The sequence below is a fragment of the Arthrobacter stackebrandtii genome (assembly GCF_017876675.1).
Taxonomy (GTDB): domain Bacteria; phylum Actinomycetota; class Actinomycetes; order Actinomycetales; family Micrococcaceae; genus Specibacter; species Specibacter stackebrandtii.
Map to the genome: position 1 here is coordinate 2690859 of NZ_JAGIOI010000001.1, position 230130 is coordinate 2920988.

The following is a 230130-nucleotide window of genomic DNA, read 5'->3' on the forward strand; positions in this document are numbered from 1 at the left end:
AAAACATGCTGGGCTGGGGGAGGCAGATTGCGCTGACACCCATGAAGCCGAGCGGCTTCATCCAGTCCAAGGTGGCCGTGGCACTCACCATTGCCGCCGCGGCGGCCGGGGTGGTCTTCATCGTGGGCGCCGCCACGGGTGCGCAGGCGGACAGCTGGTCCGTGTGGGTCCTGAGCTATGCCATCGCGGTGGCAGGCTCCGCCGTGTTCGCACTCTATGGCATGGGAGTGGGGATGAGCTTCAAGTCAGAGACGGCCATCAACGTGGCCGGCGGGGTGCTCGTGTTCTTTGCGTTCTTCGGCAACGTGTTCCTGCCGTTGAGCGGCACCATGCTGGAGATTGCCCGCTTTACGCCCATGTACGGCTTCGTGGGGCTGGCCCGCTGGCCCCTGTTGGAAGGTGCAGTTGCAACTCCCGGGGCCCCGGCCGATTCATTCTGGTGGCTTGTGGCTAACCTTGTTGGATGGGCACTGATCTTTATGGCACTGGCACTTTGGGCGATGCGGAGAACCCGGTCACGCCAGTGAACGGGTCCGTGCCGGCGTACGCGCCTTTGCACTCGAAGGCAGCTCCGGACGGCGGGGCACTGCCAGGTGCAGGCCCGGCCCCGGCCGAACCCGGCCCGGCAGCCCCTGCCGGGGGAGTCGGCGAATGGCGCTTTTGGACGGACTACGGCTTCCTGCTGTCCGCGTTCTGGGTGGTGTTCCTGGTCTTCCCTGTTCTGGCCGTTGCACTCTCCGGCCTGCCGCCGGGGCTCTCCATCCTCGGATATGCCCTCATTGCAGCCTTCGGCTCAACCTATCTCTACGCGTTTTACCGCGACCGCAGCGACCTGGGATCCTGCCTCCACGGGACCCCCACGGCACAGCGCTGCTTCTGGATCCTGTTGGGAGTCAGCGCCGCCGGGATTCCCTTGCTGGGCGTCAACACCCTGGGCTATTCGCCGTTCATCATCAGCTATGCGGCATACCTGCTGTCGCGGCGGACCATGTGGTGGACCACCTCCACCACCTTGGTGGCCTCAGTGGCGGTGGCTGTCGGCACCGGGCAGGTCCAGGGGTTCGCCTTTCTGCTGGGCATCCTGTTCGTCCTGGCCATCGTCAACGCCCTCACCACCACGCTGATCAGGCGCGGCACCACCGAGGCTCAACTGCAGATGGAGAACCTGAAGCTGATGGAACAGGAACGCATGGCACGGGACGTCCACGACGCCCTGGGCCACTCGCTGACCGCCGTGGGCCTCAAGGCGCAGCTGGCCCAACGGCTCCTCGACACGGACATCGAGGCCGCGCGGGCAGAGCTGGAGCAGATCCGCGCCCTGACGGTTGATGCGATGGACTCCATCCGGGCCACGGTGGGCGGCACCCGCCGGACAACCCCGGAGGAGGAACTGGCGGCGGTCCGGTCCGCCCTGGACGACGCCGGCGTGCGGACAGTCACCACCGGAACGCCCGTGGACTGCGCCCCAGAGCACGCCACGGCACTGTCCTGGATCCTCCGGGAAGCCGTGACCAACGTGGTGCGCCACGCCCATGCCACCACCTGCTGGATTACCTTCGGCCCCACAAGCCTCAGCATTGAGGACGACGGCGACTCCCTCACCGGTGCGCCGGAAGGCAACGGCATCCGCGGCATGCGCGAACGGGCCCGGCTGCACGGGGCCCGGTGCGACTTCGGCGTCTCCGGGCACGGCGGCGCCAGGGTGGAGCTCTCATGGTGAGCTCACCGGAGACGCCAATCCGCGTGCTGCTCGCCGACGACCAGGCCCTGGTCCGGGGCGCGCTCGCAGCCCTGCTGAACCTGGAACCGGACATCAGGGTGGTGGCTCAGGCCGGCAGCGGGGCGGAGGTGCTCGCACTGGCCATGGAACACCAGGTGGATGTGGCACTGCTGGACGTCCAGATGCCCGAAATGGACGGATTGCAGGCTGCCGCGCAGCTGAGGGAGGGACTTCCCGGCTGCAAGGTTCTGATGGTGACCACCTTTGACCGGCCCGGATACCTGCGTGCCGCCCTCGACGCCGGGGCCTGCGGCTTCCTGGTCAAGGACGCCCCGTCGGAGGAACTCGCCGCCGCCGTGCGCAGCGTCCACTCCGGAGGCCGTGTGGTGGACCCGCAACTTGCCGCCCGTTCGCGGGGCCAGGGAGCCAACCCGCTGACCGAACGCGAACGCCAGGTGCTCAGCCGCGCCCGGGCCGGCACCCCCGTGGCCCAAATTGCGGCCGGGTTGTTTCTCAGCGTGGGCACGGTGCGCAACCACCTCTCCAGCGCCATCGGCAAGACCGGCGCCGCCAACCGGATTGAGGCGGCCCACGTGGCGCACGCACAGGGCTGGATCTGAGTGCCGCATCAGCGTATTCCCGTTCCCAAGCACGACGGCGGCCGGTGACGTTCGTCACGTAAGGCGCCTGCCGCCGTCGTACTTTTTGGGGAAAAACCGCAGGTGAGGGCCGCCTTGGCGCCATGCGAACGTGCAAAGGGGAAGAAAAATTGATCCGCATGGGATAAAGTGACTAGGCCGTATTTGTCGGTGCGACTAGAATAGTGTTATCTGCCGATTCTTCACGGCCAACCATCAATGTGACTTTCTGCTTTGCCCTTTCGGGCCTGCAGCCGGGCCCAACTGAAACGAGTCTTCACGCATGAGCGATCTTTCTCTCAACACTGCCTCGCGCAATGACCTGCGCAACGTAGCCATTGTGGCGCACGTTGACCATGGCAAGACCACCCTGGTCGACGCCATGCTCAAGCACACGCACTCATTTGCCGAACACGGCGATGTCGCTGAGCGTGTCATGGACTCCGGTGACCTTGAGCGCGAAAAGGGCATTACGATCCTTGCCAAGAACACCACGGTTGCCTACAACGGCCCTGCAGCCAACGGCCTGGACATGACCATCAACGTCATCGACACCCCCGGCCACGCCGACTTCGGCGGCGAGGTCGAGCGCGGCCTGTCCATGGTTGACGGCGTCGTCCTGCTGGTTGACTCCTCCGAGGGTCCGCTGCCGCAGACCCGCTTTGTGCTGCGCAAGGCACTCGCCGCAAAGCTCCCCGTAATCCTCCTGGTCAACAAGACCGACCGCCCCGATGCCCGCATCGACGAGGTCGTTGCAGAGGCCATGGACCTGCTGCTGGGCCTGGCCTCCGACCTGGCCGACGAAGTTCCGGACCTGGACCTGGACGCCGTCCTGAACGTTCCCGTTGTGTACGCCTCCGGCAAGCTCGGCCGCGCCTCGCTGAACCAGCCCGGCAACGGCGAAGCCCCCGACTGCGAAGACCTTGAGCCGCTGTTCAAGACCATCATCGAGCACATCCCGGCACCCCGCTACAACCCGGAAGGTGTCCTGCAGGCGCACGTCACCAACCTTGACGCCTCCCCGTTCCTGGGTCGCCTTGCCCTGCTGCGCATCTTCAACGGCACCCTGCGCAAGGGCCAGACCGTTGCCTGGGCGCGCCACGACGGCACCATCAAGCCCGTCAAGATCACCGAACTGCTGGCCACCAAGGCCCTGACCCGCGTGCCTGCAGAATCTGCCGGCCCGGGCGAGATCGTTGCCGTTGCCGGCATCGAGGACATCACCATTGGTGAAACCCTGACCGACCTGGACAACCCGCAGCCGCTGCCACTGATCACGGTTGACCCGCCGGCCATCTCCATGACCATCGGTATCAACACCTCACCGCTGGCCGGCCGCGTCAAGGGCGCCAAGGTCACTGCACGCCAGGTCAAGGACCGCCTCGACAAGGAACTGATCGGCAACGTCTCCCTCAAGGTGCTCCCCACGGAGCGTCCCGACGCCTGGGAAGTCCAGGGCCGTGGCGAATTGGCACTGTCCATCCTCGTCGAGCAGATGCGCCGCGAAGGCTTCGAGCTGACGGTTGGCAAGCCGCAGGTTGTCACCAAGATGGTTGACGGCAAGGTCCACGAGCCGATGGAGCACATGACCATCGATGTTCCGGAGGAATACCTCGGCGGCGTGACCCAGCTGATGGCAGCCCGCAAGGGCCGCATGACCAACATGGCCAACCACGGCACCGGTTGGTGCCGCATGGAATTCGTGGTTCCCGCCCGTGGCTTGATCGGCTTCCGCACCCGCTTCATGACCGACACCCGCGGTGCCGGCATTGCCGCGTCCATCTCCGAAGGCTACGAGCCCTGGGCCGGCCCGATCGAATACCGCACCAACGGCTCGATCGTGGCAGACCGCTCAGGCGTCGTCACCCCCTTCGCCATGATCAACCTCCAGGAGCGCATGACCTTCTTCGTGCAGCCCACCTCCGAGGTCTACGAAGGCATGATCGTCGGCGAGAACTCCCGCGCCGACGACATGGACGTGAACATCACGAAGGAAAAGAAGCTCACCAACATGCGTGCAGCCTCCTCCGACACCTTCGAAAACATGACGCCCCCGCGCAACCTGACCCTGGAAGAGTCGCTCGAATTCGCCCGCGAAGACGAGTGCGTCGAGGTTACCCCGGAAGCCATCCGCATCCGCAAGGTCATCCTGAACGCCAGCGACCGCGCCAAGGCCTACCGCGCCCGCGCCAAGGCATAGCAACACCCGGCAAACCGCCGCGAGAGCCCGTCCCGACACCTGTGTCGGGGCGGGCTTTTTTGCGCCCGAAAATGTGTCGTGCGGCTTCTGGGAATGTGTCAGCGGGAAACTTGGCAAGGAAGCCCCGGGCGCTGCTTCCTGCACTGGGACGGCGGCGGCAGGCCCGCCAGCCGTTTCCGGAGAACGGGCGCCATGGTTGCCGGGGCTCGGTACGGGCGCCTATCTTGGCCGCTCCGCCGTGGTTCTGTCAACACTATTCGTCACAGGGGCGGGTGGCTCCGTCGAGGGACGTCACATGGCGTGGTGGGCCCGTCGCGGGGCGTCACGGGACGCAATTAAGTTGCAGATCTATTAAGATCCATGAAAAATGTGTCCCCGATTACTTGCAGGTAACAAAACCGGCTAGCCTATCTTTGTATGAGTTGAAGCACACCGCGTCCAACGACGAACGCGGCTCCAGTGAAAAACCACCGTTTTCCACAGGGTTCGACTCCGTCCATTCAAATATCAAGGAGGCGGAATGCGTTTCTCGCGCACTTCCAAAGCACTGGGTGTGGCAGCAGTAGTTGCCATGGCCCTCACCGCCTGTGGCGGCGACACCGGCAATGGCGGGGGATCCAGCGCTGCCGGCGACACCACCAAGGTCATCACCGCCAACAGCACAGAGCCGCAGAACGGTCTTCTGCCCGCCAACACCAACGAAGTTGGTGGTGGTCGCGTAATGGACCTGATCTTCAGCGGCCTCGTTAGCTATGACGCCAAGGGCGCCATCCAGAACGAACTCGCGGAGTCCATCGAGACCTCGGATTCGCAGAACTACACCATCAAGATCAAGTCCGGAGAGACCTTCTCGGATGGCAGTGCCATCACGGCCAAGAACTTCGTGGATGCCTGGAACTTCGGTGCAGCAGCCAAGAACGCCCAGCTGAACTCCTACTTCTTCGAGTCCATCAAGGGCTACGACAAGGTGTCCGCCGAGGGTTCAACCGAGGACAAGATGGAAGGCCTGAAGGTTGTCGATGACACCACCTTCACCGTTGAGCTTGCCCAGCCGGAGTCTGACTTCCCGCTGCGCCTCGGCTACACCGCCTTCTACCCGCTGCCCGAGTCCACCTACAAGGATGCCAAGGCATTCGGCGAGAACCCTGTGGGCAACGGCCCGTACAAGCTGGCTGAAGGCGGCTGGAAGCACGACGTTTCCGTCCAGCTCGTCCCCAACGACAAGTACAACGGACCCCGCAAGGCCAAGAATGGCGGCGTGACGTTCACCCTGTACTCCAGCCCGGATGCAGCCTACACGGACGTTCAGTCGAACAACCTTGACGTCCTGGACCAGGTGCCGCCGAGCAGCCTGCAGAACTTCACCACGGACTTCGAAGGCCGCTACGTCAACCAGCCCTACGCGGGCAACGCGACCATGACCATCCCGTCCTACCTGCCTGAATTCCAGGGCGAAGAGGGCCAGCTGCGACGTGCCGCCATCTCCCAGGCCATCGACCGCCAGCAGATCATCGACAAGATCTTCTACGGCAACAAGAAGGCCGCCGTGGACTTCACCTCACCGGTCATTGACGGCTACGACGCCAACCTGCCCGGCTCCGAGGTGTTGAAGTTCGACGCTGCCAAGGCCAAGGCCGATTGGGAAGCCGCCAACAAGATCAACCCGTGGCCGGCCGACAAGGTCTTCACCATCACCTCCAACATTGATGGTGCAGGCAACAAGGAATACATCACGGCCATGGCCAACCAGATTGCCACCAACCTGGGCATCAAGGCTGAGCTGAACCCGATCGCCACCTTCAAGCAGTCGCGTGACCTGATCAACTCCAAGAAGCTCACCGGTGCCTCACGCGCCGGCTGGCAGGCCGACTACCCGTCGCTGTACAACTTCCTCGGCCCGCTCTACGGCACCGGTGCAGGTTCCAACGACGGCGACTACTCCAACCCGGCATTCGATGCCAAGTTGAAGGAAGGCCTCTCCGCCAAGACCGTTGAAGAGGGCAACAAGCTCTTCAACGAAGCCCAGGAAATCCTCCTGAAGGACCTGCCGGTTGTGCCCCTGTGGTACCAGGCAGCCCAGGGCGTGTGGAGCGAGAACGTCACCAACGTGCAGTTCGGTTGGAACGGCGTGCCGCTGTACTACGAAATTACCGCAAAGTAATTTTCAACTTTTGATGTGAAGTGACAAGGGGGATCCGGCCTTGGGGCCGGGTCCCTTTTGTTCGCAACACGCAACCCATGTGTGCCGATACGTGCAGATCCTGAGGCGAACCCGTATGTTGATCTGTACGGCCATCTATTTTGAACAGGTAATTTCATGAACGATTTGCGATTAGGGGCATCGCGCAGGGGGACGCCAGCATGCTGATGTTCACCTTCCGCCGCTTCCTGCAGCTGATTCCCGTATTCTTCGGGGCCACTCTGCTCGTGTACTTCCTGGTATTTGCGACTCCTGGAGACCCCATCGCGGCCCTCTCCGGAGGCAAGCCAATGGCCCCCGCTGTCGAGGCAGCCCTGCGGGCCCAGTACAACCTCGACCAGCCCTTCTGGGTGCAGTACGGCCTGTACCTTAAAAATCTTGTAACCCTGAACCTTGGCCAGACCTTCTCCGGCCAGGATGTTTCCGCCGTCATTGCGCGTGCGTACCCGGTTACTGCCCGCCTCGCCATCATGGCACTGACCTTTGAAGCCGTTTTTGGCATTCTTTTCGGTGTCATCGCCGGCCTCCGCAAGGGCAAGCTTTTTGATTCAACCGTCCTGGTTGCCTCACTCGTTGTTATTGCAGTCCCCACCTTCGTGCTCGGCTTTGTGCTGCAGCTGGTGGTCGGTGTCAAGCTCGGCTGGGCCCGTCCCACCGTCAGCGGCTCCGCACCCTGGAACGAGCTCATCCTGCCGGCGCTGGTCCTCGGCCTGGTCTCCCTGGCCTACGTCATCCGCCTGACGCGTACGTCCGTTGGCGAAAACATGAACGCCGACTATGTGCGAACGGCTACGGCCAAGGGCCTGTCGCGCCGCCGCGTGGTGGTGGTCCACATCCTGCGCAACTCATTGATTCCCGTGGTCACCTTCCTCGGTGCCGACCTGGGTGCACTCATGGGCGGCGCCATTGTCACCGAAGGCATCTTCAACGTCCCCGGCATTGGCAACCTGCTTTACAAGGCCATCCAAAAGGGTGAGAGTGCCACCGTCGTTGCCGTGGTTGGCATCCTGGTCATTGTCTTCGTGGTGGCCAACCTCGTTGTGGACCTTCTATACGCCTGGCTCGACCCAAGGATTCGCTATGTCTGAGAACCTGACTCCTGAAAAAGACCTGGCAGCCGCCGCCACCCCGGCCGCCCGCCAGGGCAAAACCTCCCGCCACCACATTGAGCACTTCGTGGCCCCTCTCGAGGAGACCCCTCTTGCGGCCATTGACAATGTGGATGAGACGGCAGCCCCGCTGAGCCTGTGGGCCGACGCATGGCGCAACCTGCGCCGCCAGCCGCTGTTCATCATTTCCGCGCTGCTGATCCTGGCCGTGCTGATCGTGGCGATCTTCCCGCAATGGTTCAGCAACATTGACCCCCGCATCCAGTCGACCTGCAACTTGGCAGACTCGGGAGAGCCGGCACGTTCTGGCCACCCGCTGGGCTTCACCCTGCAGGGCTGCGACGTGTATGCCCGCATGATCTATGGCACGCGCGCCTCCCTCATGGTGGGCGTGTTCACCACACTCGGTGTCCTCATCCTTGGCGGCACCATGGGCGCACTTGCCGGCTACTACGGCGGCTGGATGGATGCCATCCTCGCACGCCTGGGCGACATCTTCTTCGCCCTGCCGCTGATCCTCGGCGCCATCGTCATCATGCAGCTCCCGGCCTTCCGCGACAACCGCAGCGTGTGGGTCGTGGTCGCCACCCTGGTGATCTTTGGTTGGCCCCAGATCGCCCGCATCACCCGGGGCGCGGTCATTGAAAACCGCAACTCGGACTACGTCACGGCCTCCAAGGCACTGGGCCTGTCCCCGTTCCGGGCACTCATCAAGCATGTGCTGCCGAACTCCCTGGCACCGATCATCGTCGTCGCCAGCATCTCGCTGGGCACGTTCATCGTTGCCGAGGCGACGCTGTCATTCCTCGGCATCGGCCTGCCACAGTCGATCATGTCGTGGGGCAATGACATTGCCAATGCCCAGTCGCAGGTGCGCAACAACCCGGGCGTCCTGCTCTGGCCGGCACTCGCCCTGTCCATCACGGTGTTGAGCTTCATCATGCTCGGCGACGCCCTGCGCGACGCCCTCGACCCCAAAGCAAGGAAGCGGTGACCCCCATGTCCACTCATGCAAAAGGACAGGCAGCCGCTGCCGTGCGCGGCGAGGAAACGCCGCTGCTGGAAATCCGCGACCTCGCCATCACCTTCCAAACCGCCAACGGCCCCGTCGAGGCGGTGCGCAACGCACACCTGACGGTCATGCCCGGCGAGACCGTGGCCATTGTGGGGGAGTCCGGTTCCGGAAAGTCCACCACGGCCCTGGCCGCGATCGGCCTGCTTCCCAGCAACGGAGGTGTCAGCGGCGGCCAAATCATTTTTGACGGCGAGGACATCACCAACGCCAGCGAAAAGCGGATCGTCGAGCTGCGTGGAAACTCCATCGGCATGGTGCCCCAGGACCCCATGTCCAACCTCAACCCGGTCTGGAAGATCGGCTTCCAGGTGAAGGAGACGCTCAAGGCCAACGGCCTTGCCGGCGCCAACTCCAAGGACCGCGTGGCGGAGGTGTTGACCGAGGCCGGCCTGCCGGATGCGGCAACCCGCGCCAAGCAGTACCCGCACGAGTTCTCCGGCGGCATGCGTCAGCGCGCCCTGATCGCGATCGGCCTGGCCTGCCGGCCGCGCCTGCTCATCGCGGACGAGCCCACCTCGGCCCTGGACGTCACAGTCCAGCGCCAGATCCTGGACCACCTGGACAGCATGACCACCGAGCTCGGCACCGCCGTGCTGCTGATCACGCACGACCTCGGCCTGGCCGCGGAGCGCGCCGAAAAGCTGGTCGTCATGTACAAGGGACAGGTCGTGGAGTCGGGGCCTGCACTGGAGATCCTGCGCAACCCGCAGCACCCCTACACGCAGCGCCTGGTCAACTCGGCCCCGTCGCTGGCCTCCCGCCGCCTGCAGTCGCAGAAGGCGAAGGATGCGCTGGCAGCCGCCGCAGCGGAGCTGGGCAGCCCCGTGGACCCGGAGCCGACCGCGGAAGCCGGGCACACGCCGTCGGCCACTCACGCAACACCGGCAGCCCCGAAGCCGGCCGAGGCCAAGGCCACGCTGGCCAAGGGTGCCCAGGCGGGTGAGACCATCCTGGAGATCAAAAACCTCACCAAGGTGTTCAAGCTGCGCGGCGCCCTCGGCAAGTCCTCGGACTTCAAGGCGGTGGACGATGTCTCGTTCTCCGTGCCGCGCGGCACCACCATGGCGATCGTGGGCGAGTCGGGTTCCGGCAAGTCCACCGTGGCGCAGATGGCCCTGAGCCTGCTGGCTCCCACGGAGGGAAGCATCCTGTTCGACGGGGTGGAGGTGAACACGCTGAAGGGGAAGGCGCTCTTTGACTTCCGCCGCCGCGTGCAGCCCATCTTCCAGGACCCGTACGGCTCGCTGGACCCGATGTTCAACATCTTCCGGACCATCGAGGAGCCGCTGAAGATCCACAAGATCGGCAATGCGAAGTCCCGGGAGAAGAAGGTCCGCGAGCTGTTGGACCAGGTCTCCATGCCTGCCACCACCATGCACCGCTACCCGAACGAGCTCTCCGGCGGCCAGCGCCAGCGCATCGCGATCGCGCGTGCCCTGGCACTGAACCCGGACGTCATCATCTGTGATGAAGCCGTGTCGGCGCTGGACGTGCTGGTGCAGGCGCAGGTGCTGAACCTGCTCAACCAGCTGCAGGAGGACCTTGGCCTGACGTACTTGTTCATCACGCACGACCTCGCCGTGGTCCGCCAGATCGCCGACCACGTCACCGTCATGCAGAAGGGCCGCGTCGTGGAGGCCGCCTCCACGGATGAGGTCTTCAGCAACCCGAAGCAGGTCTACACCCAGGACCTGCTCAACGCGATTCCGGGAGCCACGCTGCTGGTTTAGCGCGTTTCCGGTCTGGCACCCCACAGGGCCGGCCCACCTGATTCGTTCAGGCGGGCCGGCCCTTTGCGTTGCTCTGCCGGCAGCGTTTCGCGTTGGGGTTCGGCGCACGCCTGCGAGTAGATTGGACACCATGGACTTTCCCGCCCTGCTGCCCCGCGCAGACGCCACGATCCTTTTTGTGCACGCCCACCCAGACGATGAAACCATCGTCACCGGCGCCGCCATGGCTGCCTGCTCCGCCGCCGGTGCACGCGTGGTGCTGGTGACGTGCACGCGCGGCGAGCTGGGCGAGGTCATCCCGCCGGAGCTGGGCCACCTTGAAGTGGGGCGTGCGCTGCGCCTGCCCCACGAGGCTTCCGTTCACCAAGCACCGGTGGCGCCCCGGACGCCGGTGAATGACGACGCCGGACACCCCCTTGAGAGGGAGGCGTCGCCGGGAGCCGGGCTCGCTGCGGAACGCGAGCGGGAACTTGCCGCCGCGCTGGCGGCCCTCGGCGTGCGAGAACACATCTGGCTGGGGCAGGGGCTGACCGCGCCGGCTTCCGGACCCGTGGTGTTCCGCGACTCCGGCATGCAATGGGGCCCGGACGGCCGGGCCACGGCGGCCGCCACGGTTTTGCCGGGATCATTCTCGCGGGTGCCGCTGGGCGAGACGGCGCCGCTGCTTGCCGCCGCCATCCGCGAACTGAGGCCCGACGTGGTGGTGACGTATGCCTCCGACGGCGGATACGGCCACCCCGACCACGTCCGGGCCCACCAACTCACCATGGCAGCACTGGCGCAGGCGGCCGCTGCGCCACGATCCCGTGGTGCGGCCGGGGACCGCGAAAGCGAGGCCGGTGCAGGAGAGGGCTGGGTGGTTCCCGCCGTATACACAATTGTCAGCGACCGGCCCGAGCGGCCGCTGGAAGAGGGTGCCCCGCGCATCGCCGTGGCCGGGGATCTGGCGGCCAAGACCGCTGCCATGGCCGCACACCGCACCCAGATCACCGTTGACGGGGAGCATTTCGCGCTCTCGGACGGCGTGTGGCGGGACATCAGTGCAGTGGAGGAGTTCATGGCACTGGATGCCGCGTCAGCCGCCGGTTCCACACTGCTCACCGTGGAAGGGACCCCGTGATGGGCGCCAACTACGGCAGCGGCCCTTCTGTTCCCGGCAGCCATCCCGGTCCCGGGGAAACAGCTGATCCCGCACCTGAGCTCGGCGGGAAGTCCCACGCGGCGGCGCCAAGGAAGATGCAGCCGCAGCCGAAGAAGTGGTCTGTGGTGGCTGCGGCGTTGGGTGCGGGCGTGGGCGCCGGTCTGCTTGGTACATCCCTGCACGGGCACGCATGGTTTGTGGGCACATCCGTCGTTCCCTATGGTGCGGCCCTGGCGCTGTTGTTGTTGGCAGCGGTCGGCATGTTCGTTGGCCTGTGGAGCAGAAGCTCGTGGATGGTTGTCTGGTGCGGGGCTGCCGCCTACGCCACGGCCGGGCTGCTGTCCCTGCAGCTGTCCACGTTCGGCCTGATCTTCGACAACCTCCAGGGCAGGGTCTGGCTGTACGGAATTGCCGTGGTGACGTTGCTGATGTCCCTGGTTGTCTGGCGGTTGCTGCGGGTGAAGGTCGAGCGCAAGTAACCCGCCTGCTCCCGGCGGCCTGAACCGGTGACCGCTGGGCTGCGCGGAGGTGGTTGTTAAGATTGGATGCCGGTCGACAGCCCGCCGATCCCGATATGGGCCTCCTGGCGCGGATCCAGTGCCCCGTCGTCGCCTTGGAATGGCCCGGCTCCCTACCCTTGGATCCGCCGCGCCCGCGGCGCCGGTGCCGGGGGAACCGCCTTGGCGAGCTGGACGTCGTCGAACTTGACCTGGACCGGACCAGAGCGGGTGGTGATGGTGCACGAGTGCGAATCCCGGGCGGTGAGTTCCCCGAGCGCGTCGGTCAACCCGCCCTCGATTCGGTGCCGGACCACCATGCGCGTGCCGAGGGGAAGCTGCGTGAGTCGCTCGATTGCACTGTTCATCAGTTCATACTAAGACTCTTTGATGTGCGGCTGCGGCGCGGGTGGGGGATAATGGGAGCGCCGGGACGCGAAATGCACCGGGTGAAAATCGTTTTGAGGAAGGTTGGGGTTCGTGACGTACGTAATTGCGCAGCCGTGCGTGGATGTCAAGGACAAGGCATGTGTTGAGGAGTGCCCTGTTGACTGTATCTACGAGGGTGAACGCTCGCTCTACATCCACCCTGACGAGTGTGTTGACTGTGGCGCCTGTGAACCGGTGTGCCCGGTCGAGGCCATCTACTACGAGGACGACACCCCGGACGAGTGGGCGGAATACTACAAGGCCAACGTCGAGTTCTTTGACGTGCTGGGCTCCCCGGGCGGTGCCGCCAAGATTGGCAACACGCACACCGACCACCCGCTGATCGCAGCACTTCCGCCGCAAAACCAGGACTGACGCACTCCATGACTTTGGCCCCTGCCAACGGCAAACCCTTTGGCCTGCAGCTGCCCGACTACCCGTGGGATGCGCTGGCGCCGTACCTGAAGACCGCCTCGGAGCATCCGGACGGCGTGGTAAACCTGTCCATTGGCACGCCCGTGGACCCCACCCCGGCCCTGATCAAGGACGCCCTCGTCGCGGCGGCGGACGCCCCCGGATACCCCACCACCCACGGCACCTTGGCGCTGCGCCAGGCCGTGGTGGACTGGTTCGCCCGGCGCCGCAACGTGCCCGGGCTGTCGCCTGAGGATGTCATGCCCACGGTGGGTTCCAAGGAACTGGTGGCCTGGCTGCCGCTGCTGCTGGGCCTGGGCCCGGGGGATGTTGTGGTGCGGCCCACCGTCGCCTACCCCACCTACGACATGGGCGCCGTGTTTGCCGGCGCAACCTCGGTGGCGGCTGATTCCCTTGACGAACTCGACGCCGGGACGCTCGCCCGGGTGCGCCTGGTGTGGGTCAACTCGCCGGGCAACCCCACCGGCATAGTCCGTTCCGTGGCGGAACTGCGCGGGCTGGTCGAAGCGGCCCGCAAGCTGGGCGCCGTCGTGGCTTCCGATGAGTGCTACGGCGAGCTGGGCTGGGGAGAATGGGATGCCCAACGCGGCGGCGAACCCGTCCCGAGCATCCTGGACCCGAGGGTGTCAGGCGGCTCCAATGAGGGGCTGCTGGCCGTCTATTCCTTGAGCAAGCAGTCCAACCTGGCCGGCTACCGGGCGGCGTTTGTGGCGGGGGATTCCGCCATCGTGGCCAACCTGGTCAACAGCCGCAAGCATGCCGGCATGATCGTCCCGGCGCCCGTCCAGGAAGCCATGCGCGTTGCGCTGGGCGACGATGCGCACGTGCAGGCACAAAAGGACCTGTACCGGAAGCGCCGGGAGCAGCTGGTGGGTGCCCTGGAAGCTTTTGGGCTGACCATCCACCACTCCGAGGCCGGGCTGTACCTGTGGTGCACGGCGGGCGAGGACACCTGGACCACCATCGGCAGGCTCGCAGGGCTGGGCATTGTGGCAGGTCCCGGCACTTTTTACGGTGAGGCCGGCAACGGATTCGTTCGTGTCGCCCTGACGGGGAGTGACGAACGGATCGCCGCAGCAGCGTCGCGGCTGAACGCAAATTCATAACGGTTTCCCGCAAAATCGGCCTGAACTCCACTCTGGATTAGTGTTGAAGGCCCTTAAAGCGGTAGTTTCATAGGTGACCGTTTAGGTCACCGGACGCATCATGCGCTTTTAGTTTTCTTGCGAATTACCTTGACGTGCGCGGGTGTCCCGCGGGTTAGAAAACGTGCATTGAACCAACCAAAGGCTTTTGAAGGCCACCTCATGAAGGGGACTCCATGACTGATTCCACGAGCGCATCGCTGCGCTACGACGGCGGAGAGCTTGAACTCCCGCGCATTGAAGCAGTAGAAGGCAACGCCGGGTATGACGTTTCCAAGCTCCTGAAGACCACCGGTGCGGTCACCTACGACCCCGGTTTCGTCAACACAGCTGCAACCTCTTCCGCCATCACCTACATCGACGGCGACAAGGGCATCCTGCGCTACCGCGGATACCCCATCGAAGAACTGGCCGAGCACTCCAGCTTCCTGGAAGTCTCCTACCTGCTCATTTACGGCAACCTGCCCACCCCGGCAGAACTGGACGCCTTCGACCAGCGCATCCGCCGCCACACCATGCTGCACGAAGACCTCAAGGGCTTCTTCGGCGGCTTCCCGCGCGACGCGCACCCCATGCCCGTGCTGTCCTCGGCCGTCTCGGCGCTGTCCACGTTCTACCAGGACTCCCTTGACCCGTTCGACGACGAGCAGGTTGAGATGGCCACCATCCGCCTCATGGCCAAGATGCCAGTCATCGCCGCCTACGCGTACAAGAAGTCCATCGGCCAGCCCATGCTGTACCCGGACAACTCCATGAACCTGGTGGAGAACTACCTGCGCCTGAGCTTCGGCCTGCCGGCCGAGCCCTACGAGCTGGATCCCGTAGTGGTCAAGGCCCTGGACCTGCTGCTCATCCTGCACGCAGACCACGAGCAGAACTGCTCCACCTCCACCGTCCGCCTGGTCGGTTCGGCAAACGCCAACATGTTTGCCTCGGTTTCCGCCGGCATCAACGCACTCTTCGGCCCGCTGCACGGCGGTGCCAACGAGGCAGTGCTGAACATGCTCCGCCAGATCCAGGACAGCGGCGAGCCCGTTGAAAAGTTCGTGGAGCGCGTGAAGAACAAGGAAGACGGCGTGAAGCTCATGGGCTTCGGGCACCGCGTCTACAAGAACTACGACCCCCGCGCCAAGATCGTCAAGGCCACGGCCCACGAAATCCTGGAAAAGCTCGGCGGCAACGACGAACTCCTCGAGATCGCCATGCGCCTGGAAGAAGTTGCGCTCACGGATGAGTACTTCATCTCCCGCAAGCTCTACCCGAACGTGGACTTCTACACCGGCCTGATCTACAAGGCCATGGGCTTCCCCGAGAAGATGTTCACGGTGCTCTTCGCCATTGGCCGCCTGCCGGGCTGGATTGCCCAGTGGCGCGAAATGATGAAGGACCCCGAGACCAAGATCGGCCGCCCCCGCCAGCTGTACACGGGTGAGCCTGAGCGCATGTACCCCTCGCGCTAACAGCTTATTAAGCACGACGGCGGCAGGCGGCTTTCCCACGGAGAGTCGCCTGCCGCTTTTCCTTTGCCAAACCTTGACGAAAGTAAGAATCATGAAAATGTCGACTCTGTTGCTGCACACTTTCTCCATGGCGTTCCCCATCGTTGTGGTGGTGCTGGGGATCATGGTGCTGGTGGGCAAGTCTGTGTTCCTGCCCTGGTTCATTGGCGCCCTGGTCATCATGGTCGTGCTGCTGGTGCTGCTCTACCTGGACAAGAAGAAGGACTCGGCCGCCAAATAGGCCGGGCCGAGCCGGCCGTTCATGAAGCCGCCCGATGGGCATTGCTGAAACATGTGTGCTAAAACAGATGGGTGCCCAAAATTGTAAACGCCGATGACCGCCGAGAGCTCGTTGCGGATGCCGTATTTCAAGTCATTGCAGAGCGTGGTCTGACACAAGCATCGCTACGTAACGTGGCCGCGCAGGCGGCCTTGGCGCTGGGGTCGGTGAGGCACTATTTTGAGAACCAGGCGGAGCTCATGGAGTTCGCCTTCCGCGTCAATTCCGAGCGGATCCACCTTCGGGCACTCGACGTCCTGGAAACCCTGGAACAGGACGGCCTGGCAGCCACCCGCAACGGCCTGCTGGACCAATGCGCCGGTGTCCTCGAAGAACTGCTGCCGTTGGACGACGAACGGCGTGCCGACGCCGTGGTCCACATGGAGTTCATGCTCGACGCACGGACCAACACGGAACTGCTCGATGCAGCCCAGGACGACTACCGGGCAACGGGCGCCATCGTTGGCCGCGTGCTGCTGGCACTGATGGAAAGCCCCCTCGCCGTCCCCAACCTGGTTCCCGTGGATGAAGCCGAACGGCTGATCGCACTGCTCGACGGGCTGAGCCTGCGCATGGTGCTCCAGCCCGCGTGGGCGGCACCGGAACAAGGGCAGGCCACCCTTCGCCGCCACCTGGCCGCACTCCTCACCCCCTAGCCGCCACAGCATCATCCCCACGCCTTGACCCCATCCAGGAGCCCCGCGCCGGGATACGGGGCAGTCTTTGTACCACTGGGTGCCTTGGACGGCGCTTGCGGGTAATCTTGGACTTGTGATTGCAGCAACATTTTTTGCAGCGGTTGGAGGCGGGAGAAATGCATCATACCGGCGGCCCTGGCTGGCGAATCACCATGGACACCTGCCAGCCCATGCTCATGGCGCTGTACCTGCGGGACGTCTCAGGACTGGTGGGCGCCGGCACCCCCGCACTCTCCCACGTGGCGCCCTCCGTCAGGGCTGCGGACCACACCATGCTGACGGCCGGGGTGGGCGGAACGGACGCGCTGCGGGACCAGTGGGAGGTTTGGTGGGGCCGGCTGCTGGCAAACTTCCCCAACCCCGGGCAGGATCTCACTCCGCCGGAATTCCCTGAATTGGCAGGGATGCCAGCCTTGCAAAGGGTGGCCCACGCCCACTACGGCTCGGCGCTGACCTGGTCCAGGGAGCAGTCGCAGCTGTACAACATGATGGCGGCCCAGCGGGAGACCCTGGGCGGGCACAAGATCCTGGCGGACCTGGTGCAAAACCGCGAAATGGAGCTGGGCCGCAGTGCCCGCGACTTTACCCTGACGATTGTGGAGGTGCCGCTGGCGGAACAGCGCGCCTGGTTCATTGAGCCGGACAGGCTCATCATGAGCTCCCACCTGCTGGACAACCAGGAGGTCTTCCGCAGCTACGTCCAGCCTGTGGTGGAACTGCTGGTGTAGGCCACGGCCAATCCGGGCAGCCCGCACGGAAGCGCAGCACGGCGCCGGCCGGGGTCAGGAACCGCCCGCCACCGTGATGACCACCTGCCCTGCCGTGGCGATGTCGCTGGGCTGCCAGCCCACGTTGGTTCCGGCCTTGTTCTCGTTGCGGTCCCAGGTATTGCCGGCGTGGCTGACCTCCACGATGCCAAGCTCCAGGGCGTTCGCCACGGCCCAGTGCGCCAACATCCAGCCGTGCACCCCGGGAACGTCAAACGTCATCACAGTGCCGCTCTCGCCCGGAAGAACGTCCGGGGCGAGCACCGCGAGGCCGCCCATGGCCTCCTGCGCCCCCGCGGTCACGTCACCAGGGAGCCCGGCCGCCACTGCCTCAGGCAGGGTGCAGGAGAGCCCGCCGGCTGTTTCGCCCGTCAACGCCGACGCGAACGCGCGCGCCAGCGCCTCATGTTGTGCGTAGGCCTCGGGGAAGCCGGAACGCTGGACGGTCTGGGCGGCGTCGTTCACGGACATGTCCAGGTAGCCCGGCACCTTTTCCAGCACGTTGTAGAACGCATTCGCCGAATACACGGGGTCCATGATCTGCTCCACCGTGCCCCAGTCCTGTGACGGGCGCTGCTGGAACAGCCCCACGGAGTCGAGGTCGCCGTACTCGATGTTCCGCAGCGCCGACTCCTGCAGCGCCGTCGCCAGCGCAATGGACGCCGCCCGCGCCGGCATGCCCCGCTGCACCGAAATCTCGGAAATCAGCGCCGCGTTCCGAGCCTGCTCCGTGGCCATGCTGTAGCTGGAACCGGCCACGGTGGCGGTGCAGCCCACGGCAAGCCGCGGCTCCAGTGCGTTGTTGAGCGTGCGCGCCAGCCACACGCCGGCACCGGCCAGCAGGGCAATCAGGATGAGAATTGAAATTAAAAGTCCGACGGCGCTGCGGGCCTTCATGCGGCATCCCCGGCTTTCGCCGGGGCCGGGCAGCCGCCGGGGTGAGGATTAGTTGGCATGCAGGCTTTCGTTCAGTGCCACCGATGCGCCCTTGCGGGGCAGCACCTCGACCTCGCCGGAGGTGGAGTTGCGGCGGAACAGCAGGTTGGGCACGCCCGAAAGCTCACTGGCCTTGACGATCACGGTGGTGTCCTCGCCGTCGTCGTTCTTGGGCCCCAGAACCCGCACCCGGGTGCCGGCGGTGACGTACAGTCCGGCCTCCACCACGGAGTCGTCGCCAATGCTGATGCCCACACCTGAGTTGGCGCCGAGGAGCACGCGCTCGCCCAGCGCCACGCGCTGGAGCCCGCCGCCGGAGAGGGTGCCCATGATGGAGGCGCCGCCGCCCACATCGGTGCCGTTGCCCACCACGACGCCGGCCGAGATGCGGCCCTCAACCATGGAGGTGCCCAGCGTTCCGGCGTTGAAGTTCACAAAGCCCTCATGCATCACAGTGGTGCCTTCGGCCAGGTGGGCACCCAGGCGCACCCGGTCGGCGTCGGCCACGCGGACGCCCGAGGGGACCACATAGTCCACCATGCGCGGGAACTTGTCCACGGAGTAGACGGTGACCTGGCCGCGGCGGCGCAGGCGGGCCCGGGTCAGTTCAAAACCGTCGACGGAGGCGGGGCCGAAGTTGGTCCACACCACATTGTTGAGCGTGCCAAAGATGCCGTCGAGGTTGATGCTGTTGGGGGCGGCGAGGCGGTGCGAGAGCAGGTGCAGGCGCAGGTAGGTGTCCACGGCGTCGGCGGGCGCCTCGTCGAGGTCGATCTGGACGAACACAACCTTCTGGTCCACCTGGCGGTCCGCGTCGGTGCCGGCGGCGGCAAGCGCGGCCAGCTCCGGGGCGGCCTCCGGGGCGCCGCCGAGCGTGTCCGAGGCCAGGCCCAGGGCGGGGGCCGGGAACCACACGTCGAGCACCTCCCCGCCGGTGGTGACCGTGGCAATGCCGTGGCCGTGGGCGGAACGGTTGCGCGGGGCTGGGGTTGCAGTCATGCACACAGTTTATCCGCACCTTCCTGGGTGTTTTCTGCAGGTGCCGAAACATTGCGGCGCAAGCGGTGCTGCCCGCGCGCGGTTGTCCCGGCCACACCGCCGGCGGACCTGGGCAGGCTACGCCACCGTGAAGCCGACGCTGTGCCATCCCGTGGCCCCGTCGGGTGCGGGCGGCGCATCTGCGGAAACCTGCAGCGCACCTGCGCTGTCGTAGGCCCGGACCCTGGCAGTGTGGCTGCCGGCGGTGGCGCCGTCCCAGATGAAGGACCACTGCCGCCACGTATCCAGCGACGCCTCGGCGGCGAGCTGCGCACCGAGCCAGGGTCCGCCGTCGAGCTGCACTTCAACCTTGGAAATGCCGCGGTGCTGGGCCCAGGCGCTGCCGCCCAGCGCCACCTTCCCGGCCGGGACCTGGGCACCGCCGCGGGGGACCTCGATCCGCGACGCCGTCTTGACCGGCCCGTGCGACGACCAGCCGCGCGACGTCCAGTACGCGGTCTGCTGCGCGAACGTGGTGACCTCCAGCTCCACCACCCACTTGGTCGCGGAGACGTAGCCGTACAGCCCCGGCACCACCATGCGCACCGGAAAACCGTGCTCCACGGGCAGCGGCTCCCCGTTCATGCCCACCGCCAGCAGGGCGTTGCGCCCGTCCTGCAGTACCGGCAGGGGAGTGGAGGCGGTGAACCCGTCCACGCTGGTGGAGAGCACCATGTCGGCCCCGGGCAGCGGCCGGGCGCGCGCCAGCACCTCCCGCAGCGGCAGCCCCAGCCACGTGGCGTTGCCCACCAGGTTCCCGCCCACCTCGTTGGACACGCACGCCAGTGTCACCTGGGCCTCCGTGAGCTCCTGTGCCAGCAGCTCGTCAAACCCCATGGTGAATTCCTGTTCCACCATGCCGTGCACCCGCAGCTCCCACGTCCCGGGGTCCACCTCCGGTGGCACGAGTGCGGTGTCGATCCGGTAAAAATCGCCGTTCGGGGTCGTGAACGGGACCACCCCGGCCACGGGCGACTGCACCCCTTCCGGCAGCGCCGGCGCAGTGGTGTGCGGGGCGGGCAGCCTGAGCGAGGCCCGGACATTGTTCACCACGGTCCTCGTGCGGTTGAGCAGCGTCCCTGCCAGGCCAAGCACGACGGCGGCACCCGCCACCGCGGCCGAGCCCGCCAAAAATGCGCGCCGGCTGGGGTTCCCCGGCTGCTGCGCCTGGTCGGCGCGCGCAGCGGGCCCCGGCCTGGCGGCCTCCACGGCCTGTTCCGTGAGCATGCGCAGCGCCCACAGTGCTGCTGCGGTGCCGACGGCCAGGGGCAGGATGTCCAGGGGGCCGGCGCCGCTGCGGGTCAGGATGCAGGCCGCCATGGCGACTGCGGCAGCCAGCACCAGGACGTTGGCGGTGCGCGGCCGCTTGAGGGCGAGCACTCCAAGGGCTGCCGAGGCCGCGGCGGCCACGACGGCCATGGCCACGAGCAGCGCCGTCTTGTCATTGGTGCCGAAGGCGGCGATCGCAAAGTCCTTCAGCCACGCAGGGGTGAAGTCGATGAACGTCGAGCCCACCGCCGCAAAGGGAGTGGATGCGGGGCCGAAGAAGATGGACAGCAGCTGGGCTGTGCCGAACAGCAGCGCAGCGGAAGCAATCCCTGCGAGGGCGCCGCGCCAGGCAGCGCCCCGAGCCCCCCGCGATGACTCATCCCGTGCGGACATGGCCGGTGCTTCCTGTCTCCTGTGAACTACTCCTGCCTCTACGCTACTGCGCCGCCGCCGCTGCGGCACCCCCGGCCGCCTATAAACTGGCTGGATGACCCCAACAAGCGATCCCACGCCCGCCTTCCGCCCCGCAGCCCCCGCCGACCATGGCGGCGCAGGCAACGGCGGCCCGGACGCCGTCGTGCTTGACGTGCACGGGGACGTGGCCGGGCTGACGGCAGCGATCATGGACATCGAGTCGGTCTCCGGCAACGAGCGGGCGCTGGCCGATGCCGTGGAGGGTGCGCTGCGGGCGCTGCCGCACCTGTCGGTGGTGCGCAACGGCGATTCAATCGTGGCGCGGACGGAGCTGGGCCGGGCCGAGCGGATCATCCTGGCCGGCCATTTGGACACCGTGCCGCTGCCCACCACAGAGGGGGCCCGCGGGACGGTGCCCAGCTCGTGGGTCGGAGAGGTGCTCTACGGGCGCGGCGCCACCGACATGAAGGGCGGAGTGGCGGTGCAGCTGGCCATCGCGGCAACCCTGCCCGAGCCCACGAAGGACATCACCTTCATCTTCTACGACCACGAGGAAGTGGCCGCCGCCAAGAGCGGGCTGGGCCGGCTGGTGCGCGAGAACCGCGAGCTGCTGGACGCAGACTTCGGCATCCTGCTCGAGCCCACCAACGGCACCGTGGAGGGCGGCTGCAACGGCACCATCCGCTTCGAGGCCACCACGCGCGGGTTGGCTGCGCATTCGGCGCGCGCATGGATGGGGGAGAATGCCATCCACGCCGCAGCCCCCATCCTGACCCGGCTCGCCGTGTACGAACCGGCCACCGTCACCGTTGACGGGCTGGATTACCGGGAGTCGCTCAACGCGGTGAAGATCCACGGCGGCACGGCCGGGAACGTCATCCCGGACGGCTGCGTGGTGGAGATCAACTACCGCTATGCGCCGGACAAGTCGCCCGCCCAGGCCGAGGCGCACGTGCGGAGCCTGCTGGACGGCTTCGACCTTGTCCGCACCGACTCCTCCGCCGGTGCGCGGCCCGGCTTGAATGCGCCGGCTGCGGCGTCGTTCGTGGCCGCTGTGGGGCGCGAGCCACTGCCCAAGTACGGCTGGACGGATGTGGCGCGGCTGAGCGAGATGGGGATTCCGGCCGTGAACTTCGGTCCGGGCGACGCCCTGCTGGCCCATTCCGACGACGAGCACGTCACCGCCGCGGCCATCCGGGAATGCCTGGCGGCCCTGACCCGCTGGCTCAGCTGACACCTCGTCCACTTCCTGCCCGGCGGCGGCCAGCCCACCTTGGGCGGGCCGGGCGCCGTCGGGCACACAACAGCCCCGGTGCGAAGACTCGCGCCGGGGCTGTTGTTTTCGTGGTGCCGTGCTGGGTGAAAAGGATCAGCCGGCCATGCCCACCTTGGTCTTGAGGACCTTGAGGCGCGAGGACATCTTGAACTCCGTGTATTTTGCCAGACCCGAGAGGATCAAGCAGAGGCCTACGTAGACCACGGCCGTGACCATGTAGGCCGGGAGGATGGGCGAGCCGTACTGGCCCTGGGAGCCGAGGACGCCTGCGTAGTACAGGATCTCGTTGTAGGTGATCAGGAAGCCCAGCGAGGTGTCCTTCATGATGACCACCAGCTGGGAAATGATGACCGGCAGCATGGCCCGGACGGCCTGGGGCAGCAGGATGGACCGGAGCACCTGGCCCTTGGTCAGGCCAATGGCGAGGCCGGCCTCGCCCTGCCCCTTGGGCAGGGACTCAATGCCCGCGCGGAACACCTCTGCCAGGACCGAACCGTTGTACAGGATCAGGCCGGCGACGACGGCGATGAACGGCGTCATGCCTTCGACGCCCACGGACGGGAGACCGTAGTACATGATCATCATCAGGATCAGCAGTGGCACAGCCCGGAACGCCTCGGTGAACCAGTAGCACGGCACGCTCAGCCACTTGGTGTCGGCCAGGCGGCCGAAGGCAAGGACAACGCCCAGTATCAGGCTGCCGACGGCGGCGACGCCAAAGGCACTGATGGTCGCCCAGATGGCCTCCAGGAATTTTTCCTGGACCCTGGGGAACGTGAATATTTCCCACTTCTTGGCCGTGAATTGCCCGGATTCGTAGAACTTGTACACGATGAAGGCGATGATTGCCGCCACCACAAGCACCGTGATGACGTTCAAGTATTTGTTGCGTGTGCGGGCCTTGGGCCCGGGCACATCAAAGAGTACCGAGCTCATCGGGCAACCCTCCATTTCTTCTCGAGGTAGCGTTGCAGCGGGGTCAGGATGCCCAGCACCAGCACCATAAAGATCAAGGCAACCCACAACAGGCCCGGCAGCAGCGGCTCACCGCGTTCACTGAGGTAGGCGCGGATGGCGCCGGCCTCGAGGACGGAGAAGCCTGCCGCGACAGTGGTGTTTTTCAGGAGGGCGATGAAGACGCTGAACAGCGGCGGCACCACGGAACGGAACGCCTGGGGCAGCACAATCAGCGTCAGGGTTTGCATGAACGGCAACCCGATGGCGCGGGCTGCTTCCGACTGTCCGACCGAAACGGTGTTGATGCCGGACCGAATGGCCTCCGAAACGTAGGTGGCCGTGTAGAGCGAAAGGCCCACGATGGCGGCAGCCATGAAGCTGAGGTCGGGCAGTCCCAGCTGGGGGTATCCGAGGGCGAAGAACGCCAGAATCAGGGTCAACGGGGTGTTGCGGACGGCGTTGACGTAGAAGGTGCCAGTGGCCTGCATGGCAGGCACCGGGGAAACCCGCATGCCGGCAACGATGGTGCCCAGGATCAGGGCAAAAAAGGCGGAAAAGACAAACAGGATGCCGGTGTTTTTGAACCCCGTAAGGAACAGTTCGGCGTTGTCAGTTAGAACATTCACAGGGCAGCGTCGCTTTCAGTGAATTCGAGTGGGCGAAGAGTTGGTGCCGCACCGGCCGCGGCCGCTGCGGCACCAACAATCAGGGACGGTCAGTACTGGTCAACCGCAGGCTGCTCAACCTTGGTGCCGGACGCCCCCAGCGTCGCGTCGTAGATCTTGGTCCACGTGGCGTTGCCGTCGGTCAGCGTCGTGTTCAGGAAGGTGCGCAGTGCCGTGTCGCCCAGGGGCAGGCCGATGCCGTACTTCTCCACCGTGAACGGCTCACCCACAACCTTCAGGTTGTCCGGGTCCTGTGAGGCATAGCCCAGGAGGATGGCCTGGTCAGTGGTCACCGCGTCAACCTGGCCGGTCTTGAGGTTCTCCACGCACTTGGAGTAGAGGTCGTACTCAACCGGGGTGGCCTCCGGGAAGTTCTCGCGGATGTTCTGGATGGGAGTTGAACCGGTGGCGGAGCAGACCTTCTTGCCGGCGAGGTCCTTTTCGCTCTTGATGTCCGTGTTGTCCTTGGCCACCAGCAGGCCCTGGCCCGTGATGAAGTAGGGGCCGGCAAAGTCCACGAGCTTCTTGCGCTTGTCCGTGATGGAGTACGTGCCCACGTAGAGGTCGACGTCGCCGTTGGCCAGTGCAGTCTCGCGGTTGGCGGACGGGATCGGCTTGAACTCAATCTTGTCCGCCGGAACGCCCAGCGATGCCGCCATCCAGCGGGCAATTTCAATGTCGAAACCGCTGCGCTCACCTGTGGCTGCATCGAGGTAGCCCAGACCGGGCTGGTCCTCCTTGACGCCGATGCGGATCTTGCCGGAGGACTTGATCGCATCAAACGTGGGGCTGCCGGTCAGGGCAACGTCCTTCGCCACCTCATATGTCAGGCCGGCTTCGCCGCCGCCTTCCGTGCTGCCACCGCCCGTGTCTCCGCCACAGCCGCTCAAGGCCAGGGCAGCTGCAGTGAAGACAGCCGCTACGCCGAGGCTCTTCTTGCTAAAAAACTTTTTCAAGGTATTTCCTTTCTTAGTCGGCCACAGGGGCCGGGAACAAAAGTGGCCCGATGGGCCAAAACTGGGGGTGCTATCCGTTGGTCAGGATCTTGGACAGGAAATCCTTGGCCCTGTCTGTCTGCGGATTGGTGAAGAATTCCTCGGGTGAGGCTTCTTCAACAATCTGGCCGTCCGCCATGAAGATGACCCTGTCCGCGGCTTTGCGGGCAAACCCCATCTCGTGCGTGACAACCACCATGGTCATGCCATCCTTGGCCAGCTCCACCATGACATCCAGGACCTCGTTGATCATTTCCGGGTCGAGGGCACTGGTGGGTTCGTCAAACAGCATGACCTTTGGCTTCATTGCCAAGGCACGCGCAATGGCCACGCGCTGCTGCTGGCCACCCGAGAGCTGGGCCGGCAGCTTCGCCGACTGGTGCCCCACGCCGACACGCTCCAACAGCGAAAAGGCGAGCTTCTCGGCGTCGGGCTTGCTCATGCCCTTGACCTTGATGGGGCCAAGGGTGACGTTTTCCAGGATGGTCTTGTGGGCGAACAGGTTGAAGGACTGGAAGACCATTCCGACGTCGGCACGCAGGTTGGCCAGGGCCCGCCCTTCCTTGGGCAGTTCCTTGCCTTCAATGGTGATGGAGCCGTTGTCAATGGTTTCCAGCCGGTTGATGGTGCGGCACAGTGTTGACTTTCCGGAGCCCGAAGGCCCCAGCACTACCAGGACTTCACCCTTGGCGACACTGAGATTAATATCCTGCAGCACGTGGAGGGAGCTGTAGTGCTTGTTGACAGCTTTGAGCTCCACGAGGGCAGGAGCAGGTGCGGGATTTGTCATGCAATGAATGTATCGAGAATCACAGCGGGGGGTAAAGGATTTGGCCATGTCGGTGCGGATCGTAACGCTAACGAGACAATGTGATGCGTGCCACCGCCGCCGGGCCGCTGCCCCCGTGCCGTAGCCTAGGTGCCATGAGTTCACCAACAGGATCCAGCCGCCCCGTCCGACCCGAGCTGCGCAGGTTTGGCATCTGGCGCAAAAACGGTGCCGGCCTGGAGACCGCCGACGCCCGGCTCCTGGAAACCCCGCCCAGCAGCGACTTCACCCACACGGACCCGTGGCGCGTCATGCGGATCCAGAGTGAGTTTGTCCAGGGCTTTGATGCGCTGGCCGAGATTGGCCCGGCCATCAGCGTGTTCGGCTCTGCCCGCACCAAGCCGGAATCCCCGTACTACGCCACGGGCGTGGAGGTGGGCCGCCGGCTGGTCGAGGCCGGGGTGGCCGTCATCACCGGCGGCGGGCCCGGTTCCATGGAGGCCGCCAACCGCGGCGCCGCAGAGGCCGGCGGGCTGTCCATCGGCCTGGGCATCGAGCTGCCCTTCGAGACCGGCATGAACCAGTGGGTTGGGCTGGGCGTGGACTTCCGCTACTTCTTTGCCCGCAAGACCATGTTTGTGAAGTACGCGCAGGGCTTTGTGGTGCTGCCCGGCGGCCTCGGCACCCTCGACGAGCTCTTCGAGGCCATGGTCCTGGTGCAGACCAGCAAGGTCAGCCAGTTCCCCATTGTCCTGGTGGACAAGGCATTCTGGGGCCCGCTCATGGACTGGCTGCGGGACACCATGGTGGAACAGGGACTCGTTTCGCCTGGCGACCTGGACATTGTGCAGCTCGTGGACACGGCCGAAGAAGCCGTGGAACTGGTCATGGCCGGCCAGGCCGGCGCCAAGGTTGCCGCCCGCGAAAAGGATTGAGTTGTCCGGCGCATCTGGCACCATGGTCTTGTGACCTATTTCCTGATCTTCCTTGCCATCATTGTGGGCGCCGCCGCGGTGTTCTATGTGGTGGGCCTGAACCGGCTGGACGCTGACGCCACCGTCTACGAGGACGCCCTCGGCGCGCCCGTGGCCAGCCTGCCCCCGGTGTTGCTGCCGGCCGCGCCAGCCCCTGCCGACGTCGACCGGCTGCGCTTCTCCCTTGGCCTCCGCGGCTACCGCATGGACCAGGTGGATGAGGTGCTGGACCGGCTGCGCGACGAGCTGGCGCTCAAGGACGCGGAGATCGCCCGGCTGGAATCAGCGGCCCGGCCGGACTCGGCACTGCCCGCCCCGGTGTCTGCCGCCCGGGTTGCCGCCTCGCCGACAACCGCGGCGCCGGTTGCCAAGGCGCCTGTTCCCGCCGCCTTGAAGCACGACGGCGGTGCGCCGGCTGCCGCTGGGCCGGACGGTTCCGCCGGTGCCGGTGTGGAGACGGGCCCCGATGGCGGCCGGTAGCGACGGCCGGTCCCGCTGCAGCTGGGCCGGGATTGAGAGCGACGAAGCCTACCAGCGCTACCACGACGAGGAGTGGGGCCGCCCCGTGGACGGCGAGGCGGAGCTGTTTGAACGGCTCAGCCTGGAAGCCTTCCAGTCGGGGCTCAGCTGGCTGACCATCCTGCGAAAGCGCGAATCGTTCAGGGAGGCCTTTGCCGGATTCGACCCGGCCGCCGTGGCCGCCTTCGACGAATCCGATGTGGCCCGGCTGCTGGCCGACGCCGCCATTGTCCGCAACCGGCTGAAGATCAACGCCACGATTGCCAACGCCCGCGCCCTGCTGGCGCTGCCTGCCGGAACCACGCTGGGCTCCATCATTGCCGCCCACGCCCCACAGCTGCCGCGTCCCGCCGGGGACCCCGTTCCCGCCCAGACTGCGGAGTCCGCCCTGTTGGCCAAGGCATTGAAGAAGCAGGGATTCTCCTTCGTGGGGCCAACCACCGCCTACGCAATGATGCAGGCCATTGGCGTGGTGAATGACCACCAGCCGGGATGCTGGCTGGCACCGGACCCGGCGTGAGCGCCACGGAGGGGCCGGTGTCCGGCGAGGTCCCCGGCGCCCGTGCCGCGCCTGAAAGTGTACGACCCCCGGTCGTGGCCATGCCCGGTCACGCCAGCCCAACCGTCAACGACATGCTGTTCCTTGCACTGCGCCGCGTCCTGGCGCCGCTTCGGCACGCACCCTGGTGGCTGAAAGTTACGCTGGTCTACGCCGCCGCAAGGGTCACCAGCTTTGTCATCTTCGCCGCAGCCGCTTGGCAGTCCGACGCCACACCCTGGTACGGGCAGCAGCCCGGATATCTCGAGTTCATCGACAGCTGGGACGCCGGCTGGTACGAGAAAATCTTCAACCAAGGCTATCCGTCGGTGATTCCAAGGAACGCGGACGGATCGGCGCAGCCCAACGAGTGGGCGTTCTACCCGGTGCTGCCGCTGCTGGCCCGCGGCGTGCACTCCGTCACCGGCATGGGCTGGGCCGGGTCGGGCGCACTGGTGGCAACACTGGCAGGTTTTGCCGCGGCCCTTGTGGTGCACCAGCTCTTCCGGCACTATGCCGGCCCGGCGACGGCGCTGTGGGGCGTGGCGTTCTTTGCCTTCTTCCCGGTGTCGGCGGTGCTGCAGGTGCCCTACGCCGAATCGCTTGGCATTCTGTTCCTGGCGGCGGCGCTGCTCCTGCTCATCCGTGGCAACTACTGGGGGGCCGTCCCCCTGGTGATTCTGCTGTGCCTCTCGCGGCCGGCCGGGGTGCCGTTTGCCGCCGTCGTGCTTCTTCATCTTTTCCTGCGCTGGCGCAACCGCGGCGCCGTGCCGTTCCCGTGGACCCAGCGGCTGGCCGGGGCGGTGCTGCTGGCGGTCAGCGCCATCATGGCGTTCGCCTGGATGCTGGTGGCGTGGTGGGTGACAGGGGACCGCAGCACGTACACCGACACCGAAACGTCGTGGCGCGGGACGGGCCTGGTGCTGTTCAAGCCCTGGTTTGAGGTGGGCGTGCAGCTGGCCGGGCCGTTCTGGGGGCCGCTGCTGCCGGTGCTGTTCGCGGCGCTGGCGGGGCTGTACCTGTCGTCGCGGGCGGTGCGCCGGATCGGGCCCGAGCTGCGGGTGTGGTGTGCCATGTACCTGCTGTACCTGCTCGCGGTGCTGCACCCGCAGTCGAGCACTTTCCGGATGCTGCTGCCGCTGTTCCCGCTGGCACTCGCCGCGGCGTTCATTTCGCGGTCGCGGGCGTACCGGTGGGCGGTGCTGGTGATGTTCACCGTGCTGCAGGTTGTGTGGGTTGTGTGGCTGTGGCAGTTTGCCGCGATCAGCCGCGGTGTGGGGTGGCCGCCGTAACATGCCCGGCCCCTGCTGTAGGTGCTTGGACGGGGATTGTCAAAGGTGCCGCGGGTGTCGCGGCACGGCCGCGCCGATTAGCACCCGGGCCCCGAAGTGCGGAATAATGGGTTGTGAGCAGTACAACAGAAACGACATGCCGGGGAAACCTCCGGTGGTGTTGTGTATGCACTACGAAAAGGGGAACTCCTGATGGCGGCCATGAAACCCAGAACCGGTGACGGTCCAATGGAAGTGACTAAAGAAGGTCGGAGCCTGATCCTGCGGCTGCCGCTGGAAGGCGGAGGTCGTCTCGTTGTTGAGATGAACGCCGACGAGGCTGTCAGCCTCAAGGAATGCCTGGTTGGCGTCACTGAATAAGAATTCTTAAGCACGAAAGTGGCGGGGCGGCGTGAGCTGCCCCGCCACTTTCGGCTTTAACAGTTGTTGCGCGTTCAGCGCTTGACGGCCAGCAGCAGCCCGTCGCCGGTGGGCAGGATGGTGCTGGTGAGGGCTTCATTGTCCCGGATCATCCTGCCCACACGGCGCAGCGTGGCGGTGCCGGCCTCGCGGATGGCCGGATCCGACACCCGGTCCTTGTCCAGGGCGTCGTTGATGATCAGCAGCCCGCCCTGCTTCAGGAGCCTGACGGCCTGCTCCACATACTCCGGGAAACTTGGCTTGTCGGCGTCGATGAACACGAGGTCGTAGGCGCCGTCGGTCAGGCGGGGCAGCACATCCTGCGCCCGCCCCGAGATGGTCCTGGTCCGGTTGGCCGGGGAGCCCGATTCCGAGAAGGCCTCGCGCGCGGCCTTGAGATGGTCGACGTCGGGATCAATGGTTGTCAGGACGGCGCGCGGTCCCAGCCCGCGCAGGATGCTGACGCCGGAGACGCCGGCCCCCGTGCCCACTTCGACCGCCGTCTGTGCCTTGGAAGCGGCCGCAAGCACCGTCAGCGCGGCGGCAACGCCGGGGCTCACGGGGAACAGCCCCAGTTCATGCGAACGCTCCCGGGCGCGTCGCAGGACAAGGTCTTCCACGGGCAGGGCCTCCGTATAGGACCAGCTGGTGGATTTATCGGCACTCATGGCTTGCGTTTCCTAAACTGTTGCATTGGACAGCTCTAGCCTACTGCCTGCCGAACGGGCGCATTCTCCGGGATCGTTCAGCAAAATGCCAGCAAAGTTTGGCAGACTGTGGGAACTATTGGGAACCCCTCCCATGGCTGCACCGTTGCACCGGGCGCGGCCGGGATCCACTGAAGCGAGGTGCAGCGATGAACACCATGGCCAGTCCTGCAAGCAGTCCTGTCGAAGCCGCTTTTCCGGAGGTACAGGAATGGGTCACGCCGTCGTGGGATGAGGTGGTAGCCAACCACTCCGCCAAGGTTTTCCGGCTTGCCTTCCGCCTGACCGGCAACAAGTACGACGCCGAGGACCTCACCCAGGAGGTTTTTGTCCGCGTGTTCAAGTCACTGGCAAACTTCAAGCCCGGCACCCTGGACGGCTGGCTGCACCGCATCACCACCAACCTGTTTCTGGACCAGGCCCGGCGCAAGCAGCGGATCCGCTTTGACGGGCTCACCGAAGACGCCGAAGCGCGCCTGCCGGGCAACGACCCCGGCCCCGAACGCAGCTTTGAATTCAACAACCTGGACATTGACATTGCCGCCGCGCTGGAAGCGCTGCCGCCCGACTTTCGTGCCGCCGTCGTGCTTTGTGACATGGAGGGCCTCTCCTATGACGAGGTGGCGCATGCACTGAACATCAAGCTTGGCACCGTGCGTTCGCGCATCCACCGGGGGCGAGCCATGCTGCGTGAGTCGCTGGCCGACCGTGCCCCGGGACGTACGCGGGACGTCCGCCCTGCGCGCAAACCGCTGCTGTCGCTGCCGCGCATCGCCGGGGCACGCTAGACTTTCCCGGTAGCAGTTGTCCAAAAGAGTGCAAGTGAAGCCAAGATCATCCTCCCGCGTAAACGCTAAGGAATCGTTGCTTTGAGTGTTGAGAGGGTAATCTTCCTAACGTGTTTGGTATCAATACCCCCGAGCTGATCATCATTGTCGTCTTGGCAGTGCTCGTCATTGGCCCCACCCGGCTTCCCGGCTACCTGGATAAGCTGAAGAACCTCATCCGCGAGGTGCGCAGGATGGCTTCCGGCGCGCGTGAAACCATCAAGGAAGAAGCCGGGGTCGATATCGATGACATCGACTGGAAGAAATACGACCCCCGCCAGTACGACCCCCGCCGCATCATCCGCGAGGCGCTCCTGGACGACGACGACGTAGACGCACTCAACTCGCTAAAGACGGCCCCTGCCGCCGCGATCGCCTCGATGATGGGCAAGGACGGGGACAAGCAGGACCACTCGCCTGTTGCGGTCGAACCAGACCCCGTCCGGCTGGCCGAAGGCCAGAGGGCCCCGTTCGACGTCGAAGCCACCTAACCCTTCAGACGCCGCATCAGATAAGACGGCATTTTCCTGAACGCCGCATCACTCACTGATGCGGCGTTCTGGTTTAAATGCGCCGATCTGATGCGGCGTTGGGAAATAAGGCCGATTATCTGATGCGGCGTTGGGAATTAAGGCCGATTATCTGATGCGGCGTTGGGAAAGGAAAGATTGGGGCGGGCCGGGTCAATCGGCCAGTGTGACGCCGAGCTTCAGGCCGGCCAGGCCGCGAGGGCGCACGGCCAGCTTTGCCGCGATTGCGGTCAGGGCCTGCGCCGCGGCAGATGAGGGTTCCGAGAGCACGATCGGCAGGCCCGCGTCACCGCCTTCGCGCAGCGCAACATCGAGCGGGATCTGCCCCAGCAGGTCCACGGGTGCATTGACGGTCTGGGTCAGCCGCTTGGCCAGGATCTCCCCGCCGCCGGAACCGAAGACCTCCATGGTGCTGCCGTCCGGCAGTGTCAGGAAAGACATGTTCTCAATGACCCCGGCAACCTTCTGGCCGGTCTGCACGGCGATCGCGCCGGCACGTTCCGCCACGTCGGCAGCAGCCGCCTGCGGCGTGGACACCACCAGGATCTCCGCCTTGGGCAGCAGCTGCGCCACGGAGATCGCCACATCGCCCGTGCCCGGGGGCAGGTCCAGCAGCAGGATGTCGAGGTCGCCAAAGTAGACGTCTGTCAGGAACTGCTCCAGCGCCCGGTGCAGCATGGGCCCGCGCCAGGCCACGGGCTGGTTGCCCGCCACAAACATGCCGATTGAAATGACCTTCACGTCGTGCGCCACAGGCGGCAGGATCATCTCATCGACGCGGGTGGGGTTCTGTGTGATCCCCATGAGCCCCGGCACCGAGAAGCCGTAGATGTCGGCATCGACAATGCCCACCCGCAGCCCCCGCGCCGCCAGTGCACACGCCAGGTTCACGGTCACCGACGACTTGCCCACGCCGCCCTTCCCGCTGGCCACGGCGTACACGCGGGTCAGGGAATTCTCATCATTGAACGGAATCCCGCGCTCCGGTGAGCCGCCCTTGAGCCGTTCCTTCAGCTCGGCGCGCTGCTCCGCCGTCATGACGGTGAGCTCGACGCTGGCGTCGGTGACGCCGTCGACCTTCATCAGGGCGGCGGTGGCATCCTTGGTGATGGTTTCGCGCAGGGGGCAGCCCGCAATGGTGAGGCGGACGACGGCGCGTACCCGGCCGCCGTCGAGCGCCTCCACCGTCTCCACCATGCCAAGGTCCGTGATGGGCCGGCGCAGCTCGGGGTCGATGACCGTGGCGAGGGCGGCAAGGAGGGCTTGCTGGGACGGGGCGTTCATGGTGCTGCCTTAGGGGTTGAGGGGTGTTTCCGGCGCAGTGCGCTTGCCTTTCAGCGTATCCTCTTCTTCCTGCAGGGCGATCAATTCCTCGAGCAGGCTGCGCAGCTCCGAGCGGACAAAGTCGCGCGTGGCGACCTCTCGGAGGGAAATGCGCAGGGCGGCGACCTCGCGGGTGAGGTATTCGGTGTCGGCGAGGTTGCGCTCGTTGCGGGATCGGTCCTGCTCAATTTGCACGCGGTCGCGGTCATCCTGGCGGTTTTGGGCCAGCAGAATGAGCGGGGCGGCGTAGGAGGCCTGGGTGGAGAAGAACAGGTTGAGCAGGATGAAGGGATAAGGATCCCACTTGAGGCCGAACAGGCCGATCACGTTCAACGCGATCCACACGACGACAAAAATCGTCATATAGAGCAGGAAGTTGGCGGTGCCCATGTAGCGGGCAAAGCGTTCGGCGAAACGGCCGAAGAGGTCCGGGTCGCTGGCGAGGTTGGGCAGGAGCCGGGACTTCAGCTCCATGGGGGTGTCCAGTCCGCCGCCCTTGGTGTGGTGCCGCTCAGCCAATGCGTCCTCCCAGCTTCCTGAACGGTGCGCCGTCCTCATGGGTGCGCCAGTCCTCAGGCAGCAGATGGTCCAACAGGTCATCAACGGTCACGGCGCCCACGAGTCGGCCCTCCTTGCTGACCACCGGCAGGGAGTTCAGGTTATAGGAGGCCATGATGTGGCTGACGGTGCTGATGTCGTCCTGGTCGGAGACGGGCTCCAGGTTCTTGTCCACGAGGGTGCCCAGCAGTTCCGGCGGTGCGCTGCGCAGCAGCTGCTGGATGTGGACCACGCCCAGGAAACGTCCCGTGGGTGTTTCCAGCGGCGGGCGGCAGATGAAGATGGCCGAGGCAAGGGCAGGGGAGAGGTCTTCACTGCGGACGTGGGCCAGGGCTTCGGCAACGGTGGCTTCCGGGGGCAGGATCACCGGCACCGGGGTCATGAGCGCCCCGGCCGTGCCTTCGGCATATTGGAGCAGGCGCCGGACATCCTTGGCCTCGTCCGGCTCCATCAGCAGCAGCAGCTCCTCGGCCTTGGCCTTGGGCAGGTCCGCGAGGAGGTCGGCGGCGTCGTCGGGGTCCATCTCCTCCAGCACGTCGGCGGCGCGCTCATTGTCCAGGGCGGAGAGGAGGGTGACCTGGTCGTCCTCCGGCAGCTCGGACATGATGTCGGCCAGGCGCTCATCCTGGAGCTCGCCGGCCACCTCCACGCGGCGCTTGTCTGTCATGTCCTGCAGGGCGTCGGCGAAGTCAGCAGGCTTGAGGTCCTCATGGGTGGCCACGAAGTGGGAGGCGCTTTGCGGGGCGGCGGCGTCCTCGGTCTGGGCGTCGGCCCAGTCGATCAGCATGGTGTGGCCCCGGCGCAGCCCGCGCAGCCGTGAGGTGTTTGAGCCGCGGCGAACAAAAAGCTTCGTCACCAGCCAGTCGCCGTTGCGTTGCTGGTCCATGGCGATGTCTTCAATGACGGCGAATCCGCTGCCGTCCACGAGCGTGACCTTGCGGTCAAAGATGCCGCCGACCACCAGCTGCTCCGCGCCGCGCTGTTCAAAGCGGCGCAGGTTGACCAGTCCGGTGCAGATGATTTGCGACTGGTCCATGGACGTCAGCCGGGTCATGGGCACGAACACCCGCTTCTTGCCGGGCACCTCCACCACAATGCCGACGGCGTGCGGAGCGGAGTTGGCGCCGCGGCCCACCACAACGACGTCGCGCAGCTTGCCGAGCCTGTCTCCGATGGGGTCGAAGACGTCCAGGCCCAGGAGCCGGGCAACAAAGATGCGGGTGGGTTGTGTGCTCACAGTTACAGGCTACTTCCCCGCGCGGGCAATATCCCAAACTTCAGGACAGCGGCTGCGGGGGATGTCAGGGTTTGATCGTTTCACTGCCAGCGATACCTCAGCCAACATGCACGATTATGGTGAACAATGGAAGGCATGGCAAACCTTTTTGGACGCACCAGACCCATGAATGAGGCCCGCGCCGTTCCCACCGGGGAAACGATCGGTTCCTACATCTCCTACTTGGATGCGCAAAAGGCGGTTGATTATCTGGCGGATGAGAAGTTCCCCGTCCAGCACGTCTCCATCGTGGGCAACGACCTCAAGATCGTCGAGCGGGTGACCGGCAAGCTGAGCTATCCGCGTGTCGCCATGACCGGCGCCATGACGGGCGCCTGGTTTGGCCTGTTCATCGGGGTCATGCTCTCCTTCTTTGACTCATCCAGCAACGCCGGGGCGCCGTATTCCAATATTTTCACTGCTGTCCTCCTGGGTGCGGCGCTGTGGATGCTGTTTGCGATCATCGGATACGCCGCCCAGCGCGGCAAGCGGGACTTCACGTCCACCAACCAGGTGCTGGCCACCAGTTACGATGTCATCGTCTCGGTGGACGTCGCCCACGAGGCACGCCGCCTGCTGGCCCAGCTGCCCATGAATTCCACCGCCCCGCGCCCGCAGCCGACGCCGGGCCAGGGCTACCAGGGCCAGGGTTACCAGCCCCCGGTCCAGCCGCCCGCGCAGCCCCCGGCACCGTCCGGTCCGGCCCCTGCCCGGCCCGAAGGCTGGCACGACCCCTACGGCCCGGCAGCCCCCGCCCCTGCACAGGATGCCCCCGGGCAGGGTGCGCCGGAACGCGCGCCCGAGGAAAATCCCCGCCGCGGCCAGTTCCCGGACCTTCCCGACGGCCGGCCGCAGTACGGCATCCGCGTTGAGCCCACGGAGCAGCCTGTGCCCAAGGACCCCAACGCACCCCAGCAGTAGCGCCACCGGCAGCAGTTGCTTGCCCTTTTAGCGGGGGCACGACGGCGGGAGGTTCCCCCTTCAACGCGAGGGAACCTCCCGCCGTTGGCCGTTAAGGTCCCCTTCAGGGGATCGATAACGTAGTTGTTGGGCGAAAGTGGCGAATCGGTCCAACAACTGCGTCATCGAAGCGGTGGGGCGAGGATGTGCGGGAGAAGCCCGTGACCGGTCCGGGCGGGGGAGAAGCTGGTGGGACGGCTGCGTTGGATGGGGCCGGCGGGACGGCTGCACCGGATGTGTCACCAGCTATTGACTTTCCATAATGGAAAGTGATTGACTTTCCATTATGGAAAACGAACAGCTTGAAAATGAGCAAGACGCCCGTGCGGCCCTCGCCGCCGTGGACGAAGCCCGTGCCAGTGCCGCCGGCCTGCTGGTGACGCCGTGGTGGTACCACGTGGTCCTGGGACTTCTGGTATCCGGACTGGTGGCACTCTTGGGGCTGGCCTCGTTGCCCGTTCTGTTGGTGGGGCTTGTCCTGTACTTCGTTGGACTGTTTGGTCTGGTGCAGGCGTACAAGAAAAAGTATGGCGTCTGGAAGTCCGGGTTGAGCGGCGGCAAAGGGACTGTCGTGGCCTACCGCCTGATGGGGGTCTACTTTGCGGCCGCCGCAGTGGCTGCAGGCTTCGGCAGGTTGACCGATCTGGTCTGGCCGGTGTGGCTGGTCGTCGCTGTCATGTTCGGGGCAACGGTGGTCCTGGGCCGGCAATACGACGTTGCGCTGCGGGACGAATTGCGGAACGCACCGTGAGCGGATTGAACGAGGTGATCCACGCGCCCAACAGGCTGCGGATCTGTGCGTTCCTCAGCACGGTGGACCAGGCGGAGTTCGGTGTCATTCGGGACATGCTGGGAGTGGCCGACTCCGTGGCCAGCAAGCAGCTGAAAGTGCTTGAGGATGCCGGCTACGTGGCACTGGCCAAGCCCACGGGCCGCGGCAGGGTCAAGACCTGGGCGTCCCTGACGCCGGCAGGGCGGGCAGCCTACCGGGAGCACGTGGCGGCGCTCCAGGCCCTCATCGCCGCCGAATAGCCGCAACCTGGCCTCCGCCGTCGCCCCTAAAACATCTATGACGCAGCAGATGCACTCGGAAAGCGTGTTCCATGGGAATTTGGTGCAACTACTGCGTCATAGACGTAAGGGTGGGGCTACTTGGAGAGGCCGGCCATCCAAGCCTCGACGTCCTGCGGGGTGCGCGGGAGGGCGGCGCTGAGGTTGACCGGGCCGTTGGCGGTGATCAGAATGTCGTCCTCGATGCGCACGCCGATGCCGCGGTACTCGGCGGGGATGGCCAGGTCCTCTTCCTTGAAGTAGAGGCCGGGCTCAATGGTGAAGACCATGCCTTCGGTGATGATGCCGTCAACGTACATTTCGGCACGGGCCTGCGCGCAGTCGTGCACGTCCAGGCCCAGGTGGTGGCTGGTCCCGTGCGGCATCCACCGGCGGTGCTGCTGGCCCTCGGGGGAGAGCGCCTCTTCCGCCGACACGGGCAGCAGGCCCCAGGCGGCGAGGCGGTCGGCCAGCACCTCCATGGCTGCGGCGTGGACCTCGCGGAACTTGCGGCCCGGAACAGCCACGGCGAAGGCGGCGTCGGCGGCATCCAGGACGGCCTGGTAGATCTTGCGCTGGACGTCGGAGAACGTGCCGTTGACGGGGATGGTGCGGGTGATGTCCGCGGTGTACAGTGACTCGGCCTCAACGCCCGCATCGACCAGCAGCAGTTCGCCGGCGTCAACTGTGCCGGTGTTGCGGTTCCAGTGCAGCACGGTGGCGTTGTTGCCGCCTGCGGCGATGGTGTCGTAGCCGAGTTCGTTGCCTTCCTCGCGGGCGCGGGCAAAGAATGCACCCTCCACAACGCGCTCGCCGCGCTTGTGGGCCACTGCGCGCGGCAGTGCCTTCACAATGTCCTCGAAGCCATTGACGGTGGCGGCAACGGCAACCTTCATCTGCTCAATTTCCCAGTCGTCCTTGACCAGGCGCAGCTCGGACAGTGCCTCGGTGAGTTTGCCGTCGAGGTCGTCCAGGGCGCTGAAGTCCATGGAGTCCGGGTCCTTGGCCGTGTTGTAGCGGGCGGTGTCCACGAGGGCGTCAATGTTCTCGTCGACCTTGCGCACCAGGCGGATGGAGATGCCGCCAACGGAGGGCTCGCCAACGTTCTTGGTGACGGCCACCTCCAGGCCGGTGAGGTCCGCGGTGGGCAGGCCCAGCTTCGCCTCGAACTCGGGCAGCGTGGGGCGGGCACCAATCCAGAACTCGCCGCTGCGGGCGTCGGCGTAGAATTCCTTGGTGTCCCGGCCCGCCATGGGACGGAAGTAGAGGGTGGCGAGGTGGTTGCCGCCGTCGTCCCCGGCGCCTTCGGCAACGGGATCCATGACCAGCACGGCGTCCGGCTCGTGGTCAACGCCCAGCCCGGTCAGGTGCGCGAACGCGGAGTGCGGGCGGAAGCGGTAGTCGCAGTCGTTGGAGCGGACTTTCAGCGGACCGGCGGGGATGACCAGGCGCTCGCCGGGGAACTGGGCGGAAATGGCCCGACGGCGGCGCGCGGCATGGTCAGCCACGGCATCGCGGGCGGGAAGCCCGGCGGTGGACGGCGCCCAATTGGCGGCCATGAAGGTGCGGAAGGCGTCCGAGGAGGGGCGCTGCGAACGGTTGTTCACTCGGTCCTCAAGGGGCTGCTCGCTCGAAGGGGAGGTGTTCACGGAGGTTTGCTCTGTCTGGTTCACCCCTTAAGTCTCCCACCGCTGGCGCAAAGGGACAAAGGAACCGGCGTGCGGCGCGGCACTGGCGCGGCGGGGAACGGACGTAGGGTGGGAGGGTGAGGATCGATCTGCATGCCCATTCCAATGTTTCCGACGGCACCCAGCCCCCGGCGGACCTGGTGGCCGCCGCCGCGCAGGCGCGGCTGGACGTGCTGGCGCTGACGGACCATGACACCACGGACGGCTGGGCCGAGGCCCTCGGTGCCGCCCGCCGCCATGGCGTGGGCCTGGTCCCGGGCATGGAGATTTCCTGCAAGACAGACCGCGGCGTCAGTGTCCACCTGCTCTGCTACCTCCACGACCCCCTCAACCAGGGGCTGCTCGAGGAGATCACCAAGGCCAAGGACGCCCGGATGACCCGCGCCGAACGCATGGTTGAGCGCCTGGCCGAGGACTACCCGCTGAACTGGGACGACGTCAGCGCACACCTGGTCCCCGGCGCCACGGTGGGCCGGCCCCACATTGCCGACGCACTGGTTGCCGCCGGCATTGTTGCGGACCGGAACGAGGCCTTCGCCAACATTCTCACCTCGCACTCGCGCTACTTTGTCAGCCACTACGCTGTGGACCCGGTGCTGGCCGTGGAACTGGTCCGTGCGGCTGGCGGCGTTCCGGTGTTTGCCCACCCGGTGGCTTCGGCGAGGGGCCGGGTGGCGCCGCCGGAGGTCTTCCATGACATGGTCGACGCCGGGCTGCTGGGTTTGGAGGTCGAGCACCGGGACAACCCTCCCGAAGGCCGCGCCTGGCTGCGCCGGCTTGCGCAGGACCGCGGACTGTTCATGACCGGATCCTCCGACTACCACGGTGCGGGCAAACCCAACCTGCTCGGTGAAAACCTGACGCCGCCGGCCTCGCTGGACCGCATCCTCGAGTGGGGGACTGGCACGCAGGCGTACTTGCCCTAGGCGGGTGCAGCCGCTGGCCCGGCCGGCAAGCAACTTCAGAATTCGACAACTGCGGGTCTCGGCCACTGGACATTAAAAAATCCATGACGCAGTAGTTGCATCCGGAAAGCGGATTCCACGCTTTTTCGGTGCAACTACTGCGTCATGGATTCTTGAGGTGGGGCTAGGAGTCCTGAGCCGGCTTGTCAACCACTTCGCCGTTGCGGCGGCGGGTGCGGGTGCGCCGGGCCCGGGGTGCGCCGGTCCCGGCCGGAGCTGCTGCGCCCTCCGCCGTGGCCGGGGCAGATTCTGTGGAAGAACGACGGCGGCTGCGGCCTCCCTCGGTCCGTTCGCCTGAGGGTGACTCGTCACGGCGGCGTTCGCCGTGGTGTGCGCCGGAACGATTGCCTCCGCGGTTTCCGCCGCGGTCGCCCTCGCGGGGGCCGCGTCCTCCACGGCCGGAATCCGACCGGGGGGAGTTGCGCTTGCCGGTCTCGCCGAGATCCTCAAGCACCTCTGCGTCGATGCCGGCATGGGTGCGCATGTTGCGCGGCAGGCGGCCCTTGGTGCCCTCGGGGATGTCCAGGTCCGTGTACAGGTGCGGCGACGAGGAATAGGTTTCGACGGGCTCGGGGACGTTCAGTCCCAGGGCCTTGTTGATGAGGGCCCAGCGGGGCATGTCGTCCCAGTCGACGAACGTCACGGCCGTGCCCTTGTTGCCTGCGCGGCCGGTGCGGCCCACGCGGTGCAGGTAGATTTTCTCGTCTTCCACGCACTGGTAGTTCACCACGTGCGTGACGTCGTCCACGTCGATGCCGCGGGCGGCAACGTCGGTGGCGACCAGCACATCGACCTTGTTGTTGCGGAAGGCCCGCAGGGCCTGCTCGCGGGCGCCCTGGCCCAGGTCGCCGTGGATGGCGGCGGCCGCGAAGCCGCGGTCGACGAGTTCCTCGGCAACCTTGGCGGCGGTGCGCTTGGTCTTGGTGAAGATGATGGAGCGTCCCCGGCCGTTGGCCTGCAGGATGCGCGCGAGGACCTCGATCTTGTCCAGGTTGTGGGCGCGGTAGATCAGCTGGCGGATGTCCCGCTTGGTCAGGCCCTCATCGTCGGGGTCTGCGGCGCGGATGTGCGTGGGCTGCGTCATGTAGCGGCGGGCCATGGCCACTACCGGGCCGGGCATCGTGGCGGAGAACAGCATGGTCTGGCGCACGGCGGGGGTGCCTGAAATCAGCGTCTCAACGTCGGGCAGGAAGCCCAGGTCCAGCATTTCGTCGGCCTCGTCGAGGATGACCATGCGCACGTTCTTGATGTTCAGGTGGCGCTGCTTGAGCAGGTCGATCAGGCGCCCGGGGGTGCCCACCACCAGCTCGACGCCCTTCTGCAGGGCCTCGACCTGGGGCTCGTAGGCGCGGCCGCCGTAAATGGTGGCGATTCGGATGCCGCGGTGCTTGGACGCAGTGACGAGGTCGCCGGCCACCTGGACGGCGAGTTCGCGCGTGGGCACGATGATCATGGCCTGCGGGGCGCCCGGGGCTGCCAGTTTCTCAAAGCCCTCGTCCTTGGGTGCCACGATCCGGTTCAGCGCCGGGATGCCGAAGCCGAGCGTCTTGCCCGTTCCGGTCTTGGCCTGGCCGATGATGTCGTGCCCGGTCAGTGCGATGGGCAGCGTCATGGCCTGGATGGGGAAGGGGTGGAGAATGCCGGCCTCGGTCAGCGAGGAAACAATCTCGTGGTGCACGCCGAAGCTGGCGAACGTTTCCTTTTCTTCCTGGCGGGCCGGCTCGCTGCTGCTCAGCGTGCCGTCAATTTCAACGTTCTCGTTGCCGTCTTCTGCCTGCAGCAGGGAATCTGTCTCAATGCTCAAATGCTTACCATTCAATTCGTCTATACAAGGTGCCGCCAACCGGGCTCAACGCTGGCACAAGAGGCCTCACGGAACCGCAGGGGAGCGGCACTACCTTAGGGAAGCCGATCGCGGGCTAACAAAAACGTGTCCTCCCGCCGCCAGAAAGGCGGGTGCGGGAAGAGCTGATAAGACGCGCGCAGGGGCGGGCTTGTTGAATCAAAAACTGACAATCAACGACCGGGCATCCATGTCTACACCACTTAGTCTAGCCTCACAGGGGCACTTTCCTGCCGCGGAAGGCCAATACACGCCGCAGCGGCCGGGTAAATTGCCCTGCCCAGTCGGTCAGGAAACGGGCTGCCCCGCCTGGACAAACCTCACGGTCCGCTTGGCAATGTCCACCTCGGCCAGCCTGACCCGCACCACGGTCCCCGGTTCGAGGTCGCCCTCGCAGTAGCCGGTCACGGCAGGAGTGGTGATTTGGATAGAGCTGCGGGCAGCTGCCGCCCTGGAATTGTGGCCGTTCTTCTTCGGTCCGGCCAGCACGACGGCGTCAAACTCGCCGCCGACGTCGTGGCTCAACAGGGCGGCCTCCACCGTGTCGATGGCGGCCCGGTCCACCTTGTTGGCCAGCTGGTTGGACTCGGCCATGATCTCCGGCAGCTCCTCAAGGGCGGCGATGGCCCATTCGGGCACCTCCTCGCCGGCGCAGAGCGAGGCACAGATGGACAGCACAAACCTGTCCACGAGCCGGCGCAGCGGTGCCGTTGTGTGGGCGTAGGGAGCTGCGACGGCGGCCTGCATGACCTGCTCCGGAACGGAACCGTTGAAAGGGGTGTAGCTGGCGCCGCGGAACAAGGTGGTGGCGGCGTGCATGAGCGCCAGGTGCTTGGGATCGGCGGTGTCCAGGGTTCGCAGGTACGCCCCGTAGGCCATGTCGGTTCCCCACGGCTTGCCCAGGGCGACGGTTTGCAGTCGGTACGCGGCGATGGCTTCCTCGTCGGGGGCCGGCATGGTTCGCAGGATACCCACCTTGCCCTCGATCATGACCTGGGCCGCGGCCATGCCGGTCAGGAGGGAGATCTGCGCGTTCCAGTCCTCGATGGGCAGGCCGGGCCGGAACTCCAGCACGTACCTGCCGTCCACGAACTCCACCTCCTGCGCGGGCACGTTGAGGCTGGCCCCGCCACGGGCGCGCTCCAGCTCGATGCGCTTCGTCCCAATCTCAGCCAGGAGCGCCAAGGTGCCGGCATAGGCGGCAGGCGCGGAACCGGCGTCGTACATCCTTTGGGCTTCCTCATAGCCAAGCTTGGCAATGCTTTGGACGGTGGCGCGGCGGACCTTGGCCGTGGTCTGGACGCCGGCGGCGTCGAGGTGGATTTCCCAGACGTAGGCGGAGCGGGGGTCGTTCGCGAAGAGGCTCGCCGCGCCCTCGCTGAGCGGCAGGGGGTGCAGCGGGATGCGCTGGCCGGGAGTGTAGATGGTCTGGCCGCGGCGGCGGGTCTCGGCGTCCAGCGGTCCGCCGGCAGGGACGAACGCGGGGACGTCGGCGATGGCATAGTGGACCACATAGCCGTCGCCGCTGCGCTCCAGGAACATGGCCTGGTCCAGGTCCTGGGAGGTGGGAGGGTCGATGGTGATGAACGGCAGCGCGGTGAGGTCCGGGGTGGGAAGCTCGTGGCCGGCGATCACGCGGTCCACCTCGGCCAGGATGTCCGGGGCGAAGCCGTCGGGCAGCTTGAACTCCTCGTTCAGGGCGGCAAGCGCCTTGGCGAGCGAATGCTGGGCAATGCTGTCTCTGACACCAATGTGGGAATAGGGCACGATTTCAGCGTAAACGATTCTCGCGCGGGAACAAGGGCGGCGCGGCACGGACTACCCTTGGGCGTATGGGTATTTCAGCTTCCGACGCCGACGATTCCGTTTCCGCCGGCGAATTCAGCGCGCGCTACGACAGCTTTGTGGTGGACCTGCTGGGCAGCATCGCGTACGGGGAGCTCTCCGCCTTTGTGCGCCTGGCCGCCGACGCGCAGCATGCGCCGTCCTTGCGCGACCGCTCCGTCCTGGGCCGGATGGCCGTGTCAGAGTTTGGCCACTACGAGGCCATGTGCGCACGGCTGGACGAGATGGGCATGGACCCGGAGCTGGCCATGGCCCCGTACCAGCGCATGGTGGACGCCTTCCATGAGCGCACCAGGCCGGCGGACTGGCACGAATCGCTGATGAAGGCGTACGTGGTGGAGGCGATCACCGGGGAGTTTTATGCCGCCATCGCTGAGCACCTGGACGAGGGCACGCGGGACGCGATCGCCAAGGTGCGGACGAGTGATGCGCAAACGGCCGAGTTGACAGGGCTGTTGAAAAAGATGCTGTCCGAGGACCCGAGACTGTCATCGCGGCTGGCGCTGTGGGGCCGGCGGCTGGTGGGGGAGGCCCTGACCCAGGTGCAGCGGATCGGCGCCAAGCACAGCTTCCTGGTGGGGCTGCGGCCCGACGCCACGCAGGAGCAGGCCGCCGCCGAGGTCCATGCCATCCTGAGTGCGCTGACCCGCAACCACTCCAAGCGGATGTCCGGGCTGGGCCTTACCGCGTAGCCGCAGGCCGGTGGCCCCGGCGGTTTTTTCGGCGGACTCCGATGCGGCGGATGCCGAAACTGCAGTTCTTGCGGTTAAATCGCTGGGTTCATCGCAGGTGCTGCTGTTTCACCGCCAAGTTGCAATGCGTCACCGCCAACTCGCACGATGTTGGGCTTTTCAACTGCCTTGGCGGCATTGGCGTGGATTGCCGAATAGCCGGCCGCGCCGACACCTCAGGGGCCTGCCGGCAGGGCCGGGTCAGACAGCGCGGACGTCCGCCAAGATACGCGCCGCCGCGGCCTCCAGGGATTCGTCGGCAACGATGCGCTGCTCCTCGATCCCCTGCAGCGGGTCCCAGCCGTGGTACCAGCCGCGCATGGCTCCCTCACCAAAGTGGGCCTGCTTGTGCGGCCGGGTGGCGTGGCGCCGCAGCGTCTCCTCGAGGCTGAGGTCCCATGCATAGAACAGGCTGGGACCGGAATGCCCGTCCCGGAGCCGGTTGAAGCAACCGCTGTACTTGCTGGCATTGAACATGCCCTCCACAATGACAGTGCGCCCGTGCCGCAGGGCGAGCGCGGCGGACGCCTCCACCAGCTCCACGCTCAGCGGCGAATAGTTCCCGGTCTCGCCCAGCACTGTGCGGCGAAAATAGTCCTGCTCAATCCAGACGGCCCCGAGTTCCCGCTGCAGGACAAGGGCCAGCGTGCTCTTGCCGGAGCCCGAATTTCCGCGCAACACAATCAACAGGGACATGCCTCCATCCAACCACTGTTGGCGGCAAGCCGTCCCGCGGTCAGTCTCCGGAATCTCGCCTGAACACGAGCATGAGGGCCCGCATGCCAAGGATGAATCCGCCAAAGAGCAGCACAAAGCCAAAGAATCCGTACAGGTGGATGTCGCCGGTCAGCAGCGGCCCCTCATTGCTGGTGATGAGCATGATGGCGCCCACCACGGCGGAGCCGGCAAGCACGGCAACGATAAGCTGCTGGAACAGCCCGGTGAGGAAACGGCGGTCCGACGGGTGGTCGAGGACGCGCACGCGCATTGTAAAGCGGCCGTGCTCCAGGTCATCGGTGATCTTGTTGATGCGCCGGGGCAAACGGTTGACCAGGGGAAGCAGCTGCACCACGCGATTCTGAAACTCTTCCTTGAGGCTGCCGAAGCCCAGCTTGCCCTCCATGAGCCGCGAGCCTTCGCTGCGGGCCACCTCCACCACGTCCATGGTGGGGTCGATGACCAACAGCGTGCCCTCCACTGCGGCCAGCGCCCTGAACGCCGCTCCGATCTGTGCGGGGACGGCAAACTTGTGGGCAACCACCAGGGAGAACAGGTCCGTGAACATTTTCTGGCTGCCGCCCGGGCCAAATCCGGTCCGGAAGCGTGTGAGCAGCTGCCCCAGGGAACGCTCCAGTGCACGCTCGTCCAGGTCTTCGGGACGGTCCAGCAGTTCGATCAGGGCATCCGTCGCCCCGGCGGCGTCGTTCTTGTCAATGGAGTAGAGCATCATGCCGAGCGCGGTCTGCGTCGCCGGGTCCAGGCGGCCCACCGAGCCGAAGTCCAGCAGGCCCAGGGTCCCTTCGGGGGAGATGAAAATGTTGCCGGCATGCAGGTCTGCGTGGAAGACGCCGTCGGAAATGATCTGCTGCAGGGTGGCGCCCAGCAGGGTCTTCGCCAAGGCGCTGCGCTCGCTGGCGGACAGCCCCGTGAGCAGCTCGCCCGCCGCACTGACCGGCCGCCCCGGCAGCCGGTCCATGACCAAGAGGCGTTCGCTGGAGAGCTCGTGGTGCGCGTGCGGGACCGCCACGGTGAAGGCGCCCGACTGCGCCAGCGATGCCTCGATGCTGCGCATGTTGTCCAGCTCAACCCGGTAGTCCAGCTCCTCGCCCAGCGAATCCGCAAAGCCCCTCGCCAGCGCCAGCACGCCGAGCGACTTGCCCCACGGGGTGGTCGTGTTCAGCCAGCGGGCCAGCCGCAGGATGATGTCGGTGTCCAGGGTGACCTGGTCGAGGGCGCCTGGCCGCTGGACTTTAAGCACGACGTCGGTCCCGTCCAGCAGGGTGGCCCGGTGCACCTGCGCCACTGAGGCCGCGGCCAAGGGAACAGGGTCCACATGGCTGAAAACCTCCGCCAGGGGCCGGCCCAGGCTGTCCTCGATGGCCGTCTCCATGGATTCCCACGGCTCCGGCGAGGCGTTGCTCTGCAGCGATTCCAGTTCGCGGATGTAGGCCGCCGGCAGCAGGTCGCGCCGGGTCGAGAGCATCTGGCCCAGCTTGATGAAGGTGACCCCGGCTTCATTCAGGGCGCTGCGCAGGGCCCGGGCGGTTTTCGCCTCCTGGCCGGAGCTGTCGTCGCGGCCAAAGCCCCGCAGCCGTGAGCCGAGCCCGTGCCGCACCGCGATCGAGGTGACCTCGGCATAGCGCCTGGTGCGCCGCCGTCGGGCCTTCCCTCCGGTGAATATCTGGCTGAAGCTGGGCAGGGTGCCGGTGGGGAAGGCGGCCTCGAGGAACACCAGTGCGCCCACGCCAAGGGCAAAAATCCAGCAGACGGCCAGCACCAGCAGGAGCACGGCCACCCAGGGGGTGACGTCCAGGCCGTTGGGGTTGGCATCGGTCCCGGCCCGGAACAGGTACTGCACGGTCAGGGCCATGGCGCCGCTCATGACAAATCCGACGGCGATTGACCGCGGCCAGCCGATCGGCACGCCCACCACCCGCCGGACCACGGTGGCCGCCAGCCACGACTGCAGGGCCAGGAACAGCAGCCCGGCGATGCTCAGCAGAATGACCAGCAGGACATCCAGGAGCGCCATCAGTGTGCGCCCCGGACGGAAGTGCTCGGACCAATGTGCACTGCGGCTCCCAACGTGCGGCGGAATGGTGTCTTCACTGTATCTGCCGCACGGTGGGCCGGGAAGGATTGACGCCATGGACACCAATGGCGGTTGACGGCGCCGCCACCGTACCCTTGGACTCGTGAGTTTGAGAAGCACGACGTCGGCCGGCAGCTCCTCCTTCAGCCGCGCCCTGGCGCTGTTGGTCGCCGGAACCTACTTCATGGAGATCCTGGACGGCACCATCATTGCCACGGCGGCACCCGGCATCGCCGCGGACCTGGGCGTCAGCCCCGTTGACATCAACCTGGCCATGACCTCCTACCTGATCACCCTGGCCGTGGGCATCCCCATCAGCGGCTGGCTGGCCGAACGCTTCGGCGCCCGGCACGTGTTTACGGCCGCCATCGCCGTTTTCACCGTGGCCTCGCTGCTGTGCGCGATCAGCCCCAACCTCGCCTTCCTGTGCGGGGCCCGGATGCTCCAGGGCATGGGCGGGGCCATGATGGTGCCCGTGGGCCGGCTGGTGGTGCTGCGCGACGCCGACCGCAAGGAGTTCCTGGAGGCCATTGCCTACCTGACCTGGCCCGCCCTCATTGCACCTGTTCTGGCACCCGTCCTCGGCGGTCTCTTCGTCACCTACGCCAGCTGGCACTGGATCTTCCTCATCAACGTCCCGCTCGGCGTCATTGCCTTCGCCGTGGCCCTGAAGGTGGTGCCCAACCTCCGCGCCCGCAAGGTTCCGCCGCCGGACTGGACCGGCTTCATCCTGTGCGGCACAGCCCTCGCCGCCCTGGTGGTTGGCATGGAACTGGTGGGCTCGGCACCCACGCCGTGGGCCGCCGTCGTGCTGTGGCTGGTGGTTGCGGTGCTGGCGCTCGCAGCCATGCTGTGGTGGTTCAAGCGCTCCCGGCACCCGCTGCTGGACCTGCGCGCGCTGCGCATCCACACCTTTCTCGTGGGCAATGCGGGCGGGGCGCTGTACCGGCTGGTCATCAACGCCGTGCCGTTCCTGTTGCCGCTGATGTTCATGATCGGGTTTGGCTGGAACGCGTTTGAGGCCGGGCTGATGACCATGGCCGTGTTTGCCGGGAACGTGCTGATCAAGCCCGCCACCTCGCCGCTGATCCGGCGGTTCGGGTTCCGGGCGGTGCTGCTGCTGAGCAATGTTGGCGGTGCGCTGGTGCTGTTTGCGTGCGCATTCCTGGTGCCGGGGACGCCGCTGGCCGTGATTGCGGCAGTGCTGTTCCTCAGCGGCGTGCTGCGTTCCATCGGCTTTAGCGCGTACAACACGGTGCAGTTTGTGGACGTGCCGAAGGCCCGGATGGCCGGCGCCAACACGCTTTCCTCCACCATCGCGCAGGTCGCCACGGGGCTGGGTGTGGCTGTGGGTGCCCTGGTCCTGCGCGCCGCAGAGTCCCTGTTGGGCGGGGAGGCGGCACCCGTCGCGGCGTACCAGTGGACCTTTGCCGTGCTGGGAGTGCTGATGTTGTACCCCGTGGTGGAGGCGCTGCTCATGCCCCGGACCGCCGGCGACGAGGCCCGCGTCCGCTAGCTTGTCCCAGAGGCGTTCGACGCCGTCGAGCGGCTCAGTGCCCCGGCGCCGGCTGTGTGTCGGCGTGCGGGAAGGGACGGCCTGGCGGCAGCATCGCCGCGGCCGCCAGCATGGCCAGCGCGGCCAGGATGGCGAGGGCCGCGGCCATGGCGGTCCAGCCCAGGCTCTGGAAGAGCAGCCCCGCGCTCCATCCGATGAGGCTCGATCCGGCGTAGTAGGCGAGGTTGTACAGCGAGGCCGCCTGCGCCCTCCCGCCCGTGGCGAGGGCCCCGGTCCAGCCGGAGGCGATGCTGTGGGCGCCAAAGAACCCGGCCGTGAACAACAGCAGTCCGGCAAGGATGGCGGGCACGGGAGCCGCCATGGTCACCGCCAGCCCCGCCACCATGGCACCCGTGGACGCCAGCAGCACGGTGCGGCGACCCCAGCGGACCGCCAGTCCGGCCACCATGCGGGAGGACACGGTGCCTGAGAGGTATGCGAGGAACAGCAGCGCCACGGCCGACGCCGGGAACAGGTACGGCGGGGCCTCCAGCCGGAAACCAAGATAGTTGTAGACGCTGACAAAGGAACCCATCAGGAGGAACGCCTGCGCGTACAGGGCCAGCAGCGGCCTGCTGCGCATTTGCGGCAGCAGCCGGCCCAGCACGGCGCCGAACCCCTCGCCGGGCTGCGGCACAAAACCACGCGGCTTCGGCGCCAGCGCCAGGAACCCAGCGGCGGCGACGGCGGCGCACAGGGACACGGCGAGGGTGCCCATGCGCCAGCCGGCCAAATCCGCCACGGGCCCGGCAAGCAGGCGGCCGAACAAACCGCCCAGCGTTGTTCCGGCCACGTAGGCGCCGGCCGCGGCGGCGGCACTGCGCGGCTGGACCTCCTCCGTCAGGTAGGCGATGGCCAGCGCCGGGATACCGCCCAGGGCGGCGCCCTCCAAGCCGCGCAGCAGCAGGAGAACTTCAAAATTTGGGGAGGCTGGAACCAGCAGTCCAAACAGTGTCGCCAGGACCACGGCCAACCCCATGGTGCGGACCCGGCCCCAGCGGTCTGACACGAACGACCACGGCAGCACGGCCAGCGCCAGCCCAACGGTTGCCACGGAGATCGTCAGTGACGCCTGGGCCGCGGTGACGCCGAGCTCGCGGGAGACTAGCGGCAGCAGCCCCTGCAGCGAGTACAGCTGGGCAAAGGTGGCCACCCCGGCGCATGCCAGTGCGGCCAGCATTCGCCGGTATCCGGCGCTGCCCTGCCGATGCCCGCCCCACGGGGGAACGCCTGCCGGTTCAGCCACGGTTCAATTCATCCACAAGGCCCACCGTAGAACGCGGCGCCCGCTGCCGCCAAACGGAGGGGGCATCTCGAACCGGCCGGTGGTACTCTGGTGTTTCGAATCTTTGTACTAGGCGGTGGTGTGGTGTTTGGCATGGACCTGCCCGTCCCGAAGCAACCCAACGAGCCCACGGGCTTCGCCTCGCCCGCCCGCGACTACTTCGACGGCGGGATCGACCTCAACCGCCACCTGATCCGCGACCGCACCAGCACCTTCGTCATGCGCGTCGCCGGCGACTCAATGGCCGGCGCCGGCATTGCCGACGGCGACGAGATCATCGTGGACCGCGCCCTCACCCCGCGAGACGGCAACGTGGTGGTTGCCGTGGTGGAGGGCGATCTGCTGATCCGCCGCCTCGTGAAGCACGACGGCGCCACCTCCCTGGCCGCCCAGCCCGCCCATGCCGCGTCCCCGGCTTCCGCCGAGGTGGTTGAGTTAAGCGGCGAGGTTTCGGTGTGGGGCGTTGTCACCCGGTGCCTGCACCACGTGTAGTTGCAGCTTTCCGTCAGCCGTGAATTGCTGGGGCGGATACTGTGCCCCGGGTTAATCCGACGTCTCGAGGGGGAATCCCGGCAGGCCGTCGATGCTCCGTGCATTCCTTTCGGCACGGTAGGCGGACATGCCTTCCACGCCCTTCTTCTCTGCCTGCAGGCGCAAAAGATCGCGCTCTCCCGTCACCTCCATGACAGGAACACCCCAGCCGCACGAGTCGCTGATGCGGGTGACGTCCACAGCAATGACTGCCCGAGTGCTCGGGTGCTCCGGGTGGTGCGACACAACTTCCTCGAACGTGCGATCTCCGGGGAGGTGCACCGAGCCGCGTCCGTGCAGGCGCACAATGCGGGGGCGGCTGCCAAACGCGTTGAACATGAGGCACACCCGGCCGTTCTCTCGGATGTGGGAAATGGTCTCAATGCCGCTGCCGGTGTAGTCAACCCAGGCAACTCGGTGGGGGCCCAGGACTGAGAACGAGTCGTGGCCTCGGGGCGACATGTTCACATGCCCGTCGGCTCCCAAGGGCGCAGTTGCGACAAACCACATGGGCTGCTCCTGGATCCAAGCCCTGAGATTGTCGTCAATGCAATCGAATATTTTGCCCACGGTCCGAGCCTAGGGGATCGAACCGTGATTCCGGCGATGTTACGGTGCGGGGTGTAGTCACCTGGTGCCTGCGCCAAGCGATAGTCGTTACCGGGTGCCGGTTGGGTCGCTGCCTCGCGTCGCGGTGCCGCCCCCGGGCCTAGACTGAATCAATGGTCTCAGCCCCGGAATTGTTCAGCCGGCGTTCTAAGGCGGGGCACCGTCTCGATACGGCAGTCCGCTGGTGCCTGGCCGGTTCCGCTGTGGCCGCCTTTGGCGGCGCCTCCGGCTTCCTGCTCGCGTGGGGGCGCATGGTCGTGCCGGGCTGGGCTGTCAGCGCCTTTTTTCTGGCGGCGGCGCTCACGCTGTCCGTCGTGAGGTCATCGGTGCGCAGGAGAATGGACCGTGCTGCTGACGAAAAACTGCAGCGGCGGCGCTCCATTTGGTGGGCCATGCTGGCTGTGGTGACCGTTGTCGTTACCGGTTTTCTGGCACTGCCGGACCTTCTGTTCTCAGCCAGCTACCAAGTGCTGAGTCCGTCTGGGCCAGGCTTCTGCGGGGCCGTTGCACGGGAGAGCTCATTCTTGTTTTCCGGTGGGGGTGAACTGTACAAGGTTGGTTTTGGCGGGCTGGGCCACGAAGTCAGTTCCTGGGAGGCCGACGACGGCTACCGGCCTATCCGTTATGGCACGTACGATTTCAAGTGGACTGCAGAGGGCGCCATTCTGCGAGTCAGCGGCAGCGGGCACGACCCAGTTTGGCCCGGGCTTCATGGCTTCGATTGCCGCTGACCGCCCCTTGTTCCGGGACTGTCACTTTCGGGCGATGATCGTGAACGTGCACGGCACGCGGTCACGCTCGGGTTCCGGCCACGCAAAACCGTCCGGAACCTCGACCATGCGCGGGCTGAACCGCCAAGGCAGCGTCGTGTCCTCGTCCAGGCGAAGAATTTGCAGTCCGGCACCGATGAGGGCGTTGACGATTGTGGACAGTGGATGGGGCCACTCGAATGTCCTGGTGTGCGCCACCTGGCCGTCCCCTGCATAGGTGGAATTGTCATCCCACACCTGCGCCGTGCCGTCTCCAAAGTAGGGATAGCGCAGCTGCAACCCGTCCGCCTGCTCATCAAGGCAGTAGAGGATCGGGTGGCCGTCGCGGATGTAGAAAATCCCGCCTGCCCGCAGCAGCCCCGCCACCTGGGCCGCCCATTGGTCCAGGTCGTGAAGCCAGGTAATGGTTCCGATGCTGGTGTACACCAGGTCAAAGTCGCCGTCGACGGTGTTGCGTGCCTCGAGCACGTCGGTCTCCACCCACGTTGCCTCGAGGTTGAGCCTCCCTGCCAGCTCCGCGGCGGATTTCAGGGCGGAAGGGGAGAAGTCGACGCCGGTGACCCGGGCACCGGCCCGGGCAAGGGACAGGGTGTCTGTGCCGATGTGGCACTGGAGGTGGCAGACGTCCAGCCCCGCAACCTTCCCGTCGGGCAGGAACGGCCCGAGCGCTGCCAGGTCCGTCAGGACGACGCTGGACAGGTGGTTGGGATCGTCAAATTCGCTGATGCCGTAGGCCGCCTCATGGAGGGGGACCCGGTCTTCCCAGTTGTCCAGGTTGCTCGCCCGTGCAGTTTCCCAGTCGACGTTGCTGTGGCCTTCGCTCATGGAAGTTGAGTGTACACACCGCACGGATGCCGGCAGCCAGTTTTGCCGGTACTTTCCACGTGCATTCTCCGGTGGGCTGCACCATAGGATTGGGGCATGGGGGAAGCAATAACGAAGTCGAACAGTTCCAGGCCGCTGTATGTGGAGATCCGGATCCGCGCCGACATGGGCCGGGTGTGGGAACTGAGCCAGGACCCGGACGCGCATCCGCGCTGGGACCTGCGGTTCTCCCGCATCATCCCCGTCGACCAGGACGAACAGGGCCAGGTTCGTTTCCGCTACGAATTCCTGCTGCCGCTGCACACCATCAAGGGCACCGGAACTTCGCTGGGCCACCGGCACCGGAGGGACGGGCAGGCCACGTCTGTCCTGAAGTTCGACACCGCCGACTGGCTTTCGCCCATTGGCCCTGGTTCGGGATACTGGCGCTACATCCCCACCGGCGACGGACTGCGCTTCATCACCGGCTACAACTACCGGCCGGGCATGGGAGCCATCGGCAGGGCACTGGATGCCCGCGCCATCCGGCCGGCCCTTGGGTGGGCCACGGCCATCAGCTTTGACCGGCTGCGGATGTGGGCCGAATCCGGCTTGGATCCCGCAACAGCCCGCAACCGCTGGTTCCTCGACGCCGGAGCCAGGGCAGGCGGCGTGCTTTTGGCTGCCGGACTTTTCCGCCGGGCCACGGCACGGCGCAGCCCGGGATCTGCGGCACTTGGCGCTGCAGCCGCACTGGCAGCCATCTGCATCCCGGCGCACCGGTCGGTTCCGAGGGCAGGCCGCTGCCTGCGGACCGCGCCCGACACCCGCGCCGCACGAGCCCCGTCCACGCTGGCGGGCCTGCGGGAACCTGACCAGCCCAACATGCGCAAAATCCATCCGGAAGACAAGGAATAGTCATGGCCTCGATCTTTGAAATAGCCCTGGGCGAGGACTTCCAGCGGCTCCACCCCATGATGCAGAAGCGCTTCGGCGTGGACGTCGAGGCAGGCTATGCGTGTGTCGGCACGGGAGTCTTCTCCGAGGTCCGCCGCGGTGCCTGGTGGACCGTGCCGTTCCTGCGGTTCGGGGCCTTCCGCAACATCCTGTTCCCCGACCACGGCAACAACATCCCCTTCACGGTGGAAAACTACCCCTACATTGATGGTTTCGGCCGCCCCACCGTAACCTTCGTGCGGACCCTGGACATGCCAGCCGTCAGGGGAAGCAGGGCCAAGAAGCGCCGCTTCGATGCCACCATGGTGCACAGCAAGGAGCGCGGTGCGGTTGTCGACTACCTTGGCACCCACCAGCACCTGGCCACCGACCTAGTCCTGGAAGTGCTCGACGACGGATCCCTCCACCTGCAGACCACCGGACAACGTTTCTATGAAGGTCCCGTTGCGTTCACGTTCCCGCCCATCGGCACCGGCACGGCGGACCTCTACGAAAGCTATGACGAGGATCGCGGCGTCTACACCGTCCAGATGCAGGTGCGGAACCGGTGGTTTGGTTTCCTCTTCGGTTACAAGGGCGAGTTCAGCTGCGAGTTCCCCGCCGCGGTCGGCGACGCCGTGCCGGCGCACCTCAAGCCAGTGTGGGAAGAAATCCGGGAGTAGCTACCCGGCCCGCTGGTGGTCAACCGCGGTCATGAGCCATGCGCCGTCGGACTTTTTCGCGCTCCAAAGCTGGTCGTGCCGGTGGGCGTTGTTGACGGCGCCGTCCAGGCAGAAATCGATCGAAGTCCTGTTCATGGAAATGCGTTTGACCTTGCTGTCCTTGGCAAAGAGCAACCACTGTGCGCCCTCGTTTGAGGGGGTGTCCACGGCCATGGCTGCCTTGGCGAACGGCGCGGGGGCTGTTGTGACGTCGGTGTAGGGGCAGGCAATGAACACTTCATCCCAGAGCTCAAAGGGGGCGCCGGAGTCTTCGCCCCGAGGCAAGGTGAATTCCGTGCTTTCCGCGCGACTCGCCAGCGAGGCCTGAAAATCGGTGCTGTCGGCGCACCCGCTGAGGGCTGGCACCGCCATGAACACCAGGAAAGGGGCCAGCCATTTCAAAAGGGCTGGCGTGGGGGATCGGGAACTCATGACTCGAATCTACCTGCACAGGGGCGGTAAGGCCTGGTGACACTCCTTCTGGTTTTATATTCCCACTGTGGGTATATTGGCAGCCATGAATGAAAATACGTTTTGGATCCTCACTGCCCTTGCCGGCGGGCGCCGGCACGGTTACGCCATCCTGCGGGATGTGGCGGAACTGGCCGACGGGAAGGTGTCGCTGCGGGTGACGACGCTTTATGCCTCGCTGGAACGGCTGGAGAGGGAAGGCTTCGTCGCCCGGGCAGGTGAAGAAATTGTTGACGGACGCGCGCGGCGGTACTACGAGCTGACAGACGACGGCATCGCAGCGCTGACCTTGGAGACGGAGCGGCTTGCGGTCCGCCTCGGAGCCGCGGAAAAGCGCCTCGCGGCACCGCGTCCGGCGGCCATCAGGCCCTCTCCCGCAACCATGGTGTGGGGGTTCGCCGGATGAGTCCTTCGTTGCGGAACAAGTACGAGCGGCTGCTGCGCTGGTACCCGAAGGCCTGGCGGGAGGAGCATGGCCGATTCATGCTCGACACCCTCGAGGAACACGCCGGTGACAGGGGGATTGCGCGGCCGGGCGTCGCAGAGGCGTGGTCGATCAGGGCCCACGGGCTCGGCGAGCGGGCAACGAGCCGGTGGGCGGTGGTGGCCGCAGTCGTGTCGCTGGCGGCCTATGTTGTTGCCACCGGGATTCTGTTGACCGATGTGCTCCAGCAGCCCGGGGCCGGTGCTGCACGCATCGTGCTGGCAATTTTTGCCGGGCCCCTGGCGCTGTCCTTTGCCGTCCTGATCCTTCTGCGCCGCAGGGGCCAACTGTCCGCACCGTCGGCGCTGTGGCTGGCGGCGGGTGCTGTGCCCTCGTGGGCTGTGGCGGCGCTGGCGGCTGCGAGCTGGTCCGTCGGTTTTGAAGAGGCCGATGCCGGGACCGGGCAAACGTGGTTCGGCTCCTCCACGCTCCTGTTCATGCTGGCGGCGTGGGTCTTTGGCACTGCTTCGCTGCTGGCTCCTGTTGCCTCGTTGGCGGAACGGAAGCTGCCGGCCCCCATGCGGTGGCTGCTGAGTCTGCCCGTGGCGGCGGTCCTCTCCATGGTCCTCGGTGTGGCGGCGGCCATGGGGCAAATGATGGGAGCCGTGGTTGCGGCCACAGCCCTGGTGCTGGCAGTGGCGGCCTCCCGGCCGGAGCAGCCCAAAGTGGCGGTTGCTGAAGCCAGGCGCACCGGTCCGCCTCGCTCCGTTCCGCGCGCCGCGGCGGCCCGCAGGTCTTGCGCCACTGCTGGCGCCATGGCCCTAGTTTCGTTGGTGGCGGGACTTGCCTGTGCGGCATTCGCGCTCACCGGCAGTACGTGGGGTCCCGGAGCCAGCGATTCCACGCATGCCATGAATCTGGGATTGGCCGCGGGGGCGTTGGCGGCCATGCCGTTGGTTGTCTCAGCAGCACTGATGCTCGCACCGCGTTTTGGCAAGGTCATGTGGATCTCGGCGGCGCTCCTTGGTGCGGGCCTGGTGGTTGCTTCCGCCTCACAGTTGTCAGGTGCTGGCAGTTCCCTGCAGTGGCCGCTGATCCTCTTGGCTGCTGTGCTGGGCAGCCTGGCGTTTGCGCTGCCGGTCAGTGGACTGCTCTCGATTCGGCCCGCCGTGCGCCTTGCTATCGGTATCGCCCTCGGTCTGGCCGGTTTCGTCCCCGGGATCATGGTTGTGAGTGCGGCCGGATTCATTGCGCCGGTGGTTGCCGGGGTGGTTGTTGTGATGTCGGCAAGGACCCTGTCCAGAGACCGGAGGTGGGCACACTTCCAGGCGGTCAGCCCCGGGTAACCGTGCAGGCCGCCGGAAGCTGGCCGCGGCCGTTATGGAGTACGACGGCGTGCGGCGCCTTCCAGCGGAAGGGGCCCCACGCCGTCGTGCTTGGGCAAAAGGCCGGGTGGCGGGCCGGGTCAGGTGGGCTTGCCAGCATCTTCGGGAACCCAGCGCAGAATGTCGCCGGGCTGGCAGTCGAGGACCCGGCAGATGGCATCGAGGGTGGTGAAGCGGACCGCCTTGGCCCGGCCATTCTTCAGGACTGCGACGTTGGCGGCGGAGATGCCCACGGCCGCGGCGAACTCGCCCACGGACATCTTGCGCCGGGCCAGCTCGACGTCGATGTCAACAATGATGGGCATTAGACTACCTCCGCCAGCTCGCTGTCCAGGCGGGTGGCGCTGCGCAGCAGGTCGCGCATGACAGACATGAGCAGCACAAACGCCGTGCCGCAGATGACTGTCCCGCCCACCAGCAGCAGCACGCCCGGTCCGCCGGTCCTGACGACGCCGAAAAGGTGGATGCCGAGGACGAGCGCAAGGGTGGTGGCGGCCGCCGCGGCCCAAATGATGACGGTGGCCCAGCGGAGGGAGTCGGGTGAAAAGATGACGTCGCGCTGGACGTGCGAGAGCAGGATCCAGGTGGCCACCAGCATGGCTTGAAGGCAGAAGATGCCGCCAATCACCAGCGCCGCATACGGGACCGCAAGGCCGGCGACCTCCGGAAACAGTGTTGCCGATTCTGCTGCGAGGGTAGGGGCGACGATGGTTTGCCCCAGCACGGTGCCCATGAAAATCATGATGAGCAGGGCGCGGAGCAAGATGATGACGGAATCTTTCATCTGTTGATTATCGACTACTATCAATCGAATATCAATCGATCCTGTCTGGAGGTGGGGCTGGGCTCCCTGGTGTGGCTGGTGGCAGCGGGCCGGCGCCAGTGCTGTTCGGATGGGGTTGCGCGGGTGACTCGAACAAATGTTCGGAACGTGGAAGAATGGGGCCATGAGCAACAACCGCATCGCCCTGGTGGACGTGAACAACTTTTATGTCTCCTGCGAGCGGGTCTTTGACCCAAGGCTGGAAGGCCGTCCCGTCGTCGTGCTTTCCAACAATGACGGCTGCGTGGTGGCGCGCTCGGCGGAAGCAAAGGAGCTGGGCATCAAAACCGGGGCGCCGTGGTTCCAGGTCCAGGGGCAGGCCAAGGCGTGGGGGCTGGTGGCGCGTTCCAGCAACTACGAGCTGTACGGCGACATGAGCTCCCGGGTCATGGAGGTGGTGGGCCGCTTTGGCACCTGGCAGGAGGTGTACTCGATCGATGAGTCCTTCGTGGGACTCGTGGGGGACCCTGCGCAGCTGCAGGCCGCCGGCCGCGACATCCGTGCCGCGGTCATGCGCCACGTGGGCGTGCCTGTCTGCGTGGGGGTGGCCTCGACAAAGACACTGGCGAAGTTTGCCAACCGGATCGCCAAGCAGAATCCGGCGCTGGGCGGGGTGTGCGCCCTGGAGGCGATGCCACCCGGACACGTGGAAGGCATCCAGGAACGCGTGCCGGCTTCGGGGCTCTGGGGCGTGGGCGGAAAGACGGCCGACCGGCTGAAGATGATGGGCATTGAGACCATCGCCGAGCTCAAGGCCGCAGATCCCGCTGTCATCCGCAAGAAATTCTCCGTGGTGCTGCAGCGAACCGTCATGGAACTCAACGGCACGGAGTGCATCCCCCATGTTGAGGAGCGCGTGGACAAGCAGCAGATCATGTTCTCCCGCAGCTTTTCCGAACCCGTCACCACGGTTGCCGGCATGGAGGAGGTCATGGCCGTCTACGCCCAGCGCGGCGCCGCCCGCCTTAACGAGGAAGGCATGCGTGCCTCTGCCATGACGGTTACGGCCGGCACCAGCCGCTTCGCTGCGGGGGAGGGCAGCTTCCCCGCCGCTACCATCCGGTTTGCCGCGCCGACGCAGGACCCGATCGTGCTGGTCAGGGCCGCCGTCGCCGCGATCCGGCAGAGCGCCGTCACCGGGGCGTCCTACCTGCGGGCAGGTGTCCTGTTCAGCGGCCTGGAGCCGGCCTCCGGCGCAGGGATGCTGGACGTATTCGGTGCCGGGGACGCGCAGCCGGAAGTGGGCGGTGTGATGGGGGAGGTGCGGAACAAGTTCGGCAGCACCGCCATCGGCATCGGGATAGGCGGGCTGGCCCAGGCGCCGCAATGGTCCATGAAGCGCGAGCTTGCCTCGCCCCGCTACACCACCGACTGGAAGGACCTGCCGGTGGTGCGGGCGTGAGATGGGCCGCCGCTAGACTCGAGCCCATGGCATTTCCCAAACTTTCCAAGTCCCGGCGAATGGCGCTGGCCATCGCAGCAACCGGCGTGGCCGTCCTTGGCTTGGTGATCCACTTCTTCATCCCGGGATCCTTCGCCAACCTTGTCTCGGACGCGCTTTACACCGTGCTCGTCTACCTTGTGCTGGCCCTGTTCCTGCCCCACGCAAAGCGTGCCTGGCTTGCGCTCGCAGCCTTCGGCATCAGCGCCGCCATCGAGCTGGCCCAGCTCACGGGCGTGCCCGAGCAGCTGGCGGTGAGCTTCCCGCCGTCGCGCCTGCTCTTCGGCACCACCTTCTCCGCACTGGACCTCGTGGCCTACGCGGCCGGCGCCGGCGTTGCCTGGTTCGCGGACCAAGCCATGTCCGCCCGGTGGCGTGCAGCACAACCGGAATAGGCCTCTACTGCCGCCAGTTGCAGTCCAGTAGGAGGCAAAAAATGCTGGATGTGGTGGTAATTGGTGCGGGCCAGGCCGGGCTGTCGGCCGCGTATTACCTGGCGCGGCACGGGCTCAATCCCGAAACCGACTTTGTGGTGCTCGATGCGAATCCCGAACCCGGCGGCGCCTGGCTGCACCGCTGGCCCTCGCTCACCCTGGGCGGCGCCCACGGTATCCACGACCTCCCCGGCATGAAACTTCCGCCGTCCGATCCGGCCGAGCCGGCCTCCGCCGTCGTCTCGCGCTACTACGGCAGCTACGAGAAAACCTTCCAGCTGCCCGTGCACCGGCCCGTGAAGGTGACCGCCGTGCACACGCTCGCCGATGACTCCGCAATGCTTTTTCCTGAGGACGACGGCGGAGTCCCCGCCGACATTGCCGGCCCGCCGCTGGCGGTGGAAACGGACCACGGCTCCTACGAAACACGGCTGGTCATCAACGCGACCGGCACCTGGGACAAACCCCACTGGCCGCACTACCCGGGCATGGCCTCGTTTGCCGGACGGCAGCTGCACAGCCGCGACTTTTGGTCCGTGAACGACTTTGCAGGCCAGCGCGTGCTGGTGGTGGGAGGCGGCACCTCGGCCGTGCAGTTTCTGCTGCAACTGGCCGACGCCGGTATCCAGACAGCGTGGTCCACGCGCCGTCCGCCGGAGTTCACCACCCGCGAGTTCAACCCCGACTGGGGCCGCGACGTGGAGCGCCGCGTCAATGAACGCACTTCAGCAGGCCTGCCGCCGCTGAGCGTCGTGGGCGTGACCGGGCTTCCTTTAACACAGCAGTACCAAAACGGCGTCGCCGCCGGAACCTTGGTCTCCCGCGGACCCCTGCGTGAACTCATCCCGTCCGGGGCTGTCTTCGAGGACGGATCCACTTTTGACGCGGATGTCGTCCTGTGGGCCACGGGCTTCCGGGCCGCACTGGACCATCTGGCCCCGCTGAAACTGCGCGAACCAGGCGGCGGCATCGTCATGGACGGCGTAAAGGTTGCGCGGGAGCCCCGCCTGTTGATGGTGGGCTACGGCGCCTCCGCCTCCACACTTGGGGCGAACCGGGCCGGTCGGGCCTCGGCGCTGGCAGCGATAGACCGGCTGAATGTTCCCGCAAAACTGTAGCCATTTGCCATACAAAGGAATCCACTAATCGGCATGGACCGGTTGGATGTCGACATGCTGGTCGTCCCTGTTGCTCCTGCGAGGAACAAAGCCCCAAGAAGTGTCAGCCCATCGGTTGTCATGCAGCGCCAAATTGAGCGAGCCCGTCCCCGTCCGGTTCCCGGAGGAGCTTCTCAAGCGTGTGCGAGACGAGGCCGCTGCCGACGGCCGGTCGGTATCAAACTGGATTCGCAGGGCCGTGGAGAACGAGTTGTCCCGGAGGGTCGGCTAACCGCAGCCTGCCCACCTGCCAGCCCAACACCGGCTTCCGGCGCGGGGCGCGGATGACAACATTGGCGGGTTCCGCCGTCGTACCTGGCAGGGGATTGCGTGAGGCGCGGCACTGGCGGAAATATCCTGTGGCGCGGCGGGGTTGGCGCAAGTGAGACTACCCGAAAGGCAGCACCCATGACGCTCCCCATTTCCATCCTTGACCTTGCCCACATTGGCGAGGACGGCATTGCCGCCAGCCTGCGCTCCTCGGTGGAGCTGGCGCAGAAGGCCGAGGGGTGGGGGTACAAGCGGATCTGGTTTGCCGAGCACCACAACATGCCCTCGATCGCGTCGTCGGCCACGAGCGTGCTGATTGCCCACGTTGCCGCGCACACCTCCACGATCCGTTTGGGCGCGGGCGGGATCATGCTGCCGAACCACTCGCCGCTGCAGATCGCCGAGCAGTTTGGCACGCTGGAGACACTGCATCCGGGGCGCATTGACCTGGGGCTGGGGCGCGCTCCCGGCAGCGACCAGGCCACCATGCGTGCGCTGCGCCGGGACCCGTCCGCCGCCGACACCTTCCCGCAGGATGTGCAGGAGCTGCAGGGCTACTTTGCCGGCGCCAGCCTGATCCCCGGCATCAACGCCTACCCGGGCAAGGACACGAACGTGCCTCTGTACATCCTGGGTTCCTCGTTGTTTGGCGCCCGGCTGGCCGCCGCCCTGGGCCTGCCGTATTCGTTTGCCTCGCACTTTGCCCCGCAGGCACTGGAGGATGCGGTGCGCATTTACCGCCGCGAGTTCAAGCCCTCGGCCGCGCTGGCCGAGCCGTACGTGATTGCCGGCGTGAACGCCATTGTGGCCGACAGCCAGGAATCGGCGGACGAGCTGCTGCTGAGGGCCCGCCGCCGCATGGTCGGTGCGCTGGTGGGACGCGGCCAGACGTTCAGTGATGCCGAATCGGACCTGCTGCTCGAATCACCCGCCGGGCAGCAGGTGCAGAACATGTTCCGATACGCCGCCGTGGGCACGCCCTCCGTGGTGCGCTCCTACCTGGACGAATTTGCCATAAAGGCCGACGCCGATGAGCTCATCGTGGCATCCCAGATCACCGACCCTGCCGCACGGATCCGCAGCTTCGAGCTGCTGGCCGGGGCCATGGAACTTGGCGGTTCACAGGAGTAACGTTTGGGCATGGCCATTGCCCGGAATCCCACTTTTGTCATTGACTGCCCCGACGCTGCACTGTTGGCGGACTTCTACGGTTCGCTCCTGGGCTGGTACGCCACGGTTGAGGACGGCTGGGTCGACCTCCGGCCCGATGGCGGCAGCAACTGCATCTCCTTCCAGCAGGTTGAGAATTACTCGCCGCCCGTGTGGCCGGGGCAGGAGCACCCGCAACAAATGCACCTTGACGTCGTGGTCGAAGACCTCGACGCCGGGGAGGCCGGCGTGCTCGGGATGGGTGCCGTGAAGGCTGAACACCAGCCCGGCACCACCTTCCGTGTTTTTCTCGACCCGGCCGGGCACCCGTTCTGCCTCTGCAAGTCCTAGCGCAGGGCCAGCTCCAGGCAGGCAATGCTGATTTCCGGCACAAGAATGCCTGCATGCTGCCGCAGGATCTCCGTTGGGTGGGTCCCTTCCACACAAATGGCGGTCATGCCGGCCGCGGCAACGGCGCCCAGCCCGGGGAGCGAGTCCTCGAACGCCACGACACGCGACGGGTCCGCGAGCCCCAGGGCCGCTGCCGCACGCAGGAAACCCTCGGGGTGGGGCTTGCCCCGGTCCACGTCCTCGTCGGTCACCACGACGCCGAACAGCTCCAGCAATCCGGCGCGCTCCAGCGCCGGCAGGACCTGAAGCCGGCTGGCCCCGGTCACCACGCCCAACTTCAATCCGGCCGCGTGCAGGGCGTGCACCAATTCGCGGGTGGTCGGGCGGATGGTGCTTTCCGCGGCGACCCGGGACTGGTATTCAGCATCGATCAGGGGCAGGAGGCGGTCGATCTCGGCAGCCCGTGCAGCCGCGGGCGCCACCGCGAGGGCCATGATGTCCTCAAGGATTTCGGTGTCGCTGCGCCCGGCAAGGTCTTCCTGGTACTGCCGTGCCGTCATTGTGAACCCGAACTCCGTGGCGGCCAGTTGGATGAACAAGTCGCGGAGGATGCCCTCGTCGTCGGACAGGGTGCCGTTGAAATCAAACAGCACGCCCTCGGCCTGGAGGAGGGTCATCGGCCGGGCAGCGGTGATCATCGTGGAAGTCCGTTCAGTTGAAGCCAAGGGCCGGCAGGAACCGGCGGGGATCTTGCAGAAGTCTAGGGTTCCCGCATGAACGCCCGGCTACATTTTGGCAGCTGCGCGGGGGCTGCCCGGTGAATGCTGGGCCCGGCTGCGCCACCATTCAACGGTCTCCCGGGCGGCAGCTTCCAAGGGGGTGGGTGCCAGCCCAAGCAATTGCTCGCTCGCGGCCGATTCCATGATGAACGGGGCCCGGAATTGGTAGGCCATCTCGGCCAGTTCGCGCATGTCGGCAGAGAATATCCCGGCCGCCTGCAGGGTCCAGCCGGGAATGGCTCCCACCCTTGGCGCAGGAACGCCCGCAGCCTGCGCGAATGCCGCCACCATCTCCCGCTGTGCAAGCGCCGGATTGGTGGGTGCGTGGAGCACGGAATTCCACAGCTGCGGCCGTTCGGCGGCGCGGATCATCGCCGCGGCAAGGTCGGGCACGTACGTGAATGAGTGAGGCAGGTCCGCGCTGCCCAGCACCTGCACCCGCTTGCCGTCGAGGACCAGCGGCACCATGCGGTCGCCCGCGTGGGCGGTGAGCACCCGCGGACCGAAGAAATCCGACGCCACCACGCTCACCGTCGGCGTGTCCGACGCCGCCCGTCCCGCCAGCAGCTCCGTGCGCACGCCGCGCTTTCCGCCGGCGGCCTGCCTTGGGCTGTTCTCCGCCATGACCCTATCCGGGCTGCTGTAGGAGTAGAGGCTCTCCGGAAAAATGACGACGGCGCCCGCCTCACCCGCCGCCGTGAGCACGGCCCGCTCGGAGCCGGGAAGCTCCCGGCGCCACACATCAGCACTGTACCGAGAACCGTGGATGCAGTGGAATACCGCATCTGCCCCGGCCAATGCGGGGGCCAGTTGTGTTGGATTTCCGGCGTCGACGCGGAGCCTTTCGACCAGCGGGTGCTCCGGTCCGGAACCGGAGCGGGTCAGGACCCGCACATGGTGGCCTGCCTCGGCCAGCTGGCTAGCAACGGTCCAGCCGACCGGGCCTGCGCCGGTGACGATCTTGATGGCGTTCATGATGTGCTCATTTCGCTGGGAATTGTCGAATGTGAGAGCGGTGCTCTCGCATTAACTATGCGACGCCCGGCCGGACAAGTCAAGAGCAGTGCTCACTTAAGTTGACGGTGATCTTGAATTGCCCAAAACTGGGTCCATGACTCAAACACCGCGGGAACGCGCACGGGCACAGACCATGGACGACATTCTGGACATCGGCCGCACCCACCTGGCGGTCCACGGGGCTGCCGGCCTCTCACTGAGGGCCGTGGCGCGCGACCTCGGGGTGGTGTCCTCCGCCGTCTACCGCTACGTCAAAAACCGCGACGAGCTGCTGACGCTGCTGGTGGTTGACGGCTACACCGCCTTGGGCGACGCCGTGGACGGGGCCCTGTCAGGTGTTGCTGCTGATGATTTCCCGGCCCAGTTCCGCATGTTGGGCCGCGCTGTTCGGGAATGGGCGCTGGCAGAGCCCGCCCACTACGGCCTGCTGTTTGGTTCGCCGGTCCCGGGCTACGAAGCGCCGGCTGAGCAGACCACGGGACCCGGAACACGGGTGGTGGTGCGGCTGGTGCAGATCCTGGACCAGGCTCATGGTGCGGCAGTGGCCAGCGGCGCTCAGTCCGGGGTGGGGCAGTCCGCCGGGGAGTCTCCGCCCGGTGGGGGCGTTTCAGCTGTGCTGGCGGACAGCTTTGCGGCCATCCGGGCCGAGATGGGGATCTCGCTTCCTGACGGCTTGCTGGCCCGCGGAGTCATGGTGTGGGCGGCCTTGTTCGGAATGGTCAGCTTTGAGGTATTTGGCCAGTACGGCCCAGGGACGTTCGGCGATCCTGCCTCACTTTTTGAGCTCCAGCTTGAGGCGCTGGGGGAGACCGTGGGGCTGTAAACAGCTCAAGCGCCGGCCGGCACGTTCCAGGCACCAGCCATGCGCACCATTCCAGTCCGCCGCTGCGCATGGCCGCGGAGGCCCTTGGACATGCGCTGGCGAAGCACCCAACTTTGCGCCACCACGGTTGCTGCGCCATGTCAGCGGCGTCGCCGGCGCATGTCCATCGTCCAGGTCTCAGGCCTTGGCGATGGCTTCCTTGAGCGCGCCGAGCACCAGCACAACGGAGGCCGGGTTGGCGTTGGGACCCATCATTCCGATCCGCCACACCGTGGAGGCAAACTCGCCGGCACCGGAACCAATCTCCAAACTGAAGCGCTCCAGAAGGTAGGCGCGGACGGCTGCCGAGTCCACGCCGTCGGGCACCTTGACGGTGGTCAGGCTGGGCAGGCGCGAGCCTTCCTCGGCAAACAGTTCCAGGCCCATGTCCTGCAGGCCTTCCTGCAGTGCCAGGCCGGCCGCCGCGTGGCGGGCCTGGACGGCGTCGAGCCCTTCACCAAGGACCCGGTCAAGCCCGGCGGCGAGGCTGGCCACCATGGCCACCGGCGCCGTGTGGTGGTAGGTGCGCTTGCTGCCGCCGGCCGCTCCGACATACCCGCCCAGCAGCCCGAGGTCGAGGTACCAGGACTGCGGGTCCTGGATGCGGCGCTCGAAAGCGGCGTCGGAAATGGTGAAGGGGGCAAGTCCCGGCGCCACGCCCAGGCACTTTTGCGTCCCGGCGTAGCCAATGTCGATGCCCCAGTCGTCGGCGAGCAGTTCCAGGCCGCCGATGGAGGTGACGGCGTCGACCAGCAGCAGGGCGTCGCCCTTGAGCCGGCCGAGCGCGGCGATGTCGGAGAGCACACCGGTGGAGGTCTCGGCGTGCACTGCCGCGATGACCTTGGGGTTGGGATGGGCGGAGGCCACCCGCTCGGGGTCAATCGGCCGGCCCCACTCGTGGTCCACACGCACCACCTCGGCGCCGGCGCGGCGGGCCACCTCGCACATGCGCACGCCGAAGAGTCCGTTCACAGCCACCACGGCCACGTCGCCGGGGCCCACCGAGTTCACGAAGGCGGCTTCCATGCCCGCGGATCCGGTGCCGCTCAACGGCAGCGTCCGCGCGTTGGCCGTTCCCCACAATTGGCGCAGACCCTCGCAGGCGCTGTCCATCATCTCGATGAACAGGGGGTCGAGGTGGCCCAAGATGGGATGCCCGAGGGCTGCGACCGCCTCCGGGTAGCAATTGCTGGGGCCGGGGCCGAACAGGTGCCGGAAGGTCAGTGGGGTGCTCATGATGCTCCTTCGTGCCGGGGTTGCTGTAATCCCAGCATAGGCGGGCCCTCCGGCGGGCCGAGGCAGGGCATGGGACGCGGCGGGCCGCTATCCGAGGGCAGGCAGGCGGGAAAGCAGCGACTGGGCGGCCGCCGTCGGGTCGTCGGCGTGGGTAATGGCGCGAACCACAACAATCCGGGAGGCGCCGGCGGCGACCACCTGGTCCACAGTGGAGAGGTCCACCCCGCCAATGGCAAACCACGGCTTGGCGGTGGCCAGCGATGCGGCATGCTCCACCAGGGAGAGCCCGACGGCGGCCCGGCCCGGCTTGGTGGGGGTGGCCCACAACGGGCCCACACAGAAGTAGTCGGCCCCGGAAGCTGCGGCGGCGGTCGCCTGCGCGGGGTCGTGGCAGGACAGGCCCATCGAAACGTCGGGCCCGATCAGCGAACGGGCGGCCGGCAGCGGCAGGTCCTTCTGGCCCACATGGAACACCGGCGCCCCGCTGAGCCGGGCGATGTCGGCGCGGTCGTTGACGGCCCACAGCTTGCCGAACTCCGCCGCAACCGAACGCAAAACCTCAAGCTTTTCCAGCTCTTCGGCAGCCTCGATGTTCTTGTCGCGCAGTTGGATGATGTCCACCCCGCCGGCGTAGGCGGCCCGCAGGAAATCGGCGAAATCGCCTTGTTCGGCGCGGGAATCCGTGCACAGGTAGAGGCGGGCGGCAGCAAGGCCGGGGGCCGGGGCGGCGGCAGCGGAGGCGGGCGTGGCGTCATGAATGGCAGAAGTCTGGGGCATGTCTCATAGACTAGTGCAGTACCGCGGGAGCCAGTGAAGCTGGCTGAGAGGGCGCCGACTGCGCCGACCGACAGCGCCTCCAGGGCGTGGAACCTGATCCGGATCATGCCGGCGTAGGGAAGGAGAACATTGTGGCACCCGCCATCCATGGGGCATCGGCCCCTGAAACCCAGGCACCGGGGGACAATCCCGGCGGCCTCACCCTGCCCGACGTCGCCGTCATCGGCGGCGGCATCGTGGGGCTCGGCATCGCCTGGGAAGCCCAGTGTGCGGGCCGGTCGGTGGTGGTGATCGACCCCGCGCCCGCCACCGGCGCCACGTTCGCCGCGGCTGGCATGCTGGCCCCCGTCAGCGAACTCCACTACCAGGAGGAAGAGCTCCTGGAGCTGACGCTCGCCTCCAATGCGCGCTGGCCCGGCTTTGCCGCATCCCTTGAGGGCCCGGGCGTTCCCGGCACCGGATTCCGTACGACGCCGACCCTTGTGCTGGGTGCCGACGCTGCGGACCGCGGTGCCCTGGCCGACCTGCGGGAGGTGCAGGCGCAGAACGGCCTGGACGTTGAGCAGCTGACCATCCGGGCGGCCCGGTCCGCCGAGCCGATGGTGGGTCCGCACATCTCCTGCGCCTACAGGATCGCCGCCGACCACCAGGTGGACCCCCGCGGTGCGGCCGCCGGGCTCCGGCACCGGCTGGCAGAGGTTGCCGCCGCGCGCGGCGATGCCGATCCGTTCATCGCCCAGCCAGCCGCCGGCCTGTTGTGGGACCGCCAGGAAACAAGCGGCGGGGGAGCCGGAAGGCAGAGCCGGGTGGCCGGCGTCGTGCTTGAAAATGGCACCGAAATCCGCGCCCGGGAGGTGGTGGTGGCCAACGGGCTGGCCGCCCCGCAGCTCAACAACCTGCCGGCGGGGCTCGAGCTGCCGCTGCGCCCAGTCCACGGCGACGTCCTGCGCCTGCGCGTCCCCGAACAGCTGCGTCCGCTGGTGACGGCGACCATTCGCGGGCTCGTCCGCGGGCTGCCGGTGTACATCGTGCCGCGCGAGGACGGCACCGTGGTCATCGGCGCGACCAGCCGCGAGGACCACAACCCCGGAGTCAGCGCCGGGGGAGTGCACCAACTTTTGCGCGATGCCCAGGTGCTGCTGCCCGCGGTGGCCGAGCTGGAACTGCTCGAATGCACCGCCCGCGCCAGGCCCGGCACCCCGGACAACGCGCCGCTGCTGGGGCGCGTGGCGGACGCAGGCGGCAGGGACATTCCGGGGCTCATCATCGCCACCGGATTCTTCCGCCACGGGGTGCTGCTGACCCCGATCGCCGCGCACATCGTCCGCCAGCTGCTCGGCGGAATCGCCGACCTGGCCTGGTTGCGCTTCCGCCCCGACCGCTTCTCGCCCACCATCCGCCCGGCGCACGCCGCCCCCACCGTGTAGGAGACACCATGCACACCATTTCGCTCAACGGCACCACCGAATCCCTTCCGGCCGGCACCACCGTGGCCGACCTTGTCACCGCCACCACGGGCAGGGCGCTTTTGCCCACAGGCCAGGCGGCCGACGGCGGACGGCTGGGTGTCGCCGTCGCCCGCAACGCCGCCGTGGTGCCGCGCAGCCAGTGGTCGGCCACCGCTGTGGAGGACCGGGACGAACTGGAAATCGTCACGGCCGTGCAGGGCGGCTGAAATGGCCCTTCCCGTTCCCCTTCCGCCCGAGCCCGCCCGCAACCGAAAGTGAACGCCATGACTGAAACCCTGACCCGCAACGACGCCCTGGTGATCGACGGGGTGGCCCTGAATTCCCGGCTCATCATGGGCACCGGCGGTGCGCCGAGCCTGTCCGGCCTCGGCGCCGCCCTCATCGCCTCCGGCACCGAGCTGACCACCGTGGCCATGCGCCGCTACTCGGTGGACGAGGCAGCCGGCGGCGGCACGAACCTGTTCAAGCTGCTGTTGGAGAACAACATCCGCATCCTGCCCAACACTGCCGGCTGCTTCACCGCGCGCGAGGCCGTCATGACCGCCGAGCTGGCCCGCGAGGCGCTGGAAACCGACTGGGTGAAACTTGAGGTCATCGCCGACGAGCACACGCTGCTGCCCGACGCCCTGGAACTGGTCGAGGCCACGGAGCAGCTGGTCAACAGCGGCTTCAAGGTCTTCGCCTACACCAATGACGACCCCGTCCTGGCCCTGCGCCTCGAGGAGTTGGGCGCGGCCGCCGTCATGCCGCTGGGCGCCCCGATCGGCACGGGCCTGGGCATCCTGAACCCGCACAACATCGAGCTGATCGTCTCCCGCGCCTCGGTCCCCGTGGTGCTCGACGCCGGCATTGGCACAGCCTCCGACGCCGCCCTGGCCATGGAGCTGGGCTGCGACGCCGTCCTCCTGGCCACCGCCGTCACCCGCGCACAAAATCCTGTGGTCATGGCCGAGGCCTTCAAACACGCGGTCATCGGTGGCAGACTGGCAGCACAGGGCGGACGCATCCCCAAGCGGGCGCACGCACTGGCCTCCTCCGCGATGAACGGCCGCCCCGACCTGTAAGGACTGCCCGCCGCACGGTCGCTGGCAGCCTCGTGATCGGCAATCGCAAAGGAGCGTGCCATGGGTGCGCAGGACACATTGACCCGGCCTGAAATCGACGCGGCCCTGGTGGAACTGCCCGGCTGGAGGCTGCGCCTGGGCGGGCTGTCGGCGGCACTGAAATGTCCGACGTCGGCCACCGCCTTGGACTTGTTCGCCACCATCGGGGCGCTAGCCCAGGCGGCGAACCACCACCCGGATGTCGACTGGCGCTATGACACCTTGTTCGTGGTGCTGTCCTCGCATGATGCAGGCAACAAGGTGACCGCGCGGGACGTGGCGCTGGCACGGGCCATTTCCTCGGCCGCCGCCGAAGCCGGGGCAGTGGCCCGGCCGGAGCTGCTGCGTGCCGTTGAAATTGCCATGGACACCGCTGACTTCACGGCCGTGGCACCGGTCTGGGCCGCCGCGCTGGGGTTAAAGGCAGGGGAACCGGATGAGCTGCGGGATCCCGCCGGGAGGCTGCCCACCATGTGGTTTCAGCAGACGGAGACGCCCAACGCCAACCGCTTCCACTTTGACATCCACGTTCCCGCCAGCGAGGCGCAACGTGTCCTGGCCGAGGTGGAGGCCGCGGGGGCCACGCTGGACCGCTCCAGCGCACCGCAGTTCGTGATCGCCACGGACGTGCAGGGAAACCGGCTGTGCATCTGCACCGAAGAGGGCCGGGACGCCTGAGGGCTGCGGCGCCTGCGTCCCAGGCTCCTGCTGCGTGCAGGGATGCCGCCGAACCGGCAGCCGGTTAAACGCCGGTGCGCAGGCCCCCGGAGGGTCCTGCGCACTGGCGGGGCAAAGCATTGGCGGGCCGGATGCGGTGGCGGCGGCCCGCCGTCGTGCCCCTAGTGGATCTGGAGAATCTGGGTGGTGCGGTCAATTTGCCGGTTGTGGCGGGTGCGGCCCACAAAACCGGCCGTGGCCCAGGCTGCTGCGCCGCCAACCGCCATGGACAGGATCCACGGGATCCACGCGGTGGCGGAGCTGCCGTCCAGCCCTGCCGCCATGGTGATGATCCAGACAAGCAGGGCGGCCACCACGGCCGCACCGGCCGGCAGCACCGCGCCGAAGGTGTAGCGGTACTTGTCAACGGCCCAGGCGATGGCGCCCAAAGCGCCGGCGGTCAGGGCAATAATGACCAATGCAACCATGAAGATGTTCCGTCCCTTGCGTAAATCGTGTCGCGTGAATCCTGGAAATGCCGCGGGCGGGCTGGCCTAGAGCGCGCCGAAGCCCATGCTGCGGGGCTTGTCGCCGCCCAGTTCAACGTATCCGATGCTGTTGCCGGGAACAATCACCAGGCGGCCCTTTTCATCCTTAAGACGCAGCTCGGTGCCGTTGGCGAGCGACTCTGAGACCAGTGCGGCAACGTCGTCGGCGCTCTGTTCGGTTTCAAGGACAATTTCACGGCTGATGTGCTGGACACCGATCTTGATTTCCACAGTTTTCTCCTTGGATGAGAGCTATAAGTATGTACCAACCACACTAGTGGCAGGCGGTCAGGATTCCTTGGGGAAGCGGCTAATTCCGCGCCAAGCTAAACGGTAGACGAGGTCGCTGGCCACATCGATGTCGAGGTCACCCTTCGCTTCAAGCCAGAACCGTGCGCTGACCTGTGCCATGCCGGCCAGGGCACGGCCCAGCAGGATGGACTCGACGGGCGGCAACTTGGTGTCTTCGGCGATGACCTGGCCGATCGCGTCGGCGTACGTGGCGTTGAACGCCTCCAGCCGGGCGGCGACGTCGGGGTCGTTGACAAGGTCCGATTCAAAGACGAGCCGGTGGGCCTGGTCGTCCTTGGCCATGAACGTGAAGTACGCCTTCATGGTGGCCTGCACGCGCAGCTTGTTGTCAGTGGTGGACCCCAGCGCCGTCACCAGCATCTGGGTCAGCGCCTCCAGGTGCTCGTCCAGCAGCGCCAGGTACAACTCCCGCTTGCTGGGGAAATGCTGGTAGAGGACGGGTTTGCTGACCTGGGCGGTCTCGGCAATCTCGTCCATCGCGGCGCCGTGGTAGCCGTGGTTGACGAAAACCTCCAGGGCGGAGGCCAGCAGCTGGGCCCGGCGTTCATCGCGGGGCATGCGGCTGGGCTGCGTGCGTGGTGCTGGGCGTTCCTTGGATGAGGGTTCGACACTCATATGGCTGCCTTTCTCTTCCGTTGCCCCAAAACTGGTGCAGCGCCATAGTGTGACATTCTACCCGCCGGTAATGAGCCCGCCGGTGAGGACGGGACTAGATTAAGAAGTATGGTTTCCGTGATCCAGCCCTTGAAGTCCGCTCCGCCTGCATCCCTGCCGCCCCTGGTTGAGCCCGGCCCGCCCCTGGCCCAGGAAGAATTGGAGCGATATTCGCGCCACGCCCTCATTCCGGAAATCGGGTTGGAGGGCCAGCGCCGGCTGCGCAATGCGCGCGTGCTGGTGATCGGCGCCGGCGGACTGGGATCCCCCGCCCTCCTGTATCTGGCCGCGGCCGGGGTGGGCACGCTGGGCGTGATCGACGACGACACCGTGGAGCTGAGCAACCTGCAGCGCCAGGTGATCCACGGCGTGCACGACATCGGCCGCAGCAAGCTCGAATCCGCCCGCGATTCCGTCCTGGAGCTGAACCCCGGAGTCAACATGGTGCTCCACAATGTCCGGCTGGATTCCTCCAACGCGTTGGAACTGTTCGCCGGCTACGACGTCATCCTCGACGGCGCCGACAACTTCGCCACCCGCTACCTGGTCAACGACGCCGCAGCCATCCTCGGCAAGCCCTACGTGTGGGGTTCCATCCTGCGCTTCGACGGCCAGGTCAGTGTCTTCTGGGACAGGTTCGGCCCCAATTACCGCGACCTCTACCCCGAACCGCCGGCCCCCGGCACCGTCCCGTCCTGCGCGGAGGGCGGCGTCTTCGGGATGCTCTGCGCCTCAGTCGGCGCCATGATGGTCACGGAGGCCGTCAAGCTCATCACCGGAATTGGCCAGACACTCCTGGGCAGGCTGCTGATCTTCGACGCCCTGACCTCCCGCTGGCGCGAAATCCGGATCGCCAAGGACCCCGCTGCCGCGCCCATCACCGAACTCATCGACTATGAAATCTTCTGCGGGCTGGTTCCCGCGGAGAAGAACGACGGCGACCTCATCTCCGTGGACGAGCTCGCCTCCCGCCTGGCCCGCCGGGAGAATGGAGAGGACGACTTTGTGCTGGTGGACGTCCGGGAACCGGTGGAGTTCCAGATCGCCCGCATCCCCGGATCCGTGCTGGTACCGCTGGGAGGCATCCGCGACGGGTCAGCGCTGGGGGCCCTGCCGCAAGACAAGGCCTTGATCCTGCATTGCAAGGCGGGCACCCGCTCGGCCCAGGCCCTGGCAAGCCTGCGCGCGGCCGGTTTTGCCGACGTCGTCCATCTTGAGGGCGGCATTGATGCCTGGCAGAGCCGGGGCCTGTAGGCCGGCCCGGCACACGGGTGGGCTGAAAAATCCCTGGGAACAAAAGGTGTCCGGGGAATTGCGAACAAAGGGGCAGGGCATGGACAACGTTCGAAGGGCCGGCCTCTGCATATTGGCAGCCGGTGCGGCACTCATGGTCGCCATGGCGATATTGATGGCAGTTTCGAGGACCATGGATCCCAACGGTGTGCCGATCGTCCCCGCCATGTTCCTGGCCTGGGGCGGCTTGGTCGCAGTGACCGGGTTGGCCACGTTGCTGGTTGGCGTCTTTGGAAAGAAGTCCCGTATTTAGTACCCCTAAAGCGTGCAGCGTTGCCTCAGGACACGCTCTTGGTCCTGCAATGCAAGGCGGGAACCTGCCCGGCCCATGCCTGGCGGGCCTGTGCGGCCGGTTGTCCCGCCGCCGTCCACCTTGACGGCGGGAATGGTGCGTGGCAAAGCCGGGACAAAGTGGGCGCGCAGGAGTAAATTTCGAATCAGGGCATCCCCGCAGGAGCGAGGGGCCGGCACTGATGAAAAGAGGCGCGCCATGGGCCGCTCGGACAGTCAAAAAACGCCGCAGGAACCGCTGGGTTCGGGATTTGGGCATTATGCGGCCGCATCGGAAGTGGTCAGCGGCGTGGACCTCTCCGGGACCGCGGCGGTCGTGACCGGAGGGTATTCGGGCCTGGGGCTGGAGACCGTCCGCGCGCTGGCCGGTGCCGGTGCCGCCGTGACGGTGCCAGCCCGCCGTGCGGAGCATGCCCGAGGGGTGCTGGAGGAGGCCGGCCTGGGAGGTGTGCATGTTTTTGACATGGATTTGGGAGACCAGGCCAGCGTGAAGCGGTTCGCCGCCGACTACCTTGACTCGGGGCAGCGGCTGGACCTGCTGGTCAACAATGCCGCCATCATGGCATGCCCGGAAACCCGTGTCGGCCCGGGCTGGGAGGCGCAGTTCGGCACCAACCACCTGGGCCACTACACCCTGGCGAACCTGCTCTGGCCGCTGCTGGCCGACGGAGGGGCGCGCGTGGTGGCGCTCTCGTCCACCGGGCACAAGCGGTCCGGAATCCACTTTGACGATCCGCAGTTCACGCGCGGCTACGACAAATGGGAAGCGTACGGGCAGGCAAAGACCGCCAACAGCCTGTTTGCCGTGTGGCTGGACGAGCTGGGTGCCGGCGACGGGGTGCGGGCGTTTGCGGTGAACCCGGGCGGCATCATGACGGGGCTGCAGCGGCACCTGACGCAGGAGGAGATGGTGGCGGCCGGCTGGATGGACGCATCAGGAAAGCTCCGTGACGGCTTCAAGACGCCTGAACAGGGTGCGGCAACCTCCGTATGGGCCGGCACCTCCCCGCAGCTGGACGGGCGGGGCGGCGTCTACTGCGAGGATTGCGACATTGCCCGGCCCACCGATCCGTCGTCTGAGCTGGCCCGCTTCATGGGTGTGGATCCCCACGCCGTGGACCCCGGCCCTGCCCGGCGCCTGTGGGAGCTTTCGGCGGAATTGACGGGCGTAAACGCCTTCGGCTGAGGGCTGTGGGGTGCGTCCCGGCGGGTGCTAGGCGGTGGCTTCGGTGCCTGCCGTGCCGTCCAGGGAGGCGCCAGCATCCGGTGCTTTTGTGGCGGAGGCTGCGCTCACCGCGCTGCCGATGATTTCCGGCGTCGGTTTCAGCCCGTAAAGGACGTCCAGGGCGGCGATGTAGCTCTCGGTGTCGCCTGCTGCCGCGAGTTCCTTCGCCCGGACGGTCGGCACATGGAGCAGCTGCTTGACCATGCGCCGCATGGCGAATTCGACTTCGGCGGTGGCCGCCGAGCAGCCGTGCTGCTTGCGGACCTTGGCCAGTTCGTCGTCGAGCACGGCCATGGTGTGGCGGCGCAGCGCCACGATGGCGTGGTCCAGGGAGCGGGCGTTTTGGGCCTGCCCGAAGCTGCTCGTGGCCTCGGTCACCAGTGCGGAGGCCTGTGCGAGGGTCTCTTCCTGCTCAGCCGGGGCCGCCTGGCGGACCGTTTCAAGGGTCAGCAGCTCAACGCCGGGAAGCTCGGCAATGTCGGGTGTGAAGTCGTGGCTGAGGGCCAGGTCGATGACCGTCAACGGGGGCGAATTGTCATGGCGCAACTGTGCCAAATCCGCCTTGGTGACCTGGTGGTCGGAGCCACTGCAGCCCACGAGCAGGGTGGCATTGGCCAGGGCGCCCGGCAGGGTGTCGTCATTGAGGGCCGTGCCGCCGCGGGAGGCCGTGAAGATGTCGGCCCGGCCCGATGATGAATAAACCGAGATGTCGGTGCAGCCGCGCTGGGCCAGCTGGGCCATCGCGGCTCCTGCATAGGCGCCGGTGCCAAACAGCACCGCCGACATGCCGGAGAGCGGGCCCGCATCCCCGGAAGGCGGGCAGGGGGCGGCTGAAAGTGCCCCGGCAGGTGGCGGGGCATCTTGGGAGGGTGCCGCGTGGAAGGCGGAGGCCAGGTCGAGGGCCACGGAGACGATCGACATGCCGCGGCTGCCCAGGGCGGTTTGGGAACCGACGTCCTTGGCGGTTTTTGCCGCAGCCTGGAACAGGCGCACGAGCTGCGGGGTGGTGACACCCTGGTCCTGCGCCTCGCTGAGGGCCCGCCGGACCTGGCCGGCAATCTCCCGCTCGCCCACGACGGCCGAATCCAGTCCAGTGCTCACGGAGAACAGGTGCCGGGGAACGGCATCTTCCTGCAGGGTGGCCAGGGCGTCCGAGACCTGTGCCGCGGGCAGTCCCGAGTACCGGCTGACGGCCTCGACGGCGGCGCTGCGGGCGGCCCCAACGTCATCGGCGCTGCGGGCATGGAGGTAGAGCTCATAGCGGTTGCACGTTGCCAGTGTCACCAGCCCTGCCACCGCATTTTGGGCAGCCACCAGCTCGGAGCTGACCTCCGATGCCCCGGAGCTGAGGCGGGCGACGGTTTCCAGGTCAAGGTCTGTGTGCGAGGCAACGAGCGAAAAGAGAACCACAATTTCAACATGGTAGACCCCCAAGCTGGGGGTTTATGCACAAGTAGACTCAAAGCGTCACCAAGAATGTGTGAGGCTGCTCACCGCCAGCTCACTGCCCGCGCCCTCCTACGGTGACAGTTTGTGCACAAAATACGCCCAGTTTGGCTCTGTATGGTGTTGCCATGACACTGAGCCCAAGCCACCCGCTGATGGATGGCCGCACCGCAAACTCCCCATTGATCACTGCCTACCGGGGCGGAAAGCCCAGCCGCCGCCCCGTTTGGTTCATGCGCCAGGCCGGCAGGTCGCTGCCGGAATACCGAGACCTCCGGGTGGGCACGACCATGCTGGAATCGTGCCTGAAGCCGGAGATGGCCGCCGAAATCACGCTCCAGCCGGTCCGGCGCCACGACGTTGACGCCGCCATTTTCTTCTCCGACATCGTCATCCCGCTCAAGCTGGCCGGCGTGGGCGTGGACATCGTCCCCGGCGTGGGCCCCGTCCTGGACAAGCCGATCCGCACGGCCGAGGACATCGCCGCCCTGCCCGAGCTCACCGACGAGTCCCTGGACCCGATCCGCGAGGCCGTGGCCCTGACCGTCAAGGAACTTGGCAGCACCCCGCTGATCGGCTTCGCCGGGGCACCCTTCACCGTGGCCGCCTACATGGTTGAGGGCCGCCCGTCCCGCGACCACCTGGGCCCGCGCACCATGATGCACGCCGAGCCGGAGCTGTGGGCGGAACTCATGCGCTGGGCCGCCAACGCCTCGGGCAAGTTCCTGCGTGCACAGATCGAGGCCGGTGCCAGCGCGGGCCAGCTCTTCGACTCCTGGGCGGGGTCGCTGGGACTGGCCGACTACACCGAACATGTGGCACCGGCGTCGTCCATCGCCCTGGACCATGTCCGCGGCCTAGGCGTGCCGCTGGTCCATTTCGGCACCGGAACGAGCGAACTGCTCGGCGCCATGCTGGATGTTGGCGTGGACGTCATGGGCGTCGACTACCGGCTGCCGCTGGACGAGGCGAACCGCAGGCTGGGCGGCCGGGTCCCGCTGCAGGGCAACATCGACCCCGCCCTGCTCAGCGCGCCGTGGGAGGTGCTGGAGCAACATGTCCGCGAGGTGGTGGCCGCGGGCTCCACGGCGCCCGCACATGTGGTGAACTTGGGTCATGGCGTTCCGCCGGACACCGACCCGGAGGTCCTGACACGCCTGGTTGCGCTGGTCCACTCGATCTAGCGCAGCGCCCAGCCCGAACCCTGCAATCCGCACCAGCCACAAGGGGAGACCATGGAAACCCGCAAGACCGCAGCCAAGGCCCACCGCCCGCTTGAGCACCCCGCACCGAACCGTGCCGTGGTGGTGGGCGGGGGAATCTCCGGGCTGCTCGCGGCCAGGGACCTGCAGGCGGCCGGCTTCCACGTGGACATCTACGAGGCCTCCGGCATGTGGGGCGGTTGCGTGGGCAGCCACGAGGTGGCCGGGACGGTGCTTGATTCCGGTGCCGAGTCCTTCGCAACCCGCAACACCGCCGTGGCCGACCTTGCCGAAGAGCTGGGCCTGGCGGAGCGGATCGTGCAGCCGAACCCGGCCGGCGCCTGGGTGTGGCTGCCGGACGGACCCGTCCCGCTGCCGCGCACCGGAATCCTCGGCATCCCCTCGGACCTGAACGCGCCCGAGGTGCGGGCAGCGCTCGGTGCCTCCGGCGTGCTCCGCGCCTCGGTGGACGCCAGGCTGCCCGCCACCGTCGGGACCACCGAGAAGGTTTCCAGCGTGGCCGAACTCGTGCGGCTGCGCATGGGCAAGCGCGTGCTGGAACGCCTTGTCGCCCCCGTGGTTGCGGGTGTGCACTCCGCCGATCCCGAGAAGCTCGACGTCGACGCGGTGGCCCCGGGCCTGCGTGCCGGCATCCGTGAGCACGGCTCGCTGGCCGCCGCCGTGGCAGCGCTGCGTGCCACCGGCCAGCCCGGGTCCGCCGTGGCAGGGCTTTCAGGGGGCATGCACACCCTCGTCACGGCGCTCGTTGACGCGCTGGCCCGGGCAGGCGTGGGCATGCACCTGGGCCACCGGGTCAGGGCCGTCTACCGGGACGACACCGACCCGGAGCAGGTGCCCGAGGACAAGAAGTACGACGGCGGCGCCCCCGCCCCCTGGATTGTCGACTGGGAGCACGGCACGGACCGCGGCTTCGCGGCTGCCCAGCTGCTGGTCTTGGCCACCGACGGGCCTACGGCCGTGGGGCTGCTCGCCCCGGAACTGCCCGAGCTGGAACCCTTCATGCCCGCGCCCGGGCCGGACATCCGCCTCGTCACGCTGGTGGTCGACGTGCCCGAACTCGATTCTGCGCCGCGCGGCACGGGCATCCTGGTGGCTCCCGGCGTGCCCGGCATCAAGGCCAAGGCGCTCACTCACGCCACCGCCAAGTGGGAGTGGCTGGCCGACGACACAGGCCCCGGCACCCACGTGCTGAGGCTCTCCTACGGCCGCGCCGGCGTCAAGCCTGCCGACGCCGTCCGCCTCACCCCGGCCACGCCGCGGGAGGACGACCTCGTGGCCACGGCACTGGCCGACGCGAGCGCACTGCTGGGCATCGCGGTGACCGAAGCGGACCTCCTGGGTTCCGACATTGTCCGCTGGCGGGGCTCCCTGCCGTTTGCCGCCGTCGGACACCAGGCCAAAATGGCGCAGCTGCAGGCCGTGGCGGCCACCGTGCCGGGGCTGGTGCTGGCCGGCGGCTGGATGAGCGGCAACGGCCTGGCGGCCGTGGTCAGCGGCACCCGCAGGGCCGTCCGGGCGGCGGTCGACTCCGCCCGGCGGGTGTAAGCTTCGTCACTTTCTACGTCATGTAGAGAAGTTCGGTTTCATTTTTAGCGGCCCCCGGGTGCACACTTGAACGCATGACCAGCCACACATATGAACAATCTGTCACTAAAACTCCTGCCGAGACGCCGTACACGCTGTGGACCGTCTTCAAGCGGACCGGATCCTTCCAGGGCGGGGAAGCGGCGGTGACCGCGTTCGATGCGCTGGTCGCCGAGCTGGCCGCCGAGAGCATCACCCTGCGCGGCAGCTACGACGTCTCAGCCATGCGCAGCGACGCGGACATCATGGTGTGGCTCGTGGGCGCCGATGCCGAGGGCCTGCAGCGCGCAGTCCGCAGCATCCGCCGCCTGGCACTGTTCGAGTCCACGGAAATCGCCTGGTCCGCCATGGGTGTGCACCGCGAGGCAGAATTCGCCAAGTCCCACGCCCCGACCTACATGAGCTCCAAGGGCCCCAAGGGCTGGGTCTGCGTCTACCCGTTCGTGCGCTCCTACGACTGGTACATCCTTCCCGCCGAGGACCGCGGCCGCATGCTCCGCGACCACGGCGTGCTGGGCCGGGACTTCCCCGAGGTCCAAGCCAACACCGTCTCCGCCTTCGCACTCGGCGACTGGGAGTGGCTGCTGGGCCTGGAGGCCGACGAGCTCACCGACCTCGTGGACATGATGCGCCACCTGCGCGGCACCGACGCCCGCCTCCACGTGCGCGACGAAATCCCCTTCTACACGGGCCGCCTGGTCTCCAGCACCGAGGTCGCCGAGGTTCTCCGATGAGCGCCGTGATGCACGACGGCGGAACTTCCGTTGCGCAGGATGCGGCTGCCCAGGCTGCACCGAACCCGGCGCTGCCGGTTGCGGAGCCTGCAGAGTACGACGCCATCCTGCTGGCCTCCTTCGGCGGGCCCGAGGGCCAGGACGACGTCATCCCCTTCCTGCGCAACGTCACGCGCGGCCGTGGCATCCCGGACGAGCGCCTCGAAGAGGTCAGCCACCACTACCGCAAGAATGGCGGCATCAGCCCCATCAACGCCCAGAACCGCGCCCTCAAGGCCGCCCTTGAGGCAGAGCTGGCCGCCCGCGGCATTGAGCTGCCCGTGCTGTGGGGCAACCGCAACTGGGACCCGTACATCCCCACCGTCCTGCAGGATGCGTACGACGCCGGCCACCGCCGCCTGCTGATGGTCAGCACAAGCGCGTACTCCTCATACTCGAGCTGCCGCCAGTACCGTGAAGACATTGGCATGGCGCTGACCGAGACAGGCCTGGACGGCAAGCTGGCCGTGGACAAGGTGCGCCAGTACTTTGACCACCCCGGCTTTGTGGTCCCCTTCATCGAAGGCACCGCCATCTCCCTGGCAAAGGTCAGGGCGGAACTTGCCGCCGCCGGCACCCCCGACGCGCCCGTCCACGTCATGTTCGCCACCCACTCGATCCCCACCCGCGACGCCGAGGCCGCCGGTCGTTCGGTGGAAGAGCCGCGCACCTTTGAGCAGGAGTCGGCCTATGTGGCCCAGCACCTGGCCGTGGCCCGCGTTGTCATGGACGCCGTGGAGCCGTCTGCGGTCGAAGGCCGGGACTTCTCCCTGGTGTACCAGTCACGCTCCGGCGCCCCGCATGTACCGTGGCTGGAACCTGACATCAATGACGCCCTGGCGGAACTGGCAGAAGCCGGAACCAAGGGCGTGGTGGTGGTTCCGCTCGGCTTTGTCAGCGACCACATGGAGGTTCTCTGGGACCTGGACACCGAGGCTGCCCAAACGTGTGCCGAGTTGGGCCTGACCTTTGACCGGTCCCCGACACCTGGCACGCACCCCAAGTTTGTTGCCGGGCTGGTGGACATGATCTGTGAACGCACCGTGGAAAACAACATTGCGCAGCGCCCCGCCATGACCAAGCTGGGCCCTTGGCGCGATGTCTGCAACCCTGGCTGCTGCGCAAACTTCCGTGGCGAGAAGCCCGTCATTGCCGAGGGTGGCAGCACCATTGGCCTGTGTTCCGGGGGACGGCCTGCCGCCTCTTCCACGGCCGTTGTGCAAGGTGGCTCTTAATCTCCATGGCTGAAACAATGGCAAGTGTGAAAATTGGAACCCGCGGAAGCAAGCTGGCCCTGAGCCAGACCCAGCAAATTACCGACCAACTCAGCGCCGTCGGCGGCTTTACGGCCGAGATCATTCCCATCAAGACCGACGGCGACGTCCTGACCGGCCCGCTGTCCCAGATGGGCGGCACGGGCGTGTTTGCCGCGGAACTGAGGGCGGCCGTCTTGGACGGCCGCGTGGATGTGGCCGTGCACTCGTTGAAGGACCTGCCCACCGCGGCGGTTCCCGGGCTGGCGCTGGCCGCCGTGCCGGTCCGCGCCGACTCGCGCGACGCACTGTGCTCGCGGGACGGGCTCAAGCTGGCCGAGTTGCCGCCCGGCGCCACCGTGGGGACCGGTTCCCCGCGCCGGGCGGCCCAGCTGCTCGCTGCCCGCCCCGACCTGGAGATTGTGGACATCCGCGGCAACGTGGACACCCGCCTCGCCCGGGTTCCCGGCCTGCCCGGCAACCCCGACGGCGATGCCGTCCCCGGCAAGTCCGGCGACCTCGACGCCGTCGTGCTGGCGGCGGCAGGGCTGACCCGGATCGGCCGGCTCGACACGGTCACCGAATTCCTGGACACCGAGGTCATGCTTCCGGCACCCGGCCAGGGCGCACTCGCCCTGGAATGCCGCACCGCCGACGCCGAGCTGACAGGCGTCCTGGGGCAGTCGCTGGCAGCCGTTGACGATGCGGACACGCGCCTGGCCGTCACCGCCGAGCGCGCACTGCTGGCCCGCCTCGAGGCCGGCTGCAGCGCACCCGTCGGCGCCCTCGGGCACCGCAAGGGCTCCATGCTGTACCTGGAAACCGTTGTCGTCTCCCTCGACGGCAAGCGTTCGCTGCGCCTGAAAAAGGCCACCGACGGGCTCACCGAGGTCGGAGCGACCCTCCTTGGCATCGAGCTTGCCGAAGAATTGCTCGCCGGCGGTGCCGCGGACCTGGCAGACCTGGCCGGCCCCGCGCAATGACCGCAAACAGGCCGCTGGCGGGGTTGCGCGTGGCCGTGACCCGGAGCGTGGACCGCGCCGGCGGCCTCCTTGCTGCGTTGGAGGGCGCCGGGGCGGAGCCCGTCCTGGTTCCCCTCATCGACTTTGAGGTCTCAGGCAACGACGTCCTGGGCCGGGCGCTCCGGCGCCTCGCCGAGGGGGAATACCGCTGGCTGGTCATCAGCTCCATCACCACGGTCCGCGCGCTGAAGCAGTGGTGTGAATCGGCCGGGACTTCCCTCGCCGAGCTCGTTCCACCGTCCACCTCGGTGGCCACGATCGGGCCCACGTCCGTGGACATCCTGGCCGCCGAGGGCATCGAGGCCGTCCTCGCGCCAACCGACGTCCAGTCCGCCGCAGGCCTGGTGGAACTGTGGCCGGACGCCGCCCCGGCTGACGGCACAACCAACAAGGTCCTGCTCCCGCAGTCCAACCTGGCCAGCCCCACGCTCGTCGACGGCCTCGCCGCCAAGGGCTGGGCCCCGGAAGCCGTCACCGCCTACCGGACCGTCGACTACCCGGCGCGCGACGGCCGCCGCCTGACAGCGGCCCTGGCCGCCCGTTCGCCAATGCAGGAATGCGTGGCCCGCGACGTGCTTGCCCCGGCGCAGGCGGCAGGTGAGATCCGCTCGGGGGCGATTGGCGCCGTCGTGCTGGCCTCGGGGAGCGCGGCGCGGCGGACGGCCGAAACCATCGCGCCGCTGCCGGAAAGCTGCCTGGTGGTGGCGATCGGCGAACCCACGCGGGAAGAGGCCGAACGGCTGGGGATGCGGGTGGCCGCGACGGCCGTGCACCCCACGCCGGAGGGCATCACGGCCGCACTGGCCGCAGCACGCACACATTTTCACAACCAAGATTCACAGGAGCCATCATGAGTTTTCCCCAGCACCGCCCGCGCCGCCTGCGCACCACCCCCGCGATGAGGCGGCTGGTCAGCGAGACGAAGGTGGCGCCGTCGGACCTGATTTTGCCGGTGTTCATCCGGGAGGACCTCACCGAGCCCAGGCCCATCACGTCCATGCCGGGCGTGGTGCAGCACACGACGGCGTCGCTCATCCTCGCGGCGCGCGATGCAGTGGCGCTGGGGCTGGGCGGGATCATGATTTTCGGCATCCCCGCCGAGCGCGATGCCGTGGGAAGTGCCGGGACGGACCCGTTTGGGGTGCTGAACAAGGCGATCCGGGACGTGCGTGCGGCCGTGGGCGACGAACTCGTCATCATGAGCGACCTCTGCCTGGACGAGTTCACGGACCACGGGCACTGCGGCGTGCTGGATGCCAACGGCGTCGTGGACAATGACGCAACCCTGGAGATCTACGCGAAGATGGCCGTGGCGCAGGCAGCGGCGGGCGCGCACGTGGTGGCGCCGTCGGGCATGATGGACGGCCAGATGGCCGTGATCCGGGAGGCCCTCGACCTGGCCGGCTTCACCTCGGTTTCTGTGCTGGCGTACGCGGCCAAGTACGCCTCCGCGTTTTACGGCCCGTTCCGCGAGGCCGTGGATTCGCAGCTGCAGGGCGACCGCCGCACCTACCAGATGGACCCGGGAAACCGCCGCGAGGCCCTGCACGAGGTGGAGCTGGACCTCGCCGAAGGCGCCGACATTGTCATGGTCAAGCCGGCCATGAGCTACCTGGACATTCTGGCCGACGTGGCCGCCATGAGCCCCGTGCCGGTGGCTGCGTACCAAATTTCGGGCGAGTACGCCATGATCGAGGCCGCCGCAGCCAATGGCTGGATCAACCGGCGCGGTGCCATTGAGGAGTCGGTGCTGGGCATCAAGCGTGCCGGTGCCAACATGATCCTGACGTACTGGGCGGCGGAACTTGCCGGCTGGCTGCGCGAAAACTAAGCCCGACGGCGCCTTTCCCACCTTCACCGTTCGACTGAAAAACCAAAGGACTTCCCATGACCAGCTCGCAGGAACTTTTTGACCGCGCCAAGACCCTTATGCCCGGCGGGGTGAACTCGCCCGTGCGCGCCTTTGGCTCGGTGGGCGGCACGCCGCGCTTCATGGTCAACGCCAAGGGCGCCTACCTGACGGACGCCGACGGCCGCGACTACGTTGACTTGGTCTGCTCCTGGGGGCCGGCGCTGCTGGGCCACGCCCACCCCGACGTCCTCGCCGCGGTGCATGCCGCAGTGGACCACGGCCTCAGCTTCGGTGCCTCCACCCCGGCCGAAAGCGAACTGGCGGCCCTCGTGCAGGGCCGGGTGTCCGGCGTCGAACGCCTGCGCATGGTCTCCACCGGCACCGAGGCCACCATGACCGCCGTGCGCCTGGCCCGTGGTTTCACGGGGCGTGAGCTCATCATCAAGTTCGCCGGCTGCTACCACGGCCACCTCGACTCGCTGCTGGCTGCCGCCGGCTCTGGCCTGGCCACCCTCGCCCTGCCCGGCTCGGCCGGCGTCACCGCCGCAACCGCCGCCGAGACCCTGGTGCTGCCGTACAACGACCTCGCCGCCGTTGAGGCCGCCTTCGCCGCGCACGGCGACCGCATCGCCGCCGTCATCACCGAGGCTGCGCCCGCCAACATGGGCGTCGTGACCCCGGGCGAGGGCTTCAACGCCGGGCTGTCCCGCATCACCTCCGCACACGGTGCACTGCTCATCCTGGACGAGGTCCTGACCGGATTCCGCGTCGGGGCCGCCGGCTACTGGGGCCTGACCGGCGCCTCCGAGGGCTGGACCCCCGACCTGTTCACCCTTGGCAAGGTCATCGGCGGCGGGCTTCCGACGGCCGCCCTCGGCGGGCGCGCGCAGGTCATGGACTACCTGGCACCTCTCGGCCCGGTCTACCAGGCCGGCACGTTGTCCGGAAACCCCGTGGCCATGGCCGCGGGCGTGGCCACCCTGACCGCCGCCACGGCCTCCGTGTACGCAGCCGTGGACGCCCGCTCGCTGGAACTCTCCGCTGCACTGTCCGGTGCGTTGTCCGCCGAAGGCGTGGACCACTCCATCCAGCGCGCCGGAAACCTGTTCTCCGTGGCGTTCGGCACCTCCGCCCGCGGCGTGCACAACTACGCCGACGCCCAAGGGCAGGAAGTGTTCCGGTACGCGCCGTTTTTCCACTCCATGCTGGATTCCGGCGTGTACCTGCCGCCGAGCGTCTTCGAGGCCTGGTTCCTCTCCGCCGCGCACGACGACGCCGCCATGAACCGCATCTTCGAGGCCCTCCCGGCCGCGGCCAAGGCTGCAGCAGCGGCACCCATCGTCTGACCCGGGGGCGGCCCGGGGTCCGTCGCATCCGGCAGGCCCTGGGCAGCCGCCGACGCCGGCATGCTGCCTAGACTGGTTCCATGGACAGCACCGCGACTGTTTCAGCCCTCCACGCCGACGCCACCCACCGCTTCAGCAAGAACACGGCTGCCAGAATCGAGCTTGTGGCCGGGCTGGGTGTGGCCGGCGACGCCCATTCCGGGGCCACGGTGCAGCACCTTTCCCGGGTGCGGGCCGATCCCAGCCAGCCCAACCTCCGCCAGGTGCACCTCATGCACCAGGAACTCTTCGATTGGCTCGCCACCCGCGGGTTCACCGTTGCCCCGGGCCAGCTCGGTGAGAACGTCACCACCACCGGCGTGGACCTCCTGGGCCTGCCCCGCGGAACCATGCTCCATCTGGGTCCGGAGGCCGTGGTCGAGGTGACAGGCCTGCGCAACCCGTGCGCCCAGATCGAGAACTTTCAGAAGGGACTGCTCAAGGAACTCGTCGGCCGCGACGCCAACGGGGACACCATCCGCCGTGCCGGCATCATGGGCGTCGTCCACCGGGGCGGAGCCGTGCGTTCCGGGGACACCGTCACCGTGGTCCTCCCCGACGGCCCGCACGAAGCACTCCAGGGCGTCTAAACCCTGCGGCGCAAGCCGGGACGCGCCGTCGTGCGCCAGCTGCTGTAGGGTGTGCGCATGGCGAGAAAAACCACGATTGCCGTTGTCATTCCCTCGCGCAACGACGCCGGGATGCTGGCCGTTTGCCTGGCCCACCTGGCGCGGCAGTCGCGGCCGGCGGACCGGGTCATCGTGGTGGACAACGGCAGCCCCGACAACACCGCCGAGGTGTGCGCGGCTGCCGGCGTGGAGCGGATTCCCTGGCCTGAGCCTGGTGTGGCGGGGGCGTCCGCACGCGGTTTCGATGCTGCGGGGACGGACATCATCGCCCGTGTCGACGCCGATTCGCGCCCCGGCCCGGACTGGCTGGCCCGGGTGGAGGCGGACCTGTCGGACGCGGGGCCGCTGGCTCTGGTCACGGGGCCCGGCGATTTCTACGGCGGGCCGCGGCTGGTCTGCTGGCTGGGCCGGACACTGTACCTGGGCGGCTACTTCCACGTGGTGGGGCTGCTGCTGGGGCACTGCCCGGTGTTTGGCTCCAACTACGCGATGGCAGCCGGCGTATGGTCCAAGCTGGGCCCGGACGTGACCCGCGACGACCCCGGCGTCCTCGACGACCTGGAGATTTCCTACCTTCTGCGCCCGGAAATGCCCGTCATCTTTGACCCGCTCCTGCGCATGCCCGTCTCTGCACGGCCCTTCGCCACGTGGGCCACGCTGGGGCGCCGGCTGGCCATGGCGTGGCTGACGTTCCGGCAGTTGTTCGCCGCGGAGAACCCCCTTGAACGACGCCGGACCCGCGTGCGTTGGGTGCGTGCCCACCAAAAGTGATGCCGCGTCCCGGAAAAGTGGGGTTTATGTGATGCGGCGTCGGGACGGGCGGGAGGATGGACGTCAGGGGATTGTCGGGCCGAAAAGTTGGAGCAGGTCGCGGCAGAGCTGGTTGGGGGAGGTCTCGCAGGGGCTGTGGCCCCCGGGGTAGACGGCCAGCCGGGCACCAATTGACTTGGCAAACTCGGCATGGAGGCGGGTGGGCCACAGGTCGTGCCCGCCCACGGCCACCAGCTTGGGCAGGTGCGCCGCCGACAGGTCGGGCACCAGGTCGGGGTTGTGCTTCATGAGGCCAACAATGTCCGTCACCGATGCCCGGCGCGTCAGCTTGAACCTGTCGCGGGCAAAGCGCAGCCGCCCCGGACGGACGGGGATGACGTTGGACTTGATGCCCCAGACCATCAACGCCGCACCCACGCCTGCCGGGGCGATGCCGGTCAAGGGCCCGATCCGGCTGACGCCGCGGAAGCTCTGGCCGGCCAGCGGAGGGCAGCTGAGCAGGGTCAGGCTGGCGAACAGGCCAGGCTCCCGGGCACAGGCCAGTCCGGAGACGGTGCCAGCAAAGGAATAGCCCACCACGTGGGCCGGCCGGCCCAGCCCGCGCAGCACGGACAGGACATCGTTGGCAAAGAGTTCAAAAGTGTAGTGCCGCCCGGCAGGGATGAGGTTCTCCGGCCCGGCGGCCGCCGACTCGTATTGTCCCGCCAGGTCAAAGCTGAGGGTGTGGAACCCTGCCGCAGCCAGAATGGGCATCATCAGCACAAAGTCTTCCTTGGACCCCGTGGCGCCGGGCACCAGCACGACCGGGGGACTGGACGGGTCTCCGCAGCTGATGGCGGCCAGCGGCCCGCTCGGCGCCTGCAGCGTGCAACGGGAAAACCCCTCCGGCAGCAGCGCCCAGTCGAAGCCTGGCAGTTGCGCATCAAGCTGCGCGGCAGCATCGCCGCCCGGCATCGAGGCGGCATCGGTGCCCGGCGCGGAGTCCCCACCCGGAAGGGCGTCATTTTCGCTGGCCGCACCCGGGCCGCCGGGAACGCCCGGGCCGCCCGCGCCGTCGTCCTTCCCCTGGCCGGCAACAAAACCCACGGCCGCACCTCCGCTTCGCATCCGGGACGGCCGCCGGGTTGTCAGGCCGGCACCGTCACCTTGGTTATAAAGGATTCTAGGCGCCGGTAGACCTCCTGTGACTCGGGATAGCGGAAGTTTTGCTGCCAGGTGTGCTCGGTATTGGGGCTGCTCCAGCGGTAGATGAGGGCATCGACGGGCACACCGTGGGCGCTGAGGGCACGGATCAGGTTCAGGTTTGAACGGTAGAAGAAGTCGCGCTCCGAGGTGGTGATGAACACGGGCGGGCAGCGGGAGTCCAGCCACTCGATGGGCGACATGAAATGCGCCGCCTCCCGCAGCCTGTGCCGGTCGCCGGCGGCGGAATGGCCGCGCGGGAGCAGCATCCGGATGAAGTTCAGGCTCATGACGAAGCCGCGGTCGAAGAACACGGAGAAGTCCACGATGGAACAATGCTGCACCAGGCCCCGCAACTGCCCCTTTTGGAGCGCTGTGTTGAGCGAGTAGTGGCGGGCGAGGTCGGGTTGGAAGGTGGTGGCGGCCATGAGTGCGGAGATCTGCCCGCCCGCGGAGTCGCCGCCCAGGACGATGCGCCCGCTGTCGCCGCTGAATTCGCCGATGTGCCCCGACACCCAGCCGAGCGCCGCGTTGGCATCCTCGAGGACATGGCCCAGGTGGAAGTGCGGGGCCGTGCGGTAGTTGACGTTGACCACCACAATCCCGGTGGCTGCCTGGCCTGCGCAGTACTTGGTCAGCGAGGCCTTGTCGCCTGACGTCCAGCCGCCGCCGTGGAAATACACGTAAACGGGGAGGTGGTCCGTGGGGGTGGCGCTGGCCGGGGCCAGGACGTCGAGTCGGTGGGAGCGGATGTGGTCGCCCACGAAATCGATGTCGTGCCAGTACCGGATGCCCTTGATGGGGTCCGCGTTCAGGTGCCGCAGCTCAACCACGCTGATGGAGTGCATGAAGATCCGCCACATCCACACCGGCACGCGCGTCAGCAGGTCTCGGGCCCGGCGGCCTGGGACAAAAGCGCCACGGGCCGGCTGCTGATGGACCATGCTTCCAGCGTACTCCCGATGCGGTGGCCCAGCCTGTGAATCCGGGGCCCCTGTGGACATCTGCGGGCGCGCCTGCCAGCGCTTCGTTAACGTTCGACGGCGGCACCCGCCTGGCGCTTGGAGCGAAAGGTGGGTGCCGCCGTCGTCAGCTGCGGGCTACAGGACGTCCGAGAGGAAGCCCTTCAAGCGGTCCGTCTTCGGGGCGGTGAACAGTTCCTCGGGGGAACCGGTTTCCACCACGACGCCGCCATCCATGAAGGTGACGGTGTCGGAGACGTTGCGGGAGAAGCCCATTTCGTGGGTGACCACGACCATGGTCATGCCGCCCTTGGACAGGTCCGTCATGAGCGCCAGGACGCCCTTGACGAGTTCCGGGTCCAGTGCGCTGGTGGCCTCGTCAAAAAACATGACCTCCGGCTCCATGGCCAGGGCGCGTGCGATCGCCACGCGCTGCTGCTGGCCGCCGGAAAGGTTGCCAGGCCGGGAATCGGCCTTGTGCTTCAGGCCCACCAGGTCCAATTGCTCCAAGGCTGCGGCGTTGGCCTGGTCCTTGGGCATCTTGCGCAGCTTGGTGAGCGCGAGCGAGACGTTCTGCAGCACGGTCTTGTGCGGGAACAAGTTGAACTGCTGGAAGACCATGCCGATGCGGCGGCGCAGCTCGTCCGGGTTGTCGTTCAGGACGGACTTGCCGTCCAGCAGGATGTCGCCCTGGTCCGGCTCGATCAACCGGTTCATGACGCGCAGCAGCGTGGACTTGCCGGAACCGGACGGGCCGATCACGGAGGCCGTGGTGCCCTGCGGGACGTGCAGGTCGATGCCGCGCAGCACCTTGTTGGCGCCGAACGCCAGGTGGATGTTGGTGGCCGTCAGCGACCCTGGGTTGAATTCACTCATGCCTGGGCTCCCTTGCCAATGACTGCTGCGGCCTCGTCCGGATCCAGCTTCTGGGCCCTCCCTTCACGCATGCGCTTGTCCATGAAGTTCACCAGGTGGGTGAGCGGGATGGTCAGGCACAGGTAGAGCGCGCCGGCCGCGATGAGCGGTGAGAGGTTGCCGGTGTTGGCTGCCGCATCGTTGCCGATGCGGAAGATTTCGCGCTGGCTGGTCAGCAGGCCCAGCATGTAGATCAGGGAGGAGTCCTTGATCAGTGAGATCAGCTGGTTGACCAGCGCGGGCAGGACCCGGCGGATGCCCTGGGGAATCACCACGAGGCTCATGGATGAGACGTAGCTGAACCCCAGGGCGCGGGAGGCCTCGAGCTGGCCCTTTTCAACGCTCTGGATGCCGGAACGGAAGATCTCGCCGATGTAGGCGGCTGCCATGAGTGACAGCGCAAAGATCGCCAACGGGTAGGGGTTGGTGCTGCCCGTCAGCATGCGAACCACGGGGCCCAGGCCAAGACCAATCAGGAGGATGGTCAAGATGGCGGGCAGGCCGCGGAAGATATCCGTGTAGACCCGGGCGATCCAGCGGGGGATGGGATTTCGTGAAATGCCCATGACCGCAAGGATCATGCCCAAGATGCAACCGAAGATGGCCGAGGAAATGGCCAGGATCAGGGTGTTGGGCAAGCCGACCGTGAGCATTTCGGGGACAACGGCCCCCATGGCGTCCCAGTCGAAGAACGTTTTTCCAAGCTGCTCGAGAACATCCATAAATTAGGCCTTGGGTACCGTGACAGCCTTGGAGCCGGGGGTCCAGTCCTCAGGCATGGGGCGGGTGGGGTACCACTCCTTGGTCAGCTTGGACCAGGTGCCGTCGGCGATGACCGCGTCAAGTGCGGAGTTCAGGGCGTCGGTCAGCGGCTTGTTCTCGGAGTTCACGGCGTAGGCGGTGAAGTTCTGGGTGTTGACAACCTCTTCGGCGATGACCGTGCCGTCGCCGTCCTTGACCTGGCCCGTGGCCTGCTGGGACGGGGCAACCCAGGCGTCAACCTGGCCGTTCTTCAAGTTGGCGTACGCCGTGTTGTAGTCGGGGAAGCGGACAGCCTCGAACTTGAGCGTGTTGGTGACGTAGTCGTCCTGCACGGTGCCCTGCACGACGGCGATGCGCGTCTTGTCGGTCAGGTCGGCGAAGCCCTTGATGTCGGAGTCGGTCTTGGCGACAACGGCCATGTAGCCAAAGTCGTAACCGTTGGTGAAGCCGACGTTTTCACGGCGGGCGTCGGTGGTGGAGATCGAGGAGGAGCCGACGTCGAACGACTTGTTCTCAACCTGGGCAAGAAGTGCTGAGAAGTCGGTGGACTTGAACTCGACCTTCAGGCCCAGCTTGTCGGCCATGGCGCGCAGCAGCTCGTTGTCGTAGCCGGTGAAGACGCCGTCCTTGATGAAGATGTTCGGCGGGGCGTCGGAGAGCGTGCCCACGGTGATGGTGCCGGGGGTGATCAGGCCGAGCTCGTCCTTCTTCACGGAGTCCAGGGCCACGACGTCGTCGGTGGTGTAGCGGTCAAGCGACTGCTGGTCGCTGCCGGCCAAGGCGTCGGTGGGGCCGCCGGAGGAGGTTGAGCCGGTGGAGCCGCCGCAGGCTGCGAGGGAGAACGCGAGTGCCACGGCCACGGGGACGGTGGTGAGCCACTTCAAAGCAGATTTCTTCATCAAACATTCACTTTCATTGCAGGAGCCGCAGCCGATCAATGCCTCGGGCGGGAAAACCGGTGATGCTGGGAATCGACGGAAGGGACTCACAGGGAGTTCGTAGCAGACCTCGGCCAGCAAAACTAAATTATGTCATCCATGGCGGAATTATGGCGTGCGCGAATTTGTGCACGGCAAAAGGCGTGTTAGGCAGAAGAAGATGCGAAATTTGCCCCGATTGCGGGGCCTGCTGCCGGTGTGGTGCCGGCGCGGCTGCACGAGTGGTGGCTGAAAAACTGCCGTGGCGGGCGCAGGGGCGGCTGTGATTTAGCTCATGCCGGCCGCGGCGGACGGCGGAGAGCAGCCGCCGGCGACCCGTGCAGCGCCTGAAAATCCGTCAGTCGCCGGTAGTCAGCCCCGGTCTGGACCCCGGTTCGCCGGACCGCACCTGGACAAACCGTCCGCCGGCCTGGCCAGGACCCTACGGCAGGACCGGCCAGTCGCCTTCGATCACGGCGGCGGGGTCCTTGACCCGGCGCAGGTAGGACTGGAAATCGGCGGCCTGGTCGCGGGCCCAGCCGACCTGGGCGTTGTGCAGGTCCGCCACGTCCACGCGCAGGGCGCTGTACTTGGCGGCCAGTGCATCGGCGAGCCGCAGCGTGGCTTCCGCGTCGGCGGCGGAGGTGTGGGCGTCGTCGAGCTTGATGCCGTATTCCTCACACAGGGCCACCAGCGTGCGGCTGCCCTTGCGGAACTTGTCCACCTGCTTGTTGCAGATGAAGGGGTCGATCACGGGGGCGGCGGTGATCTGGGCGAGCTCGTGGCGGCGGGCCTCATTCGCCAGGACGGTGAAGTCGTAGCTGGCGTTGAAGGCGATGACAGGGATGTTGTTCTTGAAGAGGGTTTCCAGCACGGCACCAACCTCGGCGGTGACAACGTCCGAGGGGCGCCCGTGCTCGCGGGCATGGGCGGTGCTGATGCCGTGGATGGCGGCAGCTTCCTCCGGGATGTCCACGCCGGGATCGGCCAGCCACTCGTGGGTGTCCGCCACCTTTCCGGATTCGTCCACAATCACGATCGACGCCGTCACGATGCGGGCCGTTCGGGGGTCCTTTCCGGTGGTTTCCAGATCGAACGCGGCGCGGGGGTTCATGCTCCAGCTAGTCATGCCACTACGCTACCTGCCGCCACCGACAAAGCTGCACCGCCACCCCCGCACACGGCTACCCTTGAGGCATGCGTGAGCAGTACATTGAAGCGGTTTTGGCCGTCGCCGAACTCATTCCGCCCTCCCGCGTCCTCTCTTATGGGGACATCGCGGCACTGCTGGAGAGCGGCGGCCCGCGGCAGGTCGGGGCGGCCATGGCCGCGCAGGGCAGTGCAGCGCCGTGGTGGCGGGTGATCCGGGCCGGCGGTGCCGCCCCGCTGTGTCACGAAGGCCGCGCCCTGGAACACTACCTGGCGGAGGACACTCCCCTGCGCGGCGACACCTCAGCCCGCACGCCGCCGGGCAAGCCCATGCAATGGCGGGTGGACATGAAGGCCGCACGTTGGAACCCTGCCGAGCCTGACTTTGACCGGATCGACGCCATCGCCGCACGGCTCAGGGAGTCGGATGGCGCCGACGGGCACGACGCCGGCACGCACCACCGTGCTGCAATGTCAGACCCCCGTGGTGGACTGGAAGCATGAGCACGCAAGGAGAACAGGGCCTGCCGCAGCTGAGGCTGGTGCCGCCGGCCAGCAGCATCCGCAGCGCCCCTGCATTGAGCGCCGACCAGCGCGCCGTGGTGGAGCTGGCCCCCGGCAGCGGGCCGGTCCTGGTGTGGGGTGCGCCCGGAACGGGCAAATCCACCGTGCTGGTGGAGGCGGCCGTGAAGCGGATGGAGCACGACGGCGTTGACCCAGCAGGTGCCCTCCTGCTGGCCCCGTCGCGGCTGGCTGCCGGACGGCTGCGCGACGGCCTGAGTGCCCGGCTCACCAAGAGCCTGAGCACCTCCCCGGCCAGGACCTGGTCCTCCTATGCCTTCGACCTGCTGCGGCGGGCCAAGGTGGAGGGGCGGATGCCGCACCTCGACGGCCCGCCGCGGCTCATGAGCGGCCCGGAGCAGGACCTCATCATCAGGGACTTGCTGGCCGGGCACAGGGAAGGGCTCGGCACGGCCCCGGACTGGCCCCGCGAACTCGGCGACGCCCTCGACACCCGCGGCTTCCGGCAGGAGATCCGCCAGCTCTTTGACCGGGTCATCGAATACGGGCTCGTCCCGGAGGAGCTCGCGGACCTTGGCCGGGCCAACCACCGGCCCGACTGGGTGGCCGCCGCACAGCTCTACGGTGAATACCGGGACGTGGTGGACTGGGGCAAGTCCGGCTCCTTCGACCCCGCCGGCATCATCACGGCCGCGGCCACGCTGCTGACCCTGGACCCCGAGTTCCTGGAACGGGAACGGCACCGCCTGGGGCTGATCGTGGTGGACGACATCCAGGAGGCCAACAAGGCAGTCCATGAATTGCTCGCACTCGTCGGCCGCGGCAAGGACATCATTGTCTCCGCGTCGCCTGACACCGTGGTGCAGGGCTTCCGAGGCGCCCGGCCCGACCTGGTCGCCTCGCTGTCGGAAACACTGTCCACCGACGAGCGCCCCCTGCAACAGTTCGCCCTGACCGTCTCGCACCGCATGGGCCCGGAACTGGCCGCGGCCTGGTCCGGCGTGGCCGAGCGGATCTTCCAGATCCGCGGCGGACACAAGGCCCGCCAGCTGGCCTGGCCGGGCCAGTCGGAGGACACGGCTGACGGGCCCGGCGCCGAAGCAGGGGACCCGGCGTCGGACCTTGAGCAGGAATTCAACAACGAACCGGCCGTCACCGCCCACGTGGTGGCCTCCGAAGTCCATGAGCTGCGCCTGGTGGCCGAGCGCATCCTGCACCTGCAGCACCTGCGCGGGCACAGCCTCAGCGAGGTCGCCGTGATCGTGCGCACCGGTTCCGCCCTAGCGGCCCTGCAGCGGTACCTCAGCGCGCAGGGCATCGCCGTCAAGGTGCCCGTGGCCGAGAACCCCGTGCGCGACGAACCCGCCGTGCGCCCGCTGCTGGAGGCGCTTGGCATTGCGCTGGCGCCTGAAACGCTCGACGCCGAGGCCTGCGTTGCGCTGCTGACATCCCGCCTGGGTCGCTCGACCGCGCTGCATTTGCGCCGGCTGCGGCAGGCGCTGCGGCAGCAGGAACTGCACGACGGCGGCGGCCGCGCCAGCGACGAGCTGCTGGTCGAGGCGCTGCTGAACCCGGACAAGCTGGGACCCTTGGGCTGGGAGGCGGCCAATGCGCGGCGGATCGCGGCCATGCTCGCGGCAGGCCGGGCCGCCGTGGCCGAGCCCGGCGCCAATGCCGAAACCGTGCTGTGGGCGCTGTGGGATGCCTGCGACACCTCGGGCACCTGGGAAACGCAGGCGCTGCGCGGCGGCCCCACCGGCATCCGCGCGGATCGGGACCTGGACGCCGTCATGGCACTGTTCCAGACAGCTGAGCGGTATGTGGACCAGTTGCCCGGCTCCAGCCCGCAGCAGTTCCTGGACTACCTGATGGACCAGGAGCTGCCCATGGACACCCTTGCCGCCCGGGCCCAGCGCAGCGACGCCGTGGAAATCCTCACCCCGGCCAGTGCCGCCGGGCGTGAATGGCCCGTGGTCATCGTCGCCGGTCTGCAGGAAGGGGTCTGGCCCAACACGCGCCTGCGCGGTGAGCTGCTGGGCAGCCAGTTGCTGGTGGACGTGCTGGAAAAGGGTCCGGAGGCGGCGCGGCAGGTTGATCCTGCCGCCCGGCTTCGCGACATCCGCTACGACGAACTCCGCAGCTTTGCCGCGGCCATTTCCCGGGCCGGGCGCAAACTGATCCTCACGGCGGCGGCCGGCCACGAGCTGCAGCCCTCTCAGTTCATCGACCTGGCTGCGCCGTACATGCCGTCCACGGATTCCGGCGGCGAGTCCCAATACCCCGTCCGCCCCGTGGAACAGGTGCCGCGCCCCATGACACTGCGCTCGCTCGTGGCCGAGCTGCGCCAGGAATCGGAGATGCACGCCGAGCCCGAAGCTGCCCGCATGCTTGCCGTGCTGGCCGGCAACCAGGTTCCGGGAGCTGCGCCGGAGCAGTGGTGGGGGCTGGCACCGCTGAGCAGCGACGGCCCCATCATTGCTCCGGGGGAGCCCGTCGTGGTGTCCCCGTCCAAGGTGGAGGAGGTCCTGAAGTCGCCCCTGAACTGGTTTGTCAGGGCCGCCGGGGGAGAGGCCACCACCGACTTCGCCCGGAGCCTCGGCACGCTCATCCACAGCATCGCCCAGGACATCCCTGCAGGTGCAGGCCACGAGTACCTGGCCGAGCTGGAACGGCGCTGGCCCTCCCTGGGCCTGCCCGAGTCATGGGAAACCGACCAGGACTACCTGCGGGCACAGACCATGCTGGGCAAGCTGGCCCAGTACGTGATCGACGCCCGCATGGAGGGGCGTCGGCTGCTGGCCGTCGAGGAGAATTTCGCCGTCGATGTCGGGGAGCTTCCTGCTGATGCCTCCGGTGCCGGCGGAACCAACGCCGCCGACGCCGCCGACGCCGGGACCCCGCCTGCCGGGGACGGCGGCAGTCCCGCCGTCCCTCCCGCCGGGCAGCCCCGCACGGTGCGGCTCCGCGGCCAGGTGGACCGGCTCGAGGCCGACGCCAACGGAAACCTCGTGGTCGTGGACATCAAGACCGGCCGCAACAAGCCCACCAAGGAACAGGTGTTGGTCCACCCGCAGTTGGGCGCCTACCAGGTGGCCGTGGCTGCCGGAGGCTTCGAGGAACTCGCGGCCGCCGTGGGGCTGGCCGGTGCCGGATCCGGCGGAGCCGCGCTGCTGCCCCTGGGCGACACCACCAAAAGCGTCAAGACCCAGGACCAGCCGGCCATGGTGGCCGGCTCCGACGACGACCCCACCCTGAAGGTCATGGAGGCCGCACTCCTCATGGCCCAGTCCGCGTTCCCCGCGCGCCACGGAGCCGACTGGTCCGAACGCAACGGCTGCCCCCTGCCCACCATTTGCCCGCTGTGCCCGGAAGGGAAACAAGTCACCGAATGAGCACCCCTACCGCCAACAATGCCGGCCAGCTGCCCAATGCCGCGGCCGCGGCACCCCGCGAGCCCGTGAGCCCCTACGAACTGGCCGAGCTGTTGGGCCAGTTCCCGCCCACGCCCGAGCAGGCGGCCATCATCTCCTCGCCGCTGGAACCGCTGCTGGTCATTGCAGGCGCCGGTTCCGGAAAGACCACCACCATGGCCGACCGCGTCGTTTGGCTGGTGGCCAACGGCCTGGTCCTGCCGGAGGAGATCCTCGGTGTCACCTTCACCCGCAAGGCGGCAGGTGAACTGGCCTCGCGCATCCGCGCCCAACTGTCCAAGCTGGGCACCCTGGCCCGTTCCGGTGAGGTGGAGCTGGCACCGGCCGCTGCTGCCCGGGACGCACTGGAGCCCAAGGTCTCCACCTACCATTCCTACGCCAGCGGAATCGTCAGTGACTACGGCCTGCGCCTCGGCATCGAACGCGACGCGGTGGTGCTCGGCGCCGCCGAGGCCTGGCAGCTGGCCAGCGAGGTTGTTGAGGGCCACGACGGCGACCACGAACACTTCACCGCCGCCAAGTCCACGCTCATCCAGTCCGTCATGGACCTGGCAGGCGAATGCGCAGAGCACCTGCAGGAGCCGGAGTCGGTCATCGCCACCATTGACGGCTACCTGGCCGGCTTTGAAGCACTGCCCTACATCGCAGAAACCGCCAAGCCGCGCACCGCCGCCGTCGCAAAGCAGCTGGACGTGCTGCGCACACGCTCTTCGGTGGCGGCGCTGGTGCAGAAATATGCCGAGGCCAAGCGCCGCCGCAACGCCCTGGACTACGGCGACCTCGTAGCCCTGGCTGCCCGCATTGCCCGCGACGTGCCGCATGCCGCAGAGATGGAACGACAGCGCTACAAGGTGGTGCTGCTGGATGAATTCCAGGACACCTCGCACGCGCAGCTCCAGCTCTTTGCGGAGCTCTTCGGCGCCGGCCACCCGGTCACCGCCGTGGGCGACCCCCACCAGTCGATCTACGGCTTCCGCGGCGCCTCCGCCGGCCAGCTGTTCCGCTTCCCGGAAATCTTCCTGAAGGCCGACGGCGGGTACGCGCCGACTGCCGAACTCACCATTGCATGGCGCAATTCCGCACACATCCTGGCCACCGCCAATGTCATGTCCGCAGAGCTCACGGCCGCCCAGGCCCGCAAGGCCAACGCCAAGCTCGCCGCCGGGCTGACGGAGGAGCAGCGGGCGGCCGCCGGCCCCCGGGTGGTGGTCTCGCCGCTGCGGGAGAAGCCCCAAGCTCCGGACGGGGAGGTGCTGCTGGCACGCTACGACACCGAACTGGCCGAGGCCGAGGCCGTTGCGGAGGAGATCCTGGAACGCAAGGGCGATTTCACCCACCGTCGCGGCGCCCAAGGTGCGATGACCGTGGCGGTGCTGTGCCGCCGCCGTGCGCAGTTTGCCAGGTTCCAGTCCGTGTTCGAGGCCCGCGGCATCCCGTACGAAATCGTGGGGCTGGGCGGCCTCCTCGGCACCCCCGAAATCGTTGATTTGGTGGCCACGCTTCGGGTCATCGCCGACCCCGGCCGCTCGGACGCGCTCATGCGCCTGCTGACCGGGGCCCGTTGGCGGATTGGGCCGGCGGACCTGATGGCGTTCGCGGACTGGGCACGGTACCTGGCCCGGCGCAGGGAATGGGCCGCCCGGAACAGGGTGGACTTTGACGCAGCAGTGCTGCAGGGCGACACACCCGAACAAGCAGGTGGGGCGGAACAACTTGAACCTGTTGTGGTGACCGCGGACATCGTGGATGCCTCATCCCTGGTGGAGGCGCTGGACTACCTTGGCCCGGACTTCTGGCCGGAGTCGGCCCGGCCGCTGAGCGATGCGGCGCGGACCCGGCTGCTGGCGCTGCGCGACGAACTGCGCATGCTGCGCGGTTTCGTGGGGGAGGACCTCGTCAACTTGCTGGGCGTCGTGGAGAAGACCATGCTCCTGGACATCGAGCTGGCTGCCAAGCCCGGCTCCAGCATCCACCATGCCCGCCGGCACCTGGACGCCTTCGCGGACGCCGCCGCCACCTTCATGCAGGCTGCGCAGCGCGTGGACCTGGACGCCTTCCTGGGCTGGCTGGAAACCGCCGAGGCCGAGGAGGGCGGCCTGGAAATGACGGCCGTGGAGTCGAACCCGGACGCCGTGGCTCTGCTGACGGTGCACGCGTCGAAGGGGCTGGAATGGGATGTGGTGTTCGTTCCCGGCATGAATTCGGGCGCCTTCCCCAGCACCCGGGCCGACCGCTGGAGCACCGGCGCCAAGTCGCTGCCGTGGCCGCTCCGGGGGGACCGGGACGACCTCCCCGTGTGGGAAGTGGACGTGCCGGACCTGAAGACGCTCATGGACAATGAGAAGCTGTTTGCCTCGGATGTGGCGCTCCATGGCGAGGAAGAGGAACGCCGGCTGGCCTACGTGGCGTTCACCCGGGCCCGCGACTTCCTGATGTGTTCGAGCACTGTCTGGGGGACCGGGAAGAAGCCGCTCACTGTCTCGCCGTTCCTGTCCGAACTGTTGCCGCTGACTGAGGGCGCCAGGCATCCAGCCGTGCTGGGTCCGTGGCAGGACGACCCCGAGGAAGGCGCGGAGAACCCGGTCAGCGCCGGGGCCGAAACCGCCGACTGGCCCTATGACCCCCTCAACGGACCGGTGATCACGGGCCGGACCGGTGTGGCCGCCCGCGTTGGCCGGCGTACCAACGTGGAGCGTTCAGCCGGCTCTGTTGCTGCGGCCTCCGCCCAGCTCGCCGAACTGGCAGGCAGCCGGCCAGCGGCCGTGCCGGGCACGCCCGACTTCCTGTCAGCCAACCCCCGCTGGGGCGCCGAGGCCAGCGTGCTGCTGGCACAGGAAAAGATGGAAAGCGACCAGCTCCGGGTAGAGCTGCCGCCGCACATTTCAGCCTCCCGCCTCGTGGCACTGGGCGAGGACCCGGAAAAGGTCACGCGCGCCATGCGCCGCCCCATCCCCACCAAGCCGGGCATGGCCGCTCGAAAGGGCACCGCCTTCCACGCCTGGATTGAGGACTACTTTGCCACCACCGGCCAGCTCGACTTTGACGAGGAACCCGGTGCCGACGCCTACGTGGACGAGGCCTACGACCTGGCCGGGATGCAGGAGACGTTCAAGAACTCCGAATGGGCAACCCGGATTCCGGCTGACCTTGAGGTGCCCATAGAAACCCGGGTGGCAGACGTGGTGGTCCGCGGCCGCATCGACGCAGTCTTCCGCGACGCCGACGGCGGCTGGGACCTGATCGACTGGAAGACTGGCCGGATTCCGTCCAAGGCGCAGCTGGCAGTGCGCGGCGTGCAGCTTGCCGTGTATAGGCTCGCCTGGTCCCGGCTCCAGGACGCGCCCCTGGAACAGGTCAGGGCTGCGTTTTACTACGTCGGCCAGGACAAGCTCATCCGCCCCGTGGACCTGGCAGGCCGGGAAGAGCTCGAAGCCATCGTCACCGGCGCTTACACCACGTCTTAAGGAGGCGGCGGCGCTACTTGTCGAGGGGGATGACTTTCATGGCCGTGGTGTCCACGTCCTCGGCAACATGCTTGCCTGTTTCGGCCGCATGGTCCGTGGCCGCCGTGTCGTCGCCGGCCTTGTCACCGGCAGGGTTGTCCGCGGCATCCGCTTCCCCTGCTCCGGAGGGTGCCTCTGCGCCGGCGGGGGTGCCCTCCGCCGCATGCACCGGGCGGGCGTCGCTGCCGGATGGGCCGGCGTTGTCCGTGGCCGGCGACGCTTCTGCAGCGGCCTCAGCGGGCGCGGCGTCCGGCGCCGGGATGGGGCTGGACTGCACCTTGGCCGCTGCCGCGGGGGCGGACGCCGGGGCGTCAGGTGCGCCGGATGATGTTGAGGATGCCGCGGTGCCTTCTGGTGCCGGCGCTCGGCCCGCCGCGGCGGGCCCAGTTGCGGCGGCCGGCATTGCGGCCGGGACGGGATCGTCCTCGACGCTGATGGGCTGCCCGCCGTGCTCGGCAATGTCGGCCTCGAGCGTCTTGAGCATGGATTCGGCGTCCTCCACCATGCGGGCACTGTCTGCTGCGTAGCCCTTTACCAGCCACTGGGCCAGGGCAAATTCTGCGCTCAACGCCGCCCGGCGCAGGAGGTGCGGGTCCGGGGTCTCGTTGCGGGCGGCGGCGTAGGCCTGCATGACAGTGTCCACGAAATCGGGTTGGTTGATGGCCACGAGCCAGGCAAAGTCGTCGGCGGGGTCGCCCACGCGCAGGTCGGTCCAGCCGATGACGGCGCTGACCTGGTCGTTGTCCAGAAGGATGTTGTCCTCATGCAGGTCGCCGTGGACCACGCAGGAGTTGAAACGCCAGAGCGCAATGTCCTCCATTGCGTGCTCCCAGCGGCGCAGCAGCGGCGGCGGGATCTTTCCGGTGGTGGCGGCCTGGTCCAGCTCGTTCAGCTTGCGCTGGCGGTATTCGTTGGCGGTGTAGCTGGGCAGGTCAAAGGTGGTGACCAATTCTTGCGGCAGGTCGTGGATGGCGGCGATCGCCCGGCCGATTTCCAGGGCCAGTGCAGCGGTGCCGGATTCCAGCTCCTCCACGGATTCGGCCTTGCCTGCAATGTGCGAGTACACGAAAGTGATCAATTCCCCCTGCCGCACGGTTCCGGCCACGCTGGGCAACAGGAACGGCAGTTCGGCCCGGATCGCGGGGGAGAAGGCACGCAGCACCTGGCGCTCGGTTTCCAGGCGGGTGCTGGCTTCGGCATGGCGGGGCGAGCGGACACGCCAGCGGCGGTTCTCGGAATCAACCAGGAGTGCGGAGGAAAAGTCGGCTGCATCGTCCGGCTCCGGCCCAAACGCGGTGACGTTGAGTCCGGGCACGGCGGCGCTGGCTATCGCGGCCAATTCAATCGCAGTCAATCTTCTCACTCCTCTACCGTAGAGCGCGCAGGCGCCAACCGTCTGCCGTTGGGGCGGCGAGTCGCAAGATGCCCGTCACATGGCGACATCCTGCGTCAGGCCCGTTGTCCACAGCGGGCCGCGCAGGAATGTAAAAATTGGCATCCGGTGCGTACGGTAGAAACATGACTTTTGCCAGCCCCACGCCCGAGCCCGTGCTTGACCGCCAATGTGAACAGCGGGACGCGCCGGGGTACCTGGCGGCCGTGCTGGCCTCGGCCAGCCACCGGGTGGTGCTGTTCCACCGCGGCAAGGCCCTGCTTCAGGGGTCCGGGCTTGGCTATTTCGATCCCGCCGAGCTGCCGGAAGTGCTGCCCGCAGGCACCACCTCCGTCTTCCTCGGCCAGGTGCGCCCCGGCCAGGGCCACCCGCTGCCGGACGGCACCGACCTTGTGCTGCATGTGCTCCCCAACGACACCGAGAATCTGGACTGGGTGCCCGGGGACAGTGCCTTTGCCGGGTACCGCGACGCCGCACAGGAACTGCACAAGGGGGATGCCCAGGTCTTTATCCAGGCCCAGGCCGTGGCCAACTGGCACCTCAGCCACACCCACTGCCCGCGCTGCGGCACCCCCACAGAGGTGGAGGCCTCAGGCTGGGTGCGCGGCTGCGCCAAGGACGGCTCGGAGCACTTTCCACGCACTGATCCGGCAGTCATCGTGGCCATCGTCGGCGCGGACGGGCGGATCCTGCTGGCCAACAACTTTGCCTGGGAGGAAAACCGCTACTCCACCGTTGCCGGCTTCGTGGAAGCGGGCGAAAGCGCCGAAGACGGTGCCGTGCGAGAAATTGCGGAGGAAGTGGGCGTGCACCTGCATTCGCTGGAGTACATCGGTTCCCAGGCCTGGCCGTTCCCCCGCTCCCTCATGCTGGGATTCATCGGCCACACCAATGACATCGATGCAGCACCAGACAACGTGGAGGTGCGTGCCGCCCGGTGGTTCGGCCGTGAAGAATTGCAGCAGGCCGTGCTCAGCGGCGAAGCTGCCATCTCGCACCGGCAGTCCATAGCCCGCACACTGATTGAAGAATGGTACGGCGGCCCCATCCTTGAACCTGGTGACAACGCATGAGCTTTGACCCGCAGCAGTCCGGACTCCCCGTCATGGACGAGCGAACGGCCGAACAACGCATCCTGGCCGGCCTGGATGAGGAACAGCGGATGGTCGCCACCACCTTGAACGGGCCCCTGTGCGTGCTGGCCGGGGCAGGCACCGGCAAAACCCGCGCCATCACGCACCGCATCGCCTACGGCGTGCACACCGGCGTCTACAACCCCAACCGGCTGCTGGCCGTCACGTTCACGGCACGGGCCGCGGCGGAGATGCGCACCCGGCTGCGCGACCTCGGCGTCGGCACCGTGCAGGCCCGCACCTTCCACGCCGCGGCTCTGCGGCAGCTGCAGTATTTCTGGCCCCACGCCGTCGGCGGCCAACTGCCTGGGCTGCTGGAACACAAGGCTCAGATCATCGCCGAGGCCGCACGCAGGCTGCGGCTGCCCACGGACCGGGCAGCGATCCGTGACCTGGCCGCCGAAATTGAGTGGGCCAAGGTGTCCATGCTGACGCCGGAAACCTACGTGGTGAAGGCCCAGGACCGCGGCGAGCCCGGCGGCCTGGACAAGCTGGCCGTGGGCCGGCTGTTCCAAGGCTATGAGGACGTCAAGGCGGACCGGAACCTCATCGACTTTGAGGACGTCCTGCTGATCACGGTGGGCATCCTGCAGGAGGACCCCAGGGTGGCGGCCACGGTGCGCGAGCAGTACCGGCACTTTGTCGTCGACGAGTACCAGGATGTTTCCCCGTTGCAGCAGCGCATGCTGGACCTGTGGCTGGGCGGCCGGGACGAGCTGTGCGTTGTGGGCGACGCCAGCCAGACCATCTACTCCTTCACGGGGGCAACACCGCGGCACCTGCTGGACTTCCCGAAGCGTTACCCGGACGCCAACGTGGTGAAGCTGGTCCGGGATTACCGCTCCACCCCGCAGGTAGTGGGCCTGGCCAACTCCCTGCTGGGCAACCGGCGCAGCGGCGGGATGACGGCAGATGCGCTGTGGTCCAAGCCGCTGGAACTGGTGGCGCAGCGGCCGGGCGGCCCCGCACCCGAGTTCCTTGAATGCAGCGACGACGAGGCCGAGGCGGCCGCCGTCGCCGCCCGTATCAAGGTCCTTCTGGAACACGGGACCCAGGCCAGCGAGATTGCCGTGTTGTTCAGGACCAACGGCCAGTCGGAGGCCTATGAGCAGGCCCTGGCGGCGGCCGGGGTCGGCTACCAGCTCCGCGGCGGGGAACGCTTCTTCGCCCGCAAGGAAGTCCGCGACGCCTTGCTGCAGCTGCGGGCCGCCTCCCGCGCAGCCGACGGCGAGCCCCTCGGGCAGATGGTCCGGGACGTGCTGGGCAACCTCGGATACCAGGCCGAGGCTCCCAAGACCGGCGGCGCGGTGCGTGAACGCTGGGAATCATTGGCAGCCATCGTGGCCCTCGCTGATGAACTGTTCCTCTCGCGCAGCACGCCCGAGCATGAATTCACGCTGGTGGACTTCGTGGCAGAACTCCAGGACAGGTCTTCCGCGCAGCACGCCCCCACCGTGCAGGGCGTCACCCTCGCCTCACTCCACTCGGCCAAGGGCCTGGAATGGGATGCCGTGTTCCTCGTGGGCCTGAGCGAAGGCCTGATGCCGATTTCCTTCGCCGACACCCCGGAAACAGTGGACGAGGAACGCCGCCTGCTCTACGTGGGCATCACCCGCGCCCGGGAATTCCTGAACTTTTCATGGTCGACGGCGCGCACCCCCGGCGGGCGGGCCAACCGAAAACCCTCGCGGTTCCTGGACGGGCTGCGGCCCAACTCGGTGGGCGGGGCGCCCACCGGCCCGCGGATGGCCACCACGCGAAAGTCCCGCAAGGCGGCCGGCCCCTCGGTGTGCCGGGTGTGCGGGAAGATCCTGAACACGGGAGCCGAACGCAAGGTGGGGCGCTGCGCCGACTGCCCGCCGGGCTACGACGAGGCGGTTTTTGAACAGCTGCGCCAGTGGCGGCTGGGCGAGGCCACCACTGCCGCGGTTCCGGCCTTTGTGGTGTTTACCGACGCCACCCTGATGGCCATCGCCGAGGCTGCGCCGCAGGACCTCGACGCCCTCGCATCCCTTCCGGGCGTTGGCCCGTCCAAGCTGGAACGCTATGGCGAGGCCGTGCTGGAGATTGTGGCCAACGGCTGAGCCTGCCACTGGCAGCCGCAGTCCGGATGGGGGCTGAACTCCTGGCGGGACCAGCGCCCGTCGTCCTGGTGCAGCGTCAGCACCGCGGACCACGAACTGGGCTGGTTGACGGCATCAAGGAACAGCAGGACCTGGGTGGCTGCCGCACCCGCCACCATCATGGCCAGCGCCGCACTCTCGGTGTGCTCGGCCCGGGGACTGCGCCCCGGCGGCATCGCGGCCTTGGCCGCCAACTGGGCGGTGATGTCGGGCCATTGCGGGTCGGCCGCGGCGCGGTGGCGGTCCACGCACTCGGCACAGGCAGTGTCCCCGGGCACCACCAGCGGACCGACTGTGCCGTCCTGCTCGCGCAGCAGCACCAGCAGGTGGGGCCGTTCGGCGGCCATGAACCGGGTGGTGCCGTAGGCGGCGGCGGTGTCGTGGCCCACCAGGATGGCCAGGTCCAGGCATTCTGGATTGGGGTTGTAGGCCCCGTCGTCATGCACCACATGGGACTGGACGCCGGAATCGATGGCCAGCAGGTGGCGCCGCACGGCGGCCGCCCTCCGCATGCCTATGTCAGCGGATGAGAAGGAACCCGGGCCGACATCGGATGCCCTCACGGGGTTGTCATCCTCCAGGAAGATCGTGCCCAGGCCGGAACTGACCAGCACGGCGGCCAGGGCCGCGCCGGTGCGGCCCAGCCCCGCCAGGTACACGACGGCCCCCTCCCTGCGATTCAGGTAGCCTTGGCACGGGCTCCGGTACAGGCCCAGCAAGGACAGGCGTTCGGGCAGCAGGCGCTCGGCGCGATGCCCCTGGGTGCGCAGATCGGCGTCGGTGAAGAGTGCGCCGGCGAGCTTGGCACAGATTTCCTGCGCACGCAGCGGGTCCACGCCCAGTTCGGAGGCCCGCTCCAGCACCAACTTGTCGGAGATGCCGCGGTGCAGCGCCTCAACGAACGCTGCTTCCGGTTCCTGCAGGCCTGTCAGGATCAGCCCGCCGGCACCCAGCCCGACCTGGATGCTGTGTTCATCCCTGCGGACCATGCGCAGACCTGGATTGATTGTTGCCATGACGCCCTCCCACAATGCCGGCACCCGCCTGCCGTCTGCAGGGCCGTGCCACAACCACTGTTCCGATCTTGGCACGGTGGCGGCATTTGTGCTTGAGGTTATCCACAGGGAGGTGTTGTCCACATTTTTGCGTTCCGGCTTGCCAGAAGGGGCCCGCCTTCTTGTACGGTCGAAGCATGACAGCTGCAGCATCCACCCGCAGAACCATAGGCACGGGAACACCGGGCCCACTGGGCGATTCATTGTCCGAGCACAGGCTCAGCGACGGCAGCCAGGTGGTGGTGCGGCGCACCGCGCGGCGGAAGAACGGATTGAGTGCGTTCGAGGAGGACGGACAGGTGGTCATTGCCGTCCCTGCCCGGCTGACACTTGAAGATGAGGGCTACTGGGTGCCACTCATGGTGGCAAAGCTGGAGCAGGGCCGGCAACGCCGAACTGCTGCAGCCGGACGCAGCGATGAGGAGCTCATGCGGCGCAGCTTGGCGCTGAGCAAAAAATACCTGGGGTCGCGCGCAGTCCCCGAATCCGTCCGCTGGGTCACCAACCAGAACGGGCGCTGGGGATCTGCCACGCCGTCCCGCAGGACGATCCGCATCTCACACCATGTCCAGGGCATGCCGGATTGGGTCCTTGACTATGTCCTGTTGCACGAACTCGCCCACCTGATCCACCCCAACCACAGCGCCGCCTTTTGGGCGGAGCTGGCCGGATATGGGCAGCTGGAGACGGCCAAGGCGTTCCTGACCGGGGCGTCCTTTGCCTCACACCGCAACCTCAGCGGCATGGGCGGGGACGACGACATCGACGGCTAGTTGCGCCTGCCGAAATCCATGGCTCCTGCCATGGCGATCTGCGTGCCGGCCGGCAGGGGACCCGATTCAGGGAGTCCATGGCGCGGCCGTTGACTGGCAGTAAATGTTCGGCAATGGTTGGACCATGAACAGCCAGCAGATCCTGCCCCTGCGCATAGCGATCTGCGTGCTTGCCCTGGGGGCGGCAATTGCCCAAATATTCGTGATTCCCCGCGCCGCATCGAGCTATGCGGAAGCGTATCCCGAGGTTGCGTACCTGGCCGCTCCGTACGCGGCTGCAAGCATTGTTGCGGTCGTGGGCATCGAGGTGGCGCTGCTGGCAGGCTGGCAAATTCTGTCGATTGCCAAGCGGGAGGAGAGCTTTACAAGCTCGGTGCTGGGTTGGGCCAATGTCATGGCGGCCAGCCTCGTTTTCACGGCGGCTGTGCTGGTGGGCGTCTTCGCACACGCTTTCTTCGTTGCAAACATTGGCGGACCCGCCATACTTTTCGGACTCTTCTCCTCCACCGCTTTCGGGGCAGGGGCAGTCGTCGCCAGAAGGGCAGTGACCCGGGAGATTCTGTTCGACAGCAGGGAACAGCATCCGTTCGTTGTGCCGTAGCCTGCCTGGATACGAAGCAAGCCCGGGGCTGCTGCCGCAATCCGCCGCTGTTGAATTGTGGCGGATTGAGGCATCAGCCCCGGGCTTCGTCGTTGGCCTGCCGCTATGGCGCCGTTGACGGCGGCTGCCCCCGGCAGCTGGCCGAAACTACTTGTCGCCGGTGTCCGGCCCGTCCGGGGCGGGGGTGCCGTCGTCGCCGGATGCCGGCTCGTCGAAACCGCCGTCAAGCAGTTTTGCCAAGGCCGCGTCAACGTCCGATTCCGAAGCTGCCTCTGCGCTGCGGCGGGCGCCGAAGCCTGCTGCGTCGTCGAGGTCGGCCGAGGTGGGGAGCAGGTCCGGGTGCGCCCAGATGGCATCGCGGCCCGCGATGCCGCGCTGTTCCTTGAGGGAGGACCACAGGGCGGAGGCCTCGCGGAGCCTGCGGGGGCGCAGTTCCAGCCCGACGAGCGACCCGAAGGCGTGCTCGGCGGGGCCGCCGGTGGCGCGGCGGCGGCGGATGGTTTCACGGATGGCCCCGGCCGAGGGCAGGTTTGCTGCCGCCTCGAAGGAGACCTCGTCCACCCAGCCTTCCACCAGCGCGAGTGCGGTTTCCAGCTTGGCCAGGGCGGCGTCCTGCTCCGGCGTGCGGGCGGGCATGAAGACACCCTCGGAGAGGGCGTCCTGCATCGATTCGGGGTTGCTCGGGTCAATGTTGCGGGCCAGGTCCTCAATGCGGGACATGTCGATGTGGATGCCGCGGGCGTAGGATTCGATGGCGCCGAGCAGGTGCCCGCGCAGCCAGGGAACCTGGACGAACAGGCGGGCGTGGGCGGCCTCGCGCAGGGCAAGGAACAGGCGGATCTCCTGTTCCGGAACTTCCAGCCCCTCGCCGAAGGCCTTGACGTTGGCCGGCAGCAACGCCATCTGCAGGTCGGCCAGCGGGATGCCGATGTCGGTGGAACCGAGAACTTCCTTGGCCAGGGCGCCGACGGCCTGGCCCAACTGGAGCCCGAACAGGGCCCCGCCCATGTTCTGCATCATGGAGGCGGCCCCGCCCATCATGGACTTCATTTCCTCGGGCAGCTGCTCGTTCATGGCCTGGGAGATGGCGAAGGCGATGCTGTTGGCCACAGGCTCGGTCAGTCGCTGCCATGTGCCCAGCGTTTCCTCCACCCACTCGGCGCGCGACCAGGCCTTGCCGATGATGGCGGTGGCCGCCAGCTCCGTGAACGGGTCAAGCCACATTTCGGCCAGGCGCAGTGCCTCGTCCACGTCCTTCTGCTGGGCCGGGGTGATGGAGGGGTCGTCGCCTGCTGCGGCTTTCCTGGCGGCATCGCGGGCCAGCTCCCAGTTGACGGGCGTGTCCGAGGAACCGCTCATCATGGCTTGCACCTGGGAGAACATCTGGGCGAGCACATTTGGGTCCGACGGCAGGCCGGCAGCCTTCGCCAGCTCGGCCGGGTCAAAGCCTTCCATTCCCTGGCCGCCCAAGAGGTTGGCGAGCATTTCCTGAAGGGGGTCCTTCGGTGTGTCGTCGTCGTTGTTGGCTGGTGTGGAAGACATGATGGCCCGATCGTTGGCGTGGACGCTGAATATCTTCACGTTACCGCCGCCACGGTGCGTTGTCGCCCCATGGCGGGGCCCTGTTCGCTACAGGCAAAGGGTGCCCTTCGGCTCACGGACAACTCCCAGCACAGGCACAAGCGGGGCACATCTGAACACAGTAGGCTTAGGGCTTGGCGACTGCTTTCCGCGGCCGCCCCACAGTACGGAACCGCTTGGAAAGGCCACATCATTGAGCCAGGAGACAACAGGTGCGGCGCAACCACCCGCGACGGTTCGCGATCGCAGATTCTCCCTCATGGCAGTCTCCGGGGCACTGGCAGTGCTGCTGGCTGTGGCAGCCATGACCATCCCCGCCCCGTACGTTATTGAATCCCCGGGACCGGCCATCAACACCATCGGCCAGCTCGACGGCAAGGACATCATCACGGTGTCCGGCCATGAAAGCTTCCCCACCACCTCGGGCACCCTGGACCTGACCACTGTGCACATGACCGGGGGGCTGCCCGACAGCCAGATCAGCTTTGGCGAGGCGCTCGTGTCCTGGCTGACGCCGTCGCACACTGTCTACCCGGCCGAGCTCATCTATGCGCCCGGCACCAGCCAGGAAGCGGTCAACAACGAAAATTCCGCCGCCATGACCGGTTCCCAGGACAACGCCACCGCCGCCGCACTGACCGCCCTGGGCATCAAGTACCAGAGCAACCTTGCGGTGGCCACGGTGATCGGTGACGGCGCCTCCGCCGGCATTCTGAAGCCCGACGACGTACTTCTCACCATTGACGGGCGCGCCATCAAGGACCTCCAGGTCATCCAGGACGCCCTGGCCGAAGGCAAGGGCGCCGCTGTGGAGCTGGCCGTGCGCCGCGACGGTGCGGACATGACCGTGTCTGTGGTGCCCAAGATGGGCCCCGAAGGGAAGTACCTTCTGGGTGTTGCCCTGCAAAGTGTGTTCAAGTTTCCGTTTGAGGTGAACTTTGCCCTGGACAACATCGGCGGCCCCAGCGCCGGGATGATGTTTGCACTGGGCATCATGGACAAGCTGACGCCCGGCGACTTGACCGGGGGGAAGCCCTTCGCCGGCACCGGCACCATCGACCCGGACGGCAATGTGGGCGCCATCGGTGGCATTGCACAGAAAATGGTGGGCGCCCAGAAAGCCGGTGCGAAGTACTTCCTGGCTCCTGGAGCCAACTGCCAGGACGTCATCGGCCACATCCCCAACGGGCTTGAAGTCATTAAAGTCAATACACTCAAGGAAGCGTATGACACCGTTTCCGGGATTGGCGCAGGCACTGCAGGCATGAAGCTGCCGCGCTGCGAGTAACGATTGAGCATCATCCGGAACGTTGTCCGCGAGCTGTTCGTGGTCCACAGTAGGTACAAGTACATCAGTTGAGTAAGAGGTAGAGAGTGACATCCCGCCCATCCCCACCGCCTGGCAATGCCGTCCGGCCAAAACGCCGCAGTGCCCTCCTGCCCACCATCCTTGTGGTGGCGGCACTGGTCATTGCGCTGGCGATCTTCTCCGGCGTCTATACAGACTTCCTATGGTTCAACCAGCTCGGCTTCTCCGGTGTGTTCTGGACCGAGCGCGTGGCCAAGCTGCTGATCTTCCTGTCAGGCTTCCTGGTCATGGCACTGGGGGTGTACTTCTCCATCAGGGCCGCCTACAAGGCACGGCCCATCTATGCCCCCGACAGTGCCCGGGATGACAATCTCAACCGCTACCAGGTGCAGCTGGAGCCGGTGCGCCGCGTCGTCATGATCGGCGTGCCCGTTGTCTTCGGCCTGTTTGCCGGCACCGCAGCCATGGCGCAGTGGGAAAAGGTCATGCTGTTCTTCTACCGCGTGCCTTTTGGCCAGGCGGACCCGGAATTCGGCATGGACATCAGCTTCTACACCAACACCCTGCCGTTCCTTGGCTTCATTGTTGGCATGCTGATTTCCGTCACCGTCATTTCCTTCATTGCCGGAATCCTCACCCATTACCTGTACGGCGCCATCCGCCTGACCGAACGCGGCATCTTCACCTCACGCCAGGCACAGATCCACATTGCTGTGCTGGCCGGCATCTTCCTGCTGCTGCTCGGCTTCAATTTCTGGCTGGGCCGCTACGCCACCCTGCAGGACAACGGCGGCTACCGTGCAGGTGCCATGTTCACCGACGTCAATGCCGTGATCCCCACCAAGGCCATCCTGGCTGCAGCCGCCATCATCGTGGCCGTGCTGTTCATCATCGCCGCCTTCATGGGCAAGTGGAAGCTGCCGCTGATCGGCACCGGCATGCTCGTGGTCACCGCCATTGTGGCCGGAGGCATCTACCCGTGGGCCGTGCAGGAGTGGCAGGTCAAGCCGTCGCAGGGAAACTTGGAAGCCCAGTACATCAAGCGAAACATTGACATGACCCGCCAGGCCTACGGCCTGTCCAACATGGAGGTCACGCCTTACAACGCCACGGTGACGGCCGAAGCTGGTGCCCTGCGCCAGGACGCCGACACCGCCGCCAACATCCGGCTCCTGGACCCCAACCTGCTCTCGGACACCTTCCGCGAGCTGGAACAGTACCGCCCGTACTACGAGTTCCCCAAGACCTTGAACGTTGACCGGTACACGGTTGACGGCAAGGTCCAGGACGTAGTTGTCGCGGCGCGTGAATTGAACCCCCAGGGCATAAACCAGGAACAGCAGAACTGGTACAACCAGCACCTGGTGTACACCCACGGCTACGGCATGGTGGCCGCACAGGGCAACACCGTCACCACCGACGGAAAGCCCGTGTTCATCCAGTCAGGCGTGCCCTCCGTGGGCAAGCTGGGCACTGACACCAGCTACCAGCCGCGCATCTACTTCGGCCAGTCCACCACGGACTACTCCCTGGTGGGTGCACCCGAAGGCACCGCCCCCATCGAGCTGGACCGGCCCCAAGGCACCACCGGCGCCGATGCCTCCACCGGCACCGGCTCGGAGGCGCTGACAACGTTTACCGGCGACGGCGGGCCGAGTGTTGGCAACTGGTTCAACCGGGTCATGTACGCGCTGAAGTTCCAGTCAACCGACCTGCTGTTGACCAACGGCGTCAATGAGAAGTCGCAGGTCCTCTACGACCGCACCCCGAAGGAACGTGTGGCCAAGGTTGCCCCGTACCTGACCATTGACGGCAACCCGTACCCGGCCATCGTGGACGGCAAGGTCAAGTGGATTGTGGACGGCTACACCACCAGCGCGTACTACCCGTACTCGCAGCAGCAGCAACTGCAGGAAGCCACCACCGACTCCCTGACCGCGGCCGGCGGCTTGGCACCCCTGCCCAACGCATCGGTGAACTACATCCGCAACTCCGTCAAGTCCACCGTCGACGCTTACGACGGCTCGGTGGAATTGTATGCCTGGGACACGCAGGACCCCATCCTGAAGGCGTGGCAAAAGGTGTTCCCCACCAGTGTGAAGCCGTACACGGAAATGTCCGGCGACGTCATGTCGCATGTGCGCTACCCCGAGGACATCTTCAAGGTCCAGCGCGAACTGCTGGGCCAGTACCACGTGACGGACCCGGACAAGTTCTTCAAGAACACCGAGGCCTGGTCCATCCCCGACGACCCCACCACCAAGGCCGTTGACAAGCAGCCGCCGTACTACCTGTCGCTGAAGATGCCGGGGGCTGAGAAGACTGCCTTCTCACTGACCACTGACTTCATTCCGCAAAAGGTGACGGGCAGCGATTCCCGCAACGTCCTGTATGGATTTATGGCTGCCAATGGCGACGCCGGGAACGTCAAGGGTGTCAAGAGCCCCGACTATGGCAAGCTGCAACTGCTCGAACTGCCGGTGGACACCCAGGTGCCCGGCCCCGGACAGGTGCAGAACAAGTTCCAGACGGATCCCACCGTTTCGGAACAGTTGAACGTGCTGACCCTTGGACAATCCGAGGTCAAGAACGGCAACCTGCTGACCCTGCCTGTTGGTGGCGGCTTGCTGTATGTCCAGCCCGTCTACCTGCAGTCCACCGGGTCCACCTCTTACCCCACGCTGCAGCGGGTGCTGGTGGCCTTCGGTGACAAGATCGGCTACGCGGCAACCCTCAATGAGGCACTGGATCAGCTGTTCGGCGGTGATTCCGGGGCCACGGCAGGTGATGCGAATGTCCAGAAGGAACCCGGCACCGGCGGCTCCAGCACCACCACACCGCCGCCGGCCAGCATCAACCAGGCACTGGCCAACGCCCTCAATGACGCCAACAGCGCCATGAAGGCCGGCCAGGAAGCACTCGCCAAGGGCGACTTCGCCGCCTACGGTGAAGCCCAGAAGCAGCTGGAGGCCTCCATCGCTGCGGCGCTGGCCGCCGAAGCTGCTGCCGGGGGACAGGCAACGCCCCAGGCCACGCCTGAGGCGACGCCGAGCGCCAAGCCCTAGCTCCGCCGTAGTGCATGGATAAAGGGCCCCGGATCAACCATCCGGGGCCCTTTTCATGAGGGGGAGATGAACGTCACGTGCCACTGGTTTTGCTTGCGAGTGAATGGGCGGTAAAGTAATAACCACATCGCGGGGTGGAGCAGTTCGGTAGCTCGCCGGGCTCATAACCCGGAGGTCACAGGTTCAAATCCTGTCCCCGCAACTCCACAAGGAAAGTCCCAGTCATCGGACTGGGGCTTTTCTGTTTTAACAGCCCCCGCCGTTACGCGGGTTAGCGGCCAGAATGTGTGTATGGCCCGGGCGTGTCATCGGCTTCTTCTGCCCCATCCTTGTTGGATTCCGTTCCCGTCTTCGGGGCTGAAGGCTGTGTCGTAGAGGGCTGGCCCGATGGGCTCTTCGATGGTTGTGCTTTGTTTTCTTTGGGGCTGCCAGTGGCTGGGTTTCACGAACGTCCAGGGGTCTTTCGGAGACTCGCTGTGGAGGTAGAGGTACCAGTCAACGGCTCGTTTGGCGTGGTCGTCGGTGAGACCACGGTGATCGCGTAGAAGGTGCTTGAGACCGGCATTGATTCCGCCTTCCAAGGGGCTGGTGGTGCGGTCGATCTTGTGCTCGTTGGTGGCGGCGGTGAGCCAAGTGAACAGGTGCCCATTTTTCAATACCGTGGCCAGTGTTCCGCGGGCCCGACGCAGGCGTAGATGTGTAAACCACCATTGCTGGTTCGTGCCGATATGGGAGGGCCTCTCGCCGTTCTTCTTCGCGTAGGTTCGGGTCTTCAAGAAGGACTCCCAGCGTGCTTCCCAGGAAGCGAATTCCCCGGCCCAGACAGCGGCTTGGTCAAGGTCTTGGATCGGTGTCAGGGCCTTGGCTAGTGCCAGTAATTCCTTGCCGGCATCGAGGTTTGGGCGCATCGTGAGGTGTGTTCGAATGTTCTGCTGGATATGAAAAAGACACCGTTGCACCTTCGTCTCTGGCCAGTGCTCGCGCAGCGCACTTTCCAGGCCTTTGTGCCCGTCAACGATCGCGACCGCAGGTGCCGGGATTTGTTGCAGCAGGGCAGACCAGGACGCATTCTTTTCTCTGTCGCACCACTGCCAGGCGATGACGTGGTTGCCGGTGTAGGCGACCAGCACGCACCAGTCGTTGAAGTACGTTCCGTCAAGCATGATCTGGGGGTGTATGTCGCCGCTCACGACGGCTGTAGGGGGCACCGTCCAGCACCAGGCACTCTGACGCCTAAAGGTGCGTGCGGAGCCTGCATGGGCTTCCTGACGGTCCTTGCCGGTGATCCAGGACAGGAACGCTGTGAACTCTGCTTTCTTGCTGACATCGACACGTGACTGGGTGCTGGAAGCACCACAGGACTTGCACCGCCACCTAGTTCTTCCCGCGCTGGTCTTGCCATTCTTTACGAGCTTCTTAGTACATACACCACACCTGGGGTGATTCTTGGGAACTGTCACCGTACATGCTTTCAAAGCATGTACAGGGCCCTGCATCCCATATGATTACTGGCCAAAAGCCACTTTTCATACACACATTCTGGCCGCTAACCCCGTTACGCCGGCCTCTGCGCGTCACATGCGGCAGGTTCAGCTCCAGCGGACCCGCCATGGGTAGGATCAACATTGGCGAGGGGTTCCCCGGGATCTGCCGCCGCCCATCCAATGGCTTTGAGAGCGGAGACTGCACCATGACGATTGATCTGGAAGGGTGGGCGTGGCTGCTGCTGGCCGTCCACATAGTTCTCGGCGTCGCCGCTGTCATTTACATTTCCGCCCGCCGGCGCCCCTCCACGGCCATTGCGTGGACGTTGGCGATCATCTTCATCCCATACGTCGGCTTTCTCGTGTTCATGCTGGTTGGGTTTTCCAGCCTCCCCAAGGCTCGGCGGGAGAAGCAGCAGTATGTCAACAACTTGATTTTGGAACGCACAGAGGGCTTTGACCAGCTCAGCCACAAGGACGAATGGCCCGACGGGCTGGCCGGGCTCGTCACCCTGAACAGCAAGCTCGGTGCGTTGCCCATGGTGGGCGGCAACTCCGTGGAGCTGCTGCCTGACTACGTCAGCTCCATCCACGCGATGGCCGCGGAGGTGGACCGGGCGGAAAAGTACGTGAACGTGCAGTTCTACATCCTGGTGGCGGATGAAACCACCACGCCGTTCTTTGACGCGCTGGAACGGGCGGTTGCGCGCGGGGTGGTGGTCCGTGTCATGGGCGACCACCTGTCGTCGCTGATGAACCCCGGGCGGAAGGTGACCCTGGCACGCCTGGCGGCGATGGGCGCCGAATACCACGACATGCTGCCGCTGCGTCCATGGAAGGGCGACTACCAGCGCATCGACCTGCGCAACCACCGCAAATTGATGGTGGTGGACGGGGCCGTCGGGTTCACCGGCTCGCAGAACATGGTGGATTCCTCCTACAACAAGAAGTCCAACCTGAAACGGGGCCTGCGCTGGCACGACCTCATGATGCGGGTGACCGGGCCGGTGGTGCGCGAAATTGATGCCGTGTTCATCACCGACTGGTACAGCGAGACGGACGAGCTGCTGGTCCTGGACACCACCCCGGTGGTCCTCGACGCGGACCCGTCCCGGGTGGATGCCCAGATTGTGCCGAGCGGACCCAGCTTTGAAAACGACAACAACCTGAAGTTGTTTGTTTCGATGATCCATCTCGCCACCGAGCGCGTGAGCATCACGAGCCCGTACTTTGTGCCCGAAGAATCGATCATGATGGCCATCGTCACGGCCGCCGGACGCGGGCTCTCCGTGGAGCTGTTCGTGTCCGAAATTGGCGACCAGGCCCTTGTCTACCATGCCCAGCGCTCCTACTATGAGAAGCTGCTGCGGGCCGGGGTCAAGATCTATATGTACAGGGCGCCGGAAGTGCTCCATGCCAAGCACTTCAGCGTGGACTCCGACGTTGCAGTCATCGGCTCCTCCAACATGGACGTGCGGTCTTTCTCGCTCAACATGGAAATCTCCATGATGGTCCACAGCGAAAAGTTTGTGCAGGAGCTGCGCGAAATTGAGGACGGCTACCGGGCCAACAGCAAGGAGCTCAAGCTCCAGGAGTGGATCAACCGGCCCGCCAAGCAAAAGTTCTGGGACAGCGCAGCCAGGCTGACCTCCTACCTGCAATAGCGCTGCCGCACTGCCACCAACTGCGGGCCGGTTCTAGAACGGCCAAAAGACAGGGACAAGGAAGACGGCAACCGCCAGGTAGAGGACCATGATGACGGCGCCGAACTTCCAGTAGTCCCCGAACTTGTAGCCGGCCGGGAGCATGATCATCATGTTGGCCGGGGTGGCGATGGGGGTCAGCAGTGCTGCGGACGAGGCCACGCTGACGCACATGAGCACCGTCAGTGGGGAGAGTCCCGCCTCCGTGGCCACGGACATCGAAATGGGGATGATGATCAGTGCCGTGGCCGTGTTGCTGATGAGTTGGCCCAGCACTGCCGTGACGACGAAGATGCCGGCGAGGAGCAGGTAGGGGCTGCCGCCGCCCGTGAGAGAGACGATGCCGTCGGCCAGCATTTTCGCCGTGCCGGTCTGCGTGATGGCGGCCGACAGCGGGATCATCCCTCCCACCAGGATCAGGGTCTGCCACGCCATGGAACGGTGCGCCTGGCCGATGGTCACCAACCGGGCCAGGACCATGGCCATGGCCGCCAGCAGGGCTGCAACGGCCGCGGGAACAATGTTGGTGGTCATCATGATGACCATCGCGGCCAGGATGGCCAATGCCGGAATGGCGCCGGGGCCCAGTGGCACGGTCTGGCGACGGATGGCATCGGGGGAGTCCACCAGCAGCACATCCGCATCCAGCGTGTGCTTGTCGAGCGCACCCCAGCTGCCCTGCAGGAGGAGCGTGTCGCCTGACTTGACCTCGGTGGGTGCCGCCGCCAAGGAGGTGCCGCCCGCTGCCTTGCCGGCCCGCTGGTGGGCAAGCACCACGAGGGAACCGCTTTCGGTCACCATGCCGGGATAAACACTTGTTCCGATTAGGTTGGAGCGCGGTGCCACAAGCACTTCCGCCACGCCAAAGGACTTGCTGACGAGTCCGCAGGCGATGCCACCTTCGCCGGTGGCCTCCACGGTCATCTCATGCTCAACTGCGAAATCCGCAATGTCCGAGGCTGTTCCGCGGACCACCAGGTAGTTTCCGGCGTCAAGCGTGTCTTCGGTCAGTGGCTTGCCAGAGGCGCTTTGGACGCTGATCAGGTGGACCTGCCCCCGGACCGCCGGCAGTACTCCGGCAATCGTGTGCCCTGCGTGGCTGCTGGCTGGCGGAATATGCAGGCGGGCAAGTTCATGCTCGTCGGGCCAGTAGTGGCTCAAGAGGACACGTGGATGGTTGCTGAGGTCCTTGGGCACGGACTCGGGAACCCTTTTCGGCAGCAGCTTCGGACCCAGGTAAATGGCAATCAAGACGGTGCCGAGGAGCAGCGGAAGCCCCACCATGCCGAACTCAAAAAATCCAATGTTCTCCCCTGAATCAATCGCCGCCTCAAGGATGAGGATGTTGACGGGGGAGCCGGTTAACACCAGCAATGATCCTGCGTGGGCCGCAAAGGCCATGGGCATGAGCAGCTGGCCGGGTTCTCTTCCCAGGCGCACTGCCAGCACCACCACCATCGGCAGCAGGGCTGCCACTGCCCCATTCACGCTGATCACGGCCGTCAGCAGTGCGGTAAACAGCATGATCAGGGCAATGAGCCGGGGTCGGCTGTCACCGGCAAAGCGCACCAACAGCCCGCCTATCCAGGTGGTGATTCCGGCGGCATCGATGGCCTCCGCAACAACAAACAGCGCGGCGATGAGGACGACTGTCTGGGAACCGAAGCCTGAAAAGGTCTCGTCGATGGTGACAATGCCGGTGGCAAAGAGCAGCAGGGCCACCCCGATTGCCACGATTTCAACGGGAATCTTGTTCCAGACAAATACGGCAACAGTGGCTGCCAGGATCAAGAGCATCAATGTTGATTCAGCCATTGCCGCACTCCTGCAACCGGTCCCCGGGCCGGCACCCCCGGATGGTCGCCATGGCAGTGTCCATGGATTTGGTCAGCCGGCGGTGGGGGCGCGGAACCCGAGAGCCAGTTCCGCCAGCAGCCGGGTGCCGAAGGCCGTGGGGCCGCGCGGAATCCACCTGCTGGACGCCGGCGCCTGTGCCGTCCCGGCGATATCGATGTGGGCCCATGGCTTTCCCGCGACAAATTCCTGCAGGAAAAGCCCTGCAGTGATGGATCCGGCGTTCACGCCGCCAATGTTTTTGATGTCGGCAATGTCCGAGTCGAGCTCGGCGCGCAGGCCCGGCGGCAGCGGCAGGCGCCACACGGGTTCGTCTGTGGCCGCGGCGGCGGCCTCAACCTGTGCCAGAATGCCTTCGTTGTTGCCCATCAGACCGGCAATTTCCGTACCGAAGGTGCGCAGGCAGGCTCCCGTCAGCGTGGCAATGTCCACGATGGCGTCCGCCCCTGCCTCGACTGCCAGCACGAGCGCATCCGACATGACCAGTCGGCCCTCGGCGTCGGTGTTTAGCACCTCGACGGTCTTGCCGCCGCGGGTGACCAACACGTCACCGAGCTGCATGGCGGATCCGGAAGGCATGTTGTCCGTGCACATGAGGAATGCCGTGACCTGGGCAGGGCAGCCGAGGGTGGCGAGCGTCGTCATCGCCCCGAGAATATCGGCAGCACCCGTCATGTCGTTTTTCATCTGGGAGTGCGAGAGGTCCCCGGGCTTGAGGCTGATGCCGCCGGAGTCGTACATGATGCCCTTGCCCACGAGTGCCAGATGCCCGGTTGATTTGCCGGTGGGCCGGTAGCGCATCACGATCATGCGTGGCGGCTCCACCGAGCCCTTGTTCACGCCCAGCAGCCCGCCGCAGCCTAGCTCCACCAATGCTTCCTTGTCGAAAACCTCAACATCAAAGTCGAATTCCGCACTAAGGGACACGGCGACTTCCGCCATCCGGGTTGCCGTCAGCATCCCGGCCGGGGCTGTGGCCAGGTCGCGTGCCAGCATGGCGGCGCGTGCCGTAACTCGGCCGCGGTCCGCCCCCGCCTGAGCGGCGGCGGCGTCAGCGCTGTCGACGACGAGCAGAATTTCCTCGACAGGAACACTCGCCGCGGGTGTGGTCCGCAGGTCAAAGCGGTAGCGGGCCAGCATGATTCCTTCGACAACAGCGGCCGCAGCCGCTCCCGCAGCCACTGTGGTCAGGCCTCCCAGCTGAAATGCCAGCCGCCGTGAGGTTGAGGTGGCCAAGGCAAAGGCGGCAGCCGCGTTGCGCAGCCCGGCCGCATCGAGGGAACCGGCGTCGCCGACACCGGTGGCGACTACCGTGACAGGCACTTTGGGCAGTGTGAGGACGGAGCCGATCTTGGCGGTGAAGCCCGCCCGTGACAGGGCCTCAGCGTCAAAACCGATGGATTCGTGGGCAGGCAGCCCGGTCAGCACCGGAACGCCAATGGCGTCGACGTCCGGGGAATCGCTGCTGATCACGTGGACCGTGAATGGTGCTGTATGGGTGGGAATGACGTTGGCTGTGGGGGTCATGGGGCGAGCCTTTCAAGGTGTTCGGACAGGGAATCACGGGCTGCGTTCGAGAGGTCACATGGAGACAGGTGCGCCGGGGCCCCAGGGGATGCCCAGCAGGAACCACGCTGTGAAGAGCGCAGTCCAAGCGACCAGGATCCACATGGCGTAGGGAATCATCAGGGCAATCACGGTGCCGATCCCGGCGTCCTTCTTGTATCGCTGGGCGATTGTCACGATGAAGGGCAGGTAGACCATGAGGGGCGTGAGCACGTTCATGGGCGAGTCGCCAACCCGGTAGGCGGCCAACAATGTCTGCGGCGCGACGTCGAGTGAGGCGAAAATTGGCAGGAAAATGGGGGCGAAGATGGCCCACTTTGGCACCAACCCCGGCAGGATGATGTCCAGTATGAATATCACCAGGATGAAGGCGATCAACAACAGCACCGGAGGAATACTGGCCTGTTCGAGGAGTTGGGCCGCTTCAACGGCGGCGACCGTGGGCAGGTTGGTCCAGTTGAAGAGGGCGATGAACTGCGAGATCATCAGGAACATGATGAGCAGCCCGCCGAGGCTGCCGAACGTCTTGGCAATTGCCCCGACCACTTCGTCACCGCCACGCAGGGTCTTTGCGCCCATGCCGTAGAAAATGCCGCAGACGAGGAATGCCAGCGAGATGATGAAGATCAGGCTTGCCATGAACGGTGTGGCCCCGATCAGCTGACCAGTTTCCGTGTCGCGCAAGGGAGCGCCCGGCGGCAGGGAGATGGCGAGGATGACGGCCGCCACCGCGACGAAGGACCAGAGGGCGAATTTCAGGCCACGGGCCTCAGCCGCCGCATCAAATTCCTCGTCCGAGTTAGTCGCCAGGGGATCAGACATCTCATACTTGCCAAGGCGCGGCTCCACGATTCTTGTGGTGACCAAAACAGCCACAAGTGTCAGGACGATCGACGCGACGATGCTGAAGTAGAAGTTGGCTGTGACTGAGAGAGGTGCCGCGCCAATGTTCCCGAGCGCTTCATTGGTGATCTCCGTCATCATGGAGTCGGACGGTGTGATGAGCAGGTTGACACCGAATATGGCGCCCACACCTGCGAAAGCTGCCGCCATGCCGGCCAGCGGGTGTCTGCCGACAGAAAGGAACGCTGCAGCTGAGAGCGGGATCAAGATCAAATACCCGGCATCGGAGGCAACCGAAGACAGCACACCGACGAAGATCAGGATGAAAGCCAGTGACCAGCGCGGGGCAATATTGACGATTTTTCGAATCAGGGCGGCCATCAGTCCGGCATGTTCGGCTACGCCAACACCTGCCATGGCGACCAGTACGACCGCGACCACACTGAACGCCGCAAAGTTGTCCACGAACGAAGAGAAGAAGACCTGAATACCGTCGGCTGAGAGCAGGTTGTGGACGGCGAATGTTTGTTCGCTCACCGTATAGTCCGGAAGGCTGACTGCTTGGCCGGTTGAGGTGTCAAACGGCACGAGCGTGCCGCCGAAGGCGTCGTTGAGATGCTGGAGCTGTTCTGTCGGGACCGGCGTCATTACTGTGTCGGTGACCTTGACGTTGGCCCATGACAAGATGGCCGACAGGACAGCGACGAGTCCTATCAGGTAGACGAACATGATGGTTGGGTTCGGTATTCGATTGCCCAAACGTTCAATTGCATTGAGAAAACGGCCGGATTCGGGGCTGCTGCCTGAATCTTTGACGTTGGCCGATTTGTCCTTCTTGGCCGTGTTCTTTCCCCCACCTGCTGACACGGAGCGCTCCTGACATTATTTAGGCACTTTTGATATTAGGTGCCATTTGATTTTTTGGGCCTTGTGTTTGTCAGTCTAAGAGTGTCGATGGCCGTCCACAAGGGTTTCTGTAATGATTCCCCAGATGACGTACAGAGGCTGCTATCGTGACGAAATGTTCAAACCGCTTGCCGGGCTCCGGGCTGAGGGCTCGGTGGGCAGTGGCGTGTGGACTGGTTACCGCATGTTTCAACAGGGCCTTGCCGATTTTATGCGTAAAACTCATTTCCCGCGGATGCCCAAGGGGATGATCAATATATATTTTGGCTTCAAAGAATTATTCAGAAGCGCGCCGGTATATAGTGCACTTTTCCTAACTGCTGTCATATTCGAACCTCAGGCCTCAGGTCGTGGCGGCCTGGGAAGGCGCCGCCCGCCGTCGGGCATGAAAAGGCTGTTTCCTGTGAAACAGTGGCGGTGTCAGTCCTTTGCGGCCCTGGCGGGTTTGGCGGCCTTGGCTTTCGCGCGTTGATCCGCGAGCATGGCCTTGGATTCGCCGATGTCGCCAATGAACGGCTTGAGCCAGGCGGACTGCGGGTGGGAGTCAACCAGGATGGCCCGGGCGAACAGTGACAGCGGCACGGCCATGAGGGCGCCAAGCGGGCCCAGCAGCGCCGACCAGAAAATGACGGAGAGGAACGTCAACGTCATGTTCAGGTTGACCGTGCCGGAGACGAACTTGGGCTGGATGACCGACTGGATCAGGGAATTGATGACGCCGTAGAAGGCCACGACGCCGATGAAGGTGGGCAGTCCGCCGGCGAGCAGGGCCATGATGGCGGCCGGGACCAGCGAAATCCAAAAGCCGATGAACGGAATGAAACCGCACACGAAGGACAACAACGCCCACAGCCCGGCGCCGGGGACGTCCAGGACCACCAGCAGGATGAGGTTCAGCGTGGCCACGATGGCGCCAAAGACCGTGGTCATGACCATGAAGGAGCGGGACAGCTTGGCGAAGTTGGCCAGGGCATCAACGACAGGTGCACGCTTTTCCTTCACGACCGCCATGATCGTGGGGTAGTACGTGGCGTCGATCCCCATGAACATGACCAGCAGCAGCAGGAAAATGACGCCCGAGCCGATGTTCATGGCGCTGCCGAGCAAGTTGAAGACGGTGTCGAACAGGAACTGCAGGTCGATTGAATCCACGATGGCGCGGACCTGGTCATCTCCGATGCCCAGGGTGTCGTGCAGGAACACGCGCAGGTCGGAGCGCAGCACGGCTATCTGCGGAGTGTATTGCGGCAGAAGCCGTGTGAGCTGGACGGCGGAGACCCACAGCGCGGCGACCAACGCGGCGACCATGGCATAGACGGAGAGGATGGTGGCCAGCCCGGCCAGGACGGATGGAACTCCGCGGGCCATGAGCCGCTGCTTGACGGGGTGGACGCAAATCGTCAGGACAAGGGCCAGGAACACCGGCCCCACGATGGAAGAAATGCGGCTGATGCCGATCAGGACAACAACGGCCGCCATGAGGCTCATCAGCACCCTGGTCCCTGAGGATCCGGTGCCCGGCTCTTGTTGAGGGTTGGTCGCTGCTGCGTTCATTGTGTGCCCGTTTCGCCTTTGCCGACCCATGCCCCAATGGCACTGCCTTGATACTATCCGGCGCCGTCACCTGGCAGATGCGATCGCGTTGCGGAAAAACTGGCAATTGCTGCGACAGCGTCGGGGAAAACGGGGTCAGAGGTGATGCCGCGTCGCTAAGGGGTGGGGGATTCCGCAGCGATGATGGACTCCAGCTCGACGCACCAGGCGTCGAGCACCCAAGTGCGGCGGCCGGCGTCGTCTGTGAGGATGTTGGCAAGTCCGAGCCCGCGGCCAAGGTCAAGGGTTGCGGCGACGATCGCACGCAGCCGCGGATTGTCCCGGTTGATTTTCAGCAGCGTCGAGGCGAGCCGGAACGCCTCCCTGGCCACCACCTGCTCCAGCGGGATGACGTGCTCGCGCACCACGGGGTCAACGGCGGCGGCGTTCCACACCTGCAGCGCCGCCCGAAACAGCGGGCCGGTATACAGGCCGACGATGGATTCCAGCACTTCGCGCACCGGGACGGGGCCGTCGCCGTGGGCGGCGAGAGTGGCCTTGGCTTCATTCACGCGGGCCACGGTCATGTGCTCTATGGCGGCCGTGAAGAGGTCGTCGCGGGTGGGGAAGTGGTGCTGTGCGGCGCCGCGCGACACTCCTGCGTGGGTGGCCACGGTGGTGACAGTGGTGTTGTTCCAGCCGGTCTCCGACAGCAGCGTGACGGCACTTTCCAACAGCCGTTCCCGCGTGGCACGGCTGCGGTCCTGCTGGGGTTCGATGACTGTTCTGCTCACATCAGGACGGTAGCACGAAATTGAAACAAGCAAGCATGCTTGCTTTTTTATGATGCAGCTCACATACTGGATCTAAATGTACTGCCCGGTAACAAAGGAGTTCAGCAAATGGTGGATGTGGCGGACGTTCTTGCCGACTACGAGGGCGAAGCACAGGCGCTTGACGGGCTCGTTGCTGGCCTTCCTGCGGGGGACTGGGCGTTGGCAACGCCGGCACCCGGCTGGAGCATTGCCCACCAGATCGGCCACCTTGCCTGGACGGACGCTGTCGTCATCGATGCCGCGGCCGCAGCCAACGGTCAGCCCGCTGCGTTCACCTCACTCGTTGCCGGCATCGCGTCCGGGGCCGCCACGATCGACGGTGCCGCCGCGGAGTTGGCCGCCCTGCCACCGGCCGGGCTGCTGGAACGGTGGCGGGATGGACGACGCCGGATGGCGGCTTCCCTGCGCGAGGTCGCCCCGGGCGCCAAGCTCCCCTGGTTCGGCCCGCCCATGAGCCCGGCCTCGATGGCGACGGCGCGCATCATGGAGACCTGGGCGCACGGGCAGGACGTTGCCGATGCCCTGGGTGTTGTCCGTGAGCCAACGGAGCGGCTGCGGCACATTGCCCACCTGGCCGTGCGCACCCGAAACTTTGCCTTCAAAACCAACCAGTTGGATGTTCCGGTGGAAGAATTCCGGGTTGAACTGGAAGGCCCGGGCGGTGAAATCTGGACCTGGGGCCCCGAAGACGCTGCCGAAAAGGTCAGCGGCACTGCCGAGGAATTCTGCCTGCTTGCCACCCGCCGCCGGCACCGCGACGACCTCTCGCTCACGGCCGTGGGCGCAAATGCGGAGACGTGGCTGGACATTGTGCAGGCCTTCGCCGGACCACCCGGTGAAGGGCGCAAACCCGTCAATCCCCTCAATCCCGTCAACGAAACTGCCGCCCACGTCGCCGAAGGAACCTCCGCATGAGCGTGTTGCGCGTCGCCAACGCCTCCGGGTTCTACGGCGACCGGGCCGGTGCGTTCAGGGAGATGCTGGAGGGAGGCCCGGTGGATGTCATCACCGGCGACTACCTGGCCGAACTGACCATGCTGATCCTGGCCCGCGACCGCGCCAAGGACCCTGAAACCGGCTACGCCAAGACGTTCCTGCTGGAAATGCGCGACAGCCTGGCACTGGCCATGGACAAGGGCGTGAAGATCGTGGTCAACGCCGGCGGACTCAACCCCGCCGGGTTGGCCGCCAAGCTGCAGGAGCTGGCGGCCACCCTCGACGTGGAGGCAAAAATTGCCCACGTCCACGGCGACGACCTCATCGACCGCGCAGAAGAGCTGAACCTGACAACCCGCAACGGAAAACCACTCTCCGCCAATGCTTACCTGGGCGGCTGGGGCATCGCCGCAGCCCTGAAGGCAGGCTCAGACATCGTCGTCACCGGCCGCGTCACGGACGCCTCCCTCGTGGTGGGCGCCGCCGCACACCACTTCGGCTGGGCCGAAACCGACTACGACCAGATCGCCGGCGCCATGGCTGCCGGGCACGTCATCGAATGCGGCACGCAGGCCACGGGCGGAAACTACGCCTTCTTCGACTCGATTAAGGACATGCGCCGCCCCGGCTTCCCCATCGCGGAAATCGAAAAAGACGGTTCCAGCGTGATCACCAAGCACCCCGGCACCGGCGGCGCCGTCACGAAAGGCACCGTCACGGCCCAGCTGGTCTATGAAATCACCGGCGCCCGCTATGCCGGACCCGACGCGATCCTGCGCCTGGACAGCATCGACATTGCAGACGACGGCCCCGACCGCGTCCGCCTCTCCGGCGTGCGCGGGGAAGCCCCGCCGGACACGCTGAAGGTCTCCATCAACGCCCTCGGCGGATTCCGCAACGAGGTCACCTTTGTCCTCACCGGCCTGGACATCGACAAAAAGGCAGCGCTCATCCAAAGCCAAATCGGGCGGGACGTCCCGGAGGGAACCACCTGGACCCTGGCCCGCACCGACCGCGAGGACGCCGCGACGGAGGAGGAGGCCAGCGCCATGCTCCACTGCGTGGCCCGCGGCCAGGACCCCAAGATCGTGGGACGCGCCTTCTCCAACGCCGCCGTCCAGATCGGCCTGGCCAGCTACCCCGGATTCCACCTGACCGCCCCGCCCGGAGACGCAGCACCCTACGGCGTCTACACGCCCGGCTTGGTCCGCGCCGCCGAGGTCCCGCACCTCGTCACGTTGCCCGACGGCACCACGGCGGGAGTCCCGCTGAACAGCGGAACTGTGCCATCCGCCGTCGCCCTTGCCCCTGTGGAGGAACCAACCCTCCCGCCGCTGCCCAGCCCAAGCACGACGGCGCGTGCCCCGCTTGGGCGCGTTGCGGCGGCCCGCAGCGGTGACAAGGGCGGCGACGCGAATGTGGGCGTATGGGTGGAGCGCGAAGACGCCTGGCCGTGGCTCGTGAACACCCTCACGGTGGACAAGCTTAGGGAGCTGCTGCCGGAAACCCGCACGCTGGAAATTGAACGGCATGTGCTGCCCAAGCTGCACGCCGTGAACTTTGTCATCCGAGGCCTGCTCGGTGAAGGCGTGGCGTCCAACGCCCGCTTTGACGCGCAGGCAAAGGCCCTGGGCGAATGGCTCCGTGCCCGCCACCTCGACATTCCGGAGGAATTCCTGTGACAGCATTGCGCACCACGATCGACCCGCACAGCGCGGAATTCACCGCCAACAAGGCTGCCATGGAGGAGAAGCTGGCCGAACTGGACGGCGAATACGCCAAGGTCCTGGCCAGCGGCGGCGAGAAGGCGGTGGAGCGGCACCGCAGGCGCGGCAAGCTGCTGGCCCGGGAACGGGTGGAAATGCTCGTGGACCGCGACTCCCCGTTCCTGGAACTCTCGGCACTGGCGGCCTGGGGCACCAAGTTCCATGTGGGTGGCAGCGCCGTGAGCGGCATCGGGGTGGTGGAAGGCGTGGAATGCATGATCATCGCGCACGAACCCACCGTCAAGGGCGGCACCTCCAACCCGTACACCACCAAGAAGATCTTCCGCGCCCTGGACATCGCCCGCGAAAACCGGCTGCCCGTCATCTCGCTCGTGGAATCCGGCGGCGCCGACCTTCCCACGCAGAGCGAGATCTTCATCCCCGGCGGCAAGCTGTTCCGCGACCTGACCAGGCTCTCCGCCGCCGGCATCCCCACGATTGCGCTCGTGTTTGGCAACTCCACGGCCGGCGGTGCCTATGTCCCGGGCATGAGCGACCACATCGTCATGATCAAGGAACGCTCCAAGGTGTTTTTGGCCGGCCCGCCGCTGGTGAAGATGGCCACGGGGGAGGAGTCCGACGACGAATCCCTGGGCGGTGCCGACATGCACGCCCGCGTCTCCGGCCTGGCCGACTACTACGCGCTCGACGAGATGGACGCCCTGCGGATCGGCCGCCGGATCGTGGCCCGGCTCAACTGGGTTAAAAAGGGTGCCGCCCCCGCGCCCACTGTAGAGCCCCGATTCGACGAGGAGGAGCTCCTGGGCATTGTCCCGAGCGACCTCAAGGTCCCCTTCGACCCCCGCGAGGTCATCGGCCGCGTGGTGGACGGCAGCGACTTCGATGAGTTCAAGTCCCTGTACGGCAGCTCCCTGGTCACCGGCTGGGCCCGCATCCACGGCCACCCCGTGGGCATCCTGGCCAACGCCCGCGGCGTGCTGTTCTCCCAGGAGGCGCAAAAGGCCGCCCAGTTCATCCAGCTCGCCAACGCCTCCAACACCCCGCTGCTGTTCCTGCACAACACCACCGGCTACATGGTGGGCAAGGAATACGAGCAGGCAGGCATCATCAAGCACGGCTCCATGATGATCAACGCCGTCTCCAACTCCACCGTCCCGCACCTCTCCGTTCTCATGGGCGCCTCCTTCGGCGCCGGCCACTACGGCATGTGCGGGCGCGCCTTCGATCCCCGCTTCCTGTTCTCCTGGCCCTCCGCCCGCTCCTCCGTCATGGGGGCAGCGCAGCTGGCCGGCGTCATGTCGATCGTGGGACGGGCCGCCGCGGCGTCTACCGGGCGCGATTTCGACGAGGACGCCGACGCCATGATGCGCGCCGCCGTCGAGGCCCAAATCGAGGCCGAATCGCTGCCCACCTTCCTCTCCGGAAAGCTCTACGACGACGGCATCATCGACCCCCGAGACACCCGCACCGTGCTGGGAATGGCGCTCTCCGCCATCGCCACCACCCCGATCAAGGGCGCCGAAGGCTTCGGCGTCTTCCGGATGTGAGCCCCCCATGACCATCAATTCCGTACTGGTTGCCAACCGCGGCGAGATTGCCCGCCGCGTCTTCCACTCCTGCCGCGAGCGCGGCATCTCCACCGTGGCCGTATATTCCACGCCCGACGCCGGAGCCCCCTTTGTTCTGGACGCGGACACCGCGGTGCACCTGCCCGGGACGGCCGCCTCGGAGACATATCTGCGCGGGGATCTTGTCATTGCCGCGGCGCTGAAGGCCGGTGCAGATGCCATCCACCCCGGCTACGGCTTCCTCTCCGAGAACGCCGGATTTGCCCGGGCCGTGCAGGCGGCAGGGCTGACCTGGATCGGGCCGCCGCCTGAGGCGATCGATTTCATGGGCTCCAAGATCGAGTCCAAGCTACTGGTCGCCGTCGGGGGTGTCCCGGTCCTGACGGAACTGGACCCGGCCTCCGTGACCGAGGAGCAGCTGCCCGTGCTCATCAAGGCCTCGGCTGGAGGCGGCGGGCGCGGCATGCGCATCGTGCGTGCCCTGGCAGATTTGCCCGCCGAGCTGGAGGCCGCCCGCACCGAGGCTGCGAGCGCCTTTGGCGACGGCACGGTGTTCTGCGAGCCGTACCTGGAAACCGGCCACCACGTGGAAGTCCAGGTCATGGCGGACACCCATGGCACTGTCTGGGCCGTGGGGGAGCGCGAATGCTCCATCCAGCGCCGCCACCAAAAAGTGGTGGAGGAGGCGCCCTCGCCGCTGGTGGAACGCACCCTCGGCATGCGCGAGAAATTGTTCGAGGCTGCCGTGGCCGCGGCGAAGGCCGTCAACTATGTGGGTGCCGGAACCGTGGAGTTCCTGGCCGACGAGACCGGGCGCTTCTACTTCCTGGAGATGAACACGCGCCTGCAGGTGGAGCACCCCGTCACAGAGTGCACCACGGGCCTTGACCTGGTGGCCCTGCAGCTTGAGGTGGCCGCGGGCGGGAAGCTGCCGCAGGTACAGCCTGCCGCACCCACCTTTTTGGCTGGCGGCTCCTCCATCGAGGTGCGCCTCTACGCCGAGGACCCGGCCTCCGGCTGGGCGCCCCAGACCGGAACCGTGCAGCGCTTCCAGGTGGACGGGCTCGCGGAATCATTCGCCCTGCCTGTCCGCGAACGCGGGCTGCGGCTGGACTCCTCCGTCGAGGCGGGCAGCTCCGTCTCCATCCACTACGACCCCATGCTGGCCAAGCTCATCGCCTGGGCCCCCACCCGCACCGAGGCTGCGCGCATCCTTGCCAAGGCCCTCGCAACGGCCCGCATCCACGGCGTGCGCACCAACCGAGATTTGTTGGTCAACATCCTGCGCCACCCCGCCTTCCAGGCCGGGGACACCGACACCGCATTCCTCGGCACCCACGGCCTGGAAACCCTGGCGGCACCCGTGGCCGGCCCGGAGGAGGAGAAGCTGGCAGCGCTCGCCGCCGCCCTGGCCGGTGCCGCGCTGCGCCGGGACCAGGCCCGCAACCATGGCGTCTTGGGTGGCATGCCCAGCGGCTGGCGGAACCTGCCCTCCGTGCGGCACACCACCACACTGTCGGGGCCGGCAGGGGAGCACCCCATCCGGTATGCCCTGGGACGCCGCGGACTGGAGGCGGAAGGCTTTGGGGGAACCGGCGTCGTGCATCTCAGCGCCGACAGGGTGAGCCTTGACGTGGACGGGCTGGTGCGCACGTGGCAGGTGGCGCACTACGCAACGAACCCCGGCAACGTGCTCGAGGTGGACACCAGCGCGGGATCCGTCAGCTTCACCGAGGTGGAGCGCTTCCCGGACCCCAGCCTGGCGGTGGCGGAGGGCTCACTCACCGCTCCCATGCCCGGCGCCGTGGTCAGCGTGCACGTGCAGGCCGGCGATGCCGTCACGGCTGGGCAGGCGCTGCTGGTGCTGGAAGCCATGAAGATGCTGCACACCATCGGGGCGCCCGCCGACGGAACGGTGGTTGAGCTGCCCGTGGCGGTGGGGCAGAACGTGGACGTGGGCATGGTGCTGGCCGTGGTCAACGCCGCCGAGTCCGCCGCCGAGTAAGAAGAAATCAATGACTGGAACACTCAACGAGGAGAAGCAGATGAGCATTGTCGAAACAGAGGAACAGCAGGCGCTGCGGTCGGCGGTGCGGGACATTGTGGGCCGCTACGGCCCCGAATATGCCACCAAGCATTCCCGCGCCGGGGAGTCCATGACGGAGCTGTGGACGGAGCTCGGCGAGGCCGGATTCCTGGGCGTCTCGGTGCCGGAGGAATATGGCGGCGGCGGGCAGGGCATCTATGAGCTGGCGGCCGTGCTGGAGGAATCCTCGGCGCTGGGCGCGTCCATGATCATGATGGTGGTCTCGCCCGCCATCTGCGGCACGATCATCGCCAAGTACGGCACGGAAGAGCAGAAGCGGGCCTGGCTGCCAGGCTTTGCCGACGGCTCGATCGTCATGGCCTTCGGCATCACCGAGCCCGACGCCGGCTCGAACTCGCACAACATCTCCACCGTGGCCCGCCGCGACGGCGACGACTGGGTGCTCAACGGCCGCAAGGTCTTCGTCACCGGCGTCAACAACGCCGACTACGTGCTGATCGTGGCCCGCACCGTGGATGAGCGCAGCGGCCGGTTGCGCCCGGCCATGTTCGTGCTGCCCCGCGAAACCCACGGCTTTGAATACCGGGAAGTGGAAATGGACATCATCGAATCGGAGAAGCAGTACCTGCTGTTCCTTGACGACGTCCGCCTCCCCTCTTCAGCCCTGGTGGGCGGTGCCGATGCACCCCTGGAAGCCCTGTTTGCCGGGCTGAATCCGGAACGCATCATGGCCTCCGCCATCGCCGTGGGCACGGGCCGCTACGCCATCGACAAGGCCGTGGACTATGTGAAGGAGCGGGAGGTCTGGGGCCAGCCCATCGGCGCCCACCAGGGCATCGCGCACCCGCTGGCCAAGGCGCACATCGAGGTGGAGCTGAGCCGGCTCATGATGCTCCGTGCCGCGGCCCTGTACGACGCCGGTGAGGACAAGGCCGCGGGAGAGGCCGCCAACATGGCCAAATACTCCGGAGCCGAGGCCAGCATCAACGCCCTCGACGTGGCCATCCATTCCATGGGCGGCAATGGCCTGAGCAAGGAGTACGGCCTGGCACAGATGCTGGGTCTGGCCCGCATTGGCCGGGTGGCCCCCGTCAGCCGCGAGATGGTGCTGAACTTTGTGGCCCAGCACTCGCTCGGCCTGCCGAAGAGCTACTAGTGGCGGCGCCTGAAACCGCACCTGCTGCCGGGTCTTCCCCCACCGAACTGGTCCACTACGCCGTGGAGTCGGGAATCGCCACCATCACCCTGGACTCGCCGGGCAACCGCAACGCCCTGTCCCGGCAGCTTGTCACCGAGCTCGTGGCCGGGCTGGAACGGGCGGCGCTCGCAGCCGGTACCGGGCAGGTCCGCGGCATCCTGCTCACCCACACCGGCAGCGTGTTTTGCGCCGGGGCGGACCTCAAGGAAGCCGGCGCCCACGGCGTCGAGGCCGGCGCCCGGGACCTGGTGCAGATCCTCCGCACCATCCTGACCGTGCCCGTTCCCGTCATTGCCAGGGTCGACGGCGTTGCCCGGGCGGGCGGGCTGGGCATCCTGGGTGCCTGCGACATTGTCGTGGCCCACTCCTCTGCCACGTTCGCCTTCTCAGAGGTGCGGATCGGGCTGGGACCGGCGATCATTTCGCTGACCACGATGCCTCGGATGAGTAGCCGCGCCGTGTCCCGGTACTACCTGACCGGCGAGGCGTTCGGCGCCGCGGAGGCGCAGGCCAACGGGCTCATCACGGCAGCCGCCGATGACGTGGATTCCACCCTGGCCCCCATTCTCGAAGGCGTCCGCCAAGGCTCCCCGCAGGGCCTGGCCGAGAGCAAGAAGATGGCAGCCGCCACCATGCTGGCGGCCCTCAACGAGGGTGCCGAAACGATGGTGGCACTCTCCTCGCGGCTCTTCACCACCGACGAGGCCAAGGAGGGCATGGCGGCGTTCCTGGAGCGCCGAAAGCCGTCCTGGCGCCTCCCTTCTTAGACCCTGTCGCAGCAATGGCCGCTTAATACCCGACGTCCTCGCAGCAATGGCCAATTAATACCCAACGCTCTCGCAGTTTTTCCCTGACAACACCGCCTGCAATGCCGCCGGCGCACCAGAAAGGCAAAACATGACCCTCGACACCCTTGCACCGCCAGTCTTCCTCCAGGACAGGCTCGACCACTGGGCACGGCACAATCCTGACGGGGAAGCCGTGGCCTTTGGGGACGCCAGCTACACCTGGTCCCTATGGCAGGAACGGATCCACAAGCTCACTGATGCACTCAGAAAGGCCGGCATCAAGCGCGGGGATCGGATCCTGACCTTTGAGTTGAACCATCTGGCCATTGTTGAGGCGACCTTTGCGGCCGCCGCCCTCGGCGCCGGCACCGTGGTGGGCAACTTCCGCCTGGCACCGGGACAGCTGAAATACATTTTGGAGGATTCAGCCCCGAAGGTTGTGTTCTGTGGTGCGGGCCTGAAAGCGGTCCTGCAGACGGCCTCGGCGGAAGCCCCCGTGCTGCGGACCATCATCGTCGGCGGCGACGCCGACGAATATGAGCCGTTCCTCAACTCGGGCCAGCCCCCGGCCGCCGGAGCGGCGGAAGGAGGCACCGGCGTCGAGCATGGACATAGCGTGCGCGGGGCGGATGTGGACCCGGATGACACCGTTCTCATCATGTATACCTCAGGCACCACCGGCCGGCCCAAGGGCGTGGAGCTGACCCACCGCAGCGTCAATGTGCACAGTGCCGTGTCGAACGCGGGGTTCAAAATGGTGCCCGGCGACGTCAATATGGTGGGCATGCCGATGTTCCACGTGGGCGGATCGTGCTACTTCCAGGCCGGGATCTACGCCGGCGCCAGGACCATCTACCTGCGCGATCCCGCCGGGCCGTCCATGATGGCGGCCATTGCCGACGGCGCCACGCACGCCTTCCTCGTCCCGGCCGTCATCCAGGCGGTGCTGGCCGCGGGTCCGGAAGCCGCAGCCGCCGTCGCGCCGCTGAAGAAGATTGCGTACGGGGCTTCGCCCATGCCGCTGCCGCTGCTGCAGAAGACGCTCAACGCCTGGCCGAACACGGAACTGGCGCACGTGTTCGGTATGACGGAAATGTCCGGCATCGGCACCATGATGCAGGATTCCGACCACCGGAACCCGCCGCGGCCGGAGGCGCTGCAGTCCGTGGGGCGGCCTCTGCCGGGACTGGAAGTGCGGATTGCTGACCCCGTCACGCATGAGCCGCTGCCCACCGGCACCAATGGCGAAATCCAGGTCCGCGGCGCCCAAAACATGAAAGGCTACCTCAACAAGCCCGAGGCCACGGCGGCGGCATTCACGGCGGACGGGTTCCTGTGTTCGGGCGACATCGGCCACCTCGATGGGGACGGCTACCTCTACATGGTGGACCGGCTCAAGGACATGATCATCTCCGGCGGCGAGAACATTTACAGCCCCGAGGTGGAGAATATCCTCATGGCCGCGCCCGGAGTTGCCGAGGGAATTGTCATCGGCGTGCCGGACCCCAAGTGGGTGGAGACGGTCAAGGCAGTGGTGGTCCGGGAGCCCGGCAGCGAGGCCACGGAGGCGGACATCATCGCCTTCTGCCGCGATCGCCTGGCCCACTACCAGTGCCCCACCTCGGTGGATTTTGTGGAGGAACTGCCGCGCAATGCGACGGGGAAAATTTTGAAGCGCGAGCTGCGCGAACCGTATTGGAGGGGTCATGACAGGGACATCTAAGGACTTGGGAAGCACTGATTTGGGCGGCACGGGAAGCACGACGCCGGAGGGCGGCTTGGGTGCTTCCGGCACCCCTGCGCCGGGGAACCTTGGCGGAAAAACGATTCTCATGTCCGGAGGCTCGCGCGGCATCGGCCTGGCCATCGCCGAGCGGGCCGCGCGCGACGGCGCCAACGTGGTGCTGATCGCGAAGACGGACAACCCCGACCCCCGGCTGGAGGGCACGATCCACACGGCGGCCGCAGCCATTGAGGCCGCCGGCGGGAAGGTCCTTGCCGTGGTGGGCGACGTCCGCGACGACGACACCATTGCCTCCGCCGTGGCCCAGGCCGTCTCCACGTTTGGCGGGATCGACATCGTGGTGAACAACGCCTCCGTCATTTCCCTTGACGGCACGCTGAAGGTTTCACAGAAACGCTACGACCTCATGCAGGACGTCAACGTGCGCGGCACCTTCATGCTCTCCAAGGCGGCGCTGCCACACCTGCTCGAGGCGGAAAATCCGCACATCCTCACGCTCAGCCCGCCGCTGAACTTCGACCCGAAGTGGATGGGCGCCAACCCGGCCTACACCTTGGCGAAGTACGGCATGACGCTGACGGCGCTGGGCTTTGCCGCCGAGTTTGCCAAGCAGGGCGTTGCCTCCAACGCGCTGTGGCCGCGCACGACGATTGCAACAGCTGCCGTGGCGAACATCCTGGGCGGGGACGAGATGATCCGGCGCTCACGCACGCCGGCCATCATGGCAGATGCCGCGCACGCGATCCTCACCTCGCCGAGCAGGGAACTGACGGGGCAGGCGATCATTGACGAGGAGCTGCTGCGGACCCGCGGCATGGAGGACTTCTCCGGGTATGCCGTGGACCCCACGGCGGAATTGATGATCGACCTCTACGTGGACAAGTAGCCGCCCGCCACCTCCATGACGCTGTCGCAGCAATGGCGGGTTTTTCTGCCACGCCAGCGCAGCAATGGCTGGTTTTCCGGCGACGCTGTCGCGCTCCGTGACGGGAGCTGCGACAGCGTTCGCTGGCATCGAGCCATTGCTGCGACAGCGTCCAGGGGAAAGCTGCCATTGCTGCGACAGCGTCGAGGGGTGGGGCAAGGGGTCAGATGGCGGGGACGGCCTTTTCCACGATGACTGCCAGGGTGCTGGACAGCAGGGCATGCACCTGCGGGCGGGTCAGCGTCTTGCGCAGCAGCCATTCGCGCGCACCGCTGCGGGCCAGCTGCGCGTAGACGCGGAACATGGCCTTGATGTCCTCGCGCCCGTTGCGCCGCCCGGCCAGCCCGCAGGCCTCAATGAGCAGCTCAACCGACTCGTTCTCGGCCGCGATCAGGATCTTCTCCAGGTCGGGGTCGCGCCCCATGCTGCCGCCGCCAAAACTCAGCCACGAACCGCCGGACTTCTCCAGCGAGTCCAGAAACCAGGTCACCGCCTGGTCGATGCGCTCCTCCAGCGTCCCGTCCGGCAGCGCCGCAACCGCAACAGCGGACACGGTGGAACTGACCTTGACCACTTCCAGGTACAGCCCCCGCTTGTTGCCGAAATAGTGGTTGATGAGCCCGCGCGCCACGCCCGCCTCGGCGGCAATGTCGGTGGCCGACACCTCCTCGTACGCGCGTTCGTTGAACAGCTTCTGCGCGCACACAAAAATCTGCTGTCGCCGCTCATCAGGGGCCAGCCGCTGGCGCCTCGGCTCCGCGCCGTCCGCGCCATGTCCGACGCCGGCCGCCTCCTCCGGTGGGGCGGCGGCGCCCGGGTGCGGGGCCGGGCCGGCGGACGTCACGGCGTGCCTTTCTGCTCCAGCCACGGCAGCCACTGTGGCAGGTCGTCCGGCACTGTGAGCGGGAATTGCGGGGCCCGCTTTTCAAGGAACGACTTCACGCCCTCCACGGTGTCAGCATGTGAAGGCAGCCCCGCGATCAAGCGGGAGTCCAGGGCGTGGACGGGGATGGGTGAGTCCAGCCCGCTCAGGTGGTTCAGCATGCCCTTGATGACCGCCGTGGACACCTCGGAGGTGTTCGCGATGATGTCCCGGGCCAGCGCGTAGGCAGCGTCCAAGACGGCGTCGGGCTCGTGCACAGAGGTGACCAGTCCGGCGTCGAGCGCCTCGTCCGCACCAAAAAGGCGGCCCGTCAGCATCCAGTCGGCGGCCTTGGAAACCCCCACGAGGCGGGGCAGGTACCAGACTGAAGCACCCTCGGGAAAGATGCCGCGGCGGCTGAACGGAAAGGAAAAGCGGGAATCGGTGGAGGCCAGGCGGAAGTCGCAGGAGAGCGTGATGGTCATGCCGCCGCCCACCGAAACCCCGCGCAGGGCCGCAATGACGGGCTTGTTCATCCCGAAGATGGTCTTGGAACAGCGCCCGGCCGGCTCCTGCCAGTCCGCCGCCGCATTGGTCATGGACATGTCGAAGCCGCCGCCGCTGAGGTCCGCTCCAACGGAGAAGTCCTTGCCCGCACAGGTGAACACCACCACCTGCACATCGGGGTCGGCGTCGGCGGCGAGGAAGGCATGCTCCAGCTCGTGCGCCATGGCGAGGGTGTAGCCGTTGCGGGCCTCGGGCCGGTTCAGCGAAACGGTCGCGATCCGCCCCTCCACGCCGTAGGTGATGGCGGTGTAGGGGAGGGTGGTCTCATCGCTCATGGCCTGCCGCTTTCGTGGAGGGAAAGTAAAGACTCGTGCCACCTATTGACACGCTGTCAATAGTTCTGCACTATTGGCGGTATGTCAACAACTGAGTTTTCATCCCCGTGGATCGATGAGGATCTGCACGACGTCGCCGCCCTTGCCAAGGAATTCTTCACCAAGGAAGTGTCCCCGCTTGAGCCCAAGGCCAAGGCACAGGGCTTCCCGGACAAGGCCCTTTATGCCCGCGCCGGCGAGCTGGGGCTGTGCGGCATGTCCATCCCGGAGGAGTACGGCGGCGGCGGAGGCACCTTCGCGAACCTGGCCGTGCTGCTGCAGGAGCAAACCAAGGCCGACGCCGGCAGCCTGGGTTTTGCCGTCAGCGAGGGCATTGTGGCCCATTACCTTTTGGCCTACGCCAGCGAGGAGCAGAAGAAGCGCTGGCTCCCCAAGCTGTGCAGCGGCGAATGGGTGGGCGCCGTTGCCATGACAGAGCCCGGCACCGGTTCCGACCTGCAGGCTGTCACCACCCGTGCCGTGCGCGACGGCGGGGACTACCTCGTCACCGGCTCCAAGATCTTCATCTCCAACGGCCAGCTGTGCGACCTCGTCATCATCGTGGCAAAAACGGACACGAGCCAGGGCGCCAAGGGCATCTCGCTGCTGGTTGCCGAGGTCGACGGCGAAACACCCGGATTCCAGCGTGGCAGCAACCTGGAGAAGGTCGGCATGAAGGGCCAGGACACTTCGGAGCTGTTCTTTGACAACCTCCGTGTCCCGGCCGGGAACGTGCTTGGCGGGCAGGAGGGCCAGGGCTTTTACCAGCTCATGCAGCAGCTGCCGCAGGAGCGCCTCATCACCGCCATCCTGGCCCAGTCCATGAGCGAGGCAGCCGTGGCCGCCACCCTCGAGTACACCAAGACCCGCGAGGCATTCGGAAAGCCGCTCTTTGAACTGCAGAACACCCGCTTTGAACTGGCGGAATGCGCCACGATCACCCGCGTCAACCGGGTGTTCCTGGATGACTGCATCTCCCGCCACGCCAACGGCGGCCTGGATGCCGCCACGGCGTCCATGGCCAAGTACTGGATCACGGACCGCACCTCCGAGGTGGTGGACCGCTGCCAGCAGCTCTTCGGCGGCTACGGCTACATGATGGAGTACCCGATCGCCGGCATGTACCTCGACAACCGTGTGCTGCGCGTGCTGGCAGGGGCCAACGAGGTCATGAAAGAGCTCATCGCCCGCTCCCTCTGACCGCCCCAGCCAAGCCTCCAATGAACAAAAGCAGTTTTGAACCGTCACACCGGCATCGACGTGGGTGTGATGACAATGGAAGGAACCACGTGAGCCAACCAGCAACACCGGAAGCATTTGTCTATGACGCCATCCGCACCCCGCGCGGCCGCGGCAAAAAGGGCTCCCTGCACGGGACCAAGCCGATCGACCTCGTGGTGGGCCTGATCGAAGCCCTGCGTGAACGCCACCCAGGCCTTGATGAAACACTCATCGACGACCTCATCCTGGGCGTCGTCTCACCCGTGGGCGACCAGGGCGCCGTGATCGCCCGCACGGCCGTCATTGCCGCCGGCCTGCCGGACACCGTGGGCGGCGTGCAGCTCAACCGCTTCTGCGCCTCCGGGCTGGAAGCCGTCAACGTCGCGGCGCAAAAGGTCCGCTCAGGCTGGGACCAGCTCATCATCGCCGGCGGCGTGGAGTCCATGTCGCGCGTGCCCATCGGGTCCGACGGCGGCGCCTGGGCCATGGACCCGGCCACCAACTACGACTCCTACTTCGTGCCGCAGGGCATCGGTGCCGACCTCATCGCCACCATGGAGGGCTTCAGCCGCGAGGATGTTGACGCCTACGCCGTGCGCTCCCAGCAACTCGCCGCACAGGCCTGGAAGGAGGGCCGTTTCGCCCATTCGGTCATCCCCGTCCAGGACCAGAACGGCCTGGTGGTCCTGGACCGTGACGAGCACATGCGCCCCGAATCCACTCCCGAATCGCAGGCAGGCCTGCGCCCGGCGTTCGCCGTGATGGGTGAGGCAGGCGGCTTTGACGCCGTGGCCCTGCAGAAGTTCCATGCCGTGGAGAAGATTGACCATGTCCACACCGCCGCGAATTCCTCGGGAATTGTCGACGGCGCCGCGCTGGTTTTGGTGGGCAGCGCTGCGGTGGGCGAGGCGCTGGGGCTGAAGCCGCGGGCCCGGATCGTGGCCACCGCAACCTCGGGTGCCGACCCCACCATCATGCTCACCGGGCCCACCCCGGCCACCAAAAAACTGCTGAAAACAGCCGGGCTCACCGTGGACGACATCGACCTGTTCGAAATCAACGAGGCCTTCGCATCCGTGGTGCTGAAATACCAAAAGGACCTGGGCATCCCCGACGAAAAACTGAATGTGAACGGCGGCGCCATCGCCATGGGCCACCCGCTCGGCGCCACCGGCGCCATGATCCTGGGCACCGTGCTGGACGAGCTCGAACGCACCGGCAAGCAGCGGGCCGTGGTGACCCTGTGCATCGGCGGCGGCATGGGCGTGGCAACTTTGATTGAAAGGGTCCAGTAACGATGAGCGAGGAAAACGTGAACCACACAAGCACCATCCGCTGGGACCGGGACGAGGACGGCATCGTCATCCTGACCATGGATGACCCCAAGCAGTCGGCCAACACCATGAATGGCGACTACATCGACTCGATGCAGGCCGTGGTGGAGCGTCTCGCGGCAGAGAAGGAGAGCATTTCCGGCGTCGTGCTGACGAGCGCGAAGAAGACCTTCTTCGCCGGCGGCGACCTCAAGGACCTCATCTCCGCCACGCCCGCGGACGCACAGCGCATCTTTGACCTTGGCCAAAAAATCAAGGCCCAGCTGCGCACCCTGGAAACCCTGGGCAAGCCCGTGGTGGCAGCCATCAACGGCGCGGCGCTGGGCGGCGGGCTGGAAATCGCCCTGGCCGCGCACCACCGCATCGCAGCGGACACGCGCGGCTCTGTCATCGGCCTGCCCGAGGTCACCCTGGGCCTGCTGCCCGGCGGCGGCGGCATTGTGCGCACAGTCCGGCTCATGGGCATTGCCGACGCCACCATGAAGGTGCTGCTCCAGGGCCAGAAGTACAAGCCGCGAAAGGCACTGGAAGTGGGGCTCATCCACGAGGTCGTGGACACGGTGGAGGAGCTTCTCCCCGCAGCCAGGGCCTGGATCAAGTCGAACCGGGAGGCCGTGCAGCCGTGGGACGTGCCCAAGTACCGGATCCCCGGCGGCACCCCCACCACGCCGGCGCTGGCCGCGAACCTTCCGGCGTTCCCGGCCAACCTGCGCAAGCAGCTCAAGGGCGCCAACTACCCGGCCCCGCGCGCCATCCTGGCCGCCGCCGTGGAAAGCACGCAGGTGGACTTTGACACGGCGCTGGAGATCGAGTCGCGCTATTTTGTGGAGCTCGTGACCGGGCAGGTTTCCACCAACATGATCAAGGCATTCTTCTTCGACATGGGCCACATCAGTGCCGGCGGCAGCCGCCCGGCAGGCTTCGAGAAGTACACGGCCAAGAAGGTCGCCGTCCTGGGCGCGGGCATGATGGGCGCGGGCATCGCCTATGTGTGCGCCCGCGGCGGCATGGACGTGGTGCTCAAGGACGTCTCCCTGGAAGCGGCAGAGCGCGGCAAGAACTACTCCAAGACACTGACGGACAAGGCGGTGGCCCGCGGCCAGTCGACGCAGGAGGCCGCGGACGCGCTCCTTGCACAGATCACCCCCACAGCCGATGCCGCGGACGTGGCCGGGGCGGACCTGGTCATCGAGGCCGTGTTCGAAAACGTGGAAGTGAAGCAGAAGGCGTTCGCCGAAATCCAGGACCTGCTCGGCGAAAACGCCGTGCTCGGCTCCAACACCTCCACCCTGCCCATCACCGCGCTCGCCGAGGGGGTCCGGGAGCAGGAGAACTTCATCGGCCTGCACTTCTTCTCCCCGGTGGACAAGATGCCGCTGCTGGAAATCATCGCCGGGGCGAACACCTCGGATGAGACGCTGGCCAAGGCCTTCGACATTGCCCAGCAGATCAAGAAGACGCCCATTGTGGTCAACGATTCCCGAGGATTCTTCACCTCCCGCGTGATCGGCACGTTCATGAACGAGGCGATCGCCATGCTCGGCGAAGGCATTGCCGCCTCGTCCATCGAGCAGGCAGGGCTGCAGGCAGGCTACCCGGCCGCGCCGCTGCAGCTGGCGGACGAGCTGAACCTGACGCTCATGTCCAAGATCCAGAAGGAGACCAAGGCGGGCCTGGAAGCCGACGGCGGCGTGCAAAAGTACCAGCACCACGCCTCCTACGCCATCGTGGACAGGATGATCGAGGAGTTCGGGCGCAAGGGCAAGCTCGCCGGCGCCGGCTTCTACAACTACGCCGACGGCCACCGCACCGGGCTCTGGGAAGGGCTGAAACAAAACTACGGAGGCACGGCCGAAATCCCCTTCGAGGACATGCTGGAGCGCATGCTCTTCGCCGAATCGCTCGAGACCGTCAAGTGCCTGGACGAGGGCGTGCTGCGCAGCGTGGAGGACGCCAACATCGGCTCCATCCTGGGCATCGGCTTCCCGGCCTGGACAGGCGGCGTGCTCCAGTACATCAACGGGTACGACGGCGGCCTGGCAGGTTTTGTGGCCAGGTCCCGTGAGCTTGCGGCCAGGTATGGCGAACATTTCATCCCGCCTGCGTCGCTGGTCGCCAAGGCGGAGAAGGGCGGGAAATACTGATGAACACCGTGGCCGCAGCCGGGCACGCAACCGGGCCAAACACCCAGGGGCCCGCCTTCACCCAGCCCTGGTCAGCGTTCACGGTGGCGCAGGCACCCCAGCCGGGTGTCGCCGTCGTGCATCTGGCCGGGCCGGGCCGCGGGAACATGATGGGGCTCGCCTTTTGGGAGGAGCTGCCCCGGGTTTTTGCGGCCCTGGATGCGGACCCGTCGGTGCGCGCCGTGGTGCTGGCCGGTTCCGGCAACCATTTCAGCACGGGGCTGGACGTGCAGGAGGTACTCGGGGCATGGCTGGGAAAGCTGGGGCCCGGCGCGCCCGCGCAGGCCGCCGCGCGCACCGAACTGCTCGGCGTGATCAGAAGCCTGCAGGATGCCATCAGCTCGGTGGCCGCCTGCCGGAAACCCGTCATTGCCGCCGTCCACGGCTGGTGCATCGGCGGCGGTGTTGACCTGGTCAGTGCCGCCGATGTGCGCCTGGCCAGTGCGGACGCCAAGTTCAGCATCCGGGAGGCGCGGCTGGCGATCGTGGCCGACGTCGGAAGCCTCCAGCGCCTGCGCGGAATCATCGGCGAGGGTGCGCTGCGTGAACTGGCGCTGACGGCCAAGGACATCGATGCCAACAGGGCGGAGAAGATTGGCCTGGTCAACGACGTGTACGCAGACCAGGGCGAACTCATGGCGGCGGCGCTGGGCATGGCGGGGGAGATGGCAGCCAACTCCCCGCTGGCCGTGGCCGGCACCAAGGCCGTCCTGAACGAGGGCCGTGAGGAGGACATTGCGCGCGGGCTCCGGCACGTGGCGCTGTGGAATTCATCATTTTTGCACAGTGAGGATTTGCTCGAGGCCGTGACGGCGATGGGGGAGCGCCGCCCGGCAACATTCACCGGCAAGTAATTTTTCGCCGGCACCACCAGCTTGGAATTCCCTGTTTGAAAGCATGTCCGAATTAAAAGTCAGCGTCGATTTTTTACATAAGGAGCCACCATGTACATGACCCAAGGCCTGCACCGTTCCCTGCAGAGCGACCCCCAGGGCATCGCCACCATTTTCAAGGACCGCGTGCGCACCTATGAGGAGCATGTGGACCGGATTGCCCGCTTCGCCGGCGCCCTGCAGGGCCTGGGCGTGCAGGCCGGGGACAGGGTGGGGATTCTGTCCATGAACAGTGACAGGTACGCCGAATACCTGCTCGCCGTGCCGTGGGCAGGGGCTGCCGTGAACCCGGTCAACATCCGGTGGAGCCCGGCCGAGGTGGCCTACTCCATGACCGATTCAGGGACCCGCGTGCTGCTCATCGACGACGCCTTCCTCCCCATGGCGCCGCTGCTGCTGGAAAAGGCGCCGGTGCTGACAACGCTCATCCACTGCGGCGACGGTCCCACCCCGGAGGGCATGCTCTCCTACGAAACACTCGTGGCGGAGAACGAACCCGTCGTGGATGCCTACCGCAGCGGTGACGACCTGGCCGGGGTGTACTACACCGGCGGCACCACAGGCTTCCCCAAGGGCGTCATGCTCAGCCACACCAACTTCGTCTCCTCGTCCCTGGGCACGGTGGCCACGGGCCAGCTCCTGAAGGCCGGCTCGCGGCTGCTGCACGCGGCGCCCATGTTCCACCTGGCCGACCTTGCCGCATGGTGCGGGCTGACCATCATGGGCGGCACCCACATCATGGTGCCGTACTTTGAACCCACCTCGGTGTTCAAGGCCATGGAGGAGCACAAGCCCACCGACGTGCTGCTGGTGCCCACCATGATCCAGATCCTCGTGGACCACCCCGACTCCAACAATTACGACCTCTCCTCCATGGAGCGGATGCTCTACGGCGGCTCCGTCATTTCCGAGGGTGTGCTCAACCGGACCAAGGCCCGTTTTCCCGGGCTGCGCCTGACCCAGGCCTACGGCCAGACCGAGGCCTCACCGGTCATCACCCTGCTGCTGCCGGATGACCACGAGGGCGACCGCATGCGTTCCGGCGGGCGGGCCGCCCCGCACTGCCAGGTGGCCATCCTGGACCTGGACGGCAAGGAGGCTGCCACCGGCGAGGTCGGCGAGATCTGTGCCAAGGGAGCCCACGTCATGCAGGGCTACTGGAACAACCCCGAAGCCACGGCCGAGGCCCTGCGCGGCGGCTGGCTGCACACCGGGGACCTGGGCTACATGGACGCCGACGGCTTCGTGTTCGTGGTGGACCGGCTCAAGGACATGATTGTGACCGGCAGCGAGAACGTGTACTCCGCCGAGGTGGAGAACGCCCTGAGCAAGCATCCCGCCGTCGCCTCCTCCGCCGTCATTGGCGTCCCGGATGAGAAGTATGGCGAGCGGGTGCATGCAGTCATTGTGCTGGCGGCCGGGCAGAATCCCACGGCGGAGGAACTGCAGGCGCACTGCAGGGAACACATCGCCGGGTACAAGGTGCCACGCAGCTTTGAGTTCCCGGAGGCGCTTCCCATGTCCGGCGCGGGCAAGATCCTCAAGCGGGACCTGCGCGACAGCTACGCCGCGGCGCAGAACTAGCCGCCAGGGAAGGAACAAATGGTGGGTGGTCCGTTGCAGGGATTGAAGGTGGTGGAGCTTTCCGCCATGGGCCCGGCCCCGCATGCCGCCATGATGCTGGCGGACTTGGGGGCGGAGGTGGTGCGGGTGGTTGGGCCCGCGCCGCCGGTTGGCGGGTACGACGTCGGCACCCACCTGCAGCGCGGCCGCACCACTGTCCGGGCGAACCTGAAAGACCCCGCGCACCTTGAGGGGGTGCGGGGGCTGGTTGCCGCGGCCGACGTTTTCCTGGAGGGTTTCCGCCCCGGCACCACCGAGCGGCTTGGTTTGGGGCCGGAGGAGTGCCTGGCCTTGAATCCGCGCCTTGTGTATGGGCGGATGACGGGGTGGGGGCAGGACGGGCCGTTGGCGCAGCGGGCCGGGCACGACATCAACTACATGGCGCTCACAGGCGCCCTGCATGCCATCGGCCCGGCCGAGCGGCCCGTGCCGCCCCTGAACCTCGTGGGCGACTTTGGCGGCGGATCGATGTTTGTCCTCACCGGCATTCTCGCCGCCCTGTGGGAACGGGAACGCTCCGGGCTGGGGCAGGTGGTGGATGCGGCCATGGTGGACGGGGTCAGCGTGCTCTCCCAGATCATCCTCGAACTGCGCTCGGTCAACCTGTGGAACGACACCCGCGCCGCCAACCTGCTGGACGGCGCCGCCCCCTTCTACCGGACGTATGAAACATCCGACGGCAGACACGTCGCCGTGGGTGCCATCGAGCCCCAGTTCTATGCGCTGCTCATCGACGGGCTGGGGCTTTCCGCCGGGGAGTTGCCGGACCGGGACGACCCCCGCCAGTGGCCGGCCCTGGAGGCCTTGCTGGCCGGGGCCTTTGCCGCCAGGACCCGGGATGAATGGGCGGATGTGTTCGACGGCGTAGATGCGTGCGTCACCCCCGTGCTGACGTACGCCGAGGCCGCGAAAAACACGCACATTGCCGCCCGTGGGGCGCTCTCCGGAAGCGGCAGGCATGTCGTGGCCGCCCCGGCCCCGCGCTTTTCCCGCACCGCATCCGTGGCACGGGATCCGGCGGGCGAGACAGATTTTGAAACCATATTGAGCTCTTGGAGGGCATCTTGATCACCGTAACGGCAGAGGAACAGTTCCAGGCGTGGAAGGCCAAGGTCATGCCGCCCGTGGAGCAGGTCCGGCCCTGCGTCTGGTCAATCCCCGTGCCGTTTGTGGGCAACCCCATGCGCTACACGCTCTGCTATGTGCTCATCGGGGAGGATGTTGGCGGGCGCCGCGAAGTGGCCCTGGTGGATCCCGGCTGGGACTCGGACGAGGGCTGGGAGGTGCTCACGGAGGGGCTCGCAACCGCCGGCCTCGCGCCGTCGGACATCACCGGCATTGTGGTGACCCACTTCCACCCCGACCACCTGGGCATGGCGGCGCGGCTGCGCGAGGCGTCCGGCGCCTGGGTGGCGCTGGGGGAGCACGAGCCGCTGCCGGAACACTGGCGCGGGGACCCGTCGCAGTTTGTTGCCGAGGACCGGTCCCAGTTTGCCGACTGGGGCGTGCCGGACGAGTACCTGGACGAGGTCAGCTTCCAAAAGCAGACGTGGGCGCAGATGACAGGCATTGCGGCACCGCAGCGGCGCCTGGCCGATGGCGAATTGCTGCCAATTGCCGGGCTGCAGGTCCGGGTCTTGTCCACGCCCGGGCACACTCCGGGGAGCATCTGCCTGGTGGACGAGGCGAACCAGCTTTTCCTGACGGGCGACCACGTGCTGCCCAAGATCACCCCGCACGTTTCCCTGGAGGCCGCCAATCACGTGAACCCGTTGGGCGACTACTTCAACTCATTGGAGATCCTGGGCGCCGGTGCCGACATGGAGGTGCTGCCTGCGCACGAATACCGTTTCCGGGGGTTGCTGGAACGTGCTGCCGAACTGAAGGAACACACGCTGGAACGGTCGCGGGAGGTCATGGCGGTGCTGGATGCGGGGGAGGCGGGAAGCGTGTGGGATGTGTCGAAGGAGCTGACGTGGTCGCGGGGCTTCGACTCCCTGCGCGGCTTCACGCTGCGGCTGGCGCTCGCCGAAACTGCCAGCCACCTGGTGTACCTGGCGGCACAGGGCAGGGACATGAACATTGAGGTTTCCAGGGGCACCCCAACCCCGGCCCGCTGACCACCCCTCGACGCTGTCGCAGCAATGGCGGCTTTTTCACGGATCCTGTCGCAGCAATGGCAGGTTTTTCCCGGACCCTCTCGCAATCGCCGGCAGCACCCAGGGAGCAGCTGACGGTCGCTGCGACAGCGATTCTAAATTTTCAACCAGTGCTGCGAGAGCGTTGCAAGCAAACCAGCCAGTGCTGCGACAGGGTTGCTTGGTTGCTTGGATGCCTTAGAGCGGTTCCGGATATTCGACCGGGTCGGTGAAGTCGCCGGACTCCCGGCGGAAGCGGGCCAGGATCGCCGTCATGGTTTGCAGGTCGGACGCCGGGATTCCGGGCTTGGCGAAGACCTCGGTGTTCAGCACTGCCGTGGCTTTCTCCACCAGTTCCCGCCCGGCACCGGTCATGACCACGAGCGTGGCCCGGCCGTCGGTGGGATGGGCCTCCCGGCGCACCATCCCGTCCTTTTCCAGCCGGTCCACGACGCTTGTCACGGAAGTCGGGTGCACCTGAAGGCGGGCGCTTGCACTGGCCATCGGCAGGGCGCCGTCGCGTGTGAACGACAGCAGCCTCAGCAGTTCCAGCCGGGCATAGGAGAGTCCCAGCGGCTTCAAAACCGCATCGACGCGGTTGTACATGAGCTGATGGGCGCGCATGACGGAGGAATAGGCGGCCATGGCGTCGGCGGCATCGGCCCAGCCGTGGGCGATCCACTGGCGCCTGGCCTCGGCAATCGGGTCCATGGGCAGCGGGGAAGTGGCCATGGCGCATCCTTTCATCGGCAACACCAACAGAAACAACAATTTACTTGGGATACCTAGTAAATGCTAGTGGTACCTAGTATTCTTCCAGTGAGACCTGAAACACAAAACTTGAAGGGGCCATCAATGAAGATCGTCGTACTCATCAAACAAGTGCCGGACACGGCGGAGGAGCGCACGCTCGATCCGGACACCGGCTGGCTTGACCGGGACGCCGCCGACAACGTGGTGGACGAGATCAATGAGCGGGCCCTCGAGGTGGCGCTGCGCGTGAAGGATGCGGACAAGTCCACCGAGATCGTGGTCCTGGCCATGGGCCCGGAGGAGGCGTCGAAGGCCATCCGCAAGGCCCTGTCCATGGGTGCGGATTCCGGCATTCACGTGCTCGACGGCGGATTGGCCGGCTCCGATGCCATGCGCACCGCCGCGGTGCTCGCCGCGGCGTTGCGCGGGACGGGTGCCGATGTCATCCTTGCCGGCAACGAGTCCACCGACGGCCGAGGCGGCGTGGTCCCGGCCATGATCGCCGAACACCTGGGCCTGCCGCTGGTGGGCGGGCTCAACGCCGTCAACCTTGGTAGCGGCACCGTCAGCGGCGAGCGCTCGGCGGACTCCGGGTCGATGGATGTCACGGCCGCCCTGCCCGCCGTTGTCACCGTCACGGAGCGCACGGCCGAGGCCCGCTTCCCCAACTTCAAGGGCATCCTGACGGCCAAGCGCAAGCCGGTCGCCACGGTGGCCGCCGCCGATCTGGACGTGGCCGCCACCCCGGCCCGCGCCGTCGTGCTCTCCCACAGCGAGCGCCCCGCCCGCGAAGCCGGACGCAAGATCGAAGACGACGGCACAGCCGGCACGCAGCTGGCCGCATACCTCATTGAAAACCGCTTGGTCTAGGAAGGGCACTCGCGATGGCGAACATTCTTGTACTTGTTGAATCCACCCCCGCCGGCGGCGTCGCCGGATCTGCCAAGGGACTGCTGGCCGCGGCCGCTTCACTGGGGACGCCCGTGGCCGTGGTGGCCGGGGCCGGTGAACTGGGCCCGGAAGCCACGGCGGCACTGGGCCAGGCCGGCGCCGCCGTGGTCTACCGGGCCATTGGCGCACAGGCCGGCGCAACGCTAACCGGCCCGGCCGTGGAGGCCCTCGAAGCCGCCGTGGCCGCCTACGCGCCGGCCGCCGTCGTGGTATCCAACTCGGCGGACGGCCGCGAAATCGCCGGCCGGCTGGCCGTCCGTGTGGGAGGGGCCCTGCTGGCGGATGCCGTCTCAGTCCGCCTGGACGGGGACCGGATCGTGGCCGGACACTCGATCTTTGGCGGAGCCTACGACGTGGAATCCACGGTGGAGGGCGGGCTGCCCATCGTCACCGTCCGGCAGGGCGCCATCGACGGCGTCCCCACCGAAGGGGGCGGCGCCGTGGAAATCGTCACTGCCCAGCTCAGCGGCACGGTGCCCGGTGCGCAGGTCACCGCCGTCCATGACGCCCCTGCCACCAGTGCCCGCCCGGAGCTTCGCACGGCCAAGACCGTGGTCTCCGGCGGGCGCGGCCTGGGTTCCAAGGAAAACTTCGTCCTGGTGGAACAGTTGGCGGACGCGCTCGGGGCGGCCATCGGCGCCTCCCGCGCCGCCGTTGACGCCGGCTACGTTGACCAGCACGCGCAAGTGGGCCAGACAGGCGTCAGCGTCTCCCCGCAGCTCTACATTGCGCTCGGCATTTCCGGGGCCATCCAGCACCGGGCCGGCATGCAGACCGCAAAGACCATTGTGGCCATCAACAAGGACGGGGATTCGCCCATTTTTGAGGTGGCCGACTTCGGCATTGTGGGCGACGTGTTCACGGTGGTGCCCCAGCTGATCGAGTCCCTCGCGGCGCGGCCCCGGTAGCAGCCGCGCCGCGGGCGCGGCGGCACGGCCGTGGGCCCCAAACCCCGGCCCCGCGCCGCCGCGCACCGGAAGTGCCAGCCTCCGTGGCCCCGCATGACGGAGAATGGAGGGAATCGCCCCGGCACCTGTTACAAATAAAGTTGCACAACGGCAGCGCCACCAGCTGGACGCTTCCGCAGGAAGTTATGTGAAAGAGGTTTTCCAGAATGTCGACACCCAAGACCACGCAGTCGCCCGGCCTTGCTGAGCGCTGGAACGGCCTCGGCCTGTGGGCCAGAATCGGCGTCTCGGCGGGCGCCCTCATCATTCTCCTCGGCATCGGCGTCCTGGTGGCGCGCCTTCTGACGGGCCTCGCCCCGGTGCAGGACTTCATGGAAACCTACCCGGGCGAGTCCCACCTTCCGGCCGGCGCGCCCGTGGGCCTGCCCGCCTGGCTGGGCTGGCAGCACTTCCTGAACATGTTCTTCATCCTCCTGATCATCCGCTCCGGCTGGGCGGTCCGCACCACCAAGCGCCCCGCCGCGCACTGGATCCGCAACAACAAGGGCCTGGTCAAAACCAAGGGCAGCCCCACCAAGATCAGCCTCGACCTCTGGTTCCACCTCACCCTCGACGCCCTCTGGGTGCTCAACGGAGCCGTCTTCATCGTGGTCCTGTTCGCCACCGGCCAGTGGATGCGCATCGTGCCCACCAGCTGGGACGTCTTCCCCAACGCCATCTCCGCCGGCCTGCAATACCTCTCCCTCGACTGGCCCACCGACAACGGCTGGGTCAACTACAACGGCCTGCAGCTGCTGACCTACTTCATCACAGTCTTCATCGCCGCACCCCTGGCCATCGCCACCGGGCTGCGCATGTCAGGCGCCTGGCCCAAAAACGCCACCACGCTGAACAAGATCTACCCCATCACCGCGGCCCGCGCCCTGCACTTCCCGGTCATGATCTACTTCGTGGTCTTCATCGTCATCCACGTCACCCTGGTCCTGGCCACCGGCGCCCTGCGCAACCTCAACCACATGTACGCCTCGTCCGACGCCGTGAACTGGTGGGGCTTTGGAATCTTCGCCGCGTCCCTGGTGGTCATGGCAGGCGCCTGGTTCCTGGCCCAGCCGCTCTTCCTTCGCCCCGTCGCATCCCTGATGGGCAAGGTCACCAAATAGAAGTACGACGCCGGCACCCCCCCCGGGTGCCGACGTCGCCGCAGGCGCCGCCTTCCCAGGGAGGGGGCGCATGCAGGGCCCACAATCCCCGGGCCCGTCACCTTGGGCGGCTGCCGCCGCCCGGGGGTGGCCACCCGCCACCCCGGCACCGAGGCCGCAACGATGCGGCAAAAGGAGGCACCATGTTCCAGCCAACCCCCGAGCAAGAGGCGGTGGTGGAGATGGTGCGCGACTTTGCCGCCACCGCCCTGGCCCCGCACACTGCCGACTGGGATGAGAACAAGCACTTCCCCGTGGACGTGCTGGCCGAGGCCGGAGCACTGGGCATGGGCGGAATCTATGTGGGGGAGGAGCACGGAGGCTCCGGGCTGAGCCGCGCCGACGCCGTGCTGGTCTTTGAGGAACTGGCCGCCGTGGACCCCACCATCGCCGCCTACATCTCCATCCACAACATGGTCGCCTGGATGATCGACGCCTTCGGCAACGACGAACAGCGCAGCAAGTGGCTGCCCGGCATCACCGCCATGACCGAGCTGACCAGCTACTGCCTCTCCGAACCGGGCGTGGGCTCCGACGCCGCCGCCATCACCACCCGCGCCGTCCGCGACGGCGACGAGTACGTCATCAACGGGACCAAGCAGTTCATCTCCGGCGCCGGCGCCTCCGCCTGGTACCTGGTGATGGTCCGCACAGCGGACAAGGGTGCCCGGGGGATCACCGCCGTCGTGGTTCCCCATGACGCGGCAGGCCTTAGTTTCGGCGCAAACGAGAAGAAAATGGGCTGGCGTGCCCAGCCCACCCGCCAGGTGGTTTTTGAGGACGTGCGCATCCCCGTGGCCAACCGGCTCGGCGAGGAGGGCGACGGCTTCGGCATCGCCATGAAGGGCCTCAACGGCGGCCGCGTCAACATCGGCGCGTGCTCGCTCGGCGGCGGGCGCCTGGCGCTGGAGAAGTCCATTGCCTACCTGAAGGAGCGGCAGGCGTTTGGCGGCCCGCTCATCGACAAGCAGCACCTGCTGTTTGCGATTGCCGAGATGGACACCGACCTGGAGCTCTCCCGGACCATGCTCATGCGGGCCGCGGAAGCCCTGGACAACGGCTCACCGGACACCGTCAAGCTGTGCGCCATGGCGAAAATGGTGGCCACGGATGCCGGCTTTGACGTGGCCAACCGGGCCCTGCAGCTGCACGGCGGCTACGGGTACCTCAGCGAGTACGGCCTGGAAAAACTGGTCCGGGACCTGCGCGTGCACCAAATTCTTGAAGGCAGCAACGAAATCATGCGCTTGATCATTGGCCGTCTGGCCGTCGAGCGCCAATAAGTGGAGGATGGGTTTATGGACAACAACGACGTTCTCATGCAGCGCACCGGGACGCTGGGACACCTGGTGCTCAACCGCCCCGAGGCCATCAACGCGCTCAACCACGGCATGGTCCAGGCTGTTGCCGCCGCCCTGGACGAGTGGGAGCAGGATCGCGGCGTTGCAACTGTCCTCATTTCGGGCGCCGGGGAACGGGGGCTTTGTGCCGGCGGAGACATCGTCTCCATCTACCACGACGCCCGCAACGGCGGCCATGAAAGCGAACAATTCTGGCGCGACGAGTACCACCTCAACGCCCGCATCGCCCGCTACCCCAAGCCCGTCGTGACCCTCATGGACGGGGTGGTGCTGGGCGGCGGCGTGGGCATTTCCGCACACGCCTCACACCGGATCGTCACCGAGCGCTCCCGGATCGGCATGCCGGAAACAGGCATCGGCTTCGTCCCCGACGTAGGCGGGCTGTGGCTGCTCTCCCGCGCACCGGGTGAGCTGGGCACGCATGCCGCGCTCACCGGCGGCATGGTCAGCGGCGCCGACGCCGTTGCCATGGGACTGGCCAGCCACTACATGGATTCCGCGGTCCTGCCCACGCTGGTGGCCGAGCTGGCCGAACGCAATGCAGGCGCCGCCGTCGCCCGCTACGGGCAGGTGCCGCCGGAGTCCGCGCTGGCCGCGCAGCGCTGGTGGATTGACGAATGCTACGCCCCGGACGACGCCGGAACAATCCTCGGGCGGTTGGCCCGCGTGGGCGATCCAGCGGCTGACGCGGCTGCGGCGGCCATTGCGGCCAAGTCGCCCACGGCGGTCACCGTGACGCTTGCCGCGCTGCGCCGGGCCCGTGCGCTGGGGTCGCTGGAAGCTGTGCTGAACCAGGATTTGCGGGTGTCGCTGCGGGCCCTGCGCTGGCCGGACTTTGCCGAGGGCATCAGGGCCCAGCTCGTGGACAAGGACCGCAACCCGGCGTGGCGCCCCGCGTCGCTGGCCGAGGTGCCGGCGGACGTGGTCCGGGAGGCCTTTGCGGACCTGGGCGGGCTGGAGCTGGGACTGGCGCAGCCCGCCGTCGAAAACGTTGGATCAGTGCTGTTGTGACGATGAGAAAAGGAAACTGCCATGAGCTACGAATCATCTGAGCGTCCCGCAACCGGGGCCGCCGCCGACACCTCCAACCCCGCCGGCACCAAGGTGGCCTTCATCGGCCTGGGCCACATGGGCGGGCCCATGGCCGCCAACCTGGTGGCCGCAGGGTACTCGGTCACCGGGTTCGACGTGGTGCCCGCGGCGTTGGAGGCCGCGGCCGGGGCCGGTGTGGCCGTGGCGCCCTCCAGTGCTGCCGCTGCCGACGGCGCCGACGTCATCATCACCATGCTGCCCGCCGGCAAACATGTCTTTGCCGCGTTTGAGGGGGAGGGGCCCGGGGGCGGGCTGCTGGCTGCGGCCAAGCCGGGCGCCCTGTTCCTGGAATGCTCCACGATCTCCGTCGAGGACGCCCGCACCGCCCACGAGATGGTCGTGGCCAGCGGCCACCGTGGCCTGGACGCGCCGGTCTCCGGCGGCGTCATGGGTGCCGAGGCCGGCACCCTGACGTTCATGGTGGGCGGCGCCGAAGAGGACTTCGCCGCGGCCGGGCCGCTCTTTGAGGTCATGGGCCGGCGCATTGTGCTGTGCGGCGGGCCCGGTGCCGGGCAGGCCGCCAAGGTGTGCAACAACATGATCCTTGGCGTGTCCATGATCGCCGTCAGCGAGGCCTTTGTGCTCGGCGAAAAGCTGGGGCTGAGCAACCAGGCACTGTACGACGTCGCCGCCAACGCCTCCGGGCAGTGCTGGTCGCTGACCACCAACTGCCCCGTCCCCGGGCCCGTCCCCGCGAGCCCCGCCAACCGCGACTACCAGCCCGGATTCGCCGGGGCCCTCATGGCCAAGGACCTCGGCCTTGCCGTCGAGGCGCTCAACGCCACCGGCGTCGACGCCGTGCTGGGCCGCTCCGCGGAGGAGATCTACCGCGAATTCGCCCTGCACGGCGGAGCCGGGACGGACTTCTCCGGCATCATCAACACCATTCGCGCCGCCAGCCAGGGCGCCGGATCCGACTAGCCGGGCCGCCTGCCCCGGCCCGCCGCACGGCGGCCCCTTCCCGAACCGAACGGAACCATCTTCATGACGCAGTACTCCTTCATCCTGACCGAACAGCGCGGCCGGGTCGGCCTGATCACGCTCAACCGGCCCGAGGCCCTCAACGCCCTCAGTGACGCCATGGGGCATGAGATCCTCGCCGCCGCACAGGTGTACGACGACGATGCCGGCATCGGCGCCATCGTCATCACCGGCTCCTCCCGCGCCTTTGCAGCCGGCGCCGACATTAAGGAAATGGCGCACATGTCATCCGTTGAGATGTACCAGGCCAACTGGTTCTCCGTCTGGGATGAGCTGGCCCGGGTCCGCACGCCCATTGTCGCCGCCGTGGCGGGGCACGCCCTGGGCGGCGGCTGCGAACTCGCCATGATCGCCGACTTCATCATCGCTGCCGACAACGCCAAGTTTGGCCAGCCGGAAATCAAGCTCGGCGTCATCCCCGGCATGGGCGGCACACAGCGGCTGACCCGCGCCGTCGGCAAGGCCAAGGCCATGGAAATGATGCTGACGGGCCGCGTCATGGGCGCCGTTGAGGCCGAACAGTCCGGGCTGGTGGCGCGGGTGGTCCCGCTGGATTCGCTGCTGGAGGACGCCATGGCCACGGCCGATGCCATTGCCTCGATGTCCAAGACCGTGGCGATGATTGCCAAGGAGGCCGTCAACGCGGCCTTTGAGACCACCCTGGCGGAAGGCGTCCGGCACGAGCGCCGCGGCATCTACTCCTGCTTCGCCACGGAAGACCAAAAGGAAGGCATGGCCGCGTTCATGGAAAAGCGGGCCGCCAACTTCAAGCACCGCTAACCCCCACACCCCTCCCACCTTCCGACGCGGCATCAGATAAGTCGCTGTTTTCATGAACGCGGCATCAGATAAGTGGCATTTTTGGCCGACGCCGCACCAGTGGCGGGACGGCGGGGCCTCCGAGTTGGTGTTTCCGGCAAACGCATGTACTGTTGAGGACGCAACGCGGGGTGGAGCAGCTCGGTAGCTCGCCGGGCTCATAACCCGGAGGTCATAGGTTCAAATCCTATCCCCGCAACTTGATGAGGAAATCCCTCGGCCATTGGCCGGGGGCTTTCCGACTTAAAGCCCAATATTTGGAGTCTGTGCGATGACCGGAACCGAACCGCCGCCGCGGCCGCGCCTCGAAGCGTCGATGGATGCGGATGAATTCTCCCGCTGGTACTGGTTGAAAACGGAACTTGCAGATTTTGCCAGGGCCAACGGGCTGTCTGCCACCGGAGGCAAGGAACATCTGGCTGGGCGGATCATGGCCCTCCTGGACGGCAGACCCCAGCCGGCCGCTCCGCCTGCGAAGCGGGCCTCAAGGCAACTCGCCAACCCGCTGTCGGCGGACACCCTGATTCCGGCAGGCCAGCGTTGCAGCCAGATTCTGCGCGCGTGGTTTGAAGGGCAGCTCGGCAGTGGATTCCACTTCGATGCCCACATGCGGGACTTCATCGCCTCCGCAGACGGAACCTCCACCCTCGCGGATGCGTTGGCGCACTGGAGTTCCACCCGAAACGCCCCTGCGCCGGAGGTCGGAGCGCAATTCGAGCTCAATCGATTCACCAGGGACTGGTTTGCAGCTAATGCAGACGGCACCCGCGAGGACATGATTGCGGCATGGAAACGGCATCGTTCCCTGCCCAAAGACTTGCGTCCCTGACCAGCCCGCCGGCACGGGTGATGCGGCGTCAGGGAAAACACCCATTTATCTGATGCGGCGTCAGGGAAAAACGGGCGTTATGTGATGCCGCGTCTGGAGGGGTCTGGAGGGGTCAGGCGGGGTAGAGGCGGACCTCCGCCGCCTTGACCACGAAGAACACTTCCGCGCCCGGTGCCAGTCCCAGCTCGGCCACGGCGGCGGGGGAGACGTCGGCCGCGAGGGCCCCGGCCCGGACACGGATGTGCCCGCCCTGCGGTTCCAGCTGGTCCACCACCACGGCAAAGCAGTTCCGCGGGCTCCCCGCCGGTGGTGCCAGGAACACTGACACGGCCGACGGCGGGAATGCGGCCATGCCTTCCGGCCCGCCTTCCGCCCGGGGTGCTTCGGCAGCCAACCCCTGGGTGTGCAGCCCCGCGAACCCGTCACCCACGGGAGTCCCGCCCGGGCCGGCGGCAGGCTGGCCGGCGACCCGCCCGCCGTCGGACATCATGAGGGTGGTGCCGGACAGGGTGCCGGTGAGCACGTTCAGGCCCGCCAGCGAAGCCGCGAAACTGCTGCGCGGGTGCGCCAGCACGGCGGCCGTTGGGCCCGATTCCACGATCCGCCCGCCCTCCATGACGATGATGCGGTCGGCGAGCATGAGGGCGTCGAGGACGTCGTGCGTGACGATGATGGCGCGGCGCCCGGCCAGCACCCGCTTGAGCAGGCTGCGCAGGAACGGGGTGCTGTTGACGTCGAGCGCGGCCATGGGCTCGTCGAGCAGCAGCAGCGACGGTTCGGTGGCGAGCGCCCGGGCCAGCGCCACCCGCTGCGCCTGCCCGCCGGAGAGTTCCGCGGGCATCCGCCGGGCAAGTTCGACGGCGTCCACCTCGCCCAGCCAGCGGCGCGCAGCCTCGCGGCTTTCACGCCGGGAAGCGCCGCGGCTGCGCGGGCCAAACGCCACATTGTCCAGCACATTCAGGTGCGGGAACAGCAGCGGCTCCTGCGCCAGGACGCCGACGCCGCGGGCGTGCGGGGGCAGCCACCTGCCGGGTCCTGCGCCGGAAAGCTCGAAGAGGGTGGTGCCGTCGAGGACGGCCCGGCCGGAGTCGGGCTTGAGCAGCCCGGCGAGGGACTGCACCACGGACGACTTGCCCGCGCCGTTGGGGCCCATGACGGCCACTGTTTCCCCCGGTTCCACGTGCAAGGAGACATCCACGTTGCGGGCGGCCAGGACGGCCTCCAGTGTCAGGCTCACGGCGCGACCTCCTCGGCCGTACCGGACATCCGCCCCGAAGCGAGTGCCCGCAGCGGGGATTTCGGCACCCGGTACGTCACGGCCACCACCACGACGGCCACGGCAATCAGCAGAAAGGACAGGGCCACGGCCGCTTCGGGCGAGGTTTCGCGCTGCAGGTAGATCTCCAGCGGCATGGTCCGGGTGACCCCCTGCAGGCTGCCGGCAAAAGTCAGGGTTGCGCCAAACTCGCCCAGGCTGCGGGCAAAGGCCAGCACCGCGCCGGAGATGAGTCCCGGCAGCACGAGCGGCAGCGTGATCCGGCGCAGCACCGTGCCGGGCCGGGCGCCCAGTGTGGCGGCCACGGCCTCATACTTCTGTCCGGCGGTGCGCAGGGAGCCCTCCAGGCTGAGCACCAGGAACGGCAGGGCCACAAACGTCTGGGCCATGACCACGGCCGTGGTGGAAAACGCGATGCTGATGCCGGCCAGCTCCAGCGAGCGCCCAATGAGCCCCTGCCGGCCAAAGGTGTAGAGCAGCGCCAGCCCGCCCACCACGGGCGGCACCACGAGCGGCAGCAGGATCAGGGCACGCAGGATCCGCTGCCCGAAAAACTGCGCCCGCGCGAGCACCAGCGCCAGGGGGACGCCAAAAAGAATGCACAGCACGGTGCTCGCGGCGGCCGTCCGCAGGCTCAGCAGCAGGGCGGCCACCGATGACTCCGAGCTCACCAGCCCCCAAAATTGCCCCCACTGCACCTGCGCCACCATGCCGGCCAGCGGCAGCAGGATGAACAGCGCGCCGAGCGCCGCCACAACGTAAATCCAGGCTGGCACCCCCGTGTACTGCCAAGGACGACGGCGCGTCCCCCGGCGGGTGCGCCCGTCACTCGGGCGGGTGGCGGCGGAAGCCGCCGCCGGGGCACCCGGGCGCGCCCCGCCGTCGTGCTTCCCGGAATCAGGGGGCGCCAAAGCCGGCGTCCTGGAGAACCTTCTGCCCCTCGGCGCCCGACACGAGATTGATAAATCCCTGGGCCAGCTCCGGCGCCTTGGTGCCCTTGACCTCGGCGATCGGGTAGAGGTTGACGGTGGGCTTGTCGAGCCCGAGGGGGATGGCCTTGACCTTGTCCCCGGCAGTCTTGGCGTCGGTGACGTAGACCAGCCCGGCGTCGGCCTCGCCCGAGCTGACCTTGCCCAGGACGCTGGTGACGTTCAGTTCCTCGCTGACGGGGGTGAGCGTGAGCCCGGTGGCCTTGGCGTCGGACGCGCTGGCGGCGCCGCACGGGACCTGCGGGGCGCAGATGACCAGCTTTACGCCCGGCTTGGCGGCGTCGGCGAACGAGGTGATGTTCGCGGGATTGTCCGCCGGCACCACCAGCGTCAGGACGTTGCTGGCGAAGTCCCTCGGCGTGCCCGCCACGAGGCCGGCGTCGCTGAGCTTGGCCATGTTGGCCTGGTCCGCGGAGGCAAAAACGTCCGCGGGGGCACCCTCCTTGATCTGGGTGACCAGGGTGGAGGAGCCGTCAAAGCTCAGCGACACCTTGACCTTGGGGTTTGCCTGCTCGAATTGGGCGGCCAGTTCGGTGAAGGTGCCCTTCAGGGAGGCTGCCGCGAAGACGTTGAGGGTGCCGGCCAGCTCTGCCGGCGCGCTGGGGGACGACGGCGGCTGGGTGGCGCCGGGTGCGTTGTCCCCGGCGGGTGCGCAGGCGGCCAGGGCCAGCGCCAGCACGGCGCCCAGTGCGGCGAGGCGGCGGTATGGGCGCCGTTTGGCGGTCAGAGCCGGCGGCTGCGCGGCCTGTAGGTTTTCGGACTGGTTCATGAGGGATTCCCCTTTGCCGGAACTTCGATGATGACGTTCGTTGACTTGACCACGGCGGTGGCGACCGATCCGGGCTCCAGGCCCAGGTCACGGACGGCTTCGCTGCTCATGAGCGAGACCACGCGGAATGGGCCGCACTGCAGCTCCACCTGGGCCATGACCTTGTCCATGACAATGTTCGTCACGAGCCCCACCATGCGGTTCCGGGCGGAACTGCCCACGCCCGCGGGATCGTTGGGTAGCTGGGACTGTTTCTTGGCAAGTGCGGCCAGCTCGACGCCGTCCACCACCATCCGCCCCTGCCCGTCCTTGGCGCCGTGGAGCGTGCCGTTCTCCAACCAGCGGCGCACGGTGTCGTTGCTGACGCCCAAAAAGCGGGCCGCCTCGGAAACGCGAATCTGTGTCATATGACCGACTATAGACGCATTTGCGGAGCATTGTGCAGAAAATCGTCTCTTATGACTCTTTCGTGGGAGCGGTGCTGATGTCGCGGTCCACCGCGTTTTCGGCACAAGGCCGTGCGTCGAGACAGGGGCAAAACTTCATGCAGCGTGGCCCGTATCGCCGAAAATGGGCCAAACACGCGAGGGAGGTGCACTACCTACACCTATCTCGCGGTCTTTGCCCCGGGTCGGTGATGACGGCGGGTACGCGCGGCGCGTTTGGCCCCGGCTCGGCGCCCGGGTCAGCGGAAGAGTCGCACGAGCCAAAAGATCCGTGCACCCCTGGCGCGGCCGGGCCATTCCCAGCACCGCGGCCAAGAGCTGCGCAACGGAGAGGTGCTTCTTCGCAGGCCGGTCCGCCGGCGCCCCGCGGGTCGGGTTCAGGAGTCCGGCCCGCTCACCACGCGTAGTCTCCCGGTGCGGTCTTGGGGCGGGGAAGCTCTGGTTCGGCCTGGCAAGGGACGCTTCATCGAGCGAAACCTCCAGGGCGTGAAGCCCTGCCGCCATTTGGGCGGGCGGTGCCTGGGAGCGCAGGGCCGGCAAGGGCGGGCCGCGGGCTCCAGGGCACCAATGCGCAGGATAGGTTTGCACAATGGGAAAACGCTGCCGGGACGTGCTGGCCATTGCTGTTTCCGTGCTGGCGGTTGCCTGGGCGGCCAATTGTGGCATGGCCTTCTTGGACGAGGGGAGAACGCCTCCCGACGCGGCGTTCCCAGCCCTCCCTGGTCAGGCCGTCGTGAAGGGTATATCGAAGGACTGCGGTTCGGGAGGATGCTGGAGCGAAATGGCCGTTGACGTCGGCTCGGCCGATGCAGCCGGCAAACTTATCGAGGCGCTGAACCTGTCTCAGGAGCACTGCAGCCCGAGGAGCCTGCTGACATTGAACCGGACGTGCACCGGTGCCAGCCAGATGGGTGGCGAGGTGCGTGTTTTCCTGCGTTACTCGTATTGATTGGTTTCGCGGTGCCGAGGGCCCGCCTCAGTAGCCGGCTGCAGGCGCCTGTTCGATGTAGTTGATGATGAGGAAGCCGTCGAAGGGCACCAGTTCCACGTACCAGCGGGTGGGTTTGGCCAGCCCGGCCCAGTCCGTGGGATCCGCCGGTGTGCCAGGAGCCGGGTGGTAGATGGCGTCGAACTTCAGGAATGTGCCGTTCTCCGTGGCACTGGAGGAGATTTCCTTGAGCAGCTCAAAGCGCCCCGGCGAAACTTGTTCCCCGGTGCCGGCCGCCAATGAATGGCGCAGGGATTGGGCCGTGAGCTCCTGCTGCCCGGCGTAGTAATCCTGCCAGGCCGCGTCGGTGTGCGTTGTGAAAATTGTTTCCGAGTAGGCAATCCGGGCTTCTTGCGCCAGCCCGTCCACGCATTTGTCAGCCTCGGAGCCGTTTGTGCCTGCCCAGCCCTTGACGATGTCTGTCCCTGCATTCACCCATGAACTATAGGATGCCAAGACATTGGCGATTGATTGCTCTGGGGTGCCTTCGGGGATCCTGGTGGCCTTGACCGGGTCCGGGGGCAGCACCGGACAGCCGGTGCCAAGGATCGATTCCGGGGTTTGGCTTGGCAGCGGCAGCTCCGGGCCTGGCGTGCATCCGCCCAGCCCGCCCACCAGCGCAAGGCCGAGCACCGCCGTCGTCATTGTCTTGAAAAAACTGCCCACTGTTCCCTTTTTCCATAAAACATGGTGCCTGCAAAAAACTGGCGGCCCCGGACAAAAGTCCGGGGCCGCCCGTGCGAAAAGCTCAAGCCACGGCGCAAGGCGCCAAAAACCTACAGCTTGTCGAAGTCGGCTTCGTTGATTGCAGCCGGGGCGTTCAGCGCTGCGGGTGTCGGCGAGCCGCCGGCCTTCAGGGCCGCAAGGCGTGCCTCGATCTCGGTCTGCTCGCCGAGGTCTTCCAGGGAGTTGAACTGGGCGTCCAGGCTGGAGGCGGCGAGTTCCTGCTGGCCGCGCACCTTGGCCTCTTCCCGGCGGATCTTTTCCTCGAAGCGGCTGACCTCGCTGGTGGGGTCCATGATGTCGATGCTCTTGAGGGCGTCGTGCACCTGGGTCTGGGCGGCGGCCGTCTTGGAGCGGGCGATCAACTCATTGCGCTTGCCGGCAAGTTCGTTGAGCTTGCCCTGCATCTGCTGCAGCCCGGTCTTGAGCTTGTCCACGACCTCGGTCTGTGCGGCGATGTTCGGCTGGGCTGCACGGGCCTCGCTCTCGGCAGACATCTGGCGCTGCAGGGCCACCTTCGCCAGGTTGTCGAACTTCTGGGCGTCGGCGTCATTGCCGGCGGCACGGAACTCGTCGGCCTTGCGGCTTGCGGCAAGTGCCTTCGAGCCCCAGTCCTGCGAGGCCTTGACGTCCTCGTTGTAGTCTTCCTCGAGCATTCGCAGGTTGCCGATGGTCTGGGCCACGGCCGTCTCGGCTTCCGAGATGTTGGCCTTGTAGTCGCGCACCATCTGGTCAAGCATCTTCTGCGGGTCCTCGGCGGAATCCAGCAGCGCGTTGATGTTGGCCTTCGCCAACTGCGCGATCCGGCCGAAAATTGACTGCTTTGCCATTCTTTTCCCCTTTGTTCTTACTCGAAACATCTACTAAATCCCAGAATCAGCTGTCAGGTACGTCGGTGAAGCACTTTGAGTCTAAAGGACCTGCTGCCATTCTTGCTTGACATGACATGCCGGTGCAATAGTGCCGTGTACGACGCCGGATCCCGCCTTGGGTGCCCGGCGCCGCCTGCCGCCGCGGTTGCGGAAAGGACGGCTTCGCATCGGCGGCCAGGCGGGCCGGGAACCGGCTGACCCCCTGCCGGCACCGCCGGCTAGAAGTTGCCGCCGCTGCCGCCAAAGCCGCCGCCGCCACCTCCGCCGCCACCTCCGCCACCACCGAAGCCGCCGCCGCCTCCGCCGCCGAAGCCGCCCCCTCCGCTGAAGCCCCCTCCGCCACCGCCGGAGAGCATGCCGCCGATGATGCCGCCGAGGATGGCCCCGCCCATGCCGCCACCCATGGATCCGCGGCCGCCACCGTAGCCCCCGCCGCCGCCGAAGCTGTCCACGTCATTCTGCGCGTATTGGATGGCCTGTTGTGCCAGCTGCTGTGCCTGCTGCGCATAAACAAGGGCGTTGACGGGGTCGGTGCCGGCGATGGACACCGCGTACTCAAAGTTGCGCTCGGCCTCGGACATCCTGGTCCGGGCCGCCGAGCCCACGCCGCCGCGGCGGGCCGCAATGAAGTCCTTGGCTGCGGAAATGTTGGCCTGTGCCCCGGCAAGTGCCTGCTGCAGTGCCGCCTGTGCCCGCAGCGCCTGCTGCTGCTGGTCGCGGATGCCGGTGAGGAGTTCGTCGAGCTGGCCGTGCGCTGCCTGCACGGCGGCCAGCGCCACCAGCGGGTCGGTGCGGCCCGTGGCGTCCATGCGCACCTCGTTGAGGCTTTGTTCCGCGCCCTGGACGGTGGGGGAGTAGCGGGCAAACTGCTCCGAGGCCACCATGGACTTCGCCTGCTCGAGGTCGGCCAGTGCGGCCGGGAGCGCCGTCGCCAGGGTTGCCGCGGCCTGATCCAGGCTGGCTTCCGTGTTGGCGATCGCCTCGAGGAGGACCCCGCACTGCAGCAGGCTTTCCTGTGCGGCCCGGACGGCCACGGCGGCCGAGGCGGTGTCGGCTGCTGCCAGCTTTTCATCGGCATTCGCGGCAGCAGTCTGCACAAAGTCAAGGCGTTCACGCGCCTGGGTGATGTTGTCGCGGACCGGTTCCACGGCGGAGTCGGCATACTTTTGGGCGAGGGTCGCCAGCTTGGATTCGGCCGCGGCCAGCGCACCGCCCATCTGGGCATGCTCTGTGCGGATGCCGGCCAGGACCTGCCCCGCCGTGCGCTCGAGCTCGCGCAAACCGTCAAAGGAGGCCTTCTCGGCGTCGAGCGCGGCGTTGGCCTCTTCGCTGCGGGCGATGATCTCGCCCAGCCACGACCGCTGCTCCTCAATGGTGTCCGGAATTTCATCGTCGAGCTGCTGCTGGAGCTTGAACGACTCGCTCAGGTGCGCCTTGGCGCTGTCGAGCGCAGCCTGGAACGGCTTGACGGCCTCCTCGCCGTAGGACGCCTGGGCAAATCCAACCTCGTGCTCGCTGACCTTGATGGCGTCGTCCGCGGCGATGAGCAGCGAGCCGGCCTTCGTGCGCAGTTCCTCAATGGTCATCCCGGCGTTCGGATCCAGTGCCTGCCCGTCGCTGCCGTAGCCCTTCGCCGTGGCCTCGGCCGCGGACTTTTTCCGCCGGCTGCGCATGTACAGGGCCGTTCCCGCACCGCCAACCACGACGGCGCCGCCGACTCCCAGCGCCACGTAGCCGCCGGTGGTGTTCGGCACGTTCCCCTTGCCGCCGCCGGCGGCATCGCCCAGGGCCCCGGCCGTGTCAATGGCGGCCTGTGCCCATTCCTTGGAGGACAGGCGCGGCTTGAGCACATTGGTCTGGATGTACTGGTTCTTTGACTCAGGCACCATGCCGGTGTCGGCAAACAGGGCGTACTTGCCGTCGTTGACGGCCACCACCATCAGCGCATCGCCTGTGCCCAGCTGCTTCTTCTCGGCGACCTGGGTGCCCCACTCCTCACCGGTCTGTCCGTCAAAGGAATCCACGTAAACCACGAAGAAGGTCATGCCGTGGTCCTGCGCCAGCTTCGCGATGGCGGCCTGGACTGCTGTCTTGTCAGACCCGAGCACATTGGCGTTGTCAACGATGTAGCTGCCGTTGGGAATGTCAACAGGGGGTTCGGCAGTGGCGGCGCCGGCCGGGCCCAGCATCAGAAATGCCAGGGCAAGCGCCGCCAGCAAGTGGGAAAACCTCTTCAACCGTGCAAACATTGCTCACCTTAGACATGGAACCGTTGTGGATATCGGCCTGCGTGCTTAATACGAATACACCACACGATACTATGGCCCTGTTAGCCACGGTGGCCTTGTGAAACTGTGCCGTGAAATTGCCTGCCAGGCCCCGGTATTGCGCCATACTGAAGGGGTGCGAACCTTCACAGCTGACTTCCAGCGAACGTTCGTCAAGGCTCCAGCTGCAGCCGACAAGATGAATATCAATCAAGCAATTCATCACCGAGGTTTTCAATGAAGGGGAAACTGATGAACCAGAACAACGGAGACCAGAACATCAACAATGGCGAGCAGCCCGAGGCCACCACACCCGCGACCCCGGCTCAGGATGCCGATGCCGTGAACGCTGCGGCACAAGATATCTCCGGCGAAAATACAGCAGCTGCGGACACGTCGGCCACCTCGGTTCTGCCGCACCCGGCACCTGAGTCTGCGGACACGTCGGCCACCTCCGTGCTGCCGCACCCCGCTGCCGAAGCCTGGCAGCCCGCAGCGCCCGCCCAGCCTGCCGCCACGAACCAGCCCTTCGAAAGCCCGGCAGCCCAGGACGCCCCCGCTGGATACCCGGCCCCGGCCACACAGCCCTTTGAGGCACCCGCAGCCCACGCCGCCCCGGCAGCCTACCCGTCGGCCCCGGCACACTCGCCGGCCCACTCATCCCCGGGCACAAACACGGCCGGGGCCGTCCCAGCCCCCGCCGCACCTGCAGGAACCCCGGCCGCAGCCTACGCGGCACATGCAGCCGCACAGAATGCAGCACAACAGGCAGCGGCCGCACAGCATGCCGCCGCACAGCAGGCAGCAGCCGCACACGCCGCCCCGGCCCCGGAGGCCACAGCTGCAACGCAGGCCATCCCGGCCCCGGAGGCAACCCAGGCGCTGCCCAACCCCTGGGCGCAGCCCGCACCGTCACCCCACCTCGGCGCACATGCGGCGCCGGGACAGGCGGGACCCGGCTATCCGGCGTCGAACGCGTACCCCCAAACACTGGCACCCGCGGTGACCGCCAAGTCAAAGGACCGCAAGAAGGTGGGCATGGGCATGTTCACCGGCGGAATCCTCGCCGCGGCACTGGTTGGCGGACTCGTGGGCGGCGGCTCGCTGTACCTGCTCGACCAGCAGGGCGGCAGCCAGGTTGCCAGCTCCAACAGCCAGTCGGCACCGCTGATTGTCAACAACCCCAACTCCGTCAACGAGGTGTCGGCGGCCGCGGCCAAGGCCATGCCGTCCGTGGTGACCATCTCTGCCACCAGCGGCAACTCCGGCGGCACGGGCTCGGGCATCATCCTGGACAAGGAAGGGCACATCCTCACCAACACGCACGTGGTGACGCTGGACGGTGCCGCTGCACACGCCACGATCGAGGTCCAGACCAGCGACGGCAAGGTGTACCCGGGCACGATCGTGGGCACCGACCCCCTCTCCGACCTCGCCGTGGTCAAGATTGACGCACCGAACCTGGTGCCCGCCGAGCTGGGCGAGTCCAGCAAGATCAACGTGGGCGACACCGTCATCGCGATCGGTTCGCCGCTGGGCCTGAACGGAACCGTCACCGACGGGATCGTCTCCACGCTCAACCGCACCATCCAGGTGGCGTCCTCGGCCGTGCCGGAGAGCCCCAGCGACAGTTCGCAGACCCCGAACGACGGCGGCAACGGCTTCCAGTTCTCCCCTCCCGGCGGCGGGCAGAACCAGAACGCGGCCACGGGCACCGTGAACCTGAACGTGATCCAGACCGACGCGGCCATCAACCCCGGCAACTCCGGCGGCGCCCTGGTCAACACCGACGGCAAGATCATCGGCGTCAACGTGGCCATCGCCTCCACCGGCGGCTCCTCCGACTCCGGCAGCCAGAGCGGCAACATCGGCGTGGGCTTCTCCATTCCGATCGACCATGCAAAGCGCGTTGCCCAGGACATCATCAAGGACGGCTCGGCCTCGCACGGCCAGCTGGGCGTCTCGGTCAAGGGCACCTCGGCCACCGGTTCCGACAGCGCCTTCTCGGCCGGCGCAACGGTTGCCAGCGTCACCTCCGGCAGCGCCGCCGACAACGCCGGACTGAAGGAAGGCGACGTCATCACCAAGCTGGGCGACCGGACCATCTCCGACCCCTCCGACCTCACGGCAGCCGTCCGCGAGCAGCCGGGCGGCGCCACAGTGAAGCTCGACTTCACCCGCGACGGCAAGGCACAGTCGGTGGACGTCACGCTGGACACCATGCCGGCCAACTGATCCGGCATCCCTCACGCACTGAGCCTGCGTACGGTTGGGAACGAATGGTGCGCCACTTCTGGAGTGGCGCACCATTCGCGCTTAACCGTGCGCATTCCCATCGAATGCCCGACGCCGGACCGGCCCGCCCCGGGCGTTTGGCCCGCGCGGGCGGGAAAACCCGGCGCGGGCCCGCGCGGGCTAACCGTGCGCGGGGGCGAGGGCGGCATCCAGCACGGGCTTTGATGCGGCCAGGCCCAGCCACACGAGCCCGATCCCGCCGGCCAGCACCCCCGCAATGACCACCAGTGACAGCGGGGCAAAGATGAGTGCCGAACCTGTCACCGGAAAAATGAGCAGCGCGGACAGGGCGGCAGAGCCAACCGTCACCGTACGGACGGGCCACATGAGCGACCGCCGGCGGGCCGCCTCCATGACGGATCGCGGCATGCCCAGCCGGTCAAGGCTCACATACAAGTCGCGCCGGTCCAGCACGGCCGCGGCCTGGTTCACGCCGGCACTGGCAGCCACCAGCAGGAACGATGCCACCACCGTGATCAGCACCCCGGTGCGCATGTCGTTGAGCAGGTTGGCTTCCGAGGCGCTGCCGGCCCCCGCCCCGGACACCAGCGCCAGGCCGGTCCCCGCCACAACCGCCACGAAGCTGGTCATGGACAGGGAGCTGACCTGCCGCCATGCAGCCTTGGGCGATTCCAGGATGGTCCGGGCAGACAGCAGTTTTTCCGGCGTCTGGGCCCGGCGCAGCCCGCGTCCGGCCAGCCACTTGAGCACAAACGGACCCATCAGGTTCAGCAGTGCCAGCCCGCCGGCCAGGGTGCCGCACACGATGACCACGACGATGGCCAGGGAGGCCGCACCGCTCGTTGCGGTCATTGCCAGATACAGCAGGACGGCGGCTCCAGCCCCGAGCGCCAGCCGCAGCCAGTGCACGGTGGGCGCCTTTTGGCGGGTCCGCACACCCAGCGGGGACAGCACCACCTGGCGCAGACCCACCGCTGCACTGACTGCGGCCAGCAACACGAGCGCACCAGCGGCCAGCAGCAGGACGCCCGGCGGCAGCCATAGATTGGACAGGCCCAGCGGCCCTCCCTGGAAGGGGATGAGCGCAACGGCCGGCAGGGCGGCCGCGTACACGGCGATGCCGGCCAGGATGCCCAGCAGCGCCACGAGCGTGGATTCAACAACGGTCAGCACCCCGACGAGGGCAGGCGTGGCGCCCATCAGCCGCAGGGTGGACAGCCGTTCGTCGCGTCGCCGGGCCGACAGCCGGGCCGCCGAACCGCCCAGTGTGAGCATGGGCAGCACCATGAGGGACACTGCCACCAGGGCCAGCATCTGGTAGGCGCCGGCGGTGCCGTAAATGTCTTCCTCCACGGGGTGTAGGAAGAAGCTCAGGGCCCCGGCCAGCACGATCAGCAGCAGGGCCGTGACCATGGCGAAGGCCGTGGCCGGCAGCGCCACCACCGCCTTGTTGCCCGGTGCTGGCCGGGACATCATCCAGAAAATGGAAAGGGTTGCGCGCAACTTGTTCACGGCTGCCCCACCCGGTCCGGCCCGGTTGCGGACGGCAGCGGCTCCGGCGCCTGCCCGGCCGGAGACAGTGGTGCCGGTGCCAGGGATGCGGGCGCCTGGCCCGCCGAGGGATGCACCGACATGCCGGCGGGCCGGCCCGGCAGCTCAGGTCCCGGTATGTCCAGTGCCGGCGCAAGGGGAGCCGACGGCGCAAGGGAGAGGACGCCGTCGTGCATGTACAAGGTGCGGGAGCAGCGGGCGGCGACGGTGGGGTCGTGCGTGACGAGGACAAGCGTGTGGCCTCGGCCGGCGGTGGCGCCCAGAAGCGCTGACATGACCTCCGCGGAGGTGTGGGAGTCGAGGGCGCCGGTGGGTTCGTCCGCGAAGACGATCCGGGCGCCGGTGACCTGGGCGCGGGCGATGGCGACCCGCTGCGCCTGGCCGCCGGAGAGTTCGCCGATGCGGCGGTTCTCCATGCCGGCCAGGCCGAGGTGTGCCAGCCAGGTGGCGGCCTGGGGTTCGGCATCGCGCCGGGGTATCCCGTTGAGCATGAGGGCCAGGGCGACATTTTCAATGGCGGTCAGCTCCGGGATGAGCAGTCCCGACTGGAAGACAAAGCCGAACTGCTCGCGGCGCAGCTTCGAGCGCTGGGTCTCGTTAAGCCCGGTCACGTCGGTGCCGGCGTAGTTGACGCTGCCGGAATCGGGGGCGGTGATGCCGGCCAGGGTGTGCAGCAACGTGGTCTTGCCGGAGCCGGAGGCGCCCATGATGGCCACGGATTCGCCGGCGAGGATGTCCACGCCAACGTTGTCCAGGGCGGTGCCTGCGCCGTAGCGCTTGGTGAGTGAGCGTGCGCTCAACAGTGGGGAGTTCATGCTTCAATTCTTCCGGGCTGGTGCCGCGGCGGCATCGGGCCGCAGTGGGAACCTCAGGCTGTGGCCTCCACCCGGGGTAGGAGTCCGAACAGGACCCGGGGCGTGCAACCCGCAGGGAGCAGCCGAACTAAAAACCGCCGGCTCCTTGCTGGATGCTCACGGCGCCCTGGGCAACCGCCGCCGCTGCGGCTCGGGGACGGCCACCGCAACCAGGATGCCTGAGGCGGCACCGATGACGGTCTCAACGACCCGGTCCGCGGCAAGCCCGAGTGGGTCGCCGGGAACAGCCAGCAGGGTCATGATGAGGATCAGCGGGGTAAAGAACGCCAAGGCCAGGCCGTAGTGGTGCTGCATGAACAGCTCCGTGGGATGCATGAGCAGCACCACTGCCACGGACAGGGCAGCGGTGCCCGGTCCCGGCCAGAGGACCAGGGCCGTGACGCCGACGCCGGCGAAGGTCCCCGCCGCGCGGTGGATTCCGCGCCGGATCCGGCCGTTGAGTGTCTCAGCCGCCAGCGGGACGGCCGCCGCCGCCATGGCCCAGTAGGGATGCCCAATCCCCAGCATGTGCCCCGTGGCACCGGCCGCAGCCACGGCCAGAAAGTAGCGGAGCGCGTGGACCAGCGCGGCCGCTGCCCCTGGACGGCTGACGGCGCGCACCGCACCGGGCTGCCATGACCGTGAACCAAGCCACCCGGAAAAGCCGACAAGCACCGAAAACGCCGCGGAACCGGTGCAGACGGCGGCAGCCGCCCACCACGGCACCGCTGACGGCACCGCCGCGAGCGCACCGAAGGCAAAAATGCAGAAGAACGGCCCCGTCGGTTTGAGCCCAAACCGGTCCGCCACCAGCGAGGCTGCGGCGGCCAGCAGCGCCTCAAGGCCAATCAGCGGCCAGGGGCCCGCCGCGGCTTCGGCGCAGAGAATGCCCAGCAGGGAACCGCCCAAAAGCAGGACGGCCGCCTGGCCCTGGTGGACCAGGCGCAGCTGGTGGGGTTCATCCCGGCCATACATCCCCACGAACGAGCCGAAGGCGGCGTAGATGATCAGCTCCGGCCGGCCGGCGGCCAGCAGGATCAGGGCGGGCACCGCAAACCCGGCTGTCACGCGCCGGGCAGCCCGCCGGTCGCCGGCTCCGGGCACGAGCGTGACGGGTCGGAGGACGGACGCCCGCCGGGCAATGAGCACGGCTGGGTGGATCGCGGTCAGGTGCGGGGCAGGCATGGGCGGCCTTCACGGTGGCAGGAGCAGTTCTGCCACCACTTTGGCGAACGAGCATCATAGACGTCAAAGAAGAGGTGGCTCTCGTTTGATAGGCACTGCCTATATTGGGGTGCTGTCGGAATGCGACTGCCCGCCCGCTGCCCCTAGTCCCGTGCCGGAGCGGGCCGGTGCTCCCCGGGACGCGGCACCAGTGGGAGCCGGGAGAAGAACTCCAGGTCCGCGTCCTCGGCGGCAGACACGAGGGCACTGGCCATCACGGTGGAAGGCTCCCGGTCCAGGGTGACAAGGCCCACCGGGACAGAGCCCTCCGGCCGGACCAGGGGAAGGGCCCGCACCGATGGCGGCAGCACAAACGCGAGGAGCCACGCGGCAGGCACGATGGTGGCCCAGCCGCCGGCCGCCACATGGGAAAAGAGGGAGGCCACGGAGTCGGTCTCCAAAGTGGGGGACGGCTGCACCCCGGCTTCGGCAAACATGCCGTCGATGCGCCGCCGGCCCTGCATGTGCGGGGCCAGCAGGCACAGCGGCAAGGCGGATGCCTCCGCCCAGGTGGCCTGCGGGCCGGGCAGCCAGCCCGCTGAGGCCGGGCAGAGCAGCACGTACCGTTCCGAATAGAGCGGGACCGCGTGGAACCCGTCCGGGAGCGGGTCCTTGATGTAGCTGATCCCGCCGTCCAACTCATTCTCAAGCAGCAGGCGGAGGATGTCGGAAGAGGCAAGGTCTGAAATGACATCAACGCGCGCGCCCGGGTTGGCGGCGCAGAACGGGCCGGTCAGCAGCGGTGCTGCGTTGGCCGCCGTCGGAATGCAGCCAAGGCGGAGCGTGCCGGTGACGTGTCCGCGCAGTGCGGCAACGTCGGCAACGAGTCCGTCCCGGCCCGCCAGTATCTGCCGGGCCCAGAGCACCACGGCCTCGCCCTCGGCGGTCAGGCCCCCAAACTTGTTCCCGCGGCGGACCAACGGCGCATCAAGCTCGGCCTCGAGCCGGCGGATGCCCTCGGACAAGGCCGGCTGCGACACGCCACAGGACGCGGCGGCACGCACAAAGTGCCGCTCGCGGGCCAGGGCCACCATGTACTCAAGTTGACGGAAGAACACACCACCGGTCTACAGCATGTCCGCTTCGGACGCCAACGAGCGCGCCCGCTGTTCGCCCGGAGTAAAGATTCGTCGCAGAAAATTCCGGCCCGCGCCGCCACGAACTAAGCTGTTGGGATAGGCCAAGGGCGAACCCGCCGCACCCTCCCGCAACGGGAGCGGCTGCAGCGCAACCAACCGTCCATGACACAAAGGACAGCAGTGGAAAACTCAGCACTGAATATTGTCGTACTGGTCAAGTATGTGCCAGACGCGCAATTTGACCGGCACCTGACAGGTGATGCTCACACGATCGACCGCAATGAGAGCATCCTGTCCGAACTCGATGAATACGCACTGGAAGCAGCGCTGGCCCTGACCGACGCCCGCGGCGGCGCCAAGGGCGGGAACACCGTCACGGCACTGACACTGGGACCGGCCGCCGCCGCAGCAGCAGTGAAAAAGTCGCTGCAGATCGGCGCAACGCAGGGCCTGCACGTCAGCGACGAGGCGCTCGCAGGCTCCGACGCCTCCGCCACCTCGCTGGTCCTGGCGGCAGCCATCAGGTCCCTCGGCAACGTTGACCTTGTCATCACCGGCATGGCCTCCACCGACGGCGAAACCTCCATTGTGCCGGCACAGCTCGCCGCCCGCCTGGGCCTGCCCCAGATCACCTTCGCCTCATCGGTGGAGCTGGACGGCGCCACGGTCACGGCCCGCCGCGACGGCGACGACTTCTCCGAGGAAATCCAGGCAACGCTGCCGGCCCTCATCTCCGTGACGGACCAGGCCAATGAGCCGCGCTACCCGAACTTCAAGGGCATCATCGCCGCGAAGAAGAAGAAGGTGACCACCGTGTCCCTGGCCGACCTCGGCGTGGCGCCGGACGCCGTCGGACTGGCCGGTTCCCTGACCCGGGTGGCCGCGGCAGCCGAGCGCCCCGCCCGCACCGCCGGCACCATCATCACCGATTCGGGCGACGCCGGCATCCAGCTGGTTGACTTCCTGGCCGCGCAGAAACTGATCTAAGGAACCATTCATGAGTGCAATTGTTGTTTACATCGATCAGCTCGACGCCCCCGGCAAGCTGTCCACCACGGCGCACCAGCTGCTGACCCTGGCCCGGGCTGCCGGCGAGCCCGTGGCCGTTGTGGCCGGCCCCGCCAGCCCGGAACTTCTCAGCGAGCTGGGCGCCTACGGGGTTGCCCGCGTGCTCCACTCCGAGCAGCCCGAGCTGGGCCAGTTCCTCGTGGCCCCCAAGGCGGACCTGGTGGCGCAGGCCGCCGCGGCCGTGTCCGCCTCCGCCGTGCTTCTGGACAACAGCGCCGCCGGCAAGGAAATTGCGGCCCGCGTGGGCGTTGCGCTGAACGCCGGCGTCATCACCGATGCTGTTTCGGTGGCGGTCGACGGCGGGACCCTCCTTGCGCACAAGTCTGTCCTTGCAGGGTCCTGGACGGTGGAGGCCCGGGCTGCTTCGGCTGTTTCGGTCATCAGCGTCAAGGCGCACGCCGTGGAGGCGGCCCCCGCACCCGAGGCGGCCGTGCCCGCCATCGAAAGTGTGGACGTGGCCTTTGCCCCGGCCAGCCTTGGCGCCCGTGTTGTCTCCCGGACTCCGCGTGCCGCCTCCGGCCGGCCCGAGCTGGAGGACGCCCGCATTGTGGTGGCCGGCGGCCGCGGCGTCGACGGCGACTTCACGCCCATTGAGGAACTGGCGGACGTGCTTGGTGCCGCGGTGGGTGCCTCGCGTGCCGCTACCGATGCCGGCTGGATCTCGCACGCCTCGCAGGTGGGCCAGACCGGCAAGAAGGTGTCCCCGCAGCTGTACATTTCCGTGGGCATCTCCGGCGCCATCCAGCAGAAGGCCGGGATGCAGACGTCCAAGCTGATTGTGGCCGTGAACAAGGATGCGGAATCGCCCATCTTTGAGATTGCCGACTTCGGCATTGTGGGCGACCTCTTCAAGGTCCTGCCGCAGGCCGTGGAGGAGATCAAGCGCCGCAAGGCGTAGCCCCGGCGGCGTCTCCCCCGTACTGGGGAAAATGACACCGATCCCGCCAAATGATCCCGGAATTCGGGCTTCATTTGGCGGGATCGGTGTCATTTTTGCTGGAGGGCGGCGTGGGTCCTGCGCCGAAAGCCAGCCGGCCCTGTCAGCTGTCGCGGCGAGGGACCGAGGCCGTGGCGATCATGGCGTCGGAGTTCATTTCGCTGATGGGGCCCACGGAGGCCATGAAGTCGCGGCGGACCCGGGCGATGGCCTCGGGGTCGCGCGGCAGCAGGGTGCGCCAGCCACTTCCCATGACCAGGCTCCAGGCCATTTCGTCGTCCACGGTGAGGGTCAGCGGATGCGTTGACACGCTCACGTCCTCCAGCCCGCGTTCCTCCAGCCACGCGGACAGCTTTGCCACGGAGGCAACGCGCGCCATGTTCTGGTTGGGCAGCGGCACCACGCCGGCCAGCCGGGGGCGTTCCTTGACGGCGGCGTCCAGGATCAGCCCGGCGAAGGGCTCCAGGGCACCCTCCACCCAGGTGCTGGACACGAGCCGGCCGCCGGGCCGCAGCATGGAGGCGAGGTGTTCAATGCCGGCCTCCATGTCGGAGAAAAAGAACATGCTGTAGGAACACAGCACGGCGTCAAAGGTGCGGTGTCCGCGCCATTGCGTGACGTCGGCTTCCGTCAGGGTGGTGTTGAGGATGCCGCGCTCGGCCAGGTTGGCCGCCGCGATGCGCAGCAGCCCGGTGGACAGGTCGACGCCGTCGACCGTGCCGCCGGGGCCCACCGCAAGGGCCGCCGGAAGCGTCGCCGCACCGGTGCCGCAGCAGGCATCCAGGACCTTTTCGCCGGGTTGCAGCACGGCCGCCTCGGCAACGTCGCGGCCCATGGGGTCCCAGAGCTTGTCGGCCCAGGACTCAAATTGCAGGGCGCCGTCGGTGAACGCCAGGCCGGGATCGCGAGCGGACATGCATGCCTCCAGTTGGTGGTTGGGAATGGGCCGTGGCCCGGGAAAATCAGGCGTTCAGCTGGGCCCCGGCGAAGCCGTTCTGGCGCCATGCCTCGAACACGGCGATGGATGCGGCGTTGGCGAGGTTCAGTGACCGCAGCGCCGGGAGCATGGGCAGGCGGACGCGGGCGGTGATGTGGGGGTCGGCCTTGACGTCCGCTGGCAGGCCCGTGGATTCGCGGCCAAACATGAGCACGTCCCCGGGCTGGTAGGCGATGTCCGTGTAAGCGGCCTCACCGTCGGAGGTGAAGGCGTAGACGCGCTCCGGGGCCAGTGCCTCCCACGCCGCCTCGAGGCTCTTGTGCACCGTCACGACGGCGAGGTCGTGGTAGTCCAGCCCGGCCCGGCGCAGCTTGGCATCGGAAAAGTCAAAGCCGAGCGGCTCCACCAGGTGCAGTTCGGCGCCGGTGATGGCGGCCAGGCGGATGGCGTTGCCCGTGTTGCCGGGAATCTCGGGCGTCAGGAAGAGGATGCGAAACACGATTTTCATCCTACCGCCTGACGTCCGGGCCGGTTGACGGCGCCCGGCCCACCCAGGGCGGGACGGGCGCCGTCGGGCATGGCGGGGATCAGGACGGCAGGACCGTGTATTGCGCGAGGGCGGCCTGGTGGGCACCGGCAATCTCCTCGGCGCTGGCCGTGCCCGAGGACTCGATGGCTTCCTTCCAGCCGGCGATGGAACCGCGGTTGAACTCCACCACCTCAGGGGAGTTGGCGGCTTGTTGTGGATCGCCAATGAGTTCACCGCGCAGGTGGATGGACAGCCCGAGCAATGCGCCGTCCCAGCCCGGGCCGACAAACAGGGCGCCGGCCCCGCTGCCCGCCATCGCCACGGGGACGCTGTGGGTCAGCTCGAGCGTTGTCCTGCCGCCGTCCTCGGCCAGGCGCAGGTCCACGATGCTCTCGGGGCCGCCAAAAGTCACCTGAAGGTGTACGGGGCGGGCGCATTCGAGGATGTCGCCGCCGGCGTTGCCCTCGAGCTGGAACGTGCCGCCAGCCTTGAGGTCGCCGCTGATGGGGTAGAACCACCGGGGGATGCGCTCCGGATTGGTCAGGGCGTCCCACACGTCGTCCGCCTCGGCCGTGTAGCTGCGGCTGACGGTGACGGAAACGGTGCCGCTGGAACCATTGACGGCCACGTTGCGGTGGATGGCTGCGAGCTCTTCGAGCATGTCAAACATGGTGATCATTCCTTCGTGGTGGAGGGGTTTGCGGGGGAGCGTGTGGTCCGCCGTGCGCGGCGGCCCCTGGCCAGTTCGGTGCCCAGTGCATCCAGGCGTCCCGTCCAGAAGGCCCGGAACGGCTGCAGCCATTCGTCCATGTCCTGCAGGGGTGCGGTGTCCACGGAGTACAGGCGCCGCGTCCCTTCAGCCCGGACGGTGGCAAAGCCGTTCTCGCGCAGGACGCGCAGGTGTTGGGAGACGGCCGGCTGGCTGATGTTGAACTCCTTGCCGATGGCGGCGGCAACGGCACCGGCGGACTGCTCCTCGAGAAGGAGGAGTTCCAGAATCCGCTGGCGGACGGGGTCGCCGATCACATCGAATGCGTGCATGCCCCATTAATATCAGCCATTGTTTATATAAGTCAATGCTTATTTAGAATGCCCGACGGCGCCCGGCCCACCCGAGGCAGGCCGGGCGCCGTCGGACATTCCAGGCGGGAAGGGCGTCAGTACATGCCGCCGAGCAGCCGGTCCAGGATGGACAGGTCAACCGCATTGGGGGAGGGGCCGGCGGCCAGAAAGTGCTTGACCTCGCGGGTGAAGCGGGCGGCGTTGGCGACGTTGACCGTGCTGGAGCCGTCGGGCGCGGTGCCGCGGGCGTAGTCGATCACTGGCTCGAACAGGTTGCCCGTGTTGCTGTGCACGCAGACCCAGGCGGTGACGTTGCATTCGGGGAACAGTTCCTGGAAGGCGCGGGTGGCCGGGATGAGCTGCGGCGGGGCCACCACCTTGCTGCCGTGGACCAGGGTGGAGCCGTCCCAGCGGAACGCGCCGTTGGGGACCAGCATGGAGCCGATGACAGCCATCCGGTAGCCGGACACCAGGACGTGGTCCACGTAGCCGGCGCCGTGGGGTGCCGTGAGGCCGTTGATGAGGCGGGCCGCGGGGATGCCGGGCAGCACCTGCTGCATGACCAGCTGCGCCGTGCGGGCCTCGCGGGCCAGTCGCGAGGAGGCGCCGAAGAGGCCGCGCTTGCGGGGCGCCCCGTGGACGGGCTGGGCGGCGGCGGGCCGGGGCATCAGCGGTGTTTCGCCGGGCGCGAGCGACTCGTAGGCGGGGAGGTATATGGCCGGATCGCCCGCCGTGGGGCGCGGGCCGGAGGTGCGGCGGGTGCTGAAGCCGGGGCCTTGTGCGAAGCCGGCGCGGCCGGGGGAGCCGTAGCTGCCCCGGTATCCTTCGCGGGCCTGGGCGTGGGCGCTGCCGGCGGCGGGTGCTGCGGCCGGGCGGCCCGATGCGTACGACTTGTCGTAGGCGTGGCGCTTGGCCGGATCGACCAGGGTCTCGTACGCCTCCGTGATTTGGCGGAACACGGCCGGGTCGCCGCCGCGGTCCGGGTGCGCAATCTTGGCCGCCTTGCGGTACGCGATTTTCACGTCCCGTTCCGTGGCGGTGCGCGCCAGTCCCAGCACCTGGTAATGCGTGAGGAACTTTTCGCCCACGGGAGACCTTTCAATCGTTGCTGCCCATCAGCGCACAGTCTATCCGTCCCTCCTGCGCCCTTCCCGACATCTGTGGCGCAGCAGATGCAGTGGAATGGGCTTTCCGGAGCCGATCTTGTGCATCATCTGCGTCACAGTCGGAAAAAAGAGGTTATTGGGCGGGGCGGACGTAGCGCAGGAACAACATGGAATCGGCCTTCAGGACGCGCGCCAGCTCCATGCCGCGCACTGCCTCTTCGGTGTGTGCCCCGTGCGCGATCCTGCCCGCGGCCCCGCCCACCAGCACCGGCGACACCGTCAGGTTCAGCTCGTCCACCCGGCCGGCCGCGGCGAAGCTTCCCAGCAGTGTTGGCCCGCCCTCGGAGTGGATGTTCTTGAACCCGCGCCCGGCCAGTTCGGCCACGAGCCGGTCCACATCCAGGGACTCGTCGCCCACATTGACGACGTCGGACACCTCCGACAGTGCCTCCCGCCGCTCCTGCGGCGCGCTGGCCAGGGTCAGGACCAGGGGCCTGACGGGTGCCTGGGTGAACACCTCCAGCCCGGGGTCAAGGTTGAGCGAGCCGGAGACGATGGCCAGCGGAGGATGGGGGTCGAGCCAGTTGTCGGTGCGCCATGCCTGGGCTTCCGGGCCCAGGAGGTCCCCGCCGTAGCCTTCGGAGCGTATGGTTTGGGCGCCCACCAGGATGACGTCGGCGGTTTGGCGCAGCAGGGAGAAGACGCGCAGGTCCCAGGGGTTGCCAAGTTGCCCGGACCGGCCGTCCACGGTGGCGGCGCCGTCGATGCTGGCGATGAAGTTGAAGCTGACCCACGGCCGGCTGCTGCGCCGGTTCTCCGGCGGGGCGGCGAGGAGGTCATGCTCCAGGACGGCGCTGGAGAGCACTTCGGGATCGGGGAAGATTCGTTCCATGGGCGGGCTCCTCAAATGTTCCCCCAACGCTATCGCAGCAATGGCCGGAAAATCCTGGACCCCGTCGCAGCAATGGCCGGAAAATCCTGGACCCCGTCGCAGCAATGGCCGGAAAAACCGGATCGCTGTCGCAGTGTTCCACCGTCGCGTCGGTGGAAAAGCTGTCGCAACTGCCTGTGTGTGCGATTGGGTCGGTGGAAAAGCCGCCATTGCTGCGACAGCGTCGGGTGGGGGGGTGGGTTAGCGCTTGGCCGGGTGGGCGGGTTCGTTGATGTCACCCATGTTGTGCTTGAGGTAGGCGGGCTCCCGCCACCCCAGCACGGCCTCGGTCATGCGGATGGCGGAGTTGGCGGCGGCTACATTGTGCATGCGCAGCACCCGGGCTCCGCCCAGGATGCACGTGACGGCGGTCGCGAGGGAACCGGCCAGCCGCTCCTCCTTGGGCTGGGCCAGCGTCTCGCCGATGAAGTCCTTGTTGGAGACTGCAGCCAGTGCGGGAAAGCCGAGGGCGGCAATCTCGTTGAAGCGGCGCGTGATCTCCAAGGTGTGCAGCGTGTTCTTGTTGAGGTCGTGCCCGGGGTCGATGATGATCTTCTCTGCAGGCACGCCCAGGGACAGTGCCAGCTCAATCCGGGAGGACAGGAACGCAGCCACCTCCGTGACGACGTCGTCGTAGTAGGGGCGCGGATACACGGTGCGGGGGGTGGCGAGGGAGTGCGTGATGACGATGTGCGCCCCGGTTTCAGCCACCACGGAGGCCATGTCCGGGTTCGACAGGCCCGTGGTGTCGTTGATGACGTTGGCGCCGGCGGCGATGCTGCGCGCAGCCACCTCCGGCAGGAACGTGTCCACGGAGATGATGACGTCGCTGGCCGCAGCCACTGCCGCAATCACCGGCACCACGCGGTCGCCCTCCTCCTCGGCGCTCAGCGCCGGGCCCGGCGCAAAGGGGACGCCGCCGATGTCCACCCAGTCGGCGCCGTCGTCCACGGCCGCAAGCGAAGCGGCAACCGCCGCATCCAGCGCAAAGGTGGCTCCGCCGTCGTAAAAGGAGTCAGGGGTGCGGTTGATGATGGCCATGAGCGCCACCTGGCGGCTGAAGTCCAGCGTGCGCGGGCCGAAGTGGTGGACGGGGTGGTGCAGCGGCGGGGTGTAAAAGGGGGCGGCGTTCATACCCTCCATCAAATCTCCTCGAGCGGGGTTTTGGGGTCAGCCAGCTTTGCCGTGTCGACCTGCCGCCGCGAGGAGATGAGCGACTTGATGGCGTCCTGCACGTCCCAGATGTTCACGTTCATGCCCGCCACGACGCGTCCGTCCAGCACCCAGAAGGCGATGAATTCGCCGGTGGCGGTGTCGCCGCGGACCACCACTTGGGCGTCCTTGGTGAGTGCGCCGAAGCCGGAGTACTCCATGCCGAGGTCGAATTGGTCGGTGTAGAAGTAGGGGATGTCGTCGAGTACGGCGTCCTGGCCCAGCATGGACTTGGCCGCGACCTTGCCGCTGGCGATCGCATTGGCCCAGTGCTCCGAGCGGGCGTAGGCGCCGGTCACGGGGTGCATGGCGTTGGCGACGTCGCCGGCCGCGAACACGTCCTCCGCCGAGGTGCGCAGCGACGCGTCCACCTCGATCCCGTTGTTGATGGCCAGCCCGGCGTCCTGGGCCAGGCCAATGTTCGGCACCACGCCCACGGCCACAATGACAATGTCGGCGGGCAGGGTGGCTCCGGTGGTGGTCAGCACGGAAGTGACGTGCCCGTCCGTGCCCTGGATTTCGGCGGCACTGGCGGGCAGCTCAAAACGGACGCCGGCCTCCTTGTGCCGGTTTGCGAACACAGTGCCCAGCTCGGCGCCGATCGCCACCGACAGCGGCACCTCCTCGAGTCCCATGAGCGCCACGGTGTTGCCCAGCTCGGTGGCCGTGGCGGCAATTTCCATGCCGATCCAGCCTGAGCCGATCATCACCACGTTCTTGCCGCCACCTTCGAGCAGGGCATGCAGGCCCACGCTGTCGGCCTTGGTGCGGAACGTGTAGACACCTTCAAGGTCGACGCCGGGAAAGGGGATCCGGCGCGGGGCGGCACCTGTGGCGATTAGCGCCTTGGCATACGGCAGCGTGGTCCCGTCGGAGAGTGTGACGGTGTGGGCGGCGGGGTCAAGGGCCTTGGCGGCGGTGCCCGTCAGGACGGTCACGTTGTTTTCCGTGTACCAGCTTGCGGGCAGGGGCAGGAGTGCGTCCTCGCCCTCCTTGCCGGCCAGGAAACCCTTGGACAGCGGCGGGCGCTGGTAGGGGATTTCCGGTTCGTCGGCCACGATGGTGACGGCGCCTTCGTATCCTTCCTTGCGCAGGGTTTCGGCAGCGGTGGCTGCGCTCAGCCCGCCGCCGATGATCACCATTCCGGGCGCCTTGGAAGATGCTTCAGGTGTGGTTGCTGTGCTGGGTGACTGGTTCATGTCAAGAAACTCTTTCCGCTGGAAATCTGGTGTCTCAGGTATGAAGTCTTGTCCGCCTCTGAAGGCGCCGGCAAGGCTCGGGTGCCCCGGGTTCATCCGCCCGGAATGGGGGTGTCAGTGGGGAAACTGCCCCCGCAATGGGCCGTCGTCGGACAACAGGCCGGTGAAGACTGAGGTGCGGGTCATGGTGCCGGCGGTCTGGACTCCGCGCAGGGACATGCACATGTGCTCGGCCTCCATCACCACCCCGACGCCGCGCGGGGCCAGGGTGTCCTCGAGCCAGTCGGCCACCTGCTGGGTCAGCCGTTCCTGGACCTGGAGGTCCCGGGCGAACAGTTCAACGCCGCGGGCCAGCTTGGACAGGCCGAACAGGCGCTCGCCGGGGAGGTAGCCCACGTGGGCCACGCCGCGGAACGGCAGCAGGTGGTGCTGGCAGAGGGAATGGAAGGGGATGTCCTTCACCAGCACCAGGCCCTGGTAGCCGTCGTCGTTGGGGAACGTGGTCCACGAGGTCTCGCGCGGGGTCAGCATTTCGGCATAGGCGGCGGCAACCCGGCGGGGCGTGTCCAGCAGGTGCGGGTCGGTCTCGTCCCGGCCAAGGGCGCGCAGGAATTCAGCAATGGCCGCCTGGGCGCGGGGAAGGTCGATCCCCGGCGCCAGGGCGGGCAGGGTCTCGGGATCGTCAAATGCAAGGAGGTCCGGCAGGGACGCGCTGGTGATGGACATATCCAACCCTTTCTAAAGCTTGTATTATTGACTTTAGAAGTGCAGACTCAAAGCGTCAAGCCAAGCGTCACAATCCGACCAACTGCCCGCACCGGGCGGCATGAGAACGAAAGCAACAGGCCACCGGCCATGAATGAGCTCAAGCAGGACCAGCCAACACAACCCGCAGGCGCGGGCGACACCACAGCGCCAGCCGCGCCGACGGCGGCAGGGGGCGGCGCCGTCGTGCCTCACCGGGACACGCAGCTTGACGAGGGCCAGCGCCTGCGCGCCATGGCCTCGCTGGGCGATCCGGTGCGCAAGGAGCTCTTTGACCTGGTCCGGGGTGCCGGGCATGCACTGAGCCGCGATGAATGCGCGCAGTCGCTGGGGCTGCCCAAGAGCACCGTCCGCGTGCACCTTGACCGGCTGGTGGAGGAGGCGCTGCTGAAGGTGGAGTACCGCAAGCTGGGCGAGAAGACGGGCCCCGGGTCGGGCCGGCCGAGCAAGCTGTACGCCGTGGCGGTCGGGGAGATCAGCGCCTCGGTGCCGCCGCGCCAGTATGACCTTGCGGCCGCCCTGCTCGCCGCCGCCGTGCAGCGCTCCATCGACACCGGCGAGGGCGTGGAGTCCGCCATGGCCACCGTGGCGTTCGACGAGGGCCGCCGCCTGGGCGCGGAAGCCGGGAACATCCACGACCTGCTGCACGCCAACGGCTACAGCCCCGAGCCCGACGCCCAGGGCGGGACCATCATGGCCAACTGCCCGTTCCACCGGCTCTCGCAGGACCACACCGGCGTGGTGTGTTCGCTCAACGGCTCGCTGCTGGCCGGCGCGCTCGAGGGCTGCGGGGACTGCCGCCACGACCTCGCGCCCGACGAGGAGATCTCCCACTGCTGCGCCCGGCTGGTGCCGCGGGAGTAGGGAGGGAAGCGCGACGGCGCGTCCCCGGCGGCCGCTGTTGGGTGCGGCACCGCCGTGCGCTAGGCTCCGAGCATGGAAACTGCAAGCGGTGCCGAGGGCCAGTGGATTGCCGATGCGCTGGAGCGCTATATGGCCAAGGAGCTGCATGACCAGTGGATTGGCACGGTTGCCACCACCGTTCCCGACGGTTTCGAGGCCTACGTCCGCATCTTCCACCGGGTGGGCAGCGGCGGCGCGTCGGAATGGCGGTGGGCCGACATCGCCCGCGCCAAGGGCACACAGCTGCACCCGGCGGCCCAGTTCCACCGGCTGGCAAAAACGGAGCTCTACCGGGACGCGCCCATTGACGGGCCGAACGGGGTGGAACATTGGCGCCCCAACACGGGGGAGCTGGACCAGGGCCAGCTGGCTGCGCTCGCAGGCGTGCTGGCCGCACACACAGCAGAACAACAGGACATCTTCCAGGCGGTCTGGAATGGCTGGGGCGGCTTTGAGCCCGGAGCCGGTGCCATCCCTGCAGGACCTGGCGGACCACTCACCGTGGCCAAGGGATTCCGGAAGTACTGGGCCTTCCGCGGCACCATGGCCGAACTGGCCCGCCCGCCGTGGTTCGACAACGACCTTGGCCTGAACACCCAAAGCCCCAACCTGGCCTGGCCCGCAGACCGCAGCTGGTGCCTGGCCACCGAGGTCGACTTCGACTCCACCCTGCTGGGCGGAACAGCGGAACTGATTGCCGCCGTCGTGCAATCGCCGGCACTGGAGGCGCTTGAAGTCACCCTGGCCACGGACCTCAGCTCCGAGGGTGACCGGACCAACACCCCGCAAGGGCCGCCGGTGCCGTAGAATTGTCCGGTGCCCGTGTATCTAGATCACGCGGCGACCACGCCAATTTCGGCCCCGGCCCTCGCCGCACTCACCACCGTTATTTCCCGTAGCGGCAATCCGTCCTCCCTTCACGGGGCCGGCCGCCGCGCCCGCGCCACGGTCGAGGCCGCCCGGGAAACCATTGCCGCGGCCGCCGGCGCCCACCCCACCGAGGTCATTTTCACCTCCGGCGGCACGGAGGCGGACAACCTCGCCGTGAAGGGCCTGTTCTGGTCCCGCCGCGCCGCCGACCCCGCCCGCAACCGCATCCTCGTCTCCAGCATCGAGCACGCCGCCGTGGCGGACACCGTCGAATGGCTCGTGAAGCACGAGGGCGCCGAAGCCGTCTGGCTGCCCGTCAATGCCGAGGGCGTCCTGGACCTCGCCGCCCTGGACAAGGAATTGTCCGACGGCGGAGCCTCCGCGGTCGCGCTCGTCACCTGCATGTGGGCCAACAATGAGGTCGGCAGCATCCAGCCGATCGCCGAGGTTGTGGCGCTGGCCGGCAAGCACGGCATCCCCGTCCACTCCGACGCCGTCCAGGCCTTCGGCTCCGTCCCCGTGAACTTCCGCGAATCCGGGCTTGCCGCCATGTCCGTCAGTGCCCACAAGATCGGCGGCACCGTGGGCGTCGGTGCCCTGCTGCTGGGCCGCGCCGTCACGCTGACACCCGTGCTTCACGGCGGCGGGCAGGAACGCACTGTCCGCTCCGGCACGCTCGACACCGCCGGCATCGCCGCATTCGCCGCAGCCGCCGCCGATGTCACGGACAACCTGGCAGCGGAGAGCGCGCGGATCGCGGGCCTGCGCGACGACATCATCGCCGCCGTCCGCGCCGCGGTCCCGGAAGCCGTGCTGCGCGGCGTGGATCCGGCGGACAACCCGGGGGGAAGGCTCCCCGGCAACGCCCACTTCACCTTCCCCGGCTGCGAAGGCGACTCCCTGCTGTTCCTGCTGGACATGGCCGGCGTCGAATCCTCCACCGGATCCGCCTGCACAGCCGGCGTGCCCCGACCCTCCCACGTCCTGCTGGCCATGGGCCTGGACGAAGACACCGCACGTGGCGCACAACGCTTCAGCCTCGGGCATACTTCTGGCCCGGCAGACGTTGACGCATTTGTTGCGGCATTGCCGGACGCCCATGCGCGTGCAAAAAAAGCGGGCATGTCCGGGCATAAGTCAAGCATTGAAACCGCCAGCACCAGGGCCGCCGGCTGACCGGCCGCAACCCGAAACTGCACCACACGAAAAGAATTGAAAGGCACGTAATGCGAGTATTGGCAGCCATGAGTGGCGGGGTTGACTCCGCCGTAGCTGCGGCGCGCGCGGTCGAAGCCGGGCACGACGTCGTCGGCGTACACCTGGCGCTGTCCCGCATGCCCGGCACCCTGCGCACCGGCAGCCGCGGCTGCTGCACCGTGGAAGATTCCAACGACGCCTGGCGGGCCTGTGACAAGCTCGGCATTCCCTATTACGTGTGGGACTTCTCCGAGCGTTTCCAGGAGGACGTGGTCCAGGACTTCATCAACGAATATGCCGCCGGGCGCACCCCCAACCCCTGCATGCGCTGCAACGAGCGCATCAAGTTTGCCGCGCTGCTGGAAAAGGCCATCGCCCTGGGCTTCGACGCCGTTTGCACCGGACACTACGCCAAGGTCATCACAGACGCCGACGGCAACCCCGAGCTGCACCGCGCCGCGGACTGGGCCAAGGACCAGAGCTACGTGCTCGGCGTGCTCACCCATGAGCAGCTCAAGCACTGCATGTTCCCGCTCGCCGACACCCCGTCCAAGGCCGAGGTCCGCGCCGAAGCTGAGGCCCGCGGCCTGTCTGTGGCCCAGAAGCCGGACAGCCACGACATCTGCTTCATCCCCGACGGCGACACCGCCGGCTGGCTCGCCGAAAAAATTGAGATGACCGACGGCGAGATCCTCGACGAAACCGGCGCGAAAGTGGGCGGGCACACCGGCGCCAACCAGTTCACCGTGGGCCAGCGCCGCGGACTGAAGCTCGGCACCCCGGCCGCCGACGGCAAGCCCCGCTTCGTGCTTGAAATCCGGCCCAAGGAAAACAAGGTCATTGTCGGCCCGCACGCGCTGCTGGCCATCGACTCCATCCAGGGCATCAAGGTTTCCTGGGCCGGGCTGCCCATCGCCGACGTCGCCGCGGGCACCGAGTTTGACTGCTACGCCCAGGTGCGCGCGCACGGCGACCCCGTCCCGGCCCGTGCCTTCATTACCGAGGAGACGGACGACGCCGGCACCCGCCAGCAGCTGCACGTCACCCTGGTCGAGCCCCTCCTGGGCGTCGCACCCGGTCAGACCATCGTGCTGTACCAGGGCTCCCGCGTACTGGGGCAGGCCACGATCGACACGGCCAGGTCCCTGGCCCGCCCCGACCTCCCCTAGCCGTTCACCCCGCATCGACCCTGTCGCAGCAATGGCGGCTTTTTGACCAACGCCAGTGCAGCAATGGTCCCTCTTTGTCCAACCCTGTCGCGACGATGCCAGCCGGCCCCGGCGTCCCTCGAAGCAACTGCGATGGCGATTGCCGAATGGCGGCAATTGCTGCGAGAGCGTCGGGGATAGAAACGCCATTGCTGCGACAGCGTCCGTGCGGGGGGAGGCGGGGTTGCGGTGCTGGCGTAAACTTCAACCATAGGTGACCTAGCTCACGGAAGGTTGTTTCCATGCCCCCGCACACGATCCCCAATCCACTGCAGTGCCTCGACAATGCCCTCAACCAATGCGCCGAAGTCATCGGTGCCATCTCCGCCAACCAGGCCGACTGGCCCACGCCCTGCGAGGACTGGAGTGTTCAGGACCTGCTGCACCACCTGGTGGTCCAGGACCTGCACAACTACACCGTCATGGCCCGCGGCAGCAACGTCGACCCGCTGGCCGCCACGGCAACCGTGGGGGCGGACTGGTTCACGAGGTTCACCGACGGTGCCGCCATGCTGACGCGGGCGTGGGCGTCGGCCGACCTCAACGCCCAGGTGGCGCTGCCCGGCGGCGGAGAGGCTCCGCTGCGCAGCCGGATCGGCCTGCAGATCACGGAATTCACGGTGCACGCCTGGGATCTGGCCAAGGCCACCGGTGTGCCGATTGTTCTGGATCCGGCACTTGCGGACCAGTCCCTCGCCTGGGCGCAGCGCATGCTCAAGCCCGAATATCGCGGGCCGGAGCGAGGCATTGGCCCGGAAGTTCGGGTCCCCATCACCGCGGATTCGTATACGAGGCTGGCGGGCTGGTTTGGCCGCAGCCCGTACTTTCGCTCAGGCCCGAGAGTCCAGTCCTTGAGATAACCTTCTGGTTGCAAGTTTGCTGATGATGCCGTGGCCACCTGAAAAGGTGATACATATTGATTATCAGTATCGTGGTCCAGGTCACACAAGGATGTGTGGCCTGTTCCATGCAAACCACTAAAGAAAGTTTGCACATGGCTACCAACAGACTTGGGCTGAAGTCCCTGATTGCCGTTGCCGGCATCTCCGCAATGGCACTGACCGCATGCACCGGCCCTTCCGGTGGCGGCGGCGAATCATCGGGGGAAACCGGTTCCACCGGCGGGCCCATCATCGTCGGAACCACAGACAAGACCACATTCTTGGACCCGGCAGGATCCTACGACAACGGCTCGTTCATGGTCATGAACCAGATCTACCCGTTTGTGCTTAACTCCGAACCCGGCAGTGCCGACCCCAAGCCGGACATTGCCGAATCGGCCGACTTCACCTCGCCCACCGAGTACACCGTCAAGCTCAAGGCAGGGCTCAAGTGGGCCAACGGCACGGAACTTGATTCCAAGGACGTGAAGTTCTCCTTTGACCGCCAGCTGAAGATCAACGACGTCAACGGCCCGGCAACGCTCCTGGGCAACCTCGAGAGCGTTGAAGCCCCCGACGCCACCACCGTGGTGTTCAAGCTCAAGCTCGGCAACGACCAGACCTTCCCGCAGGTGCTGACCAGCCCCGCCGGCCCCATCGTGGATGACTCCGTGTTCAGCGCCGACTCCATCACCACGGACGATGACATCATCAAGGGCAAGTCGTTCGGCGGCCAGTTCTCCATTGACTCGTACAAGCAGAACGAGCTCATCGCGTTCAAGAAGAACCCCGAGTACAAGGGCCTGCTGGGCCCGGCCAAGTCGGATTCGGTGACCATGAAGTACTACGCCGATTCCAACAACATGAAGCTGGATGTGCAAAAGGGCAACATCGACGTCGCCTGGCGCAGCCTCACCGCCACGGACATCGACTCGTTGAAGTCCGACAAGAACGTCAAGGTCGACATCGGCCCCGGCGGCGAAATCCGCTACATCGTCTTCAACTTTGACACCATGCCGTTCGGTGCCAAGACGGCCGACGCCGATCCCGCCAAGTCGCTTGCCGTGCGCCAGGCGATGGCCGACTCGATCGACCGCGCCAAGATTGCCGACCAGGTTTACAAGGGCACCTACCTGCCGCTGTACTCCTACGTCCCGGCAGGCTTCACCGGCGCCATCGAGCCGCTCAAGGCAGACTACGGCGACGGCAGCGGCGGCCCGGACGTGGACAAGGCCACGAAGGCGCTGGCGGATGCCGGCGTGCAAACCCCGGTGACCCTGGACCTGCAGTACAACCCGGACCACTACGGTTCCTCCTCAGGTGACGAGTACGCGGCCATCAAGGCCCAGCTGGAGGACACCAAGCTGTTCAAGGTCAACCTGCAGTCCACGGAATGGGTGCAGTACTCCAAGCAGCGCACGGCCGACGCCTACCCCATGTACCAGCTCGGCTGGTTCCCGGACTACTCGGATGCCGACAACTACCTGACGCCGTTCTTCAGCACCGACAACTTCCTGAAGAACCACTACAGCAATGAAGCGGTCCAGAACATGATCACCGAGCAGCTGACCATGAACGACCCCGCCAAGCGCACCCAGCTGATTGAGGACATCCAGACGGCGGAAGCCAAGGACCTCTCCACGCTGCCGCTGCTGCAGGGCGCCCAGGTCGCCGTGTCCAACGTGGCCGTCAAGGGCACCGCAGACACACTGGATGCATCGTTCAAGTTCCGACTGGGCGTGCTGTCCAAGTAGGCCCCGCGGCCTGCTGACACACCACCACCCACCGCAGGAGGCGGGGCTCAGGCAGCCCCGCCTTTTGCATCCATACGCCCGCCACGCACTGCGCGGGCAGCAGAAGGAACCTCACGAACCCATGACCGCAACCATTCCCGTGCCGGTGGAAGACCCCGCCGTGCAGGAACCCAAAAGGAAAACGAAATCAGGCGGCAGCCTCGGCAAATACCTCGCCGTGCGCTTCGTCCTGATTTTCCCCACGATCTTCATCCTCGTCACCATGGTATTTTTCCTCATGCGGCTGACGGGCGACCCCATCACGGCGGCCCTCGGCGGCCGGCTCCCACCGGATCAGTTGGCCGAACGAATCCATGAGGCCGGCTACGACAGGCCCATCTTCGTCCAATACTTCGAATACCTGGGGCAGATCGCCACCGGCAACTTTGGCCGCACCATCTCTGACAACATGCTGATTTCCGACATGCTGGCCACCTACGGCACGGCCACCCTGGAACTGGCATTCAACTCCCTCATCGTCGCCCTGGCCATCGGCATCCCGCTCGGCATGCTGTCCGCGTACAAGCGCGACAAGTGGCAGGACGCCACGCTGCGCGTACTGGCCATCACCTTCTACGCCACCCCGGTGTTCTTCGCCGGCCTGCTGCTGAAGTTGCTCTTCTCCGTGTGGCTGGGCTGGTTCCCGGTAGCTGGGCGGGCCAGCATAAGCACAGAAATTGCCATGACCCAGCTGGAGGCGCCGTCGGGCATCTACTGGCTGGACGCGCTCCGCAGCGGCAACACGGAAGCTTTCTGGGACGTCGCCCAGCACTCGGTGCTGCCGGCCATCGCCCTGGGCCTGCTGACCGCAGGCATCTTCCTGCGACTGGTCCGGACCAACGTGATCGGCACCCTCAGCAAGGACTACGTCGAGGCGGGCCGTTCCCGCGGCGTGAGCGAGTACCGGCTGCTGACCAAGCACGCTTACAAACCGGCGCTGATCCCCATCATCACCGTCATGGGCCTGCAGATCGCACTGCTGCTCGGCGGTGCGGTCCTGACTGAGACCACTTTTGAATGGAAGGGGCTGGGCTTCCAGCTGGCCCACTACCTCACCGCCCGCGACTTCGTGGCTGTCCAGGGCATCGTCGCCCTGCTCGCCGTCATCGTTGCCATCACCAACTTCATCGTTGACGTCATTGCCGCGCTGATCGACCCGAGGGTGAGGTACTAGGCCATGGAGACCAAACGCTCCCTCCTGGGCCGGCTGCCCATCATTTCCCAGCTGCGCAAAAGCGTGGGGCTGCAGCGCGGCATGCTCGTCGCCGGCATTGTCCTGACACTGTTGTTCCTGCTCACCGCGGCCCTGGCGCCGTTGATCGCCCCCTACGGCGCAACCCAGCGATTCGACGCAACCCAGGCGCCGCCGTCGTCCGTCCATATGTGGGGCACGACGGCGGGAGGCTACGATGTCTTTTCCCGCACCATTTGGGGGGCCCAGACCGCGTTCCTGGTGATTGTGGTGGCCGTTGCGCTGTCCATCTTCCTGGGCGTGATCCTGGGCCTGGTGTCCGGCTACATCGGCGGCTGGCTGGACCGGGTGCTGGTGGTGGTGGCAGACGCAATCTACGCGTTTCCCACGCTGCTGCTGGCCATGGTCATGTCGATCGCCATCAGCCAGGGCCGCTCCGACATGTGGTCCGGCATCTTCTCCGCGGCCATCTCGATCACCGTGGTGTTCATCCCGCAGTACTACCGGGTGATCCGGGCCGAGACCATCCGCCTGAAGGCCGAGCCGTTTGTGGAGTCCGCCATTGTGGTGGGCGCCTCCAGCATGCGCATCATGGCCCGGCACATCTACAAAAATGCCACCCGCACCCTGCCGCTGATCTTCACCCTGAATGCCTCCGAGGCCATCCTGACGCTGGCCGGGCTGGGCTTTCTGGGCTTTGGCATTGAGCCGTCAGCTGCGGCTGAGTGGGGCTACGACCTCAACCATGCGCAGTCGGACGCCACGGCAGGCATCTGGTGGACGGGCGTGTTCCCGGGTGCAGCCATCGTGCTGACCGTGTTGGGGCTGACGCTGCTGGGCGAGTCCATGAACGACCTGAACGATCCGCGCCTGCGAGGCCGGAAACGCGCCAAAAAGAAGAAGGAGCTGGTGGACGCATGAGCGCGCACACAAGCAGTCCCGCCAGTGGCGGCCCCACAGGGGAAGCCGCGCCGCGGCCGGTCCTGGACATCGCGGAGCTGAGGGTCGGATTCGACACTGACCAAGGCGAGGTCAAGGCCGTCAAGGACGTCTCCTTCAGCGTGGCGCCGGGCGAGATCGTGGCCATTGTGGGGGAGTCCGGATCCGGCAAGACCGTCACGGCCAAGACCATCCTGGGCCTGCTGCCGGAGACGGCGCACAGCAGCGGTGCCGTGATTGTCAGCGGCAACGACATCATCACCGCCAGCCCCCGCCAGCTGCGGGCCATCCGCGGGCGGGACGTGGCCATGGTGTTCCAGGAACCGTCCACCGCGCTGAACCCCGTCCGCACCGTGGGCTGGCAGATTGCCGAGGGCCTGCGCGCCCACCGCCCCCAGGGCAAGAGGGTGGGCCGGAAGGAGGCCCGGGCGCTTGCCATCGAGGCGCTGGGAAAGGTCGGCATCCCCGAACCGCACAAACGCGTGGACTACTACCCCCACCAGTTCTCCGGCGGGCAGAAGCAGCGCGTGGTCATTGCCGCTGCCCTGGCCCTGAACCCGGGCCTGATCGTGGCCGACGAGCCCACCACGGCCCTGGACGTCACGGTCCAGGCTGAAATCCTGGAACTGCTGCGCGACCTGCGCGACCGCTACGGAACTTCCATCGTCCTCATCACCCACAACATGGGCGTCGTAGCCGATTTGGCCGACCGCGTCGTGGTCATGTTCGAGGGCGATGTGGTGGAAGAGGCCGGTGCCGAGGAGCTCTTTGCCGCGCCCCGCGAGGCATACACGCAGAAGCTCCTGGCCGCGGTTCCCCACCTGGGACGGAATTCGGCGTCGGCCGGGTTCACGGAGCGGGCCTTCCAGGACAAGGAAGTGCTGGTGCGGGCCACCGACCTGGAGATTGAGTACCCGGGCCGGCTGGGCAGCCCCGCCTTCCGGGCCGTGGACAAGGTCTCCTTCACCATCAGCGCCGGGGAGGTGTTTGGCCTGGTGGGGGAGTCCGGTTCCGGCAAGACCACCATTGGCCGGGCCATTGCCGGGCTGAACCGCACCACGGGCGGCTCGCTCAATGTGCTGGGCTACGAGATGCGCAACTACAGGGAACGCAGCTTCAGGCCGCTGCGCAGTGACATCGGCTTTGTGTTCCAGGACCCTGCCGCATCCTTCAACCCGCATCTGACCATCGGCGAGTGCGTGGCCGAGCCGCTGTACATACACACGGACCTGTCCGGTTCAGCCGTGACCAGCAAGGTGGAGGCGCTGCTGGAATCGGTGCAGCTGCCCGCCGCCTACGCCAAGCGGTTCCCGCACGAGCTCTCCGGCGGCCAGCGCCAGCGCGCGTCGCTGGCCCGCGGCCTGGCCCTGAAGCCGAAGCTGCTCATCGCCGATGAGCCCACCTCCGCCCTGGACGTTTCCGTCCAGGCCAAGGTGCTGGAGCTGTTCCGCGACATCCAGTCCGAGATGGGCTTCGCGGCGCTGTTTATCAGCCACGACCTCGCCGTGGTGGACATCCTGGCCGAGTGGGTGGGTGTGCTCTACAAGGGCCGCCTCGTTGAGCAGGGGATCGGCACGCAGGTCATGACGGATCCGCAGGACGACTACACGCAGCGGCTTATCGCCTCCCTGCCCGTGCCCAACCCGGCAGAGCAGGCCAAGCGCCGCGCCGCCCACCAGGCGCTGCTCGCGGCCAAATAGCACGTCTTGGCCGGATCGGCGGTGCACCGGGTGGACAGAAGTTTTGTCCGCCCGGTGCACCGCCTAAACTGTCCCTATGACCGAATCGAGCCACCCGCAGCACCTGTCCGTTGAAGACTTCGACCCGGCCGCCAGCTCCCTCACGGGCGCCATTGACCCGGCCGTCATGGCCGAGCTGCTCTCCATCCGCTCGAGCATCGACAACTTCGACGCCACGCTCGTCTACCTGCTGGCTGAGCGTTTCAAGGCCACCCAGCGCGTGGGCATCCTCAAGGCCGCGCACCAGCTGCCGCCGGCGGACCCCAACCGTGAAAAGGCCCAAATCCAGCGCCTGCGCGCCCTCGCCGAGTCCGCCAACCTGGACCCCGCCTTCGCCGAGAAGTTCCTGAATTTCATCATCAGCGAGGTCATTCACCACCACCAGGCCATTTCCCAGAGCCACTCCGCCGCAGCCGCCACCGGCACCGTCCCGGTCGTCAGCCTGGACGGGCAGGGCTTCGTCGCCCCCGGTGCGGACACGGCCGCGGACGACGGCGGCACGCGGCTTCCGTGACCCCCTCACCACACGCCGGCCTGCCCAAGGCTCCGGGTTCCGGACCAGCACCTGCCGGCTCCGCGGCGCCGCCTGTATCCGCCGTTCCTGAATCCGTGACCGCCACGGTGCTGGGCCCCTGGCCGGGAACGGATCCCGTCGAAGCCGCCAAGGTGGGCCTGGGCCTGCTGCCCGAACCGCATCTGCCGGCACTGGCGGCCCTGCCTTCCCGCGGCGTGGGATCGGACGCCGTCGGGCGCACGGCCGCGCTGCTGGTGGAAATGCCCGTTGACGTACAGCCCTATGGCTGGCGCATCGTGGACCGGCCCGGCCTTGACCACCGCCGTGCCGCGTCGGCCCTGCGCACGGACCTCAACGTGCTGGCCGACGTCGTGGGTGCCGGGCAACTGGCACCGGTACAGGTCAAGGTTCACCTCCTGGGGCCGGTCTCCCTGGCCGCGGCCCTGCACCTGCACCACGGCGAACGCGCCCTGTCAGACCACGGCGCGCGGCGGGACATCGCCGATTCCCTGGCCGACGGGATGGCTGCCCATGCCGCCTCGCTTCGGGAGGCAGTGCCTGGTGCCGCACTGACCCTGCAAGTGGACGAGCCCGCCGTGGCACGCGTACTGGCCGGCACCATCCCCACGTCATCCGGATACCGCACGCTGCGCTCCATCCCGACGGCCGAACTGCGCCGCGTGTGGATGCAGTTCCTGGCTGCCGCCCGAGCGGCCGGCTTCAGCCGGACAGCCCTGAACCTGGGGCAGGATGGCGCCCTCCTGGCAACCGGCACGCCGGCCGGGGACGGCACCGCGGCGGCCGAACGCAAGGCGTGGCAAACCGCCGTCGGACTGGCCCTGGAAAGCGGTCCCGACGCCCTCGCAGTGCCCCTGGACCTCCTGGACACCGGCCATTGGGAGCAGCTGGCCGAGGCACTGGAGTCCGGCACCGGCGTGTGGGCCGGGCTGGTGCCCGCCCGCCCGGGCCAGGCGCCGCCGTCATACGCGTCCCTCGTGGACCGCGTCATGGTGCCGTGGCGCGGGCTGGGCCTGGATCCGGCCCTGCTGAACCAGCTGCGGATCACCCCCGCCACGGGCCTGGCGGAGGTCTCACCGCAGGAGGCGCGGCGCGTGGTGGAGCGCACGCTCGAGGTGGCCGAGGAATTGACGGCGATTCGTTACCGGTAGTTCCCGCGCCAGACACCTGCGGTGAATATGATGGATTTTCACCACCATATTTACAAGGGGCGCCATGGAATTCAGGAAGCTTGCCGGGCGGGCCGCCGCCGTGCTCGCCCTGAGCGTTTCCGCGTCCCTGGCGGCCCCTGTCATGGTGGTCTCGCACCCCGCGCCGCGGCTTGAGGCGGGGCAGGCCAGCCAGCACCTGCCGGACCCGGCCATCCCGGAGCGCACCCCGCCCGTGCTCAATCCCGTGCCCGACGGCGGCCGGGCGGCACTGCCTGCAGCACGCGACGAACTCACCACGGTCTGGGACAAGCCGGATGGCACGTATGTGCTAAATCCTGCCTCTGGCCGGCACGAGGCGGTGGACCACGGCATAGCCCAAACAGCCGTGCTGATGGGCGATTCCCAGGCCGGCGGCGCCGCGGGCATCGACACCGCAGACACCTGGCTGTCCCGGGGGCTGGAGGCGCGCGGCTACACGGTGCGGTTTGTGGGCGCCGGCGGCACCGGATTTGTTGCCGGCTCGGCAGCCCACCCCAATTTTGTCGACGCCGTGGAAAGCGGTGCCGTCATTCTGCCGTACGGAAATCCGGCGCTTGTGGTGCTTGAGGGAGGCGGCAACGACGCCGCGCAGGGCGCTGCCGACGCCGCCATCCTTGCGAACGCCGAACGGCTGCTGCGGGACATGAAGGCCAGCTACCCCACCTCACAGTTCCTCGTTGTCGGCACCCTCGGCGCCGGGGCCGGCAGTCCGCAGCGGGCCCATGTCGACGCGGTCCTGGCCGGATTTGCCCGCAGCAACGGGCTGCCGTTCATCAGCGCCGGCGACTGGATCATGCGCCACCGGCTGGGCGGCAAGATGGCCGACGGCGTGCACCTCACGGCCGCAGGGCACCAGGTTCTCACCGGCGTGTTTGCCGGCAAGCTGGCGGACCTTGGCCTGGCGGCACCCGGGCACTGACGGCCAGGTGGGGCTGTGCCGATCACCGACCCCCTCGCAGCAATGGCGGCTTTTCTTCCAACCACCTCGCAGCAATGGCTGCTTTTCCACCGGCGGCTCCGCATGATCGTTGGCACGTACAGGGCCCGAGCCGGCATGGCCGTCGCCCGGGACGTTCGCAGCGGGACCTTCCTACACTTGCCGGGATCCCCACCACCGCCCATGGGAACGGCGGGTCGGAGGTCCACCCGGCCCATGCGGCATGTGTCCCGGCGTTCGCCAGAAAGCATCCAGTGCCCTGCGACAGGGTTGGGTGAGTTGTTGCCATTGCTGCGATGGGGTCGGTGAAAAAGCTGCCATTGGTGCGACAGCGTCCTGGGGCGGGGCGGGGGTTTACAGGCGGCCGGCAGCCTTGAGCCGGATGTATGTATCGGCCAGGGCAGGCGGCAGTTCCTGCGGGGGAGCGTCCACGACTTCCACTCCGGCCTGCTGCAGCACAGCGGTGATGGCGGCACGGCGGTTCAGTGCGTGCTCGGCAGCAGCAGCCCGGTAGGCCGCCGTCGTGCTGGTCCGGTCAAGGCGGGCATCATCCATGGCGGGGTCGCGCACGGAGGCAACCACCACAACATGTTGGCGGGCCAGCGAGGTGGCGAGCGGGATGAGGCCCTCCTCAGCGGCGCCGGCGTCGAGCGAAGTCACCAGGACCAGCAGCGAGCGGTGTGCCGTGACGGTGCGGACGGCGCCGGCGATGTCGGCTGTGTTCAGCTCGATAAGTTCAGGTTCCAGGGGTGCCAGCGCCTGCACCATGGCGTTGAGCATGTTGCCCTTGCCGGTGGAGGAGACCTTGGCACGGACCCGGCGGTCGTAGGCGAGAAGGCCGACACGGTCGCCGCCGCGCTCGGCCAGGACGGCCAGCAGCAGGGACGCCTCGATGCCTGTATCCAGGGCGGTTTCGTCGCCGATCCGGCTGGCGGAGGTGCGGGAGGTGTCCAGGACGATGACCACGCGGCGGTCGCGCTCCGGGCGCCAGGTGCGCACCACCACGTCGCGGCGGCGGGCGGTGGCGCGCCAGTCGATGGAGCGAACGTCGTCGCCGCGGACGTAGTCGCGCAGGGAATCAAACTCGGTGCCGGCGCCGCGGATCTGCACCGCGGCCCGGCCGTCCAGCTCGCGGAGCTTGCGCAGCTTGGACGGAAGGTGGCGCTTGGAGTGAAACGGGGGGAGCACGCGCAGCACACCCGGTGCCGGGATGGTGCGCTGCCGGGCCGCCATGCCCAAGGGGCCGTAGGAGCGGACCGTGACGTGGTGGGTGAAGAGGTCCCCGCGCCGGGTGGGGGTGAGCGCCACGGCCAGGGCTGCCCGTTCCCGGGGGCGGATGGACACCTTCTGCAGTGCGTTCGCCGCACCGGCCGAGGGCTGCCAGCCGTCCTTCACCTCTCCGCGGAGCACGCGAGGAGACTCGTTGGCCAGGCGGAGGGTGGCGGTGCAGGGCTCGCCGAGCCGCACGCCCTGGGGGATGACCCGCTGCAGGGCCACCTTTTGGGGTGAAGCCGCCAGGAGGAGGTCAGCCGTGAGCAGCGCTGCCAGGATGCCCAGGCAGAGCAGCCACGTCAGTGCCCCGGGCAGGGCAATGATGGGCACGAGCGCTGCAAGTGCCACGTAGAAGAATCTGCCCGATATGGCCATGGTGTTTTGGTTCCGTCGTCAGGTTGGGTGATGGTTGGCAGGTGCCCGGCCGGGGTCGGCCCGGGACCCCTAGCGCGGCACCGGGACGGTGGCCAGAATGGAGCGGAGGATGTCGTCCACAGCCACGCCGTCCATTTCCGCCTCGGGGCGCAGGGCAACCCTGTGCCGCAGCGTGGGCAGGGCCAGCGCCTTGATGTCGTCCGGGGTGACAAAGCCGCGGCCGGACAGCCAAGCGTAGGCGCGGGCCGACTTCAGGATGGCGGTGGCCCCGCGCGGGGAGACGCCCAGCTGGAATGACGGCGCGGTGCGGGTGGCCCGGACCAGGTCCACGACGTAGGCGAGGATCTCGTTGGCCACGGCCACCTGCGCAACCTCCTGCTGTGCCTGGGCCAGTTCGGCTGCCCCGGCGACGGCGCGCACCCCGGCGGCGTGCAGGTCCTGCGGGTCAAAGCCCAGGCTGTGCCGGCGGATGACCTCAATCTCCTCGTCCCGGCCGGGCAGGTCCATGGTCAATTTCAGGAGGAAGCGGTCCAGCTGGGCTTCCGGCAGGGGGTAGGTGCCCTCGTATTCGACCGGGTTCTGGGTGGCCGCCACCATGAACGGCGACGGCAGGCGGCGGGAGACGCCGTCGACAGAGACCTGGTGTTCCTCCATGGCTTCCAGCAGCGACGCCTGCGTCTTGGGCGGGGTGCGGTTGATCTCGTCGGCCAGCATGATGTTGGTGAACACGGGCCCCTCGCGGAAGGCGAAGGATGAGGTGGCGGAGTCGTAGATCAGCGAGCCCGTGACATCACCGGGCATCAGGTCCGGGGTGAACTGCACCCGCTTGGTGTCCAGGCTCAGCGCCGTGGACAACGCCCGCACCAAGAGCGTCTTGGCCACGCCCGGGACGCCCTCGAGCAGCACGTGCCCGCCCGCCAACAGTGCGATCATCAGGCCCGTGACGGTGGCGTCCTGCCCCACCACGGCCTTGGCAACCTCGCCGCGCACGGCCAACAGGGCCAGCGCCGACGGACTGGGAGCGGCCATTGCCGGAGCCGGGGCAGCCGCCGGGACTGCAAACACGGGTGCTGGCTCAGGCGGTGCCTGTGCAGCCGGAGCCGCCGGGACAAAACCAGGCTGGGCCGGCGGTCCCGCCGGGGGGCCGGCGGGCGGCTGGACGGGGTTCGGGTGGGGGGTGCTCATCGGCGGGCCACATCTTCCTCTAGTGCCGTGAGTTCCACGGCCATGGACAACATTTGCTTCTCAGTTTCAGGGACGGGCCCCAGCAGCAGGGCATGGAGCTGCTGCGGCGGACGGCCCGTGGCGGTCGCGGCCGCCTGGACAACGGCGCCGGGTTCCGCGGCCAGCCCCAGCCTCAGCTGGCGGGCCAGGCGGGTCAATGTCGCCTGCCGCAGGGATGCGGCCGCGGTGTCGAGCGCGCGCCCGTCCTGGTACAGGCGCGCCCGCCCCACCAGCGTCTCCGACGCCTTGACGTGCACCGGCAGCGGTTCGCCAACGAGGGGCCCGTTGCGCCGGCCTCGCCACACCATGCCCAGCACGGCCACCAGCAGCAGCCACAGCGCCGCAGGGAAAATCCACGACGGCGTCAGTTCGGACAGGCTGGGGGGAACCTCCGCCACGGGGATGTCGGAGATGGTGGAGGTGTACCAAATCAGGTTCGGCTTGCTGCCGAGCAGCCGCAGCGCCAGTGCGGCGTTGCCGCGGCTGGCCAGGTTTTGGTTGATGACGACGCCGGGACTCCCCAGTGCGGTGATATCGCCGGCGCTGTTGCTCGCCAGGAAGCCGCCGCTGCCCGCGGGCATTCCCCCGGGGATGAAACACGTTTGGGCACCCTTGAACAGGAGCAGCGGGGTGGTGACTGCTGTGGCCCCGGTTCCGGGGGAGGGTGTCCCGCCGTCAATGGTTTCAGCCGCCGTGGCGTCGGGATTGCTGCAGCCGGCCTGCACCGTTGCCGTTGCGGCGGCGGTCCCTGCACTGGCGATCTCCGGGCTGAGCGCGCTGGCGGCGAGGGGCCCCGGAGCAACGGCGACCAGCTGCCCGCCGGCTGCGCGGACGCTGTCGGCCAGCTCTTCCACCCGGTCCGGGTCCAGGTATCCGCTGGGGTCATAGAAGAGCACGGTGCTTGTGCCATGGCCGTGCACTGCCAGCAGGTCCTGCGTTTGTGCAAGCGAACTGCTGTCGGCAACCGACACGCCTTGTTCCGCCAGGATGCTGGCGGCGGCCTGCGCCCCGGCGGGGGCGGGGTTGCTGGTGGAGAGCATGCCGGGGCTGCGCCCGCCGCTGTTGGAGACGATGTAGCCGATGACGGTGACCAGCACAAAGGCTGCGGCACAGATGATCCAGAAGCGGTGCCTCCGCCAGCCCTTGGTCAGGGTTTGGGCGGCGCTGGCGGTCTCCGGGCGGATCGTTGCCGGTGCGCTCACGGCTGCACCCCCTTGACGGCGGAATCCTGGTGCGCCGGGGTGGAAACCCGGGGCGCGGCACCCGCAAACGCGTCGGCGTAGACGGGGGTGGTCGCGGCGAGTGCCGAATCCGTGGCCAGCAGTTCCTGGTACATCGAGGACGGTGGCGGCACCTTGCCGTAGCGCACGGCGTTGAACAGTTCGGCGCTGCGGTCCAGGGCCGCCCGGTGCGACGGAAATGCACGGTCCAACACCCCGACAATTTCCGTCGCGGTCAAGCCCAGCGCGGGCACACTGACGTCACGTTCCTCGGCGGCCCGGACCATGGCCCGGAACTGCTCGTTGACCGCGGTCCCGAAGTCGCCCGACGCAGCGGCGGCACGTGCCAGGCTCCGGTGGTGTGCGGCGGAAAGCGCGGTTTCGCTGTCAAAGACGGCGGATGTGGCGGCCCTTTTCCGGTTCAGCCGCGGCCTGACGACCAGGATGATGACCACCACCGCAACCAGCACCAGCGCCACGGCGACGGACAGGCCAACGCTGGCGTCGGCCATCCCCATCTTTCCCAGCAATTCCTGGAAGGCCTTTTTGAGCATGGCAAAGAGCTCGTCGGTCCAGCCGGGCTTGGCGTCCTGGTAAATCTTCCTGGACAGCTCCTCCTGGGCCCAGCGGCGCGCCTCATCGGCACCGGGCACAACAGGGACGTCGGCGGGGTGCAGCATTGGAAGGATTGCGGCGGTGATCATGCCGGCGGCCTCAGCCGCCGTAGCTTCCGGGCGCGGTGCCCGCTGCACCGGCGCCCGGCAGGAAACCGGCCGGGACAGGCGAACCGGGGATGCCGCCGTCGTCCTTGGCGCTTTCAGATTCCTTCAGCAAGGTGATGTCGAATCCGTCACGGCGCATGCGCAGGTCAACGTAGATCAGGGCCATGACGCCGGTCTGGAATGCGAGGGTGACGGCACCGACCAGGGCTGCGATGGTCATGGAGATGGCCTGGGTGGCCAGCATGACGGACACAGCCTGGTTGGCCGTGGGTTCGCCGCCGGCCAGGACCGGGGCAAGGAAGCCCGCCAGGAAGGAGACAGGGGTGGTGATGATGCTGCCGATCACCCCGGCGATCACGGCGGCCAGCAGGGAGATGCCGAAGGTGCGCCACCAGTTGCTGCGGGTCAGCTGCCAGGAGCGCTTGATGCCCTGGATGGCGCCGATGTTTTCCACCACGACGGCGGCCGGAGCCACCAGCAGCTTCGTGCTGATCCAGATGGCCACCACGGCGAACGGCAGGGCGAGAAGGAAGGACAGGCCTACGACACCGAGGATGGCGGAGTCGGAGGAGTTGGCGCCGAGGGCAAAGATCAGGCCCACCACGATGCCGGTGAACACCAGGATGGCAACCAGGAACGCGGCGGCATAGAGCAGCGCCAGGATGATGAGCGAACCGATGCGCGGCTTCGCCAGGCGCCACATCAGGCCGAACGTGGTCTTGCGGTTCAAGGTGGCGCGCAGGACCGGGACCACAAGGGCGCCCTGCAGCACCATTTGGATCAGCACTGAGACGAAGGCGGTGATGAGCATGGTCAGCGCGTACACAATGATGCTGCCGCCGAGCGCCTCGGCCGCGGCGGGGTCCGACTCGTCGAAGGTCCCTCCCAGTGAAATCATGTCTGTCATGAACGACCCGAGGGTCAGGAACATGACCAGGATCGACACTGCGGCCGTTGCCAACTGGAAGATCAGGGCCGAGCCGAACATGGCCTTGCCGTTGCGGCGGGCCGTCTGGAAGGCGCCGTCGAGGATTTCTCCCAGGCCCAGGGGGCGCAGCGGAATGACGCCGGGCTTGGGCGGGGCAATGTAGCCGCCGTATCCGGGCTGGCCGTACTGGGGCTGCTGTCCGTAGGCGGGCTGGCCATAGGCCGGCTGCTGCGGCTGGCCGTACTGGCCCCACTGGGGCTGGCCCGGGTACTGGGGTGGCTGCTGTTGTCCGTACTGGGGCTGGCCCCACTGGGGTTGTTGTCCCGGCTGTCCCGGCTGGCCCCACTGGGGTTGTTGGACAGGCGGCTGGCCCTGCTGCGGTGCGGCAGGGTACTGCGGCTGGCCCTGTTGCGGCAGAACAACTTGTTGGGGCTGGCCGTACTGGCCCCACTGGGGCTGCGGGGCGGCGGGCTGGCCGGGTGTGGCAGGCGGGACTGCCGACTGCTGCGGCTGTGCCGGATAGTGTGCAGGCTGCTGTGCGCCATCCCGTGGGGCGTCCCCGGAATCATCCGGCTCCTGCGGCTCAAGCGGTGGCTGCTGCGGTCCCTGCGTCATTTTGCTCCCTGTACTGCCGTGTCCTTACCTCAAACCCTATCCGGAACCGCCCACATCGTGGTGGTGTGCGACGCAATCATTGCGCCGCGTCCGTTAACGCCGCCATCCAAGGCCGTGTCCGTTGCGCCTGCGGCCCGGCGCCGGGGGACGGGGAACACAACCACCACCGCCGCCCTGATGGAAGTGCCCGGCTCGGCGGTCTGCGCTTGTAGCGAATTTTTGTGCATAAACGGCGTGTTCGCGGTGTCCGGAGGTCGCCGATGGGGACTTTGGGCTGGTAATAGGCAAATATAGATGTATGAAGGCACGTATTTTGGTGGTTGACGATGATGAGGCACTGTCCGAGATGATCGGCATTGTGCTGCGCAATGACGGCTTTGAGCCGGTCTTTTGCGCGGACGGAGCCAAGGCACTCGAGGTGTTCCAAGACAACAAGCCGGACCTGGTCCTTCTGGACCTGATGCTGCCCGGCATGGACGGCATTGAAATCTGCCGCCTGATCCGCGCCGAGTCGGATGTGCCCATCGTGATGCTGACGGCCAAGTCGGACACCTCGGACGTGGTGCGCGGGCTGGAGTCCGGCGCCGACGACTACGTCGCGAAGCCCTTCAAGCCCGCAGAACTCGTGGCCCGCGTGCGCGCCCGCCTGCGCCCCGGCGACGTCAAGGCCCCCGAGACGCTGGTCATCGGCGAGATCAGCATCGACGTGGCCGGCCACTCGGTCCGCCGCGCAGGCGAGAAAATCTCGCTCACCCCGCTGGAATTTGACCTCCTCGTTGCACTGGCCCGCAAGCCCTGGCAGGTGTTCTCCCGCGAACTGCTCCTCGAGCAGGTGTGGGGCTACCGCCACGCCGCCGACACCCGCCTGGTCAACGTCCACGTCCAGCGGCTGCGCTCCAAGATTGAACGCGACCCCGAAGCGCCCGAGGTCGTCCTGACCGTCCGCGGCGTCGGCTACAAGGCCGGGAGCTAAACCCGTTTGGCAGTGAAGACACCATGAGCACCGACCAAGCCAAGCACGACGGCGTTGCGCACCTTCCCGCTGAAGGCCCCGGTTCCGCCGGGGCCGCCCCCGGCGCGCCTGCCGTGCCCCCGGCCGCAGACGCATCCGGTGTGCCGGCAGCGCCGCCGTCTGGGGAAGTGCCGGGCGATCCGGCAGCGCAAGGCTCCGCAGCCGCCGTCGTGCTGGCCGGGACGGCCACCGCCCTGCGCACCGCGGGCAGGCGGGTGCTGCGGGTGTGGATGTGGATGCGCGACTCCATCTCCAGGCGCTGGCGCACCTCGCTGCAGTTCCGCACCGTTGTCACCACCTTGCTGATCGCCTCCATCGCAGTGGTGGGGGTGGGCGGCTACCTGGCCGGGCAGATCTCCAACGGCCTGTTCAATGAACGCCTGGTCCAGGCGCAGCAGGAGTCTGCGCGCGGGGCCACGCAGGTGCAGGACGAGTTTTCCAACGCTAGCCTGAGCGACCAGCCGCGCGTCTCGAAGTACGTGAAGGACACCTTGCAGCTGCTGCAGGTTGGCGGTGCCGACGACAACCGCAAGTACTTGATGGTCAAGATCCCCGGCCAGAACAGCCGGCTGAACGTCAGCTCCTCCGACTCCGGCGGCATCACGACCGCCATCATCCCGGATGCGCTGCGTGCCGAGGTCCAGGCCGACCCCGACTCGCAGTACTGGCAGTCGATTGCGCTGCCCACCGGAATCTCCGGCATGCACCCCGCGGTGGTGCTGGGCAGCCAGGTTGAGCTGCTGAACACCCGCTACGAGCTTTACATGATCTACGACCTCAACACGGCGCAGGAAACCTTGAACTACATCCAGTCGGTGCTGTGGCTGGCGGGCGGCATCCTGCTCCTGCTCATCGGCGCCATCGCCTGGTACGTCACCCGCACCGTGGTCAACCCCGTCAGCCAGGCCGCCGCAGTGTCCGAAAAACTGGCGGCCGGCGGCCTTGAGGAACGCATGGTGGTCCACGGCGAGGACGAGATGGCCAGGCTTGCCACGTCGTTCAACAAGATGGCCACCTCCCTGCAGGACCAGATCAACGCCCTCGCCACCCTGTCAGAGATGCAGCAGCGCTTTGTCTCCGACGTCTCCCACGAGCTGCGCACGCCGCTGACCACCGTGCGGATGGCCGCCGAGGTCCTCTTTGATGCACGCGAGGACTTCGACCCCATCAACAAGCGCTCCTCAGAGCTGCTCTTCCACCAGGTTGAGCGGTTCGAGCTGCTGCTGGCAGACCTCCTGGAAATCTCCCGCTTCGACGCCGGCGTGGCCGACCTCGACGCGGAGCAGTTGGACATCTTCTCCGTGGTCCATTCGGTGATCGACGGCGCCTCCCCGGTTGCTGAAGCCAACGGCTGCGAGCTTTCGGTCGTCACCCGGCTGCGCAACCACCAGTGCATCGTGGAGATGGACTCGCGCCGGATCGACAGGATCCTGCGCAACCTGGTGCTGAACGCGATCGAGCACAGCGAGGGCAAGCCGGTCAAGGTCTTTGTGTCGGCGGATGAAAACGCGGTGGCGGTCGCCGTGCGCGACTACGGCATCGGCATGTCTCCCTCCGCCCTCCAGCACGTTTTTGACCGGTTCTGGCGAGCCGACGCGGCACGGGCACGCACCACCGGCGGCAGCGGCCTGGGCCTGTCCATCGCCATGGAGGACGCCCGGCTGCACGACGGCTGGCTCGATGCCTGGGGCGTTCCCGGCCAGGGGTCCTGTTTCCGGCTGACCCTGCCCCGCAGAAGGGGCCTGGTGCTGACGCATTCGCCCGTCCCGCTGCCTCCCGACGGCGGGGGGCACGCAGGGGGATCCGGTTCCCTGTCCACTGCCCCCGTGCTGACAAACACCGGATCGATTGGCGTGGTGGGTGCCCTGGGCCCCTTGAAAGTCCCCGTGGTCCATGACAACGGCGGCAGCAATGACAAGGCGGAGAAGTAATGGAGCAGGTGAACGCGAAGCCGGCGCCCAAGGCAGCACGGCGGAACTGGCTGGCGGCAGCGCTGGCGATGGCCGCCGTCGTGCTGTTTCTGGCGAGCGGCTGTGCTGCCATCCCCACCGGCGGCCCCGTGGGCAAGAGCGATCCGCTGCCGCCCCGGAATAACTCCGTCAACGTCAGCTTCCAGCAATTTGCGCCGGTGGAGGGGGCCTCTCCGGAGAGCATCATCCGCGGCTTCATCGAATCCGGCACCGGCGTCAACGATGATTTCCAGTACGCACGGCAGTATCTGACACCCGGGCTGGCGCAGTCCTGGGCGCCGGACAAGCGCACGCTGGTGTACACGGACACGCTGTCGGTGGCTCCGGGGGAGGACAAGGACACGTACGTGGTGACCCTTGAGCTGGTGTCCACGGTGGACGGCACGGGCGTGCTGACCCCGGCAGTGCCGGGCAGCACCGAGAAGCTGTCCATGAAGCTGGTGCAGGTGGAGGGCCAGTGGCGCATTGCCGAAACCCCCGACGGGCTGGTGCTGGCCGAGGCCAATTTCCAGACCTTGTTCAGCCCCTTCTCACTCTATTTTTACGACCCCACGTTCACCTACGGGGTCCCCGATGTCAGGTGGCTGGCCGGACGTTCCTCACGCACCCCCACCAGCATTGTCAAGGCCATGCTGGGCGGCCCGGCGCCGTACCTGAAGGGTGCCGTGGTCAGTGCCTTCCCCAACGGGATCGCCCTCGAGCGTGATTCGGTGCCCGTGGCCGACGGCCTGGCCAAGATCGGCCTGACCGCCGAGCAGTTGCTGGACACCAGCGTGAAGCAGCGCCAGCAGATGCGGACACAGATGCTCACCACCCTGCAGAAGGCCCTCAACACGGTCACCGAGGTGAAGTTCCTCGCTGACGAGCGGGAAATCGACATGGGCGGACCGGGCGACGCGGCGGGGCCGATGATTGCGGAGAACACTGTTCCGCCCACCCAGGTGGCACTGGCCAAGAATGAGCTGGTCACGTTTGACGGGGCCAAGATCTCCCCGATAGCCGGTCTGGAGTCCGTGCAGGAACTGGTCCCGGCCGTGCCCGCCATCTCCTATGCGGGCCACAACTATGCGTTCCGCGCCGGTGTAGGCAACCAGATCTATTCCATCCGGCCCGGGCAGCAGCCTGTCCTGGCCATTTCAGGGGTGGCACTGACCCCGCCGTCCTTTGCACCCGACGGCTGGCTGTGGTCGGCCGTGGGGGACGGCACCGGCATGATTGTGGCCGTCAAGCCCAACGAAGCCGGAGGGATGGGTGAGCCCGTTGTCATGACGGTTCCGTGGCTGGTGGGCCAGCAGGTCACCACCTTGCGGATTTCCCGTGACGGCACCAGGGCGCTGGTCATCTCGCAGTCAAACGGGGTGAGCCGGGTGGCGATCACCGGGATCTTCAAGGCCGGGGACGTGCCCAAGGAACTGACCGAACCGCTCAGCCTGGTCCACACCGGGGAGCCCACGCTGGGCGTGTGGGCGGGGGAGTCCAGCGTGGCCGTCATGGCGCCGGCCGCAAAGGAAGCCGTGGCGATCGAGATCCTGGACCTGGCCCACGGGCCTGTGCAGCTGGACGAGCTGCCCGGTATCGAATGGATCAGCGCGGGCTCGGGGGTGCGCAACGTGCACGCCCAGACCGCCACGGAGTTTTACTCCAACGTAGGCAATAGCTGGCAGGTGGCGGCCAAGGACCTCAAACAGGCCTCCTTCGCCGGCTGACGGACCGGCGCGAGCTGCGCCGGGGGCCTGCGGTGCTGCCTCCGCCCGTTCCTCCACAGGCAGTGCCACGCCGCCGGTTGTCCACAAACAGCCGGTGCGGCCCGGCACCGGCGTGCCGTGGTGCACCAAGCTTGGACCATGAACACGGATACAGCGGCGCAAGCGCCCAGTGCACCCCGCCCGGCCTCGCACAGGGGCAGCCCCGGGCCTGCGTGGCTGCGTGCATGGCTAGGCGCCGAAAGCGCCTGGCGCGACTTCCTGTTCCTGGTGATGCCTTCCGAGTGCGTGGTGTGCGGCCGCGAAGACCACGCCCTGTGCCCGGAGTGTTCCGCCGAGCTCCGCAGGGAAACGGCGCGCCCGCGCAGGGTCGACGGATCGGCCGACGCGCTGGTGGGAGTGGCGGGGGAGACCTACCTGCCCGTGGTGGCCGCGGGCGTGTACCGGGACGCACTTTCCGCATCCATCCTCGCCTTCAAAAACCACGGGCGCACCGAACTGGCAGCTCCGCTGGGCCGCTGCCTGGCGCGCGCGCTTGACCATGTGGCCGGCCCGCCGGACCGGTTGCGGCCGCAGTCCCTTCCTCCGCAGGTGTGGCTGGTGCCGATCCCGGGCACGGGCAGCGGCTGGCGGCGGCGCGGCTACGACCCGGTCGCGATGCTGCTCAAGGCCGTCCGGAAGGAGGGCCGCATGCCGCCGCAGCTCGCCGTGGCACCGGTTCTGGGCATCCGTGCCAGGGCGCCGTGGAACCGCAGCCACCAGAAGGGGCTGGGCAGGGCAGAGCGCCGGAGCAACGTCCGTAACACAATGAAGATCAGGCATCCCGGAGGCCGCAGATTTCGGCTTTTGGCGAACCCGTGTGGCCAAGCCGTGCTGTTGCTCGATGACGTGCTCACAACAGGCTCAACTCTTCGCGAAGGAGCCAAGACACTGGCCAATGCAGGGTTTGACGTGCGCGGGGCAGTGGTGCTGGCAGCCTCCCGGGCGCCGGAGGGTGAGGCCGAAAACGGGCCCTTGGGAAGACTCGCCGAAAATAGTTTTCGGCAAAAGATGAATAAAAGCAGGCAGTGAACTAACGTGAGTAAACGGGTACCCCTAGCAAGGGGCAACCGCCCGTCGGCGGCCTAGGTTGCAACGCCATTTGTGCGTTTGGCCGCCGTGTCACCGAAGATATTTGGAGGGCACCATGGAGTTCATGATCACCGGTCGCAACTTGAGCGTCTCGGACCGATTCCGCGAATACGCTGGCGAGAAGCTCACGAAGATCGAGCAGTTGGCCAACAAGGTCCAGCGCGTCGATGTCAAGGTTTCCAAGGAGAGCAAGTCACGCACAGCAGATGCCCCGCTCACTGTCGAGCTGACGGTCCTGGGCAGGGGCCCGGTGATCCGTGCGGAGGCTGCCGCATCGGACAAGTTTGCTGCTTTTGATCTGGCCTACGGGAAGCTGCTGGAGCGGCTGCGACGGGCCAAGGACAAGAAGAAGGTCCACCACGGACGCCACGCCCCGGTCGCTGTCAACGAGGCCACCGGATCGCTTCCGCCCGTGAGCAGTTCTGAGCCGATCTACGCCCAGAGCGCACCCGAGGCGGTCGAGGAAAAGATGCCGTACGAGATCGAGAACGACATCCCCGCGGGCGACTCTCCCGTGCTCATCCGCCGCAAGGTTTTCCCCGCAACGGCGCTGACCTTGGACGACGCCGTGGACAACATGGAAATGGTTGGCCACGACTTCTACCTGTTCATCGACTCCTCCACCGGTGTCCCGTCCGTGGTGTACCGCCGCAAGGGCTGGACCTACGGGGTCATCTCCCTCGATGACAACCCGGACTCGGCCGAGGAAATCTCCGCCTACCGTTCTCCGGATGAGCCGGCCCGCGTGTAGGACCATCAGTCACGAACGCGGAAACAAGCATCAACAGATACAAGAGTCTAGGAGCAACTGAATGGGTGCAGCGCTGAGCCTCCCGCAGGCAAGGCGCATTGCACTCAAGGCCCAGGGACTAGCAGGAATCCGGCCCGCCCAACCCGTCACAGCACGGGAGGTGGGCCGGATTTTTGCCCAAATCCAGCTGGTTCAGATCGACTCCGTCAACGTACTCTCACGCAGCCACTACCTGCCGTTCTTCTCCCGACTGGGCAGCTACGACACCACGATCGTGGACACGCTGGCCGGTACTGCGCCGCGGAAAATGATGGAGTACTGGGCCCACGAGGCCAGCATGGTCCGGCCCGCCCACTTCAACGACCTGCGCCAATGGCAGAACCGGCGCTGGGTGGGCTCCGACGGCATGGATGCCGGACTGCGGGACCGCCTGGAACAGGATATCCTCACCGTTCTGTCCCGCAGCAGGCCCCTCACCGCCCGCCAGCTGACGGCCCGGATCGGACACGAGGAGACCGTTGCCAAGGATGAGTGGGGCTGGAATTGGAGCGCCGTCAAGCGCACGCTGGAAGGGTTGTTTGAGCGCGGCATTGTCGGCGCGGCCTCCCGCAACGAGCAGTTTGAGCGCCGCTACGCGCTGATTGAAAAGGTTCTCCCGCCCAGGGAGCGCCTGGCCTGCGCCCCGGGTGAAAAAATGGACGACGACGAACGGCGGCTTGCCCTGTCACGGCTCGTCTCAGCTGCCGCCCAGGCGCACGGGATCGGCACGGCACGCTGCTTCGCCGACTACTTCAGGCTTCCCGCCAAGGAGGTCAGCCAGGCGGTGGCGCAACTGACCGCCACCGGGGAGCTGGTTCCGGTGGAGGTTGCCGGATGGGGTGCGCCCACTTACCTGCACGCCTCTGCCACCACTCCGCGGACAGTCTCGGGCCGGGCCCTGCTGAGCCCCTTCGATTCACTGGTGTTTGAACGCCGGCGCCTTGAACAGCTGTTCAATTTCCACTACCGGCTGGAAATCTACACCCCGGAACCCCGGCGAAAGTTCGGATATTACGTGCTGCCGTTTCTGCTGGGCGAGAACATTGTGGCCCGGGTGGACCTGAAGGCCGACCGGCAGAACGGCGTTCTGCTGGTGCGTGGCGCCTTCGCCGAGCCTGGCGCGCCGGCAGGGACCGCATTCCACCTGGCAGCCGAGCTGGGACTCATGGCGAACTGGTTGGGGCTGGGAGGCATCGCGGTGGCGGGGAACGGCGACCTGGCCGCGAAACTGGCGGCGGAAGCTGCGAACTGGCAGTGATCTGTGCATCTTCTCACGTAGACTGAACACGCCACTTTTAGGCAGCAATAGATTGGGAGCAATTTCGTGCCATCACTTCTTGAGCGGGTCCTTCGCACAGGCGATCGCAAGACGCTTAAACGACTCAACGTCCTTGCCGACGCCATCGACTCGCTGGAAGACACCTTCCAGACATTCACCGACGCCGAGCTGCGCGAGGAAACCGACAAGCTCAAGGCGCGCCACGAAGATGGCGAGTTGCTGGATGACCTGCTCCCGGAAGCCTTTGCCGCCGTCCGCGAGGCATCCTCGCGAACCCTGGGCCTGCGCCACTTCCGCGTCCAGCTCATGGGCGGCGCAGCCCTCCACCTCGGCAACATTGCCGAAATGAAGACCGGTGAAGGAAAGACGCTCGTCGCCACCGCGCCGGCCTACCTGAACTCGCTCACCGGCAAGGGCGTGCACGTGGTCACGGTCAACGACTACCTGGCCCAGTACCAGTCGGACCTCATGGGACGCGTGTTCCGTTTCCTTGGCCAAAGCACCGGCTGCATTGTCTCCAACCAGGATTCCGCATACCGCCGGGCACAGTACGCCGCCGACATCACCTACGGCACGAACAACGAATTTGGCTTTGACTACCTGCGCGACAACATGGCGTGGAGCAAGGACGAGCTGGTCCAGCGCGGCCACAATTTCGCCATCGTCGATGAAGTCGACTCCATCCTCATTGATGAGGCCCGCACACCGCTGATCATTTCCGGCCCCGCCTCCGGCGACGCCAACCGCTGGTACGGCGAGTTCGCCAAGGTGGTGCTGCGCCTGAACATTGATGAGGACTACGAGGTCGATGAGAAGAAGCGCACCGTCGGCGTGCTTGAGGACGGCATTGAAAAAGTCGAGGACTACCTTGGCATTTCCAACCTGTACGAATCCGCCAACACGCCCCTGATCGGATTCCTGAACAACGCCATCAAGGCCAAGGAACTGTTCAAGCGCGACAAGGACTACGTCATCATGGACGGCGAAGTCCTCATCGTTGACGAGCACACCGGCCGCATCCTGGCCGGCCGCCGCTACAACGAGGGCATGCACCAGGCCATCGAGGCCAAGGAGGGTGTGGAGATCAAGGCTGAGAACCAGACCTTGGCCACCGTGACCCTGCAGAACTACTTCCGCCTGTACGAGAAGCTCTCCGGCATGACCGGCACCGCCGAGACCGAAGCGGCCGAATTCATGAGCACCTATTCGCTGGGTGTTGTTCCGATCCCCACCAACAAGCCCATGCAGCGCGTGGACCAGGCAGACCTGGTGTACAAGAACGAGGTCGTGAAGTTTGACGCCGTCGTGAAGGACATCGCTGAACGCCACGAGTCCGGGCAGCCGGTCCTGGTGGGCACCACAAGCGTGGAGAAGAGCGAATACCTCTCCAAGAAGCTGGCCGAGGCCGGCGTCAAGCATGAGGTCCTTAACGCCAAGAACCACGCCCGTGAGGCCGCCATCGTGGCCCAGGCAGGCCGCCGCGGCTCCGTCACCGTTGCCACCAACATGGCCGGCCGAGGCACGGACATCATGCTGGGCGGCAATGCCGAGTTCAACGCCGTCGCCGAACTGGCGGCACGCGGTCTGGACCCTGAGGAAAACGCCGAAGAATATGAGGCGGCCTGGGACGAGGCCTTTGAGTCAGCCAAGCTGGCGGTCAAGGACGAGCATGAAGCCGTTCTGGAAGCTGGCGGGCTGTACGTGCTTGGCACCGAACGCCACGAATCCCGCCGTATCGACAACCAGCTCCGCGGCCGCTCCGGCCGCCAGGGCGACCCCGGAGAGTCCCGCTTTTACCTGTCCCTGACGGACGACCTGATGCGGCTGTTCAACTCCGGTGCTGCCGAGCGCCTCATGTCCCGCTCTTCCATGCCGGACGACGTCGCCCTGGAATCCAAGCTGGTGTCCAAGGCCATCGCCTCGGCCCAGGGCCAGGTTGAGGGCCGCAATGCCGAGCAGCGCAAGAACGTCCTGAAATATGACGATGTCCTGAACCGGCAGCGAGAGGCGATCTACAGCGACCGCCGCCGCATCCTGGAAGGCGGGGACCTGCATGAGAAGGTCCAGCACTTCCTGGAGGACACCGTCAATGAAATCATTGACGCCGCGCTGAGCTCCAGCCACGCCGGCGAGTACGACTTCACCACTCTGTGGGGCAACCTGCGCACCATCTACCCCGTCACCGTGACGTTGGATGAGATCGCCGAGGAAGCCGGCGGCGAGGGCCGCATCACCCCGGAACTGCTCAAGACCGAGCTGCTCTCGGATGCCCGCGTGGCCTACCAGGAACGCGAGGCGGCACTGGGTTCGGAAACCATGCGCGAGCTGGAGCGCCGCGTGGTCCTGTCCGTGGTTGGGCGAAAGTGGCAGGAACACCTCTACGAGATGGATTACCTCAAGGAAGGCATCGGCCTGCGTGCCATGGCCCAACGCGACCCGCTCGTGGAGTACCAGCGTGAAGGCTATGAAATGTTCCAGTCAATGATGGCCGGAATCCGCGAGGAAAGCGTGGGCTTCCTGTTCAACCTGGAGGTTGAAGTGGAGAACGCACCGGCCGCCAATGTCGGTGTTGTGGCCGAGCAGCCCGCAGCCCTGATGGACCGGGTCGCCGGTGCCGACGGCGGCCACGAGCACGCGGCTCCGCGGATCACCGCGCCGGGCCTGGAAGCACCGGAAAAGCCGGCCCAGCTCCAGTTCACCGCGCCCGATGCCCAGGGCCAGGCGGAGACGCATGTGGAGCGCCGCAAGACCGACGGCCTGCCGCCGTCGGCCCGCCGCATGGCCAACAAGAACACCAAGAAGAAGAAAAAGCGCTAACACAGGCACGCCCTTGACGGGCAGCCCAAGGGCCCCTCCCCGGTTCGAAATTGAACCCGGGCTGGGGCCCTTGGCGCATCCGACCCGGCCGCACGGACAGGCTCAGCCGACATTCAAAGCCGTCACCTTCCACAGCCCCGTGTGCAGTTCCAGGCGCATGGCGAGGGCCCGGAACCGGTTGGCGTCAGCCATGACAACCGAGGCCTCGTAGATGCCCGGTGCGACGGCGCAGCAGTGGATGGAGTGCACCCGGGGCTGGTGGTGGAGCGTGACAACTGTGCCAGTCTCGGAGCTGCGGTGCCGGAGCTCGGCCTTGCACGCCTCCGCATAGAGACGGGCCCTGGTGGTCAGGGCGGCAATGCACCTGCCGTCCAGCCAGCGGGCCAACTGCTGCACAGAACGAGCACCGCTGAGCGCCTCAAGGACAGCCTGGGCAACCTTCGACGCCATCATCTCCACCACTTCCCGGTCGGCGGATGACGGATCAAGTGAGGACACCTTGCCGGCGGCACGCTTCCGGGCCCGGTTGCGGGGTTGCGCGGCGTTCTCTTCTTCAGCCCGGCCCACCCCGGTCTGGCGCACATGAAGGCCAGGGGGCCGCAGCCTGACGACGTTGCCGCCGGCAGCCTCCCCGAAATCGGGCGGGGTGACGGGCCTGACCACAAGCAGTGTCGGTGCAGTCCCGTCGGATGTGGCTGGGGTGCTCATGTCGTGCTCCTATGCGCTCGTTGCTGGGATGGAATGGCGGTGCTGCTGAAAGTCAGGGGCCGCCCGGTGCCTGCAGGATCTGGCCCGGGTGAATGATGTTGGGGTCGGCTCCGATGGTGTCGCGGTTGGCCCGGTACCATCCTGGCCAGGCCAGGGCCACGTCCACATCGCTGGCATAGGGGCCCAGGGCCTCGGCCACGATGCTCCACAGGCTGTCTCCGCCCTTGACCACCACTTCGAAGGAGCCCGACGGCTGCTGTGCGCCGTCCGACGCCGGAGCCTGGGTTGGGCCGGCAGCCTCGCCGACGCTTTGGGTGCCACGGTGCCCGGGGCTGATGAGCATGCCGGGCGCGGTTTCGGCCGTGGTGGGCACCCACCGGGGCGACACTGCCTCCGAGCTGTCCGGGGGCAGGACGCCGGGCGCGGCTGCAGCCCCCGCGCCACCGCCGGATGCGCCGCCGCCCGCTTCGACGGGGGCCGCGGCCACAGTTCCTGGGTGCCAGAGCGGGTCGACTGCGGGGGATTCGGCCGCGACGGCCATGGGCGCGGCCAACAGGTTCAGGCCCAGCACGGCGGCCACAAGGCGGCGCATGAAGGCCGGTGCAAATGCGCTGCTGGCCCGGGCCAGCCGGACTGCGCCCAGCTGCTGGGCGACGGCGGACACCAGTGCGCAGGCCAGGGCCAAAAGCCACCAGCACAACAGGGCAATTCCGGCGCCTGCCGCCGCCACGGCCAGCAGCTCCTGCAGGCCCAGCGCCGAGCCCGCACCGGGGCTGTTCCAGCGCAGCCTCAGAATCGCCCCGCCGCTGAACACCAGCGAACCACCCAAGGCCAGGATGGCTGCCCCCAGGGCCGCATCCGCCAACATCTGCCGTTTCATCAGGCTCTCCCTTGAGACTGTCCCATTTGATGCTGTTTGACATCATTTGATCTTGATTGAATGTCTATAACACAGTTTGGACCCGTATCATGGCGCCTGTCCATAGCAAGCAATGAGAATGTGGATAAGTCCGGCGGCGGCCGCGGCAGGCGGTGTTGACGGCCGGGCTCCCTGCGCCTAGCGTGGCGCCATGCGATGGGAACAGCTGTTTGCCGACCTTGAGGCCCAGCTGCACGCCGCCTCACAGCAGGAATTGGAGCAGCGGGTCAACGAGCTGGCGCGCATTGAAGATGCCCGGCAGACCTTGGGCGAGGCGCTGCGGGGAGCCCTGGGGCAGGCGGTTCAGCTGGTCATGCGCAACGGTGCGGCCTTCCACGGGATCCTGGCCAAGGTGGAATGTGACTGGCTGCTGCTGCGGGAGGGTGAACGCTCCGTGATACTGCCGATGGGGCACATCCAGCGGGTCCACGGGCTCGGCTCCCGGCGTGCCGGTCCGCCGACGTCCGTCCCCTTCACCCTCGCCGCGGCCCTGCGCATCCTGGCGCGGAACCGGGCCATGGTGGCGCTCGAGCTGGATGGCGTCCGGAACCCTGTGCTGCGCGGGGTCCTGGACCAGGTGGGCGCGGACTTCGTGCAGATCATGCAGCTGTCCGACGGCGTGGGCCGGGACAGTGAAAACCGGCAGGGCACCGCTGTGGTGCCGTTTGCGTCGCTCGTGGCGGTGACATCCTCGCCGGAAAACGAGTTTTAGTCGGTGGCGGCGGGCGCCTGGTTGTCGGCGGCGAGCATGGCGCGGGCCGCGGCGTGGCGGTCCTCGATGAACTGCTCAAACTTTGCGGCATCCACGCGCCACTGCCCGCGTCCGCCGATCTGGAAGGCGGGGAGTTCACCGCTGTGGACCAGTGCGTAGCAGGCAGCTGCGGAGATCTGCAGCTGTTCGGCGACGTCGGCCAGTGTCAGGAATCTAGGCATGTATCCATTATCCACCCTTTGACCTTGTTTGACCGGCTTGGGTCTTGATATCCACAGGCAAAGTTGTCCACAGATGTGCAACTGTTTGGCAGGTGGGGGTTACAACGGCGGACGATCGGCGGTACAAATGGTAGACGGCTGCAACATCTCCAGCGTGCCGCCGCCACACGCGGATGCCGGATGCGGCGAAAGGTCCCATAGGGGAGGAACCATGTCGATGGACGTTCAGGGCCCGGCACCGCGCCTGGCCAAGCCCTCGTGGAAGGACCCCCGGCTGCTCATCGGCATCCTGATGGTCCTGGCCTCCGTAGCGGGCGTCGTGGCGCTGGTGGGCAACGCCGGCAAGACCACCGCCATGTATGCGGCGAAGGATGCCATCGTGGTGGGGCAGCCGATCACGGCCGATTCCTTCAAAGTGGTCCAGGTGCAGCTGGGAGAAGTGGACGGGGAATACCTGGACCCCCGGGCGGGCCTGAAGGAGAACTCCGTTGCCGTGCGCATGGTGCCGAAAGGCGAATTGGTGCCGCGGTCCAGCATTGGCAGCACCGACGCCCTCGACCGCAAGCCCGTCTCGGTGCAGGTTGATGAACCGCTGCCCAAGGAGGTGGTCCCCGGAACCCATGTCGATGTCTGGGTCGCGCTGCCGGATGACCGCAACGGCTTCAAGGATCCGGTCCTGATGCTTCCCGGCGCCGAGGTTGCCGCCCTTAACGTGGCCTCCACGTCACTGGGCTCCGGCCGGAACACCCAGATCATGGTCTTGGCCACCGACAGGCAGCTGCCGGAATTCCTCGGCGCGGTGGCCAACGAGGCCAAGGTGTCGGTGGTGTGGAACCCGGCGGCCGCCCGATGAATGCCGTGACCGTGGTGTCTGTCGGCGAAACCCCGACAGGGGTCATTGCCGCACTCGCGGGCCGGCGCGACACCGTCCAGGTGGTGCGCAGGTGCCCCGCCCTGGACGAGCTCCTTGCCGCCTGCCAGAGCGGTCTTGCCCAGGTCGCCGTGGTGGCCGAGGGCGCCGGGGAGCTGACAGCCACGCTGATCGACAGGTTGACGGCCGTCGGCGTCAGCGTCGTCGCAGTTGCCGGTTCGGCCGCCGAGGCGGCCCGGTTGAAGGGGCTTGGCGCACACCCGGTGTCCGCCCAGGCGACCCCGGAGGCACTGGCCGCGGCTGTCCGCGCGGCCGTCGAGGGGCGCCGGCATCCAGGGTCCGCTGGATTCGCCGTCCCGGCCGCCGCCGGTGCCGGATCCGGGCACGACGGCGGAGCGCCGGTTGCGCAGCCATCGGCGGCCGGGGCAGAGGCCGGCCGGGCAGACGCACCGGCACGAAAGCCCCGGCTGGGACGCAGGGACAAGGCTGCGTCCCGGCACATCCGGGGCGGCAGCCCGCAAGGTCCACTCCCGCACCCACCGGGCGGGCAGGCGCCGGCCGCTGCCGGGCAAGGGGCCAGGGACGCAGGCGGTGACGGCGCCCCCGACAGCCCGAATCCTGGTCCAATCACGGCCACTCCCGGCAGTCCGGCCCCCGGTGGATCTGCGACTCCCGGCGATGCCGCGGCACCCCCTGCGGCAGCTGCCGAAACCGGCGGCGGCCGCCCCGGGGCAGGGGACCGGGCACCGGGGCGGATCGTGGCCGTGTGGGGGCCTATCGGCTCGCCCGGGCGCACCACGGTGGCCATGAATTTGGCTGCAGAGGAGGCGGCCGCCGGCCGCAGCGTCATGCTCATCGATGCGGACAGCTACGGGGCCAGCATCGCGGCGTCGCTGGGCCTGCTGGACGAGTCGGCATCCTTTGCCCAGGCCTGCCGGTCCGCCGATCAGGGCGCCCTCACCACGGCCCGGCTGGCGAAGACTGCCACACAGCTGGTGTTCAAGGGAGGGGCGTTGTCGTTGCTGACCGGATTGACGAGGGCCGACCGATGGCCCGAACTGCGGGCGGCCGCCGTCGAACGTGTGCTGAAAACCGCGCGGGAACTGGCGGGGCTGGTGGTGGTCGATTGCGGTTTTGCCCTGGAAGACGACGAGGAGCTCAGCTACGACACTGTTGCGCCGCGCCGCAACGCAGCCACCCTGGCGGTGCTGGCGCAGGCGGACCAGGTGGTCGCCGTGGGCAGCGGGGATCCCGTCGGCATCCCCCGGCTCATCCGCGGGCTGGACGAACTCACGCGCCGGCTGCCCGGCAAGGAGATCGCTGTGGTGGTGAACAAGGTGCGGCGCAGGGCCGTCGGCGGCGCACCGGAGAAGGCGCTGGCGCAGGCGTGGGAGAGGTTCGGTCCGGCGCAGCCCATCAGCCATTTCCTGCCCTGGGACCAGGAGCTCGTGGACAAGGCGCTGCTGGAGGGCAGGCTGCTGCTGGAGCTTTCACCCGACGCGCCGCTGCGCCGTGCCATCGCCGGCATTGGTTGTGCAGTTGGCCAACAAAAGCAGTCAAGTGCTGTGTCAAGCCCCACAGCAGAGCCGCTCCTTCGGGGCTAGGCTCAGAAGAAGACCGCAAAGAGGCGGTCTTAACTCTTTGACGGAGGCGCTAATTCATGTCATCGCACACACCCACCCACGAGCCTGAGCAGGATCAAGCCCGGTTTGGCGGCCAGTCATTTCTGGATGACTACTTTGTGCAATTATCCGAAGAAGACGCAGCGAGCTACGATTCCGCTCTGCTGAAGTCCCGGGCGTTTGCGCACCAAAAACTTGCCGAACACCGCACCCCGGGCCAGGCCCGCATGGAAGTGCTGGACGAGCCCGATGCCAGCGTCGTGTACATCATCACCGACGACATGCCGTTCCTCGTTGACTCTGTCAGCGCCGAACTGGTGCGGCAGAACCTGGCCATCCACCTCGTCACCCACCCCGTCTTTGTGGTGTCCCGCGACAAGTCCACGAACGTGCTGACCTCCGTGACAAAGGTTCCCTCGCATGCCGGTGTGGCCAGCGGCGACACCTCGGCCATGCCCAACATCGCCCACCTGCTCGGCGACGGCGACAACAAGTCCTGCCTCGAGTCCTGGATCGCCATTGAAATTCCCCGCATCAACGACGCCGCGAAGGACGAGCTCCTCACAGGGCTGGCACGGGTCCTGGGCAACGTGCGCGCTGCGGTGGAAGACTGGCCGGCAATGCGTGAAAAGGCACTGAGCCGGGCCGAGATCCTGGCCACCGTCCTGGCGGGGGAGGACCTCGTTGACCTGCGCGAGGCCGAAGACCTGCTGCACTGGATGGAAGCGGACAACTTCACCTTCCTCGGCTACCGCGAGTACGACCTTGACAAGCGCGACGGCGAGGACGTCCTCGTCAACCGTGAAGGCAGCGGGCTCGGCCTGCTCCGCGACGGCTCAAACCACCCCACCGTCCAGCACCTGACCAGCACGGGCCGCAAGAAGGCCCGGGAAAAACGCGTCTTGGTCATCACCAAGGCCAACTCCCGCTCCACCGTGCACCGTGGAGCCTATCTGGACTACATCGGCGTCAAGTCCTTCGATTCCCAGGGCAACGTCAACGGTGAGCAGCGCTTCATCGGCCTGTTCTCCTCCGCGGTGTACACCGGTTCCGTGCGCAACATCCCCGTGGTGCGCGAGAAAGTTGATGCGGTCCTGCGCCACTTCGGCTTCCCGCCCAACTCGCACTCGGGCAAGGACCTCTTCGCCGTGCTTGAGACGTACCCGCGCGACGAACTGTTCCAGATCGAGGTTGCCGACCTCATCGAGATCGCCAGCGGCATCCTCAGGCTGGCCGAGCGCCGCCGGACCCGGCTGTTCCTGCGCCCCGACATCTACGGCCGCTTCATGTCGGCCCTGGTCTACATCCCCCGCGACCGGTACACCACGGCCGTGCGGCACCGCATCGAGGAGGAGCTGACCCGCACGTTCAGTGCCGTCTCCATCGACTTTGAGGCGCGCATGAGCGAATCTGCGCTGGCCCGCCTGTTCTTCCGCATCCGGCTGCCCAAGGATTACATCGTTCCCGCCGACCTCCACGCCGCCGAGCTGCAGGACCGGCTGGTCCGGGCCGCACGGTCGTGGCCGGAAGGGATCGAGAAGGTGCTGCGCGACTCCATGCCCCGCGAGCAGGCCGAACGGCTGGTGGCCAAATGGGCCGAAGCGTTCCCGGCCGGCTACCGGGTGGACTTCGAGGTTGAGGATGCGCTGGGCGACATCCGCCGCTTCGAGGACTTCGACGCCGCCTACAAGCAGACGCTGTCCTCGGGGCTCGGCCCCGAACAGTGCGCCCCCGGCATGCAGGTGTACGTGCCCGAAGGTGTGGGGGACGCCCTGGAAGAGGACGCCCGCGTCAAGCTGTACATGGCCCACCCGGAGAGCCTGAGCAAGATCCTGCCGTTCTTCCACAACCTCGGCATCGAGGTCCTGGACGAGCGTCCCTTCGAGATCGAAACCGCGGACAAGCGCGACTTCTTCCTGTACGACCTCGGCCTGAAATACCCCGCCGGCGTGGACCCCCTGGCGACGGCGGAGCTGCTCACCGAGGCGTTTGGCGCCGCCATCACCGGACTCAGCGAGTCCGACAACTTTGACCGCCTGGTGCTCAGCGAGGGCATGCACGCACGGCAGATCGTGATCCTGCGCGCCTACGCCAAGTACATGCGCCAGATGGGCAACACCAACTCCTTCGGCTTCATTGCCGAGACGCTGCTGCACAACGTGGCCGTAACCCGCGGGCTGGTGGAACTCTTTGAGGCCCGCTTCAGCCCGGCCGTGGCCGAGGGCGTCCGCGAGGGGATGCAAGCCGAGGTGCACGAACGCCTCAACGCCGCACTGGAAAACGTGCCCACGCTCGATGCCGACAGGATACTGCGCACCTTCACCAACCTGGTGGATGCCACCCTGCGCACCAACTACTACCAGGGCCACGACTACCTCAGCTTCAAGCTGGACCCGGCCTCGATCGCCGGCCTGCCGGCACCCAGACCCATGTTTGAAATCTGGGTCTACTCCCCGCGCGTCGAGGGCACACACCTGCGCTTTGGCAAGGTGGCCCGCGGCGGTCTGCGCTGGTCGGACCGCCGTGAGGATTTCCGCACCGAGGTGCTGGGCCTGGTCAAGGCCCAGACCGTCAAGAACGCCGTCATCGTGCCCACCGGTGCCAAGGGCGGTTTCTTCGCCAAGCAACTGCCCAACCCGGCCGTTGACCGCGGCGCCTGGATCGAGGAGGGCCGCGAAAGCTACAAGACCTTCATCCGGGGCCTGCTGGACGTGACCGACAACCTCGTCGCCACCCCCGAAGGGGAGATCGTGGTGCCGCCGGCCGGCGTCGTCCGCCACGACGGCGACGACAGCTACATGGTGGTGGCAGCAGACAAGGGCACCGCATCCTTCTCCGACACCGCCAACGCCATCTCCGCGGAGTACGGCTTCTGGCTGGGTGACGCCTTCGCCTCCGGTGGCTCGGTGGGCTATGACCACAAGGCCATGGGCATCACGGCCCGCGGCGCCTGGGAGTCCGTCAAGCGCCACTTCAGCGAGTTCGACGTCGACACGCAGACCCAGGAGTTCTCGGCGGTTGGCGTCGGGGACATGTCGGGTGACGTGTTTGGCAACGGCCTGCTGCGCACCCGCCATGTGCGCCTGGTCGCCGCCTTCGACCACCGGGACATCTTCCTTGACCCAAACCCGGTTCCCGGTGTGGCCTTTGACGAGCGCCAGCGACTGTACGACCTCCCGCGGTCCTCATGGGCCGACTACAACAAGGACTTGATCAGCGAAGGCGGCGGCGTGTACTCGCGCTCCCTGAAGTCGATCCCCATCACCCCCCAGGTGCGGGCCGTCCTCGGCCTGCCGGAGGGGACCGAGAGGCTCAGCCCGCCGGAACTGCTCCGCGCGGTCCTACTGGCCCCGGCCGACCTGCTCTACAACGGCGGCATCGGCACCTACATCAAGGCCAGCACCGAGACCAACGCCTCGGTGGGCGACAAGGCCAACGACGCCATCAGGGTGGACGGTGCAGACCTGCGCGTGAAGATCATCGGTGAGGGCGGAAACCTCGGCATGACCCAGCGCGGGCGCGTCGAGGCGGCCCTGCACGGGGTCATCCTGAACACGGACGCCATCGACAACTCGGCAGGCGTGGACTGCTCCGACCATGAAGTCAATATCAAGATCTTCGTTGACCGGATGGTTGCCGCCGGGAAGCTCAAAACGACCGAGCGCACCGACTTCCTTATGTCCATGACCGACGAGATCGGGCAGCTGGTCCTGGAAGACAACATTGAGCAGAACATCCTGCTGCTCAACGACCGCCAGCGCGCCGTCGAATGGAGCCCCAGCTATGAACGCTTCATGGACTGGCTCGAAGAGCACGCCGACCTGGACCGGGAACTGGAGGCGCTGCCCAACAACGAGGAACTGGCCCAGCGCCTGGCCACCGGGCAGGGGCTCACATCACCGGAACTGGCCGTCCTGCTGGCCTACGCCAAGATGGAACTGGCCGCGGCGCTGAGCGCCAGCGACCTCGCCGACGACCCCTGGTTCAAGGGCACGCTGCGGCGATACTTCCCCACGGAAGTCGCCCAGCGCTTCGATGCCGAGCTGGACACCCACCCGCTGCGCAAGGAAATCATTGCCACAGTCGTTGCCAACGACATGGTCAACCTGGGCGGCATCACCTTCGCCTTCCGCGCCATGGAGGAATCCTCGGCGGGCGAGGTGGTGGTGGCCAAGGCTTTCGTGGCGCTGCATGAGATCTTCGACTTTGGCTCCATGACGGCGGCGCTGCGTGAACTGCCGCCAAGCTTCCCCACCGAGCAGTGGTGCGCCGTCAACCTGGACATGCGCCGGCTCCTGGACCGGGCCGTCCGCTGGCTCATCAACGAAGGCATGGGCACCCAGGGAATCGAAGACGTGGTCAACCGCTTCAGGCCGGTGGTCTCCTCGCTGTCCGGTCACATGGGCGACTTCTTCCAGGGCCAGGACGTGCAGCGCGTCGCCGCCTGGTACGCCGAGGCCAACTCGTACAACATGCCGCCCGCCCTGGGCCGGCGCTGGGCCGAGCTCTTTGAAACCTTCCCGCTGCTGGACGTGGCGAAAGTCAACGAAACCCTGGACGAGCCCCTCGACGACGTGGCAGGGGTGTACTACGCCATCTACAACCGCTACGGCGTTGACACGCTCCTGGAACGGATCACGGGGCTGCCGCGCAACGACCGGTGGCAGGCCCTGGCCCGTGCCGCGCTGCGCGACGACCTCTACGCCACGGTTGCGGACATGACACGAAACGTCATGGACAGCACCGGGGCAGGCACGCCCGGCATGGAGCGGATTGAGGCCTGGGAAGGCCAGAACCGCGACCAGCTGGACCGTGCGGTGCGCATGTTTGCCGAGGTCAACGAGCTTGAACAAGACGACATGGCATCCTTGTCGGTAGCATTGAGGCTCCTGCGTTCAATCGTGCGGCGCTAACCCGCCGCACCCTGTGCCGTTGCAACCGCGCGGTTGCAACTGTTTGAGCGGCACCCGCCCCGGCGGGTGCCGCCACCTCTTCTAAGGAGCCTGCATGGCAATTTTTGCCGACATGATCAGGGAAAGCTCGGGCCTTGGCCCCGGCGACGCCGAATGGCTGCACCTTTTGGTGGGGGACTGGCAGATGATTGCCGATCTCGCCTTTGCAGACCTGGTCCTGTGGTTCCCTGCCGAGGACGAGCGGGGGTATGTCGCCCTGGCCCACGTGCGGCCCTCCACCTCACACACCCTGTTCCACGCCGACTTCGTGGGCGACGCCATCTCCCCGGAGCTGGCTCCGCTGGTGGGCGCCGCCTGGGCCAACCAGAAGATCGAGCGGTCCAACGAGACCAAGATCTGGAACTCGGACGTGGCCATGCGGGTCGAGGCGATCCCCATGGTCCGCAACGGCCGCACACTGGCCGTGATCACCACCCACATGGACCTGTCCAGCTCCCGCATGCCGTCCCGGCTGGAGCTGACGTACCGCCAGTGCGCCTACGACCTGCTGAAAATGGGGACACTGGGCCTCTGGCCCGACTTTGCCTCGCCCACCGGCTCACGCAGGGGCGCCCCCCGCGTCGGTGACGGGCTGCTGCGCCTTGATGTTGACGGGATTGTGCAGTACGCCAGCCCCAACGGCGTCTCCGCCTTCCGCCGCCTGGGCGACGGCGAATCCCTCGAGGGCCGCTCGCTGGCCGAGGTCACCACGGGCCTGCTCAAGGACCGGCGCATGGTGGACGAATCCCTGCCGCTGGTGGTCACGGGACGCATGCCGTGGCGCACCGAGATTGAGTCCCGCGGCGTCAGCCTGTCGCTGCGCGCCATCCCGCTGCGCGACGGCACTGAACGCTTCGGCGCGCTGGTGCTGTGCCGCGACGTGTCCGAGCTGCGCCGCCGGGAACAGGAACTGGTCACCAAGGATGCCACGATCCGCGAGATCCACCACCGGGTCAAGAACAACCTGCAAACGGTGGCGGCACTGCTGCGCATGCAGTCGCGGCGCATGCACAGCGAGGAAGGCAAGCAGGGGCTGGAACAGGCCATGCGGCGCGTGGCCACCATTGCCCTGGTCCACGAGACACTGTCCCAGGGCCTGGCTCAAAATGTTGACTTTGACGAGCTGATCGACCGGCAGTTCCGGCTCTCGGCCGAGGTGGCGTCCCCGTCGCAGCGGGTCAGCACCGAGCGTGAGGGAGCCTTCGGGGAACTGCCCAGCGACTTCGCAACCCCGCTGGCACTGGTCATCAACGAACTGGTGACCAACGCCGTCGAGCACGGACTGCAGGACCGTGAGGGGACGGTGGGGCTGACTGCCAAGCGCTACAAGAACAGCTCAGGCGACGATGCCCTGACCGTCTCCATCTCGGACGACGGCGTGGGCCTGCCCCAGGGGCACATCGCGGAGGGGCTGGGCCTGCAGATTGTGCGGACCCTGGTCACGAGCGAGCTGGGCGGCAGCATCGAATGGTCGCCGCGCGAGGGTGGCGGCACCGTGGTCACGCTCCACATGGCCCTCATTGCCCGGCATTAAAAAACTGACCCGCCGAAACCCCGAAATTCACGGATTGTCCGTGAAGACGGTGTTTCTGCGGGTCAGTTAAGTATGAAGCAGATCAGCTGGCGCGGCGGGCGCGGGCTGCGCGGCGCTTCATGGCGCGGCGTTCGTCCTCGCTGAGGCCGCCCCAGACGCCTGCGTCCTGTCCGGATTCAATGGCCCACTTCAAGCAGGTGTCGATCACGGGGCAGCGACGGCAGACGCTTTTTGCTTCCTCGATCTGCAGCAGGGCCGGGCCAGTGTTTCCGACGGGGAAAAACAATTCCGGGTCCTTGTCGAGGCAGGCTGCGCGACTACGCCAGTCCATGCTGATCATCACTCCTTTTAGAACGGGAGGCAACTTGTGAAATAATTCACGTTAGGCCACATAAGAAAGGGCCCGTAACGCGGGCCCGGTAGGTCATTGCGTTAAGCGTGTCATGTTAACTCTGTGTAAACAAGAGGTTGGGGCGGAAAGATTGGTGCAAAGCCGTGAGCGATGCGTCACAATGCCCCAGCGGCACACGGCCCGTTCCCGGCAAAATTGGATATGGTGCAGTTGTGCAAAAAGAACCCCGCAACCCTTCCGACGTACCCGCCGACGACGCCTCCGCACTGCCCGGGGCTGCGGTTCCGGACGCCGTGCCGGGCCGTCCGGCAGGTGTCTTTGTGGTCTCGGCAGTGGTGGGCCTGGAGGCCCTGGCGCTGATCGGCCTGGGCATTTATGCGATCTACGCGGCACTGACGCAGCCCATGTTCTCGCTGGCCAGTGCCGTTTTCCTGATAGTGCTGCTTCTGGGGCTGGGCGCCGGCCTGGCCGCGGTTGCCGTCAACGCATTCAAGGGCATGCGGTGGACACGCTCGGCCGCATTCGTGTGGCAGCTGCTCATGGTGGCCATGGCCGTGCCGTCCCTGCTTGAAGGAAACGTGCTGCTGGGCCTGGCCCTTCTGCTGCCGCCGCTGGCGGCAGCGTACTACCTCTTCACACCGAAGGTCGTGGCATTTTCGCAGCGCACCACGGCGGAAGGCTCCGTCCACTAGGCATCACCCGCAGCGGCTGAACCGCCGTCGTGCGCGAACTGGAACCATCGGCTGCGGCCCCGCTCCAGCAGGACCGCCCGCCCCTGGGGTTCGGTGCCCATGGTCTCGAGCCGCACCCCAAAGATCTCGGCGTCCCCGGGCCGCTGCGGCATCACAACCACGCCCTGCTGGGCCGTGCGCAGGCCCCATTCCATGGGGAGCCTGGACAGGGCCGGGCCCGGATAGCCGAACGCTGCCACGATGATCCCGCCCGCTGCAAGGCTGAGCGTCGCGTCGGCCAACTCCTGCGGCGGAAGCTGGTCGGCGTCGTCAATCCAGCGGATGGCGGCTGCCGGTCCGTCTGTGCCGGGGCCTGCGCCGGCACGCTCCCTGTGGGTCTGTTCCATGGCCTGCAGGAAGGTGCTCTTGCCGGACCCTGGGCCGCCGATGACCGGCAGCACACATCCGGGGGACACCACCGCCGCAACCGGATCCATGCCGTCGCCGCCAAGACCCAGCAATAAGTGCACGGCTGCCGTACCGGAGGCCGTCTCCGGCACGCGGCCGGCGGCGGCCCGGAGCAGCCCGGCCCCTGACAGCTGTTCCGGGATGTCCCGCACCTGCAAGACAGGGGCGGCAGGGCTGCCCATGGCAACAACGGCATCAGGGTCGTCCGCGGGACCGCGCGCCCCGCCGCGGGCGTCCTCCGGGAACCGGGGAGTCCCCAGCTGTGCCACATGGAGCACCTGCCCGCCGCCGTGGCCGGTGCCGTGACAGTCATTGATGGGCCCGGCGAGGGCCGCCCGCCCGGGCAGCGGCGTGAAGTCGGGCAGCCGGGGCCACAGGGCCGTGGACTCGGCATGGCTGCCATGCGTCAGGTACATCCGGTTGGGGACGGCGGCGAGAAACGGGGCGGCGAGCAGTTCCCGGCCGCCGCCCACGGCCACCACCATGTTGCGCGGGCTGAAGCGGACCAGCTCGCCCAGGCCGTCTTCGGCTGCATGCCAGGGGCTGTTCCGAAGCGCGGCAACCCACCTGCCCCAGTCGCTGACGCACAGCACCAGGGGGGCAGCGGTGCTGCGCGAGTGTTCCAGCAGGCGTTCGATGAGGCGCCCTGCCGTGCGCAGTTGCCCCGGCGTGACGTGGGCACCGACCCGCGGGTTGCGGGCCTGCGCGGCCAGGGACCCATCGCCGTCCATCAGGTACACGGCCGGCGGGGGATCGCCGTCCGGCGGCGGGGATCCCGCGCCCAGCAACTGGTGGACGAGCATCCCCAGTGCGCTGGAGGTTTCCTGCACCGTGCCGAACAGTGCCAAGTGCGACTGCACGCAAGGCTGCCACAGCAGTGGTTGCAGCGACTGGTCCTCCGGCACGTCAACCGTTCCCAGCAGGAACTGGCGGCCGGCGGCGCCGTCCGGGCTGCTGCCGGCGGTGTCTGTGCCGAGGAGGGGGACCTCGGCGGGTAGGTCCGGCGCGACCACCGCGGGCGCGGCGCCAGCTGTTGCCCCCGTGGCCGAGGCGAGGTGCTCCCGCCAGGCACGGGCAAGCAGGGCTGCCACCCCGGCGGGGTCGCTGCCTTGCCGGCCGCCGGCTGCAGGCTCCCCGGACTTTCCAAGGCTGGCGGCCGCCAAGGTGACGACGGGCATGCCGTCACCACCTCCACCTTGCAGGCGCAGCGTGGCGCTCTGGAACTCCTGCGGGGTGCCGCCGGCGCGGCTGATGTAGGCGCGCCCGGGCGTGGCGACGCTGATCTCGGCGGCGGCGCCGTCACCAATGACATCCACAGAATCAAACGCCGACTGCACCCGAAGACAGATCGAGCTCGTAACGTTGGCGCGGATGTCGGCGTTGAGGGCGCCCTGGGGCCGCTGTGTCGCCATGACCAGGTGGATGCCCAGGGACCTGCCCACGGCGGCGATCCGCATCAGTTCTGCCAAAGTGTCGGGAAACTGGTCCACCAGCACCCGGAATTCGTCCACCACAATGACCAGGTGCGCCATCCCGGCGGCCCCGCTGCCGGACGGGCCGCTGCGCCGGGTGCGGTACTCGTCGCTGTCGGCAGCCTCCGCTTCCGCCAGGGCCGATTCCCTCCGGTGCAGCTCGGCCCGCAGCGAGGCAATCGTCCGGGCCATGCCGTGTCCGCCCAGGTCGGTAATGAGGGAGGACGTGTGCGGCAGTTTCCGCATCACGCCAAGTCCGGCGCCGCCCTTGAAATCGATGAACACAAATTGCAGCTCTGCGGGGGAGTGGGCCACAGCCAGCGAGCCCACCAGTGTCCTCAGGAACTCGGACTTTCCCGAGCCGGTGGTGCCGCCCAGCAGCAGGTGGGGGCCGTCATGGAGGAAATCAAAAAGCACCGGCCCGTCCGCCGAACGGCCAATCGGCACAGGCTGGAGAGGCCGTCCCGCGGCCCGATGCCACTGTTCCCACACGTCTGCGATGTCCAGTCCCGGGGTTGGCAATACATTGGGGGCCAGGGAATCGGCGGCGGCAGCTTGCGGGGATCCGGGCCCGTCTGTTGTCCGGGCGCCGTGGAGGGCGCGGCGCCGGGCATGCGCAGCAAAGACGGCGGCCGGCACACCGTCGGGTGTGAAGGGCACCCCGGCCACGATGCCGGAGGCACGGCTGCCCGACACCTGCAGGACCGCCGCGGCGCCGGGACAGGGCGCCTCGGAAAACAGCAGCACCTGCACGCCCGGGACGGCTGCCAGCCGCGGGTCGACGTCGCCGCCCAGCACAACAAGCACCACGGACGTGCCCGGAACACCGGCGGTTGACGCCCCCTGCGAGGCCCCGGATGGCGGGAAGCCGGCACCTGCGTGCGGCACGGCCGCTGCCAACGCCGCCAGAGCGGCCCCGGTGGATGTGGCCAGGGTGGTCAGCGGCAGCAGCCTGGCTTCCAGGGGCAGGTCACCGGTGGGACCCAGGACAACAACAGGGACGCCGGCGGCATCGAGCTGAATCAACACATAGTTCAGCAGGGGCGCCGCAACGGATGCCGGCCCGCACACTTGCTGCAAGGCGCCGCCCAGCCGCAGGCATGCCGGGCGGGATTCGGCGGTGGGCGGCTTGAATGAAGGGTCGGCGGGGGCCAGCGTGAGTGCGGCGGGGCCGGGGGCGGTGCCCAGCCGAACAGCGAACCCGTTCCCCGGCGGCTGCGATGCGGGCCCCGTGCGGATGCCGCCGGCCGCGGCCAGGGAAGCGGCGTCGGGAAAGGCAGAAGCCAGTCTTTCAGCATCGCGGCGGGCGGCGCCGGCCACGGCCAGCCGCAGTTCCTTCCGCCGTGCCGAGCCACCAAGAAGGGGCACCAGCACTGTGGCGGCACCCATGGCGGAGAAGGCCAGAAACATCCACGAGCCAGTGGTAAGGGCGAAGACGACGCCGAGCACCACCGGCAGGAATCCGGCAACCATAAGTGCGGTCCGGCCGCGCCCGCTCCCGCCGGGAATGGGCACCTCCAGGGGATCAAGCGCAGCAGCGTCCAGGAGCAGGGAGCCTGTGCCCGGAAGGGACCCGTCAGGCGCAGACGCCCGGGAAACCGATGCCTGCCCGCCGAGGGACGGTTCCTGGAAGCGCAGCTCAAAGGTGCTGCTGCCGCAGGCCACCCGCTGCCCAATCTCCAGCTCAACCGGGAACCGGCCCGCAGCCGCCGCCCCAGGACCCGCGGCACGCCTGCGGCGCCGGCGGCGAGGGGAGAGGACTCCGCCGCGGCCAATGCCGCCGGAACCACTGTCGCCGGGGCCGCGCAGGAGGCGGAACCCGCTGGATCCGGGAACCGCCGTGAGTGTGATGCTGTGGGACCCGACCACGAGCGTGCCGTGGTGGCGGGAGAGGGAGGGGTCGGCGATAGGCAGGCGGCACCGGCCGCGGCCCAGCGAATAGCTCCCGCGGTGGAGGGCAAACACTGCCCCGGCCCCGGGCCCGGAACACACGGCCAGCACGGCAACTGCAGCCTGCGCCGGGGCGGCCCCGGCAACCCCGGCCGCGGGTGCCCCTCCCGGCCACGCCACCACCACGGCCCCGTCCACCAGGGGAGGAACGCCCGGCTGCAGTGTGGACAGGAGCTCACCGGCCACCGTGAACGCGGCGCCCGCCCAGTACTGCGAGAGGGCCGCATCGAGGGTGCTGCCGGTCGGTGCCGAGCCGGGCGGCCAGGCCACGCTGAGCTCCATGGGCGGCAGCCCGGCAAGGGCACCCGGACCGCCGTGCGCGCCCGGTCCTGCCACCACCGCAATTTCCAGCAACACCGCAACTCCCTCCAACGGCACCGTTGCCATCCGTCCCACGAGCCTAGGCGCCGCACCGGCTCCGGCGGCCTCCGGCGTCGGGCATTGTCAACAAAGGGGCGCCCGGCACCCCCTGTGGAGGAATGAAGCTGTCAAACTCCCCGAAATGTGCTGTGAGGAATGCCACCCGGTCACAGCCTTTGGATAACGGTCAGGTAACCTATGAAGATAGTCCGTGGCTCTGCTGTGCCCGGAAATCGCCACCAAGCATTACGGGAGAGTTTGTGAACGCTGACCTGGTCGTCGTCGGTTCGGGTTTTTTTGGCCTGACCATCGCAGAACGCGCAGCCACCGAGTTGGGGTTGAAAGTAGCTGTCCTTGACCGCCGCCACCACATCGGCGGCAATGCCTACAGCGAAAACGAGGCACAGACCGGCATCGAGGTGCACCGCTACGGCGCGCACCTGTTCCACACCTCCAACGAGCGCGTGTGGGAGTACGTGAACAGCTTTACCCAGTTCACCAACTACCAGCACAAGGTGTACACCTCCCACAACGGCGAGGTCTACCAGATGCCCATCAACCTGGGCACCATCAACCAGTTCTTCCGCTCCTCCATGGGGCCGGGCGAGGCCCGCGCGCTCATCCAGGAACAGGCCGGCGAGCTGGCCGGAACGGATCCGTCCAACCTCAACGACAAGGGCATCCAGCTGATTGGCCGCCCCCTGTATGAGGCCTTCATCAAGCACTACACGGGCAAGCAGTGGCAGACGGACCCCAAGGACCTGCCGGCGTCGATCATCTCCCGCCTGCCGGTGCGCTACAACTATGACAACCGCTACTTCTCCGACACCTACGAGGGCCTGCCGGTGGACGGCTACACGGCGTGGATCGAGCGGATGGCCGACCACCCGAACATTGAAGTCGTGCTGAACACCGACTTCTTTGACGACGGTGTGTACGGCCGCAAGGCTGTCCTGGGCCAGGTGCCGGTCATCTACACCGGCCCGGTTGACCGCTACTTTGACTACGCAGAGGGCGACCTTTCCTGGCGCACCATTGACCTCGAGCAGGAAGTCCTTCCCATTGAGGACTTCCAGGGCTGTGCCGTCATGAACTACCCGGATGAGGCGCAGAAGTACACGCGCATCCACGAGTTCCGCCACTTCCACCCGGAGCGCAGCTACACCAAGGACGCCACGGTCATCATGCGCGAGTTCAGCCGTTTCGCCGAGAAGGGCGACGAGCCGTACTACCCCGTGAACACCAGCGACGACCGCTCCAAGCTGCTCGCCTACCGCGACCTGGCCCGCGGAGAGGCCGACGTTCTGTTCGGCGGACGCCTGGGCACCTACAAGTATTTGGACATGCACATGGCCATCGGTTCGGCATTGAGCATGTTTGACAACAAGATCAGGCCGCACTTCACCGGCGGTGCGAAGCTGCAAAGCGGAGGAGTTGACGCGTGAGCGTGGCTGAAAAGATGGATAGCACGACGGCGGCACCCGGGTCCGCGCAGCGGCGCACCCTCCAGCGGGTCATCCTGCCCACGGACGCCCAGGTGGACACCGTCCCCCTGTACGTGGATGCCGGCTCCGCCAGCGGCATCCGGCTGCGTGAGGACGACGAACTGGCGCGCGCCCCGAAACTTCCCGAGGACAAGCTGCACCTGTTCAGCTCCGGCGGGCCCACCGTGCACTTTGACGACATTCACTCCCGCCGCTCCATGAGCATCCGGGCTGGCGAGCAGGTCTCGTACGGCACCTACTTCAACGCCTTCCCGGCCAGCTACTGGCGGCGCTGGACGGATGTGCGCACCGTCCGGCTCGAGATCACCACCTCCGGTGCCGGCACCGTCACCGTCAGCAAGTCCAACGCGCGCGGCTCCATCCAGCACGTGGAGTCCAGCCTGGTCAACGGCGAGACCACCACGGTGTTTGACCTGACCCTGGTGCCGTTTGGCGACGGCGGCTGGTACTGGTTCGACCTGGCCGCCGGCCACGAGGGGCTCACCCTGGTGGAAGCCCAGTGGACGGCGCAGGAGGCAGAGGGTGCCGAACAGCGGGCCCACGGGAAGGTGACCCTTGAGATCACCACCATGAACAAGCCCGACTACTGCCTGAACAACGCCCGCATCCTGGCCGCCAACCCGGATGCGCTGGAAAACGTGCAGGAAATCCTGATCGTGGACCAGGGCACCAAGAAGGTCCGCGACGAGGAGGGCTTCGCCGAGGTCAGCGCCTCGCTGGGCGGCAAGCTGCGCGTCATCGACCAGGGCAACCTGGGCGGCTCCGGCGGCTTCGCCCGCGGCATGTACGAGGCCGTGGAAAACGGCAGCGACTATGCGCTCCTGCTTGACGACGACGTCGTGGTTGAGCCCGAGAGCATCCTGCGCATGCTCGCCTTTGCCGACCACTGCAAGAAGCCCACCATTGTGGGCGGGCACATGTTTGACCTGCACAACCGCAGCGTCCTGCACACTTTTGGCGAGGTCGTGGACCCGCACCGCATCGTCCCCGCCACCCCGCACGCCGACATGGACATGCGCCACGACTTCTCCGTGGCCAACCTGCGCCAGACGTCCTGGCTGCACCGCCGCGTCGACGTCGACTACAACGGATGGTGGATGTGCATGATCCCCACCGCCGTCATCAAGGACATAGGCCTTTCCCTGCCGTTGTTCATCAAGTGGGACGACGCCGAATACGGCCTGCGTGCGCGGGCTGCGGGCTACGCCACGGTGTCCCTGCCAGGTGCTGCAGTCTGGCACGTCTCCTGGCTGGACAAGGATGACATGGTGGGCTGGCAGTCGTACTTCCACGAGCGCAACCGCCTCATCACCACCTTGATCTACAGCCCGTACCCCAAGGGCGGGCGCGTGCTGCGCGAATCCGTGCAGGCCGACGTCAAGCACCTCGTCTCCATGCAGTACTTCACCGAGCACGGCCGGCTCGAGGCGCTGCGGGACATTTTCAAGGGTCCGGAGCAGCTGCACGGCGTACTCGCCACGAAGCTGCCCGAGATCAACGCCCTGCGCGCCCAGTATGCCGACGCGCAGCTGAAGGAAAACGTGGACGACTTCCCGGCACCCATGCTGGGCCGCGGCCCCATGGGAGGCACGCCCATGGGCCTGCCGCTGAAGAAGGACCTGGTGTCCTGGGGTGTGAAGACCGTTTCCCGCCAGCTGGTCAAGACCCCCTCACCGGAGTCCGCCGTGCGCCCGCAGGGCGTGCTGGCGCACCGCGACAGCCGCTGGTTCCGCCTGGCCCACTACGACTCCGTGGTGGTCACCAACGCCGAGGGCACCGGCATGTCCTGGTACCGCCGCGACCCCAAGCTGCTGCGCTCCATGCTGGCCGAATCCGCCCGCCTGCACCTGCGCCTGGCGCGCGAGTGGGGCGAGCTGGCCGAACGGTACCGGAACTCGGTGGCCGAGATTACGTCCATGGAGGCATGGAAGAAGACCTTTGACGCACACTCCGTGGATGGCGAGTAGATGGCAGCGGCCAAAAATGAATTGACCATCCCCGGCAGCGGGCGCGGCCTGCTGGACCTGTATTCCAACTGGTTCCTGCTGAAGCTGCTGGTCCGCAAGGAAATCAAGGTCCGCTACAGGGGTTCCGTGCTGGGGCTGCTGTGGTCCTATGTGAAGCCGCTCATGCAGTTCATGATTTACTTCGTGGCGCTGGGCATCTTCCTAAACCTGCAAAAAGCCACGCCGAACTATGCCATCTACTTGTTTTCCGGCATCGTGCTGGTCAACTTTTTCACCGAAACCCTGGGCAATTCAACCCGCTCCATCGT

203 protein-coding genes, 2 tRNA genes and 1 pseudogene (2 of these 206 running past the window's edge) are annotated in these 230130 nt (G+C 67.0%); 127 read left to right on the plus strand and 79 right to left on the minus strand.

Annotated features, from left to right (window positions below):
- The 10 genes from JOF48_RS11655 to JOF48_RS11700 form a co-directional block, all read left to right on the plus strand.
- On the plus strand, positions 1-527 hold the 3' portion of the coding sequence (locus JOF48_RS11655) for an ABC transporter permease (protein ID WP_209680889.1). It extends 229 nt beyond the left edge of the window; 527 of the gene's 756 nt are visible here — the last part of the coding sequence; its start codon lies off the left edge, out of view; the stop codon is at positions 525-527.
- The gene (locus JOF48_RS11660) at positions 464-1720 is read left to right on the plus strand and encodes a sensor histidine kinase (RefSeq protein ID WP_209680890.1); all 1257 of its coding nucleotides are present in this window, start codon (positions 464-466) and stop codon (positions 1718-1720) included. Before JOF48_RS11655 ends, JOF48_RS11660 begins: the two co-directional genes overlap by 64 nt.
- Positions 1714-2340, plus strand: a complete 627-nt coding sequence (locus JOF48_RS11665; protein WP_209680892.1) for a response regulator transcription factor — start codon at positions 1714-1716, stop codon at positions 2338-2340. Before JOF48_RS11660 ends, JOF48_RS11665 begins: the two co-directional genes overlap by 7 nt.
- Positions 2341-2641: 301 nt before the next feature.
- On the plus strand, positions 2642-4558 hold the full coding sequence (gene typA, locus JOF48_RS11670; protein WP_209680894.1) for a translational GTPase TypA: 1917 nt from the start codon (positions 2642-2644) through the stop codon (positions 4556-4558).
- Between the two features lie 520 nt (positions 4559-5078).
- A complete protein-coding gene (locus tag JOF48_RS11675; RefSeq protein ID WP_209680896.1) occupies positions 5079-6719 on the plus strand; it encodes a peptide ABC transporter substrate-binding protein in 1641 nt (546 codons plus the stop codon).
- 200 nt (positions 6720-6919) lie between these two features.
- Positions 6920-7846, plus strand: coding sequence for an ABC transporter permease (locus JOF48_RS11680; RefSeq protein ID WP_209680898.1), 927 nt, complete (start codon positions 6920-6922; stop codon positions 7844-7846).
- The gene (locus JOF48_RS11685) at positions 7839-8861 is read left to right on the plus strand and encodes an ABC transporter permease (protein ID WP_209680900.1); all 1023 of its coding nucleotides are present in this window, start codon (positions 7839-7841) and stop codon (positions 8859-8861) included. The genes JOF48_RS11680 and JOF48_RS11685 overlap by 8 nt, the downstream gene beginning before the upstream one ends.
- Positions 8862-8866: 5 nt before the next feature.
- Complete coding sequence (locus tag JOF48_RS11690; protein WP_209680902.1) at positions 8867-10672, plus strand: dipeptide ABC transporter ATP-binding protein; 1806 nt, start codon at positions 8867-8869, stop codon at positions 10670-10672.
- Positions 10673-10802: 130 nt separating this feature from the next.
- Positions 10803-11792, plus strand: coding sequence for a PIG-L family deacetylase (locus tag JOF48_RS11695; RefSeq protein ID WP_209680904.1), 990 nt, complete (start codon positions 10803-10805; stop codon positions 11790-11792).
- Entirely contained in the window at positions 11792-12292 is a 501-nt protein-coding gene (locus tag JOF48_RS11700) for a hypothetical protein (RefSeq protein ID WP_209680906.1), read from the plus strand. Before JOF48_RS11695 ends, JOF48_RS11700 begins: the two co-directional genes overlap by 1 nt.
- Before the next feature lie 152 nt (positions 12293-12444).
- On the opposite strand, the gene JOF48_RS11705 is transcribed toward JOF48_RS11700, so the two are convergent.
- On the minus strand, positions 12445-12678 hold the full coding sequence (locus JOF48_RS11705; RefSeq protein ID WP_245346503.1) for a putative acetyltransferase: 234 nt from the start codon (positions 12676-12678) through the stop codon (positions 12445-12447).
- Positions 12679-12790: 112 nt separating this feature from the next.
- On the opposite strand from JOF48_RS11705, the gene fdxA reads away from it, so the two are divergent.
- The 6 genes from fdxA (at position 12791) to JOF48_RS11735 (ending at position 17524) form a co-directional block, all read left to right on the plus strand.
- Positions 12791-13114 carry a ferredoxin gene (gene fdxA / locus JOF48_RS11710; protein WP_203313656.1) on the plus strand — a complete coding sequence of 108 codons (324 nt, stop codon included), beginning with the start codon at positions 12791-12793 and terminating at the stop codon, positions 13112-13114.
- An 8-nt stretch (positions 13115-13122) separates the two neighbouring features.
- A complete protein-coding gene (gene dapC / locus JOF48_RS11715; protein ID WP_209680908.1) occupies positions 13123-14280 on the plus strand; it encodes a succinyldiaminopimelate transaminase in 1158 nt (385 codons plus the stop codon).
- A gap of 215 nt (positions 14281-14495) precedes the next feature.
- The gene (locus tag JOF48_RS11720) at positions 14496-15779 is read left to right on the plus strand and encodes a citrate synthase (RefSeq protein ID WP_209680917.1); all 1284 of its coding nucleotides are present in this window, start codon (positions 14496-14498) and stop codon (positions 15777-15779) included.
- A 97-nt stretch (positions 15780-15876) separates the two neighbouring features.
- Positions 15877-16059, plus strand: coding sequence for a hypothetical protein (locus tag JOF48_RS11725; RefSeq protein WP_209680919.1), 183 nt, complete (start codon positions 15877-15879; stop codon positions 16057-16059).
- Positions 16060-16130: 71 nt separating this feature from the next.
- Positions 16131-16754, plus strand: coding sequence for a TetR/AcrR family transcriptional regulator (locus JOF48_RS11730; protein WP_209680921.1), 624 nt, complete (start codon positions 16131-16133; stop codon positions 16752-16754).
- 158 nt (positions 16755-16912) lie between these two features.
- Positions 16913-17524 (plus strand): hypothetical protein, encoded by a 612-nt coding sequence (locus JOF48_RS11735; RefSeq protein ID WP_209680923.1) that lies wholly within the window; start codon positions 16913-16915, stop codon positions 17522-17524.
- Between the two features lie 54 nt (positions 17525-17578).
- On the opposite strand, the gene JOF48_RS11740 is transcribed toward JOF48_RS11735, so the two are convergent.
- The 3 genes from JOF48_RS11740 to JOF48_RS11750 all read right to left on the minus strand — a co-directional run bounded on the left by JOF48_RS11740 (position 17579) and on the right by JOF48_RS11750 (position 21199).
- Complete coding sequence (locus tag JOF48_RS11740; RefSeq protein WP_209680925.1) at positions 17579-18460, minus strand: hypothetical protein; 882 nt, start codon at positions 18458-18460, stop codon at positions 17579-17581.
- A gap of 48 nt (positions 18461-18508) precedes the next feature.
- Positions 18509-19498: a 2,3,4,5-tetrahydropyridine-2,6-dicarboxylate N-succinyltransferase gene (gene dapD / locus JOF48_RS11745; RefSeq protein WP_209680927.1), complete on the minus strand. Its 990-nt coding sequence runs from the start codon at positions 19496-19498 to the stop codon at positions 18509-18511.
- Positions 19499-19615: 117 nt separating this feature from the next.
- The gene (locus tag JOF48_RS11750) at positions 19616-21199 is read right to left on the minus strand and encodes a molybdopterin-dependent oxidoreductase (RefSeq protein WP_209680929.1); all 1584 of its coding nucleotides are present in this window, start codon (positions 21197-21199) and stop codon (positions 19616-19618) included.
- 94 nt (positions 21200-21293) lie between these two features.
- On the opposite strand from JOF48_RS11750, the gene dapE reads away from it, so the two are divergent.
- Entirely contained in the window at positions 21294-22454 is a 1161-nt protein-coding gene (dapE, locus tag JOF48_RS11755; RefSeq protein ID WP_209680931.1) for a succinyl-diaminopimelate desuccinylase, read from the plus strand.
- Between the two features lie 135 nt (positions 22455-22589).
- Here the strand turns inward: dapE and JOF48_RS11760 are convergent, their stop codons facing one another.
- The 4 genes from JOF48_RS11760 to JOF48_RS11775 form a co-directional block, all read right to left on the minus strand.
- Positions 22590-23432, minus strand: a complete 843-nt coding sequence (locus tag JOF48_RS11760; RefSeq protein ID WP_209680933.1) for an amino acid ABC transporter permease — start codon at positions 23430-23432, stop codon at positions 22590-22592.
- A complete protein-coding gene (locus JOF48_RS11765) occupies positions 23429-24079 on the minus strand; it encodes an amino acid ABC transporter permease (RefSeq protein WP_209680935.1) in 651 nt (216 codons plus the stop codon). Before JOF48_RS11765 ends, JOF48_RS11760 begins: the two co-directional genes overlap by 4 nt.
- An 89-nt stretch (positions 24080-24168) precedes the next feature.
- The gene (locus tag JOF48_RS11770; RefSeq protein ID WP_245346505.1) at positions 24169-25074 is read right to left on the minus strand and encodes a glutamate ABC transporter substrate-binding protein; all 906 of its coding nucleotides are present in this window, start codon (positions 25072-25074) and stop codon (positions 24169-24171) included.
- Positions 25075-25144: 70 nt separating this feature from the next.
- On the minus strand, positions 25145-25903 hold the full coding sequence (locus JOF48_RS11775) for an amino acid ABC transporter ATP-binding protein (protein ID WP_209680937.1): 759 nt from the start codon (positions 25901-25903) through the stop codon (positions 25145-25147).
- A 134-nt stretch (positions 25904-26037) separates the two neighbouring features.
- On the opposite strand from JOF48_RS11775, the gene JOF48_RS11780 reads away from it, so the two are divergent.
- The 5 genes from JOF48_RS11780 (at position 26038) to JOF48_RS11800 (ending at position 29565) form a co-directional block, all read left to right on the plus strand.
- Positions 26038-26817: an LOG family protein gene (locus JOF48_RS11780; RefSeq protein WP_209680939.1), complete on the plus strand. Its 780-nt coding sequence runs from the start codon at positions 26038-26040 to the stop codon at positions 26815-26817.
- 30 nt (positions 26818-26847) lie between these two features.
- Positions 26848-27336: a DivIVA domain-containing protein gene (locus JOF48_RS11785; protein ID WP_209680941.1), complete on the plus strand. Its 489-nt coding sequence runs from the start codon at positions 26848-26850 to the stop codon at positions 27334-27336.
- Positions 27323-27895: a DNA-3-methyladenine glycosylase I gene (locus JOF48_RS11790; protein WP_209680942.1), complete on the plus strand. Its 573-nt coding sequence runs from the start codon at positions 27323-27325 to the stop codon at positions 27893-27895. The genes JOF48_RS11785 and JOF48_RS11790 overlap by 14 nt, the downstream gene beginning before the upstream one ends.
- Entirely contained in the window at positions 27892-29205 is a 1314-nt protein-coding gene (locus tag JOF48_RS11795) for a hypothetical protein (RefSeq protein ID WP_342591225.1), read from the plus strand. The genes JOF48_RS11790 and JOF48_RS11795 overlap by 4 nt, the downstream gene beginning before the upstream one ends.
- A 192-nt stretch (positions 29206-29397) precedes the next feature.
- The gene (locus JOF48_RS11800; RefSeq protein ID WP_082000207.1) at positions 29398-29565 is read left to right on the plus strand and encodes a DUF3117 domain-containing protein; all 168 of its coding nucleotides are present in this window, start codon (positions 29398-29400) and stop codon (positions 29563-29565) included.
- A 74-nt stretch (positions 29566-29639) separates the two neighbouring features.
- On the opposite strand, the gene JOF48_RS11805 is transcribed toward JOF48_RS11800, so the two are convergent.
- A complete protein-coding gene (locus JOF48_RS11805) occupies positions 29640-30272 on the minus strand; it encodes an O-methyltransferase (RefSeq protein WP_209680943.1) in 633 nt (210 codons plus the stop codon).
- Positions 30273-30469: 197 nt separating this feature from the next.
- On the opposite strand from JOF48_RS11805, the gene sigE reads away from it, so the two are divergent.
- Positions 30470-31099 carry an RNA polymerase sigma factor SigE gene (sigE, locus tag JOF48_RS11810; RefSeq protein ID WP_209684458.1) on the plus strand — a complete coding sequence of 210 codons (630 nt, stop codon included), beginning with the start codon at positions 30470-30472 and terminating at the stop codon, positions 31097-31099.
- A gap of 110 nt (positions 31100-31209) precedes the next feature.
- Positions 31210-31629, plus strand: a complete 420-nt coding sequence (locus JOF48_RS11815; protein ID WP_209680944.1) for a twin-arginine translocase TatA/TatE family subunit — start codon at positions 31210-31212, stop codon at positions 31627-31629.
- A 192-nt stretch (positions 31630-31821) separates the two neighbouring features.
- Here JOF48_RS11815 and JOF48_RS11820 read toward each other — a convergent pair whose 3' ends face one another.
- The 3 genes from JOF48_RS11820 to JOF48_RS11830 are packed head-to-tail and all read right to left on the minus strand — an operon-like array spanning position 31822 to position 34786.
- The gene (locus JOF48_RS11820) at positions 31822-32952 is read right to left on the minus strand and encodes a P-loop NTPase (protein WP_209680945.1); all 1131 of its coding nucleotides are present in this window, start codon (positions 32950-32952) and stop codon (positions 31822-31824) included.
- 9 nt (positions 32953-32961) lie between these two features.
- Positions 32962-33510: a DUF1003 domain-containing protein gene (locus JOF48_RS11825; RefSeq protein WP_425353715.1), complete on the minus strand. Its 549-nt coding sequence runs from the start codon at positions 33508-33510 to the stop codon at positions 32962-32964.
- Positions 33503-34786 carry a magnesium transporter MgtE N-terminal domain-containing protein gene (locus JOF48_RS11830; protein WP_209680947.1) on the minus strand — a complete coding sequence of 428 codons (1284 nt, stop codon included), beginning with the start codon at positions 34784-34786 and terminating at the stop codon, positions 33503-33505. The genes JOF48_RS11825 and JOF48_RS11830 overlap by 8 nt, the downstream gene beginning before the upstream one ends.
- A 135-nt stretch (positions 34787-34921) precedes the next feature.
- Here JOF48_RS11830 and JOF48_RS11835 point away from each other — a divergent pair, with 135 nt between their 5' ends.
- From JOF48_RS11835 to JOF48_RS11845, 3 genes are all read left to right on the plus strand, one after another.
- A complete protein-coding gene (locus tag JOF48_RS11835; RefSeq protein ID WP_209680948.1) occupies positions 34922-35746 on the plus strand; it encodes a YflT domain-containing protein in 825 nt (274 codons plus the stop codon).
- A 325-nt stretch (positions 35747-36071) separates the two neighbouring features.
- On the plus strand, positions 36072-36536 hold the full coding sequence (locus JOF48_RS11840; RefSeq protein WP_209680950.1) for a hypothetical protein: 465 nt from the start codon (positions 36072-36074) through the stop codon (positions 36534-36536).
- Positions 36533-36817, plus strand: coding sequence for a transcriptional regulator (locus JOF48_RS11845; RefSeq protein ID WP_342591226.1), 285 nt, complete (start codon positions 36533-36535; stop codon positions 36815-36817). The genes JOF48_RS11840 and JOF48_RS11845 overlap by 4 nt, the downstream gene beginning before the upstream one ends.
- A gap of 116 nt (positions 36818-36933) precedes the next feature.
- On the opposite strand, the gene JOF48_RS11850 is transcribed toward JOF48_RS11845, so the two are convergent.
- Positions 36934-38508, minus strand: coding sequence for an aminopeptidase P family protein (locus tag JOF48_RS11850; RefSeq protein WP_342591227.1), 1575 nt, complete (start codon positions 38506-38508; stop codon positions 36934-36936).
- A gap of 92 nt (positions 38509-38600) precedes the next feature.
- On the opposite strand from JOF48_RS11850, the gene JOF48_RS11855 reads away from it, so the two are divergent.
- On the plus strand, positions 38601-39449 hold the full coding sequence (locus tag JOF48_RS11855; RefSeq protein ID WP_209680952.1) for a PHP domain-containing protein: 849 nt from the start codon (positions 38601-38603) through the stop codon (positions 39447-39449).
- A 163-nt stretch (positions 39450-39612) separates the two neighbouring features.
- Here the strand turns inward: JOF48_RS11855 and JOF48_RS11860 are convergent, their stop codons facing one another.
- Together JOF48_RS11860 and JOF48_RS11865 are read right to left on the minus strand one after the other, a co-directional pair.
- A complete protein-coding gene (locus tag JOF48_RS11860; RefSeq protein WP_425353737.1) occupies positions 39613-41235 on the minus strand; it encodes a DEAD/DEAH box helicase in 1623 nt (540 codons plus the stop codon).
- A 384-nt stretch (positions 41236-41619) separates the two neighbouring features.
- Entirely contained in the window at positions 41620-43098 is a 1479-nt protein-coding gene (locus JOF48_RS11865) for an RNB domain-containing ribonuclease (RefSeq protein WP_209680954.1), read from the minus strand.
- A gap of 65 nt (positions 43099-43163) precedes the next feature.
- Here JOF48_RS11865 and JOF48_RS11870 point away from each other — a divergent pair, with 65 nt between their 5' ends.
- Complete coding sequence (locus JOF48_RS11870) at positions 43164-43868, plus strand: ferritin-like fold-containing protein (RefSeq protein WP_209680956.1); 705 nt, start codon at positions 43164-43166, stop codon at positions 43866-43868.
- 240 nt (positions 43869-44108) lie between these two features.
- Here JOF48_RS11870 and JOF48_RS11875 read toward each other — a convergent pair whose 3' ends face one another.
- Complete coding sequence (locus JOF48_RS11875) at positions 44109-44603, minus strand: AAA family ATPase (RefSeq protein WP_209680958.1); 495 nt, start codon at positions 44601-44603, stop codon at positions 44109-44111.
- A gap of 40 nt (positions 44604-44643) precedes the next feature.
- Positions 44644-46659: an ABC1 kinase family protein gene (locus tag JOF48_RS11880; protein ID WP_209680960.1), complete on the minus strand. Its 2016-nt coding sequence runs from the start codon at positions 46657-46659 to the stop codon at positions 44644-44646.
- Positions 46660-46822: 163 nt separating this feature from the next.
- Between JOF48_RS11880 and JOF48_RS11885 the strand changes: the two genes are divergently transcribed.
- On the plus strand, positions 46823-48235 hold the full coding sequence (locus tag JOF48_RS11885) for an MFS transporter (protein WP_342591228.1): 1413 nt from the start codon (positions 46823-46825) through the stop codon (positions 48233-48235).
- 34 nt (positions 48236-48269) lie between these two features.
- Here the strand turns inward: JOF48_RS11885 and JOF48_RS11890 are convergent, their stop codons facing one another.
- Complete coding sequence (locus tag JOF48_RS11890) at positions 48270-49520, minus strand: MFS transporter (protein ID WP_342591229.1); 1251 nt, start codon at positions 49518-49520, stop codon at positions 48270-48272.
- A gap of 132 nt (positions 49521-49652) precedes the next feature.
- Here JOF48_RS11890 and JOF48_RS11895 point away from each other — a divergent pair, with 132 nt between their 5' ends.
- A complete protein-coding gene (locus tag JOF48_RS11895) occupies positions 49653-50051 on the plus strand; it encodes a LexA family protein (RefSeq protein ID WP_209680962.1) in 399 nt (132 codons plus the stop codon).
- A 51-nt stretch (positions 50052-50102) separates the two neighbouring features.
- Here the strand turns inward: JOF48_RS11895 and JOF48_RS11900 are convergent, their stop codons facing one another.
- On the minus strand, positions 50103-50660 hold the full coding sequence (locus JOF48_RS11900) for a pyridoxamine 5'-phosphate oxidase family protein (protein ID WP_209680964.1): 558 nt from the start codon (positions 50658-50660) through the stop codon (positions 50103-50105).
- 152 nt (positions 50661-50812) lie between these two features.
- On the opposite strand from JOF48_RS11900, the gene JOF48_RS11905 reads away from it, so the two are divergent.
- Positions 50813-51430, plus strand: a complete 618-nt coding sequence (locus tag JOF48_RS11905; protein WP_209680966.1) for a hypothetical protein — start codon at positions 50813-50815, stop codon at positions 51428-51430.
- 21 nt (positions 51431-51451) lie between these two features.
- Here JOF48_RS11905 and JOF48_RS11910 read toward each other — a convergent pair whose 3' ends face one another.
- Positions 51452-52294, minus strand: a complete 843-nt coding sequence (locus tag JOF48_RS11910) for a class I SAM-dependent methyltransferase (RefSeq protein WP_209680967.1) — start codon at positions 52292-52294, stop codon at positions 51452-51454.
- 96 nt (positions 52295-52390) lie between these two features.
- Between JOF48_RS11910 and JOF48_RS11915 the strand changes: the two genes are divergently transcribed.
- Together JOF48_RS11915 and JOF48_RS11920 are read left to right on the plus strand one after the other, a co-directional pair.
- Entirely contained in the window at positions 52391-53191 is an 801-nt protein-coding gene (locus JOF48_RS11915; protein ID WP_209680969.1) for a hypothetical protein, read from the plus strand.
- 2 nt (positions 53192-53193) lie between these two features.
- Entirely contained in the window at positions 53194-53892 is a 699-nt protein-coding gene (locus JOF48_RS11920) for a DUF4166 domain-containing protein (protein WP_209680971.1), read from the plus strand.
- Here the strand turns inward: JOF48_RS11920 and JOF48_RS11925 are convergent, their stop codons facing one another.
- Entirely contained in the window at positions 53893-54363 is a 471-nt protein-coding gene (locus JOF48_RS11925; RefSeq protein ID WP_209680973.1) for a hypothetical protein, read from the minus strand. It lies immediately after the preceding gene.
- A gap of 85 nt (positions 54364-54448) precedes the next feature.
- On the opposite strand from JOF48_RS11925, the gene JOF48_RS11930 reads away from it, so the two are divergent.
- Together JOF48_RS11930 and JOF48_RS11935 are read left to right on the plus strand one after the other, a co-directional pair.
- Complete coding sequence (locus tag JOF48_RS11930) at positions 54449-54808, plus strand: PadR family transcriptional regulator (protein ID WP_209680975.1); 360 nt, start codon at positions 54449-54451, stop codon at positions 54806-54808.
- Positions 54805-56172, plus strand: coding sequence for a hypothetical protein (locus JOF48_RS11935; RefSeq protein ID WP_209680977.1), 1368 nt, complete (start codon positions 54805-54807; stop codon positions 56170-56172). Before JOF48_RS11930 ends, JOF48_RS11935 begins: the two co-directional genes overlap by 4 nt.
- A 119-nt stretch (positions 56173-56291) precedes the next feature.
- Here the strand turns inward: JOF48_RS11935 and JOF48_RS11940 are convergent, their stop codons facing one another.
- Positions 56292-56516: a helix-turn-helix domain-containing protein gene (locus JOF48_RS11940; RefSeq protein WP_209680979.1), complete on the minus strand. Its 225-nt coding sequence runs from the start codon at positions 56514-56516 to the stop codon at positions 56292-56294.
- Positions 56516-56995, minus strand: a complete 480-nt coding sequence (locus JOF48_RS11945) for a DUF2975 domain-containing protein (protein WP_209680981.1) — start codon at positions 56993-56995, stop codon at positions 56516-56518. Before JOF48_RS11945 ends, JOF48_RS11940 begins: the two co-directional genes overlap by 1 nt.
- Positions 56996-57158: 163 nt before the next feature.
- Here JOF48_RS11945 and JOF48_RS11950 point away from each other — a divergent pair, with 163 nt between their 5' ends.
- The 6 genes from JOF48_RS11950 to JOF48_RS11975 all read left to right on the plus strand — a co-directional run bounded on the left by JOF48_RS11950 (position 57159) and on the right by JOF48_RS11975 (position 61836).
- Positions 57159-58436: a Y-family DNA polymerase gene (locus tag JOF48_RS11950; RefSeq protein ID WP_209680983.1), complete on the plus strand. Its 1278-nt coding sequence runs from the start codon at positions 57159-57161 to the stop codon at positions 58434-58436.
- Positions 58437-58462: 26 nt separating this feature from the next.
- The gene (locus JOF48_RS11955) at positions 58463-58870 is read left to right on the plus strand and encodes a ribosomal maturation YjgA family protein (protein ID WP_209680985.1); all 408 of its coding nucleotides are present in this window, start codon (positions 58463-58465) and stop codon (positions 58868-58870) included.
- A gap of 41 nt (positions 58871-58911) precedes the next feature.
- Positions 58912-60027, plus strand: coding sequence for an FAD-dependent oxidoreductase (locus tag JOF48_RS11960; protein WP_209680987.1), 1116 nt, complete (start codon positions 58912-58914; stop codon positions 60025-60027).
- 46 nt (positions 60028-60073) lie between these two features.
- A complete protein-coding gene (locus tag JOF48_RS11965; protein ID WP_209680989.1) occupies positions 60074-60298 on the plus strand; it encodes a YlcI/YnfO family protein in 225 nt (74 codons plus the stop codon).
- Between the two features lie 176 nt (positions 60299-60474).
- On the plus strand, positions 60475-61467 hold the full coding sequence (locus JOF48_RS11970) for an LLM class flavin-dependent oxidoreductase (RefSeq protein WP_209680991.1): 993 nt from the start codon (positions 60475-60477) through the stop codon (positions 61465-61467).
- Positions 61468-61476: 9 nt separating this feature from the next.
- Complete coding sequence (locus tag JOF48_RS11975; RefSeq protein WP_209680994.1) at positions 61477-61836, plus strand: VOC family protein; 360 nt, start codon at positions 61477-61479, stop codon at positions 61834-61836.
- On the opposite strand, the gene JOF48_RS11980 is transcribed toward JOF48_RS11975, so the two are convergent.
- Positions 61833-62534 carry an HAD family hydrolase gene (locus tag JOF48_RS11980; RefSeq protein ID WP_209680996.1) on the minus strand — a complete coding sequence of 234 codons (702 nt, stop codon included), beginning with the start codon at positions 62532-62534 and terminating at the stop codon, positions 61833-61835. The two genes, JOF48_RS11975 and JOF48_RS11980, sit on opposite strands and share 4 nt — an antisense overlap.
- Before the next feature lie 87 nt (positions 62535-62621).
- Positions 62622-63590 (minus strand): NAD-dependent epimerase/dehydratase family protein, encoded by a 969-nt coding sequence (locus JOF48_RS11985; protein ID WP_209680998.1) that lies wholly within the window; start codon positions 63588-63590, stop codon positions 62622-62624.
- A 136-nt stretch (positions 63591-63726) separates the two neighbouring features.
- Here JOF48_RS11985 and JOF48_RS11990 point away from each other — a divergent pair, with 136 nt between their 5' ends.
- Positions 63727-64455, plus strand: a complete 729-nt coding sequence (locus JOF48_RS11990) for a TetR/AcrR family transcriptional regulator (RefSeq protein ID WP_209681000.1) — start codon at positions 63727-63729, stop codon at positions 64453-64455.
- A gap of 177 nt (positions 64456-64632) precedes the next feature.
- Here the strand turns inward: JOF48_RS11990 and JOF48_RS11995 are convergent, their stop codons facing one another.
- The gene (locus JOF48_RS11995) at positions 64633-65730 is read right to left on the minus strand and encodes a pyridoxal-phosphate-dependent aminotransferase family protein (protein ID WP_209681002.1); all 1098 of its coding nucleotides are present in this window, start codon (positions 65728-65730) and stop codon (positions 64633-64635) included.
- Positions 65731-65817: 87 nt separating this feature from the next.
- A complete protein-coding gene (gene thiE, locus JOF48_RS12000) occupies positions 65818-66507 on the minus strand; it encodes a thiamine phosphate synthase (protein ID WP_209681004.1) in 690 nt (229 codons plus the stop codon).
- A gap of 203 nt (positions 66508-66710) precedes the next feature.
- Here thiE and thiO point away from each other — a divergent pair, with 203 nt between their 5' ends.
- The 4 genes from thiO to JOF48_RS12020 are packed head-to-tail and all read left to right on the plus strand — an operon-like array spanning position 66711 to position 69757.
- Positions 66711-67934, plus strand: a complete 1224-nt coding sequence (gene thiO / locus JOF48_RS12005) for a glycine oxidase ThiO (protein ID WP_209684470.1) — start codon at positions 66711-66713, stop codon at positions 67932-67934.
- Between the two features lie 8 nt (positions 67935-67942).
- Complete coding sequence (thiS, locus tag JOF48_RS12010) at positions 67943-68182, plus strand: sulfur carrier protein ThiS (RefSeq protein ID WP_209681006.1); 240 nt, start codon at positions 67943-67945, stop codon at positions 68180-68182.
- A 57-nt stretch (positions 68183-68239) separates the two neighbouring features.
- The gene (locus tag JOF48_RS12015; protein ID WP_209681008.1) at positions 68240-69040 is read left to right on the plus strand and encodes a thiazole synthase; all 801 of its coding nucleotides are present in this window, start codon (positions 68240-68242) and stop codon (positions 69038-69040) included.
- Positions 69041-69100: 60 nt separating this feature from the next.
- A complete protein-coding gene (locus JOF48_RS12020) occupies positions 69101-69757 on the plus strand; it encodes a 4a-hydroxytetrahydrobiopterin dehydratase (RefSeq protein WP_209681010.1) in 657 nt (218 codons plus the stop codon).
- A gap of 161 nt (positions 69758-69918) precedes the next feature.
- Here the strand turns inward: JOF48_RS12020 and JOF48_RS12025 are convergent, their stop codons facing one another.
- The 3 genes from JOF48_RS12025 to JOF48_RS12035 all read right to left on the minus strand — a co-directional run bounded on the left by JOF48_RS12025 (position 69919) and on the right by JOF48_RS12035 (position 71211).
- A complete protein-coding gene (locus JOF48_RS12025) occupies positions 69919-70224 on the minus strand; it encodes a hypothetical protein (protein ID WP_209681012.1) in 306 nt (101 codons plus the stop codon).
- A gap of 66 nt (positions 70225-70290) precedes the next feature.
- A complete protein-coding gene (locus JOF48_RS12030) occupies positions 70291-70515 on the minus strand; it encodes a DUF3107 domain-containing protein (RefSeq protein ID WP_209681014.1) in 225 nt (74 codons plus the stop codon).
- A gap of 57 nt (positions 70516-70572) precedes the next feature.
- The gene (locus JOF48_RS12035) at positions 70573-71211 is read right to left on the minus strand and encodes a TetR/AcrR family transcriptional regulator (protein ID WP_209681017.1); all 639 of its coding nucleotides are present in this window, start codon (positions 71209-71211) and stop codon (positions 70573-70575) included.
- A gap of 108 nt (positions 71212-71319) precedes the next feature.
- Here JOF48_RS12035 and moeB point away from each other — a divergent pair, with 108 nt between their 5' ends.
- From moeB to JOF48_RS12050, 3 genes are all read left to right on the plus strand, one after another.
- Positions 71320-72504, plus strand: coding sequence for a molybdopterin-synthase adenylyltransferase MoeB (gene moeB, locus JOF48_RS12040; RefSeq protein WP_209681019.1), 1185 nt, complete (start codon positions 71320-71322; stop codon positions 72502-72504).
- A gap of 79 nt (positions 72505-72583) precedes the next feature.
- Positions 72584-72796: a hypothetical protein gene (locus JOF48_RS12045; protein ID WP_209681021.1), complete on the plus strand. Its 213-nt coding sequence runs from the start codon at positions 72584-72586 to the stop codon at positions 72794-72796.
- Between the two features lie 237 nt (positions 72797-73033).
- The gene (locus JOF48_RS12050; RefSeq protein WP_209681023.1) at positions 73034-74020 is read left to right on the plus strand and encodes an SDR family NAD(P)-dependent oxidoreductase; all 987 of its coding nucleotides are present in this window, start codon (positions 73034-73036) and stop codon (positions 74018-74020) included.
- A gap of 27 nt (positions 74021-74047) precedes the next feature.
- Here the strand turns inward: JOF48_RS12050 and JOF48_RS12055 are convergent, their stop codons facing one another.
- Positions 74048-75469: a glutamyl-tRNA reductase gene (locus JOF48_RS12055; protein ID WP_209684472.1), complete on the minus strand. Its 1422-nt coding sequence runs from the start codon at positions 75467-75469 to the stop codon at positions 74048-74050.
- A 164-nt stretch (positions 75470-75633) separates the two neighbouring features.
- Here JOF48_RS12055 and hemE point away from each other — a divergent pair, with 164 nt between their 5' ends.
- From hemE to JOF48_RS12105, 10 genes are all read left to right on the plus strand, one after another.
- Entirely contained in the window at positions 75634-76689 is a 1056-nt protein-coding gene (gene hemE / locus JOF48_RS12060) for a uroporphyrinogen decarboxylase (protein WP_209681025.1), read from the plus strand.
- Between the two features lie 51 nt (positions 76690-76740).
- Positions 76741-78273 carry a protoporphyrinogen/coproporphyrinogen oxidase gene (locus JOF48_RS12065; RefSeq protein ID WP_209681027.1) on the plus strand — a complete coding sequence of 511 codons (1533 nt, stop codon included), beginning with the start codon at positions 76741-76743 and terminating at the stop codon, positions 78271-78273.
- Positions 78274-78347: 74 nt separating this feature from the next.
- Positions 78348-79046, plus strand: coding sequence for a hydrogen peroxide-dependent heme synthase (hemQ, locus tag JOF48_RS12070; protein ID WP_209681029.1), 699 nt, complete (start codon positions 78348-78350; stop codon positions 79044-79046).
- Positions 79043-80320 carry a ferrochelatase gene (locus JOF48_RS12075; RefSeq protein WP_245346509.1) on the plus strand — a complete coding sequence of 426 codons (1278 nt, stop codon included), beginning with the start codon at positions 79043-79045 and terminating at the stop codon, positions 80318-80320. The genes hemQ and JOF48_RS12075 overlap by 4 nt, the downstream gene beginning before the upstream one ends.
- A 17-nt stretch (positions 80321-80337) precedes the next feature.
- Entirely contained in the window at positions 80338-81321 is a 984-nt protein-coding gene (gene hemC / locus JOF48_RS12080; protein ID WP_209684478.1) for a hydroxymethylbilane synthase, read from the plus strand.
- Positions 81318-82214, plus strand: coding sequence for a uroporphyrinogen-III synthase (locus JOF48_RS12085; RefSeq protein ID WP_209681032.1), 897 nt, complete (start codon positions 81318-81320; stop codon positions 82212-82214). The genes hemC and JOF48_RS12085 overlap by 4 nt, the downstream gene beginning before the upstream one ends.
- A complete protein-coding gene (hemB, locus tag JOF48_RS12090; RefSeq protein ID WP_209681034.1) occupies positions 82211-83191 on the plus strand; it encodes a porphobilinogen synthase in 981 nt (326 codons plus the stop codon). Before JOF48_RS12085 ends, hemB begins: the two co-directional genes overlap by 4 nt.
- 56 nt (positions 83192-83247) lie before the next feature.
- Positions 83248-84558, plus strand: coding sequence for a glutamate-1-semialdehyde 2,1-aminomutase (hemL, locus tag JOF48_RS12095; protein WP_209681036.1), 1311 nt, complete (start codon positions 83248-83250; stop codon positions 84556-84558).
- An 80-nt stretch (positions 84559-84638) separates the two neighbouring features.
- Positions 84639-85187, plus strand: a complete 549-nt coding sequence (locus JOF48_RS12100) for an MOSC domain-containing protein (RefSeq protein ID WP_209681038.1) — start codon at positions 84639-84641, stop codon at positions 85185-85187.
- A gap of 57 nt (positions 85188-85244) precedes the next feature.
- The gene (locus JOF48_RS12105; protein ID WP_209681040.1) at positions 85245-85997 is read left to right on the plus strand and encodes a glycosyltransferase family A protein; all 753 of its coding nucleotides are present in this window, start codon (positions 85245-85247) and stop codon (positions 85995-85997) included.
- A gap of 63 nt (positions 85998-86060) precedes the next feature.
- Here the strand turns inward: JOF48_RS12105 and JOF48_RS12110 are convergent, their stop codons facing one another.
- The 6 genes from JOF48_RS12110 to JOF48_RS12135 form a co-directional block, all read right to left on the minus strand.
- A complete protein-coding gene (locus tag JOF48_RS12110; RefSeq protein ID WP_342591230.1) occupies positions 86061-87083 on the minus strand; it encodes an alpha/beta fold hydrolase in 1023 nt (340 codons plus the stop codon).
- 41 nt (positions 87084-87124) lie between these two features.
- Positions 87125-88123 carry an alpha/beta hydrolase gene (locus JOF48_RS12115; RefSeq protein WP_245346510.1) on the minus strand — a complete coding sequence of 333 codons (999 nt, stop codon included), beginning with the start codon at positions 88121-88123 and terminating at the stop codon, positions 87125-87127.
- 156 nt (positions 88124-88279) lie between these two features.
- On the minus strand, positions 88280-89017 hold the full coding sequence (locus JOF48_RS12120) for an amino acid ABC transporter ATP-binding protein (RefSeq protein ID WP_209681043.1): 738 nt from the start codon (positions 89015-89017) through the stop codon (positions 88280-88282).
- Positions 89014-89778 carry an amino acid ABC transporter permease gene (locus tag JOF48_RS12125; RefSeq protein ID WP_209681045.1) on the minus strand — a complete coding sequence of 255 codons (765 nt, stop codon included), beginning with the start codon at positions 89776-89778 and terminating at the stop codon, positions 89014-89016. The genes JOF48_RS12120 and JOF48_RS12125 overlap by 4 nt, the downstream gene beginning before the upstream one ends.
- Positions 89779-89781: 3 nt before the next feature.
- Positions 89782-90717 (minus strand): ABC transporter substrate-binding protein, encoded by a 936-nt coding sequence (locus JOF48_RS12130; protein WP_209681047.1) that lies wholly within the window; start codon positions 90715-90717, stop codon positions 89782-89784.
- Between the two features lie 460 nt (positions 90718-91177).
- Positions 91178-91864, minus strand: a complete 687-nt coding sequence (locus tag JOF48_RS12135; RefSeq protein WP_209681049.1) for a 3'-5' exonuclease — start codon at positions 91862-91864, stop codon at positions 91178-91180.
- 68 nt (positions 91865-91932) lie between these two features.
- Here JOF48_RS12135 and JOF48_RS12140 point away from each other — a divergent pair, with 68 nt between their 5' ends.
- From JOF48_RS12140 to JOF48_RS12150, 3 genes are read left to right on the plus strand one after another with little or no spacing between them, the layout of a single operon-like run.
- Positions 91933-92388, plus strand: a complete 456-nt coding sequence (locus JOF48_RS12140) for an MGMT family protein (protein WP_209681051.1) — start codon at positions 91933-91935, stop codon at positions 92386-92388.
- A complete protein-coding gene (locus JOF48_RS12145; RefSeq protein ID WP_209681053.1) occupies positions 92385-95798 on the plus strand; it encodes an ATP-dependent helicase in 3414 nt (1137 codons plus the stop codon). The genes JOF48_RS12140 and JOF48_RS12145 overlap by 4 nt, the downstream gene beginning before the upstream one ends.
- Positions 95795-99301 carry an ATP-dependent helicase gene (locus JOF48_RS12150; protein WP_209681055.1) on the plus strand — a complete coding sequence of 1169 codons (3507 nt, stop codon included), beginning with the start codon at positions 95795-95797 and terminating at the stop codon, positions 99299-99301. The genes JOF48_RS12145 and JOF48_RS12150 overlap by 4 nt, the downstream gene beginning before the upstream one ends.
- Positions 99302-99314: 13 nt before the next feature.
- Here JOF48_RS12150 and JOF48_RS12155 read toward each other — a convergent pair whose 3' ends face one another.
- Positions 99315-100703: a macrolide 2'-phosphotransferase gene (locus JOF48_RS12155; RefSeq protein ID WP_425353716.1), complete on the minus strand. Its 1389-nt coding sequence runs from the start codon at positions 100701-100703 to the stop codon at positions 99315-99317.
- A gap of 155 nt (positions 100704-100858) precedes the next feature.
- Here JOF48_RS12155 and nudC point away from each other — a divergent pair, with 155 nt between their 5' ends.
- Positions 100859-101806 carry an NAD(+) diphosphatase gene (gene nudC / locus JOF48_RS12160; protein ID WP_209681057.1) on the plus strand — a complete coding sequence of 316 codons (948 nt, stop codon included), beginning with the start codon at positions 100859-100861 and terminating at the stop codon, positions 101804-101806.
- Positions 101803-103950, plus strand: coding sequence for an ATP-dependent DNA helicase UvrD2 (locus tag JOF48_RS12165; protein ID WP_281067975.1), 2148 nt, complete (start codon positions 101803-101805; stop codon positions 103948-103950). Before nudC ends, JOF48_RS12165 begins: the two co-directional genes overlap by 4 nt.
- Here JOF48_RS12165 and JOF48_RS12170 read toward each other — a convergent pair.
- A complete protein-coding gene (locus JOF48_RS12170; RefSeq protein WP_209681059.1) occupies positions 103911-105005 on the minus strand; it encodes a TOMM precursor leader peptide-binding protein in 1095 nt (364 codons plus the stop codon). The genes JOF48_RS12165 and JOF48_RS12170 overlap by 40 nt on opposite strands.
- 176 nt (positions 105006-105181) lie before the next feature.
- On the opposite strand from JOF48_RS12170, the gene JOF48_RS12175 reads away from it, so the two are divergent.
- Both JOF48_RS12175 and JOF48_RS12180 read left to right on the plus strand, forming a co-directional pair.
- A complete protein-coding gene (locus JOF48_RS12175; RefSeq protein WP_209681061.1) occupies positions 105182-105817 on the plus strand; it encodes a M48 metallopeptidase family protein in 636 nt (211 codons plus the stop codon).
- Between the two features lie 124 nt (positions 105818-105941).
- Positions 105942-106418: a DUF2975 domain-containing protein gene (locus JOF48_RS12180; RefSeq protein ID WP_209681064.1), complete on the plus strand. Its 477-nt coding sequence runs from the start codon at positions 105942-105944 to the stop codon at positions 106416-106418.
- A gap of 147 nt (positions 106419-106565) precedes the next feature.
- Here the strand turns inward: JOF48_RS12180 and JOF48_RS12185 are convergent, their stop codons facing one another.
- The gene (locus JOF48_RS12185; protein WP_209681066.1) at positions 106566-107960 is read right to left on the minus strand and encodes a zinc-dependent metalloprotease; all 1395 of its coding nucleotides are present in this window, start codon (positions 107958-107960) and stop codon (positions 106566-106568) included.
- Positions 107961-108258: 298 nt separating this feature from the next.
- On the opposite strand from JOF48_RS12185, the gene JOF48_RS12190 reads away from it, so the two are divergent.
- The 3 genes from JOF48_RS12190 (at position 108259) to JOF48_RS12200 (ending at position 112575) form a co-directional block, all read left to right on the plus strand.
- The gene (locus tag JOF48_RS12190) at positions 108259-109287 is read left to right on the plus strand and encodes a YlbL family protein (protein WP_209681067.1); all 1029 of its coding nucleotides are present in this window, start codon (positions 108259-108261) and stop codon (positions 109285-109287) included.
- An 86-nt stretch (positions 109288-109373) separates the two neighbouring features.
- A complete protein-coding gene (locus tag JOF48_RS12195) occupies positions 109374-112373 on the plus strand; it encodes a UPF0182 family membrane protein (protein ID WP_342591231.1) in 3000 nt (999 codons plus the stop codon).
- A 128-nt stretch (positions 112374-112501) separates the two neighbouring features.
- Positions 112502-112575: transfer RNA gene (locus tag JOF48_RS12200), tRNA-Met, on the plus strand.
- Positions 112576-112678: 103 nt separating this feature from the next.
- Here the strand turns inward: JOF48_RS12200 and JOF48_RS12205 are convergent.
- Complete coding sequence (locus tag JOF48_RS12205) at positions 112679-113833, minus strand: IS1249 family transposase (protein WP_209681069.1); 1155 nt, start codon at positions 113831-113833, stop codon at positions 112679-112681.
- A gap of 230 nt (positions 113834-114063) precedes the next feature.
- Here JOF48_RS12205 and cls point away from each other — a divergent pair, with 230 nt between their 5' ends.
- Positions 114064-115521, plus strand: a complete 1458-nt coding sequence (gene cls, locus JOF48_RS12210; protein ID WP_209681076.1) for a cardiolipin synthase — start codon at positions 114064-114066, stop codon at positions 115519-115521.
- Positions 115522-115554: 33 nt separating this feature from the next.
- Here cls and JOF48_RS12215 read toward each other — a convergent pair whose 3' ends face one another.
- The 5 genes from JOF48_RS12215 to JOF48_RS12235 form a co-directional block, all read right to left on the minus strand.
- A complete protein-coding gene (locus JOF48_RS12215) occupies positions 115555-117375 on the minus strand; it encodes an SLC13 family permease (protein WP_209681077.1) in 1821 nt (606 codons plus the stop codon).
- Between the two features lie 72 nt (positions 117376-117447).
- Positions 117448-118941: a leucyl aminopeptidase gene (locus JOF48_RS12220; protein ID WP_209681078.1), complete on the minus strand. Its 1494-nt coding sequence runs from the start codon at positions 118939-118941 to the stop codon at positions 117448-117450.
- A 54-nt stretch (positions 118942-118995) separates the two neighbouring features.
- On the minus strand, positions 118996-120690 hold the full coding sequence (locus tag JOF48_RS12225; RefSeq protein WP_209681079.1) for an AbgT family transporter: 1695 nt from the start codon (positions 120688-120690) through the stop codon (positions 118996-118998).
- A 459-nt stretch (positions 120691-121149) separates the two neighbouring features.
- On the minus strand, positions 121150-122283 hold the full coding sequence (locus JOF48_RS12230; protein ID WP_209681080.1) for an AI-2E family transporter: 1134 nt from the start codon (positions 122281-122283) through the stop codon (positions 121150-121152).
- 155 nt (positions 122284-122438) lie between these two features.
- Positions 122439-123056: a TetR/AcrR family transcriptional regulator gene (locus tag JOF48_RS12235; RefSeq protein WP_342591232.1), complete on the minus strand. Its 618-nt coding sequence runs from the start codon at positions 123054-123056 to the stop codon at positions 122439-122441.
- A 108-nt stretch (positions 123057-123164) separates the two neighbouring features.
- Between JOF48_RS12235 and JOF48_RS12240 the strand changes: the two genes are divergently transcribed.
- From JOF48_RS12240 to JOF48_RS12275, 8 genes are all read left to right on the plus strand, one after another.
- Positions 123165-124013 (plus strand): TIGR03084 family metal-binding protein, encoded by an 849-nt coding sequence (locus JOF48_RS12240; RefSeq protein WP_209681081.1) that lies wholly within the window; start codon positions 123165-123167, stop codon positions 124011-124013.
- On the plus strand, positions 124010-125716 hold the full coding sequence (locus JOF48_RS12245) for an acyclic terpene utilization AtuA family protein (RefSeq protein WP_209681083.1): 1707 nt from the start codon (positions 124010-124012) through the stop codon (positions 125714-125716). Before JOF48_RS12240 ends, JOF48_RS12245 begins: the two co-directional genes overlap by 4 nt.
- Entirely contained in the window at positions 125713-127308 is a 1596-nt protein-coding gene (locus JOF48_RS12250) for an acyl-CoA carboxylase subunit beta (protein WP_209681085.1), read from the plus strand. Before JOF48_RS12245 ends, JOF48_RS12250 begins: the two co-directional genes overlap by 4 nt.
- Positions 127309-127315: 7 nt before the next feature.
- On the plus strand, positions 127316-129334 hold the full coding sequence (locus tag JOF48_RS12255; protein WP_209681087.1) for an acetyl/propionyl/methylcrotonyl-CoA carboxylase subunit alpha: 2019 nt from the start codon (positions 127316-127318) through the stop codon (positions 129332-129334).
- A 10-nt stretch (positions 129335-129344) separates the two neighbouring features.
- Complete coding sequence (locus JOF48_RS12260) at positions 129345-130532, plus strand: acyl-CoA dehydrogenase family protein (protein WP_245346515.1); 1188 nt, start codon at positions 129345-129347, stop codon at positions 130530-130532.
- The gene (locus tag JOF48_RS12265) at positions 130532-131341 is read left to right on the plus strand and encodes an enoyl-CoA hydratase family protein (RefSeq protein ID WP_342591233.1); all 810 of its coding nucleotides are present in this window, start codon (positions 130532-130534) and stop codon (positions 131339-131341) included. The genes JOF48_RS12260 and JOF48_RS12265 overlap by 1 nt, the downstream gene beginning before the upstream one ends.
- Before the next feature lie 130 nt (positions 131342-131471).
- The gene (locus JOF48_RS12270; protein ID WP_209681089.1) at positions 131472-133085 is read left to right on the plus strand and encodes an AMP-binding protein; all 1614 of its coding nucleotides are present in this window, start codon (positions 131472-131474) and stop codon (positions 133083-133085) included.
- On the plus strand, positions 133069-133992 hold the full coding sequence (locus JOF48_RS12275; RefSeq protein ID WP_209681091.1) for an SDR family oxidoreductase: 924 nt from the start codon (positions 133069-133071) through the stop codon (positions 133990-133992). Before JOF48_RS12270 ends, JOF48_RS12275 begins: the two co-directional genes overlap by 17 nt.
- Before the next feature lie 202 nt (positions 133993-134194).
- Here the strand turns inward: JOF48_RS12275 and JOF48_RS12280 are convergent, their stop codons facing one another.
- Positions 134195-134899: a TetR/AcrR family transcriptional regulator gene (locus JOF48_RS12280; RefSeq protein WP_209681093.1), complete on the minus strand. Its 705-nt coding sequence runs from the start codon at positions 134897-134899 to the stop codon at positions 134195-134197.
- Positions 134872-135735, minus strand: coding sequence for an enoyl-CoA hydratase-related protein (locus tag JOF48_RS12285; RefSeq protein WP_209681095.1), 864 nt, complete (start codon positions 135733-135735; stop codon positions 134872-134874). The genes JOF48_RS12280 and JOF48_RS12285 overlap by 28 nt, the downstream gene beginning before the upstream one ends.
- A gap of 81 nt (positions 135736-135816) precedes the next feature.
- Here JOF48_RS12285 and JOF48_RS12290 point away from each other — a divergent pair, with 81 nt between their 5' ends.
- The 7 genes from JOF48_RS12290 to JOF48_RS12320 all read left to right on the plus strand — a co-directional run bounded on the left by JOF48_RS12290 (position 135817) and on the right by JOF48_RS12320 (position 145148).
- Entirely contained in the window at positions 135817-136974 is a 1158-nt protein-coding gene (locus tag JOF48_RS12290; RefSeq protein WP_209681097.1) for an acyl-CoA dehydrogenase family protein, read from the plus strand.
- A gap of 89 nt (positions 136975-137063) precedes the next feature.
- Positions 137064-138290, plus strand: a complete 1227-nt coding sequence (locus JOF48_RS12295; RefSeq protein ID WP_342591234.1) for an acetyl-CoA C-acetyltransferase — start codon at positions 137064-137066, stop codon at positions 138288-138290.
- A gap of 2 nt (positions 138291-138292) precedes the next feature.
- Positions 138293-140473 (plus strand): 3-hydroxyacyl-CoA dehydrogenase NAD-binding domain-containing protein, encoded by a 2181-nt coding sequence (locus JOF48_RS12300; RefSeq protein WP_209681101.1) that lies wholly within the window; start codon positions 138293-138295, stop codon positions 140471-140473.
- On the plus strand, positions 140473-141366 hold the full coding sequence (locus tag JOF48_RS12305) for a crotonase/enoyl-CoA hydratase family protein (RefSeq protein ID WP_209681103.1): 894 nt from the start codon (positions 140473-140475) through the stop codon (positions 141364-141366). The genes JOF48_RS12300 and JOF48_RS12305 overlap by 1 nt, the downstream gene beginning before the upstream one ends.
- A gap of 90 nt (positions 141367-141456) precedes the next feature.
- Positions 141457-142989: an acyl-CoA synthetase gene (locus JOF48_RS12310; RefSeq protein ID WP_209681105.1), complete on the plus strand. Its 1533-nt coding sequence runs from the start codon at positions 141457-141459 to the stop codon at positions 142987-142989.
- Positions 142990-143007: 18 nt separating this feature from the next.
- A complete protein-coding gene (locus tag JOF48_RS12315; protein WP_245346516.1) occupies positions 143008-144096 on the plus strand; it encodes a CaiB/BaiF CoA transferase family protein in 1089 nt (362 codons plus the stop codon).
- Positions 144093-145148, plus strand: a complete 1056-nt coding sequence (locus JOF48_RS12320; protein WP_209681107.1) for an MBL fold metallo-hydrolase — start codon at positions 144093-144095, stop codon at positions 145146-145148. Before JOF48_RS12315 ends, JOF48_RS12320 begins: the two co-directional genes overlap by 4 nt.
- Before the next feature lie 216 nt (positions 145149-145364).
- Here the strand turns inward: JOF48_RS12320 and JOF48_RS12325 are convergent, their stop codons facing one another.
- Positions 145365-145898 carry a MarR family winged helix-turn-helix transcriptional regulator gene (locus JOF48_RS12325; RefSeq protein ID WP_209681109.1) on the minus strand — a complete coding sequence of 178 codons (534 nt, stop codon included), beginning with the start codon at positions 145896-145898 and terminating at the stop codon, positions 145365-145367.
- A 123-nt stretch (positions 145899-146021) separates the two neighbouring features.
- Here JOF48_RS12325 and JOF48_RS12330 point away from each other — a divergent pair, with 123 nt between their 5' ends.
- The 9 genes from JOF48_RS12330 to JOF48_RS12370 all read left to right on the plus strand — a co-directional run bounded on the left by JOF48_RS12330 (position 146022) and on the right by JOF48_RS12370 (position 154059).
- The gene (locus JOF48_RS12330; RefSeq protein WP_209681111.1) at positions 146022-146789 is read left to right on the plus strand and encodes an electron transfer flavoprotein subunit beta/FixA family protein; all 768 of its coding nucleotides are present in this window, start codon (positions 146022-146024) and stop codon (positions 146787-146789) included.
- Positions 146790-146803: 14 nt separating this feature from the next.
- Positions 146804-147778 carry an electron transfer flavoprotein subunit alpha/FixB family protein gene (locus JOF48_RS12335; protein WP_209681113.1) on the plus strand — a complete coding sequence of 325 codons (975 nt, stop codon included), beginning with the start codon at positions 146804-146806 and terminating at the stop codon, positions 147776-147778.
- A gap of 206 nt (positions 147779-147984) precedes the next feature.
- Positions 147985-148938, plus strand: a complete 954-nt coding sequence (locus JOF48_RS12340; RefSeq protein ID WP_209681115.1) for a cytochrome b/b6 domain-containing protein — start codon at positions 147985-147987, stop codon at positions 148936-148938.
- A 182-nt stretch (positions 148939-149120) separates the two neighbouring features.
- Entirely contained in the window at positions 149121-150260 is a 1140-nt protein-coding gene (locus JOF48_RS12345) for an acyl-CoA dehydrogenase family protein (protein WP_209681117.1), read from the plus strand.
- A 15-nt stretch (positions 150261-150275) separates the two neighbouring features.
- Positions 150276-151349, plus strand: a complete 1074-nt coding sequence (locus tag JOF48_RS12350) for an enoyl-CoA hydratase/isomerase family protein (protein ID WP_209681119.1) — start codon at positions 150276-150278, stop codon at positions 151347-151349.
- A gap of 21 nt (positions 151350-151370) precedes the next feature.
- Positions 151371-152351 carry a 3-hydroxyisobutyrate dehydrogenase gene (gene mmsB / locus JOF48_RS12355; RefSeq protein WP_209681121.1) on the plus strand — a complete coding sequence of 327 codons (981 nt, stop codon included), beginning with the start codon at positions 151371-151373 and terminating at the stop codon, positions 152349-152351.
- 63 nt (positions 152352-152414) lie between these two features.
- Positions 152415-153191 (plus strand): enoyl-CoA hydratase, encoded by a 777-nt coding sequence (locus JOF48_RS12360; protein WP_209681122.1) that lies wholly within the window; start codon positions 152415-152417, stop codon positions 153189-153191.
- 164 nt (positions 153192-153355) lie between these two features.
- A tRNA-Met gene (locus JOF48_RS12365) sits at positions 153356-153429 on the plus strand.
- 72 nt (positions 153430-153501) lie between these two features.
- A complete protein-coding gene (locus tag JOF48_RS12370) occupies positions 153502-154059 on the plus strand; it encodes an SAP domain-containing protein (protein WP_209681123.1) in 558 nt (185 codons plus the stop codon).
- A 112-nt stretch (positions 154060-154171) separates the two neighbouring features.
- On the opposite strand, the gene JOF48_RS12375 is transcribed toward JOF48_RS12370, so the two are convergent.
- The 4 genes from JOF48_RS12375 to JOF48_RS12390 form a co-directional block, all read right to left on the minus strand.
- Positions 154172-155296, minus strand: coding sequence for a sulfate/molybdate ABC transporter ATP-binding protein (locus JOF48_RS12375; protein WP_209681124.1), 1125 nt, complete (start codon positions 155294-155296; stop codon positions 154172-154174).
- Entirely contained in the window at positions 155293-156111 is an 819-nt protein-coding gene (locus JOF48_RS12380; protein ID WP_342591235.1) for an ABC transporter permease, read from the minus strand. The genes JOF48_RS12375 and JOF48_RS12380 overlap by 4 nt, the downstream gene beginning before the upstream one ends.
- Before the next feature lie 121 nt (positions 156112-156232).
- A complete protein-coding gene (gene modA, locus JOF48_RS12385; RefSeq protein ID WP_209681125.1) occupies positions 156233-157093 on the minus strand; it encodes a molybdate ABC transporter substrate-binding protein in 861 nt (286 codons plus the stop codon).
- A complete protein-coding gene (locus JOF48_RS12390; RefSeq protein ID WP_209681126.1) occupies positions 157090-157500 on the minus strand; it encodes a TOBE domain-containing protein in 411 nt (136 codons plus the stop codon). The genes modA and JOF48_RS12390 overlap by 4 nt, the downstream gene beginning before the upstream one ends.
- A 628-nt stretch (positions 157501-158128) precedes the next feature.
- On the opposite strand from JOF48_RS12390, the gene JOF48_RS12395 reads away from it, so the two are divergent.
- On the plus strand, positions 158129-158488 hold the full coding sequence (locus JOF48_RS12395; RefSeq protein WP_209681127.1) for a hypothetical protein: 360 nt from the start codon (positions 158129-158131) through the stop codon (positions 158486-158488).
- Positions 158489-158515: 27 nt separating this feature from the next.
- Here the strand turns inward: JOF48_RS12395 and JOF48_RS12400 are convergent, their stop codons facing one another.
- The 3 genes from JOF48_RS12400 to JOF48_RS12410 form a co-directional block, all read right to left on the minus strand.
- The gene (locus JOF48_RS12400; protein ID WP_209681128.1) at positions 158516-159193 is read right to left on the minus strand and encodes a hypothetical protein; all 678 of its coding nucleotides are present in this window, start codon (positions 159191-159193) and stop codon (positions 158516-158518) included.
- A 110-nt stretch (positions 159194-159303) separates the two neighbouring features.
- On the minus strand, positions 159304-160080 hold the full coding sequence (locus JOF48_RS12405) for a PspA/IM30 family protein (RefSeq protein ID WP_209681129.1): 777 nt from the start codon (positions 160078-160080) through the stop codon (positions 159304-159306).
- Between the two features lie 260 nt (positions 160081-160340).
- Positions 160341-162371, minus strand: coding sequence for a TPM domain-containing protein (locus JOF48_RS12410; RefSeq protein ID WP_209681131.1), 2031 nt, complete (start codon positions 162369-162371; stop codon positions 160341-160343).
- A 270-nt stretch (positions 162372-162641) separates the two neighbouring features.
- Between JOF48_RS12410 and JOF48_RS12415 the strand changes: the two genes are divergently transcribed.
- Positions 162642-164624 carry a trypsin-like peptidase domain-containing protein gene (locus tag JOF48_RS12415; protein ID WP_209681133.1) on the plus strand — a complete coding sequence of 661 codons (1983 nt, stop codon included), beginning with the start codon at positions 162642-162644 and terminating at the stop codon, positions 164622-164624.
- A gap of 180 nt (positions 164625-164804) precedes the next feature.
- Here JOF48_RS12415 and JOF48_RS12420 read toward each other — a convergent pair whose 3' ends face one another.
- From JOF48_RS12420 to JOF48_RS12435, 4 genes and pseudogenes are all read right to left on the minus strand, one after another.
- Complete coding sequence (locus tag JOF48_RS12420) at positions 164805-166157, minus strand: FtsX-like permease family protein (protein WP_342591236.1); 1353 nt, start codon at positions 166155-166157, stop codon at positions 164805-164807.
- A gap of 203 nt (positions 166158-166360) precedes the next feature.
- Positions 166361-167011, minus strand: a pseudogene (locus JOF48_RS12425) (ABC transporter ATP-binding protein); the annotation flags it as partial.
- Positions 167012-167167: 156 nt separating this feature from the next.
- Positions 167168-168235: an FUSC family protein gene (locus tag JOF48_RS12430; RefSeq protein ID WP_209681137.1), complete on the minus strand. Its 1068-nt coding sequence runs from the start codon at positions 168233-168235 to the stop codon at positions 167168-167170.
- A 143-nt stretch (positions 168236-168378) separates the two neighbouring features.
- Positions 168379-169332, minus strand: a complete 954-nt coding sequence (locus JOF48_RS12435; RefSeq protein ID WP_209681139.1) for a LysR family transcriptional regulator — start codon at positions 169330-169332, stop codon at positions 168379-168381.
- A gap of 216 nt (positions 169333-169548) precedes the next feature.
- On the opposite strand from JOF48_RS12435, the gene JOF48_RS12440 reads away from it, so the two are divergent.
- A complete protein-coding gene (locus JOF48_RS12440) occupies positions 169549-170340 on the plus strand; it encodes an electron transfer flavoprotein subunit beta/FixA family protein (protein ID WP_209684507.1) in 792 nt (263 codons plus the stop codon).
- Positions 170341-170350: 10 nt separating this feature from the next.
- On the plus strand, positions 170351-171319 hold the full coding sequence (locus JOF48_RS12445) for an electron transfer flavoprotein subunit alpha/FixB family protein (RefSeq protein WP_209681141.1): 969 nt from the start codon (positions 170351-170353) through the stop codon (positions 171317-171319).
- A 142-nt stretch (positions 171320-171461) separates the two neighbouring features.
- On the opposite strand, the gene JOF48_RS12450 is transcribed toward JOF48_RS12445, so the two are convergent.
- From JOF48_RS12450 to folE, 9 genes are all read right to left on the minus strand, one after another.
- Positions 171462-172274: a class I SAM-dependent methyltransferase gene (locus JOF48_RS12450; RefSeq protein ID WP_209681143.1), complete on the minus strand. Its 813-nt coding sequence runs from the start codon at positions 172272-172274 to the stop codon at positions 171462-171464.
- 46 nt (positions 172275-172320) lie between these two features.
- Positions 172321-172794, minus strand: coding sequence for a tRNA (cytidine(34)-2'-O)-methyltransferase (locus JOF48_RS12455; RefSeq protein ID WP_209684509.1), 474 nt, complete (start codon positions 172792-172794; stop codon positions 172321-172323).
- An 88-nt stretch (positions 172795-172882) separates the two neighbouring features.
- Entirely contained in the window at positions 172883-173494 is a 612-nt protein-coding gene (locus JOF48_RS12460) for an SRPBCC family protein (RefSeq protein ID WP_245346518.1), read from the minus strand.
- Positions 173495-173499: 5 nt separating this feature from the next.
- Positions 173500-173865 (minus strand): ArsR/SmtB family transcription factor, encoded by a 366-nt coding sequence (locus JOF48_RS12465; RefSeq protein WP_209681147.1) that lies wholly within the window; start codon positions 173863-173865, stop codon positions 173500-173502.
- Positions 173866-173981: 116 nt separating this feature from the next.
- Positions 173982-174974 (minus strand): J domain-containing protein, encoded by a 993-nt coding sequence (locus tag JOF48_RS12470; protein ID WP_209681149.1) that lies wholly within the window; start codon positions 174972-174974, stop codon positions 173982-173984.
- Between the two features lie 151 nt (positions 174975-175125).
- The gene (locus tag JOF48_RS12475) at positions 175126-175884 is read right to left on the minus strand and encodes a pyrimidine reductase family protein (RefSeq protein ID WP_209681151.1); all 759 of its coding nucleotides are present in this window, start codon (positions 175882-175884) and stop codon (positions 175126-175128) included.
- A gap of 240 nt (positions 175885-176124) precedes the next feature.
- The gene (gene folP, locus JOF48_RS12480; protein ID WP_425353717.1) at positions 176125-177066 is read right to left on the minus strand and encodes a dihydropteroate synthase; all 942 of its coding nucleotides are present in this window, start codon (positions 177064-177066) and stop codon (positions 176125-176127) included.
- Entirely contained in the window at positions 177066-178334 is a 1269-nt protein-coding gene (locus JOF48_RS12485) for an NAD(P)/FAD-dependent oxidoreductase (RefSeq protein ID WP_245346519.1), read from the minus strand. Before JOF48_RS12485 ends, folP begins: the two co-directional genes overlap by 1 nt.
- A 114-nt stretch (positions 178335-178448) precedes the next feature.
- On the minus strand, positions 178449-179060 hold the full coding sequence (gene folE / locus JOF48_RS12490; RefSeq protein WP_209681153.1) for a GTP cyclohydrolase I: 612 nt from the start codon (positions 179058-179060) through the stop codon (positions 178449-178451).
- 129 nt (positions 179061-179189) lie between these two features.
- Here folE and JOF48_RS12495 point away from each other — a divergent pair, with 129 nt between their 5' ends.
- The 12 genes from JOF48_RS12495 (at position 179190) to JOF48_RS12550 (ending at position 192462) form a co-directional block, all read left to right on the plus strand.
- A complete protein-coding gene (locus JOF48_RS12495) occupies positions 179190-179963 on the plus strand; it encodes a helix-turn-helix transcriptional regulator (RefSeq protein WP_209681155.1) in 774 nt (257 codons plus the stop codon).
- A 72-nt stretch (positions 179964-180035) separates the two neighbouring features.
- Positions 180036-180809: a hypothetical protein gene (locus tag JOF48_RS12500; protein ID WP_209681157.1), complete on the plus strand. Its 774-nt coding sequence runs from the start codon at positions 180036-180038 to the stop codon at positions 180807-180809.
- Positions 180810-180818: 9 nt separating this feature from the next.
- Positions 180819-182048, plus strand: coding sequence for a cysteine desulfurase family protein (locus JOF48_RS12505; protein WP_209681159.1), 1230 nt, complete (start codon positions 180819-180821; stop codon positions 182046-182048).
- Between the two features lie 50 nt (positions 182049-182098).
- On the plus strand, positions 182099-183238 hold the full coding sequence (gene mnmA, locus JOF48_RS12510) for a tRNA 2-thiouridine(34) synthase MnmA (RefSeq protein ID WP_209681161.1): 1140 nt from the start codon (positions 182099-182101) through the stop codon (positions 183236-183238).
- A gap of 281 nt (positions 183239-183519) precedes the next feature.
- On the plus strand, positions 183520-184137 hold the full coding sequence (locus JOF48_RS12515; protein ID WP_209681163.1) for a TIGR03086 family metal-binding protein: 618 nt from the start codon (positions 183520-183522) through the stop codon (positions 184135-184137).
- 134 nt (positions 184138-184271) lie between these two features.
- On the plus strand, positions 184272-185912 hold the full coding sequence (locus JOF48_RS12520; RefSeq protein WP_209681165.1) for an ABC transporter substrate-binding protein: 1641 nt from the start codon (positions 184272-184274) through the stop codon (positions 185910-185912).
- Between the two features lie 121 nt (positions 185913-186033).
- Entirely contained in the window at positions 186034-187125 is a 1092-nt protein-coding gene (locus JOF48_RS12525) for an ABC transporter permease (RefSeq protein ID WP_209681167.1), read from the plus strand.
- Positions 187126-187128: 3 nt separating this feature from the next.
- A complete protein-coding gene (locus JOF48_RS12530) occupies positions 187129-188064 on the plus strand; it encodes an ABC transporter permease (RefSeq protein WP_209681169.1) in 936 nt (311 codons plus the stop codon).
- On the plus strand, positions 188061-189782 hold the full coding sequence (locus JOF48_RS12535; protein ID WP_209681171.1) for a dipeptide ABC transporter ATP-binding protein: 1722 nt from the start codon (positions 188061-188063) through the stop codon (positions 189780-189782). The genes JOF48_RS12530 and JOF48_RS12535 overlap by 4 nt, the downstream gene beginning before the upstream one ends.
- A 76-nt stretch (positions 189783-189858) precedes the next feature.
- Complete coding sequence (locus JOF48_RS12540; protein WP_209681173.1) at positions 189859-190335, plus strand: chorismate mutase; 477 nt, start codon at positions 189859-189861, stop codon at positions 190333-190335.
- Positions 190332-191504 carry a uroporphyrinogen decarboxylase/cobalamine-independent methonine synthase family protein gene (locus JOF48_RS12545; RefSeq protein ID WP_342591237.1) on the plus strand — a complete coding sequence of 391 codons (1173 nt, stop codon included), beginning with the start codon at positions 190332-190334 and terminating at the stop codon, positions 191502-191504. The genes JOF48_RS12540 and JOF48_RS12545 overlap by 4 nt, the downstream gene beginning before the upstream one ends.
- A 64-nt stretch (positions 191505-191568) precedes the next feature.
- Complete coding sequence (locus JOF48_RS12550; protein ID WP_209681175.1) at positions 191569-192462, plus strand: SGNH/GDSL hydrolase family protein; 894 nt, start codon at positions 191569-191571, stop codon at positions 192460-192462.
- A gap of 372 nt (positions 192463-192834) precedes the next feature.
- On the opposite strand, the gene JOF48_RS12555 is transcribed toward JOF48_RS12550, so the two are convergent.
- The 5 genes from JOF48_RS12555 to JOF48_RS12575 all read right to left on the minus strand — a co-directional run bounded on the left by JOF48_RS12555 (position 192835) and on the right by JOF48_RS12575 (position 198836).
- Complete coding sequence (locus JOF48_RS12555; RefSeq protein WP_209681177.1) at positions 192835-194127, minus strand: DUF58 domain-containing protein; 1293 nt, start codon at positions 194125-194127, stop codon at positions 192835-192837.
- A gap of 69 nt (positions 194128-194196) precedes the next feature.
- The gene (locus tag JOF48_RS12560; protein ID WP_209681179.1) at positions 194197-195156 is read right to left on the minus strand and encodes an AAA family ATPase; all 960 of its coding nucleotides are present in this window, start codon (positions 195154-195156) and stop codon (positions 194197-194199) included.
- 152 nt (positions 195157-195308) lie between these two features.
- A complete protein-coding gene (locus tag JOF48_RS12565) occupies positions 195309-196553 on the minus strand; it encodes a DUF4350 domain-containing protein (RefSeq protein ID WP_209681181.1) in 1245 nt (414 codons plus the stop codon).
- The gene (locus JOF48_RS12570; RefSeq protein WP_209681183.1) at positions 196550-197275 is read right to left on the minus strand and encodes a DUF4129 domain-containing protein; all 726 of its coding nucleotides are present in this window, start codon (positions 197273-197275) and stop codon (positions 196550-196552) included. Before JOF48_RS12570 ends, JOF48_RS12565 begins: the two co-directional genes overlap by 4 nt.
- A 10-nt stretch (positions 197276-197285) precedes the next feature.
- The gene (locus tag JOF48_RS12575; RefSeq protein WP_209681185.1) at positions 197286-198836 is read right to left on the minus strand and encodes a DUF7847 domain-containing protein; all 1551 of its coding nucleotides are present in this window, start codon (positions 198834-198836) and stop codon (positions 197286-197288) included.
- Between the two features lie 298 nt (positions 198837-199134).
- On the opposite strand from JOF48_RS12575, the gene mtrA reads away from it, so the two are divergent.
- The 7 genes from mtrA (at position 199135) to secA (ending at position 209538) form a co-directional block, all read left to right on the plus strand.
- A complete protein-coding gene (mtrA, locus tag JOF48_RS12580; RefSeq protein ID WP_203314704.1) occupies positions 199135-199809 on the plus strand; it encodes an MtrAB system response regulator MtrA in 675 nt (224 codons plus the stop codon).
- A 23-nt stretch (positions 199810-199832) separates the two neighbouring features.
- Positions 199833-201779: an MtrAB system histidine kinase MtrB gene (mtrB, locus tag JOF48_RS12585; protein ID WP_209681187.1), complete on the plus strand. Its 1947-nt coding sequence runs from the start codon at positions 199833-199835 to the stop codon at positions 201777-201779.
- Complete coding sequence (locus JOF48_RS12590) at positions 201779-203524, plus strand: LpqB family beta-propeller domain-containing protein (protein ID WP_209681189.1); 1746 nt, start codon at positions 201779-201781, stop codon at positions 203522-203524. The genes mtrB and JOF48_RS12590 overlap by 1 nt, the downstream gene beginning before the upstream one ends.
- Before the next feature lie 138 nt (positions 203525-203662).
- Positions 203663-204592 carry a ComF family protein gene (locus tag JOF48_RS12595; RefSeq protein WP_209681191.1) on the plus strand — a complete coding sequence of 310 codons (930 nt, stop codon included), beginning with the start codon at positions 203663-203665 and terminating at the stop codon, positions 204590-204592.
- A 115-nt stretch (positions 204593-204707) separates the two neighbouring features.
- The gene (hpf, locus tag JOF48_RS12600) at positions 204708-205403 is read left to right on the plus strand and encodes a ribosome hibernation-promoting factor, HPF/YfiA family (RefSeq protein ID WP_209681193.1); all 696 of its coding nucleotides are present in this window, start codon (positions 204708-204710) and stop codon (positions 205401-205403) included.
- Between the two features lie 61 nt (positions 205404-205464).
- Positions 205465-206700: a winged helix-turn-helix domain-containing protein gene (locus JOF48_RS12605; protein ID WP_209681195.1), complete on the plus strand. Its 1236-nt coding sequence runs from the start codon at positions 205465-205467 to the stop codon at positions 206698-206700.
- Positions 206701-206766: 66 nt separating this feature from the next.
- Positions 206767-209538: a preprotein translocase subunit SecA gene (gene secA, locus JOF48_RS12610; RefSeq protein WP_209681197.1), complete on the plus strand. Its 2772-nt coding sequence runs from the start codon at positions 206767-206769 to the stop codon at positions 209536-209538.
- 102 nt (positions 209539-209640) lie between these two features.
- Here the strand turns inward: secA and JOF48_RS12615 are convergent, their stop codons facing one another.
- Together JOF48_RS12615 and JOF48_RS12620 are read right to left on the minus strand one after the other, a co-directional pair.
- Positions 209641-210246, minus strand: a complete 606-nt coding sequence (locus JOF48_RS12615; RefSeq protein ID WP_209681198.1) for an Rv3235 family protein — start codon at positions 210244-210246, stop codon at positions 209641-209643.
- 52 nt (positions 210247-210298) lie between these two features.
- Entirely contained in the window at positions 210299-211126 is an 828-nt protein-coding gene (locus tag JOF48_RS12620; protein ID WP_209681199.1) for a LysM peptidoglycan-binding domain-containing protein, read from the minus strand.
- Positions 211127-211316: 190 nt separating this feature from the next.
- On the opposite strand from JOF48_RS12620, the gene JOF48_RS12625 reads away from it, so the two are divergent.
- Entirely contained in the window at positions 211317-211877 is a 561-nt protein-coding gene (locus JOF48_RS12625) for a hypothetical protein (RefSeq protein WP_209681200.1), read from the plus strand.
- Here JOF48_RS12625 and JOF48_RS12630 read toward each other — a convergent pair.
- Positions 211874-212098 carry a helix-turn-helix domain-containing protein gene (locus tag JOF48_RS12630; RefSeq protein ID WP_209681201.1) on the minus strand — a complete coding sequence of 75 codons (225 nt, stop codon included), beginning with the start codon at positions 212096-212098 and terminating at the stop codon, positions 211874-211876. The genes JOF48_RS12625 and JOF48_RS12630 overlap by 4 nt on opposite strands.
- A 211-nt stretch (positions 212099-212309) precedes the next feature.
- Here JOF48_RS12630 and JOF48_RS12635 point away from each other — a divergent pair, with 211 nt between their 5' ends.
- The 4 genes from JOF48_RS12635 to JOF48_RS12650 all read left to right on the plus strand — a co-directional run bounded on the left by JOF48_RS12635 (position 212310) and on the right by JOF48_RS12650 (position 221077).
- Complete coding sequence (locus tag JOF48_RS12635) at positions 212310-212951, plus strand: CpaB family protein (RefSeq protein ID WP_209681202.1); 642 nt, start codon at positions 212310-212312, stop codon at positions 212949-212951.
- Positions 212948-214573: a CpaE/TadZ family protein gene (locus tag JOF48_RS19655; protein WP_245346520.1), complete on the plus strand. Its 1626-nt coding sequence runs from the start codon at positions 212948-212950 to the stop codon at positions 214571-214573. Before JOF48_RS12635 ends, JOF48_RS19655 begins: the two co-directional genes overlap by 4 nt.
- 56 nt (positions 214574-214629) lie before the next feature.
- Positions 214630-219504, plus strand: coding sequence for an NAD-glutamate dehydrogenase (locus JOF48_RS12645; RefSeq protein ID WP_209681203.1), 4875 nt, complete (start codon positions 214630-214632; stop codon positions 219502-219504).
- A gap of 94 nt (positions 219505-219598) precedes the next feature.
- Positions 219599-221077, plus strand: a complete 1479-nt coding sequence (locus JOF48_RS12650) for a sensor histidine kinase (RefSeq protein ID WP_209681204.1) — start codon at positions 219599-219601, stop codon at positions 221075-221077.
- A gap of 82 nt (positions 221078-221159) precedes the next feature.
- Here the strand turns inward: JOF48_RS12650 and JOF48_RS12655 are convergent, their stop codons facing one another.
- Positions 221160-221408, minus strand: a complete 249-nt coding sequence (locus JOF48_RS12655) for a WhiB family transcriptional regulator (RefSeq protein WP_038469266.1) — start codon at positions 221406-221408, stop codon at positions 221160-221162.
- Between the two features lie 233 nt (positions 221409-221641).
- Here JOF48_RS12655 and JOF48_RS12660 point away from each other — a divergent pair, with 233 nt between their 5' ends.
- Entirely contained in the window at positions 221642-222121 is a 480-nt protein-coding gene (locus JOF48_RS12660) for a hypothetical protein (protein ID WP_209681205.1), read from the plus strand.
- Here the strand turns inward: JOF48_RS12660 and JOF48_RS12665 are convergent.
- Positions 222118-226347 (minus strand): FtsK/SpoIIIE domain-containing protein, encoded by a 4230-nt coding sequence (locus JOF48_RS12665; protein WP_209681210.1) that lies wholly within the window; start codon positions 226345-226347, stop codon positions 222118-222120. The genes JOF48_RS12660 and JOF48_RS12665 overlap by 4 nt on opposite strands.
- Positions 226348-226610: 263 nt before the next feature.
- Here JOF48_RS12665 and glf point away from each other — a divergent pair, with 263 nt between their 5' ends.
- The 3 genes in view from glf to JOF48_RS12680 are tightly spaced (at most 14 nt apart) and all read left to right on the plus strand, a layout consistent with a single transcriptional unit that may run on beyond the window.
- On the plus strand, positions 226611-227795 hold the full coding sequence (glf, locus tag JOF48_RS12670; protein WP_209681212.1) for a UDP-galactopyranose mutase: 1185 nt from the start codon (positions 226611-226613) through the stop codon (positions 227793-227795).
- 14 nt (positions 227796-227809) lie between these two features.
- Positions 227810-229822, plus strand: a complete 2013-nt coding sequence (locus JOF48_RS12675) for a glycosyltransferase (protein WP_209684518.1) — start codon at positions 227810-227812, stop codon at positions 229820-229822.
- Positions 229823-230130, plus strand: the 5' end (the start) of a protein-coding gene (locus JOF48_RS12680; protein ID WP_209681214.1) for an ABC transporter permease. 562 nt of this gene lie beyond the right edge of the window; only the first 308 of its 870 coding nucleotides appear in the window; the start codon lies at positions 229823-229825; its stop codon lies beyond the right edge, outside the window.

What these genes read in the sequence shown, in the direction of transcription:
- hemQ (WP_209681029.1), top strand. Translation starts at nt 78,348, where the DNA reads ATGACCAGCCACACATATGAACAATCTGTCACTAAAACTCCTGCCGAG.
- JOF48_RS11915 (WP_209680969.1), top strand. Translation starts at nt 52,391, where the DNA reads ATGGGGGAAGCAATAACGAAGTCGAACAGTTCCAGGCCGCTGTATGTG.
- JOF48_RS11875 (WP_209680958.1), bottom strand. Translation starts at nt 44,603, where the DNA reads ATGTCCCTGTTGATTGTGTTGCGCGGAAATTCGGGCTCCGGCAAGAGC.
- JOF48_RS12570 (WP_209681183.1), bottom strand. Translation starts at nt 197,275, where the DNA reads ATGATCACCGCCGCAATCCTTCCAATGCTGCACCCCGCCGACGTCCCT.
- JOF48_RS12415 (WP_209681133.1), top strand. Translation starts at nt 162,642, where the DNA reads ATGAACCAGAACAACGGAGACCAGAACATCAACAATGGCGAGCAGCCC.
- JOF48_RS12405 (WP_209681129.1), bottom strand. Translation starts at nt 160,080, where the DNA reads ATGGCAAAGCAGTCAATTTTCGGCCGGATCGCGCAGTTGGCGAAGGCC.
- JOF48_RS12525 (WP_209681167.1), top strand. Translation starts at nt 186,034, where the DNA reads ATGACCGCAACCATTCCCGTGCCGGTGGAAGACCCCGCCGTGCAGGAA.
- JOF48_RS12115 (WP_245346510.1), bottom strand. Translation starts at nt 88,123, where the DNA reads ATGGTCCATCAGCAGCCGGCCCGTGGCGCTTTTGTCCCAGGCCGCCGG.
- hemL (WP_209681036.1), top strand. Translation starts at nt 83,248, where the DNA reads ATGACCAGCTCGCAGGAACTTTTTGACCGCGCCAAGACCCTTATGCCC.
- JOF48_RS12285 (WP_209681095.1), bottom strand. Translation starts at nt 135,735, where the DNA reads ATGAGCGATGAGACCACCCTCCCCTACACCGCCATCACCTACGGCGTG.
- JOF48_RS12145 (WP_209681053.1), top strand. Translation starts at nt 92,385, where the DNA reads ATGAGCACGCAAGGAGAACAGGGCCTGCCGCAGCTGAGGCTGGTGCCG.
- JOF48_RS12550 (WP_209681175.1), top strand. Translation starts at nt 191,569, where the DNA reads ATGGAATTCAGGAAGCTTGCCGGGCGGGCCGCCGCCGTGCTCGCCCTG.
- JOF48_RS12215 (WP_209681077.1), bottom strand. Translation starts at nt 117,375, where the DNA reads ATGGCTGAATCAACATTGATGCTCTTGATCCTGGCAGCCACTGTTGCC.
- JOF48_RS12245 (WP_209681083.1), top strand. Translation starts at nt 124,010, where the DNA reads ATGAGCGTGTTGCGCGTCGCCAACGCCTCCGGGTTCTACGGCGACCGG.
- JOF48_RS11910 (WP_209680967.1), bottom strand. Translation starts at nt 52,294, where the DNA reads ATGAGCGAAGGCCACAGCAACGTCGACTGGGAAACTGCACGGGCGAGC.
- JOF48_RS12190 (WP_209681067.1), top strand. Translation starts at nt 108,259, where the DNA reads ATGGCAGTCTCCGGGGCACTGGCAGTGCTGCTGGCTGTGGCAGCCATG.
- folE (WP_209681153.1), bottom strand. Translation starts at nt 179,060, where the DNA reads ATGTCCATCACCAGCGCGTCCCTGCCGGACCTCCTTGCATTTGACGAT.
- JOF48_RS11835 (WP_209680948.1), top strand. Translation starts at nt 34,922, where the DNA reads ATGGCAAACCTTTTTGGACGCACCAGACCCATGAATGAGGCCCGCGCC.
- JOF48_RS11995 (WP_209681002.1), bottom strand. Translation starts at nt 65,730, where the DNA reads ATGAGCACCCCACTGACCTTCCGGCACCTGTTCGGCCCCGGCCCCAGC.
- JOF48_RS12535 (WP_209681171.1), top strand. Translation starts at nt 188,061, where the DNA reads ATGAGCGCGCACACAAGCAGTCCCGCCAGTGGCGGCCCCACAGGGGAA.
- JOF48_RS12595 (WP_209681191.1), top strand. Translation starts at nt 203,663, where the DNA reads ATGAACACGGATACAGCGGCGCAAGCGCCCAGTGCACCCCGCCCGGCC.
- JOF48_RS12075 (WP_245346509.1), top strand. Translation starts at nt 79,043, where the DNA reads ATGAGCGCCGTGATGCACGACGGCGGAACTTCCGTTGCGCAGGATGCG.
- JOF48_RS11820 (WP_209680945.1), bottom strand. Translation starts at nt 32,952, where the DNA reads ATGAACGCCCCGTCCCAGCAAGCCCTCCTTGCCGCCCTCGCCACGGTC.
- JOF48_RS11840 (WP_209680950.1), top strand. Translation starts at nt 36,072, where the DNA reads ATGGAAAACGAACAGCTTGAAAATGAGCAAGACGCCCGTGCGGCCCTC.
- JOF48_RS11905 (WP_209680966.1), top strand. Translation starts at nt 50,813, where the DNA reads ATGGTCTCAGCCCCGGAATTGTTCAGCCGGCGTTCTAAGGCGGGGCAC.
- JOF48_RS11735 (WP_209680923.1), top strand. Translation starts at nt 16,913, where the DNA reads ATGCATCATACCGGCGGCCCTGGCTGGCGAATCACCATGGACACCTGC.
- JOF48_RS12170 (WP_209681059.1), bottom strand. Translation starts at nt 105,005, where the DNA reads ATGGCAACAATCAATCCAGGTCTGCGCATGGTCCGCAGGGATGAACAC.
- cls (WP_209681076.1), top strand. Translation starts at nt 114,064, where the DNA reads ATGACGATTGATCTGGAAGGGTGGGCGTGGCTGCTGCTGGCCGTCCAC.
- JOF48_RS12395 (WP_209681127.1), top strand. Translation starts at nt 158,129, where the DNA reads ATGGGAAAACGCTGCCGGGACGTGCTGGCCATTGCTGTTTCCGTGCTG.
- JOF48_RS11990 (WP_209681000.1), top strand. Translation starts at nt 63,727, where the DNA reads ATGACTCAAACACCGCGGGAACGCGCACGGGCACAGACCATGGACGAC.
- hpf (WP_209681193.1), top strand. Translation starts at nt 204,708, where the DNA reads ATGGAGTTCATGATCACCGGTCGCAACTTGAGCGTCTCGGACCGATTC.
- JOF48_RS11800 (WP_082000207.1), top strand. Translation starts at nt 29,398, where the DNA reads ATGGCGGCCATGAAACCCAGAACCGGTGACGGTCCAATGGAAGTGACT.
- JOF48_RS11955 (WP_209680985.1), top strand. Translation starts at nt 58,463, where the DNA reads ATGGCATTTCCCAAACTTTCCAAGTCCCGGCGAATGGCGCTGGCCATC.
- JOF48_RS11790 (WP_209680942.1), top strand. Translation starts at nt 27,323, where the DNA reads ATGGCGGCCGGTAGCGACGGCCGGTCCCGCTGCAGCTGGGCCGGGATT.
- JOF48_RS11725 (WP_209680919.1), top strand. Translation starts at nt 15,877, where the DNA reads ATGTCGACTCTGTTGCTGCACACTTTCTCCATGGCGTTCCCCATCGTT.
- JOF48_RS11705 (WP_245346503.1), bottom strand. Translation starts at nt 12,678, where the DNA reads ATGAACAGTGCAATCGAGCGACTCACGCAGCTTCCCCTCGGCACGCGC.
- JOF48_RS12315 (WP_245346516.1), top strand. Translation starts at nt 143,008, where the DNA reads ATGGTGGGTGGTCCGTTGCAGGGATTGAAGGTGGTGGAGCTTTCCGCC.
- JOF48_RS12515 (WP_209681163.1), top strand. Translation starts at nt 183,520, where the DNA reads ATGCCCCCGCACACGATCCCCAATCCACTGCAGTGCCTCGACAATGCC.
- JOF48_RS12015 (WP_209681008.1), top strand. Translation starts at nt 68,240, where the DNA reads ATGACTGAAACCCTGACCCGCAACGACGCCCTGGTGATCGACGGGGTG.
- JOF48_RS12020 (WP_209681010.1), top strand. Translation starts at nt 69,101, where the DNA reads ATGGGTGCGCAGGACACATTGACCCGGCCTGAAATCGACGCGGCCCTG.
- JOF48_RS12175 (WP_209681061.1), top strand. Translation starts at nt 105,182, where the DNA reads ATGACAGCTGCAGCATCCACCCGCAGAACCATAGGCACGGGAACACCG.
- JOF48_RS11880 (WP_209680960.1), bottom strand. Translation starts at nt 46,659, where the DNA reads ATGGCGCTCCTGGATGTCCTGCTGGTCATTCTGCTGAGCATCGCCGGG.
- JOF48_RS11780 (WP_209680939.1), top strand. Translation starts at nt 26,038, where the DNA reads ATGAGTTCACCAACAGGATCCAGCCGCCCCGTCCGACCCGAGCTGCGC.
- JOF48_RS12310 (WP_209681105.1), top strand. Translation starts at nt 141,457, where the DNA reads ATGTACATGACCCAAGGCCTGCACCGTTCCCTGCAGAGCGACCCCCAG.
- JOF48_RS12135 (WP_209681049.1), bottom strand. Translation starts at nt 91,864, where the DNA reads ATGACTAGCTGGAGCATGAACCCCCGCGCCGCGTTCGATCTGGAAACC.
- JOF48_RS12620 (WP_209681199.1), bottom strand. Translation starts at nt 211,126, where the DNA reads ATGAAACGGCAGATGTTGGCGGATGCGGCCCTGGGGGCAGCCATCCTG.
- JOF48_RS12340 (WP_209681115.1), top strand. Translation starts at nt 147,985, where the DNA reads ATGTCGACACCCAAGACCACGCAGTCGCCCGGCCTTGCTGAGCGCTGG.
- JOF48_RS12045 (WP_209681021.1), top strand. Translation starts at nt 72,584, where the DNA reads ATGGACAACGTTCGAAGGGCCGGCCTCTGCATATTGGCAGCCGGTGCG.
- modA (WP_209681125.1), bottom strand. Translation starts at nt 157,093, where the DNA reads ATGAACCAGTCCGAAAACCTACAGGCCGCGCAGCCGCCGGCTCTGACC.
- JOF48_RS12635 (WP_209681202.1), top strand. Translation starts at nt 212,310, where the DNA reads ATGTCGATGGACGTTCAGGGCCCGGCACCGCGCCTGGCCAAGCCCTCG.
- JOF48_RS11895 (WP_209680962.1), top strand. Translation starts at nt 49,653, where the DNA reads ATGGACCTGCCCGTCCCGAAGCAACCCAACGAGCCCACGGGCTTCGCC.
- JOF48_RS11940 (WP_209680979.1), bottom strand. Translation starts at nt 56,516, where the DNA reads ATGCCCATCATTGTTGACATCGACGTCGAGCTGGCCCGGCGCAAGATG.
- JOF48_RS12450 (WP_209681143.1), bottom strand. Translation starts at nt 172,274, where the DNA reads ATGTCCGCTCGCGATCCCGGCCTGGCGTTCACCGACGGCGCCCTGCAA.
- JOF48_RS12185 (WP_209681066.1), bottom strand. Translation starts at nt 107,960, where the DNA reads ATGTCTTCCACACCAGCCAACAACGACGACGACACACCGAAGGACCCC.
- JOF48_RS12590 (WP_209681189.1), top strand. Translation starts at nt 201,779, where the DNA reads ATGGAGCAGGTGAACGCGAAGCCGGCGCCCAAGGCAGCACGGCGGAAC.
- JOF48_RS12140 (WP_209681051.1), top strand. Translation starts at nt 91,933, where the DNA reads ATGCGTGAGCAGTACATTGAAGCGGTTTTGGCCGTCGCCGAACTCATT.
- JOF48_RS11965 (WP_209680989.1), top strand. Translation starts at nt 60,074, where the DNA reads ATGTCGACATGCTGGTCGTCCCTGTTGCTCCTGCGAGGAACAAAGCCC.
- JOF48_RS12475 (WP_209681151.1), bottom strand. Translation starts at nt 175,884, where the DNA reads ATGGAACGAATCTTCCCCGATCCCGAAGTGCTCTCCAGCGCCGTCCTG.
- JOF48_RS12350 (WP_209681119.1), top strand. Translation starts at nt 150,276, where the DNA reads ATGGACAACAACGACGTTCTCATGCAGCGCACCGGGACGCTGGGACAC.
- JOF48_RS12655 (WP_038469266.1), bottom strand. Translation starts at nt 221,408, where the DNA reads ATGGACTGGCGTAGTCGCGCAGCCTGCCTCGACAAGGACCCGGAATTG.
- JOF48_RS11675 (WP_209680896.1), top strand. Translation starts at nt 5,079, where the DNA reads ATGCGTTTCTCGCGCACTTCCAAAGCACTGGGTGTGGCAGCAGTAGTT.
- JOF48_RS12555 (WP_209681177.1), bottom strand. Translation starts at nt 194,127, where the DNA reads ATGGCCATATCGGGCAGATTCTTCTACGTGGCACTTGCAGCGCTCGTG.
- mmsB (WP_209681121.1), top strand. Translation starts at nt 151,371, where the DNA reads ATGAGCTACGAATCATCTGAGCGTCCCGCAACCGGGGCCGCCGCCGAC.
- thiS (WP_209681006.1), top strand. Translation starts at nt 67,943, where the DNA reads ATGCACACCATTTCGCTCAACGGCACCACCGAATCCCTTCCGGCCGGC.
- moeB (WP_209681019.1), top strand. Translation starts at nt 71,320, where the DNA reads ATGGTTTCCGTGATCCAGCCCTTGAAGTCCGCTCCGCCTGCATCCCTG.
- JOF48_RS12650 (WP_209681204.1), top strand. Translation starts at nt 219,599, where the DNA reads ATGGCAATTTTTGCCGACATGATCAGGGAAAGCTCGGGCCTTGGCCCC.
- JOF48_RS11660 (WP_209680890.1), top strand. Translation starts at nt 464, where the DNA reads ATGGGCACTGATCTTTATGGCACTGGCACTTTGGGCGATGCGGAGAAC.
- JOF48_RS12105 (WP_209681040.1), top strand. Translation starts at nt 85,245, where the DNA reads ATGGCGAGAAAAACCACGATTGCCGTTGTCATTCCCTCGCGCAACGAC.
- JOF48_RS11685 (WP_209680900.1), top strand. Translation starts at nt 7,839, where the DNA reads ATGTCTGAGAACCTGACTCCTGAAAAAGACCTGGCAGCCGCCGCCACC.
- hemE (WP_209681025.1), top strand. Translation starts at nt 75,634, where the DNA reads ATGACACTGAGCCCAAGCCACCCGCTGATGGATGGCCGCACCGCAAAC.
- JOF48_RS12035 (WP_209681017.1), bottom strand. Translation starts at nt 71,211, where the DNA reads ATGAGTGTCGAACCCTCATCCAAGGAACGCCCAGCACCACGCACGCAG.
- JOF48_RS12625 (WP_209681200.1), top strand. Translation starts at nt 211,317, where the DNA reads ATGCGATGGGAACAGCTGTTTGCCGACCTTGAGGCCCAGCTGCACGCC.
- dapC (WP_209680908.1), top strand. Translation starts at nt 13,123, where the DNA reads ATGACTTTGGCCCCTGCCAACGGCAAACCCTTTGGCCTGCAGCTGCCC.
- JOF48_RS12290 (WP_209681097.1), top strand. Translation starts at nt 135,817, where the DNA reads ATGTCAACAACTGAGTTTTCATCCCCGTGGATCGATGAGGATCTGCAC.
- JOF48_RS12270 (WP_209681089.1), top strand. Translation starts at nt 131,472, where the DNA reads ATGACCCTCGACACCCTTGCACCGCCAGTCTTCCTCCAGGACAGGCTC.
- JOF48_RS11925 (WP_209680973.1), bottom strand. Translation starts at nt 54,363, where the DNA reads ATGAGTTCCCGATCCCCCACGCCAGCCCTTTTGAAATGGCTGGCCCCT.
- JOF48_RS11750 (WP_209680929.1), bottom strand. Translation starts at nt 21,199, where the DNA reads ATGTCCGCACGGGATGAGTCATCGCGGGGGGCTCGGGGCGCTGCCTGG.
- JOF48_RS11935 (WP_209680977.1), top strand. Translation starts at nt 54,805, where the DNA reads ATGAGTCCTTCGTTGCGGAACAAGTACGAGCGGCTGCTGCGCTGGTAC.
- JOF48_RS12255 (WP_209681087.1), top strand. Translation starts at nt 127,316, where the DNA reads ATGACCATCAATTCCGTACTGGTTGCCAACCGCGGCGAGATTGCCCGC.
- dapD (WP_209680927.1), bottom strand. Translation starts at nt 19,498, where the DNA reads ATGACTGCAACCCCAGCCCCGCGCAACCGTTCCGCCCACGGCCACGGC.
- JOF48_RS12540 (WP_209681173.1), top strand. Translation starts at nt 189,859, where the DNA reads ATGACCGAATCGAGCCACCCGCAGCACCTGTCCGTTGAAGACTTCGAC.
- JOF48_RS11975 (WP_209680994.1), top strand. Translation starts at nt 61,477, where the DNA reads ATGGCCATTGCCCGGAATCCCACTTTTGTCATTGACTGCCCCGACGCT.
- JOF48_RS11690 (WP_209680902.1), top strand. Translation starts at nt 8,867, where the DNA reads ATGTCCACTCATGCAAAAGGACAGGCAGCCGCTGCCGTGCGCGGCGAG.
- hemB (WP_209681034.1), top strand. Translation starts at nt 82,211, where the DNA reads ATGAGTTTTCCCCAGCACCGCCCGCGCCGCCTGCGCACCACCCCCGCG.
- JOF48_RS12275 (WP_209681091.1), top strand. Translation starts at nt 133,069, where the DNA reads ATGACAGGGACATCTAAGGACTTGGGAAGCACTGATTTGGGCGGCACG.
- JOF48_RS12605 (WP_209681195.1), top strand. Translation starts at nt 205,465, where the DNA reads ATGGGTGCAGCGCTGAGCCTCCCGCAGGCAAGGCGCATTGCACTCAAG.
- JOF48_RS12495 (WP_209681155.1), top strand. Translation starts at nt 179,190, where the DNA reads ATGAATGAGCTCAAGCAGGACCAGCCAACACAACCCGCAGGCGCGGGC.
- sigE (WP_209684458.1), top strand. Translation starts at nt 30,470, where the DNA reads ATGGCCAGTCCTGCAAGCAGTCCTGTCGAAGCCGCTTTTCCGGAGGTA.
- JOF48_RS12575 (WP_209681185.1), bottom strand. Translation starts at nt 198,836, where the DNA reads ATGACGCAGGGACCGCAGCAGCCACCGCTTGAGCCGCAGGAGCCGGAT.
- thiE (WP_209681004.1), bottom strand. Translation starts at nt 66,507, where the DNA reads ATGCCCCAGACTTCTGCCATTCATGACGCCACGCCCGCCTCCGCTGCC.
- hemC (WP_209684478.1), top strand. Translation starts at nt 80,338, where the DNA reads ATGGCAAGTGTGAAAATTGGAACCCGCGGAAGCAAGCTGGCCCTGAGC.
- JOF48_RS11700 (WP_209680906.1), top strand. Translation starts at nt 11,792, where the DNA reads ATGGGCGCCAACTACGGCAGCGGCCCTTCTGTTCCCGGCAGCCATCCC.
- JOF48_RS11920 (WP_209680971.1), top strand. Translation starts at nt 53,194, where the DNA reads ATGGCCTCGATCTTTGAAATAGCCCTGGGCGAGGACTTCCAGCGGCTC.
- JOF48_RS12120 (WP_209681043.1), bottom strand. Translation starts at nt 89,017, where the DNA reads ATGAGTGAATTCAACCCAGGGTCGCTGACGGCCACCAACATCCACCTG.
- JOF48_RS12065 (WP_209681027.1), top strand. Translation starts at nt 76,741, where the DNA reads ATGGAAACCCGCAAGACCGCAGCCAAGGCCCACCGCCCGCTTGAGCAC.
- mtrA (WP_203314704.1), top strand. Translation starts at nt 199,135, where the DNA reads ATGAAGGCACGTATTTTGGTGGTTGACGATGATGAGGCACTGTCCGAG.
- JOF48_RS12180 (WP_209681064.1), top strand. Translation starts at nt 105,942, where the DNA reads ATGAACAGCCAGCAGATCCTGCCCCTGCGCATAGCGATCTGCGTGCTT.
- JOF48_RS12150 (WP_209681055.1), top strand. Translation starts at nt 95,795, where the DNA reads ATGAGCACCCCTACCGCCAACAATGCCGGCCAGCTGCCCAATGCCGCG.
- mtrB (WP_209681187.1), top strand. Translation starts at nt 199,833, where the DNA reads ATGAGCACCGACCAAGCCAAGCACGACGGCGTTGCGCACCTTCCCGCT.
- JOF48_RS12330 (WP_209681111.1), top strand. Translation starts at nt 146,022, where the DNA reads ATGAAGATCGTCGTACTCATCAAACAAGTGCCGGACACGGCGGAGGAG.
- JOF48_RS12465 (WP_209681147.1), bottom strand. Translation starts at nt 173,865, where the DNA reads ATGCACGCATTCGATGTGATCGGCGACCCCGTCCGCCAGCGGATTCTG.
- JOF48_RS11960 (WP_209680987.1), top strand. Translation starts at nt 58,912, where the DNA reads ATGCTGGATGTGGTGGTAATTGGTGCGGGCCAGGCCGGGCTGTCGGCC.
- JOF48_RS12220 (WP_209681078.1), bottom strand. Translation starts at nt 118,941, where the DNA reads ATGACCCCCACAGCCAACGTCATTCCCACCCATACAGCACCATTCACG.
- JOF48_RS12630 (WP_209681201.1), bottom strand. Translation starts at nt 212,098, where the DNA reads ATGCCTAGATTCCTGACACTGGCCGACGTCGCCGAACAGCTGCAGATC.
- JOF48_RS11760 (WP_209680933.1), bottom strand. Translation starts at nt 23,432, where the DNA reads ATGAGCTCGGTACTCTTTGATGTGCCCGGGCCCAAGGCCCGCACACGC.
- JOF48_RS12390 (WP_209681126.1), bottom strand. Translation starts at nt 157,500, where the DNA reads ATGACACAGATTCGCGTTTCCGAGGCGGCCCGCTTTTTGGGCGTCAGC.
- JOF48_RS11665 (WP_209680892.1), top strand. Translation starts at nt 1,714, where the DNA reads ATGGTGAGCTCACCGGAGACGCCAATCCGCGTGCTGCTCGCCGACGAC.
- JOF48_RS11950 (WP_209680983.1), top strand. Translation starts at nt 57,159, where the DNA reads ATGAGCAACAACCGCATCGCCCTGGTGGACGTGAACAACTTTTATGTC.
- JOF48_RS12260 (WP_245346515.1), top strand. Translation starts at nt 129,345, where the DNA reads ATGACTGGAACACTCAACGAGGAGAAGCAGATGAGCATTGTCGAAACA.
- JOF48_RS12645 (WP_209681203.1), top strand. Translation starts at nt 214,630, where the DNA reads ATGTCATCGCACACACCCACCCACGAGCCTGAGCAGGATCAAGCCCGG.
- JOF48_RS12445 (WP_209681141.1), top strand. Translation starts at nt 170,351, where the DNA reads ATGAGTGCAATTGTTGTTTACATCGATCAGCTCGACGCCCCCGGCAAG.
- JOF48_RS12325 (WP_209681109.1), bottom strand. Translation starts at nt 145,898, where the DNA reads ATGGCCACTTCCCCGCTGCCCATGGACCCGATTGCCGAGGCCAGGCGC.
- JOF48_RS12230 (WP_209681080.1), bottom strand. Translation starts at nt 122,283, where the DNA reads ATGAACGCAGCAGCGACCAACCCTCAACAAGAGCCGGGCACCGGATCC.
- JOF48_RS12345 (WP_209681117.1), top strand. Translation starts at nt 149,121, where the DNA reads ATGTTCCAGCCAACCCCCGAGCAAGAGGCGGTGGTGGAGATGGTGCGC.
- JOF48_RS11695 (WP_209680904.1), top strand. Translation starts at nt 10,803, where the DNA reads ATGGACTTTCCCGCCCTGCTGCCCCGCGCAGACGCCACGATCCTTTTT.
- JOF48_RS11740 (WP_209680925.1), bottom strand. Translation starts at nt 18,460, where the DNA reads ATGAAGGCCCGCAGCGCCGTCGGACTTTTAATTTCAATTCTCATCCTG.
- JOF48_RS12025 (WP_209681012.1), bottom strand. Translation starts at nt 70,224, where the DNA reads ATGGTTGCATTGGTCATTATTGCCCTGACCGCCGGCGCTTTGGGCGCC.
- JOF48_RS12300 (WP_209681101.1), top strand. Translation starts at nt 138,293, where the DNA reads ATGAGCGAGGAAAACGTGAACCACACAAGCACCATCCGCTGGGACCGG.
- JOF48_RS11945 (WP_209680981.1), bottom strand. Translation starts at nt 56,995, where the DNA reads ATGAAAGATTCCGTCATCATCTTGCTCCGCGCCCTGCTCATCATGATT.
- JOF48_RS12560 (WP_209681179.1), bottom strand. Translation starts at nt 195,156, where the DNA reads ATGGCCGCTCCCAGTCCGTCGGCGCTGGCCCTGTTGGCCGTGCGCGGC.
- JOF48_RS12615 (WP_209681198.1), bottom strand. Translation starts at nt 210,246, where the DNA reads ATGAGCACCCCAGCCACATCCGACGGGACTGCACCGACACTGCTTGTG.
- mnmA (WP_209681161.1), top strand. Translation starts at nt 182,099, where the DNA reads ATGCGAGTATTGGCAGCCATGAGTGGCGGGGTTGACTCCGCCGTAGCT.
- JOF48_RS12240 (WP_209681081.1), top strand. Translation starts at nt 123,165, where the DNA reads ATGGTGGATGTGGCGGACGTTCTTGCCGACTACGAGGGCGAAGCACAG.
- JOF48_RS11805 (WP_209680943.1), bottom strand. Translation starts at nt 30,272, where the DNA reads ATGAGTGCCGATAAATCCACCAGCTGGTCCTATACGGAGGCCCTGCCC.
- JOF48_RS12485 (WP_245346519.1), bottom strand. Translation starts at nt 178,334, where the DNA reads ATGAACCAGTCACCCAGCACAGCAACCACACCTGAAGCATCTTCCAAG.
- JOF48_RS12335 (WP_209681113.1), top strand. Translation starts at nt 146,804, where the DNA reads ATGGCGAACATTCTTGTACTTGTTGAATCCACCCCCGCCGGCGGCGTC.
- folP (WP_425353717.1), bottom strand. Translation starts at nt 177,066, where the DNA reads ATGGAGGGTATGAACGCCGCCCCCTTTTACACCCCGCCGCTGCACCAC.
- JOF48_RS12675 (WP_209684518.1), top strand. Translation starts at nt 227,810, where the DNA reads ATGGATAGCACGACGGCGGCACCCGGGTCCGCGCAGCGGCGCACCCTC.
- JOF48_RS12520 (WP_209681165.1), top strand. Translation starts at nt 184,272, where the DNA reads ATGGCTACCAACAGACTTGGGCTGAAGTCCCTGATTGCCGTTGCCGGC.
- JOF48_RS12360 (WP_209681122.1), top strand. Translation starts at nt 152,415, where the DNA reads ATGACGCAGTACTCCTTCATCCTGACCGAACAGCGCGGCCGGGTCGGC.
- JOF48_RS19655 (WP_245346520.1), top strand. Translation starts at nt 212,948, where the DNA reads ATGAATGCCGTGACCGTGGTGTCTGTCGGCGAAACCCCGACAGGGGTC.
- JOF48_RS11870 (WP_209680956.1), top strand. Translation starts at nt 43,164, where the DNA reads ATGGGTATTTCAGCTTCCGACGCCGACGATTCCGTTTCCGCCGGCGAA.
- JOF48_RS12165 (WP_281067975.1), top strand. Translation starts at nt 101,803, where the DNA reads ATGAGCTTTGACCCGCAGCAGTCCGGACTCCCCGTCATGGACGAGCGA.
- JOF48_RS12410 (WP_209681131.1), bottom strand. Translation starts at nt 162,371, where the DNA reads ATGTTTGCACGGTTGAAGAGGTTTTCCCACTTGCTGGCGGCGCTTGCC.
- JOF48_RS11985 (WP_209680998.1), bottom strand. Translation starts at nt 63,590, where the DNA reads ATGAACGCCATCAAGATCGTCACCGGCGCAGGCCCGGTCGGCTGGACC.
- JOF48_RS12500 (WP_209681157.1), top strand. Translation starts at nt 180,036, where the DNA reads ATGGAAACTGCAAGCGGTGCCGAGGGCCAGTGGATTGCCGATGCGCTG.
- JOF48_RS11980 (WP_209680996.1), bottom strand. Translation starts at nt 62,534, where the DNA reads ATGATCACCGCTGCCCGGCCGATGACCCTCCTCCAGGCCGAGGGCGTG.
- typA (WP_209680894.1), top strand. Translation starts at nt 2,642, where the DNA reads ATGAGCGATCTTTCTCTCAACACTGCCTCGCGCAATGACCTGCGCAAC.
- JOF48_RS12530 (WP_209681169.1), top strand. Translation starts at nt 187,129, where the DNA reads ATGGAGACCAAACGCTCCCTCCTGGGCCGGCTGCCCATCATTTCCCAG.
- JOF48_RS11720 (WP_209680917.1), top strand. Translation starts at nt 14,496, where the DNA reads ATGACTGATTCCACGAGCGCATCGCTGCGCTACGACGGCGGAGAGCTT.
- JOF48_RS12460 (WP_245346518.1), bottom strand. Translation starts at nt 173,494, where the DNA reads ATGTTTGACATGCTCGAAGAGCTCGCAGCCATCCACCGCAACGTGGCC.
- JOF48_RS11970 (WP_209680991.1), top strand. Translation starts at nt 60,475, where the DNA reads ATGACGCTCCCCATTTCCATCCTTGACCTTGCCCACATTGGCGAGGAC.
- JOF48_RS12100 (WP_209681038.1), top strand. Translation starts at nt 84,639, where the DNA reads ATGGACAGCACCGCGACTGTTTCAGCCCTCCACGCCGACGCCACCCAC.
- JOF48_RS12085 (WP_209681032.1), top strand. Translation starts at nt 81,318, where the DNA reads ATGACCGCAAACAGGCCGCTGGCGGGGTTGCGCGTGGCCGTGACCCGG.
- JOF48_RS12370 (WP_209681123.1), top strand. Translation starts at nt 153,502, where the DNA reads ATGACCGGAACCGAACCGCCGCCGCGGCCGCGCCTCGAAGCGTCGATG.
- dapE (WP_209680931.1), top strand. Translation starts at nt 21,294, where the DNA reads ATGACCCCAACAAGCGATCCCACGCCCGCCTTCCGCCCCGCAGCCCCC.
- JOF48_RS11680 (WP_209680898.1), top strand. Translation starts at nt 6,920, where the DNA reads ATGCTGATGTTCACCTTCCGCCGCTTCCTGCAGCTGATTCCCGTATTC.
- JOF48_RS11775 (WP_209680937.1), bottom strand. Translation starts at nt 25,903, where the DNA reads ATGACAAATCCCGCACCTGCTCCTGCCCTCGTGGAGCTCAAAGCTGTC.
- JOF48_RS12430 (WP_209681137.1), bottom strand. Translation starts at nt 168,235, where the DNA reads ATGCCTGCCCCGCACCTGACCGCGATCCACCCAGCCGTGCTCATTGCC.
- JOF48_RS12130 (WP_209681047.1), bottom strand. Translation starts at nt 90,717, where the DNA reads ATGAAGAAATCTGCTTTGAAGTGGCTCACCACCGTCCCCGTGGCCGTG.
- JOF48_RS12050 (WP_209681023.1), top strand. Translation starts at nt 73,034, where the DNA reads ATGGGCCGCTCGGACAGTCAAAAAACGCCGCAGGAACCGCTGGGTTCG.
- JOF48_RS11930 (WP_209680975.1), top strand. Translation starts at nt 54,449, where the DNA reads ATGAATGAAAATACGTTTTGGATCCTCACTGCCCTTGCCGGCGGGCGC.
- JOF48_RS12125 (WP_209681045.1), bottom strand. Translation starts at nt 89,778, where the DNA reads ATGGATGTTCTCGAGCAGCTTGGAAAAACGTTCTTCGACTGGGACGCC.
- JOF48_RS12305 (WP_209681103.1), top strand. Translation starts at nt 140,473, where the DNA reads ATGAACACCGTGGCCGCAGCCGGGCACGCAACCGGGCCAAACACCCAG.
- nudC (WP_209681057.1), top strand. Translation starts at nt 100,859, where the DNA reads ATGACTTTTGCCAGCCCCACGCCCGAGCCCGTGCTTGACCGCCAATGT.